The organism is Saccharopolyspora sp. CA-218241 (assembly GCF_050954615.1).
GTDB classification, from domain to species: Bacteria; Actinomycetota; Actinomycetes; order Mycobacteriales; family Pseudonocardiaceae; genus Saccharopolyspora; species Saccharopolyspora cebuensis.
In genome coordinates this window covers 3,729,819-3,957,255 of sequence record NZ_CP191860.1, presented here as the reverse complement: position 1 = coordinate 3,957,255, position 227,437 = coordinate 3,729,819, and the positions used below count along the sequence as shown (strand labels likewise).

The following is a 227,437-nucleotide window of genomic DNA, read 5'->3' as shown; positions in this document are numbered from 1 at the left end:
GTGCGGTCGGCGATCGCCCCGGTGATCGGCAGCACCAGCACCTGGATCACGGTCGCCGCCGACAGCAGGTACCCCCACAGCGACCCGGCGGGGAAGGCCAGGCCGAACAGCGAGATGTCGCAGCGGCTCAGCGCGTCGCCCGCGGGGCAGGCGTCGGGTCCATTGCGGGCGACGTCCGCCTGGGCGGCGCGGGTGGCCACCGAGGTGAGGTAGAGCGAGAGGAAGACGGTGGTGACCGACGTGGGGAACACCGAGTTCGCCCAGTCGTACCAGCACCAGCCGCGTTGCTCCCGGCGGCGCCGCCCCGCATCCGGGGGGAGTCCGCTGTCCGTCACGCCCATACCGTCCGGTCCTCCGCGATCTTCACCTGAAAGGGGCAAGCGGACTGTACTGGCTCCAGGGTCGCACCGGGGCGGGCGGCGACGACAATGCGTAGTTCCACGCAATCGTTCCGCGCCCGGCGCTCACGCGTGCAGATCGGGCTGGGTCCGGCCGTAGCGGCTGCGCAGCACGTCGCGCAGCACGTCCGGTCGATCGGTGACCAGCCCGTCCACCCCCAGGTCGAGCAGCGCGCGCATCCGCGGTTCGTGGTCGACGGTCCAGGCGTGCACCTCGATGCCCCAGCGGTGCGCCTGCCGCACGAAGCGGCGATCGACCACCCGGACCGGTCCGAACCCGGGCGGGACCTGCGCCGCACCACCCGTCACCAGGCGCCGCAACGGCCAGCCGCCCCACCGGGAACCCGCCCACAGCAGCGCCGCCGAACGCCTGCCCATCGACGTGAGCAGGCCGGGACCGGCCGAACGCACCAGCGCGTCGAGCCGGCGCTGCTCGAACGACGCCAGGCACACCCGGTCCCAGGCGTCGTGCGCCGCCAGCACCCGCAGCACCGGCTCCACCGCCTCGTCGGCCTTCACATCGATGTTGAAGTAGGTCTCCGGCAGTTCCTCCAAGGCGTCCTCGAGGCGGCAGACCGGCTCGACCCCGCCGACCTTCGCGGTGCGCACCGCCGACCACGGCAGCCGCCGGATCGCGCCGCGCCCGTCGGTGGTGCGGTCCAGGGTCGGATCGTGGTGCAGCACGACCGCGCCGTCGGCGGTGGCGTGCGCATCGGTCTCGATGTAGCGGTAGCCCTCCGCCGCGGCCCGGCGGAAAGCGCTCAGCGAGTTCTCCATGCCGTGCAACTCGTCCAGGTGCCACCCGCGGTGGGCGAAGGCGCGGGGCCACGGACCGAGCAGGAAAGGATGCGTCACGCCCACCACTGTGCCCGACCGGCGTGCCGGTTCCGCCGCCCAGCCCGGCCCCGCTAGCGTGCTCCACCGTGGAACCGCCGCCCGCCGCCTTCCCCGACCGCAGCCCCACCGCCCGGCACTGCGCCTGGTGCGGACGCCGCATCCCGCAGGCGGCCAAGCAGGGACGACCGCGGACCTACTGCGCGCAGTCCTGCCGCCAGCGCGCCTACGAACGTCGCGGCGCGGTCCAGCGCACCGGGTTGCCGGAGGACGCGGTGGTGCTGTCGGCGACCGAGCTCGCGGACCTGCAGGACCGGATGTTCCAGGTCCGCTGCGCCGCCGAGGACGTGGTCACCGCCGCCGACGACGGGGCCGGCGGCGAGGAGCTGCGCAAGCTGGCCGCCCAGGTCGTCGACATGGTCGGGGAGCTCGAACGGCTGCGGTAGGGGTGCCGACGATCGGAGCCTTGTGGCCGATCGCCTCCGACGACAGGATGAGGACTTCCCCGAACCTGAGGAACGACGTCGTGCTGCCAAGCCCCGCCCGCGGTCTGCGCCGCGCCGAGCTGCTCACCGCCGACCCGCTGGCATCGGTCCTGCGCTACCAGGACCTGCTGGGCTGGGTGCCCGTGGCGTCCGATGACGGCGCCCTCGACTGCTGGGTCGGGGAGCGGCGCTGCGCGTCGGTGCGCACCCCCAGGACGGGGGAGCCGAACGGCTGGCGCCCGGTGTTCGCCGGCGCCGCCCACGACGGCTCGCTCACCGGTCCGGAGGACGCCATCGCGCTGGTGGTGCGGGGACGCGCCCAGCACGGCCCGCACGCACCGCGCCCGCGCCCCGGCGAACCGTGCTGGGTCGAGCTGGCCACCGCCGATCCCGGGCGCGCGGACGCGTTCTGGGCGGAGACGTTGAACTGGGCCGTGCGCGCCGAATCCCCCGGTGCCGACTACCCCGGGGCCGACTACCTCGTCGACGACCGGCCGCTGGCGGGCCGGTCGGATGGTGCCGCCGGAGCGGGCTGGCTCTGCTACTTCGCGGTGGCCGACCTCGCCGGGGCCCAGGACCGGGCGGTGGAGGTCGGCGCGAGCGCGCGCCGCCGCGCGCACCCGGTGCTCGGCGAGGTCCTGCTGGTCACCGATTCGCTGGACGGCACCATCGGGCTGGCCGCCGTCGAGCGCTGGGGCGGATCAGCCGCGCGGTGACAGCTCGCCCAGCACCCGCAGGGTGCGGTTGGCGCGCACCGACAGGCGCTGCTCGCGCGCGGTGACGTCGATGTAGCTCTGGCTGGAGTTCATCGAGGCGTGCCCCAACAGCTTGGCGATCTCCGCGGCGTTGGCGCCGTCCTCGGCCAGCCGGGTGGCGAAGGTGTGCCGCAACGCGTGGACCATCGCGCCCCGCTGCACCCGGTCGGACATCCCCGCCGCGCGCAAGGTCCGGTTGACCAGGTACTGCAAGCCGCCGCGCCGCATGGGCTCGCCGCGGTGGTCCACCCACAGCGCGGCGTCACCGGGCAGCCTGCCGCCGAACCGCGCGCGCCGCGTCGTCAGGTAGCGCTGGATCAGCTCGTCCAGGTCGTCCTCGATCGGGATCGACCGGTTCTTGCCGCCCTTGCCGCGCACCTGGATTCGGCGGTCGCCTGCGCGGCCGGCCAGCGCCGAGACCGGCAGCGCGAGCAGTTCGGCGGACCGCACCCCGGTGCACAGCAGCGTGGCCAGCACCGCGACATCGCGCTCCGGCCAGGGGTTGCGGGCCTTGCGCCCGTCGGACGCGGCGGTGCGCAGCAGCCGTTCGGGGGTGTCCTCGCCCTGCAGCGGTTTCGGTGCGGGCGGTGCGCTGCGGGGCCGCGGGACGACCTGCATCGGGTTGCCCGCCACCGCGCCTTCGACGACCAGGAAGCCGAACAGGCCGTTCCACGTCGACCAGGCGCGGGTGACGGTGGCCGCCGAGCGGCTCGCGGCGAAGCGGGCGAAGGCCGACCGCAGCACCGCCGGGTCGAGCTCGGCGACCGGGAGTCCGGAGTCGCCGGTGAGCTCGGCCAGCTCACCGGCCACCGACTCCAGGTCCCGCCGGTAGGCGCGCAACGAGTTCGCCGCCAGCTTCCTGGCCTGCACGTGCTCCAAGTAGGACTCGATCCAGTGCGCGACCGATCCGGTCACCACGCGCCTCCCTCGTCAGCTCGTCGCCGATCACGCCTCGCGGAGGAACCGGTCGAGCACCCGCACGCCGAACCGCAGGCCCTCCACCGGTACCCGTTCGTCGACCCCGTGGAACAGCGCGGAGAAGTCCAGCCCGGCGGGCAGCTTCAGCGGGGCGAAGCCGAAGCAGTGCATCCCCAGCCGGGAGAACGCCTTGCCGTCGGTGCCGCCGGACATCATGTACGGCAGCATGGTGGCGGCCGGGTCCTCGGCGAGCAGGGAGCTGGACATGCGGTCCACGATCGCGCCCTCGAACCGGGTCTCCACCGGCGGGAGCTCGACCCACTCGCGCTCCACGTCAGGACCGAGCAGCTCGGCGAGCTCCCGGTCGAAGGCCTCCTCCCGGCCGGGCAGGATGCGGCAGTCCACCGCGGCTTCGGCCACCGAGGGGATCACGTTGTGCTTGTAGCCGGCGGTGAGCATCGTCGGGTTCGCGGTGTCGCGCAGGGTGGCGCCGACGATGCGGGAGAGGTTGCCGAGCTTGGCCACCGCGCCGTCGATGTCGTCCTCCGGGAAATCCCAGCCGGTGAGCTCGGTGACGCCGTCGAGGAACTCGCGGACCGAATCGGTCAGCACGATCGGGAAGCGGTGCCTGCCCAGCTTCGCCACCGCCTCGGACAGCTGGGTGACCGCGTTGTCGTGGTGCACCATCGAGCCGTGCCCGGCGCGGGCCCGCACCCGCAGCTTCAGCCAGCGGATGCCCTTCTCCGCCGTCTGCACCAGGTAGGTCCGGACGCCGTCCTTGAGCGTCACGGAGAAGCCGCCGACCTCGCTGATCGCCTCGGTGCAGCCCTCGAACAGCTCCGGCCGGTGGTCCACCAGCCACTGCGACCCGTGGAAGCTGCCCGCCTCCTCGTCGGCGAGGAACGCGAACACGATGTCGCGGTCCGGAGCGATGCCGTCGCGCTTGAATCGCCGCGCCACTGCGAGGCTCATCGCGACCATGTCCTTCATGTCGACCGCGCCGCGCCCCCACACGTACCCGTCCTGCACGGCACCCGAGAAGGGATGCACCGACCACTCGGACGGGTCGGCGGGCACCACGTCGAGGTGACCGTGCACCAGCAGCCCGCCGCGGGACGGATCGGCGCCGGGCAGCCGGGCGATCACGTTGGCGCGCCCGGGCTGCTCACCGGACTCGACGTAGGTCACCTCGTAGCCCACCTCGGTGAGCTTCTCCGCCACGTACTCCGCCGCCGCGCGCTCCCCGACCACGGTGGCCGGGTCGCCGGTGTTGGTGGTGTCGATCCGGATCAGGTCGCTGGCCAGCTCCACGACCTCGTCCTCGGCCCGCCGCAGCCCGGCGTCCTGGTCAGTGCTGGCGCTGGGGTCGCTGTGCTCACTCACCAGGCTTTTCTACCACCCGGCACGCGATCAGGGGGGTGCCTGCGGGACCCGGACGGCGGTAGGTTAATCTAGTGGCACAACACAGCGGGGCAGCCCGGGAAAGCGGGCCGCCCCGAGGGCGTCGGAGTGGCGGAATGGCAGACGCGCTAGCTTGAGGTGCTAGTGCCCTACTAATGGGCGTGGGGGTTCAAGTCCCCCTCCGACACGCTTACTATTCACCCGGTCCGCCGGGTGAATTTCTATTTGGGCCGCTCGTTCGGTCGGTTCGTAGCGTATGTGCAGGTCAAGGGACTGGTAGAGGTTTGCTAGCCGCTCGGGCTTGGCGTCTGACAGTGCGGCGCCGACGTCGCCGAGTGCGTCGATCATGGCGTAGATCTCCCCGTCGGTGATCGCGTTCGGTGCCGGGGTGTTGTTGAGTTCGGCTCGTGCGGCGGTGCGTTCGGCTTGAGCTTCGTTGATCGCCTCGGTCAGCGCTTCGGGATCGACCCCGGCAGCGATCGCCGACTGGAAGCGGTGCAGCCGTGCTTCGGCCTCGGTGAGCCGGTGCTTGGCCTTCTCCCTGCTGGGTGCGGTGGTGGGCGCCTGCTGTGACGCGAGCAGCGCCCGGACGGTCTCGTCGACGTTGTCGGGTGCGAACAGGTGGCCGATCCAGCCGTTGGCGGCGTCCCGGATGAGGTCCTCGCGGAGGTACACGGCGGGCGGATGGTCGGCCAAGGCGGGGGAGCCGGGTGCCAGGGTGCGGGCAGGGCACCGGTAGTACATGCCGTGCGCGCGTGGGCTGGCCTCCATCTTGCGGGTGCAGACTCCACAACGGATGCGGCCTCGGAACAGGTAGGTGCGTTTGGTGGGGCGTCCGCTGCGTTCGCTCTTGCGCGCGGTGCGCAGCCCACCGGAGGACTTCGACCGGCGGAGCAGTTGGGCGCGGGCGAAGTCCTCGACGGGCACGATCACCGGGTGCGCGGGTGTCCGGGAGCGGACGATGCGGTCCGGGCTGGAGCGGCGGAACCGGGTCACGTGCCCTGCCGCGACATCGTCCGGGTCAAGCAGGGTTTCGTGCTTGGTCCAGCGTCCGAAGAATGCGTAGCCGGTGTAGCGGGGGTTGTCGAGGATGGCGCGGACGGTGCTTCCCTGCCAACCGTCGGCGAGCCGGTGCCGGTTCTGGTCCGGCCGCCGCGCTGACGGGCAAGGCACGCCGTCGCGGTTGAGCCCGTTGGCGATCGCCCGGTCACCCTTGCCGCTGAGGTAGTCGGTGAAGATCCGCCGCACGATGTCGGCTGAGGCTTCGTCGACCTCCAGGACTTTCAGCCGGTGGCCTTCGGCCGCCTTGCGCGGGTTGGGGTGGGGTCCGCCGTCGGCGACCACGTAGCCGTAGGGCGCTCGGCCGCCTTGGTGACGTCCTTCGTTGAGCACCTGAGCGTCCATTGCCGCGCGCACCCGCGCTTGGATGTGCTGGCGCTCCGACTCGCTCATGCCGCCGAGCACGCTCATCAGCATCTTATGGGAGGGGTTGCGGTCGTCGAATCGGCTGCCGAGTTCGGGCACCCACAGGTCGACGCCGTAGGCGGCGAAGCGGGGTGCGATCAGCGAAAACTGGTTGCCGAACCAGCAGCGCGTGCCTTCCCCTACGACCACCGCGTCCCAACCCCGGTAAGGGTCCTTCAGCGCTGCCAGGAGTCGCGAAGCGGCGTCGCGGCGCTCCCACGGCACCGAGCGGGACTGCCCCACGTCGAAGTATTCGGCGACCACTTGCCCGCCGAGCGGTTCGACGAACTTCTGAGCGTTGCCGAGCTGCCAGCCGTGGGAGGTCTCCGGGTCCTGGTTGTCCTCGGTCGAGCAGCGACCGTAGAAGGCCACCGGGCCGATCCCGGCGTCGGCGGTCTCGGCGATCTCGACGCCCAGGAGATCGTCCAGGACCTTCCACGGGTCGCCGCTGATTTCAGCAGTCATGTGATCCTCTCGTCGGTGTTTCGGTCTCGGTCAGCTCCACCAGTATGCCCAGCAGTATGCGGCTCGCTTCCGGCGTCAGTACAGGCAAATCGGTGGGTGTCTGCACTGTGACGTCGCGTCGGTCCTGGTCGCCGGTGCTCATCCGGTGTCAGCCTCCGCAGCATCGTCGGAGCTGATTTCGTCAGGTTGGACTCGATCGATCGCCCGCCGGATGTCGGCGGTGAAGTAGCCCCGCACCCGGCGGACGTCGCCGTCGTCCGTGGGGACTCGGTGCCGGGTCGGTCGGCACTCCAGTTCGCCCATCCGGCGCGCGAACGTGATCGGGTCCACGTCCAGCTCGTCGGTCAGCTCGGCGGTGGGCACGAAGTCGCGTTGATCCAGGTCGGCACCGAGGTACTCGACGACGGACGCGAGCGGTTCCGGCAGGTCGGCCGGTGGGCCGTTCTCGGCGGCGCTGCTGCCCAGCGCGCGAACGACGGCGGACCGGTCGATCGGTCGCGGGCTGTCGTCGCCAGCGGCGTGCCCGGTCAGCGTTCCGGCTGCTTCCCGAAGCGACCGGCCGCGTTCGCAGAGGGACCGCCATTCCGCGTTGGTCAGGTAGTAGGTCCGGGCGGTCGTCGCGAGCGTGTCGGCCCCGGTGTCGGTATCACCGTCGGGCCGGAGGATGCCCACGCCCTTGTGGCTCGGCAGGAGCGTGGAAGCGTCGAACCCGCGCGTGTTCATCTGCTCGCCGAGCACGATGTTGGAGTCCCGCCAGTCCATCACCCGCAGCGCGAAGCGCGACCCGAGGACGGCGCGCAGCCGGGAGGGGATCGTGTTCGAGTCCGGGCGCTGGGTCGCCAGGATGACCACGATGCCCACGGCCGGGCCTTTGCGAGCGAGGTAGGTCAGCAGGTCCGCGATGTAGGCGCCGAGCGTGGTCTTCTTGCCTTCGATCTCTTCCCGCGTGGGGTTCTCCAAGTACACCTGGACCTCATCGATGATCACCGCCGTGAGCGGCATCCCCAGGTCGCGGTCCCGCGAGATGTCCGGCGTGATCTTCGATTCCGGGCAGATGTCGTCGTCCAGGGTCGACATCCGGGAGAACCGCGCCTGGACTTCGGCGACCAGCTCGACCAGGTGGTCCCGGACTGCCTCGGTGTGCTCCTGCTCGTCTCCGCAGACGTACCGGTGCGCGACCGCTTCGGCGGCTCGCCAGTCTTTCCCGCCCTTGCCGTCGAAGACGTACAGCCGCGTGTACGGGTCGAGGATCAGCCCCGCCGCCGGTAGGCGAGTGGCGCACGTCTTGCCTTGCCGGGGGATCGCTCCGACGACCAGGGACGTCCACACCAGTTGCAGGTCGACGCGGCGGTTGCGCGCGTCGCGCCCGAACGGGACGGGCCGCCAGGCATCCCAGGACTCCACATCCAGCAGCGGGAACCGCAACGGCGGTCCGGAGTACGGGTCCTCATCGGCGACCCACAGGAAGACCCGCCCGGCGTGGCCACCCCTCCCGCGCACCCGCTCGGCGATGAGCTGCAACTCGTCGACGGCCAGCGCCGAAGCGAGCGCTTCCCGGTGCTTGATGACGTCCGCCGCCTTGCGGGTGGCCGGAAGGTCGACGGTGACCGTCCAGCCCGATCCGTCGTGAGCGGGGCGCTCGACCTGCCGCAGCGACTCGTCCTTGCCGATCAGCTTGGCGTCCCGGAAGGCGTCGACGAGGGCTTGGGAGTCCATCGTCCAGGTCAGCGTCCGCGGACCGGCGAGAACGGGCTTGCGTCCGGGGGCACCGTCCTTCCGGCGGCCGAACACCGCCAGCGCTGCCGCGCCGATGCCGGCCGCGAGCCAGAGGCCATGCCAGTCGTACAGCACGTAGGCGACCGTGGCCGCTGCTGCGGCAGCCAGGATCACGGCGCCGGTCACCTTCCACCGGAACAGGGTCAACGCGCGGATCTCGGTGAACTTGTCGGCGAGCTTCTCGGACTGCTCGGCAGCGTCGCGGTAGTCGTGTACGCGGACCCACCGACGCCAGCCGCGCGCGGCGGCCACGGTGCCGCGCCCGACAGCGCTGACGAACCGCCACGGCGACCGCAGCATGAACGCCAAGCCGTCCACGGCCGCGAGCTTCAAGGCGTGGCGCGACTTCAGGGGTGTGGGCACGTGCGGTGAACGCCGCCACCAGTTCACGAAGCGCCGCCACCACGTCGGCCGCGCCTCGGTCGGAAGGTCGTCGACCAGTTCGGCGTCGAAGATGTGCGGCTCCACCTCCCGGGACTGCGTGGAATCGTTCATTGCTGCGTCACCTCCTCGGCGAGCGAGGCGGCGAGCCGGGACGACAGACCGCGCGAGCAGCCGGTGACCTCCCTGATCCAGGCAGGCGTCACGGTCACGTCCGGGTTCCACGCGGTCCGCGCTCGGTCCAGGTACTCGTCGAAGGACGTCCGCCGCTTGGTGTCCGGCGCGCGGTCGATCGCAGGTGCCCGTTCAGCGCTCGTGTCACCGGCCGCCGCGTTCGTGAACGCGGTCCGGGTGGCTTCGGTGAGCTTGTCGCGGAGGTCGGTCACGGCCTCGGCCGCGACGAACACGACCAGCGGGGGCACCGAGTGCAGCACCACCATGTCGGCGTCCCGGTCCGCGTACGCCGCCCAGGTGTTCATGACGTACGTGGCCGCGAGCGTGAACCACTTCGCGGCGCGCACCCATCCGCCGGTGCGGATGCCGTAGCGGGCGGTGACCTGCTCGGCCCTGAGGATCGCCAGCAGGACCAGCGACACCATCGGATCGAGCAGCCACGCCGCGAGCCACGGCAGCGACCACGGCGGCGATCCGGCTGCGGCGAACTGCTGGACGTTGACCATGGTGAACGCCAACCCGAGCAGAATCCCGGTCCAGCACAGGCGGTCCACCTGCTTGCGCACGTTCTCGACCGTTTCGGCGTCGGCGAAGGTGGGCGGCAGCCGCCGCCCACCGTTCGCGGGCGTGTGGTCCCTCATCGCCGACCCTTCCGCTGCTGAGGGACGTCGGTGGTCGTCACGGTCAACGCCTTGGTCAGCGTGTACGAGGCGAACAACGCCGGAACCCCGAGCACGGCCAGCAGCAGCGTCGTGTTGCCGGGGTGTGCGATCACGATCCACTGCACGCCGACGATCGCGGCGGCCGTAGCGATCACGCGGCCCGCCAGCGACATCAGCCGGACACCGGCCTTGGCGCCTTCGGCAGCACGCCGGGTGGCGCGCGCACTCGTCCGCCACACCATGACCAGGGCGAACAGTCCGCCGAGTGCGGCCAGGATTTCCACGGGGGTCAACTGCAAGGTCATCGTGCGGTACCCCCTTCCTCGGGGCGGTCATCGGTCCAGGGCCAGTGCTGGAGCAGCGCCCGGCGGTCGTCCTCGGGCAGCGCTCCCCACACGCCGACGGTGTGGGTTCCATGGGTGCGAAGCTCCAGCTCCAGGCACTCGTCTTGGACCGGGCAGCCCGCGCACAGCAGCGCGGCCAGGGCGCGGTCGGTCAGGTACTCCGCAGCCCACGGCGGGTCACCTTCGTAGGTCTCCCACCAGCACTTTCCGGTTCGCTGCACGATCTCCGCGAGCGATGCGGTGGGCACCCGGCGCAGGCGTGCGAGCTGGCGTGCGATGTCGATCAGCCTGCTGTTCTCGGTCACTGGTGACCTCCGGCCTGCTGGTCGGCGTCGATGGGCGAGCCGAGCAGCCGCTTCAGCTCGGCGGTCGGGATCACCAGGCGGCCCTTCTGGCGCTCGGCGCGAATCGTGCCGAGCCGGATCGCGCGGTGGAGGGTCGAAGGGGCGAGGCCGAGAATCAAGGCGGCCTTTCGGACGGTGTAGAAAGCCGGGCGTCCGGCGTGGGACATGGTGGTCCGCATCAGAAAGAAGTCCTTCCAAATGAGCTGATTTCATCGAAATACTGATGATTTCAGCGCTCAATAGGCACAAAGGGTCCATGGCGCGGAACTAGCGCCCTGTCACGTCACGGAATGGGGAACGGAACCGGTAGCCTCAGCGCCGAGGCGGAGCGCGGAGGAGTACGTGTCGGAAGATTGGGCGGCAGTCGCCAGGGCGATTAACGAGCGGGTGAACGAACTCGGCTGGCGACAGCGCGAGCTCGCGGAACGCTCGCACGTCTCGCAGGCGATCGTTCGCGAGATCCAGCACCACGTCGTCGAGCGCCGCCGGAGTTCGCGCACGCTGGAGTCCCTGTCCGTGACGCTCGGCTGGCACCCGCAGCACTTGTTTTCCTTGCTGCACGGTCGAAAACCGCCGGAGCCCGCGGAGCCGGCCACGGCCGGACCGGACACGGTGTGGTCCCGTTTGGACGCACTCGACGAGCGTGTGAGCGAGATCAACGAACGTCTCGACGACCTCAAGAGCGACTTGGCGACGGTGCTCGAACATGTCCGCGCGAATCGCTAGCGGCTGGTCGTCGGCTGAGGCGTTTTCCATGCCTCCAATTCCAATGCGAACCCGGCGGGCAACCCATGCATCGCCGATGCACATCCAGTGCAGGACCAATGCAGGATCGACGCACAAAGCATCTGCGGGAGGCGCGGCGCGATGGATTTGGTGACCGGCTGGACGGGCCGCGCGGCCTGCGCCTTGCAAGCCGCGTTACGGATGAGCAATGAGGCGTTCGCGGAGCATCTGGGAATTGCCGTGCGGACGGTCAGCGGGTGGCACAAGAAGCCGACCTTGCGGCCGAAGTCCGAAATGCAACAACTGCTGGACACGGCGCTCGAACAGGCTTCGGCGCCGGTCAAAGCGCGGTTCGCCAAGCTGGCGGAGGAGGCGGACCCGCCGTCGGATGCCGTTCCGGCCCAGGCGTCGGTCGATGACCAAGCGGCTGCTGACGCCGAACTGCGGTTGAGCGATGACCCCAACATCGGTGCAGCGTTGGAGTGGCTCGATCAGCACGCCGAGTGGGAACCCGGCACCAGCCGGAGAGAGGTAGCGGCGCGGCTGGCTCGGCTGGACGTGAGCGAGCTGCACAGCAGGGCGAGCCGTCGCGGGCGCGTGGACCAACGCGATATCGCCCGAGTCCTGGGGCGCTACTACGGCACGCGACAGGACGGCCATGGCAGGTACAGCGCCCACTACGGAACCGAAGTCGAGGCGGAAACCAGCGTCCTGACCTGCGCTGACTGGCTGGACTTGGATTGTCCGCTGATCGCGTCCCACGATCGGCTCGCGGTCACGAGCGCTACTGCGGATATGACGCTGGACGCGGAGTCCGCCGGACGCGCCGCGCAGCGCCTGGCCGAGACGCTCGCCATGGGAACCCGGCTCGTCGACATGCCGCTGTACCGGCTGACGGACGTCGACGTGTCGGCCGGATCGATCGGTGGCGCTGTCGGCGTCACGCGGTTCGTCGACTACGCCGTGACCATGGACCTGCTCGAAGCGGAGCTGGTCGATGCGATCGCGGCCGATGGTCCGGCCCCGCACGAAGCCCTGCCGCTCCGAGACAGGTATCTGCCGGACGTGGCGTCCGTGGTCGATGTCTCGGGTCGGCTCTGCGCGGGTGGTCCGCTCGCGTTGTGCGCGGTCGCTCGGCCTTCCAGTCCATTTCGAGGTGAAGCGGATTACGTTCTCCTGGTGCAGGAACGCTCGGGGAACGTCCTCAACGCCGCGCGCCGACTGGCCGTGATCCCCAAGGGGTTCCACCAGCCCATGACGGACCTGCGCGCCGACGCGCAGGTCGGCGCGACCCTGCGGCGGGAGATGGAAGAGGAACTGTTCGGCCGCGACGACATCGACAACACCGTTGCCGACCAGCGGGCCGCCGATCCGATGCACCCCAGCCGCCTGTCTGAGCCGATGCGCTGGTTGATGGAAGACCCGCATCGGCTGCGGATGGAATGCACCGGATTCGGCTTGAACTTGCTGAGCGGAAACTTCGAATTCGCCAGCCTCATCGTGATCGATGACGAGGAATTCTGGACGCGCTACGGTGGCCGGATCGAAGCCAACTGGGAAGCCGCCGGGCTGCGCCAGTATTCCAGTCTGGACGGGGACATTCTGGCCGAACTGATCGGTGATGTAGCCTGGAGCAACGAAGGACTGTTCGCGTTGTTGCAGGGTCTTCGGCGCCTCCGGCGAATCGGCGGTGACCGGGTGAGTTTGCCGACGATCGACTGGGAGGTGCGCTGATGACTCGCAATTGGCACCACGGAAACGCCGCCGAAGATGGCGAAGGAACCCGCGGTTGGATTCTCGGTCATTTCATCGATCCATCCGAGGGTGTCCGTTCGACGAACGACGTCGAAGTGAAGTGGGGAATCCACCCGGCTGGGGAAAAGCGCCCCGACTGGACGAACGATGACCAGCGCACGACCATGCTCCTGCTCGTGGAGGGCAATTTTCGGCTGCACCTCACCGAGGGCATCGCCGATTTGGTCAAGCAGGGTGATTACGTGGTCTGGGGACCTGGCATCGATCACTTCTGGGAAGCGATCACGGATTCGGTCGTCGTCACCGTCCGCTGGCCGTCGGCGTCCAACTAGCCCGGATCGTCCGCGCGGTGGGTGTGCTGGCCTGTGCGGGCTTGGATCGGGTTTTTGATCGTGGTTTCTGGTCGTAGGGTCGGGTTGATGCTGGTCAGCTGCGTTGTAGGCGGGCCAGCGTGGTGTTGATCAGCTCAGTGTAGGGCCAGTGGGCTGCGAATCGGAGGCGCGTTTGCCGGGCATGGCGGGCAGTCGGTCTGCGGTTGTTCCGCTGAAGCCACCGTCAGTCAACCGGCGGTGGCGCTGAGGCGGGCCAGGCGTTGCGGACTGGGCCAGCGGACGTAGGAGGCCCAGCCGGCCTTTTCGAACAGCCAGATGACACGGGCTGAGATGTCGATCTGACCCGGCTGCGCGCCATGACGGGCACAGGTCGGGTCGGCGTGGTGCAAGTTGTGCCAGGACTCGCCCATGCTCACGATCGCCAATGGCCAGAAGTTGGCCGCCTTGTCGCGGCTGCGGAACGGCCGCTGGCCGATAAGGTGGCAGATCGAATTCACCGACCAGGTCACATGGTGCAGGAACGATACTCGCACGAGCCCCGCCCAGAAGAACGCGGTCACCGCACCCCACCCGGTGCCGGTGATCAGAAAACCCATCAGGGCTGGCAGCGCGAAGGTCAGCACGGTCAGCGGCCCGAACAACCGGTGGACGAGACGGATGTCTTTGTCGGCCAGCAGATCCGGTACGAACCGCTGCTGGTTGGTCTTGTCGCGGTCGAACACCCAGCCCATGTGTGCGTGCCAGAATCCACGCGCCAGCGCGACCGGTGAGGTGCCGAATGCCCACGGCGAATGGGGTCGCCCTCTCGGTCGGCGAATGCGTGGTGGCGGCGGTGGTCGGCCACCCAGTGCAGGACTGGTCCCTGCACCGCCAAGCTCCCCACCACCGCGAGCGTGATGCGGAGCCAGCGCTTGGCTCGGAACGCGCCGTGCGTGAAGTACCGGTGGTAACCGACGGTCACGCCGAGGATGGTCAGCACGTACCAGCCTATTGCCAGCGCGGCATCCCACCAGCGCAGACCCCAGCCCCAGGCGATGGGTACCGCCGCCAGCAGCGCGAGAAACGGGCCGAGGATGAACACATAGACCGACAGGTGCGGGGCCAGCCCCCGGCGTCCGGTCAGCAGCGGTTTGGGGCCGGTGATTTCAGCTTCCACGACAGCGCTCCTCGCCTTGCGGTAACGATCCCAACTGTCTCAACGAAGCCTGGAAACCGCTGTGGCTACAACCAACGGCGCAGCACACGAGGGTGAACGCCCGCTACTTCCCGGCTGCCGCGCGCGCCGTCCGGACGGTCGTCACTGCTTGGCCCGTGTCCTCGGCCAGTGTGGTGATCAGCCGAGTCACGGTCGGATACGGGGCCACAGGACCGAACACGCCCGCCTCGATCCGCACCAGGCCGATGTCGGCAGGCAGTCAACGCCCACAGCGACCGCGATCGCGAGATCCAACGAGATCTTGCTTAGATCATGGATCGCGAGAGGTTTCGGCCAGGGCGATAACGCTTCGGACAATCCGCTGGTCACGCCCATTGTTGCGGCTGTGACAGCCAGTACCGCCCCAGCCTGCGACACGACACCCGAACCCGACCCGTCCGCGGCCAGCCGCGGGTACGGCGGACTACACTGACTCACCTGAATGGTGCTCCTGAATCCGCGACCGATGCGATCTTCAGCAAGCCGTTTTATCGTAGTTCAGGGCACAATTCTCCGTTCACGGCACACCGCCGATCCCACACCGCCGTGAAAGCCCCGGGCTAGGCTCGACGGCTGGCAGGCTCACGCGGTCGTCGCCGACCTCACGTAGCCGTCGAATCCCTTGCAAGAGCGCGAAAACGCCCTCGTTGCTCCAGGACTCGTCGGCGATCAGCTCACCGACGAGCTGATCATCCAGTGTGGAGTAGAGACGCAGGCCGGATGCTTCCCAGTTGGCTTCGACCTGCCCGCCGTAGCGGTCCCAGAACTCTTCATCGTCAATGACGATCAGGCACGCGAACTCGAAGTTTCCACTCACGAGGTTCAAGCCGAATCCCGTGCATTCCATCCGCATGCGGTCGGGCCGCTCCGTGAGCCATTGCATCGGCGCGGAGAATCGGCCGGGGTGCAAGGGTGCCGCCGCGCGTGACACGTCCATCGTGTTGTCGACTTCCGTTCGCCCGAACAGCTCCTCTTCCATCTCGCGAAGCAGGGTGGTCCGGAGTTGTGCGTCCGCATGGACGTCCGTCATGGGCTGGTGGAAACCCTTCGGGATCACAGACAGTCGGCGCGCGGCGTTCAGGACATGATCCGAGCGTTGTTGAATGAGAAGTGCGTAATCCCTGTTGCCGCGATAGGGGTCAGCAGGCCGAGCGATAGCGCACAATGCGAGAATGCCGCCCGCGCACAGTCGGCTTGAGAGGTCGAGAACAGACGCGAGGTCTGGGAGATACCTGTCTCGCAGTGGCAACGCGGCAGGCTGAGGAGAGGTGCCTTCGGAAATCGAGTCGATGAGTTCCTTTTCAAGAACGTCCAGGGTCGCGGCGTACTCGGCGAACGGTGCGAGACCGGCGGAACCAGCGATCGTGCCGCCCCCGACGTCGATGTCCAGCAGCCGGTAGAGAGGCGCATTCGCGACGCGCACGCCCAGCGCGGCAGCCTCGGCGAGCCGACGCACCGCGTGGTCCACGCCTGATCCAGACGCGCGCGAACCACCGGGCGCGGTGCTCAAGGACAGGTGATCGTGCCCCTGTCCGAGTGGACACGCGAGATCCAGCCAGTCGTGCCGGGTGAGGAGGCTCGTCGTGATGTCCCGGCGCCCGTCGTTCACCCGATACAGCTCATACCCAGGCTCGTGCCCGTAGTAGTCGGACAGCACGCGCGCGATCTCACTTCGGCGGACTCTGTCGCGCCGCGCATGCCGGGTGAGCAGGTCATCGGTGTTCAGCTTCCCGAGCTGCGACATCACCCGTCGACGAGTCGTCTCAGGCGTCCACCCCGCGAACTCGTCCAGCCAAGCAAAGGACTTCGCCATGTCGACACGGGTTTCCGGCGTCTGCACCGCAGGCGTGGTCGAGTCGCGGTGACTGGTCCCGAGCTGCCCGAGCATCGATGGTGAAGCTGCGGCTTGTTCGTGCTCCCGGACCGTGGCGTCGTCTGATGGCGACGTGGGAGCGGCCAGCAGCTCATCGATGCGAAGGCTGAAGATGCGTTCGAGCAGCCGGGCGGTCGACGGGCGGAGTCGGCCGAGTGGCCGGCCGTTCGGCCCGCGTCCTGCCGCCAGGCGTTGCAGGTGGCGGGCGCTGAGCGTGCCGGGCTCGTTGTGGTCGCGCGCGAACGCCTCGGCGAACTCGGCGAACTCCTGAAGCGTCTGCCGTCGCTCCCTGATCTTCAGTTCGAGCACTGTCCGCGCCCTCTGCATGGCGATCTCCCGTCCGCGCTCCGGGTCGTCGTATGTCGTCAGCAGGTCGTATTCAGGACGTTCCGCTGATGGAGCGCTGATGCAAGCATGATTTCAGTCTGACACGGGCCGCCTACCGGCGGTTACCCCCAAGTCGTCCGGCGGCGTCGCTGCGGCGCCCCGAGCGCCGCCGGACACGGACCACGGCCACAGCCGGATTGTGTGGCGATTCGGCTCTGGCCGTGGTCCTCCAGGATGGGAGGGCATGCGGTGAACGTGGCGGCAGAGCAAGTGGAATGGTTCCAGATCAAACCGGGACTTGTCGTCGAGTCGTTGCGCGTTGCGCACTGCGCGGCGGCGACCAGCGATGATGAAGCGATCCAGTCGTGGTGCCGCCTGAAGTTCCACCCGACCGACGTCGAAGAAACAACCGGTCCGAGCAGCGCACCGGAGCTGGGCAAGGCGCGCCCCTGCGCTCCCTGCAACGTCTGCCTGCTGAGGCTCATGGCAGCAACGGACGCGGGCAAGGACCGGGACGAGCCAGCGCAGTCATCCGAAGACAGCAGGCTTGCGGTGGTTCTCCGAAAGGCGCAATGGCTGCTCGATGACGCCGCTTACTACCTACCCCAGGGGCGTTGCGGATCCGAGGAACGCGAGCTGCTCGCGAAGACGCTGGACCAACTTGCCGTGCTCGTCCGCGAGGGTAGTACGAACGTCGCGGTCGAGCGATGACCACGCTCGCCGAACCGGTGGGACGTCACCGCCTCAACTGCGAGCCAGACGGGTACGTGACCGCATGGCGTGGCGACCTCAACCCGGACCTACCGACCAGCATTCTGCCCGCTGCGGTGCCGGACCGACCTGCGGACGGCGGGCACGCGAACCCATCGCTGGAGCTGCTCCGGGCGGTGCTGGACGGGCTGCTGCGCCTGTAGGCGCATCTACGGCTCGGCCGTGCTCGCTGCCGCGCCGACCAACGAGTCTTCCGTGACATGTTTCGTGACTCCGGCGAGAGTGCGGATCGTTGTCACGAAACATGTCACGATTGGCTGTTCGATGGCTGCTGGTATGTGCTTGGGGTGTGGCGAGGAGTTGCCGCCGGGCGCAGGTCGCGGACGGCGGGCGCGATACCACGGGCCTGCATGTCGGCAACGGGCGCGGCGAGCTCGCTTGCAGGTGGGAGACGGGCACGCTTGGGAGTCGCTGGACCGGGCCGACAACGCGATGGTGGCCGCCCGCCGGGCGATGAGCAGCGGGGGAGACCCTCGGCAGGCGATTCGGGAGCTGCTCGTCGCCGCAACCGACCTCGCCAACGCACACGGTGTCTCGGGGCAGGCTCAAAAGCGTTAAACGGTGGTCAGTCACGCCAAGGCGGACGTCACGAAAAGAGTTACAGATAATCAGGGCTGTGCTGTCGAGCATGAGCAGGAGACCGCAGCGGACGACGCGGTCGAAATTCCTGAGGGAGGGCGGCGCCTGACCCCATCGGCCGTAACGAGGCAGTAGAGCTGGAAACGGTTCACTTGGAGCGGTTCTCCGACTTTACCCAGACAGGGCGATGGGTCGTCCTCTGCGGCTTCGAGGAGAACCCGCGTCTGCTCGGGTACCTGGACGCAGACGGCATCACGGGTAAGAAGTGGCACGCGCTCGGGCCGATGCTGACACGAGTCTCGGACCGTCCGTGTCGAACGAGGAAGGAAGCCCTTCTTCGACTGCTGGACTGGCACACGACCGCGCGCTGACCCACGTACCGACCCGATCAGCGTGCGGAACCAGTGGAGATCGTGCCGCCTACCTACCGATGACGGCTCGGCATGGGTGGACCGAATGGACGGAAGTCCATGTCCGAACTTCTGCTGCCATGTTCAGGCTCTATCCGGAGCCCCCGGGACGCGTTGGGACACATAGCAACGTCCGTCCCACCCGGGCCGGGTGGCTGCTTTTTGCAGTTCACAGACGCCGTCTTCCTGTCCGTCGAGCTGTCCCAGACATGGGTTCGGTGGGACACTGGGACGGCCATGAGGACGCTCGCCAACTGACCTCGTGCGGCCGAAACCGAATGTCAAATGCGTCTGACGCCGGACGGGCCTGTGGAGGTTCGGCGGACGGTTCGCCTGGTGGCTCTCAGTCTACGCCGTAAGACCCGTTCCTTTGGCTTCGCTTGTTTCCGCAGGTCATCATATGTCTCCTCCTGTACTGTCCTAAGACATGGTAGGCAGAAGTCAGATCACTCGAATGGACCAATGACCCTGCTGCTTCCCGGAAATTTCCAACGGCTCTCCAGAAAGTACCGTGAAACGGTACAGTTCCACACGCGGACTTGAAAAGGTTGCAGTACCTTCAAGCTGATTCTGACGAGGAGGATGCCATCACTGGGTTGGAGAGCGCCGCAATGAAGGTTGGCGGCACCGTAGCAGCTTATGGCGCGAGGACCTGGTTACAGCGACGCCGTGCGGCATTTGAGCGTGGCGCCAGCCTGGCTGAGTTGGCACAAGCAGAACTTAAAAGCCCCTTGCAGCGGAATAAGCTGGACAATCTGGTTCAGCGTATTGGCTATCAGGTTGCCGAACAGTTGACACCGGTACTGGTCCAGCGGTTCAGTACGCTGCCTGAAAATGAGGTAAACGCGGCGATTCTCGCCGTCGTGGACGTTCTAGACCAAGCGGATTTGTCAGATGACGCTCTTTTTGAAGCCGACGCAGATCCAGAGCAACTTGCCCGGAGGCTGCGAGAACAATTTCCTGGCCGCGCTAAGGCCAGCCTCCTTTCGGAGCGGGCAGGCGCGTTGTATGAGTTGGCACTTGACCAGGCATGCCGACATTTGGTGCAGGTAATCCGCTATTTGCCGCCGTTTCAACCTGCGGCGCTCGCCGAAGTTCTTGGGCGTCTTTCTTCGCAGTCTGAGCAACTCGATATGCTACTAGCGCGCACCCCAAAGACAAGCCTGCATGCGCCGCGCGGAACTGATCAAGATGCGAGTTTCCGCAATGAGTACCTACGCTTCTTAACGAAAAACCTCGATCGGCTCGAGTTGCTGGGCCTACCGGGTGACGATCAACCCACGCTCGCATTAACTGTCGCGTACCTTAGCCTCAGCGTCTCTAGTGATCCAGTTCGTACACGCAACGTCCGACGCCTCAACAAGGTGCGAGCAGATAGTTGGTTTGAGCAAATCGCGACGCCGAGAGAGGCAGAGGGCGTTCCAGTCGAAGCAGCTATGGCGGGCGAATTTCGGACATTACTGCGCGGTGATGCAGGTTCCGGTAAAACCACCTTACTGAACTGGCTCGCTGTGAGGGCGGCAAGAGGTGAGTTCAGCGGATCATTGAGCGATTGGAACGGTTGCGTTCCATTCCCAATACGATTGCGCAGCTTCGCGTCAGGGGAACTGCCGTCTCCTGAACAGTTCGTACGGCACTGCGCAGGTACGATTGCCGAATTGATGCCTGCCGGCTGGGCGCATCGTCAGTTACGTGCGGGCAAGGCTATGCTTCTGATTGACGGAGTAGATGAGGTCCCGGCGTCGCGGCGTCGCGCCGTAAAGCTATGGCTACGCGAGTTGGTGCAAAGCTTTCCAAAAACTCGAGTTGTAGTCACCGCACGTACCGCTGCGGCCGATCATCGATGGCTCGCTGACGAGAACTTCGCCACGGTAACGCTGGAGCCGATGACTCCCGAGAGCGTTCTCAGTTTTGTCGGGCGATGGCACGAGGCCGCCAACGCTGCAGGCACGGAGTACAACGTGGCCGCAGCTGAACGCAGGCTGCGTGGTCAGCTAGAGAGGGAGCACCTGCGTGAGCTCGCCGCGACTCCGCTGCTATGTGCAATGCTCTGTGCGTTGAATCTCGCACACCGCTCGGAACTTCCTCGCAATAGGATGGACCTCTACGCCAAGGCATTGGCTATGTTGTTGCATCTACGTGATGCCGAACGCGGCATCACGGGTCTGCTTAGCGACCCAGAGAAAAGGGTGCTACTACGAGATCTTGCCTGGCGTCTGACGTTAGCCAACCGCATTGAATTATCGGCTTCTGATGCGTTGGAGCACTTGGAACGCAAATTGCCGGGCATGCCCAATGTGACCGGAGATGCGAAAACACTACTTAAACACTTGCTGGAGCGCAGTGGTGTAATTCGCGCACCGATTCCTGGAAAAGTGGATTTTGTCCACCGTACCTTTCAGGAATACTTAGCAGCAGATGAAGCTATCCAGCAGCACCACGTGGAAACGCTGATCGGGCACGCGCATCTCGATACGTGGTGGGAAACTATAGTAATGGCATGCGGTCACGCGACGGCCAAACAAGCAAGTCAGTTGCTTAACGGGATTCTGAACCGGTCAGAGGAGGATCGCAATGAAGCCAGACATCTCAGATTGCTTGCCGCCGCTTGCTTAGAGACAGTGCAGGATATCGATCCTACAGTCCGCTCACGCGTTGATGCTATGGTGGAAGAAAAGCTCGTGCCGCCGCGAGACCTCCGTGAGACAGGATCATTAGCCGCTGTAGGGCATCGTGTGCTGCGTTACCTTCCCGACAATCTGAGTCAATTATCCGATGCCAAAGCGGCGGCGACGGTCCGTACTGCAGCCTTGACGGGAATTGCTGACGCTCTTCCTCTCTTGGCTAGCTACGCACTAGATCCGCGGTCTGATGTACAACTCCAGATTGAGAAAGCGTGGCAGTACTTTGAGCCCGAGCGATTTGCCGATTCGGTACTTGCGCAATCCCCCCTGAACAAAGGAAGGATTGCGGTGCATTCCCGTCGTTTCTTGCCGTATGTAACAAGCCTACAGGCGCTTACGTCCTTGGCGGTAGAGCTCCCTTATCATGAACCGATTGACGATCTTAAATTGTTGACAGGGATTCCATCGCTAGAGAATTTGTCACTATTTTGCATGAGGGACCAGAATCTAGATCTTCGGCCGCTAAGTGAACATGTAAATCTCAAGACCCTCGAAATTCGAAGCGCGAAAAATTTCGCTAATACGAGCGCGCTACATCATTTGCGTGAGCTAAGGTCGCTCACCTTGACTCCTACATCGCCGTGGCGATCTATAGAATTTTTCTCGCAAATGCGAAATCTGGACAGTCTAGTCGTGTTCGGTTTAAGTCGGCTGGAAAACCTTGCACCAATTAGTCATCTAAACTTGACGAGTCTCCTGCTTGAGGGCTGCAAGGAGCGAGCATTGGAGAATCTAGCCCCAATGGAAAGCGTTATACGGCTGGCCTTATTCTATTCGGGCGAAAAAGGTGAATTTCGTGCGGGTAGAGAAGGTGATATTTCGATGCTGCCTGAATCGTTTCCTTCTGTGGCCCACATTAATCTTTCCGGTTTTGAGGGCGTTGACCTGACGCCGCTTGCGAAGCTGCCGATCCGATCGATAATGCTGCAGAATTCCAATAAAATCGATCTCTCGCCTCTCGCGCAGATTGCCCACTTGCATAGCCTGCATATTCTTAACATGTCGGCCGATATTGATCTGAGCCCATTGGCTGATTTGGAAATCGAACTAAGGTTGGATCGATTTACTCGTACGCGCGCAGGATTGGACAGGCTGGGGCCTGGCGTGAAAATTGTCGATTGGCCCTAGAGTTAGGGTTGAAGGTCCCAGCATATTACGCCAAATGGGGTGCTTTCTATCGCTGTACATGCACTGTGGTGACGGGCATCGCTGTCACGACACGGAGCGACAGGTGCTCTCCTGCCCTCCGCGCTAGCTGCTCGGCAGCCGGACCCGTGTGGATAGTGCGCAAGTCCGTCCTCCGACACGCATCTGCGTGATATTTCCCCAGCGAGAGTTGTCGTTGGACTCTACACCGGAGTGGCTGGTCAGCCACTCCGGTTGTCGTGTTTTCGCCCCGCGTGGCGTCCGGCCCGGGTCGGGTGGTGGCCGTGGCTGAGGACGTCGTGGCCGGTCTCGTGCCCCCGGTCGGACAGGAACGCCGGGAGGCCGGGCGGGTGCCGGTGCGGTCGGCGTTGCCGGTGACGGCGGTGGCCGAGGCGGTGCCGGTGGAGTTCGTCCACGGGATGGGCCGGGTCGACGCGTCGGGCCGGGTGCTGGACCGCGAGGTGCTGCGTGCCCTGGGCTGGCGGCCCGGGCAGCCGTTGGCGATGCGGGCGGTGCCGGGGTCGGTGGTGCTGTGGCCGGACCCGTTAGCGGTGCACGGGGTGTCGCCGCGGTCATGTGTGGTGCTGCCCGCGGCGGTGCGGGCGGGGAGCGGTCTGCGGTGCGGTGACCGGGTGCTGCTGGTGGCCGACCCCGGCCGTGAGGTCTTGGTGGTGCACGCGCTGGTGGTGGTGGAGGCCGCGTTGAGGCCGGTGCACACCGGGCTGGTCGGGGGTGATCCCCGATGAACGCCGGGCCTGATGTGGAGGCGGCGCGGCTGCTGCTGGCGCGGTTGGGTGTGAGCCCGCAGGACCTGCTGGGCGAGCCCGCCGTCCCGGCGCCGACGTTCGCCGAGTACGTCCCGCGGGTGGCCGAGGCGGTGTCGGCGGGGACGCGGCGGGTGTATCGCTCGTACTGGAACCGGGTCGTGGAGAAGTGGGGCCAGCGCCGCCTGGACGAGCCGACGCCGTTGGAGATCAAGCACTTGGCCGAACAGGTGCGGGCCGAGGTCGTGGTGCGCCGCAACGCGCGTGGTGGCCGGAGCGCGGCCGAGCACCTGATCGCGGCGTTGCGGTGCGTCTACCGGCACGCGGTGGCCGACGGGATCGTGGCGGAGTCGGCGAACCCGGCCCGCAAGGTGCCCAAACCCCGCCGCCTGCCCAGCACCCACCGGGGACTGCCGGATGCCCGGCTGGCCGAGATCAACCGGGTCGCGGCCACCACGGGCAACGACCCCGGGCTCGACACCCTCCTGCTGCGCCTCCACCTGGAAACTGCCTGCCGACGCGGCGGAGCACTGGCGCTACGGCCTCGTGATCTCGACCCGGACCAGTGCCTGGTGATGTTGCAGGAGAAGGGGGACACGGTGCGGTGGCAACCGGTCTCCCCGACCCTCATGGGGCATCTTCAGGAGCACCACCGGCAGCGCGGCGCGGGCGACGCCTCGGGTCCGCTGCTGCGATACCGGTCGGGTGCGGCGTTGACCACGCGTCGCTACGACCACCTGTGGAAACGCCTCGGCGAACATCTCCCGTGGGTGGCCACGCAACAGATCAGCACCCACTGGCTACGCCACACCACCCTCACCTGGGTCGAGCGGCACTTCGGCTACGCGGTGGCCCGCGCCTACGCCGGCCACACCGACAACACCGGCGGAGACAGCGGCACCACGACCACCTACATCCGCGCCAGCCTCCACGAAATCGCCGCAGCCCTCGCCGCCCTGACCGGCGAACCACACCCACTCGCCCCACCCGATCAAGCTCGCGCTGATCCGCCGGTGCGGTAACCAGCTCGGGGCAGGGGCCTTGACCGGGGCCTCCGCCCCGAGCCCTGGGCACAGACGTCTTGCCTGCGTCGTCGTCGTTGAGCTACTGACCGGGAAGTCGTGATCTCCGACCGGTACGTCGGCTTCAGAGAATCATCGCGGTAGGCTGCACAACCAGTGCCCCGCTGCACCCGGACCCGCGTCAACTCAAAAGCGAGGCTCGATGAGCAGCAGTTTTACCCTCGGGTCCGCACCGCCCCTACGAGGGGTCGCAACCGGTAGGACTGGGCGATGTCGCCGAGTGTCTGGGCGTCCGCACCGCCCCTACGAGGGGTCGCAACGCGCTGCACCACGCCATCGCGAGGGACAAGGCGCGGAGTCCGCACTGCCCCTACGAGGGGTTCGCAACCCTGGTGCGCGGGCCGGTAGAGATCCGCGGCGGAGACCAAGGTCCGCACCGCCCCCACGAGGGATCGCAACGGGTGGCGGTGTGGTGCTCCAGGACGCCACGGGGGCGGTCCGCACCGTCCCTACGAGGGGTCGCAACAACTCCGTGCTCGGCGTCGACCACTCCTGGCCGCGTCGGCACCGTCCCTACGAGGGGTCGCAACGTACGAATGACCGCAGTCAGGTTGCCGATGTTCCACTTCCGCACCAGCTCCTACGAGCGGCCGCAACGAGCGGCCCCGGATGTACAAGTCCAACGTCGGCGCCGGTCCGCACCGCCTACAAGGGGAGGCAACGCGCTGAGCGCCGGCCTTGCCGGACTCGCCCAGCTCGTCCGCACCGCTGCCCCACCGAGGGGTTGCAACAAAAGGTACGGATAAGGAGGGCGGCCACTGACCTGCATCGCCCTGTTAAAGGACTACAAGACCATTTCCTGGCTTGGCGTTCTCAAAGTCGCCAGGATGTCGGACCGTCTTCGACACCGCGCCGTCATACAATGACGTAAAAAGGAAGGGCAGTGGGATGCCTTCACTGTTCTGCGAGTGGATTCGGAAGTGCGGTATTCGCCGCACGTGTGGCCGTGCGTTTGATCAGCGTTGTATGAGTGCGGTGGCTTCGTTTTTGATGTCGGCCTCGATGTCGGGGCGTTGGCCTGGCACGTCCTCCCACTCACTGGCGAGGTGGACGAACTTGGTCAGGAGCGGTTCCACTGCGGGGATGGCGCGGGCCAGGCGCCAGAGCTTCCGTGCGTCCTCGTAGGGCTCGACGTTGCCTGAGGTGATGTCGCGGGCGATGCTGTGAGCCACGGTTGTCGCGGCGCTCTTGGCGTCGAAAGGGCCAGCGTTGAGTGCGGTGAGGGCTTCGTCGATTAGCGGTTGGAGGTCTTCGTGGCGCGTCTCGACGGGAGACAGCGTGGAGATCGCGACGAGGGGCTCGGGCGGGTGTGGTGTGCTGATGAGGTCGACCGCGGCGTTGATCACCTCGTCGGCGCTGGTCATGTCCAGCCTGTAGCGGGCGGCGGCGAGCAGCAGCCTGCTGGTGTCCACGTCCTGGTCCTCACTCGCTGGGGAATTTGTGCTTGAATTCTACGCGGTTGCCGGTCGGGCCGTGCTCGTACCAGTGCGTTTCGAAGGTGCGTCCTTCATTGTCGGTGTAGCTGGTGCTTGATTTTTTTACCCATTCCTCAGGAGTACCGCCGTGTTCGGCGGCGAGGCGGGGTGCATCGCGCAAGGCGGTCTTGGTGCCGTGCCCGGCGATGGCGATGCCCTTCTCGGTCATCTGGCTTTCCTTGGCCAGTGCGATCGCCAGATCTCGTCCTGAAGTCGCGCTGGAGGCGGGTGGCCCGTCGCTCGGTTGTGCTGTCTGCTCGGCTGCTCTGCCCGCGCGCGCTGCGCGGATGGCCGCTCCGGCGCCGACGGTTCCGGCGGTGACCGCTCCGTCAAAAGTGAGCTTACCCAGTGCACGCCCGGGATTTCGGGCCCAGGTGTCCCAGTCCACAGCGGCTTGGTGAAGCTGACGGGATGCGTGGCGGCGGCTTTGATCCCGCTCGCGAGGTCCGCCATGTCCTGGCCGTACTGGGCTGGGTCGGTGATTAGATGATGAGGGGAGATCGTGCCGATGAAGCTTGCTGCTTCGGTGGCTGCGGCGCCGATACCTCCACCGATCTCACCGACGAAGGTCGCTGCTTGCTCAACGAGCGTGGGAGCGGTGGGCGCTTGGTCGCGCGCTCCGGCGACGGCGGCCTGAGCGCGGTTGCCGGCTTCCTGCAGTTGCTGTCGTGCTCGGTCGAGTTGCTGGTGGGCGGCTTCGCGTAACTGTTGGCCAGGGTCGGTGAACGGAAGGTCCGGTGTCGGGGCGCCTTCACGTTGTGCTTGTGCTTCAGCCCGCGCCGCGTCGGCCTGGTACCGGGCGAGTGCTTGTTCGGAAATCCGGCGCCCGTGCTCCCACACCACAGCGGCGTGTTCGGCTTCGCGTTGCGCCCAGTCGAAGACCTCGGCGTAGCTCACCAGTGCCTCGGCCGCGTGGTGGAATGCATCGCCACTGGTCAGCCAACGTGCCGGTTCGCCATCGAAGTAGTCGTGGAAGGCGTCGGTGGCAGGGCCGTGCCAGCCGCCGGCATCCAGCTCGCGCAGTCCTTCACCGGCTTGGAACAGTGCATTGCCCACGCTCGTCAGCGTTTCGGCACTGCGTCGCACCAGGTCGGTAGTACGGGGACGAGCAGCCGCGGGTTGGTCGTTTCTCCGAGTTCCGGTGCCACGATCGCGTCAATTCCCGCTGAGCTGGTCTGCGATGCTGAGATCGGTTCGCAGGTAGTCGTCCGCCGTGTCGCTGAGCCGCTCGGCTAGGGCGTGTCTCCTAAGCTCGTGCAGGTTCGGGTCGCGATGGTGGATGGATGAGCCGACGAAGCATGCTGTCCGACGCCCACTGGGAGACGATCGAGCCCCCACTCTCAGCTCAACGCCCCTGGTCAGGAAGGCCGAGGCGGGATCATCGCCAGGTGGTCGAGGGAATCATCTACCGCTATCGGTGCGGGATCGCCTGGCGGGACCTCCCCACCGACTTCGGGCCGTGGCAGACAGTCTGGAAACGACACCGCGCCTGGTCCGCGGACGGGACCTGGGACCGCATCCTCGACGCCCTCCTGGTCCGCGCCGACGCGAATGGGGACCTGGACTGGTCGGTCGCGGTCGACTCGACGATCTGCCGGGCTCACCAGCACGGCACCAACCTCCAGCGCATCACAGGGGGGCGCTGTGGAATCACAAGAATCTGCGCGAGGAGCCTGCTGACCATGCGCTAGGGCACTCCCGTGGCGGGCTGTCGACGAAGATTCATCAGCTCGTCGACGGTCACGGCCTGCCTCTGGTGATTCTGTGCGGTCCCGGGCAGGGCGGGGATTCGCCGATGCTTGCCCCGCTGCTCGATGGCCTCTCCGTCGCGCGGCAAGGACCTGGCCGACCGCGTACGAGACCGGTGATGCTGCGTGGCGACAAGGCCTATTCCTCCCGTGCCACCCGGCAGGCTCTGCGGCGGCGTGGGATCAAGACGGTGATTCCCGAGCCCCGCGATCAGCAGCAGCACCGCCGAAATCGCGGTCCTCGCGGTGGTCGTCCCGTCGGTCTCGATGTGGAGGCCTACCGGGGTCGCAACGTCATCGAGCGCGGCTACAGCGACGTGAAGCAGTGGCGGGGCCTGGCCACCCGCTACGACAAGCTCGGCCTGACCTACCGTGCCCGGAGCCGTCCTCCGAGCCATCGTCCAATGGCTCAACCACCTGCTCTAGAGACGGGCCCTAGCCCACCATGGCCCGGACGTAGCCATTGGGCTCGCCCGACAGTGCAGCCTTCGCGGCCCGACTCTCGGGGTCGACGAGCACCTCGGCCGTGCCCGCCTCCAGTCCGTCGAGCGACGCGCGCACGACGTCTTCCGGTGAGATTTTCGGGATGTCGAACCCGGCGGAAAAGTCCGTGTCGACAGCGCCGAAGTGCAGGTTCTGCACCAGGACGCCAGCCGGCGCGAGCTCTGACCGGAGGCCGTTGGACAGGCTCCATGCGGCCGACTTCGTCGCCCCATAGGCGCCGTTCTGCGGCGGCGAGAACCATGCGATGGCTGAGAGCACGTTAACGACGGCGCCTCGCCACGCGCGGAGCGCGGGTGCAAAGGCCCGGGTGAGTTCCCACGGTCCGAACACGTTCGTGTCGAACAGCCGACGCGCCGTCTCGAGGGACCCGGTAAGCAGCGACTCGAATACCACGGCGCCGGCGTTGTTGACCAAGATGGTGGTGTCACCGGCTACATCCGATGCGCTGGTGATCTCATTGCGGTCGGTGACATCCAGGCGCACGACCTCCACGCGCGGGTCGTCGCTCAACTCGGCATCGATCGACAGCGGATCGCGCACGCCGGCATAGACCTTGTCCGCCCCTCGCGCCAGGAGCCCTGAGACGAATGCGCGACCGATACCTCGGTTCGCGCCGGTCACGAAAGCGGTTTGTCCATTGACTCTCATCGAGCATCCTCTCGTCGGTTCGCCTCGCCGTCGACGGGCTTCACCGACGCTAGGACCTAACATTGGTGTGAGGGGCAAGCGGCTGAAGGGGTCGGGTATGAGGATCGGAGAGCTCTCCCGTGCCACGGGTGTGAGCATCAGGTCGCTGCGCTACTACGAGGAGCAGCGACTGCTCGCAGCCGACCGCACGCCAGCGGGGCAACGTGTCTACGCCACGGACGCGCCGGACCGTGTACGGCTGATCCAGTGCCTCTACTCAGCCGGCTTGCCCAGCAGTTCCATCGTGCTGCTGCTTCGCTGCGAGTCGACCGGGCGCGTCAGCACCGGCATGCTTGAGGAGGTTCGCGGACAGCGGGAGTCCATCGCGCGCCGGCTCGAGCAGTTGACAATAGCGGCCGCCAGGATCGACGCTCTCATCGACACTATGGCGGCGGCCAGCGACGGACCGCACGTCGACGCCGCTGGCTGAGGAGACACGTCCTAGCCACAGCGGGCGTCTCCGGTACCGCCCTCAGGAGAGTTCGTAGACTTCACCCCCCCGTCGACGCCGTTGCTCGCCGCTTTTCGATCATCCACACCAGGAGGACGGCGACTACTTGAGCGAGGACCGACAGCAGCATGTACGGCCCAGCAGATCTACCCGCTCGTGGCAAGGGCGGAGGGCCCGGGGCGCCTCCCTCCCGTCGCTTCGGACCTCCTCGACGAGCTGAGCGCCAGGGAGCTACGACCGATCCAGCACCGCGCCGTGCAGGCGCTCCAGCGACGCCTGGTGGAGAAGCATCCTGAGCCGCCGACGGGGTGATCGTGCGCCGGCAAGCAGCGATGACGATACCGCCCCCACCACGCTGTCCGAGGTGATCACCTTCCTGGTCTTCGCGCCGGTGCTGGTGATCGAGTTTCAGGCGTACGTCCTGGCGATGCTCGGCGCCATCATCCACGGGAGGTCGACCTTCGACGACCGGCGGCAACACGGCTCGTCCCGGGCGGGCGGGTATCTCGCCGGGGTGAGGGACACCCTCCGCCTCTACCCGGCGATCATCGCGGTGCTCCTGGTGGTCGCCTTCATCGAGGCCACCACATCCTGGCTCGCGCACTGACCGACACCGCGCCAGGGTGTAGCCGTACGGTCGAGAGCGCTCAGCTCCCCGCCCTGCTCGCCGCGACATCTCCCGACGCGCACGCCGGATCCAGCCAGCCGGCCTTCGCGGTTCGAGTTCCTCCTCCAGATCTGCCAGCTTCGGCAGATGAGCCTTGGGCACGACCAGTACGTGACCTGCCGTGACCGGGTCCACGTCCATGAACGCCAGGACAGTCGCCGACTCGAACACGACGGAGGCATCGAGCTCCTGTGCGGCGATCAGGCAGAAGACACAGCCGTCGGTGGTCATCAACCGATGGATTGCGGGAGGCCGCGTCGTCGCGGGAGAGCTAGGGATCCTTCTATGTTCGTCAAGCCGGGTTGATGGCTGGCTCGGCGGAGTTGAGGATCCCTAATCCGGTAGGCCGTCGATACGCTCGGTTCGCTGTCCGGTCACGATGGTTTCGGCAGGATCCGTTTCGTGGATGCCCGCGCAACCGTGCTGGAGATCTACTGTCCCTCGGCGTCCCGGGCGGAGTCCGTGGGACCTTCGAGCGCCAGCTGGTGCGCCTGGCGCAGCGCCTCTACCTGGGCGGAGTTGTAGAGGTCGGTGACCGCCTGGGCGAGGTCCTCTAACGCGGTGCGACTGACGATGCCCAGCGGCGGGGTCCGCGTGCCCGGGTACTGCTCGTGGATCGTTCGGAGCACTGGAGCCAAACGTGCGGCGACTGCTCGGATCTCGTCGGCGGTGGCGTCCGAGGCGAGCTCGTCGAAGGCATCGTCGGCCTCCCGGTGGTGCTCAACGATGGCCCGCATGTCCTGGCGGCCCTGCTCGTCGTAGAACTGGGCGCTGATCATGACCATCGCGCGGTCGGCAGGTGTGAGATCGTCTGCGAGGTCGGCGAACCCTGCGGGGACGTCGGGATCGGTGCGATGGCGCAGGAGGTCAGCGATCGCGACCCGCAACTGCTGCTGGTGGGTGATGGAGGCGGCGAGCTGGGAATCGAGGGCGCGGAGCGTCCGTGTGAAGGCCTCACTGGTTTCTTCGAGCTCCGCGATGCTCGACAACGGCATGCCCAGCTCTCGCAGGCGTCCGATCTGCAGCAACCGCACGAGATGGGGCGTGCCGTACTGCTTGTAGCCGTTCCCGGCCCGGGCGGGCTCTTCGAGGAGTCCGATCGCGTGATAGTGCCTGACAGTCTTGACGGTGGTGCCCGCGAGGTCGGCGAGCCGACGCGTGCTCCAGGCCATCAGAGGTCGCTCAGCAGGTCGGGCATGCGGCCATCTTTCCCGCTGGGACGGGGGATGGGAAGTCGGTCCTTGACTGTGCCCCCAGGGCATCGTTTCAGCTGAGGGCACCGATCGCATTCCGCTGAAGGAGCCTATGACCGTGCGTGCCGCGTCCGTTTCCCACCGATTCGAGGCCGAGGACCTGTTCTGCGACCCGACTTTCTCCCACCCCGTGATCTCCCCCGACGGCACCACACTCGCTTATCTGGCGCCGGCAGGTGGGCGGAGGAACGTCTGGGTGCGGGGGATCGGTCAGGAACATGAGGAGGCCCGCTGTGTCACCCACGACTCCCGACGAGGAATCCTCACCTTCTTCTGGTGCGACGATCCTCGCTGGCTGCTCTACCTCCAGGACACTGATGGGAACGAGGATTGGCACCTGTTCCGGGTGGACCTCGAGCATCCTGAGGCGCCGCCGTACGACCTGACCCCTTTGGAGCCAGGATCGCGGGTGTTCTTTGCAGAGCCGATGCCCTCCCGGCCCGGGACGGTGCTGGCCACGATGAACCAGCGGCCCACGCGCCTGGACATGTTCCTGGTCGACGTGAGCACCGGCGAGATCTCTCTGCTGCACGAGCAGGCCGAGGCCGGGGTGGACCTGCTGCTGGACCGCGATGGCGAACCGGCATTCGTCTCGAGGGTCACCGAGGACGGGAGTACCGAGTTCTCCGCGATCGACGCTGTCACTGGGCAGCAACGCCCTCTGCTGCGCGCCGGCGGGGCCGAGCAGCCCATGGGGGTCGAGGTGCAGCGCTCCACGCCCGATGGCATGGGCCTCGTCCTCAGCCTCTATCTCGAGGACGATGACCTGCAGCTGGTACGTATCGACCGGGAGACCGCGGAGGTGACCGTGCTGGCCGCCGTCCCGGGGCGGAGTCTGGACATCATGGGCATGCTGGCCCCCGGCGTGCTGCCACCCACCCTGTTCATCGATCGGGCGACGGGGGAGATCCTTGCCGCACGCTTCACGGGGCACCGCCCCCACATCGAAGTGGTCGACCCGGGATTCGCCGCGGTGCACACGGCGCTGAGCGCGCTCTCGGACGGTGTGCTCGGCTCCCTGAGCTCGGACACCTCTGGGACGCGCTGGGTCGCCACCTTTCTCCACGACCGCGAACCGGAGGCCTGGCTGTACGACCACGCCACCGGTCGCAGCCGCCGCCTGTTCCGGTCGTATCCGCATCTGGACCCCGCGCATCTCGCACCCATGGAACCGGTCCGGATCCTCGCCCGGGACGGGTTGGCGCTGCACTCCTACCTCACCCTTCCCGTCGGCGTCACCGCCAGGAAGCTGCCGCTGGCGCTCGTGGTGCACGGCGGACCGTGGGCGCACGACAGCTGGGGCTTCAGCGCACAGGCCCAATTTCTGGCCGACCGCGGGCACGCAGTGCTGCAGGTGAACTTCCGCGGCTCCACCGGCTGCGGCAGGCGCCACACTCTCGCCGCGCGTGGCGAGTTCGCCGGCGCCATGCATACAGACATCCTGGACGCGGTGGACTGGGCCGTCGACCGCGGCATCGCCGACCCGGATCGGGTGGGGATCATCGGCGGCTCCTACGGCGGGTACGCCGCCCTCGTCGGTGCGGCCTTCACCCCGGAACGCTTCTCCGCGGCCGTGGATCTCGTCGGTATCGCGGACCTGTCGAGCTTCCTGCGCAGTCTTCCGCCCGTGAGTCGCCCGTACATCGCCAGCAACTGGCTCGCCTACGTCGGCGACCCGGACAACCCCGCGCAGGAGGCGGACATGCTCGCCCGTTCCCCGATCAGCAGGGTCGATGCGATCACTACTCCACTGTTGATCGCGCACGGCGCGAACGACGCCAGGGTGCGGCGCGAGGAGTCGGACCGGATCGTCACCTCGATGCGCGATCGCGGGATCCCAGTCGAATACCTGCTGGCCGACGACGAAGGCCACGGCTTCGGCAATCCCGAGAACGAGATCCGCCTGCAGCGCGCGATCGCCGCGCATTTCGCCCAACACCTGACCTGAGCCGGAATCCCCACGTGCGGGCCCGTCGTTAACGGTTCCCAATACGGCGCAGAAGTGCACTTTCGCGACACATCCGTCGCGCTGGGTATACCCCATCGAAAAATGTCATCGTCGTGCCGACGGCCGGAGGTCTGTCTCGTGGATCCCATCGATGACTGCCGTGCTGAGTCGACCGCCGACCCAGTACGTGCTCGCACCTTGCGCTTCAGCCGCGTGTCAACCTACACTTGACAAATGCAATCGTCAGTGACATCTGCAGTTCAGGCTCTGAAGGCTCACACGGACGCACTCCTGGCGGCTCGCGTCCTGACAAGCACTGACGACTGGGCGGAGTCGATAGGGCGCGCAGTGAGCATCCAAGCGGCAGCCGATGACGTAGTGCGTGCAGTCGTGGGGCAGGCCCGCCACGAGGGCGCCACGTGGCAAGTGATCGGCGACGCCCTAGGCGTGAGCCGGCAGGCAGCGTTCCAGCGCTACGGCAGACCGACAGATCCACGAACAGGAGAGCCCATGACGTCTCCCCCGCTTCCTGAGGCGGCACAGCTAGCCGTTGCCGTCATCGACGACCTGGCCTCGGGGCAGTGGCCCCGCATCGCCGAGCAATTCGATCCGGCTATGCGCGATGGCCTATCGGAGGATGCCCTCGCGGCCGCCTGGACACAGGTCGTCGCCATGTCGGGAGCTCTCGAGAGCCATGGAGAGCCGGAGGTCCTCCGAGCTGGTGATGTGACGGTCACGAACACGGCGCTGTGGCTGGAAGCCGGCGACTACACCGCACGGATTGCATTCCGCGACGACCGAACTATCGCCGGCCTGCACATCATGGAAAGGAAGGCATCGTGACGCCCGGCTCTGGAGCGCCCCGACCCGCACAACGACCCCGTACGGATGACGGCGATCTGCGGTCTATCGGTGTGTTCGTCGCTTTCTCATTCACCCTCGCATGGCTCGTCGCACTTCCCCTCTGGATCGGTAACGGGCTCGCCACCCCGTGGTTCCCGGTCGCGGCCATCGCCATGATGATGACTCCCGCGATAGCAGCGCTCGTCGTCGTGTTCTTCGTGGAGTCGCCGCAGCACAAGGCAGCGGCACTGGGGATCTGGCCGGTGAAACCGGTCCGGAGACTGGTCGGCTACTCGGCGCTGGGAATCGTGGTTTCTATCGCCCTGGTGCTGGTCGCACTCCCGGTCGGCGCCCTACTGGGGGTCTATCCCGCTGACTTCGTGAACTTCTCCGCGTTTCAGCAGACACTCGACGAGCAAGGCGCAGGCGCCGAGCTTCCCATACCGATCGGCGTGCTCATCGCGATCCAACTCATCACGATTCCCGCGGCGGCCCTCATCAATTTCATCCCTGCCCTGGGCGAAGAACTCGGATGGAGAGGGTGGTTGCTCCCGAAACTGCTGCCGCTCGGTACCCTCCCGGCGTTACTGATCTCGGGCGTCATCTGGGGCCTTTGGCATGCACCCTTGATTCTCCTGGGATACAACTACCCAAGTGCGCCCGGCTGGCTCGGCCTGACGGCGATGGTCATCATGTGCATCCTCGTTGGTGCCGTCTTCAGCTGGCTGAGGCTTCGGTCCGGATCAGTATGGCCTGCCGCCCTCGCTCACGCCGCGTTCAACGGCGCGGGAGGGAGCTACCTTCTCTTCGCGATGGCAGGAGAGCACATAGACACGACGCAGGCGACAATCCTCGGGTGGAGCGGGTGGATCGTACCGTTCGCACTCGTCGTGGTTCTCGTCGCCACCGGACAGTTCACACCACGAGGCTGCCCGCCGACCGGGACGGCAACGCAGCTCGACAGGGCCGGCAATTGATTCGCAGTTGTTCCGCATCGCACCGACCGGTGTGACACCGACGCGCGCTCAGCCCACGACACGCCCGTCAGGCGGAGCGCTGACAGAGAGGGCCTCCATGATTGTGCCCCGTCCACGACGATCCGACCGCTCCTCCCGATCGCACCAGGAGGTCGAGACCCGACCGCTGCGCGACTCGGAGTCCCTCGACCAGAGTGCCCGGCCCTTCGGAGCGCACCTGCGAATGAGCTGGTGGAAGCCACCCGTGGTCGTCGTCGTGCTCCTGATCGCGATGATCCTGTGCCAGCTCGGGCTGTCCCAGGTCGCGGCGGTGATCGAAGACGACCAGGGGGCGCTTACCACCCTGACGCCGCTGCGCCTGCTGGCAGCGAACCTGGGCGTGAGCATCGCCGGCCTGCTGGCGGTGCCCTTCATCTCCTGGTTCGCGAAGGTGCCCTGGCGCAGCGTGCTGAGCTTTCCGCGGCGCTTCGACGGGCGGCGGTTGCTCCGCTACCTCGGTATCACCCTGGTCGTCATCGCCGGAGCCAACGCCGCCCTCGCGGTGCTGGCGCCGGAGTCGACCACGTGGACCACGTTCGCCGTCACCGGCACCACCGTCACCATGCTCGCGGTCGTGCTGCTGACCACCCCGCTGCAGGCACTGGCCGAGGAGCTCATGTTCCGGGGCGCGATCATGCCGGCGCTCGCGTCCTGGGTCCGTCCCGTCGTCCCCGCGCTGGTGGTCGGGGTGCTGGCCTCGAGTCCCGTGTTCGCGATCGCCCACGCCCCCACCGATCGGTGGCAGCTCGCCTACTACACGTTCCTGGGGCTCTGCTTCGCCACGATGGCGGTGATCAGCCGCGGGCTGGAGGCCTCGATCGCGCTGCACGTGCTCAACAATGGGCTGACGTTGGTCCTGAACGTGTTGTTCGCCGGCGGCGGTGCCCTGGTCCTCGACCGCGCCGCCGTGCCCGGCGGACCGCACCTGCTGATCCCGGTGCCCTTCATGCTGGCGGCGGTGGGGGCTGTCTGGTGGTACGAACATCGCCAGCGGGCTTTGACCGCCGTAGCGCCAGCAGGCTCTCGCTGAAAGGCCACTCACGGACCACTCGTCCGAGTACACGCCCCAGACCGACACCGATTTTGCCCGTGCCGAGCAGATGCTCGCGCCGTACCGCGACCGATTGATCCCCCGCGGCGAGCCGCTCGTGGTCAAACGCGTCGCGTCGGAGAACGGAGGCCGGCTCGACCAGGATGTGGCGAGCTCCGGACCGGTACCAGAATCTTCAGCACACCTGTAGGTTCTCGCCCAACTTGGCCAGTTCTCACTTACCTGACCAGCGCGTGTCAGATTTCTCGCCGACCTGTCAGACGTGCACGATGGCCTTGTGGGCGGACGCGAGGTGTTCCTCCGGTACTGCACCGTCGCCGGCGACGAGGTCGCGACGACACAGAGGCACGTTCGCTCATCCCTGACGCGCTGCGCGGTCGCGACGGCAACACTCTTCGCCGGCACACCCCTGACTTCCTTGAGACTCGTCGGCGATGTGCCAAGAGGTTCCAGTTCGAAAACCGGAACTCCACCGCGTTCCGTAGCCGAGCAACCGCCAGAGGCAGAACCTGACTCCCGGAACAGACGCGACCGATCGACTGTGTGTCAGTTCTCCATCGCTGCAGTTGTTCGCCGTCTCTCGATCCTCCACACCAGGAGGACGGCGACTGCCTGGGCGAGGAGAGACAGCAGCATGTACGGTCCGGCGGCGCCTACTGACCGGTCCTGACTGATACCTCCGCCGTAGGCGAAGTGCGATCCGATCGTCATGGCGAACACGTTGTTCATGGCGTGGAAGGCGATAGAGGTCATGCGCCGCTGCACCTCGACCGATGTCCCCGAGCACTGATGGCCTGGAGCACCCGGCGCCTCGCCCAGCTCGGGGGGACCACCGTCAAAACCGTCCGCCACTACCACCAGATCGGGCTGCTTGACGAGCCGGAACGCGCCGGGAACGGCTATAAGCAGTACGGCACAGCTCATCTCGTTCGCGTCCTGCAGATCGCACGGTTGCGTCACCTAGGGATGGGGCTCGCCCAGATCGCCGAGCTAGAGCACTCCGACGAAGCATTCGCCGAGACGTTGCACCAGCTTGACGCCCAACTCGCCGAATCGATCTCCCACCAGCAGCAGTTGCGCGCTGAGATCGCCAAGCTCACCCTGCACCGAACCACACTTGACACCCCCGCTGGCTTCGCGGAGGTCGCAGACGACCTCACCCCCGCCGACCGGGCGATGATCATGATCAGCTCCCAGCTCTTCCACGCTCAAGGCGTACGAGACATGAGAGAGATCGTTGCCGACCGCCAGGGCGCAGACAAGGAGTTCGACGTGCTCCCTGCCAACGCGGGCCCCGACGAGATTCGCGACGTCGCCGCGCGCCTGGTGCCCTTGCTCGAGGCGATCTACGCAGAGCATCCGGGCTTGCGGACCCCTCCGCTCAGTGCTCGCACCGGAGATTCGCTGCGAGACCTCAATCGAGCGGTCACCGAGCTCTACAATCCGGCGCAGGTAGAAGCACTCCGCCAGTCGTACCTTCCTGCCCGCCACCCCGCGAGCACTGACGAGGAGTGAACGCACGTGCCACTGGTGATCGACAGCGCCGCCGCACGTTTCCCACCGTCGCGTGGTGGTCACCGGTGATCCTCGTCGCGCTTGACCCCGACGCGACGTCACGGTCTTGCCTGAGGGCATGTCTCCCGTCGCTCTCACCTACTACGCCTCCCATCTGCTGAGCCTGCTCGGCAACGGCATCGCCTCGGTGGCGCTACCTCTGATCGTTCTGCAGACCACGGGAAGCGCGCTGGGCATGTCCGCGCTGGCGACCGCGACCGCGGTCCCGTCAGTGGTGGTCGGTCTCCTCAGCGGGGTGATCATCGACCGGATCAACCGACGCACGGCCTCGGTTGTCTCCGACGTCATCTCCGCCGTGGCGATCGCGGCGCTGCCGCTCGTCGATGTGGTGTGGGGGCTCGACCTGGTCTGGTTCATTGTGCTCGGCATCCTCGGCGCATTCGGCGATGTGCCGGGCATGACGGCCCGGGAGGTGCTCGCTCCGATGGTGGCGCGGCACACCGGCCTCGATCTTGAGCGCGTGGTGGGAGTACGGCAGACCCTGACCTCCGTCGCCCTCGTGATCGGCCCTGCGGCGGCCGGCGTGCTGCTGGCCGCCGTCGATGCCATGACCGTTCTGTGGATCACGGCGGCGACCTCCGCTCTCGCGGCGGTGCTGACCCGGCTACTGCCGCGGCGGCTTGGGGAGGTCGATGCCGGTGTGGCCGTTCGACGACCGCTGGGCAGGGAGCTCCTCGACGGTCTGCTGGTCGTGGGCAGGAGCCCGTTCCTGCTGGCCACAACCGTTCTGGTGCTGGGCCTGGCCGTCGCCCTCGGTGGGTTGCAGGGGCTCGTGATGCCCGTGTACTTCGACGACATCGCCCGTCCCGAGTTGCTGGGCCTCGTCCTCACCGCTCTGGCCGCGGGCATGCTGGTGGGTGCCACGATCTACGGCGGCGTCGGCGCCCGATGGCCCGCGCGGGCGTGGCTCTGGGCGGGCTTCGCTGCCACCACTGTGGGGTTCGTCCTGATGGCCTCGCTCTATTCCCCGGCGGTAGTGTTCGCCGGAGCAGCAGTGCTCGGGATCGGGAATGCTTCCGTCGGTGCGGTCACCGGGGTCCTGCAGGTCCAGCACACCCCGGCGAGGCTCCTCGGCCGGGTGCTCAGCGTCAAGACGGCGCTGCTCACGGTCGCTGCGCCGGCAGGGATCGCGCTGGCAGGTGTGCTCGCCGAGTTCGGCTCACCGCTGCTGGCCGGGACCGGCGTGACAGCCGTGTGGGTCGTGGTGCTGGTCGTCGTGATCGGGACGCGCGCCCTGCGCGATCTGGAGCCGAAGGAGATGGCCGATGCGCAGCAGTGAACTCGCCGAACTCGCCGGGGTCACCGTGCGCACGCTGCGCCACTACCACCAGATCGGTCTGCTGCCCGAGCCGCCGCGGACTTCTGGAGACTACCGGACATACGACGTGGGCCATCTCGTGCGCGTCCTGCGGATCACGCGACTGACGGCGCTGGGAATCCCCCTGTCGGCTCTGCCCGAGCTGCTGGAGGCCCCATCGGCGGCGGAGGAACTGCTCGAAGAGCTGGATCGGCAAGCCGCCACCGAGATCGAGCGGCTCAGCGCTCGTCGCGCCAGCATCGAGGTGCTGCGCCGCACCGGTGCCGCACCCGACATGCCCCTCGAGCTCTCCGCAGTGCACTCGGATCCAGGTCCGGACATGCCGGAGGAGATGGTCCGCTTCGAGCGTGAACAGCTCATCCTCATCGCACACCTGCTCGGGGAGGTGGGAGCGAGAGACCTGGCCGCTCTGCTCGATGTACCGAACGATGCACGGTCAGCCCTCGCCACCATGGCCCAGCGCTACTACACCCTCGATGCCGACACCCCGGACCACGAAGTGGAGGCGCTGGCGGAGGAATGGGCCCAGCAGATCTACCCGCTCGTGGCAAGGGCGGAGGGCCCGGGGCGCCTCCCTCCCGTCGCTTCGGACCTCCTCGACGAGCTGAGCGCCAGGGAGCTACGACCGATCCAGCACCGCGCCGTGCAGGCGCTCCAGCGACGCCTGGTGGAGAAGCATCCTGAGCCGCCGACGGGGTGATCGTGCGCCGGCAAGCAGCGATGACGATCCGATGCCCGTGCCAAATTCCGACGCTCCTGCCGGAGAGTCCGGCGACGGCCTCTGCTCGGCCCCGACTTGACCCCGACGCGACGTCATCGTCTGGACTCGCCCCATGGCACGGATCGCCCCACCTCCCCGCCACCACGCCAAGGAGGCACCCCCATGCGCATGATCGACAACGTCCGGACCGTTCTGCGTGAGAACTGGAAGACCTACCTGATCACGAACCTCGTCGTCTACAGCACGCTCGTCATGACGATGATCGCTGCCGTCTACGTCCCCGGCATCCGCGATGCCGGCCTCGGAGCCACCGAAGCCTTTCTGAGCTCTCCTGGGGCGGCGGCGGTCCTCGAGGCGTACACCCGCGGCAGCATCGTGCAGGCCGCTGCCCTGACGTTCCTCGGCAATCTCCTTTTCGCCTCGTTGGCGACGACGACGCTCCCTTCGCTGTGCATCCCCTACGTCGGCGTCCTCACGACGCTCGGGCGCGCGGTCTTCATCGGACTACCTACCGCCCCCACCACGCTGTCCGAGGTGATCACCTTCCTGGTCTTCGCGCCGGTGCTGGTGATCGAGTTTCAGGCGTACGTCCTGGCGATGCTCGGCGCCATCATCCACGGGAGGTCGACCTTCGACGACCGGCGGCAACACGGCTCGTCCCGGGCGGGCGGGTATCTCGCCGGGGTGAGGGACACCCTCCGCCTCTACCCGGCGATCATCGCGGTGCTCCTGGTGGTCGCCTTCATCGAGGCCACCACATCCTGGCTCGCGCACTGACCGACACCGCGCCAGGGTGTAGCCGTACGGTCGAGAGCGCTCAGCTCCCCAGAGGCACGGACCAACCCCATCCGAACTTAGGAGACACGCCCTAGTTCTTCGCCATCCTTGCTCAGGTGGAAGACCCCGTGGTGCCAGCGATCGCAGAAGTCGCGCAGCGTGTCCGCGAGCCCATCATGGCCGACGACGATCGGATCGGGATCGACATCGCTGATGTCCTGCTCAGCCAGCTCGTCCATCAAGGTACGGACCCCGACCGCCGCATTGATCAGGGCATCGAGGTCAACACCCATCGAGCCTTCCACGCTCGTCTCCTTCCCGTACATCCTCGGCTGCCGTGGACCGTGGTGCGGACTGATCGTCGGCTTCAAGCAGCGGCTTGGGCAGGTCGATGGACTCGATCGCCACGGAATGAGGTGTGGACGGATCCAGCACGACGTTGGTTCCGACGGGGACTAGGTCCATCAGATCATCCCCGCGGAGGCTCACCCATTCGACGCCTCCGGTGAACTCGGCCATCGCTTCCGGAGTGCTGAAAGCACTAACCCAGCGTTCGCCGTCTTCGAGCTCCGCGATGAAGACCCCAGGATGCTCTGTGCGTTGGAGGAACAGCACTTCGTCCCGCAGCTCCGTGACGAAAGCGCCGAGGTCCATCGTGCCCGCCCGCACCGCCAGCGCCATGACGACCATGTCGCGAGGTCCCTCACCCAACTACGTCCCCCAGTTCCCATCCAGCAACTGACGATAGCGAATGGCGACCGCGATCCAAGGGTGTTCGCGACGATCTCTGCCGCGCATCCAGGCTGAGGCCCTGTCCCGTTGACGTTGCAAGGGGCCCGGTGTCGCTCCGTTTCAGCGGACCATCCCGGTACCCTGTCAAACCAGTGCCCCTCTGCACCTGCACCTGCATCAACTCGATAGCTAGCTGCGCTGAGCAGCGGTTTTACCCTCGGGTCAGCACCGCCCCTACGAGGGGTAGCAACGCATCCGGTGATGGTGCAGGGGTGAGCGTGGTCGTCGCTGTCAGCACCGCCCCTACGAGGGATAGCAACGCGTCGAGGTCGCAGATGGGCATCGGCTCGCTCATCGTCAGCACCGCCCCTACGAGGGTAGCAACGCGGTGAGCAGCCGGTCCGCCGCATTCACCAGCTCGTCAGCACCGCCCCTACGAGGGATAGCAACGCGTCGAGGTCGCAGATGGGCATCGGCTCGCTCATCGTCAGCACCGCCCCTACGAGGGTAGCAACGCGGTGAGCAGCCGGTCCGCCGCATTCACCAGCTCGTCAGCACCGCCCCTACGAGGGGTGGCAATAGTTCGGGCAGCCTGGCTGGGCAGTGGTACCGGGGAGTCCCTACCGCCTCTACGGTGGGATCAACGCGCCGGTCATGAGCGGGACGCCGAGTTGGATTCTGCCCGAACCCTGTAAAGCATTGCGAATTGTTGCGCACCTAGTCCACCGGGACGTAGGGCCGAGGTTCTTGCCGCTCCTGGAAATGGGATGACGGTGATCACCCGACAATTCGCGCGCATTTCCAAGCCATGCACGACGTGGTGCTCAAAACGCCGTCCAGGTCCATGGGTGTGGGTGGATGCCGCGGAGGCATTGGATGCGGTGTGCGGCTTCGTCCTGGGCGTTGGGGTCGTGGTGGGTCCTGGTGAGGAGGTAGGTGGTCCAGCGGAGTTCTTGGATGTCGGCGAGGAGTCGGTAGTGGGGTAGGTGGGTGGCGTCGGTGCCGTAGGCGTGGGTGAAGTCGTGGTAGTCGGCGGGGGTGAGGCGGGCGAAGTCGGTGTGGTCGACGGCCAGCGGGATGAGGTCCCATTCCTGGGGCCCAGTGGAGAGGTGTTCGAGGTCGAGCAGGATCGGTTCGTCGCCGCTGGTGGGGACGGCGACGTTGCCTTGCCAGGCGTCGCCGTGGAGGACTCCGGTGGTGCCGGTGGGGGCAGGGCCCGGTAGGCGTCGTGGAGCTGGTGGGCACGGTGCAGGAGCCAGCTGCGGTCGTCGGGGTCGAGGTGGGGTGCGGCGGTGATGCGGTCGGTCATGGCGGCGAACGGGTCGAACTCCGGGAGGTCCTCGGGTGGGGCCAGCCGGTGTAGGGCGCGGAGCACGGTGCCGAGTTCGCCTGGGGTGGCGGGCCGGTGGTCGGGGAGGGGCACCCACCAGGTGACTGGACGCCCGTTGCTGATGGTGGGCTGGGGCGGTCCGTCGAGCGGGCGCACGGCGGGGAGGCCGGTGGTGGCCAGCCATCGTGCGAGGTGGACTTGGCGGTTGGCGCTGGCCGCGGTGTCGTTCGGGCCGATGCGGGCCACGGCGTGGGCGGTGGGGAGCAGCCACATGGCGTTGGAGCCGTCGCGCAGCAGCCGGGCGTCGGTGGCGTCGAGTCCGGCTTGGTGGGCGGAGTGGAGCAGCGTCTCCCGCGATGTGGTCATGGCCCGATGGTGGCAGAAGTGGTCGTGCTGATCGCGTGGCGCAGGTCGGCGACCTCGGGGATCCGGGCGTGCGGGTCGGCGGCGGTGACCAGCGTGCGGAGTTCGCGGGCGAGCCGGGGTGAGCGCACCGGTGCGGCGTTGTCGAAGGCTTGGTGGCCGACGGGGACGGCGGCGTGGGGGTGGCCGGAGGACAGCAGCAGCGCGGCGATCCGGACCCGGGAGAAGGCGCGTGAGCGCGGGTAGGTCTCGGTGTGCAGGGTGACGGCGGTTTCGAGTCGGGGGAGCGCGATTTCGGGGGCTTGTCGGGCAGTGGCGATCGGGATGAGGGCTTTGCCGGTGCTGCCTTGGTGTTCGGCTTCGTCGTAGTAGCACAGCCAGGGTGGTTCGGCGGCGGGATCGCGGTCGGCGAAGTGCGCGTCGGCCCGGTCGATTTCTGCGCGGGCTTCGTCGTGGCGGCCGGTGACGGCGAGCAGGCGCGCTCGGATCGTGTGGAGCATCGCTCGGGCGGTGGCGGTGAGCCGGTCGGCGCGGACCTGGGCGAACTCGATGGTGGACAGCGCGTCGTCGTGGCGGCCCTGGTAGGCCTGCTGGCGTGCGGTCTCGGCGAGCGTGTTCGCGCGCAACGCCCAGGAGCGGCCTTGGTCGGCGCAATGCAGGCTGATGTCGGAGCAGCGGTCGGCGACTTGGTGGTGGCCGATGTCGAAGGCGGTCCAGGCGGCGACGGAGGCGAGGTTGCCGACGGCTTCGGCCATCGCCTGGTGCACCTCCGCCGGGGCCGGGACGTCGAGGAGTTGGAGCGCCCATCGCAGGTGGGCGAGGGCGGCGCGGCAGTGCAGGCCGCCGCCTTCCCGGTTCTCCGCCGAGGCCACGGAGCGGGTGAGCGACCGGACGTCGGCGACTTCGTCCCAGCGGAGCCGGCTGGGCAGCGGTAGGTCCGCGGCCCGTTCGTCGAGCAGGCGGTGCGGGGTGGTGCGTGCGCTGCGTCCGCGTGGTGTCGGGTGGAAGCCCAGTTCGGCGTCGCCGGCGCCGAGCACCGCGCGCAGCCCCGCCCGATAGGCCGTTCCGGGCCACCGCACCTGGCCGCGTTCGTAGCGAGCGATGGTCTGCCCGTCCAGGCCGTAGCGCTGTCCGGTGGTGTTCCAGAGGTGGGTGTTGACGGCTTCGGCCAGTTCCTGCTGGGTCATCGGCCTGCGCGGGTCCCGGGGAGAAGGCATTGCCTCGCGGAGATCACGCAGCCGTGCGTTCGGTTTCACCAGGGACTCCTCGTCACACCGCCGGTCGCCCAGCATGCCTAGCCGATCAGAAAGCCGGATCAGAATGCCCTCCCGCTCTGACACCGGTTCGGCGAGGGTGACCTGGCACGAGATCGAGGGCCGGTGCTTCGCACCGCGTGATCACACGAACGTGGTGATCGTGCCTCGGTCTTCACGATGCGCGGCGCGTGCCGTGCGGACGACTGTCGGAGGGCACTGGATGGTGAGCGTGGCGGCGGACTCGGCGAAGTGCGGGGCATTGCGGGAGGAGCTCGTAGGCGAGCTGCGCGACCTGGGAGCGCTGCGGTCGTCGCCGGTCGAGGATGCGTTCCGCGCCGTGCCCCGGCACCTGTTCGTGCCGGAGGTGCCCGCGGCGGAGGCCTACGCCGCGGAGCAGGCCGTGGTGACCAAGAGGGACGACCTCGGTGTTGCCGTCAGCTCGGTCAGCGCGGCCAGGATCCAGGCGTTCATGCTGGAGCAGGCCGACATCCGGCCGGGGATGCGCGTCCTGGAGATCGGCTCGGGCGGTTACAACGCCGCGCTGATCGCTGAACTCGTGGGCGGCTCCGGTGAGGTCACCACGCTCGATATCGATCCCGAGGTCGTCGGACGTGCGCGGGGTTTGCTGGGCATGGCGGGGTACGGGCACGTTCGGGTCGTCCTGGGCGACGGGGCGCTGGGAGCACCCGGCAGCGCACCGTTCGACCGGGTCGTCGTCACCGCGGAGGCCGCTGAGATCGCCCCGGCGTGGGTGGGCCAGCTCCGCCCCGACGGCCGGATCGTCGTGCCGCTGCGGATGCGCGGGCTGACGCGGTCGGTGGCGTTCCAGCGCGACGGAGATGGCCTGGTAGCCGAGGACTACGAGGTGTGCGGATTCGTTCCCATGCAGGGTTCGGGAGCTCGGGCGCAGCGGCTCGTCGTGCTGCGTGACGACGGGGACCGGCAGGTCGGCCTCCGGCTGGAGCCCGAACTCCGGGTCGACCCGGAGCTGGTGCGCGCTGCGCTGTCCGGGGACCGGGCGGAGTCGTGGTCGGGCGTGACCTTGCCGCCCGGGGAGTCCTACGCCGACCTCGAACTGTGGTTGGCCACCGCGCTGGACGGGCACGCGCTCATGACGGCGACGCGGCAGGCCCGCGACCACGGCGTGGTCGATGCCTGGTCGCGCGGGGGAGTGGCGGCGCTGCTCGACACCGACGGGCGTTCCTTCGCCTACCTCGCCCTGCGGCCGGCCGACCCCGAGGGCACCGAGTACGAGTTCGGCGCCGTCGGCCACGGCCCGCGCGCCCGGCAGGTGGCCGACGCGCTCGCCTCGGCGGTTCGTTCCTGGGACCCGGCTGCCCGCGCCGTGCTGCGCGCCTACCCGGCGAGCACCCCCACCGAGCAGCTCAGCGGACGCGTTCTCGACGGCACCGCGTACCGGCTCACGATCTCCTGGCCCGCGCAGCGGAGCTGAACGGGCCAGGCAGGAGAAGCACCAGATCAACAGGAGGCACATCGCATGGAGACCATCACCGACTCCGACTTCGAGCTCGACCTCACCTTCCTCCCGCAGGGTGCCGCGGTCGGCGCCCTGATGAACAGCACCAGCGACGGCTGCGGCAGCACCAGCCAGTCCGCCTGCGTCACCTGCATCCACGACTGAACACGCCGGTCCACCGGTGCCCGCGCGGGCACCGGTGGACCGGTGCGGGGAAGGAGCCGTGCTCGATGTACCGCCACCTCGACGCCGCGCTGGTGCGAGCCACGACCTGGCCCACGGGCTTGGTCGTCCCCGAGCGGTCGGATGCCGCCCAGGAGGCCGGGTGGATCGACGAGGTGTGGGTGCTGCCCGGCTTCGCCGAAGCGGTGGAGCTCGCCAGTCCGGTGCTCGCCGACCGGGTCCGCGCAGTCCGCAGCGGAGAGGTGGACGACCCGAAGCGACTGCGCCGGATCGCCGATTCCCTCCACCGCTACGTGCGGCGTTTCCAGCACCGCGCCACCCCGTTCGGGCTGTTCGCCGTAGTCGCGAACGTAGGCTTCGGCGCGGCACCGAACGCGCGGTGGGGACATGACCACCGCCTGCTGGCGACTGCCGACGCACGATGGCTCGACGCGGTGATCACCCGGTTGGAGAGCGAACCGGATTTGCTCCGTCGGCTGTCCGTGACAGCGGACGCCACTTGCGTGGCCAGGGACGACCGGTGGGTGCTGCCCTACCGTCAGACGACGCATCACGAGGCTGCTCCCGAGGAAGTCACCGTCCGCCGCACCGCCGCTCTGCGCATCGTGCTCACCACCGCGTCGGCACCGGTCCCGGTCAGCGAGGTCACCCGACGTCTCGCCGCTGCGTACCCGCACACCCCGGCGCCGGTGTTCGACGCGTTCCTTGCCGAACTGGTAGCCGAGGGATTCCTGATCAGCTCCCTGCGCTCGGCCATGACGGTCACGGACCCGCTCCAAGGGTTGCTGGACGAGCTCGACGCCGTCCGGGCGTGGGAGGTGCCGGGCGTCGTGGACCAGCACGATCGGCTGCGCGAGATCGGTGCAGCACTCGCGAGCCACAACAGCGCATCACCGACCGAGGCACGCGAGCTGCGCGCTGCCGTCGTTGGGCGGATGAAGTCCTGCTCGGAGGTCGTCGAGCAGCGCCGTTGACCGCTGCGGTGCGGCTGGACTGCTCGCTGACGCTGCCGAGGGCCAGGCGAACCAGCGCCGACGCTGCCCGCTCGGCTTCACGGGCGACCGCTCTGGTAGTCGCGCCACACCGGCGAACCGTCCCGGTTCGGGCGTGCAGGTGTCCTGCCGACCGTTGCACGTGAGCACGGAGAACGTGAGCCGGGCTCCTGCGGTCCTGCCGCAGGTTCTCCGGATCGGTGAGCACAACGTCGGTCCGGTGGTGCTCGACGACATCGCGGTCACCGCCGACGAACACCGGTTGCGCCTCCTGTCGCGATCCACCGGGGAGGTCATCGAGCCGACCGTGTTCAACGCGGTGGAGCTGGTGCGCTTCACCCACCCGCTGGTTCGCTTCCTGTGCGAACTGCCCGTCGCCCACAGCCGGCCACCACGCCCGTTCACCTGGGGTGCGGCGGAGTGCCTGCCGTTCCTGCCCCGCCTGCGCTACGGCCGCACCGTGCTGTCCCCGGCCAGGTGGAGGCTTCGCGCCACCGATCTGCCCGGACGTGAGGAAGGCGGCCTCGCGGACTGGGCGGATCACTGCGGGGTGCCCGAGGCGGTGCAGGTCGCCGACGGCGACCAGAGCTTGCGGCTCGACCTGCGGTCCCGTGGTGATGTCCACCTGCTGCTCGACGCGCTGCGGCGCACTGGTGAACTGGTCCTGTCCGAGGCAGCGGACGACGATGCCTACGGGTGGTTCGACGGGCGAGCGCACGAACTCGTCGTTCCCCTCGCCACCACGCGGGCGAGTACGGACGTACACCCCCACACACCGGTGCTGATCGGCCGCGACCACGGCGAACTCCCCGGAGCCGACCTGATCGCGGTCCAGATGCTGAGCCACCCTGACCGCGATTCCGACCTGCTCACCGTCCACGTGCCGCGCCTGCTCCGCGGGCTCGACGTCGCGCTGTGGTGGTTCGACCGCGCCCCGAAGTCTCAGCGGCCCCTGGTGTACCTGCGGCCGCACCGATCCTTCTTCGCGGACTGCGCACGCACCGTCGAAGAATGGGCTCGTGACCTCCGCGAACGCGGCTTGCTGAACGGACTGCGCTGGGAGACCTACTACCCGGAAGTCGGCAGCTTCGGCAGCGGGGAGGCCATGGCGGCGGCCGAAGCCGTCTTCGCCGCCGACTCCGCAGCCGCCATCGAGCAACTGGACCTCGTCGAACGGGGAGCGGCTGACGGCAGCGCCGTAACCGCGGCCAGCATCGTGGACCTCGTTGACGGCTTCCACCCTGAAGCGGGCTCCCGTTGGCTAGCTGAGCACCTGCGCTTCGACCGCACCGCGCACCCGCGCCGACACGCCTACCAGGAAGCCGTGCGCCTCACCCAGCACGGCCCCGAGCTCTTGGGGGAGCGCGTGAGCGCGGCCTGGGCAGCACGACGCGACGCCGTGCACCATCTCCGCAAGTGCCTCACCAGCACGGACGCCGCACTCACCGCACTGATCCGGGCGCACCAGCGGCGCACCGCCCAGGGCGATGTCTGCGCGCGCCTCGCGCGCTCCGCAGCCGCGACCCGTGCCGCGAAGGCGGCGTCATGACCACGTCGGCTCGACGAGCTACCGAAGCCGAGTCACCGCAGGACCTCGCGCACGCCCCGCTCGGCCGCGCGCTCCTGCGCGCGGAACAAGCCCACCGGGGGCTCGTCCCGTGGCAGGAGGTCCACGCTGCGTTCGCCGCCTGCACGCGCCAGCCGCTGCTGACCGGGCCGGAGGCTTCGCTGTACTTCGGGGCGCCCGCTGTCGCCTTCGCCCTCAACGCAGCCGCTGCCGATTCCCACCGCTTCGCGCGGACCCGTGAGGTTCTCCACGCGAAGGTCGTCGCGGTCGCCGAGCGTCGGATCGCGCTCGCTCATCGGCGCATCGACCGCGCTCAACGGCCGCGGCCCAGCGAGTACGACCTCTTCTACGGACTCACCGGGCTCGGCGCCTACTTCCTGCACTGCGATCCCAGCAGCAGGACGCTTCGCGAGATCGTGGCCTACCTCGTGCGGCTCGTCCGTCCGCTCGAAGGGCTCCCCGGCTGGTGGACACCGCTGAGCCCCTCCGGGACGGTCTCGACCGACTTCCCGGCCGGTCACGCCAACGCCGGAATGGCGCACGGCATCGCCGGTCCCCTCAGCCTGCTCGCCCTGTGCCTGCGCCACGGCATCACCGTCGATGGGCAACACGACGCTCTCCGAGAGATCTGCGCCTGGCTCGATCGTCACCGCCGAGACGGGCGAGCCGGAGCGTGGTGGCCGCCTTGGACCACGATCGACCAACATCAAAACAATGGGCCGTCAGCGGCACCTCGCCCATCGTGGTGCTACGGCACCCCGGGGATCGCCCGAGCGCAACAGCTCGCCGGGATCGCCCTCGGCGACGTCGACCGCCAGCAGCTCGCCGAACAGGCACTGATCGACTGCCTCACCGACCCCGAGCAACTCCAGCAGGTCACCGACCCAGGCCTCTGCCACGGTGCCGCCGGAGTCTTGCTCGCGACCCAGCACGTTGCCGGAGACGCAGCACCCGGCAGGTTCACCAATCACCTCGAGCCCGTGCGCCGCCTCCTGCACGAACTCCCGCCTGCGGGCCACGACGGTCTGCTCGACGGGAGCAGCGGCACCGCTCTGGCCCGACTTGCCGACGAGAACGGCGGAACCGTCACGGATTGGCACTCCTGCCTGCTCGTCGGCTGACGTCGTCGCCCCGCCTTACCCACGGAAGGAAAGCGACCGTGACCACAGCCCCCACCCTCCAGGACCGCGAGGGAGCCGTCCTCGACGTGCTCGCCGGCACGTCCCTCACTCACGCGGCCGCTCAGGTCGGCATGGGCACCGCCGATCTCGCCGAGGCGATCGCGGCATACCGGAGCGCGGGTCGCGCCGCGCTCGACGTGCCAGAGTGGTGGCAGGTCCGGGTCCGGTTCCGCGACTGGGCGCACGCGGAAACGCGGGTCGCGCAGGTGCTTGCGCCGGAGCTAGACCACGCCGTGGCGCGAGGCGTGCTGCGCGGCTGGTGGTACATCCGCAAGTACCCGTGCTGGCGCCTCCGGTGCCAACCCGCCTCCCCAACCCAGCCCGAGGACGCGAAGCGGGTCCTCACCGCGGCGCTGGACCGCCTCATCGAGGACGATGCTGGCGAGACCTGGTGGAGCACCCCCTACGAACCCGAGGACGTGGCTTTCGGTGGACCGTGTGGCGTGGAGCTGGCCCACCGCCTGTTCGCGCTCGACAGCCACCACTTCCTCATCTACCTGCGAAATGCGTCCGGCACCGCGGTCGGCCGCCACGAGCTCTCGCTCCTGCTCCTGAATCGGCTCTTCCAGGCAGCGCGACTCGACGACCACGAGCGCGGCGACGTGTGGCATCGGGTGGTCCAGGCTCGCCCCATGCCGACGGAGTGCGAGCCTGAGCGACTTCGCGACCTCGCCGGCCAGGTCGGTCGGCTCTTCACCGCGAACCCCACCCGCGAAGACCTCGGCGGTACGGGTGGTCCGCTCGCGTTCGCAGCCGAATGGTTCGACGAGATCGCCGACGTCGGCAGCCAACTGGCCGACGCCGCCCGCGACGGTCGCCTCGAACGCGGCGCCCGCGCTGTGCTCGCCAAGCACGTGATCTTCCACTGGAACCGATTCGGGATCGAAGCCCACCGACAGGCCCTGTACGCCAGAGCCGCACGTGCGGTGCTGCTCGACGGCGTGACGAGCTGATGCCGCCGCCCACCGATCCCCGAACCCAAGACCGCATGCGCCGGGCACTCCGCCACGCGCTCTCAGCCCTGACCGCCACAGCCGACCTCGATGCCGAGGTCTGGGGCTGGCGCGGACGCACCTTGAGCCGTGCCGTGCGCACCGAGCAGCGACACCCAGCCTGGTTGCGCCTCGCCGCGGCGCCCACCGGCGGCACCGACCACGTCTTCTGGCACGGGAACCGCGCATCGCGCGAACTTCCCGCCGCTATCCCACGCCCACGCCTGCGGCGAGTCCACGACTGGGCGCGCGACGGCTGGAACTACCGCGCTGAGCTCTTCGACCGCGCCCAGACTGCGACTGTCCACTCCGCACCGGCGCTCGCCAACGATCCCACGTTGCCGAACGACTGGTGGGGCGACCTCAGGGAGTCCCTCACCACGCTCGCGTGCATCCAGACCAGGCGGCGCACCATCACCCAGCCCACCATCGACTGGCTCCTCCGCACCTACATCGACCCCTCGATTCCGACCGCGGTCACGCACTGGACCACAGCCCACGGCGACCTCCGCTGGCCCAACCTCTGCGGGCCACCACTGGAGATCCTCGATTGGGAAGGCTGGGGCCTGGCGCCCATGGGCTACGACATCGCCATGCTGCACAGCTTCAGCCTCCTGACGCCCACTACCGCCGCACGAATCCGCGCAGAGTTCGCCGACCTCTTCAGCAGCCGAACCGGCCGTCAGGCCGAACTGATCACCATTGCCGAACTCCTGCATCTCGCCGCCCAAGGCGACCACGCAGAACTCGTGCCGCCGTTGCGGAACCGCGCCGCCGAGCTCGTGCACTAGTACAGCAACGGCAGCTCAGGAGGGTCGGTGGCTGCGTCGTTGGTAGTGGCCAGGTGCGGGCTTGGTGTTGGCGGCGCCGTCGCCAGTGCGGCCAGCCGGGGATGTGGCTGACGACGTTAGCGGGGACGAGAACGGCGGCGGCGAGCAGCCCGCGGAGAGGACGATGTTCAAATCGGTGGCTACCGGGAACCGAGGACCTCGCGTCCGCCGCGCATATCTACCGTTCCGCGGGCGGTCGTGATCGTTTGCACCGGCGTTGGCCGCCCAGTACGATGACGTCATCTGCTGCCGTTCATCGGAGAGAGACATTGATCTTCTGAGGTTCAGAGATACCGCGAACACGGGAGTTCTCCTAGCATCGCGCGCCTGGCCTCAGATGACGGCATCTAGAATCCGGATACGTCCCTACACCGGCACGTAGTCCGGCCGTCCACGCGTACCGGTCCTCTGGCGTTCACCGCTTTCGTTCTGGTGCTCCCGCTCCCCGTGCCGCCGTATCTCCATGTCGTGCCCTTGCCCACGTACAGCAGGAGTTACGCCATGTCTTCATCGATTGTCTGTTCAGACCTCGGTTTCGCCTGGCCGGATGGCGAGGTCGTCTTCGACCGGTTCAACATGGTGATCAGCGAGGGTCGTACCGGATTGATCGGGGTTAACGGCTCGGGGAAATCCACGCTGCTCCGGTTGATCGCCGGGGAGCTCGAACCGACGGGCGGTTCGATCAGCGTGACCGGAGAACTGGGTTACCTGCCGCAGAATCTGGTCCTCGCCTCGGAGCGCAGGGTGGACGAGGTGCTGGGCCTAGTGGAAATCCGGGCCGCGATCGCTGCCGTTGAACGCGGGGACGTCGACGAGCGCCATTTCGCGACCGTCGGTGATCAGTGGGACATCGAGGAACGCACCCGCGCCACCCTCGATCAGCTCGGCCTCGCGCACGTCACCTTGGACAAGCGGGTGGGCGAGCTTTCCGGCGGCGAACAGGTGCTGCTCGACCTCGCCGCGCAGTTCCTGCGGCAGCCGGATGTGCTGCTGCTCGACGAACCGACCAATAACCTGGACCTTCGGGCCCGGCGGCTGGTCTACGAGTCGGTCCGCAGCTGGCAGGGCGTGCTGGTGATCGTCTCGCACGATCGCGAGATCCTCCAGCAGGTCGACCAGATCGGTGAGCTGCGTTCCGGGTCGGTGACGTTCTACGGGGGCAATCTCGACGATTACGAAGAGGCCGTCGCCGCAGAGCAAGAGGCGGTCGAGCGCATGGTGCGCGTGGCCGAGTCCGATCTCAAGCGGCAGAAGCGGGATCTGATCGGGGCGCGGACGAAGCTGGACCGCCGGGTCCGGTACGGCCAGAAGCAGTGGGACACCAAGCGAGAGCCCAAGGTCCGGATGCGCAAGCGGCAGGAGGACGCGGAGATCGCCGCCGGAAAGCACCGCGCTATGCACATCGAGAAGCTGGAGCAGGCCAAGGACCGGCTCAAGAAAGCCGAGGAGGCGGTGCGTGACGACGACGAAATCCGGATCGACCTGCCAGAAACATCGGTTCCATCCGGAAAAGAAGTGCTCAATTTGTCCGATGTGGAGATTCGGAACGGTCCGAAAATAGTTCTGGACCTGCGTGGTCCGGAGCGGATCGCACTCGTCGGATCGAACGGTTCCGGTAAGACCACGCTGCTGCAGACGATCGTCGGGGTGATCCAGCCGCGGTCCGGAACGGTCAAGGTCCCGGTGCCGGTGCGCTGGCTGCCGCAACGGCTCGACGTGCTGGACGACGCGCTGTCCGCCGCGCAGAACGTGGCCCGCGCGGCGCCCTCCGCCTCGAACAACGCGATCCGCGCCCAGCTCGCGCGGTTCCTGTTGCGCGGCAGCCGCGCGGACCAGCCTGTAGGCACCCTCTCCGGCGGTGAGCGATTCCGGGCGACACTGGCCACGCTGCTCCTGACAGAACCCGCGCCGCAACTGCTGTTGTTGGACGAACCCACCAACAATCTGGATATGGCCAGCGTCCGGCAACTGGCGCAATCCCTGGAGTCCTACTCGGGCGCCCTCATCGTGGCCAGTCACGACGTTCCGTTTCTGCGCACCATCGGGGTGACGAGGTGGGTGCGGCTCGGATCCGAATTGGAGGACATCGACCCTCTGTAGCTCAACGAGAACGACACGCAAGGCGTAGCCCAGACCCGGCTCGTCGACCTCGACCCCACGACAGGCCTTCGACGCCGTCGCGCACTGCCGGCACATCAGCCCAGTGCACGGTGCAGCCGACGACGACAGCACTCCGCGACCCGCGGCACCTTGAACCGCTTCATCCGGGGGCGAGCACGATCGGTGCAAAAACGGAGGAGCAACGTCGATACGCGCAATATCGGATCGTGCGTATCAGGTACCCAACCTGACGTCACTATCGGTTCAGCGTTGACCGAAACAAATTCACAATAGGAGCATCCGCTCAACCGGGCAACGACGTGGAAGGGCCGACCGACGCTCGGGGAGGCGTCGGTCGGCCCCAGGACTGGATGCCAGGTGTCGGGGCGCTGGCACCATCGTCGTCGTAGCCGAAGCGCTCGTCGGTGCCATCGAGACGGATCTTGTCCTCGTCGTGGTGGTCGGCCTGGCGTTCGGTGTGGTCGTCGTGGTGGTCTTCGCGGGTTTCCAGGACCGCGTCGCGGAGGGCTTCGATGCGTTCGATGGCGTCGTCGCGCTGGAAGTTCTGGTTCGGGTTGGTCATGGTCTGCCTCCACTTCTCGGTGATCGTTCGCCAAGCGTCGGCCTTGGCGGTATCGCCGCTGGGTTCTGGGCCCAGCGGCACGTTCGGGTCGGTGCTGTGGACGTCGAAGGTTTCGCGGTAGGCGGCGGCGAGCCCGGCGATCTCCTCCCATTCCTCCGCCGCGTTCGGGGCTTGTGGTCGCGGTCCGAGAGGCGCGGCCCAGGCTGGTTGATCGGTGGCGACGTGGTCGCGGAGCTCGTCGACCCGCGCCTGCACCGCTGTGGCGATGTCGTCGAGTTCGTCAGCTAGGTCGGGCTCGGCGGCGCGCACGGTGGGGTGCGGCGTGACCATCCAGGCCAGTGCGGGCTGCTCACCTGCGTCGTGGTGGCGTTGGTCGGTGAGGTCGTCGACGACGATTTGGGCTGCGTAGCGGTGGGCGTCCATCGGGTCGTGGGCGGGCCGCGTGGCGAGGTGGCGGGCAGCGATGGCGACTGCCGCGTCGGCTTCGAGGCCTTCGGCGGCTCCGGCGGCGGCGTGCCGCCACACCAGGTGCCACGCGTCGGTGAACTGCTCGTCCGGCGCGGCAGCGGCGACGAGGTCCTGCCAGCGGTCGACCTGGTCTGCGGTGGGTTCGGCGACGCGTGCTGGGGGTTGGTGGTCGGCGATGTGGACTTCGATCCGCCATCGCAGTACCGCGGCCGGGTCCTCGACGTCATCGAGGCTGCCTTGGCCGGCGGTGCGCGCGACCAGCCGATCCGGTTGCCACCCGGCTGCCTCGGCTCGGCGCAGGCTGGCCAGCAGTGCGGCTTCGGCGGGTTGGTCCAAGCCTTCCGGGGCGTGCTCGGCCAAGGCGCGGAGAGAAACCCGGTCGAGCAGTTCTCGGCTGGTGTTCTGGTGGCGTTCGACCAGGGCCGACAGTGGTTCTTCCTGCCGGTCGGTGAAGGTGCGCAGTAGCTCGTCGGCGTCGATCCCGTCGCGCAGCCGCTCGAGCGCATCCGGACCGGAGTCTGCGGCCGAGGCACTGGTGTGGTCGCCGGGTGGGTTCCACTGCTCGATGAGGTGGTGCCACGCGCGGGCTTGCAAGCCGTGGCCGTGGGGCTCCTCGCCGAGCGGGTGGGTGGGGTCGTCGCTGGTGATGCCGTAGGTGTCGCGGTAGGCCGCGGCCATACCAGCCAGGGTGTCCCAGCGTTCGGCGAGCACCGGATCCCCGGGGCGAGGCCCCAGGCCGGCGGTCCAGCGAGGCGGCTCAGCGGCCACCTGCGCGCGGAGTTCCGCGTGCCGGTCGTGGATCGCCGCGTCGAGGCGGTGGAGGTAGTCGCGGAGTTCGTCGCTGAGGCTGGCGTGGTCGGGGCGGGCTAGCCACGGCAACGCTGGCGACCATCCCGCGCCGCTGGCGCGTTGTTCGGCCAGTGCATCAGAGACCGCACCGGCTGCGTAGCGGTGCGCATCCATCGGATCGTGGGAGGGCCGGTCGGCGAGCTGGCGCGCAGCGGTGGCCACCGCCGCGTCGGCGTCCAGTCCGTCGGCGGAAGCTGCGGCCGCCTGGCGCCATACCGGCATCCAGATGGGTTCTTCGACGTCGGCGGTGGCGTCGTGGCGCTCGACGATGCTGCGCCACCGGTTGACCTCGGCCATCGTGGGCGCTGCGGTGCGCTCGGGTGGTGGGTCGTGCAGGAGGCGCTGCTCGATGCGCCATTGCAGTACCGCCGACGGGTCGTCTACGTCGTCCAGCGACCCTTGTGCCAGGGCTGCAGGCACGAGGTGTTCGGCTTGCCAGCCGAGGTCTTCGGCGGTGCGCACGGTCTGCCGCAGCGCCGGGGCGGCGGGCAGCTCCAGCAGGTGCGGGGCGTGCTCGGTGAGCACCGCGTCGACGCGTTCGGCAGTGCCGAGGTGGGCGACGTAGTCGTGGTGGCCGACCAGGGTGCGCAGCGACTCCGCCTTGTCCAGGGACGCACGCAGCTCCTCGGTCGCGGAGGTCTCGGCGCTGCTGCGCTGCAGGGCGGCTTCGAGGACTCCGCGTGCGGTGCGCTCGAGCGGCGTTTCCTGGTGGGAGTCGATGGTGTGCTGCACCGTCTCGACGTAGAGCTGGTTGTCGTGCTCGGCGCGGGTGACCTGGGTGTAGAGCTGCTCGCGCGAGAGCCCTTGCGGCACGAGGCTGTGCGCGGAACCTCCTTTCACCGACATGCCTTGCGAGCGGTTCACCGTGGCGGCGTAGGCGAGCTCGACATGCTCGGCGACGTAGTCGGCCGGGAGCGCGATCGTGCCGCCGCTGCCCTGGTGGCGCAGCCGGAGCCCGCCGCCGCGCCGGACGTTCTGCACCGCCCAGGTGTCGCCGTTCTTCACGAAGTCCTTGCCGCCGAACAGCGTTTTGAGCCGGTCGTTGTGCCGCGTGACGACCAGGTCGCCCTTGCTGGCGGCCGTGCCGTCGTGGAGCTGCACCGCTCGGCCGTCGTCGACGTCGCCGCGGTGCAACCGCAGTTCGCGGGCTTGGAGGTTGAGGGCGGTGACGTCGTCGTTGGCGGGCACGATCAGCAGCGACGGTCGCCCGGCATCGAGGTCGGTGCGCCAGGCGCGGTGCGCGGCGTCGCGCATCGTCTCCCGGCTGCCTTCGTGCACCCAGCCCTGCTGGAAGTAGTAGTCGAGGCCCGAGGGATCTGCGGTGTGCAGCTTCAGCGACGCTTCGGCCTGGGCGTGGTCGGCGAACCGGACGACCTGTTTCAGCCGGAGCGCTCCGTTGCGGTGGGCGAACCACCGCACCGCTCCTCCGGCTTCGACCGCGGCGAGCTGCTTGTCGTCGCCGACCATCCGCACGTCCGCACCCCGGTTCAGGGCGTAGCGGACGACGTCGTGCAGCGTGTGCGTTCCGGCCATCGCGGTCTCGTCGATGATGAGCACATCGCTGCGGGCGAACGGGAACGTCTTCTCGGCCGTGCCGAGCCGCATTGCTGTGGTGACCTGGTGCAGCGTGTGCGGCCGGGCGCCGATGGAGGTGCCGAGTTCTTGCGCGGCGCGGGCGCTCGGCCCGAACGCGTAGACCTCGCCGGCCTCGGCCCGCCAAGCGTCGGCGAACACTCGCATCGTCGTGGTCTTGCCCGCACCCGCCGGGGCATATAGCAGCTGCACCCGCCGCCCCGAAGTCGCGAACCCGGCCACCGCCCGCTGCTGCCCGGCGTTGAGCGTCGTGCCCCGCAGCGCGCGCTGAACGGTGGCGTCGGCCGATGCGCACGCCGTCGCGGCGCCGTCCCCACGCGGCCAGCGCGGACTCCTCGCGCAGCGTGCGGTGCGTGGTGAACCGCTGGGCGTTGTGCTCGGTGAACACGCTCTCGCCGCTGGCCCGGCGCAGCTCCGACGGCTCCTCGACCGCGGGCGGCGCCTGCAACGCCACCGTGTCGGCATCCCGGATGACCGCCTCAACGACCTGGCTGACGAGCTGGTCGCGAGTGCCGGCCGGGACGCGCAGGTGAGCGGTCTGGCGGTGTGCTTCGGCTTCGAGGTTCCAGGTGTTGAAGTGCGCGTAGTGCTCCGAGACCGTCGTCAACGTCCACGCGGCGACCTCGGTGACGTCGACGTCGGTGACCTGTTCCGGCATGCCGCCGAACACCCGCTGGCCGAGCGAGCCGAGCACCCTCTCACCGACCATTCCGTCGGCTTGTTCGCGCCAGCGACGGAGGTGCTCCGCCAGCGAGCGCGGCGCCTGCTTGGCTTGCCGGGTGCCGTATTGCGCGCGGCGTCCGATCTCCAGCACGTCCTTCGGGCTCGGCTCGTGACCGTGGGTGCGGCGGAACTCGACGATGGCGCGGGCGCGTTCCTGCTCGACCGCGGAAGCGCGTTGGGAGAACCCGGACAGCAGCTCGGTGGGCACCCCGTCGAGCTCCCAGACCGGGCGCTTGAGGTCGATGCCCTCCCGCGGTCGTTCGCCCCAGGAGGCGCCCTGCTCACCGGCAATCAGGGACTGAGGTGGTCACGTCGCGTCCTCGGGCTTGGCGAGGTGGGGCCACTTCTCGATGTCGAGGTCCGGCTGGTTGACCAGCTGCTCGACGTGGGATAGCGGGTAGCCCAGCGCCTCCAGCAGCTCGAAGTAGAAGCGGCTGTCGTCGGTGGGTCGGCGCCAACTGGAGTCGGCTTGGCTGGTGTAGGCGCGGTCCCAGTGCTGTTCGCAGGCACCGATGACTTGGGTGAGGCGGACGAGCACGGCTTGGGTCTCGGTGGTGGTCTTCTTCTGCAGGTGCACCGTGATCGGGTGGTGGTCGCGCCGGTGGTCCTCGGGTTCAGCCAAACCCAGGAGGGTGCAGGCGTAGCGGTGCGCCGGTGCGGCCTCGGCGAGGTGGTCGCTAGCCAGCACCGGTGCGAGGGCGAGCCAGTGGCGCACCCGCTGCGGCAGCGCGGCCGGTTTGCGCTTGCGCCAGCCGGTGAAGTACTTCGTCAGCCACTCGCGGCGGTCGGTCTTGGCGTCGCGCCAGGCCTTGTTGTTCTCGGCCGCGCGCTTGCGTTCGGCGGCTTGCCAGGCGGCGTCGAGTTCGGGCTGCGTGTCCCGCGCGGTCTGCATGAGGTGGCCGTGGGTGGCGTAGTCGGTGCAGACGTAGCGGACGTCCGCGGTCGACAGGTCGGGGGCGGTCTCGACGTAGGCGGCATGGCCCGGGCAGCCCGCGTGCTCCTCGGCGGTGAGGGGCCGCCCGGCGTCGGCGAACAGGGCGGACAGATCGGCCACGCCGTCGGTGTCGGGGTCGGCGATCGGCACACCGTCGGCGCGCAGCCGCGCCTCGGCCTCCTCGGCACGGACCGTGGCGAGGAGGCGGTGGCCGTGCGCGGCGTGGTCCAGGCAGTACTCGGTGATCTCGACCTCCAGGAGGCGGTCCACCCACACCGACGCCGCCCGTCCCGGGCAGTCGGCGTGTCCGACCGGGTCGATCGGCTCTGTGTCCTGGCCGGAGCACAGCTCGTCCAGGCGCACGGCATCCTCGGGAACGTCGCGCTCGTCGAAGATCGCGTAGCCCAGCTCGGTGATCCGGCGCGACTCCTCGGCCAACGCGGTGCGCTGATCCCGCTCGCGCCGCAGCCGCCCGATGGTCCACTCGAAGTTGTGGGGCCGGTCCCGCAGGACGTCCACCAGAGCCTGGTGGGCGGCCTCGTCGTCGGCGAACTCGGCCAGCTGGGACAGCGTCAGCAGGTCGGTGTCCGGTAGGGCCTCGCTGGCGGTGTGGGTGCGGGAGCTGGCGGCGACCGCGCGGCCGGCGCGGACGCGCTCGACCGGGCGGGTCAGCTGATGCGCGATCGCGTCCTCGTCCAAGCCCTCCAAGGCCAGTTGATCGTAGAGCCCGGCCTCCTCGGCTTGGGTGTAGCCCTCGCGGTGGAAGTTCTCGATGCCCTGGGCCACCAGCACGTCTCGCCGGGTGGTGCCGGGTGCGTGGACCAGGACGTCGAGGACGAGCCCCGGGTTCTCCTTGTCGGTGACCGCGACCGCGGCGGCGTGGCGGTGAAAGCCCACCAGCACTTCCAGCACGCCGTCGGGATCCGGGGCCACATTGATCACCGAGACCATCGGGTTCAGCCCGTGCTCGGCAACCGAGGTCACGAGGTCCGGGCGGTGCTCGCGAATGTCTCCGACCACGCGGCTGTTGCCCTCCGCGCGCAGGTCCCGCGGTTCGACCCCGTGCACAACGTACGGGTAGACGACCTGGCCCGCGGTGGTGTCCGGTTCGACGTCGACGTTCGTCGTCATGATGATCTCCTCAATCCAGATGTGTGCGGGTATGGCCAGTCCGGACACCGACGCCGGTAGCGGCGCGCGCCCGGTTCGTTCAGCAGGCATAAGGAAAGGGGCACGGCACCGAAGTGCCGTGCCCCTGGAGCGGCCATGCCGCAGGTCAGAAGGGCGCCTCCTCAGCCCCGGCCCCGACTCCTGCGGGGACCGGAGCGGCGTCCCACGGACCCGATTCGGGCGCCGGTGCCTGCGCGCGGGTCACCTTGGCCACCTGCGCGGTCGCGTACCGCAGGTCCGGGCCGATCGCGTCGACCTCCAGCTCCATGACCGTGCGCTTCTCGCCCTCCTTGGTCTCGAAGGAACGTTGCCGCAACCGGCCCTGCACGATCACCCGCATGCCGCGAGTGAGCGACTCGGCGGCGTGCTCGGCCAGCTGCCGGAAGATGTTGCACCGCAGGAACACCGACTGTCCGTCCTGCCACTGGCCGGCCTTGCGGTCGAAGTAGCGCGGGTTGTTCGCCACGGTCATGTTCGCCACCGCGTCCCCGGACTGGAAGTACCGCAGCTCGGGGTCCCCGGTCAGGTTGCCGATCACGGTGATCTCGGTTTCGCCAGCCATGATGTCCTCCTAGGAAGTCAGCGATCTGCCAATGCCGACAACCCCTCACCGACCCGGGGCCGTGCCCGAGGGACTGTCGATCTGCGACTGGCGCAATCAGGGCGGGACCGCTGGTGCACGGGGGCGCGTCAGCGCCTCGCGCAGCGACGCCGAAGGCGCCCGTGCGGCAGCGGGCACGCCCTGATCGACTTCGTGCAGATCGACAGGCCCGGGACGGACCCGGCTGCTTGCCAACCCACCACCTGCCCTGGTCAGGTCTGTGCAGGGGGCGAATGCGCTGTCGCAGGTTCAGAAACGGTGGTGCGGACGGTGAACATCACCCAGCGTCGTCGTCGAGGACCACGACGCCGCATGGAGTGCACACCACGAGGTGGTGCACAACCGCGCTGCATCATGTCGGCGAGCGGCGCGATCGCCGCACGGCATCTCGACATCGAGTTGACCGCCTCGGCAGGCTAAGCCGCCCGGGGCGACGACCACCTTTCGTCCATCATGAACTGAGCGTGCCCCGAGGTGAGCTCGGTTCCGCGGCACGGTGCCGTGTCCCGGGTGTCGAAGCGTCAGGCTTGCCGAGGTGTGCCGGTCAGCGTGCGCAGGCGGTCCACATGGGTCGGCAGTTCGCGCAGGTAATCCACGAGAATCGGCAGCCATCCGCGGACACGGTGCTTGAGTTCGGTCGGCAGCGCGACGTCCGATTCGAACTCTGCCCAGTCGGAACTCGTGGCCCATTCCAGGGTCTGCACCAGTCGATGCAGGCTGGTGTTGGGTTCGGGCGGCGGTTGCCCGTAGCCGGTGAAGAAGGCCGCAGGCAAACCGGTCTCGTTGAACAGCGAGGCGTGTTTGTCCAGGAGTGCGATCTCCATCGCCGGATCGGCGACGCGGGGATGGTCCCAATCGATCAGCACCGCCTGCTCGGGCGTGATCAGCACGTTCCACATGTTGATGTCCCCGTGCCCGAAGGCGGACGCCGCCGTTCGCAGGGCCGTGGCGGCGTCGTCGACGAGCGCGTGCACATCAGACAGGTAGTCCACGCAATCCGGCAGGAGCTGGTGCAGGCCTGGCCGTGCGTTGTCGATCAGCCGGTGCAGCTGCTCGACCGGGTCGACCGGGGTGAGCACGAATCGATCCGCAGCGAGTTCCTCGGCGGCGAGCCCAGCGGGAAACCCGACCGCGTGCACGCGGCGGTAGGCCGCTCCGACCATGCGCCACACCCCGGCGGTATCCCGGCCCGCTTCGATGAGGTCCCCCAACAGGTCCCCGTCGACGAACTCGATCACACTGCCGCGCTCGTTGGCCGCCAGCAGCGCTGGTGCCGGGAGGCCATGCTGCTCCAGGAAACGAGCACGTGGCCACTCAGGTGCACGAGGCTGGGGAAACCGCCGCAATACCACGCGGCGGCCACCGGCCAGGACCACCGTGCTGATCTCGTTGTCGAATCCGCGGCCTACCTTTGGCATCGCCGATACCGGAGGTGGCAGGTCCGCCTGCGCCACCAGCTCGTCCAGCACCTGCCGTGATGAGGTCCGCACACCGGAAACCTATCGCAGCTCGGGCCGTTCGGCGTGGATCACGACTGACGGTCCCGTTGTGGAGTGGGACCGATTCACTGGTCGTATGCTGCTTCAACGAGGTGCGGTTAGTCGGCTCGGGGTCCTGTGGCCACGACGTACCAATAGTCAAGGTCGACGTGGGTAAGTTGATCTATCCGTCGAGTGGGACAACGTACGCAGCCGGGGATCACCACCTCGGTGCCGCAGCTGCTACGCAGCCCTAAGATCGGACGGCACTAGATGAGGATGACGCGGCGGCCCCGTGTGTGGCCGGCTTGGCTGTCGATGTGGGCTTGGGCGGCTTCGGTCAGGGTGTAGGTCGTGTCGACCGGGATGTGGAGCTTTCCCCGTGCGATGAGCGTGGCGGCCTCGGCGAGTGCGTCGGGCACGCTTCCGGCCTCGCCGGAGAATCGGACGCCGAACTGCGGCGCGTCGAGGTCGGCGATGGAGACGACCTTCCGCGGGTCCCGGGTGAGTTCGAGGAGTTCGGGGATCACGCCGGAGCCGGCGATGTCGAGGGCTGCGTCGATGGGACCGAGCTGGCGCGCTCGGTCGACCCAGCCGGGGCCGTAGGTCGTGGCGAGGGCGCCGAGGCTGCGCAGGTAGTCCTGGTTGGCCGCCCCGGCCGTGCCGATCACCGCGATGCCGCGGTCGCGGGCGATCTGCAGCACCGCGGACCCGACTCCGCCGGAGGCGCCGCTGACCAGGAGCGTCTGCCCGGGCTGGACGCCGACTTGGTCGAGGGTGCGCAGCGCGGTCTCGACCACGGAGGGATATCCGGCAGCCTGGTCGAAGGGCAGGTCGTCGGGCATCCGGGCCCAGGCCGAGAGCACGGCGAACTCGGCGTAGGTGTCGGTGCCTTCGCCGAACACGCGGTCGCCGATGTCGACCCCTTCGACGCCTTCCCCGATCTCGTCGACCACTCCGGAGGCGTCCAGTCCGAGTCCGGCGGGCAGCCGGACCGGATGGGCCTTGAGGACCTGGCCTTCGCGGATTCTCCAGTCGGCGGGGTTCACGCCTGCTGCTCGCACCGCGATGCGCACCTGGCCTGGTCCTGCGTGGGGTTCCTCGGTCTCGACGAGGTGCAGGACCTCCGGACCGCCGAACTCGGCGAAGTTCACCTTCTTCATGCCGCAGACCATAGCACTAACGGTTAGCGTTTTGGAACGGTTGTTTTTTCGCACCTGGTAGTGTTGGTGCATGGCTGAGCAGACCGGCCGCCGCGAGCGCAAGAAGGCCGCAACCCGTCAGAAGATCGCCGAGGCCGCCCGGTGCCTGTTCGCGGAGCGCGGCTACGACGCGGTGGGCATCCGCGAGATCGCCGCTGCGGCCGACGTCGCCGTGACCACGCTGTTCTCCCACTTCAGCTCGAAAGAGGCCCTGGTCTTCGAGCAGGACGAGGACTTCGAGCAGCGCTTGGTGCGGGCGGTCGCCGACCGGGAGCCGCACGAGGCGCTCATCCCCGCCCTGCGCCGCGAGATCCACGCCATGGTGCGGCACTGCACGGCGGAGGCCGCCGCCCCGCTGTGGCGCATGATCGAGGGATCACCGGCGCTGCGGCAGTACGAGGTGTCGATGCGACAGCGCCACGCCCGGTCGCTGGCAACGGCCATCGCCGCCGACCTGGACTTGCCGCGGACCACGCCGACCTGCAGCGCGATCGCACGCTTCGTGGTCGACGCCTTCTCGATCGCCCGCGAAGCCGACGACCCGCACACCGCGGTGGACGAGGTCTTCGGCATGATCGAGGCGGCTTGGGCGATCGCCGGTGCCACTCCACGGGACAACGCTGCGGTGTGAGGCGGAGGGGATGGAGAACGCGCCAGCGGGGAACGGATCCCGACCGGCTCGTCGCAAGAACAAGGCTGAGAAGGGCAGTAGAGACGACGCGCGCTGTGCCGCGCCACCATGCCGTGAACACGTTGGTCATCGGCGAAGTTCGCTTCGCCCGCGCGCGCCGAATGCGAGGACTGCGGCGGCCACGGCGACGTGGTCGGTCCACGTGCGCGGGGGTGAACAGCGCTAAGGAGCCCGGCTCTGCGGGTCGGGATGACCGCACGGAGCCGGGCCCCGGGGGTCAGGCAGTCAGGTGACCGGGTCGCAGCAGACCATCGGCACTCCGGTGAGTGCGAAGCCGTCACGGCCGTCGAGGAGAAGCTCCACTTCGACGAGGAGGACGCGAGGGTCCGCCACCGCGCACGCGCAACGACGGGTCGCCGACGTGGTCGGGCGGCTCGCGCCGAGCGGCCGTCGCTGACCACGGGAGATGACACCATGCCGATCCCGGAGCCGGAGGGAATTCTGTGGGGCCTGGTCAGACCCCTCAGCGGGTGGCCGGAGACCAACGAGAACCTCATTCGCCACGACCTTGCGCCGGGATGGCGTGACGGCTCGGTCGCGTTCGAGACCGCGAGCGAGTTCAACGCCGCTCCCTTTCACGCCGCCTGGCCGGACGCCGCCGGCCACGAGTACGGCACCCGCGTCACCGAGACGGCGCGCACAGCCGGCGAGGTCAACAACGCCATGGCCCGACTCGCCACGCACGCCGACCAACTGGCGGACAAGGTCGGCCGGGCCGAGGAGGCGATCCGCACCCTGATGTCGGCCGGCACGGAACTCGCCGAAGGCAGTGGCCATGTGGCTGCCCGCTCCGCCGTCGTCGGCGGACCCCCGGGAGTCGTGTTCGGAGCCCCTTACGCGGCGGCGGTGCTGGCCGTCCTTGTCCCGCGGCTGGCCGGCGAGGTGAACGACATCCTGGACCGAACGGCGGTGAGTGTTGCCGCCGGCCTACCGGAACCGGGCAACGGGAACGGGCCGGTGCACGACGGCAATGGTGGCGGCGGACAGTTCGGATCCGACCCGGACACGCTCGACCAGGAACTGACCGAGCCGGTATACGACGCCGCGGCCGCGCTGGCGAGTCCGGTCATGCCGGACGCGGCCAAGTTCCTGGCGCATTATCTGGACGGAACCGGCACGACCATGGACGTCGATCCGAATCAGGTCGTCCGGGACGTGCCGAAGGTGCAGCAGGCGGTCGACGAGCAACTCAACAGGCAACTGCGGATGGTTAGCGATCAGGCTGCTGCGGAAGGGAGCTACGGACAACCGATCCCGTTCTCGTCAGAGTGGCAGGAACTCGACATCGAGCCTGAAGGAAACATGAACTGGCACCTCGCGATCGGCAGAACGAACCATTCGGTCAGTGGTGAGGCCACGGTGCACCCGCCGACTCCGGACGGGCCACCGCGGGTCGAGGTGACCTACCAGACGCACATCGCAGACCGGTACGACTTCGAGGCCAACGACCTTGGCAAGGGGGTGGCGCCTGGTGGCGTGGCCATCCCCGGCATGGATGACGCGTTCATCAGCCCGTTCCACCGCGCGGGCACGGCCCAGGACTTCACCACCATCGGCGAGTCCGCAACGCGCACCGAGACCAGGGAGATCCGATGATCGCGGGCGAGTTCATCGAGATGGAGGTGACCGGCGCCGAGAACGTGTTCGCGTCCCTCAGCGTGAAGGGCACCGCGCTGGACGCGTTCTGGAACCGGGCGCGGTGGACCGTCGCGGCCGGTGAAGCAGGCATCGGCGGCGACAGGATCGCGCAGGCGTTCCGCGGCGTTTACGACCCGGCCGCCACCGGTACCCGCCGGAAGGCCGATCGCCTGCCCACAGCGTTCGCGAACCTGGTCAGCTCCGGTCGGACGGCCGCGTCCGAGTACCAGGAGGCTGATCGCACAGCAGCGCAAGGGTTCCCAGGCCCGCGGTCGCCTGAAGTCCTCGGCGATCACAGCAAGGAATGTGGCGCCTTTGGTGGCATCCTTCGCGAAGGCCGCGCAGGCCGCCTTCACCCGCAACGCCAGCGACGATGCGCAGTTCGGCGAGCCCGAGGTTCGGTTCGGGTCTGGACCGGTCACGCTCCTGATGCCGTTCCTGCTCGAGCAGAAGGCCACCAACGAGCTGCTCTACACCGGCGACGTGGTCGACGCGAATCGCGCCTTGGAGCTGGGCCTGGTCAACCGAGTGGTTTCTCCGGACGGGCTGGAGGCGACCGTGGAGCAGCTCGCCGCGAAGAACTGACGCCGCTGCCCATCCTGCGCTACACCAAGCGTGCGATCACCCGGGCCTACGAGGCGATGGGACTGCGCGACGCCGTCATGGCGAACCACGACATCGCCGCAGTACTTAATTCAGCGTACACGCCCGAACGCGCCGAGTTCACCGAACTCGTTGCGACTAAAGGGATTCGGGCTGCCCTCGCGTGGCGGGACGCGCGCTACTCCGCAGTGGATTGAGCCGATGCAGCACGGCGGAGTGTATTGCTGTGGCACGTCGAATCGGAGGACTGAGAACGGCTGACGGTCGGTGCTCGGGAGTGGGATGCTCCCGAGCACCGACCGTGTGCAATGTTCCGCTCTTCGAGGAGTCAGGCTTTCCTCGACGGGTCCTCAGTGTGGCGTCCTCTCGCCGTTATGCCTGTGGCAACTGTTCATGAGGAGGTAGGCGGTCGTGCGTTCTTTGGCCGGGGTTGCGGAAAGCGTGGATGAGGTCGAACTCGAAGTAGAGCGCATCCCGGCTCTCGGGGACGTACCGATCACGTCTGTCGGGGGTGATCTCCAAGGAACCTTCCTCGACGACGGCGTACTCGCCCCAACCGGGCTGGTGAGGAACGAACTCACCCGCGTCCACGCCGAGCTGCTGATCGCCCGCGGGCTCGGTGACCTCCGCTTGACCCTGCCGCTCAGCGAGGAGAACTGATGCCCACCCCGCCACTGCCGCCCGAAGTCCAAGCCGCGCTCGCCGAGCCGCCGCCGACCGTGATCGCCACGGTCCGCCCGGACGGCCCACCCGTCACCGTCCCGACCTGGTACCTCGTCGAGGACGACCGGCACCTGCTGTTGAGCATCGACGCCACCAACGCCCGAGGTGATCGGCTGGCGCACCTGCGCGCCCACCCGCTGGTCTCGATCACGGCGCTGGGCCGCGAGAGCTGGTACGACGCCGTCACCGTCCAAGGCAGAGCGGTCGAGTTCTTCGACGACGTCGACCTCGAACTCGTCGACCGCATGCCCGCGGTGCACACCGGAGGCCCGTACCGGATCCGGCGTCCTCGCACCGCGGTGCGCGTTGAGATCATCGACTGGGCCCGGTCGGTGCCGAAGACCTAGCTCGGGCGCGGGCGAAAAGGGCATCACGGATGTGGCCGGGTTGTAGCATGAGAGGCATGAAGGAGTCCTTGGGTGCGCGGACCGGCCTCCCTCCTGCGCAGGGGGAGGAGCACTCGTCCCTCGCCCTCGCCAACACCGCCGTCGCGCTGCCCGGTGAGCAGACCGTCGACTTCCTGGGGACGCCCGCGCAGGCGAATGACTGGCTGGTGGAACGAGGTCTGGCTCCGGCCCACGCCGACGTGCAGGAGATGTGCGCGACGCAGCTGCGTTCGCTGCGCGAGCAGATCAGGTCCTTGCTCGCCTCGCGTGCCGCCGGGGTCCCGGCGCTGCCCGCTGCGGTGGCGGCCATCAACGACGCGATGACGCGCGTTCCCACCGCGCCGCTGCTGCAGTGGGACGACAAGGCAGGCCCGTACCGCACGCCGCCGCACCCCACCACCGCGATCGTCGAGCACGCCCTGGCCATCCTGGCGGCCGACGCCGCCGACCTGCTCACCTCGTCCGAGGCCGAACGCCTCACCGCGTGCGCTTCCACGCCCTGCAACCGGTTCCTCCTGCGCCAGGGGCGTCGCCACTGGTGCTCCGTTCGCTGCGGCGATCGCGCTCGCGCGGCCCGCGCCTACGCTCGCCGCACCCGCGCCGGAGTGGGATGAGGCGCGTCCGGGTCTGATCTCCCGGGCGCGCCTCATCCACGCCTGCTGCGAGCTGGTCGTTGCCGGGGTTCAGGCCGGCGTGTCCTCGTCGGGGACGAACGCCTCCCCGTGGCCGGGGACGATCAGGGCGGGGGCGAGGTCGAGGATCTTCCGGCGGGAGACGCGCAGGCTCTCGTTGTCGTCGGAGGTGGGGTCTTCGGCGGGGCCGGTGGCGCTCCACCAGGCGTGGGTGAAGACGATCCTGCCCTCGTCGGTCTCCGCGAGGGTGCTGATGTCCTGCGGGGTGTGGCCGGGAGTCTCGATCAGCCGGATCGAAGGTGAGAGCTGGTAGCCGTCGGCGGGGCGGTCGTACCAGAGACCGCCGTGGTAGATGGCCCAGACGTCGTGGGCCCGCGCGTGGGGGAACAGGGCGGCGTTGAGGGTGTGGTCGGGGTGGTGGTGGCTGAAGACCAAGTCGGTCACCTGCTCCGGGCTCAGGCCGGCGTGGGCGAGCGGGTCGAGGATGCGCCTGCGGTCGTCGACCATGCCGGGGTCGACGACGATGGCGTGGCCACCGTCGCGCAGCAGCGAGACGGTCGAGGCGACGTGCCAAGGCTTCTCGAAGCCGTCCCGGTCGGCGTTGCGCGGATCGCGGACGTCGTAGCCGGACGTCAGCAGGGTGAACGTGGCGGTCATCGGACGCGGTACTCCTTAGCGGTGGAGGGATGGCAGTCCCGGTCGCGGGGCGGGGTGCCCGTTCCCCGGGGTGAGGTTGTGAGGCCGCAGGCCGCGGCGTGCGCGGTGGGGTCGGCCGGGTTGCTCGGACCCGCTCACGGTCCTCACGGTACAGGGTGGCGATATCCGTGACAAACGGCTATGGTCACGGATAAACATCAGTACGTCCGTGAGGTCGCGCCGTGCTGCGGCACCTCCACGGCCGGGCATCACCGCACCGGAAACTCCCCGAAGGAAACCTCGTGAACGACCCGATCAAGGGCGCGGTCCGCGGACGCGCGCCCGCACCGCTGTCCGTCCTCGACACCGCGCTGGCCGGCCGCGGCATCAGCGCCACCGACTCGCTGTCCGGCAGCATCGCGCTGGCCCGTCTCGCCGATCAGCGCGGTTTCACCCGGTACTGGGTGACCGAACACCACTCCATGCCAGGGGTGTCCGCCTCCAGCCCCGCCGTGCTGCTCGCCCGGCTCACGGCGCACACGACGCGACTGCGGCTCGGTGCGGGAGGGGTGATGCTGCCCAACCACCCACCGTTGATCGTCGCCGAGCAGTACGGCCTGCTCCAGGCCCTCGCCCCGGGGCGGATCGACCTCGGTCTCGGGCGCGCCCCCGGCACCAACCCGGCCACCGCCGACGCCTTGCGCCGCGGGAGCTCGGCCGACGACTTCCCGCGGCAGGTCCTCGAGCTCCTGCACTTCCTCTACGACGACTTCCCCGATCAGCACTCGTACCGAGAGCGCGTCTACGCGGTGCCCGGACCGGGTCAGGACAGGGAGAACGACGTCGCGCGGCCGGTCGGCCGCCCGCCGGTCTGGTTGCTGGGCTCGTCCGGTTACTCTGCTCAGCTGGCCGCGCACCTCGGCCTTGCCTTCGCCTTCGCCGCTCAGTTCTCCCCGGACGGCGTCGCACCGGCGCTCCAGCTCTACCGCGACCGGTTCACCCCGTCGGCGGCTCTCGACGAACCGTACGCACTCGTCAGTGTCAGCGTCATGGCAGCCGACGACGAGTCCGAGGCCCAGCGGCAGACGCGCAGCTACGCCCACGCGATGATGCGCATGCTGCAGGGCAAGTCGTTCCTGTTGCCCACTCCGGACGAAGCCGCGTCCTACCCCTACGCGCAGGCGGAGCGGCAGGTGCTCGATCACTGGACCGGCAGCGTCCTGCACGGCACGCCCGATCACGTCACCGCGCTCGTGAACCGACTGCACGAGCAAGCCCGCCCTGACGAGATCATGTTCGGCTCCGTCGGGCACACCCCGCAGGCTCTGCTGCGTTCCACGGAACTCCTCGCCGATGCCTACGCGATGCCGTTCACCCAGCCTGCCGCCACGCCCTGATTCGTCCGCACCCCGAAACCCGGGATGCCGCGCGTTTTTCGCGCTGCGTCGAACAGTCGCGGAGGCGCACGCCCCCGACCTCACCGGACATGGAGACACCATGCACAACGCCGCATCCACGCCGCGCCCGCAGGCGGACACCACGCCGACCGCGCGCTCGACGGTCGAGACGCAGCAGCGCACCCTCCGGATCCTGCTGGCCTCCCAGATCTTCAGCGGAGTGGGGCTGGCGGCCGGGGTCACCGTCGGCGCGCTCCTGGTCCAGGACATGCTCCACTCCACCGCCCTGGCTGGACTGCCCAGCGCGCTTCTCACCGCGGGCTCGGCCGTCGCCGCCGTGAGCATCGGCCGCCTCTCCCACGCCCGGGGCCGCCGCCCCGGGTTGGCCGCGGGTTACCTCGCCGGTGCGCTAGGCGGTGCCGGAGTCGTCGCCGCAGCCGGGCTCGACCTCCCGGCCCTGCTGTTGGTCTCGCTGTTCCTCTACGGCGCCGGCACGGCGGCCAACCTCCAGGCCCGCTACGCCGGGACCGATCTGGCGGCTGCCGGAAATCGAGCGCGCGCCGTATCGACTGTCCTGGTCGCGACCACCTTGGGTGGTGTCGTCGGTCCCAACCTCGTCGCTCCCGCTGGTCACCTCGCCACTGCTCTCGGCCTGCCCCCGCTGACGGGCCTTTTCCTCATCTCCGCTGCCGCGTTCTTCGTCGCCGCGCTGGTCCTGATCCTCTGGTTGCGCCCGGATCCCCTCGTGCTCGCCCGCTCGCTGCCCGCCGAAGACGAGGTAGGCGTTGGCGCGGTGCCCGAGGGCGCGCAGCCCGTCGAGCGCCGCAGTCCCGATCTGTGGCTCGGCGTCCTGGTGATGGTCCTCAGCCAACTCGTCATGGTCGCGATCATGACGATGACCCCGGTGCACATGCACGATCACGGCCACAGCGCCGCAGCTTCCGGTCTCGTCATCGCCCTGCACGTCGGCGCGATGTACCTCCCCTCGCCGCTCACCGGAGCGCTGACCGACCGCTTCGGTCCAACCGCCGCGGTCGCCGCCTCCGGCCTGACCTTGCTGTCCGCCGGGATCATCGCCGCCGCCTCGCCCGACGACTCCGTCGTCCTGCTGACCCTGGCCTTGGTGCTGCTCGGTCTCGGTTGGAACTTCGGCCTCGTCAGTGGCACCGCCATCATCACCGACGCCGTGCCGATCGCCACTCGCGCGAAGACCCAGGGCGTGGTCGATGTCGCCGTTGCAATCGCCGGCGCCACGGGCGGCATCGCCTCCGGCGCCGTGGTCGCGGCGACCGGCTATCCGCTGCTCGCCCTGGGCGGTGCCGCGCTCTCGCTCCTCACCGTTCCCGCCGTCATCGCCGTCTCCACGAAGCGCGGGTCCCGCGCGTGAATCACGGCGTGGTGGTGAAGCGGTGGCGGTAGGAGGTGGGGGTGGTGTTGTAGTGCTTGACGAAGTTCTGCCGGAAGGTCACGGCGCTGGCGAACCCGCAGGTTTCTGCGATGCGGGTGACGCTCCAGGTGGTCGTCTCCAGGAGTCGGCGCGCTTCGTCGAGGCGGTGGGTCAGCACCCATCGCGCGGGGCTCATGCCGGTGGTGCCGCGAAAGAGGCGGGTGAAGTTCCGCGGGCTCATCGACGCGTGGGCGGCCAGGTCCTCGACGGTGAGCGGTCGGTTGAGGTTCGCCAGCGCCCACGTGATGGTCGCACCCATGGGGCCGTCGTCGCTGCTGGAGAGCGGTCGTTCGATGTACTGGGCCTGGTCGCCGTCGCGGTGCGGGGCGATGACGAGGTGGCGGGCGATGGTAGTGGCAGCGGTCGATCCGAGCCGGGCCCGGACGAGGTGGAGACAGGCGTCGAGCGCGGAGGCGGTGCCCGCCGAGGTGAGCACGTCTCCGTGGTCGAGGTAGAGCGCATCGGCCTGGACCTGCACGGTGGGGTGCTGTTCGGCCAACTCTTCGGCGGCGGCCCAGTGGGTGGTCGCGGTGCGGCCGTCGAGAACACCGCTGGCGGCCACCGGGAATGCCCCGAGACAGAGCCCGATGATCGTTGCGCCCCGGCCGTGCGCCTCGCGGATGCGGTCGAGGAAACCCGGCTCGGGGTCGGGCAGGTGCGCGGGCCAGGACGGGAACACGAGCACGTCGGCCGACGTCGTCGCGTCGAGGCCGGCGAGGTCGTCGATGACGACGCCTTCGTCGGCGCGCACGGGACGTCCATCGGAGCTCCAGACGGTCGTACTCCAACCTTCGGCGAGGTTCTGCCGGGACACTTCGCCGAAGGTGAGCAGCGGCGCTGCGAGGTGGAACGTGGTGATCCCGTCGAAGGCGTGGATCGCAATCCGCATGGTTGGCCTGATTTCATCGAAGAGCGGCATTTCTGCCACTCACGGTACCGGAGCGTCGGCCAGCACGATGGACGGTGATGGTGCAACCGGCCGTCACACCCACCGCCCAGGAGGAATTCTCAGTGAACACCCCACGCCGAGCCCTCGTCGTCATCGACGCCCAGCAGGAGTACTTCCAAGGGCCGCTGGCCGTCCAGCACCCGCCCCGGGACGAATCGCTGGCTCGGATCGCGCGTGCGATGGACGCCGCCGCCGACGCAGGACTGCCGGTGATCACGGTTCAGCACGAAACGCCGGAAGACGCGCCAATTTTCGCGGCAGGCTCGGAGGGGTGGAAGCTGCACCCCGAGGTCGAGCGCCGCGCCGGATCGGCGTCGAAGCACGTGATCAAGGGCTTCTCCAGCGTGTTCACCGCCGGTGAGCTCACCGAGTGGCTGCGCGCCAACGGAATCGACACGCTCACGCTGGTCGGGTACATGACGAACAACTGCGTGCTGGCCACGGCTGCGGCCGCCGAACCGCTCGGCTTCGCCGTCGAGGTGCTCTCGGACGCCACCGGCGCCATCCACCTGGCGAACGAGGCGGGCAAGGTCTCGGCCCAGCAGGTGCACGAAACGCTGATGGTCTTGCTGCACTCCAACTGGGCCGCGGTCACCGACACCGGCACCTGGACCGCGGCGGTGTCGGCTCACCAGCCCCTGGACAAGAGCGACCTCGGAACATCAGCCGTGCATGGCCAAACCGCACACTAAGCAGATCGGACAGCCTCGCCCGCGACGTCCCGACGAGCACAAGCAGTGGATGGTCGAGCTGGCCCGGACCCGCAGCGCCTGCGGCCGGTGGGGCAGCTACCGCGCGGTCTTCCTCGAGTGGTTCCGGCAGTACGTCGACCTCGAAACCGACGCCAGCGACCTGCGGCAGGTCCAGTCGGAACTCGTACCGGGCATCCTGCAAACCGAGGCCTACATCCGGGCGCTCCACGCGTCATGGCCGCGAGCCGGGCGACCCGCAGGGCGCCCGGACGCTGGCTACTGCATTGATCCATGAGCTCGTCGTGTGGGAGTGGATGGTTCTCGGCGAGGTCGGGGGTTCGGGATTCAAGCCATGGCAGGAGTCGCCGGCCGACGCGGCAGCTCGTGTGATCCGCGATCTTGATGCCGTTGACTGGAACGTTGTCGACAACGTGGTTGCCTGGTTCGACAACACCGACAAGGACAATCAGCGCGCTGACGAATTGTAGGACCGCCTCGGTGGACCGTTGTATTGGTGTGCCCGAGGGGGTCAGCGCGGGTCAGAGGCTGGCGGGATGGTCTCCGGTCAGGGGCGGTGGTGGCCTAGGTAGTTGAGCGCGGCCGTGCGCAATGAGAGCCTGCACCCGTTCGATGGGTACGGATCCGGTCTTTTCGTCGCGGTGGCGCACCACGTTGCGTCCGCCTGGGAATCCGGGCACGTGCTCCAGGAGTGGTGAGATGCAGAACTTGCGTCAAGCGGTCGTGTTGCGCTTTGGCGCTCGTACTCGTCGAGTCGGTGCGAGGCCGACTACTCGTGTGGTCGCTCGGGGTACCCAAGGATGCGTTGAGACGCATGGTTTTCTCGCGGAAAGCCGTTGTTTAGGCGTGTGGATGTGAATACTCCTACTCCTCACCGTTTTTCGTGCTCGTAAGGGGTGCGACGCCGTTTTCCGGGCATGCGTACGAACACGAAACGGTGTCCCCGAGCGGTCGCGGGGGTGTGAGCACGGTGAGAACCCGCCGAAGGTGGTTATGTGGTGTGCAGGTTCGCGTTCGCCGATGACGCACACACCCGCCGAGGCGCGGGCCGGTGTCCCGGTCAGCCGTTGTGCTGGCCGGGACTCCTCGGGGTGTGCCGGGCGTGAACGGGGGAGCGAGGATGGACGTTGACGGGGCCGTCGAGCACGGGCTGCACCGCTACGCGAGGCTGGCTCTTGAGGCCCTCGGGTCGTGCGGTGACGGTTACCTCGCGCAGACCGAGCCTGTTGGCATGCTCTACGTTCCGCTGGAGCAGCTGGCTGCCCCACGTCCCGGACCGGGATGCCGCACTGGCATGGAGCGAGGACACCGGCTGGTCGCTCTGCGTGGAAACGGGCGACGGACCGGCGCAGGTGTTGACCGTGCTGGTCTACCTCGGCCAGGACGTTCTGCCCGCGCCCCGGGTGGTCGCCAGCTTCGTCGAGGCCGCTGCGGCCGAGTTTTCCGGGCACAGCACTGTTTCGCCCCGGCTGCGCGCCGCGGGTGCCGAGGACGACCTTCCGCACCGCCTCGCTGCCTACGCGGTCCCGTGCAGGCACGCCCCGCCGTCCCCACCGCTGGCCGGGCATTCCTGATCTTGTGCGGCACGCTTTCGTCTCGGCCATCTCAGTGCGGCTCCGTTGGTGGTGTGCTCGGGGGCCTGGTCAGGCGGCGACAGACGCGGTGCGGTGAGGTACGGGCGGGGTCTCTCGTTCGGGTCGACTTCCGGATCTCGTTCGGCGACACCGGGGCGGTGCGAGAAGCTCGAGGTGAGCGGCGGATCCCAGCAGATCTTCTGCTCGGTCGCGGAGGTTCCGGGTGGTGGCACCCCCGGGGCCTCCGTTGGGTTTCGCGCCACCGCGAAGGGTCAGTCGGCGCGGTGGTGGGGGCCGTGGCAGCGGGGCACGGTCAGGCGGATGGTGCCGGTATGCGGCGTGGTGCGGAGCACTGTGGCGTGTCCCCAGCGCACACAGTCTACGGAGGTCTCCGAGCTGCCGGTGAGCGAGATCCACCGGGGCATCGTGTCCGGTTCGGCTTGGCCGGGTGCGGTCATCTCCGCTCCATTTCGGTGTCCAGCGCGGCGTTGAGCGCGGTGACGCGGGGGAGGTCGTCGAGACCGACCACGTCGAGGGCGCGGCCGACGGCGTGCTCGGTGACCACCACGCGCAGGTCCTGGCCTTGGTGCTGGGTGGACAGGCGCGCGCGGCACAGCACTTCCAGCGCTCCCACGCATAGGAAGCTCACCTGCCTCAGATCTAGCACGATGACTCGCACCGTCCCCCGTGTCCGGGTCAGCAGGACTTCCGCGAAGCCGTCGATGCCTGCGGCGTCGATCTCTCCGCAGGCGGTCACGACCGCGGTGCCGGTGTCGGGGTGGTCGACCGCCAAGTCCAGTCGCTTCGCGGTGGCGGCCCGGGGGCCGGGGGAGGCCGCCGCTCCTGCTGTCGGGTTTTCCTGATGGTGCGGGTGGGAACGTGTCAGCATGCGTTGTCCTTTCTGCCTTCACGCTCCCGGCCTGAACGCGAAAGGACCGCCCGGCAAGGAAGCGTGATCGCACAGGGCTGGACTCTCAACCACAGTTCACCCGGCCGTGTACCCACCGAGGCGGCGGCTCACACAGGACCGGGACACCAGGCGGGCTCGGTTCCGAGGCCGTACGGGGGAGGGTGTGGGCGCTGGGGTCGCGTCCGCGCCACCCACACGCGACCCCAGCGCCCGTGGCGGGGCCCCTCATCGCCTCCGCCCGTGTCCGCGGCGGCACCGGACTGTACGCCGCGGACTCTCCGGATCATCGCCTCATCCGGGCGGTAGCGCACCGTGCCCACCACGAACGGATGGAGCTGTGCTGCACTGCTTTTCGGCGGCCACGTCGGTGCAGCGGGTGAGCGTGTCGCGGCGAGGCGCCCGGCGGGCGGGGTCGGCGAACCGGTCGACCAGGGCGTGATGGCCGTGCTCGGGTAGTCCAGTCCCGTGTCCGGGCAGACGCCGTGATCGGTTACCCACACCTCCACGGCGCTCGCGCCGGGTCGGAACCTCGCCTGAAGATCCAGGGTCCCGGTGCTGTCTGGATAGGCGTGGGCGGCGACATTGGCCAGCGCTTCATAGCTGACCAGCACCAGCCGTTCGACCTGCTCGGCGTTCAACCCCGCCTGTCCGGCCCAGCCAGCCAGCGCCCGACGCATCGGCGGGAACCGGCCCGGCACGGCCGGGATGCTCCGGCCACCAGTTCCTGTTCCGCCGAAGCAGGATTGAGCCCGCGTTCGGAGGTACCGTCCGCACGCATCCGGTCCTCCCCGCCTCGGGTTCCGGTACTGGCCAGGTACCCGGCCGGTTCGGCCGAGCACCCAGCCGACGCGGGTCACGGGTTACTGGGTGGCCAGCGCCTCGTCGCGGCTGGCGCACACACCCAGCTTGCGGTCCAGCCCGGTGAGCTGCAACGGACGCGCGATCGCGCTGTGCGGGGCGACCACCCGCAGCGTGGTCTGGCTTCGGGCCTGCTCGTAGGCGGCGACCAGCGCCGACAATCCCGCGGAGGCGAACAACGCCACCTCGGTCAGGTCCACCACCAACCTCGCGGGCCGCTGGTCCAGTGCCGCGGTCAGCTCGGCTTGGAGCCGGGGTGCGGTCACCATGTCGATCTCCCCGGACACCGCCAGCACCCCCGCTTCGCCCTCCCAGTGCAGGTCAAAGCTCGCGTCTTCCACGCTCGGCTGGTTCTCGGCATGCATGCCGCGACTATCGCACACCCGCACCGCGCCGCCTGGCACGTCCGCACCACGCCTCCGTCCTCTCCGGGAGGCGGCCCGCTAGCAGATGCTGTACGGGGCTTTCGTGACGGCGGGACAACCCGTCCGCTGACTGATAGGAACAGCACCGAGCAGGCGCACGCACCACTATCAGGCCTATGCGAAGAGTACGGGGTGACGGCGGTGCCGGAATATGGCGGGGACGGCCTGGCAGTGGCGTTCGCGCACATGTCGCGGGATCTGCTCGCCCAGGGATCGCTGCAGGCCACGCTCGACCGCGTTTGCGAGCACGCCGTGGAACTGGTCGAGGGTTGCGAGTCCGCCGGGATCATGGTGCTGCACCGCAAAGGCCGGGTCGAAACCGCCGCCGCGACCGATGACCTGGCGCGGGAATCCGATCAGATCCAGGCCGATCTCGACGAGGTCCCTGCCTGGACGCCGCCGCGCGATCGATCCAGGGGTACCGCATCGCCGACATGGCCGGTGCCGGACAGAGGTGGCAACACTACGCGCCTCGAGTCCGCGAACTGGGCATCGGCAGCATGATGGGCTTGTGCTCTACGCCGACGAGGACGAACTCGGCTCCCCGAACATCTACTCGACCCACCGCGACGTTTTCAGCGACGCTCCGCTGCGTCGCGAGGCGGGACAGTTCCTGGGTGGGCTCCCACAGGTTCTGCGACCGGTCGCGGGGCAGGCCTTCGTTCACGGCGTCGGCGAACTCGGCGAGGCAGTCGGTCAGCGACCGGCTCAGCGACCGGACGTTGTCCTCGGCCGGCTGGTAGCGCAACGGCGGCACGAGCACGAGGTTGGTGACCACCCCGAGCACCACCAGCCCGCACAGCACCCCGAGCTGGATCCAGCTCGCGCGCCAGTCGGTGGCCTGGGCGAAGTACTGGTAGGCGAACATCACCGCCACCGCCACCGCCACCGCCACCGCCACCGCCACCGCCACCGCCACCGCCACCTGCCAGCCGTGGCTGCCCAGCCGCCGCCACTGCCCGATGAGCAGGGCGACGAGCACGATCAGCGGGAAGGTGAGCATGCCCTCGCCCAGCAGCGTGGTGAGCGCTCCGGCCAGGCGGGTCCTCGACGCCGGACTCCACGTCGGCCACGTGCTGTCCGGCTCGCCCTTGGTCCAGGCCCTCGACTTCATCACCAGCCACGGCGCGACGAACCTCGGCATCCGGGATCGCTACGGCATCCAGGAGGGCAAGCCGGCCAACTGCATCGTGCTCGACTGCACCACCGACCACGAGGCCGTGCAATACCAGCCGGAGGTCCTGTATTCGCCGCACAACGGGAAGGACGTCTTCACCCGCCAGCCTGGCTCCTACATCACGACGATGAACGGGTTCGCACCCAGTGAGCCGGCCTGCCGCGGGCGGCTCGCGGGAGGCGCACTCGGAACGTCCGGCGCATCGACGCAGCGAGCGCCTGGCACCGGAGGCCCCTACTTCGCCTTCGGAGCGACCTCGGCATCCTCTCGTGCCCTGGCAGGGATGAAGCGCAGCAGGGGACACGTCAGCATGCTGAGCGTGAAGATCGCGAGGCCGATCGCCGAAACCGGCGTCATGTCGTACGTGCCACCGAGGTACAGCATCGGCATGATCAGAGCCGCTACCAGGGTCGCCCATGCTTGGATCCGTGCAGTGCGGTGCATCGCAGCCACCTCCGTCGTCATCGCTTTTCAGACCAGGAACGCCAGGGTCGCCAGCCCGAGGATCACGGTGACGACGAGGGTGAACGGCAACGTTCGGCGCAGCACCTGGCCTTCCTGCCCCGCGATCCCCGCCGTCGTGGTGCCGAGCAGGATCTTGCTGGGCGACATCACCGTCCCGGTCGCTGCACCGGCGGTCTGCGCGCTGAGGACCCCGCTCGTGCTCAGATGCGCAGCGTTGGCCGTCGTCTCCTGGAAGGAACCGAACAGCAGATTGCTCGACATGTTCGAGCCCGTGATGAAGCTGCCGAACACGCCGATGAACGGGGCCAGCAGCACGTAGACACCACCGGTCCAGGCAGCGACCTGGGTCGCCAGCACGTTCGCCTGGCCGGAGGCCTGCATGACGGCCGCCATCCCGACCAGCGTGATCACCGCGATGGTCGGTGCGATGGATTTCTCCACGGTATTGCTCAGGATTCCCCGCCACGCCCCGTAGGCCAGGTAGCCCTTCCTCCGGTAGGCGAAGTAGCTGATCGCTGCGGTGATCAGCAGCAATGTCCCCGCGTGGGTGAGGAACACGAACTGCTCGCTCGACGACGCGGTCTCGAACCCGAGGCCGGTCATGACAGCCGGGAAATCCAGCGTGATCGTCGGCTTGCTGAGCACATCCGTGAGCGGAGGAACCATCAGGACGGTGATCGTGACCGCCAGGAGCGTGTAATAGGGGATGAACGCGGTGTTCAGCGTCATCGTGGCGGCCTGACCCCGTACTGCGGTCGGGGGGCCCTCCTCCCGCATCCCGCCGGGTCCTGGTGCGGACGATTCAGGGACGCCACCGTCGCTGCGGGAAGTACCCGATCCCTGCTGGAACATCGGACTGTTGCTCACCCGGGTGGGCCTTCGATACATCGGCAGCTTCGCCAGAGCCGGGACGATGACGAGAGCGAGCAAACCGCCGGCGAACCCGTTGAGGGTGGGATTCCACTGCGCGAGGGCGAGCGTGACACCGGCCTGCGCCAGCGAAATGACGACCACCGCGGGCAGACCCTCCCAGAGGCCTCGCCACTTGCCGTAGAGCCAGCACATCGTCAGACCACCGGCCACGGTGAGAACCGCGAGCAACATCGAGGTCTGCAGTGCGGTGGCACCCTTCTGCGCAGCCGACAGGCTCGTCACCTGCTCCAAACCGAGCCAAGCGGCGCCGAGCGTGCCGAACGTGTTGTTCCACGCCTGTCCGAGCAGCGCGACCACCACCGCGTACGCCGGTCGCACCCCGAGGCCGACGAGGAGCGGTGCGCACACCGCGACCGGCACGCCGAAACCCGTGATGCCCTGCAGGAAACCGGCGAACACCCATCCGATGACCATGACCTGCAGGAGCGGGTGGGAAAAGATCCGGGTCATCCCGCGCTGGAACGGGTCGAACGCCTGCGCGTGGTTCGCGACTTCATAGATGAGGATCGCAGCGAGGACGATGTAGACGATGGTGACGGACTCCACCACTCCTTTCACGGTTTCCATGCCCACCGCTTCGACGGGAAGCCGGAAGACGAACAGCGCGATGAGTGCCGTGGCCAGCCATCCCAGGACACCGGACTCGGCGGCGCCCCATCGGCGCAGCACCATCAGAAACAGCAGCAATGCCAGGGGGACGACCGAGACCACCCACATCCAGATGCCGGCATGGAGTTCCACGCTGAGCCCCTCTCACCAGTGTTCCGGTAGCGTCGTCGGCGTCACCAGCCGAGGGCGAGTCCCTCGCCACGCGGGTCGGCACCACCCATCAGCACGTCACCGGCGATGCGGATCGCTTGCGCGTGCCCCATCGCGCCGTCCCAGCTGGCCACGGTGCGCACCGGATGGCCCTGGATCTGCAACGCGCCCACGGTCGCCTCCGGAAATCGGTCTTCGACGCGCAGGTCACGCCGGGAGTCCCCCCACGTTCGGCCGTAGAGCCAGCGCGGCGCGTCGATGGCGGCCTGCACGTCGTAGCCGAAGTCGACCATGCGCGTCACCAGTGCGGTCGAGGTCTGCGGTTGTCCCTCCCCACCCATGGTTCCGTAGACCATCTCCGGCTTGCCGTCGTGGAACAGCATTCCCGGCATGAGGGTGTGGAACGTCCGCTTCTTCGGTTCGAGGCGGTTGGGGTGCTCGTCGTCCAGCGAGAAGAACGATCCGCGGTTCTGCAGCAACACCCCGGTATCGCCGGCGATGAACCCCGAGCCGAACTCGTGGTAGAGGCTCTGGATGACCGAGACCGCATTGCCCGCCGAGTCCACGACGACGCTGCACGTGGTGTCACCGCCCATCCGCGCCGTCGGTACCGGTGGGGTGACGGCTTCGTGACGCAACCGCCGGCTCAGTTCAGCGGCGTACTCCTTGGACAGCAGCTGCCCCAGCGGAACCTCCTGGAAATCCGGGTCCGTGAGGTATCTGTCGCGGTCGGCGAACGCGAGCTTGGTCGCTTCGACCAGCAGGTGCACGTAGGCCGGGTCCCGGTCTCCCATCGTGGTCAGGTCGGTGTTCTCGATGATGTTCAGCGTCATCAGGTGCGAGAAGCCCTGTGAGTTCGGTGGGTTCTGGTAGCACCGATAGCCGCGGTAGGTGGTGGAGATCGGCGCGACCCAGTCGGATCGGTGCTCGGCGAGGTCCTCGACGGTGAGCAGACCGCCGGCCTGCTGCACGGATCGCGCGATCTCCGCGGCGACCGGACCCTCGTAGAAGCCCTTCCGGCCGTGCTGGGCCACCTCCTGGAGCGTTTCGGCCAGCCGCGGTAGCGCCAGCACATCACCCATGGCGGGCGGCCGCCCGAGCGGGAGCATCGTGCTGCGGGTCAACGGATGGGCGCCCAGCACCTCGGCCACTTCCATGGCGCAGACCGCGTGGCCGCCGCAGACGGCGAAACCGCCCTTGGCGTAACCGATCGCGACCTGCAGGAGCTGGGACAAGGGCAGTCTGCCGTACCGCGCGTGAGCGCTGCACCAGCTGTCGACAGCGCCGGGCACGTTGATCGCGGCAAGTGGCCCGCGGGCGGGGATCGCCCGGTGGCCACGCCCGCGGAAGAATTCACGCGTCGCCTGCGCGCTGGATCGCCCGCTGCCGTTGAGCGCCTGGACCGAGCCCGAGGCGGCGTCGTAGACGAGCCAGAGCGCATCGCCTCCTGGGCCAGTCATGTGCGGATAGACCACGCCGAGGGTGGAATTCACCGCGATGGCCGCATCGACAGCGGTGCCCCCTTGCTGCAGCACCTGAACCCCAGCGGAGGAGGCGAGGTAGTGGGGAGAACTCACCATGCCGTTGCGCGCCAGAGCGACCGGCCGAGTGGTGTGCGTCATGCCATGCCCTCCTGAACAGGTCGTGATCAGATCGGTTTGGCAACCAGACCGGTATGAAAAGCAGACCGGCCAGGGCATTGAAGCAGCCGATGTGTGATACACGCAACAGTGGGCGAGCGATGTCCGTTGGACGAGGCCCGGTTGCAACGGACGTCCGTGCCCGCGCGACCACCGCCTTGGCACGAGGCGACATCAGCTGCGGCACGCCCGGAAGTCCGGAACGCACGCCGTACCATCGCTCTGTGGCCGCCAAGGATCCGAACCCGCCGGGACTGAACATCCAGCCCGTCACGCGCCTGCGGGCTCACGAAGAAGTAGCGCGCCAGCTGCGCGATCTCGTGGAAGCCGGCACGTTGAGCCCTGGTACCCAACTGCCACCGGAACGGGACTTGGCACAGCGATTCGGCGTCAGCCGCGCCACGATGCGCCAAGCGCTGTCCGCGTTGCAGAGCGCCGGGCTGATCGAAAGCCGCGTCGGCAAGGGGACGTTCACCCGGTTGGAAGAGGGCGCCACCGCCAACGTCAGCCGCCTCGCGGGCGCCCTGCGAGGCGGCGTGCACGACCAACTGCACCTCCGGAGGCTGCTCGAACCGCAGATCGCACGGGAGGCGGCGAGCCATTCCGCCTCCTCCGATCTGGAACATCTGCGTCAATGCCTCGCTCGGCAGGAAAAGTGCTCGGACGTCGAGAAGTTCATCGAGGAAGACAGCACCTTCCACCTCGCCATCGCCCATGCCACCGGCAACCTGCTCGTCGTGAAGATGGTGGAAGACATCCACGAACTGCTGCGCGACAGCCGTGAGCGATCGTTGACGGCCGACGGCGGTGTCGCGCGCTCCCTGGAGGGCCATCGGCGAATCACCGAAGCCATTCTGGGCGGGGACGGTGACGCCGCCTATGACTCGATGATGGCGCACCTGCTCGACGTCGAACGGCTGAACCTGGAAACCGCCACGCGGTCGAACCGCTCAGTCACCCGTGCTCACGACCGGGAGCCGCAGGGGAACGAGGACCCCGGCTGACGAGCCGGCACCTCGTGGTTCCCGTCCCGCCGGAACCGGGCAAAGTCACGTCCCTGCGCCTTCCTGGGCCCCGCCTCGACGAGGGCAGCCGCGCACCACTGCGGCGAGTCGCCACGTCGAGGTTGCCGGGCAGCCGCACCGATGCTGGGAAGCACCTCGCGAGGACAACTGCGCGGTGCGCCGGCAGCTCCGCGCGTCCGCCTCTCACGAGGCTTCGCCCATGCGCGCGACTTCGGGTGCTACCACCTGGGGATCCCAGGCCGGCATCGTGGCCAGCAGATCCGTCGCGGCGTGGATGGCGCGCAACGTGGGCGCCTCGGCTCCGGTCATGTCGGCGATCTCGACCACAGCGGCAACCACCGCGTCGAGCTCCATCTGCTTGCCCGCCTCGAGGTCCTGCAGCATGGAAGTCTTGTGCTGTCCGACCCGCTCGGCGCCGGCCAGCCGCTTCTCGATCGAGATGTCCGGGTGCGAGCCGACCCGTGCGGCGATGTCGAGCGTTTCGGCCATCATCCGGGCCACCAGCTGCCTGGTACCGCGATGCCGGCAGATCTCGGCCATTGTCGCCCGGGTGAGGGCGCTGACCGGGTTGAACGCGACATTGCCCATCAGCTTGATCCAGACGTCATTGCGAATATCGGCCTCCACCGGGCACTTCAACCCGCCCGCGGTCATCATCCTGCTGAATTCGAGGCATCGCTGCGAGATGCTCCCGCCAGGCTCACCGATGGAGAAGCGCGTTCCCTCCAGGTGCCGGATCACCCCGGGTGACTCGATCACGGCTGCGGGATACACGACGCAGCCGATCGCACGCTCGGGGTCGAGCACTTCGGTGGTCGCACCGCCGGGGTCGACGGCTTCGATGCGCTGCCCCTCGTAGGGGCCCGCCAGGTGATGGAAGTACCACCAAGGAATGCCGTTCTGGCCGGCGATCAGAGCCGTTCGCTCACCCAGCAGCGGACGCACGAGAGAACCTGCCGTGGCGTACGAGTGCGCCTTCAACCCGAGGAACACGTAATCGACGGGCCCGACCTCATCGGGGTCGCCGGTGGCGTGCGGGCGCGCCGTGAAATCACCGCGCGGACTTCTGACCTGAACCCCGTCGCGGCGTAGCGCCTGAAGGTGCGGGCCTCGAGCGATGAGGTGCACCTCGGCACCTCCGCGGTGCAGTGCCGCTCCGACATAGGCGCCGATGGCACCTGCCCCGAGAACTGCGATCTTCACGAGTGTCCCCTCCCGCCTTCTTGCATACTGTATGCACTTCGAGCGTACTTATGATTGCATACAGTATGCCGCTAGGCTAGCATCAGATGGCCATCACTGGCGGCGTGGCAGCACGCGGCAAGGAGACAGTCCATGGACCTTTTCGAACACCAGGCACGCGATCTCTTCGCGGCCCACGACGTCCCGGTCCTGGCCGGTATCACCGCCAACACCGCAGAGCAGGCCAGATCAGCAGCTGAACAGCTCACCGGCAAGGTGGTCATCAAGGCCCAGGTCAAGACCGGGGGCCGTGGCAAGGCCGGCGGCGTGAAACTCGCGGAAGACCCGTCCGACGCCCACGAGAAGGCGAAGTCGGTCCTGGGCATGGACATCAGGGGCCACCGGGTGCGAGACGTACTGGTCACCGAGGCATGTGACGTGGTCGAGGAGTACTACTTCTCCTTCCTGCTGGACCGCGCCAATCGCACCTTCCTGGCGCTGGCCTCCGCCGAGGGCGGTGTGGACATCGAACAACTCGCCGCGGAACGGCCGGAATCCCTGGCCAGAGTTCCGGTGGACCGCCACGTGGGCGTCGACGCCGCCAAGGCGCGCAAGATCGTCGAGGCCGCGAAGTTCCCGGCCGAGATCGCCGAGTCCGCTGCCGATGTCGTGGTTCAGCTCTGGGAAGTCTTCATCGCCGCGGATGCCACCCTGGTCGAAGTGAACCCGCTGGTACGGAATCAGCGCAACAGGATCATCGCGCTCGACGGCAAGGTGACGCTGGACGAGAACGCGGCTTTCCGCCAGCCCGCGCACGCCGAGTTGGTCGACAAGGAGGCCGAGGACCCGCTGGAGGCCAAGGCCAAGGCGAAGGACCTCAACTACGTCAAGCTGGACGGTCAGGTCGGCATCATCGGCAACGGCGCCGGACTCGTCATGTCCACCTTGGACGTCGTCGCCTACGCCGGTGAGGCCCACCAGGGCGTCAAGCCGGCGAACTTCCTGGACATCGGCGGCGGTGCGTCCGCCGAGGTGATGGCCGCGGGCCTCGACGTGATCCTGGGCGACCCGGACGTCAAGTCGGTGTTCGTCAACGTCTTCGGCGGTATCACCGCCTGCGACGCGGTGGCCAACGGCATCGTCCAGGCGTTGGAGATCCTGGGCGACGAGGCCACCAAGCCGCTGGTCGTCCGCCTCGACGGCAACAACGTCGAGGAAGGCCGTCGCATCCTGGCCGAGGCGAACCACCCGGTCGTGACGATGGTCGACACCATGGACGGCGCGGCCGACAAGGCCGCCGAGCTGGCTGCGGGGGCGTGAGACCGATGGCTATCTTCCTCAACGAGAACAGCAAGGTCATCGTCCAGGGCATCACCGGCTCCGAGGGCACCAAGCACACCGCCCGGATGCTGCGCTCCGGCACCAACATCGTCGGCGGCGTGAACGCCCGCAAGGCCGGGCAGACCGTCGAGATCGAGGGCAAGGAGCTCACGGTCTTCGGCAGCGTCGGCGAGGCGATGAAGGAGACCGGCGCCGACGTGTCGGTCGTGTTCGTGCCGCCGAAGTTCGCCAAGGACGCCGTGATCGAGGCGATCGACGCCGAGATCGGCCTCGCCGTGGTCATCACCGAGGGCATCCCGGTGCACGACTCGGCGTACTTCTGGGCGCACGCCTGCGCCACCGGCAACAAGACCCGGATCATCGGGCCGAACTGCCCCGGCATCATCTCGCCCGGCAAGTCCAACGCGGGCATCATCCCGGCCGACATCACCGGCGAGGGCAGGATCGGCCTGGTGTCCAAGTCGGGCACGCTGACCTACCAGATGATGTACGAGCTGCGCGACATCGGCTTCTCCTCCTGCGTCGGCATCGGCGGTGACCCGATCATCGGCACCACCCACATCGACGCGCTCCAGGCGTTCCAGGACGACCCGGAGACCGAGGCCATCGTGATGATCGGCGAGATCGGCGGCGACGCCGAGGAGCGCGCGGCCGAGTACATCAAGGCCAACATCACCAAGCCGGTCGTCGGCTACGTCGCGGGCTTCACCGCGCCGGAGGGCAAGACGATGGGCCACGCGGGCGCGATCGTCTCCGGTTCGTCGGGCACCGCCCAGGCGAAGAAGGAGGCGCTGGAGGCCGCGGGCGTCAAGGTCGGCAAGACGCCGAGCGAGACCGCCGGGCTGATGCGCTCGATCATCAGCTGAACAGCAAGCCGGTGCTCTGCCCGGTGCGGACGGAAGCTCGTTCCCGTTCGGGCGTTCCCGAGACCGGGCGACGTTCGCGGCCGGTGACGATTTCCGCGCCGCGGTGCCGATCCCGGCCGCATGCCCAGCACCACATCGCCGCCTGATCCCACAACACCCGGCACCAACCACACATTTGCATACAGTACTCCGCCGGCGAGTGCCGGACCCGACACTGCACGGCGGAGAACGGAGGTTCGCGTTCCATGTACGCAGTCACCGACCCGGCCACGGGTGAGCTGGTCGAGGAAATCCCGTACGCGACGGACGAGGAAGTCCGGACGGCGATCGAGCGCGTCCACCGCGGATACTCCTCGTGGCGGTGTCGACCGGTCACCGAGCGCGCGGAGATCGCATCGCGTGCGGCGGAACTGTTCGCCGCACGAGCCGATGAGCTGGCCGGAATCATGACGTTGGAAATGGGCAAACGGATCAACGAGGGCCTCGGCGAGATCGGCGTCGTCGTCGACATCTTCAACTACTACGCGGACAACGGCCCGGGACTGCTGGCGGACGAGCCGCTGCCGATCGACGGCGGCGAGGCGATCATCAGGAAGGAGCCGATCGGCGCGCTGCTCGGGATCATGCCGTGGAACTTCCCCTGCTACCAGGTCGCCAGGTTCGTGGCACCGAACCTGGTGCTCGGCAACACGATCCTGCTCAAGCACGCTTCCCTCTGCCCGCGGTCGGCGGACGCGATCGCGCAGCTCCTGCACGATGCGGGAGTGCCCGAGGACGTGTACGTGAATACCTTCGCCGCCAGCTCGCAGATCCCGTGGATGCTCCGGGACTCGCGCATCCAAGGGGTGTCGTTGACCGGCAGTGAGCAGGCGGGGATCGCCGTCGCCGCCGAAGCGGGCAGGAATCTGAAGAAGTCCGTGCTGGAGCTCGGCGGATCCGACCCGCTGATCGTGCTGGACACCGACGACCTGGACCAGACCGTGAAAGCCACCGCGACGGCGCGGATGCGCAACTGCGGCCAGTCGTGCAACGCGCCGAAGCGGATGATCGTGCTGGCCGACATCTACGACAAGTTCGTCGATCGGCTCACCGAGCATGTGGCGGAGTACTACCTGCCCGGCGACCCCGCGGATCCGGCGACGAAGCTGCCACCACTGGCCTCCGTCGCGGCAGCCGACGAGGTAGCGGCTCAGGTCGAAAAAGCGGTCAGCCAGGGCGCGACGCTTCGCACCGGTGGCCACCGCGTCGACCGGCCCGGCGCCTACCTGGCGGCCACCGTGCTGACCGACGTGACCCCCGAGATGGACGCCTATGCCGAAGAGATCTTCGGTCCGGTCGTGCTGGTTTTCCGCGCCCGGACCGAGGATGAGGCGATCGCGCTCGCCAACGACACACCTTTCGGACTAGGTGCCAGCGTGTTCAGCACCGACCGGAACCGTGCACGCCGCGTCGCCGAGCAGATCGAAGCGGGCATGGTGTACCTGAACAGGGCCGGTGGGTCGCAGGCCGATCTTCCCTTCGGCGGGATCAAGCGTTCCGGCATCGGCCGAGAGCTCGGTCCGCTGGGCATCGAGGAATTCATGAACAAGAAGGCCATCCGCTTGTAGCGGGCAGATCGCCGAGGAAAACCCGGTTCCGGCCAGTTGGTGATCTGGCTGATGTGGTCCGTGCCGCTTGCGGGGGGCCTTGCGCCCCCGCCCGGATTCGAACGGAGCTTGTCAAGGAGTGCGTGGGCCGAGTGGCGCGGCTTGCATCATCTCCTGCTGCCCTGCGAGCTCAGTGCGGCGCGGCAGTGCTCGATGAATGTCTCGGCTCGTCGGGTGAGCCTGACGCGAGCGCCGGAGAGCGCGAGGATCGGCAACGGCCGCAGTTCGTCAGCCAGGTCCTTGACGACGACTCCGGCCGGGGCTGCAGCAGCCTGGCTCACGACCGAGCACCCCAGGCCTTGTGCGACGAGATCGAGCAGGAGCTGGTGGCTCCGGGTCCGGAACCGGATGCGCGGGTGAAGGTCACGGTCCTCGAACAATCCGCTGAAGTACTCTCCGGCTGGAGCCAGGTCGAACAGGAGGAACGGCTCGGACGCGAGGAGCTCCAGGCTCGTCGTGCGCGGTGCGAGCGGGTGGTTCTCCGGGATGACCGCTTTGGGCGCTGCGGCCCCGAGGACGGTGCGGTAGACAAGCGTTCCCAGTGGGTACTTCGGTGGACACCAGCTAGCAACGCACCCGTGCATCCGACAGACCCGGTCGCGGCAAACCGGGCCAGGTGATCGGCCGCCGGGCCCGTGGCGGGCCCACCACCAAGATCCCCCTGACGTGTTATGGGCACGGGCGTCCTGTTTGTTGGTGCTGAGTAGGCTGGGTCCCCGCGGAGATCGATAGTTGCCGCGATCTGGGCGCGCGGCCATGAAGTCGGAACCTACTACAGGTGGGGCCGTCCGCTGCGTTCGGTCTTGCGGGCGGTGCGGAGTCCGCCGGAGGACTTCGAGCGGCGGAGCAGTTGGGCTCGGGCGAAGTCCTCGACGGGCACGATGACCGGGTGCGCGGGTGTCCGGGAGCGGACGATGCGGTCCGGGCTGGATCGGCGGAAAGCGGGTCACGTGCCCGGCGGCGACGTCGTCGGGGTCGAGCAGGGTTTCGTGCTTGGTCCAGCGTCCGAAGAAGGCGTATCCGGTGTAGCGGGGGTTGTCGAGGATGGCGCGGACGGTGCTGCCCTGCCGGCCGTCGGCGAGCCGGTGCTGGTCCGGCCGCCGGCCCTGTCATGTTTTCCGTGTAAGCTACGGATGGGTGTGCGTTGTTTATTCTAGTTGAGTGGGATGCGTTCCGGGAAGAGGATGACGGGTGTGTTGAGGGCTAGTTTCCCTCTCCATGTTCCGGTTCCTGATGGTCCTCCTCTGATGCTGGTGATGTTGCGGAGTCCGGGGTAGACGAGTTTCGTGGCGGCGCCGTCGCTGTCGAAATGCCTGCGATTTTTGCTGATTTTGCGGAGCTGGAAGTTGATGCTTTCGACGAGGTTGGTGATGTAGGCGCCCGCCGGAGTTCCGGGGGATAGTCCAGGAACCGGGTGAACTCGTTCCATGCATCCTGCGATACTTGGATCGCCGCGGGGTATTGTTCACCGTATCGGGTGTCGAATTCTTTGAAGGCGGGTTCCGCGACTTCGAGAGTGGGGGCGGTGTATCTTTCCCGCATTCCCGCGGCGACCATTTTCCGGTCGTCGAAGGCGACGAAACGCATCGCTTGCGCGCCACGTGGACGAGGCAGTTTTGTACCACGGTGCCGGGAAACACCGACCGGATGGCGTCCTCGTTCAGCAATTCCTGCACGCCTGCCGAACCACCGCCGACCTGCGCGCCCTGCACCAGGGAATCCAATGTCACCGGAGTCAGCCCCCCGACCAGCAATTCCCCGTCAACCAATGAACCTTCCGGGATCATGAAATCGATCCGGTCTTGGCCCGTCCGTGGCGTGCACGGTTGGCATGACACGGTCCCACCCCACTGGGTCCGGCACACGACGCTCACCCGGGCCGAACGCCGCTTCGGCTACGCCGTCGCCGGGCCTGCGTCGGCCGCGTGATCCGTCGGCAACTGCCACCTACGTCCGAGCGGGTCTGCCCGAAGTGGCCCATGCGCTGTCCGTCCTCACGGGCGAGTCGCACCTGCTCGCTCCCAGATGGCTGCGTTCGCTGCTATGCTCTTGGTGTGATTTGCCCAATTCAGGGAAATATCGCGCGTGTGGGGATTCGGCTCCCCTCCGGCACGCAGGTGTGGCAGATCTGCCGCACGCTCGTGAGGCGATCAGCGCGATATGCGCGGCCGCCTTTTCGGGCGTTGTGTGCCCTCGCGATTGATGCGCAGCAGAGGTCGGCGAGGTGGTCGATGAGGACGCGGTTGTACTCTTCGAGGATGGTGCGATCGTAGCTGCGCAGGCCGGTTTCGGCGTGGAACGGCGATGTTCGGGTGGCGTTGCGGCCAGCGTCCCGGTCTGGGCCTGGGGGCGTCAGCCATGCCGGACGTGGCGACCGCGGCCTCCTCGATCAGGGGCTGCGAACAAGATGCGGGCGATGGCGAGGTTTTCCGGTGACGGGCGCCACTAATGCTTTGCCGTGCACGAATTAGAATGGATAATTGTCTTATGGAGGTTCGCGTCCATCAAGTTCTTGATCTGGTGAATTCGGTGTGCCGATGATGTCTGTGGTCGACGAGGAGCCGGCATACGTGTCGTTGGCCGACAAGGCTTATCAGGCGATCCGGGACCGCCTGATCATGCTCGACATCCCGCCGATGGCGGCGATCGATGATGCCGCACTGGCTCGCTCGCTGGATGTCGGCCGGACCCCCGTTCGCGAAGCCCTCAAGCGGTTGGAAATCGACCGTCTCGTGGTGTCGTACCCGCGACGGGGGACGTTCGCCACGGCGGTCGATATCACGGACCTGGCTTATGTTTCCGAGCTGCGTTTGAACTTGGAACCATTGGCGGCCAGGCGAGCCGGCGAGATCGCCAATGAAGAGGAGCTCGTCGAGTTCAGCGAGCTCGCGGACCTTCTGGACGACATCGATTTCTGCTCGCTCCGCCGTGACGAGGTGATGCGCTGGGACCTCCACGTGCACCGCGCCATCTATCGCGCAGCCGGCAACCCCCTCCTCGAGGACACGTTGATCCGCTACGGGAACTTGGCGACGCGGATCTTCTGCATTTTCCTGGATCGGATGACATACTTCGAAACTCATGTCAGGGAGCACTCTTCGTTGCTTCGGGCGATCGGATCGAGAAATCCCGGTGAAGCCGAACGAATTGCGCGGGAGCATGTTCTGAGCTTCGATCGAGCAGTGCGCGCGGTGATGTGAGTGGCTCTCCCATCGATGCGGCACCGGCGACGTCGTCGACCGGTGTGCGGCTTTCCGTCGACCCGGTCGGTTTACTGATCATGGTCGTTCGCTGAGCGAGCGCGGTCAGGTTCGTTGGGCGAGTTTGCGCCGCCACCGCCCGAAGGAGCGGGCGTGGTCGAGCGCGAGCACGCCGACCGGGGCTCCCGCCGAGTCGAGGTACAGGGCCAGGAATTCGTTGTTGTCCGGATCGCCCTCCTCGACTTGGACGGTGCAGTGCTCGGTGCGGTGCCCGGCGAACTGGATGTTGCAGTCGTACTGGTGGGACCAGAAATAGGGGACCGCGTGGTGCGCCGGTGCCGCGTGCTCCGAGCCGAGCAGGGCGGCGACGGCGGCAGGCGGCTGGTGCAGCGCGTTGGTCCAGTGCTCCAGCCGCAGCGGTCCGGCGGTGTACTCGCGGTGGGCGTTCGCGCAGTCGCCGACCGCCACGACGCCCGGGATGCCGGTGCGCCCGCTGGCATCGGTGCGCACGCCGTCGTCCACCGGCACGCCCGATCCCGCGAGCCATTCGGTGTTCGGCTGCGCGCCGATGCCGACCACGACGACGTCGGCCGGTAGCTCGCGCCCGTCGGACAGGCGTACCGCGCGGACGCGGGGATCGCCCACCAGCTCCGCGAGTCCGGTGCGGGTGTGCAGCCGGACGCCGTTGCTCGCGTGCAGCCGGGCGCACACGGCGCCCATCTCGGCGCCGAGCGCCCGTTGCAGGGGCACCGCCGCCGCTTCCACGACGTCCACCTCGCACCCGAGCCCGACGGCGGTCGAGGCGACCTCGGCGCCGATGAAACCGGCGCCGATGACGACGAGCCGGACCCCCGGCGCGAGCCCCTCCCGCAGGGCCCGCGCGTCGTCGAGGGTGCGCAGGGTGTGCACACCTTCCGGGACCGCGGTGGGGAGTTCGCGCGCTCGTGCGCCGGTGGCGAGCACGACGGCGTCAGTGGTGATGCGGGTTCCATCGGCGAGCTCGACGGCCTGCTCGCCGGTGTCGAGCGCGCGGGCGGCCAAGCCGAGCCGCCAGTCCACGTCGAGGTCGGCGTCGTCGGACTCGGTCAGCCGAATCTCGTCTTCGGTACTGGTGCCGGCGAGGAACTCCTTCGACAGCGGCGGCCGGTCGTAGGGCTGGTGCGGTTCGTCGCCGAGAACGCAAACGCGTCCTTCGAATCCTTGCGCTCGCAGGGCGCGGACGGCCGTCAGGCCGGCGAGCGACGCCCCGACGACGGTGATGTGCTGCATCAACCGACCTCCTCCGCGATCGCTGGGGTGGTGCCGACCGGGGCCGACTCGTGCACGTAGATCAGGCCGCCGTCGACCGACACGGCGTGCGTGCGGACGGGCTTCTTCGCGGGCGGGCCGCTGGGGCGTCCGGTGCGCAGGTCGAAACAGGTGGCGTGCAGCGGGCACTCGACCGCGCAGCCTTCCAGCCAGCCGTCGGACAGCGACGCGTCCTGATGCGTGCAGGTGTCGTCAATAGCGTAGAGCTCACCGTCCACGTTGAACACGGCGATCGGCACCTCGCCCTGCACGCGGACCGACTCCCCGGGCGGGAGGTCGGACAGCTCACCCACCAAGATCATGAACGCCTCCTGTTGCAGATCGCGGAACGAGTGGTGAACGACAGAATGCGGCTCGCCTTCCCGGTAGTCAACGGTTGAATTCGGTTCCCACGAACGGGATCACCAGGTCGTGCGCGGGAAGGTGTCGGCCCAGGGCATGACGGGGTTGCGGGGCCGTGGCCGGAGTGGATCGGCGGTCCCGGCGGGAGGCTCTCAAAGGGGAGTCGGGGACGTTCGGCGAGACGTTGACCTCGCCCGATCGACAACTTATCGTGTACAGATATATCAACAGCAGGGTCCACGCCACAAGGGATCGAGCGGGCCGGGCTGCAGCACCGCTGCGGGCCCGTTGCGGTTCGCACCAGGGGAGTCCTCATGACCGGTCGGCCTGCGGGGCCTTGGGATGGCATCACGCCGCCCGTCGTGCAGGAGGAGCGGACCGTGCGCCGCGCTGTCGCCGCCGCGGCGGTGGGCAACGTGGCCGAGTGGTACGACTTCGGGATCTACTCCTACCTGGCCGCGGTCGTGCTTGAGCGGGTGCTGTTTCCGGAAGCCGGTGAGTGGGCTGCGGTGTGCACGCTGGGTGCGTTCGCCGCGGCGTTCGTGATGCGGCCGTTCGGCGGGTTCGTGTTCGGCAGGCTCGGTGACCGGTTCGGCCGCACCAAGGTCCTTTCGGCCACCGTGCTGCTGATGACGGGCGCCACGGTGCTGCTCGGGCTGGTGCCCACCTACGGGGCGGTCGGCCTGGTGGCGCCGCTGCTGGTGCTGCTCGTGCGGATGTTGCAGGGGTTCTCCGCCGGGGGCGAGTACACCGGGGCGCTGACGCTGGTCGCCGAATACGCGCCGGACCGGCGACGCGGATTCTTCGGCAGCTGGCTGGAATTCAGCACGCTGACGGGGTACGCGCTCGGCGCGGGCGTGTGCGGCGCTCTGATCGCGTTGCTGCCGCACGAGGCTCTGCTGGCGTGGGGCTGGCGGGTGCCGTTCCTGCTCGCGCTGCCGCTCGGGATCACCGGGGTGTACCTGCGGATGCGGCTGGAGGACACGCCCGCGTTCCGGCAGCTCATGGAGCGTTCGCCCGCGCTGGCCACGATGTCGGCCAAGCGCGCGGTCCAGATCGTCATCCGCCACTACCGCGCCGCGGCGCTGGTCGCGGCCGGCGTGGTCGTCGCCTGGAACGTGACCAACTACGTGCTGACCAACTACCTCCCGACCTACCTGACCGGCACGCTGCCGCGCTTCGGCGAGGGCGGGGCCAGCGGTGTGGCCGCCACCGGGATGCAGGTCGCGGTCATGGTGGTGATGGTGTGCGCGATCGCGTGGGTCGGGAGGCTCAGCGATCGCGTCGGGCGCAGGCCGATCCTCATGACCGGCAGCGTGACGCTGGTGCTGTTGGGACTGCCTGCGGTGTGGCTGCTGCGCGAAGGGCTGCTGGGGCAGATCGCCGGGCTGCTGATCATCGGGATGTGCCTGCTGTGCTTCGCGGCGGTGTCGCCGTCGACGCTTCCCGCGCTGTTCCCGACCATGATCCGCTACAGCAGTCTCGCGGTCATCTTCAACCTGTCGGTCTCGCTGCTGGCCGGGACCGCGCCGACGATCATCGAGGCTGCGGTCACCGCGACCGGCAATCTCGACTGGCCGGGGTACTACCTGGTCGGTGCGGGCGTCGTCGGGGTCGTCACGACCTACTTCCTGCGGGAGCACGCCGGGCGGCCGCTGGCCGGAGCCGCTCCGCTGGCGTCCAGCTCCGAGCTCCCCGATCCGCCGCTGTCCGCGGACGGGGTCCCGATGGAACATCCGCGCTGAGCCGTCGTCGATTTCGGGCGGGCAGGTCGTGTGGTCTTCGCGCGCGTCGTGCGCTTGACCGACCAGCGGGCTAGTCGGCCAGCGTGGGGGAGAACGAGATCCGGCTGTTCGACGGGGCTTCGGCCGAGCGGAGAAGGGCGGCCCCGTGCGGACGTGCTGTCCGCCCGGGGCCGTCCGCTCCTCCCGGAGGTCAGCCGATGTGCTTGCGCACCCAGTCGTGGAACCCGCCGATGTGGTGCTCGCTGGGGACCAGCACCCCGCCGTCGCGGTAGGACCGGGAGTCCATCGCGAGCTGGCAGCGCTCGCAGGCGTCGAAGTCCTGCTGGTTGACCCGGTGGAACAGCTCCACCGAACGGTCGATGTCGGCGCCGGAGTCGACGACCTCCGGCAGGTAGAGCCAGTCGCACCGCACGAGGGTGCGGTCCGGTGCGAGCGGGAACATGCGGTGGAAGACCACGTGGTCCGGCACCAGGTTGATGAACACCTGCGGTCGCACGGTGATGGCGTAGTAGCGCCGGTCCTGGTCCTCGTCCACGCCGGGCAGCTTCTCCAGCCCGGCCGATCCGTCGACGGTGAAGCCCTCCACGCCCGCGCCGAATTCCGCGCCGTGCCCCACGAAGTACTGCGCGGCAAGGCCGTCGGCGAACTCCGGCAGCACCTCGGTGAGCTCGGGGTGGATCGTCGCGCAGTGGTAGCACTCCATGAAGTTCTCGACGATCTGCTTCCAGTTCGCCTTCACGTCGTACTCGATGCGCCGGCCGAGCTTGAGGTCGGCGACCTGGTAGCCCACGATCGCGTCAGGGGTGCCGAGCCGGTCGGTGACGTCCTGGATCACGGTGTCCTCGAAGGACGGCGGCTGCTCGGCCAGGCACAGCCAGGCGTAGCCGAGCCATTCGCGCACGTGGACCTGGTGCAGGCCGTACTCGTCCCGGTCGATGTCGTCCATCGCGTTGAGGTTCGGCGCGGCGATCAGCTTGCCGTCCAGGGAGTAGGTCCAGGCGTGGTAGGGGCACTGGAAGGAGCGCCGCACCTCGCCCTTGTCCTCGGTGCACAGCCTGGCCCCGCGGTGCCGGCAGACGTTGAGGTACGCCTTGATCTCGCCGCTGCGGGCGCGGGTGACCAGGACGCTCTCCCGGCCGATCTGGACGGTCTCGAACTGGCCGGGCCGGGTGAGGTCGGCGCTGTGCACGGCGCAGAACCAGCCGGCCTCGAAAATCCTTTCCTGCTCGGCGCGGAAGATCGCGGGGTCGGTGTAGTAGTGGCCCGCCAGCGTCTCGCGCAGGCTCTCGGGGAGACGGGCTTGGGCCTCGGCGGAGGTGGAAAGCTCACCGGTCGTCATGGGTAGTGCTCCTCGCTGGAGAAGGGCGAACGCGTTGCGCCGCTGCCGAGACCGCACGGCAGCGGGATCGATGTGGCTTCAGGTGGCCTGGACGGGATTGACCGTTCACCGGAGGTGGCGGCCCGTCGCACCCGGGCGCGCGGCCCGCGGAGGACGGTTCCACGAAGTGCGATTCCAGGCCCATCCGGTGTCAGCGCGCACCTGACCGCTGGGGCGAAGAGGATCGACCCTCTGGTGCGTGAGGATCGTGCTGCATGCTCGATCCGCAACTGGCGGGTTGGTCAGCGGACCAATCCGGGTGACGCGGTGCAAGAGCCTGCGGGGCGCGGGGAGCACCGGCGGCGACAGTTGTGCGCAAGGGGCATGCTTCCTTCGGCGGCGCTGACGGGATGGGCGGTGTCCGCTCCTGGTCTCTGGGGACAAATTTATCGGGTGCAGATGTACCAGTCGAGTACCAGGTGCAGATCAGCGTTGGGGAGTCGGGGGCGCGGCGAAAGCGGCGCGAAGTCGGCGGACATCTCCCGGAGTGCTCAGGGGAAGACGACGGTGCTGGTGCCGTTGAGCAGCACGCGGCGCTCGCAGTGCCAGCGCACGGCACGGGACAGGGCGAGTGCTTCGGCGTCCCGGCCGACGGTCTGCAGGGCATGCGGATCGTGGGTGTGGTCGATGCGGATCACCTCCTGCTCGATGATCGGTCCTTCGTCGAGGTCCGGGGTGACGTAGTGCGCGGTCGCGCCGACGAGCTTCACCCCGCGGTCGTAGGCCTGGTGGTAGGGCTTGGCTCCTTTGAAGCCGGGCAGGAACGAGTGGTGGATGTTGATGGCGCGGCCGTGCAGCACCTTGCAGGTCTGGTCGGACAGGACCTGCATGTAGCGGGCGAGGACGACCAGCTCGGCATCGTGCTCGTCGACCACCTGCAGCAGCCGGGCTTCGGCTTCGGGCTTGGTCTCCGCGGTGACCGGGATGTGGTGGAACGGCAGGCCCGCGGCCTCGGCCATGGGGCGCAGGTCTTCGTGGTTGGACACCACCGCGACGATGTCGGCGCTGAGGCCGCCGGTGCGCCAGCGGTAGATCAGGTCGTTGAGGCAGTGCCCGAGCTTGGAGACCAGCACCACGATCCGCGCGCGCCGGTCTGGGTGGAAGGCGTAGTGCATCGCGAAGTCGGCGGCGACGGGTTCGAACTCGCGGGACAACACCTCGACATCGACTTCGTGCGGGGCGGTGAACTGAGTGCGCAGGAACAGGCGGCCGCGCACCGGGTCGTCGAACTGCCGGTACTCGCCGATGTCGCAGCCCTGCGAGACGAGGTAGGAGCTGACCGCGTGCACGATGCCGGTGCGATCGGGGCAGTCCAGGGTGAGGGTGAACGAGTGTGTCACGGGTTTCTCCTCAGCACTCCACGATGTTGAGAGCCAGCCCGCCGCGGGCGGTCTCCTTGTACTTGTCCTTCATGTCCGCGCCCGTCTCGCGCATGGTCTTGATCGCCTTGTCGAGCGAGACGTGGTGCTGCCCGTCGCCGCGCACCGCCATCCGGGCGGCCGTGATCGCTTTGATCGCGGCCACCGCGTTGCGCTCGATGCAGGGGATCTGCACCAGCCCGCCGACGGGGTCGCAGGTCAGGCCGAGGTTGTGCTCGATGCCGATCTCCGCGGCGTTCTCCACCTGCTCCGGCGTGCCGCCGAGGACCTCGGCCAGACCTGCGGCGGCCATCGAGCAGGCCGATCCGACCTCGCCCTGGCAACCGACCTCGGCTCCGGAGATCGAGGCGTTCTCCTTGAACAGCACCCCGATCGCCCCGGCGGTGAGCAGGAACCGGACGACGGTGTCGTCGCTGAACGAAGCGAGGAAGCGGTGGGCGTAGTGCAGGACGGCCGGGACGATGCCGGCGGCGCCGTTGGTCGGGGCGGTGACGACCCGGCCGCCTGCGGCGTTCTCCTCGTTGACCGCCAGTGCGTAGAGGGTGACCCACTCCATCGCGTGCAAGGCGTCGCCCTCGTCGGTGCTGCTCTCCAGGTGCTCGCGGAGTTCGCGGGCCCGCCGGCGGACCTTGAGCCCGCCGGGAAGGGTTCCGCGCGCGTGCGTGCCGTTGACGACGCACTCCTGCATGACCGACCAGGTCTGCAGCAGCCCGGAGCGGGTTTCCGCCTCGCTGCGCCAGGCTCGTTCGTTGGCCAGCATGACGTCGCTGATCCGCAGTCCGGCTTCCGCGGTCTGCGCCAGCAGTTCCGCGCCGGTGCGGAAAGGATGCGGCACCGGCACCTCGTCCTCGACCAGGACCGGACGGCCTGCTTCGTCCTCGTCGAGGACGAAGCCGCCGCCGACCGAGTAGTACTCCCGGCGATCGAGCCGGGATCCCGTGCCGTCGAAGGCTTCGAAGACCATGCCGTTGCTGTGGAACTCGAGCCTGGTGTTCCGGTGCAGGACGACGTCGTCGTCGATGCTGAACGCCACCTTGTGCTCGCCGCCGAGGCTGAGCTGACGTTCTTCGCGCGCGGCCCGCACCTGTGGTTCGGCCGCGACCGGATCCACCAGGTGCGGTTGCTCGCCGGCCAAGCCCAGCACCACGGCCTTGACGCTGCCGTGGCCGTGGCCGGTCGCGCCGAGCGAACCGAACAGCTCGCAGCGGACCTGCGCGACGTGTGGCAGCGTTCCCCCGTCGCGCAGACGGGATACGAACAGGTACGCCGCCCGCATCGGGCCGACCGTGTGCGAGCTGGACGGCCCGATGCCGACCTTGAACAAGTCGAAGACCGAGAGGCTCATGAACGCTCCTGACCGGGTCGCGTGGGGCGGTGCTTCGTCTCCGGCGGCCCCAGCGTGGTGGACTGCGCGCACGTCGCCCCGGCGCAGCGCGGCGGGCGTCGACGAAGCGGGGGCGGAACCGCGCTGCGGGTGGTTGTCGTGCCGGATCTCGCGGCTGCGGACGCGGCACTCGGCGTCATCCGGAGTCCCGCTGGTTCCGCAACCAGGCGCGGTGTGCGGAACGCATCGCGGCCTGAACGGTGTGGCGCAGCAGCAGCGCCGTGGTCACCGGCCCCACACCGCCGGGCACCGGGGTCAACCCGCCCGCGCGGGCGAGCACCGAGAGCTCCACGTCGCCGACGAGTTCCCCGCCGGAGGTCGGGTTCGTGCCGACGTCGATGACGATCGCCCCCTCCCGCACGTGCTCGGCGGTGATGAGGCCGGGTTTGCCGACGGCGACCACGAGGACGTCCGCGGTGGGCGTGACCGCCGCGAGGTCGGCGGTGTGGCGGTGGCAGATCGTCACCGTCGCGTCGCGCTGCAGCAGCAGTTGCGCGACCGGTTTGCCGACGACGTTCGAACGGCCGACCACCACGCAGGTGCGCCCGACGAGCTCGACGCCGTGGTGGTCGAGGAGTTCGAGCACCGCTGCGGCTGTGGCCGGCGGGTGGGCGGGCAGGCCCGCGGCGAGGCGGCCGAGCGAGAGCGGGCTGGCGCCGTCGACGTCCTTGTCCGGTGCGATCGCCGCGGTGAGATCTTCGAAGTCGGCGCCGGCGGGCAGCGGGGTCTGCAGGATGATCCCGTGCACCGCCTCGTCGGCGCTGAGTTCTTCGAGCGTGGCGCGAATCCGCTCGGGTCCGGCGGCGGGGCCGAGGTCTTCGACCCGGCATTCGATACCGGCCTTGGCGGCGGCCTTGGCGATCGAGCGCACGTACCAGGCGCTGGCTTCGTCCTCGGTCGCGACGACGACGGCCAGCTGCGGCGGTACGCCGGCCTCCGCGAGTTCGGCGGCATTCGCGGCGGCCCGGACCCGGATCGTGCGAGCGAGCCCGGTGCCGCCGAGTTCGGCGCCGGCCCTGCCGGGGGCGCGGGGCGGGGTGGGATGGAGAGTGGTCATCGCAGGATCTCCTCCCGGACGGCGTGGGTGATCTCGTCGGTGCGGGCGAGGAGGTCGTCGGTCTTGACGAGCGCTTCGCCGAGTTCGGCGCAGACCTCGGGGTCGGCGGTCCCGGCGAGGTTGGCCTCGATGTTGACCCGCGCGGTCGAGGCCGCCGCTCGAGCCGCGGCCGCGGCCGCGGCGACATCGGTGATCACGTTGGCGTTGCCGATCGGGCGCAGTCGTTCGGCGAGGTCGACGAGCCGCTCGGCCGCGGCGATCACTCGGGCGGACACCCGCCCCGCCTCGGCGAGGGCGGCCGCGATCGCCTGCGTGCGGGCGTTCTTGTCGGCGGTCGTCTCCTTCGGCAGCCGGTACGCGGCGCCGACCGCGCCGAAGGCTTCCGCGTCTTGCTCGGCCAGGCCCAGGGCACGGGCGCGCAGGTCGTCAGCGGCGTCCCGCACCTCCTCGATGTCCGTGGCGTGCCGGGCGTACTTCGCGCCGTCGCTGTAGCGGGCGACCATGCCCAGCAGCGCGGCCGCTTGCGCGGCGTGCAGCGCTGCGCTCGCCCCGCCGCCCGGCGCGGGTTCCCGGGCGGCGAGACCGTGCAGGAAGGTCTCGATCGTGTCGGTGCGCATGGTGGTCCTTCGCGGTCGTGCACCCCCGCCGAGCCGGGAAGGGCCGGTCGGGTCGTGCGTGCGGCGGGATCAGCGGCGGATGCGGTGCATGTCCGGGTCGACCAGCGGTTCGGCGGCGACGGTGGCGCGCACCCGGCGGTCGAAGTACTGGATCTCGACCGGGGTGCCGGGTTCGGCGGTGGCGGGCAGCCAGGCGTAGGCGATCGGCGTGCCGAGGGTGTGCGAGAAGGCGGCGGAGGTGATGTAGCCGGAGGGCGCGCCGTCGAGGAACACCGGCTCCGAGCCGAGCACCACGCTGCGCCCGTCGTCGATCGTCAGGCAGCACAACCGGCGGGAGATCGCCTCCTGGTCGAGGGCGGCAAGGGCGTCGCGGCCGGTGAACCCGCCCTTCTGCAGCCGCACGGCGAACCCGACGCCGGCTTCGTAGGGGTTGTGCTCGGTGGTCATGTCCGCTCCCCAGGCGCGGTAGCCCTTCTCCAGCCGCAGGCTGTTGAACGCCGCCCGACCGGCGGCCACGACACCGAGCCCGCGGCCGGCTTCGAAGAGCACGTCCCAGAGCCGCTGCCCGAGTTCGGCGCTGGTGTAGAGCTCCCAGCCGAGTTCACCCACGTAGGACACGCGCATCGCGGTGACCGGGATGCCGGCGATGTGCACGGGCTTGCAGCGGAAGTACTTCAGACCCTCGTGCGAGAGGTCGTCCCGGGAAAGCGGCTGCACCAGGTCGCGCGCGAGCGGCCCCCAGACGCCGATGCAGCAGGTGCCGCCGGTGATGTCGCGCAGCTGCACGCTGCCGTCCGCGGGCAGCTCCCGGCGGAAGTGGTCGTGGTCGAGGTTCCCGTTGGCACCGACCTGGAAGAGCTCCTCGCCGAGCCGCGCGACGGTCAGGTCGCTGCGGACCCCACCGGCCTCGTCGAGCACCAGCGCGTAGGTGACCGAGCCGACGGATTTGCGCACCTTGTTGGTGGTGAGGCGGTCGAGGAAGTCCAGCGCGCCCGGGCCGCTGATCTCCAGCCTCTTGAGCGAGGTCATGTCGTGGAGCGCGACGGCGGTGCGGGTCTTCCACGCCTCGACCGCGGCGATGGGGGAGTGGTACATCGCCGACCAGGCGTCCCGCGACGGCGGCTGCCACTCCATCGGCAGGTCTTGGACCAGCGGCGCGTTCGCCTCGTACCAGTGCGGCCGCTCCCAGCCGTGGGATTCCAGGAAGACCGCGCCGAGCTCCTTCTGCCGGGCGTGGAACGGGCTGACCCGCAGCTCGCGCGGGGAGAACCGCGGCTGCAGCGGGTGCTTGACGTCGTAGACCTCGACGAAGTTGCGCTGGGCGGTCTCGTCGACGAAGGCCTCGGTGGTCTCGATCTCGTCGAAGCGGTGCACGTCGCAGCCGTGGAGCTCGATCTCGCTGCGCCCGTCCACCAGCAGCTGCGCGACCGCGCGCGCCACGCCGGCGGAGTGGGTGACCCACACGGCCTCGGCGATCCAGAATCCGGACACGTCGGGTGATTCGCCGACCAGCGGCCCACCGTCGGGGGTGAACGACATGATCCCGTTGAACCCGGTGTCGATCTCCGCCGACTCCAGCGCGGGCAGCAACCGCCGGCTGTGCTCCCAGGACGCGGCGAAGTCCTCCTCGGTGAACGGCAGCATCGACGGCATGGACCGCTCGGTGGTGGAGTCCTGCTGCGGCAGTTCACCCGGCTCCACCGGGATCGGGCGGTGCGCGTAGGTGCCGATGCCCAGGCGGTCGACGTGCTGCCGGTAGTACAGGTCGTGGTCCTGGTGGCGCAGGGTCGGCAGCGTCGCCTCGGTGCGCTCGTCGTTGCGCCCGGCCAGCTCCGGCAGCGGCTCGGTGCGCGCGTACTGGTGGGCCATCGGCAGCAGCGGTACCCGCATCCCCGCCATCTCGCCGATGGCGCGGCCCCAGAAGCCGGCGCAGGAGATCACGATGTCCGCCGGCACCTCGCCCTGGTCGGTCTCCACGCCGGTGACCTGTCCGCGATGGTGGTTGATCCCCACGACCTCGACACCACCCCGGAAGCGGGCCCCGCGGGCCACGGCGCGGCGGGCGAGCTCCTCGACCGCCCGGGTCGCCTTGGCGAGCCCGTCGGTGGGGGTGTGCAGGCCGCCGAGGATGCGGTCCGGGTCGAGCAGCGGGTGCAGCTTCGCGCACTCCTCGGGGCTGATGACCTCGCCGGGAACGCCCCAGGAGGTCGCCCAGCCCTGCTTGCGGTGCAGGTCGTGCAGCCGTTCGGGGGTGGTGGCGATCTCCAGCCCGCCGACCTGGTTGAAGCACCAGCCGCCTGCGGCGTCGAGGCTCTGGAGCTTCTCGACGGTGTAGGTGGCGAACTCGGTCATCGTCTTCGACGAGCCGGTCTGGTAGACGAGGCCGGGCGCGTGCGAGGTCGAGCCGCCGGTGAGCGGCAGCGGGCCCCGGTCGAGGACGGTGACCTGGTGCCACCCGCGACTGGTGAGCTCGTCGGCCAGGTTCGCGCCGACGATCCCGGCTCCGACGATGACGACACGAGGGGTCCTGCTCATGCTGGTCTCCTAACGGCGGGGTGGTGTTGACCGCGGGGAGTGCGCGGCTGCGGCTCTCGTTGCAGGAGCGGGGAGAACGAACTGTTCCGACGCCCTGAAGCCGACGCCGGCGCGGGATGGCAGCGGGGATCCAGGGCGTGCGCCGAGCCGTTCGCGCTGTGGACGGCGCAGGAGGCGAGACCTGGACGAGGAACTGATATATTAACTTCCTGGCAAACTAAGCGGCGGTGCTCCGGAGGTCAACAACCCGGTCGAAATTCGATCTGAACGGGTGGCCGCGCGCGGCGCGGGCGGAGCGTGCGGCGGTCCGGATTCCGCGTTTCCGCAAGGGGTTCCAGCTATCGAGGCCAGTTTGCGGGTGGATTGACCTCTTGACCGGGCGGCGCGCGGTGCTACTATGATCGCCAACTGATATGTCAGTTGTCGTGTCACTGGTCCGGCACTGGCTCGACCCCCTTGATCTCCCCTGGCTGGCCTTCTCCAGCGCGGAAGGAGTCCCATGAGTCCGTCCGGTAAGGATTTTTTCAACGACCCGCTTTCGGCCGTCGACCCCGAGGTGGCGGCGGCGGTCGGTGCCGAGTTGAACCGCCAGCAGGCGACGTTGGAGATGATCGCTTCGGAGAATTTCGCGCCGCGGTCGGTGCTGGAGGCGCAGGGTTCGGTCCTGACCAACAAGTACGCCGAGGGCTATCCGGGCAAGCGGTACTACGGTGGCTGCGAGCACGTCGACGTGGTCGAGCGGCTGGCCATCGACCGGGTCAAGGCGTTGTTCGGTGCGGAGTACGCCAACGTCCAGCCGCACTCGGGGGCGCAGGCCAACGCCGCGGCGATGTTCGCGCTGCTCAAGCCGGGTGACACCATCATGGGTCTGGATCTGGCGCACGGTGGTCACCTGACCCACGGGATGAAGATCAATTTCTCCGGCAAGCTGTACAACGTGGTGCCCTACACGGTGCGCGACGACGACCACCGGGTCGACATGGACGAGGTCGCCCGCCTGGCCCGGGAGAACCGGCCGCAGCTCATCGTCGCGGGCTGGTCGGCCTACCCGCGGCAGCTCGACTTCGCCCGGTTCCGCGAGATCGCCGACGAGGTCGGCGCCTATCTGATGGTCGACATGGCGCACTTCGCCGGGCTGGTGGCCGCCGGGCTGCACCCGAACCCGGTGCCGCACGCCCACGTGGTCACCACGACCACGCACAAGACCCTCGGCGGTCCGCGCGGCGGGGTGATCCTGTCCGCCGACACCGCGCTGGCCAAGAAGTTCAACTCCGCGGTGTTCCCCGGGCAGCAGGGCGGGCCGCTGGAGCACGTGATCGCGGGCAAGGCGGTGTCGTTCAAGGTCGCGGCCTCGGCGGAGTTCGCCGACCGGCAGCGCCGCACCGTGGCCGGGGCCAAGCTGCTCGCCGAGCGGCTCCAGGCCGACGACGCCCGCTCCGCCGGGGTCGAGCTGGTCTCCGGCGGCACCGACGTGCACCTGGTGCTGGTGGACCTGCGCCACTCCGAGCTGGACGGCAAGCAGGCCGAGGACCGGCTGCACGAGATCGGCATCACGGTCAACCGCAACGCGGTGCCCAACGACCCGCGACCGCCGATGACCACCTCCGGGCTGCGCATCGGCACCCCGGCACTGGCCACCCGCGGCTTCGGCGACACCGAGTTCACCGAGGTCGCCGACATCATCGCCGAAGCCCTCAAGCCCGGCTTCGACGAGGCCACCGCCACCGCCCTGCGCGGCCGGGTCGAAACCCTGGCCAAGGCCAACCCCCTCTACCCCGAACTGGACGGAGGACGCTGATGCCGCGCACTCCCGGCGCCGACCTGCCGGAGCACCCGGATTTCCTCTGGGAGTCGGCGGATCCCGAGTCCTCCTACGACGTGGTGATCGTCGGTGGTGGCGGGCACGGACTGGCCACGGCCTACTACCTGGCGGTCAACCACGGCATCACCAACGTCGCCGTGCTGGAGAGCGGGTGGCTGGCGGGCGGCAACATGGCGCGCAACACCACGATCATCCGCTCGAACTACCTGTGGGACGAGAGCGCCGGTCTCTACGAGCACGCGCTGAAGCTGTGGGAAGGGCTCGACGAGGAGCTGGACTACCCGCTGCTGTTCTCGCAGCGCGGGGTGCTGAACCTGGCGCACTCGCTGCAGGAGGTGCGCGACGGCGTCCGGCGGGTCGGGGCGAACCGGCTCAACGGCATCGACGCCGAGTGGCTCGATCCCGATCAGGTCGCCGAGATCTGCCCGATCCTGAACACCTCGGAGGACCTGCGGTACCCCGTGCTCGGGGCGACGTGGCAGCCGCGGGCGGGAATCGCCAAGCACGACCACGTCGCGTGGGGATTCGCCCGCGCGCTGAACCGCATGGGCGTGGACCTGGTGCAAAACTGCCAGGTCACCGGGTTCGAGCGGGTCGGGGACAGGGTGACCGGGGTCCGCACCACCCGCGGCACGATCCGGGCCGGCAAGGTCGCGCTGGCCGCCGCGGGCCACACGTCGGTCCTCGCCGACGAGCTGGGGCTGCCGCTGCCGTTGCAGAGCCACCCGCTGCAGGCGCTGGTCTCCGAACTGCTGGAGCCGGTGCACCCCACCGTGGTCATGTCCAACGCGGTGCACGTCTACGTTTCCCAGGCGCACAAGGGGGAACTCGTGCTCGGCGCGGGCATCGACGCCTACAACTCCTACGGGCAGCGCGGGTCGTTCCACACCATCGAGCGGGAGCTGACCGCGGCCGTGGAGCTGTTCCCGATCTTCGCCCGCGCGCACGTGCTGCGCACCTGGGCCGGAGTCGTCGACGTGACCCCCGATGCCTCGGCGATCATGGGGCGCACCCCGTTCGACGGCCTGTACATCAACTGCGGTTGGGGCACCGGGGGCTTCAAGGCCACCCCGGGGGTGGGTTGGTGCTACGCCCACACCATCGCCCACGACGAACCGCACCCGCTCAACGCCCCGTTCAGCCTCGAGCGGTTCACCACCGGCGCACTGGTCGACGAGCACGGCGCCGCCGGTGTGGCGCACTGAAGGAGTCCTGCGATGATGCTCATCCCCTGCCCGTGGTGCGGGCCGCGAGACGAGACCGAGTTCCACTACGGTGGCCAGGCGGGCGTGGCCTACCCGGCCGATCCGCATGCCCTGTCCGATGAAGACTGGTCACGATTCCTCTTCTACCGCGCCAATCCGAAGGGCGTGTTCGCCGAGCGGTGGATGCACCAGGTCGGCTGCCGCCGCTGGTTCACCCTTCACCGGGATACCGCCACCAACGAGATCCACCCCGCGGCGAGGACGGTGACGAAGTGAGCAACGAGTTCAGGCTGCCTGAAGGTGGTCGCATCGACCGGGGCCGTCCGCTGCGCTTCCGCTTCGACGGGTGCGACTACACCGGTTACGCGGGGGACACCCTCGCTTCCGCGCTGCTGGCCAACGGCGTCCACCAGGTCACCACGAGCATCAAGTACGGCCGCCCGCGCGGGATCATGACCGCCGGGCCGGAAGAGCCGAACGCGCTGGTGCAGCTCGACAAGCCGTTCCCGGAGCCGATGCTCACCGCGACCACGGTCGAGCTGCGCGACGGGCTGGAGGCCACCGGACTGCCCGGGCAGGGCCGGCTGGCCACCGAACCGGACCCGGCCCGCTACGACTCGACCAACGCGCACTGCGACGTGCTGATCGTCGGTGCCGGGCCCACGGGCCTGGCCGCGGCGTTGTCCGCCGCACGCAGCGGTGCGCGCGTGATCGTCGCCGACGCCGGGACCGAATTCGGCGGCAGCCTCCTGGGCAGCGGCGACGAGCTCGACCGAGCCCCGGCCCGGCGCTGGATCCGGCGGGTGGTCTCCGAGCTGGAGTCCACACCGGACGCAGCGGTCCTGCCGCGCACGACGGTGTTCGGGCACTACGACGACAACTACCTGGTCGCGCTGGAGGACCGAGGGGAGGACGCCTTCACCCGCCAGCGGGTCTGGCACATCCGGGCCCGCGAGGTGGTGCACGCGACCGGCGCGCACGAGCGTCCGCTGGTCTTCCCGGGCAACGACCGCCCCGGCACGATGCTGGCCGGATCGGCGCGGACCTACCTGCACCGCTACGGGGTGCTGCCGGGCCGGTGCGCCGTCGTGTTCACGACCAACGACAGCGCCTACGCCGCCGCCGTCGACCTGCACGACGCGGGGGTCGAGATCGCCGCGGTGGTGGACGTCCGCCCGGTGGTGCCGACGGTGTGGGCCTCCCGGTGCGTCGAGCGGGGCATCCCGATCCTCACCGGGTGCGCCGTGGGCGGCACGTCGGGCGTCGATCGGGTGTCCGCCGTGGACATCGAGCGGTTGCCGGGTTCCGACGTGGAGCCTCCATCGGGGATCGACTGCGACCTGCTGCTGGTATCCGGGGGCTGGAACCCTGCGGTGCACCTGCACAGCCAGGCGCGCGGCACCTTGCGCTACGCACCGGAGCTCGGAGCGTTCCTCCCCGGCCGCGGCGCGCTCGGCACTCGCCCGGCCGGCGCTGCCGCGGGCACCTTCGCCACGGCAGACTGCCTGCGCACCGGTGCGGAGGCAGGCAGCGACGCGGCGCGGGCCGCCGGGTTCGAAGCCGACGTCGCCGAGGTGCCCACCGCGCTCTCCGGCCCGGGCGTGGCGCCGCAGCCCACGTGGTTGCCGCCCACCGGGCCGGAGGCCGAAGTCGAGCAGTTCGTCGACCTCGCCCGCGACGCCACGGTGGCCGACCTCCGCAAGGCGATCGGGGCGGGGATGACCTCGGTGGAGCACATCAAGCGCTTCACCACGATCGGCACCGGGCACGACCAGGGCAAGACCTCCGGGACGCTGTCGTCGGGGATCATCGCGGAGCTGCTCGGCGCCGAGCTCGCCGAGGTCGGTGCCACCACGTTCCGCCCGCCCTACACGCCGGTCTCCTTCGCGGCACTGGCCGGCCGGGACCGCGGCGACCTCTACGACCCGATCCGCGTGACCGCCGTGCACGACTGGCACGTCGAGCGAGGCGCGCCGTTCGAGGACGTCGGTCAGTGGAAGCGGCCCTGGTACTACCCGCACGACCGCGAGAGCATGGAAGACGCCGTGCTGCGCGAATGCCGCGCCGTCCGCACCGGAGTGGGCATGCAGGACGTGTCCACCCTGGGCAAGATCGACGTGCAGGGGCCCGATGCCGCCGAGTTCCTGGACCTCGTCTACACCAACAAGATGAGCACGCTGCGGGTCGGCCGCATTCGGTACGGGCTGATGTGCACCGCCGACGGCATGGTCTTCGACGACGGCACGGTGATGCGCACCGGCGAGCACCGCTACCTGCTCTCCACGACCTCCGGCGGCGCGGCCGGGGTGCTCGAGTGGCTGGAGGACTGGCTGCAGACCGAGTGGACCCACCTGCGCGTGCACCTCACGTCCGTGACCGAGCACTGGGCCACCATCGCGCTGGCCGGCCCGCGCTCGCGCGACGTGCTGTCCCGGGCGGCGCCGGACATGGACCTGGACAACGAGAGCTTCCCGTTCATGTCCTGGCGGGACGGGGTGGTCGCGGGCCGCCGGGCGCGGGTGTGCCGGATCAGCTTCTCCGGCGAGCTGGCCTTCGAGATCAACGTGCCCTGGTGGCACGGACGCGAGGTGTGGGAGGCGCTCATCGACGCCGGTGCACCGTGGGACATCACCCCGTACGGCACCGAGACGATGCACGTCCTGCGCGCGGAGAAGGGGTTCCCGATCGTCGGCCAGGACACCGACGGCACGGTGACCCCGCACGATCTCGGAATGAGCTGGGCGGTGTCGAAGAAGAAGGACGACTTCCTCGGCAAGCGGTCCTTCGACCGCCCGGACACCCGCCGCGCCGACCGCAAGCACCTCGTCGGCCTGCTCCCGCCAGAGGGGGCCGCGGTCGTGCCGGAGGGCTCGCAACTGGTGGACGGCGCCGAGCTGCCCGAACCGCCCGTGCCGATGCTCGGGCACGTCACCTCCAGCTACCGCAGCGCCGCGCTCGACAGGCCGTTCGCCCTCGCCCTGGTCAAGAGCGGGCGCGAGCGCATCGGGCAGACGATCTACGGCCACGTCGGCGACCGCCTGGTCCCGCTCGAGATCACCGAGCCCGTGTTCTACGACGAGGAAGGAACGCGCCGCGATGGCTGAGCTGTACGGCGAATCCCCGCTGGCCGCGCACGCCGACGTATTCGCCCGCGCCTCGGCGCCGGGCTCGGTGCGCTTGTCCGAAGTGGCCTTCACCGCCCAGGTCGTCCTCCGGGTCGACCCGAAGGGCCCGGCGGCGGAGCGCATCGGCACCGCGCTCGGCGTGATGCTGCCCAACCAGGCAGGGCAGGTCGCGCACACCGACCGGCTGACCGTGCTGTGGCTCGGACCGGACGAATGGCTGCTGGTCGGTCCGGAAGGCGGCGCGAAGTCCATCCAGGACACTCTGTCCGAGGCGCTGGAGGACGAGCACGGCGCCGTCGTGGACGTCTCGGCGCACCGCACGATCATCGCGGTGTCCGGACCGAGCTCCCGCGAGCTGCTGGCCAAGGGCTGTGCGCTCGACCTGCACCGGCGTGCCTTCGGTCCGGACCAGTGCGCGCAAACCTCGCTGGCGCGCGCCGGCGTCGTGCTGCTGTGCCGCGACGCCGAGCTGCCGAGCTACTGGATCTTCGTGCGCGCTTCCTTCGCGCGCTACCTCGCCGACTGGCTGTCCGACGCCGCAGCCGAATACCGCGAAGCGGTCCCGCATGCCGCGTCCGGGAGACACGGGTAGCGGTACCTCAGCGGCTCCCGCCCCCTTCTTCCCCCCGGGCGGGCAGCCCAATCCCCGAAACGCAACGGACGAACTGGAGCAGCAAGTGACCGAAGTGCGCGCAGTCGTGGCCACCGGCAAGGGAAAGCCGGTCGAGGTCACCACGATCCACGTGCCCGGCCCGGGCCCGGGTGAGGCGGTCGTGCAGGTGCAGGCCTGCGGCGTCTGCCACACCGACCTGCATTACCGCGAAGGCGGGATCAACGACGAATTCCCGTTCCTGCTCGGTCACGAGGTGGCCGGGGTCGTCGACGCGGTCGGCGAGGGCGTGCGGAACGTCGAGCCGGGCGATTTCGTCGTGCTGAACTGGCGCGCGGTGTGCGGAACCTGCCGGGCCTGCAAGCGCGGTCGCCCGCAGTACTGCTTCGCCACGCACAACGCCGCGCAGCCGATGACGCTGGCGGACGGCACCCCGCTATCGCCCGCGCTGGGGATCGGGGGATTCGCCGAGCGGACCCTGGTCCACTCCGGGCAGTGCACCAAGGTCGACCCCGCAGCGCGGCCGGCCGTGGCCGGGCTGCTCGGTTGCGGCGTGATGGCCGGCATCGGCGCCGCCGTCAACACCGGTCAAGCCGGTCCCGGCGATTCCGTGGCCGTCATCGGCTGCGGTGGTGTCGGCGACGGGGCCGTGGCGGGAGCGGCGATGGCCGGAGCGCGGCGAGTCATCGCGGTCGACAAGGACCCGGTCAAGCTGGAGTGGGCGCGCGGATTCGGTGCCACCCACACCGTCGACGCCGGTGAGGCCGACCCCGTCGAAGCGATCCGCGAGCTCACCGGTGGCCACGGCGCCGACCTGGTCGTCGACGCCGTCGGCGTGCCCGCGACGTTCGAGCAGGCCTTCTACGCCCGCGATTTGGCGGGCACCGTCGTGCTCGTCGGCGTGCCCGACCCGCAGATGCGGCTGGAGCTGCCGCTGCTGGACGTCTTCGCCCGCGGCGGCGCGGTGAAGTCCAGCTGGTACGGCGACTGCCTGCCGGAACGGGACTTCCCGATGCTCACCGAGCTGTACCGGCAGGGCCGGTTGCCGCTGGAGAAGTTCGTCAGCGAGGAGATCCCCCTCGACGGCGTCGAAGACGCGTTCGCGAAGATGCACCGCGGCGAAGTGCTGCGCTCGGTGGTGACGTTCTGATGGGCCTCCGCGTCGATCAAGCCACCGCGACGGGCAAGTTCTCGCTGGACGGCGAGGTGCACGACGTCGAGAACAACATCTGGGTCGTCGGCGACGACCAGCGGTGCGTGGTCATCGACGCCCCGCACGACGTCGAGGCGGTCCGCGAACTCGTAGCGGGCCGCGAGGTGCTGGCCGTGCTGGCCACCCACGCCCACGACGACCACATCCGGGTCGCTCCGGACCTCGCCGAGGCCGTCGGGGCGGGGGTGTACCTGCACCCCGACGACCTGCCGCTGTGGGAGCTCACCCATCCGGCGAGGAAACCGCACAAGCTCCTCGCCGACCGGCAGGTCTTCCGGATCGGGCGCGCCGGGCTGAAGGTGCTGCACACCCCGGGGCACTCGCCCGGTTCGGTGTGCTTCTACTGCCCGGACCTCGGGACGGTGTTCACCGGTGACACGCTGTTCGCCGGCGGGCCCGGGGCGACCGGGCGGTCCTTCTCGGACTTCGGCACGATCCTGACGTCCATCCGGGACCGGCTCCTGCCGCTGCCTGGGCGGACCAAGGTTCGCCCAGGGCACGGGCCGGGGACGACGATCGGCGAGGTCGTGCCGCAGTTCGACGACTGGGTCGCGCGGGGGTACTGAGATTTCCCGGGGGCGCGTCCGAATCCGATGGGGGACGCGCCCCGTCCCGGCCGGCCTCGTCGCGGCTGGGACCGAACGCCGCCGAGTGCGGAACCGGACCGGCAGCCGAACGGAAGAACGGGAAGTGGTGCTTCGATGGCATCTCCGCATTGGTCCCCGAGATCGGACGACGACGGGCCGTCCGCGGCGTCGCGCCGCAAGGCGGCCCTGGCCGAGGCCCTGCGCAACGCCACCTACGAGGTCCTGCCCTTCCGCAGCACCGAGGACAAGGTGCTCGACCACGTGCCGCAGGACGTGCCGCTGACGGTCACCACGACCGAGGCCCGAGGGCTGGAAGCCACCGTTGATCTCGCCGTCCGGCTGGTCAAGAACGGCTACACGGCCGCGCCGCACCTGGCCGCCCGGCTCGTCCGGGACCGCGCGGAGCTGGGCGAGCTCGCCGCGCGGCTGCAGGAGTCCGGTGTGGACCGCGTCTTCGTCATCGGCGGGGACGCCGCCGAACCGGCCGGTGACTTCCCCGACGCGCTGAGCCTGCTGGCCGCCCTCGACGAGGACGGCCACGCCTTCGCCAACGTCGGCATCGCGGGATATCCGGAGGGCCACGGCACGATCCGCGATGACGTGATGGAGGAAGCGCTGCGGCGCAAAACCGGTTACGCGGACGAGATCATCACCCAGCTGTGCTTCGATGCGGGCACCACCCTGCGCTGGGCCCGGAGACTGCAAGCTGCGGGGGTGCGGACGCCGATCCGCGTGGGCCTGCCCGGGGCGATCAACCGCCAGAAGCTCGTTCGCGTGTCGGCAGGACTGGGACTGGGGCAATCTGCCCGCTTCCTGGCCAAGCAGTCCGCCCTGTTCTGGCGGTTCTTCCTTCCCGGTGGCTATCGCCCGGACAAGCTGGTTCGCGGCGTGGGCGACCAGATCGCCTGCCCCGGCAGCAACCTCGGCGGCTTCCACCTGTTCACCTTCAACGACGTCGCGGGCACGGAGCGTTGGCGGCAGCGCTGGCTGACCCGCTTGTCCTGAGACGCCCGCGTCCGCCCCCGCCCGACACCAGCCCGGCCGACCAGACCGATCCGAGGACCCATGACCCAAGACACCTCCCGAGGTTGTGCTGGACCACCCGTCGACGAGGAGGAGGCCCGGATTCGCGTCGGCAGGCCGACGAAGCACGCCGCTGGGATCAAAGCGGTGCAGGTTTCGCTGACCCGGGCCGTCAAGCAGATGGGACTGGTGAAGTCCGCCAAGAACCTCCTGGCGCTGAACCAGGAGCAGGGATTCGACTGCATGTCGTGCGCCTGGCCGGATCCGCAGGACCACCGCCACACCGCGGAGTTCTGCGAAAACGGTGCGAAGGCCGTTTCCTGGGAAGGCCAACGCGAGACCGTCGGTCCGGATTTCTTCGCAGTCCACCCCATTTCCGAGCTGTACCAACGGACCGATCACTGGCTGGAACGGCAAGGTCGGCTGGTGCATCCGATGGTCCGCCGCGACGGAGCGGACCACTACGAGCCGATCTCCTGGGACGCCGCGTTCGCGCTGATCGCCCGGCACCTGGCCGCGCTGGACTCGCCCGACGAAGCGGAGTTCTACACTTCCGGTCGCGCCTCGAACGAAGCCGCTTTCGTCTACCAGCTGTTCGCCCGCGCCTTCGGGACGAACAACCTGCCCGACTGCTCGAACATGTGCCACGAGTCGACCTCCGTCGCGCTCGCGCAAACCACAGGCGTGGGCAAGGGATCGGTGACCCTGCAGGACCTCCACGACGCCGACCTGATCATCGTGTCCGGGCAGAACCCGGGGACCAACCATCCGCGGATGTTGTCCGCGCTGGAGAAGGCCAAGCGCAACGGTGCCCGCATCCTGGCGATCAACCCGCTGAAGGAACCGGGACTGCTGCGGTTCGACAACCCGCAGACCCCCCGCGGGCTCACCAAGGGCACCAGCCTCGCCGACGAGTACCTGCAGATCCGCTCCAACGGTGACCTCGCGTTGTGGCGAGCATTCGCGCACCTGCTGCTCCGAGCCGACGACGAGAATCCGGGCCAGGTGATCGACCGGGAGTTCATCGACGCCCACACCGTCGGATTCGAGGCTTGGGAGAAGCACGTCCGAGACCTCGACTGGGACCAGGTCCTCACCGCGACCGGCCTGACCCGAGCGGAGATCGGCTCCGCCGCGCACATGCTGGCCACGTCCCGTCGGATCGTGCACTGCTGGGCCATGGGAATCACCCAGCACCGCAACGGGGTGGCGACCATCAAGGAGATGGTCAACGTCGCCCTGCTCCAAGGCATGATCGGCAAGGAAGGGGCAGGTCTGTGCCCGGTGCGCGGGCACTCGAACGTCCAGGGCGACCGCACCATGGGCATCTGGGAGCGGTCTCCCGACTGGTTCCTCGACGCGCTGCGGGACGAGTTCGGCTTCGAGCCGCCTCGCGAGCACGGCCACGACGCGGCCAACGCGGTGCGCGCGCTCCGCGACGGGCGGGCGCGGGTGTTCATCGGCCTCGGCGGGAACTTCGCCTCGGCGATGTCCGACACCGCCGTGACCGAGTCCGCGCTACGCTCGGCCGCGCTCACCGTGCAGGTCTCGACCAAGCTCAACCGCAGTCACCTCGCCGCGGGCCGGGATGCGCTGATCCTGCCCGCGCTGGGGCGCACGGAGATCGACCGCACCGCAGGGGTGGAGCAACGCGTCACCGTCGAGGACTCGATGTCGGTGGTCCACGCCTCACGTGGCCGGGCGGAACCGGCAGGCCCGCTGCTGAGGTCCGAAGTGGATATATTGTGCGGCATCGCTCACGCCACGCTCGGTGACCGGTACGGTATCCCGTGGCAGGAGTTCGCTCGTGACTACTCCCGCGTCCGGGACCGGGTGGCGCGCGTGATCCCCGGTTTCGAGAATTTCAACGACAAGATCCGGCGCCACGCGGGATTCACGCTGCCGCACCCGCCTCGGGACTCGCGTTCGTTCCCGACGCCCGAGGGCAAAGCGGTCTTCTCGGTGAGTCCTCTGGAAATCGTGACCGTGCCGGAGGGCCGGCTGGTCCTGCAAACGCTTCGCAGCCACGACCAGTTCAACACCACGATCTACGGCCTCGACGACCGCTACCGCGGCATCCGATCAGGCCGGAGGGTGCTGTTCATCAACGAGTTCGATCTGCACGACCAGGGGCTCGCCGACGGCGACCACGTCGACATCATCTCCGAATGGCCGCAACGCGATGGCACGATCGACGAACGATGTGCGAAGCGGTTCCGCCTCGTCGCCTACGACACGCCCCCTGGCTGCGTGGCCGCCTACTACCCCGAGACGAACCCGCTGATCCCCCTGGACTCCCAAGCACTCGGGTCCGGCACCCCCACCTCGAAATGGGTCATCGTCCGCCTGGTCCCCGCTGCGGCGAGCGGATCTACGTCGTCGACCTGGGGCCGCTGAACGGTCTTCGCTTCAACGCCGAGCGGCCGACATCTTCGACTGGGGACCCGCGCAAGGACGATCGCGAGCCCATCGCTGGTGCCTCCGTCCGCCGCGTGCAACGCGGCGGGATCTGCCGCGGTCCCGACCCGCCGGTACGCCGAGAAGGGTGACGGCATGAGGCCGTTCGGACGATTCGGAATCGTCCCTTCAGTCGGGAATGTCGCGAAATGATCCCCCTACGCTGAGATGGCTGGAAGATCCCAGATCGAGCACGAGGAGACGAAGACGATGAACCGATTCCCACGCATGATGACGGTCGCCCTCGGTGTCACGACCGCCTTAGCCGGCACGGTCTTCGCGACTGGCGCTGCCGCCGCCGACGGTTCCGACCACACCGCCGAGCAGTCCGGTATCCGCATCATCGCGCAGGGCGTGACGGCTGACGGCGGCTGGGTCGAGTACACCGGCGTGGGCGAAATCGTCGTCGACGGCACCGCCGACGGCGTGGGAGCGCGGGCCGTGGAGGAAGTCGGTGGCGGCATCTGGAGCTACGGCTCCACGCGGAACGCCATCGGGCAGAAGAGCTGCTACTCGCAGTACCAGCACGACACCGTCGCCCACGGCTCGTCGGTCTCGATGGACGGCAGGGAAGACTCCGACTGGGTCGGCCCGGGCGCGGTATCGAGCGCACGGCTCACCGAGTACACCACGGCGACGTGTAAGACGTACTGGCGCAAGTGATCCCGGCCGCCGGCGGCCAGACCAGGCCGCCGGCGACCCGGCTCGGCACAGCCGGCGCCCTGCGCGCACTGGCCGTCCAAGCCCTCGAACTCGGTCACCCCGACCGCGCACTGGACGCACGTCGTGCCGCGCTCCCGGGCCGGGGCGGGCGTGGACGGAGGCGTGCGCGGGGTCGCGTTGCCCGCGCTGTCCGCTCTTGCTCGTCAACCAGCAGTATCGTGGGGTCGGGCTTGGCATGGCCGTTTTCGTGCTTGGGTCGTCACTCGCGCACAACAGGCGGTGCTTGGGCCGTGATGCGCAGCGATTCGGCCATCGTGAGGAACGGGGCCCAGGTACCGGCCAGCTGCTCGACGGTGAAGCCCGCCGAGAGCAGGTACGTAGCCGCCGTGATCACCTCCCCGGCCTCCTCGCCCACCATGTGCACGCCCAGGATCCGCCCTCCTTCTGGCTCGGACACCAACTTCAGCAGGCCGCTGGTGCGTTGGTTGACCATGGCCCTGGGCACGAAGGCGAGCGGCAACTCGCGGATTTCGCACGGCCGTCCCGCTGCCTCCGCTTCGCGCGGAGTCAGGCCGACCGATGCGATGGCGGGCGAGGTGAAGGTCACCCGGGGAACGGCGGTGTAGTCCAGCGCCCGGGGGCTGTCGCCGAACATGTTGGACACGGCCGCGACGCCCTGGGCGCCGGCCACGTAGACGAACTGCCGCTGTCCGGTGACGTCTCCCGCTGCCCAGATCCGCGGATGGGTGGTGCGCAGGTGCTCGTCGACGAGGACCTCACCGCGCGAGCCCAGCTCCACGTCGACGGCTGCGAGGTTCAGCCCGTCGGTGGCCGGGCGTCGCCCGGTAGCGATCAGGATCTTCTCCGCCGACACCTCTCGCTGGTCGCTGTCGGCGGTCAGCTCGGCGAGGACCCCCCTCCCGGCCGACTGCACGCCGGTCAGCGTCGTGCCGGTCAGGAACTCGACCCCTTCCTCGGCCAGCGCCCGCTGCAAGGCCGCGGACAGGGACGGGTCCTCGAACGGGGCGATGCGCGGGGCCAGTTCCACGACGGTGGTCCTGGCTCCCAGGCGGGCGAACAACTGGGCTTGCTCCAGACCGATCGCATTTCCGCCGATCACGAGCAGCGACTCGGGGACCCGGTCCAGCGACATGGCGCTCGCCGACGTCAGGTGGTCGACGTCGCCGAGGCCGGGGATGTCGGGGATCAGCGGCTCGGCACCGGTGCCGATGAGGACGTGCTCCGCAGAGATCCGCGTCTGCGCACCGTCCTGCCCGGTGACGACCAGCGCGGGACGTTCCTGCCCGGAGGGCGAGAACGACGCCGTGCCGCGCAGGAGATCGATTCCCGCCTGCTCGGTTCCTTTGACGTGGTCTTCTTCGCGCCGTTCGCGGATGAACGCGTCCTTGGCTGCGACCAGCGGTGGCAGGTCGGCAGGTCCGGCTGAGGTCGGGATGCCGGGGAAGCTGCTGTTCTGGGCCGATTTCCGCGCCTCGGCCGCGGCGAGCAGGCTCTTCGACGGGATGCACCCGACGTTGAGGCAGGTGCCACCGGGATCGGCTCGCTCCACCATGGCGACCGACTTGCCGCGCCGTCGCGCTTCCGTCGCTGCGGCCTTGGCCGCAGATCCGGCTCCGATGACCGCGAGGTCGTAGTTCTGGAGGTGGCTGGTGCTGTGCATCACGTGCTCCGGGGGAGGTGGTGGTCAGGCCGCGCTGCCGGCCTGGTGCGGAGTGGTCCGCCGACCGGCTGGACGCGACTACCGCCAGGTGCGGTCGAGGAAGTCGGCGATCAGCGGCGCGATCTGGCCCAGGTGGTCTTCGAGGGCGAAGTGGCCGGTGTCGAAGAGGTGGAGTTCGGCATCGGGCAGGTCGCGCAGGTAGGCGCGGCCGCCGGGTTCGGGGAAGAACGGGTCGTTGCTGCCCCAGGTGATGAGCGCGGGCGGGGTGTGCTCGCGCAGCCAGGCCTGCCAGCGCTCGTAGCGCTCGATGTTGGAGTGGTAGTCGAAGAGCAGCGACAGCTGTGCGCGCTGGCGCTCCGGCTTGTCGAGGAAGTACTGGTCCAGGATCCAGCCGTCCGGGGCGATGAGTTCGGGCGCGGCCACACCGGTCTCGTACTGGCCGCGCGTGGTGGCCGGGGTGAGGAGGTCCCGCAGGGTGTCCTCGGCGCCCGGGTCGTCGGGGTGTTGGGTGAGCACGTCGCGGGCGAGCTCGGAGAGCCCCTCCTCGTAGGCGTTGCCGTTCTGCACGACCAGTCCGGCGATCCACTCGGGTGGCGTTCGGCGAGGCGGAAGCCCGTGGGGGCGCCGTAGTCGAAGACGTACATGACGAACCGGTCCAGTCCGAGCTGCTGGACGAAGCCGTCGATGACCTCGGCGAGCCGGTCGAAGGAGAAGACGAAGCCATCCGGGGTCTCGGTGTGGCCGAACCCGGGCAGGTCCGGGGCGATCAGCCGGTAGTGCGCTCCGAGGACGTCGATGAGGCGGCGGAACTGGTGCGAGGCCGAGGGGAAGCCGTGCAGGAGCAGCAGCACCGGCGCCTCCGCCCGGTCCGGCAGTGACTCGCGGTAGAAGACGCGGACGCCGTCGACCTCGACGTGCCGGTGAGCGGTGCGCGTGATCCGAGCGAACGTCATGCTAATCCTTTCTTGGTTCGTTGATGCATTAGTACGTACGCGATACGTGCTAATGCGTCAAGGAGCGAGGTAGCATTAGCCCATGTCTGATGGAACCCCGCTCGTCGGCGAGCCGCTGGCGTTGGACCTCGTCAACACCCGTCCGGTCACGGGTGATCTGCTCACCACGCTCGACGAGCTGCGTTCCTGGCTCAGGCTTCAAGGTGATCGGCTCCCGGAGGCGTGCGAGGTGTCCGCTCAGCTCACCGAGGAGGACCTGGCCGACGTCCGGGCGATCCGCGAGCACACGGCCGGCGCCCTCGCCCGCGTTCGCCGGGGCGAACGTCCCGACGAGGCCGACCTCGAACCGCTCAATCGCGCGCAGGGCGCCGCGCCCCTCGTCAACGAACTGAGCTGGAACGGGTCGACCACCACTGGCGCCCGACGACGCATCGGCCCGCCCGGAACGTGCGTGGCGGGCTGGCTCGCCGAAGCCGCCGCCGACCTGCTGTCCGATCCAGCGGTCGCCAAGATCCGCGAGTGCGCGGCCGATGACTGCGTGCTGCTGTTCCTGCCGGCTCACTCGCGCCGCCGCTGGTGCTCGGCCACCCGCTGCGGCAACCGAGCCCGCGTCGCCCGGCACTACCAGCGCCACAAGGCCGGATAGCCGAAACGCCCTGGGGGTGTTCCGCCCGGCTCAGGCGCGAGGGCGCTCAGCGGCCTGTCGCCGCCGGGGGTGCAGACGTTCGCGACTGTCCTCCGTCGCATGCTGCGGGACTATCAGGGCCCTTCCGGCATCGGTGGCGGAAGTTTCAGCTCGCTTCCTGGCCTGCGGCCGAGTGCCGTCGTCGCCGACTGTGCTCTTCGCCTCGCCGGATTGACGCGGACATCGCTGACTGGTACCCCTACCCCCTAGGGGTACGAGCCCGGAACGGACGTCCTGGAGACGCGTAGGAGAGGGTGTGACAACGAGGACAGCACCGCGAGGCGGGTTGATCCCGCTGTTGGTGATCGCCACCGCGCAATTGATGCTGGTGTTGGACGACTCGATCGTGACTATCGCGCTGCCGAGCATTCAGCAGGCGTTGGGCGTCGATCCCGTCCGTCTGCCCTGGATCGTCAACGGTTACATCCTCGCCTTCGGCGCGCTGCTGCTGCTCGGCGACCTCTGGGGCCGCAAGCGGACGCTGCAAGTCGGGCTCCTGGTCTTCGTCCTCGGGTCGCTGGCAGGCGGGTTCGGCCAGAACGCCGAGATGCTCATCGCCGGGGTCGCGGCCACCGTCACCACAGGAAGCGGGGACCCGACCCCGCAGCCGCTCGTGGACGGTTACAGCACCGCGCTGATCGTGGGCGCGGGAATCCTGCTCGCGGCAGCGCTCTTGGCGCTCAGCGGTCGAGCCAACGCCGTAGAGCAGACCGCTCACACGGCCGAACTCACCGCAGCCAGGAACCCGGTCCAAGGCTGATCGGCGACGGAGAGACACGCATTGGCAACCCATGCTCCAACGCGGACCGAGGTCCGCCCGCCCTCCGCAGACAGGACTCGACCGGAAAGCGCTGCCTCCTGCGCCTCGACGCCAGAGGCAGGGACAACGAACAGCAAAGGATCAACGATGCACTCTCACAACGACGAAGCGAAGTTCATGGCTGACATCAAGGACGCCGCACCGGAGATGGTCTCGGCCTTCTTCGGATTCGACAAAGCCGTCTTCAACAAGAACACCGGCAACCTCGATCTCGCCACCCGTGAGCTCATCGCGGTCGGCGTCGCGGTGACCACGCAGTGCCCGTTCTGCATCGAGGACCATGCCAAGCGCGCCGTCGAGGCCGGCGCTTCCAAGGCCGATGTCGCTGAAGCCGTCATGGTCGCCGCCGCCCTGCGCGCCGGCGGCGGGGTCACCCACGGATGGAAAGCGATGAAGAGCATCGCCGAGGACGAGTAGGGGGTGGAGGCCGAGGGCGCGCGGGCCAAGACCCGCCGCCGTGGCCAGGCGCGCGAGGACGTCGTGCTGGAGACGGTCTACTGGGATGCTGGAGCCGCCCGGCTACCGACCCGGCTGCTCAGGGGCCGCACCCGTGGACCGGTGTTTCTCACCCATCGCCTTGCTGGCCCCGGCAGGATTCCCGGCCCCCGCGGCACTGCCCGGCAACCGAGTGGGCGCGGCTGTCCTACGGCCAGGCTCGTGCTCTGCTGGATCCCACACCGCGATGCGGGGACCCCGTACCGGGTGGGATCTGCACGAGCTCCGCCCCTCGGCGCTGACCCACCTTGGCGAGCAGGGTGCTTCGCTGCTGCTGGCGAAGTCCCGGCACAAGAAGCCGGAGAACCTCCGCCGCTACGTCAAGCCCTCCGGTCAGGCGATCGCCGAGGTCACCGCCTGCTCGCGCCCGGCGATGGCCGCCGGTGAGGCCGGGGGTTGATCGGTCATCTCGGCGCGGCGCGTGGTGCGCGGTCCAGGCTACGATGCGCCGGCCCCGCTGCGGGGTCGTGCGCTGGCACTTCCGGCCCTCGGAGTCATCTGCTCCCGCCCGAGAGCCGCGTGCTGGGTGAGTCCACCGGTGCGCCCCGGGTGCTGACGGCACGCGGGGCGTGTAGTGTGCGTGGTGGTCGTTGTATTTCTGGGTTCGTGTTGTGTGCATGCTCGCAGGATGTTGATGTAGGCGAGCTTCTTTCTTTGGTCGCAGCTGGAGTGAGCCGCCGTCTGAGATCCCCGGCCCGGGCCTCCGCGCGGTGCGGTTGCCCGTCATACCCCAGCTCCCGAAGGAGACTGACATGATCAACGGAACCGTGAAGTGGTTCAACTCGGAAAAGGGCTTCGGCTTCATCGCTCCGAACGAGGGTGGCCCGGACGTGTTCGTCCACTACTCGGCCATCGACGCCGGCGGCTTCCGCACCCTCGAGGAGGACCAGCAGGTGACCTACGAGGTCAGCCAGGGGCCCAAGGGCCCGCAGGCCGACCTCGTGCGCGCGGTCTGAGACTCCGCTGAGTTCCTTCCCGGCCCGCACCTCGGGTGCGGGCCCGGGGGGGACCGCGGTTTCGGCATAGCTCCCGCACCCACCACTTGCTGTGCGGTTGAGACGGGCCGAGCCGATCTAGTCCAGCAGCACGTTCGCCGCCGTGACGACGCTGCCCACCACTGGGCGCGCAACGACGCGGCTGGCCGCAGCCTGCTGCCACGCCAGTTCTTCACTCTTCCGGTTGAGCCGAGCACCGGTCCACGGGGCGGGTTCCCGGAACTTTGGTTCTGCCTGCGGCCTGCAGCGGCAACTCTCTGCGTTGCGCCAGGCCACAGGATCCTTCGACGTGTATTGGAGCCCGATGCGGGCTAACGACAGCCTGATCACGACCCTGTCCACGGTGTTCACGGTGGATGGTGACCTCACCGGAGACGGTGTCACCCTGCTGGCCGAGTGGCTCTGGCCGCACGTGCTGACCGGACCACCGGACACGCTCGTGGACCTGGCCCTGGCCACCACCATCGACGCCGCCGGGCTCGACCTGCTGGTCGCCACACACGCCTACGCGGCCCACCGGCACATCCCCTTCCGCCTGGTCAACGCGGCGCCCCGCGTGCACCGCATGCTGCATGCGGCCGGAGTGAGCGCACTTCCGGCCCGCAGCCCCCGCGACGAATTCGCCACCACGGCCACGACCCCTGCACCTCGGCAGCACGCCGTGGCGGTGATGGCCTGATGCGGCACTGCCGCCACATCGCGCGGACGTCGTCCGACGATGCCTGGCAGATCACCGATGCCGAAGGCCAGCACACCGCGCGCATCGCCGGCACCGAACACGAGGCGATCGCCCGCGCCCACCACCAGCTCGCCGTCTACGGGGGCGGACGCGTGTTCCGCACCGCCGCCGACTGACCACCCCACCGCTGACCCCCACTGGCCATACCCGTGGGCTTCATGCGTGCGGCCGAGGGCCTCAGACCTCGTGAAAGGACCTTCCTGTGAACCTCTCCACCTCCCTCCGCCCCGGCAACGGGCCGCGGAGCGGCCACGACCCGCGCCCGCCTGGCCGCGGAGACCACTCCCGCGGGCGGAGGCCGGTGGCGCCTGTGGCGTTCCTCGAGCCCGGCCCGGCCCGCACCACCCCGGCCCCGCAGCGTCGGCGCGCAGATCAGGACGAGGAGACCCTGCGCCCGCTGCGCACCCCGTTCAGCGCCGACGAGCCCGGAGGTCGGTGATCGACGCATCAGCCGTGCGCGGCACGAACCTTCGTATCCTTGTGGCATGAGCGAAGTCTTGACGACGCGTCGCGCGTATTCTTCGGTCAAACCCCGGATGCGAGGGTGGATTCACCTGGCCAGCGTGATCGGGTTCGCCGCCTCCGGCACCGTGCTGATCACCCTGGCCGCCACGACCGGCCCGGCGACAACCACCGTGGCGGTGGCGCTCTACATGGCCGGGGTGCTCGGCCTGTTCGGTGTTAGCGCCGTCTATCACCTCATCACGTGGCGCTCCGAGCGCGCCCGCACGTGGATGCGGCGGCTGGATCACTCGATGATCTTCCTGCTGATCGCCGGCACCTACACCCCGATCGGCCTGCTGGCCCTGCCCCAGGACACCGCGCGCATCGTGCTGGGCGTGGTCTGGGCCGGAGCGCTCGGCGGCATGCTGCTCAAACTCGCCTGGCCCCACGCGCCGCGCTGGGTCGGTGTCCCGCTCTACATCGCCCTCGGCTGGGTCGCGGTGTTCGTCCTCGGCGACCTGCTGCGCACCGCCGGTGTCGCGGGACTGGTGCTGCTGCTGGCCGGTGGCGTCCTCTACACCGTCGGAGCCATCAGCTACGCCACCCGGTGGCCCGACCCGTGGCCGAGCAGGTTCGGCTACCACGAGGTCTTCCACACCGCCGTCACCGCAGCGGCGATCTGCCACCACATCACCGTCTGGCTCCTCCTACCCCTCACACCCGCCACCTCGTGACGCGGCGAGCAGGCCCCCGGCTCTCCCGCCTGGGAGCGCCGGGGCCTGTCACGTGGCATCGACGAGGTTTCTCCGGCGAGGAGATCAAGCGGCTTCGGCGCGAGGCTGCGTGCCGGCATCCGGCTGGACCGGATACGAGCGGCCCGCCGTGGTCCGAAGGGCCGCCAGCAGCGCGACCACGAGCACTTGGCGCTGATCGACGCCCGCTTGACCTACCTGCGCGAGTTCGTCCCGCACGTCATCCCCACCCTGTGCGTTTCGAGGCGCCGGTGGAGGGCCAACCCCCTGGCCGCTGCCGTCGATGTGCTCTGCACGAGCTGACCAGGCCGCCAAGGCCGTCACTGCCACGGCGCATCGGCGGAGGGACCGTCACGGTGGGGTCGGACCGTTGAGGTTGCGGGCTTCCTGGAGTTGGTCTTCCAGGGTGACGATGCGGCAGGCGGCGTCGAGACCGGTGCCCTGGTCGACGAGTTCCCGGACGCGGGCGGCCAGGCTCAACTGGGAGCGGGAGTAGCGGCGGTGCCCACCGGAGGAGCGCTGCGGCTCGATCAGGTCTGCTTCGTCCAGGCTGCGCAGGAACGCCGGGGTGGTCCCGAGCATCTCGGCGGCGCGGCCCATGGTGTAAGCGGGGTAGTGCTCGTCATCGAACTTCTCGTCCGCGGTCTGCGGGTCGTGGGTTTCCGGGGTCATCGGCGCCTCCGCATCAAGAGGGGCCCCGGTGCTTTGGCACCGGGGCCCCAGGGTTGTGGGTTCCACTTCCATCAGCCGACCGCGAGATCGGCCTCCTGTGTCCGCGTGCTCCGCACCAGAGGCGGAGACTGCGGGGATCGCGTTCGCGTAACCGAAGACCACCTTCCAATCCGATGGGACTGCGGTACCCGCCCGGCGAAACTCAGCCGAAGGCAGGCGATCCGATGGTGTGCAACCCTCCCCTTCTCCCTCTGTTTCCTGACTTACCTATCCTCACGCGACTGTCGGCTCCGGCCTCGTGCACATACCGGTCATGCCTTGCCGACTGTCCTTGGCCTCCTGCCGGGCCCCTTGCGCTGACCGGCCCCGGCAGGCTCTGACCGTCTTGCACTTGCTCACGGGTAGTTCGTCATCTCCCGTGCCACCTGACATTCTCTCTTGCGACGAGCAGAAGACTACACCCGCGCAATGGGGAATGTCTACTCCGGCGACCACAGCTTTTCTCGATCGAGTGAGGGAACTACGCTCACCTGCGGCTTTCCGCCATGTCCTCCCTCCAGCGTCGCGGGACCGGCCCATCGCGCCAGCCCGCAGCGCTGCGCCAGGCTGCGAGCCGCCGACATCGCCCAGCGTGATATCGATGACGTGCAAGCCTCCCCGGCCAGGCCAGGCAGAGATCGGAAAAGTGCCCGTGCGTGCCCGACTGGTCAGTGCATGGCTGCCTGTGGCGGTAGTGGCCCACTCCGGTGACCGCGCCGGTTGAGGCCGCTGATCTGACCCGCAGCCTGCTGGGCCGACTCACCGCCGCAGCCCAGCATCGCGGCCAGAGGGGCACACGCCCATGTCGACGCGAGCTAACTCGGTGCGCCCGGCTCCGGCGGACCGGTGTACTCAGCGAGCTGGTCCTCGAGAGTGATGATCCGGCACGCCGCCGCCACCGGAGTGCCTTGGTCGATGAGTTCGCGGGCGCGTTCAGCCCGCCGCAACTGACGGCGCGAGTAGCGCCGGTGCCCCCCGGCCGAACGCGCCGGTTCGATGAGGCCAGCCTCTTCCAGCGACCGCAGGAACGGCTGGGTCACCTCCAGCATCTCCGCAGCCCGCCCCATCGTGTAGGCGGGGTAATCCTCGTCGTCGAACTTCGCGTCGGCGCCGTGCCGATCCTGGCTCAATACCGCTCCCTCACCCCCCAACAAGGCCCCCGGTGCACCAGAGGTGCACCGGGGGCCGCAGGGGTAATTACTCACTACTCAAGCCGCTCTTCCATCCACGAACACCGGGAGTGGGGCGGCGGGGAAAACAGTGACTCGACGACCCCCTTCTCGCTCGCGTACGGATCACGGACTTGCCTTCACCCCCTGGGCGGGCAACAGCTGCCAGCCCAGGGGCCTGCATCTCCACTTGCATCACTCGCGGCGCCGATTCGTCGATGATGGCGCTTCAGTGCTCTCCGCCTCTGGAGAGAAACCATAGCACGACCAAGGAACCATGTCTACAGCGGCGACCACAGAAATTTCCCCGGGGCGAGGAACCTGTCACTCGAGGTGGACAGAGCCTGCCGGAGACGGCTCAGGCGCCGTCGCCCTCGTCCGGTTCGGACAGGTCGCGCAGCGGCCACAGGCCACCGGCCAGCCCCGGAGTCAGACACGAGTAGCGGCCGAGCCTGTTGATGTGGTGGCGCACGAACGACGAGAGCCGGGGCGGCCTCGGCATCGCGCACCTCGTAGCCGGCGGCCCGCAGCTCGTTGATCGCGGCATCCAGGCAGCGGGTGGTAGCGGCGAAGCCCGCCAGGAGCCGATCAGCAGCTGCTCGTCGATCTCCGAGCGGTCGACCTCGTTGGGGCCGCCGCCCCACGGCCTCGGCAAATCTCGCAGCGCCGCCAGCCCCCGCTGCCCATCCGGTGCCGCGCCGAAGCGCATCACCTCGCACAGCAGTGGCTCGCTAGGAGGGTGCTCTCAAGTCATCCGTGCGAGTTCGTCGCGCGCTGTCAAGATCGTCCGCCAGGCGGTGCCCCGAAAACGATGGTGCTCGGGCCAGCAGCCTGCGCGAGTTCTCCGCTGCGACTCGGAGGCATCGTCCACGCTGAGCCGTGCTTGAGTGGCCCGGCGGGGCAGCTCGTGCATGCGCTCCCACAGTTCCCGGGGTGGCAAGCCCTCACCCGCGGCTTCGGCGAACTCGGCGAGGCAGTCCGTCACCGACCGGCTCAGCGACCGGACGTTGTCCTCGGCCAGCCGGTAGCGCAACGGCGGCACGAGCACGGGGTTGGACACCAAGCCCGAGGACCGCCCCGAGCAGTGACCAGCCCGCACAGCATGGCGAGGAAACACAAGTGGACTGGGGCGGTGGTCCGGATAGGGCAGCCGCGTTGAACGACACACCGCCCTTCGTCGAAGGAAAATGCATCCCTTCGAATACGAGCAGACCGTACCACTATCCAAATAGGTCAATGTCGGGGTGTTGAGTTCGAGTGTCGCACTGCTTGCCGGTGCAGCGGGGTGCGGGGCATGGCGACGGCACAGCTATGCAGACTGAGGGTCGCCGCATAGGAGGATTCCGCCTCGGCAGTGGCTGTCGAAGCTGCCGTTGCGCTCGATGAACGTGTGGAGTCGCTGCTGTGCCCGTTCCAGCGCCACGTCGAACGGCACGCCGATGGAATTCGGCCCAGGTGCGGTAGGACGCCAGGTGGGCGATCACCGGCGATGGTTCGGTCACGCTGAGCACGCCGGGGGAGCTCCACCACGCGGATGTCGGTGAAGTGGGGCTGGAGCAGGTGCGGTGCGTCGTCCAGCGGCGATCGTCGACGGCGCGGTCCGCGACGTCGCAGCCCTCTCCGCGCAGGGCATGGTGATCTTCGCCCGCGCCGTCACCCCCGCCGGCCCGTTCAAGAACGGTCCGGGAACGGTCGGCGCACCCGTAGCGGTCGGCGGCCACGAATCCCTCTACCGCGACATCATGCGGCCTCAACACGACCTCGGACTCACCGACGCCATCGCCGGCACGTTCAGGCTCCTGCAGAACCAGCTCGCCGACCTCGCCGCCCGTCCCGGCCCGGCCACCGCCGCCCTGGCCGAACGCCTGCAACGCGGCGCCACAGGACACCGCGATCCGAGCGAGCCCTTCGGAGGAACTCCTTGCAGGACGCTCTCCATGGACCTCAACGTTCCGCAGGAGTCGACCGATTTTCCAGGAGTTCGGGAGCTCTTGCTCCCGCATCCCGTTGCCCCGTGGGCGAACCAGCAGTGCGTTCGGCCTGATCCTGAGTTCACGCGCCACGCTCGGCGCGCGGCGCGTGAACCTGGACGTGGCGCAGAGTGCCGCCACGATTTTCACCGCTGGATCGGGCTTTTCGGTCGTTGCTGATCAGGGTTCGTCGTCGACGCGCTCAGCAGTGCATCTGGGCGACCGTCCCCTCGGGTCACACCTGGGGGTGCCCGTCGGCGGAGCGCTGCTCCGCGGCGTCGTAGTCGGCTTCGATCCGCTCCAGTTCCGCCCCTCGGGCGTGGAGGACGACGTTGGCCTTGGCGGAGTCGAAGTCCTTCTCCCACTTGCCGATGACGATGGCGGCGACGGCGTTGCCGAGGACGTTGATGAACACTCGGCCCTCGTTGAGGATCCGGTCGATGCCGACGATCAGGGCGAGCGCGGCGAGCGGCATGTGGCCCACCGCGGTGATGGTGCTGGCCAGGACGATGAAGGCGCCGCCGGCGATACCGGCGGTGCCCTTGCTCGTCAGCATCATGACGCCGACCATCACGAGCTGCTCCTGCCAGGACAGGTCGACGCCGAGGGCCTGGGCGAGGAACAGCGAGGCCATCGTCAGGTAGACCGCGGAACCGTCGAGGTTGAACGAGAACCCGGACGGGATGACGATGCCGACGACCGGGCGCCCGATGCCCATCATCTCCAGCTTGCGGACCAGTTGGGGCAGGACGGCTTCGCTGGAGCAGGTCGACAGCGCGACCAGCAGCTCCGCCTTGAGGAAGCGCATCAGCCCGAACAGGCTCAGCTTGCAGGCGCGCATGATCGTGCCGAGCACGATGAGCACGTAGGCGATGCAGGTGGCGGTGAACAGCAGGATGAGGTAGCCGAGCTGTTGGAGGCTGCCGGCGCCGTAGGTGGCCACGACGGTGGCCAGGGCGCCGAACGTGCCGATCGGGGCCAGCCGCATGACCCAGCCCACGATCCGGAACACCACGCCGGACAGCGCCGAGATGCCACGGGTCAGCGGCGCGCCCGAGGGGCCCGCCATGTTCAGCGCGACGCCGAAGATGATCGAGACGACCAGCGCGGAGAGGATCTCGTGGCCGGTGATCGCGCCGAACAGCGATTCGGGGATGAGGCCGGAGATGAACCCGGTGAACGTCGAGTGCTGTTCGGAAGCGTCGGAAGGAACGCTGCTGGCGTCGAGGGTCGCCGGGTCCACGTTCATGCCGTCACCCGGGCGGAAGATGTTGCCGACCGCGAGGCCGATCAGCATGGACGCCAGTGACAGGACCAGGAAGTAGCCGATCGACTTCACCCCGATCCGCCCGGCTTTGCGGAGGTTGTCCATCGAGGCGATGCCGACGGTGATCACGCAGAAGACGACCGGGACCACGATCATCTTGACCAGCGCGATGAACCAGTCGTTGAGCGGCTTGAGCTCGGCTCCCAGCGAGGGGAATGCCAGGCCGACGGCGACGCCGAGGACGGCGGCGACCACGACCTGGAACCAGAGTTCACCTAACAGCTTGCGGAAGCGGGATCGCTGCGGGCGATCCGGAGCTCTCGTGGCGGACATCGTTGTTGCTCCCTTGCACGACGTTGTGGTGGGGAACCGGCGCGGGGGTTCCCGGTGGGGATCGAGCTCGGCTGGCGGTTCCGGTCGCGGGGCCGCCCCGCGTTGGGCCGGGGCGGCCCCGTTGTCGGCTCAGCTGTGCAGTTCGCGGAGGACTTCGTAGAAGGCGGCCTTGCTCTCGAACCCGATGCCGGGGGCCTCGGTCAATCCGACGTAGCTGTTGTCGACCACGGCGCCGTCGGCGAAACCGCCGGTGGGCTGGAACTCACCCGGGTAGGACTCGTTGCCGCCGAGCTTGAGCGCTGCGGCGATGTGCAGGGAGAACTGGTGCCCTCCGTGCGGGATGCAGCGCCGCGAGGACCAGCCGTGCTGTTCGAGCATGTCCTGGACTCGCAGGTACTCGGTCAGCCCGTAGCTCAACGCGGGGTCGAACTGCAGGTAGTCGCGGTCCGGGCGCAGACCTCCGTAGCGGATCAGGTTGCGCGCGTCCTGCAGCGAGAACAGGTTCTCGCCCGTGGCGATCGGACCGCGGTAGTGCTCGCAGAGGGTGGCGTTGAGCTGGTAGTCCAGCGGGTCGCCGACCTCCTCGTACCAGAACAGGCCGTAGGGCTCGATGGCCTTGCCGTACTGGAGCGCGGTGGCCAGGTCGAACCGCCCGTTGACGTCGACGGCCAACCTGGAACCGTCGCCATCGAGGACCTCGAGCACGGCCTCGATGCGTTCGAGGTCCTCGGCGAGGTCCGCGCCGCCGATCTTCATCTTCACCACGCGGTAGCCCTGGTCGAGGAATCCCTTCATCTCGTCCTGCAGGTCGCGCAGGGTCTTGCCGGGCGCGTAGTAGCCGCCCGCCGCGTAGACGAAGACCTCGTCGTCGGGCCGGCCGTCGCCGTAGCGGTCCGACAGCCACCGGTAGAGCGGCTGCCCGGCGATCTTCGAGGCGAGGTCGAACAGCGCCATGTCCACCACGCCGACCGCGACCGAGCGCTCACCGTGCCCACCGGGCTTCTCGTTGTTCATCATGAAGTCCCACGCGCGGGTGGGGTCGAGCTGGCCGTCCGCAGCGAGCAGCGCCTCCGGGTCCGCCTGCAGCAGGCGGGGGATGACCCGGCGGCGCAAAATCTCCCCGGCGCTGTACCGGCCGTTGGAGTTGAACCCGTAACCCACGACCGGCTCGCCGTCGCGCACGACGTCCGACACGACCGCCACGATCGAGCAGTCCATGGCGCTGAAGTCGATCCAGGCGTTGCGGATCGACGAGCTGATCGGGACGACGCCCTCGTGCACAGCGGTGATCTTCACCAGGCCACTCCTCGTTGTAATTTATAAATAACAACGGGATGCTAGAGTCGGCTCGCGGTTCAGCACAAGACCTGGGCGCGGTGCGGGAGGCGGACGGGGGAGATGGGTGCCGTGAACGTGTTCTCGAGCAAGGGCGATGTCGCCTATGCCGAACTGCGCGAACGCATCCTGTCCGGCCGCTTGGCCCCGAGATCCCGTCTCGCCCAGCACGAACTGGCAGCTGAGATGGGCATGAGCCTCACTCCGCTACGCGAGGCGATCCGCCGCCTCAGCAGTGAAGGGCTCATTGATCTCGACACCCAGCGCGACGCCCGCGTGGCGAGCATGAGCGCCAGCGAGGCCCGGCAGCTCTTCGAAGTCCGGCTTTCCCTCGACCCCACGGCCGCCGGGCTCGCCGCGGAACGCCGGACGGATGACGACATCGCCGCGCTGCGCACCGCAGCCGCTCGGCTGCTCCCGGTAACCCGCGCCTGGGGGGAGGAGGCGCTCACCGCCCACCGTGCCTTCCACCGGGCGCTCTACCTCGCTTCGCGCAACGACGTCCTGATCAGGATGCTCGACGATCTCTGGGACAAGTCCGACCGCTACCGGCGGATCGGATTGGAGCTCCCTCCCGGTGAGGAGCCGCGCACCCGGGACCACCGCGAACACCACGAGCTGGTCGACCTCGTCGCGGCCGGTGACGCCAACGAGGCGCGCGCGCTCATGCACGAGCACATCGAACGCAGCCTCACCGGCTCTGCCATCGACGCCCTCGAAGAGCGTGAGCGCTGCACTGCTGGGGAAGCGAAATCTGAAGCCAGCTGAGCGCAAGCCCGGGAGCGCTTTTGTGCTCGCCGGACCTCGATTTTCCTGTGGCGACTCTTCCCTGCGGCGGTGTCCGGTTCGCCGCTTGTTCTGCTGGAACGGTGATCAGTCGGAGACCGATGATGAACAGTTCCAGGGGGACAGGGCATCCATGAGGAGTCCGATGAGCCGGTGGACCTGTTCTCTGGTGGCGTGCTGCGCCGCGGTGGCAATCCCACCCACGAGGAGCAGTGCGTCGCCGGACGCGATGTCGGTACGCAGACTGCCGTCTTGGGCGCCCGCGTCGAGGAGTGTGGTGACGGCGCCGCTCAGGAGTGCGTGGGCGTGGGCGAAGGGGTCGGCATCGGAGGCGATGGCCGCGTTGAGGGCCGTGCACATGTCGCTGTTGGCCATGGAGTAGTCGAGGAAGTGCTCCAGCCACATCCGGCTGGCTTCGGCGGCCGTGTAGCGGGCCACGAGGTCGGTCGCCGTGTCGCACACGAGGGAGAGCTGGCGGTGATGTGCGGCAACGAGGAGGGCTTCCCTGGTTGGGAAGTGCCGGTAGAGCGTACCGACGCCGACGCCGGCCTCCTTGGCGATGGCGGCCGGCGCGGTGTCCAGTCCCTTCTCCGCGAAGACGCGCGCGGCGACCTCCAGCAGGCGCTTCCGGTTCTTGAGCGCGTCACTCCTGGTCCGGCGGGGGGTGGCGGACATGCGGGGGTCTCCTTCGGTCGACTCCGCTTGCTTTCCGGAATGGGTTCCGCTTCCACTCGAAGTGGAACACGTTCCGCTACAGCCTTACGTCAGGCGGAGCCGGCACCCACCCGCCCCGTCGACACGGCACACGCCGCGGACGGGCGAGGCCGGAGGGCTTCGGATCCCCGTGAGAAGTTCCTCTGCTGGCAGGTCCGGGCCGAGCGGCACCCGCGAACCTCATTCGAAGGGAATCAACCATGGTGGAGACGGTCCTGGAACGTGGTCCGCGACGACGTTCAGACCGTTCTCGGGCGGCCCGGAGTCACGGTCCGGGAGTGGGCTCGCCAGACGTTCGTCGAGGCGACGTGAGCCGACCAGGGCCGTCTAGGCGGTGCTGTCGAAGGCCGGCGGTCGGCCGACGTGAGATCCTTTGCTCTGGCGATGGGTGATCTGTTCGGCTCGTTCCGGGGCTGGTGAACGCGCTTCCGCGACGGCGTGCTCTCCTCTGTGCTCGCTACCAGCGGCGGTGCACTTCTTCGGCCCAGCCGAAGTGGTCCCGGACCTGGTAGGTGCGTCCGGCTTGCGAGGTGACGGTGCCGGAGAACCGGCCGAACACCTGGTCCTCCCGGCTGAGGACGACCACCTTGTCGAACTTCGATGCGCGGTGGAACACCGGGTGGAACCGCACGTCGACGCCGCTGCCGCGGATCCGCCACGGCGCCATCCAATCGGCGGGGTCGTAGAGCCACTCGAGCTCGGTGCTGATCTTCTCGATGCGGCCGTCGATGCGCAGCGAGTTCTCCGTGGACGGCGTGCCCTCCGTCCACTTCGCACCGAACTGGAGGCCGATCTCGTGACCGTCGGTGGAGCCGCTGGCCGATGCCCAGTTCCACACGGTCGAATAGGGCCAGCGGCCCCGGCCGTGATCCATCGTCGCGTAGGAGTCCTCGCCGCCGACGACGTGCTCGCGGCCGTCGAGGACGATTCGGCCCGTCACCGGCAGGCAGTTGTCCTTCCGGGTGTACTGGAAGAGCCTGCTGCTCCAGGGAACGAGGACGCCCATCGACTCGTGGTCCTCGCCGATCTCCACGAACAGCTCCGCCGTCACGCGGTCGGCGTTCGCGGTCAACCAAACCCCGCCGTCGCACGGGTGGATCCCCACATCGAAGCGCTTTCCGCTACCCACGATCGGCCGGGTGCCCCACGGGGCGGACATGGCGTGGTTGCGCTGCAACCACATGACCTCGGCGTCGGCCACCGATTCACGTGTGGCCAGATCCAGGCAGAACAGGGAGAACCCGGATTTGTAGTCGGTGTCGGAGATCGAGAACGCCAGCACCACCTCGGGAGTGGTCACGCACCAGTAGTCGAAGCGCTTGTTGCGGCCCCATCCCGTCAGGTTGTCCCGGTGTCGGGGGAACCGGCTCCAGCCGACCGCTCGAGGATTCAGCCTGCCGTTGGGAAGGCACAGGTCCACGGCGTGGTCGATTTCTCGTTCCATTGACGGCTCCAGATGAATGGGTTGTTCAGTCGTGCGGGTTCTCGGGCGTAGCCTCGCACCGGTGCGTCGGGCCCCTCACCTGCCACCAGATCGACTCGGCGCGCGGGACCACGCGCACCGCCGCTGATGGTTCACGCCGGGCGCTTGCCCAGGTCCTCGAGGATCTTCGGGTATTCCGCGTCGAGCTTGTGGAAGGACAGCAGCACGATCATCATGAGACTGACGACCACCGGAACCCAGATGAACAGCGCGGAGATCGCCGAGATCGCCCCGGGCGACTGCACGGCCTGGGTGCCGACGTAACCGCTCAGCGCGAGACTCCAACCGATCAGCGCGCTGCCCAGTCCGGTTCCGATCTTGATGCCCATGCTGGCGCCGCTGTAGATCAGGCCTTCGATTCGGATTCCGGTTCGCCACTGGCCGTACTCCATCGTGTCGGCCAGCATCGCGAAGATGATCCCCATGACGGCCGCCTTGCCGAACCCGCGCACCACCTGACCGATGGTGGCCAGCGCAACGTTGTCCGGGTCGATGAGGATGATCAACGATCCGACGACCGCGACGGCGCAACCGACGATCGCGGTGTTGCGCTTGCCGAAGCGCTTGGCCACTGGGACGACGAACAGGATCCCGATCAGCGTCGAGAGGGTCAGCGCGGTCGCCAGCGCACCGACCAGCGCCGGGTCTCCGATGACGTACTTCGCGAAGTACACGGCCATGCCGGCGGTGATGCCGTTGAACACGTACATCAGCAGCAGCACCGCGGTGACGATCGCCCAGTACTTGTTGCGCAGCAAGGAGCCGAGCCCGTCCTTGACCGACGGGCGGGTGCCGTCATCTTGCTCGTTCGACGACGGATCGGTGCGTTCCACCGTGGACCGGAAGGTGATGAAGTAGATCGCGGCGGCGATGATGCCGTACACGACGAACACGGAAATCCAGCCGGACTGGCCGCCGCCGAGTGCGTCGACGAACGGGATGGTGACGTTGCTGATCGCGATGATCGCCACGTAGGCGCCGACCATCTTCGCCACGTTCAGGATGGACCGCTGGTGCTGGTCGTAGGTCATCAACGCGCCGAGAGTGCCGTGCGGGATCTCCACCGCCGTGTAGATCAGCAAGGCGATATTGTAGGTGATGACGACGTAGATGATCTCCGTGACGCCGCTGCTGCCGACCGGCACGGTGAACAGCAGGACCGCGGCGATCGCGAAGGGGATCGCAAGCCACAGCAACCAGGGCCGCGCTTTTCCGTGCCGGGAACGCGTCTTGTCGAGCATGACGCCCATCGCCACGTCGCTGACCCCGTCGAGGATCCGCGAGAAGAACAGGATGGTGCCGATGACCCCGGCGGCGATACCGGCGACGTCGGTGTAGAAGAAGACCAAGAACGTCGAGATGCCGGTCCAGATGACGTTGTTGGCGGCACCGCCCATCCCGTAACCGATTTTCTCCCAGCGACCGGGTTGCCCGGAGGCGTCGTCGGCTGTGCTTCTCGCTGTGTCGAAGGTGCTCGAACCCGGCGTTGACATCGTCGTCCTCGCTTCAGTTTCTTCAATCCGAAAGTCCGCCCGGTGACCTGAGCCGAGCACAGGCGGCCGCTCACGGATGGCCGCAGACCTCAACGCCCACTCCAACGAAGTGGGCGATCACACGAGCGCCTGCATCAGGTGAGCCACGTACGCCGCGCAAAAAGGACAGACCGCACTGTGGAGTGGTCTTCCGAGGGGGAGCGGGAGACGGGTCCGTGCTTCGCGTGCTCGACACCATCGTTCTCCCCATCGATCTGCCGCATGAGCCGTCCGAGCGGCACGGCGGCGGTCTTGACGGGAAGTTCGCACACGTCAGCACAGTGGTGCAAGATCGTGCACGGACGTGCACGGTCACGGAGGCGGTGTGGGAATCCTCCCACTCCTCCGGCTGGTGCAAGGCGTGATCACGGATGGTGTTGACGAAGCTGGCCAGCCGTGTCCTCATCGATGATGAGATCGGTGATCGTCCCCGCCCGCAGTGCGGCGCGGAGCGCCGGGACCTTCGATTCGCCAGCGACCACGCAGACGCGGCGCCGCACCAGTTTGAGCTCGTGCGGCCGGGGACCCGTGGTTCGCTCGTTGAGCGGGATGTCCGCATACGAGCCGTCCGCGCGCAGCATCACCGTGCAGACGTCACCGACGACCTTCTCCCGACGCAGCGTCTCCATGTCCTCGTCGTCCAGGTAGCCCGCTGCGTAGACGTGCGACGCCAGGCCACCGGCTAGGGAACCGACTCCGAACAGCGCCATGTCAGCCCGGCGTTGCAAGGCGAGCACCCGGCGTATCGAACGCTCTCGCCACATGGCTTCCTTGGTCGTCGTGTAGTCGAAGAACGCGGGGACGGGAAAGTGGTGCATGCTGGCGTCGAACGCGGTGGCGGCAGCGGCGATGATCGCCCCTGCGTGGTTGACGCCCGAGGTGTTGGCATTGGCGGCACCGTTGAGCTGGACGACCGCGCTTTCCGGGCACGGGTGCGGGGTGAGGTGCTGGGTTACCGCCGCGATCGTCGTGCCCCACGCGATTCCGAGTACGGTGCCGGGCTCCATCCAGCTGGCGACCAGGCGTGCGGCGACCCGCGCGACGAGGTCGAGGCGGCGCACCTCGGTGTCGCTTTCGCGCACGGACACGAGATGGATGCGCACGCCGAACTCGTGGCCCAGGTCGTTCGACAGCGACTCCGGGGTCGTGCCGGGGTCCTGGAGGCTGATCTTCACCACGCCGGTTTCCCGAGCCTCGGCGAGCAGGCGGGAGACGGTGGACCGGGAGACCCCGAGGCGGCGTGCGATGGCCTCCATCGTCTCGCCCTGAAAGTAGTACAGGAGCGCCGCCTCGTAGGCGGTGTGCTCGTTCTTTCTCATACCGCACCTTCACCAGGCGTGGCACGAGTAGGCGCCGGGTGGCGAGTGGGGCGTCCGATTGCTTTCACGTCCCCATCATCTCCTCCACCTACACGCTGCTGAGCACGTCGAGCCCGCGGGGGCGTGCCGCCCTCCGATCGTTCGAGCATCACCTCGGTGTGTCTGAGTGGTAGCTCGGTTTCGGTGGCACGGCGGTCGGAGCGGGCCCGAGCTCGAGTTGGGTTCAGGACGGCCGCGGAGATCACGTGGTGCAGGGCCGGTGTGGGGTTCAGATTCCGGCGAGGTCTTCTCGGTCCTGCGCCCCGGCCGCCCGCAGTTCGGGGTGCTCGTCCCGGATCGCGGCCGCGTGCTTGATGTGGTCGGCGGTGAGCCGGGCCGCGGCCTCGGCGTCGCGGCTGCGCACCGCGTCGAGGATGCCGTCGTGGTCGCGTTGCAGTGCTTCGGCGTTCTCCGCGGTCCAGATGGTGGCCGGTGGGGTGAAGCGCACCCAGAGCGCTTCGGCGTACTGCTGCACCAGCGGCGAGGACTGCTCGTAGAGCGCGAAGTGGAAGCGCTTGTTGAGCAGGGAGAGTTCGGCGGCCGGGGCGTGGTCGTCGATCGCGCGGCGGATCTCGCCGTGCCGCCGCTCGACCTCGCGCAGGCCTTCGGGGGACATCCGCTCCACCGCCATGCCGGCGGCGACGGATTCCACGGCGGCGCGCAGCCGGTAGAGGTCGGCTGCCGTCTCCGGGGTCATCTCCCGCACGGTGGCGCCCTTGTGGGCGGAGTAGACGACCATCCCGTCGGCTTCGAGGAGGCGCAACGCCTCGCGGACGGGGGTGGCGCTCACGCCGTAGCGCTTGGCCAGGACCGTCTGCTTGATCAGTTCTCCCGGGCGGAGAGTGCCGGCGGCGACGTCCTCGCGGATCCGCTCGGCGACCCAGGCCGTGCGGCTTTGCGGGGGTGGGCCCGCGTTGCCGTTGGTCATGGTGCCGCCTTCCTGTCCGGGACTGCCGAGCGCGGTCTGGCGTCAACATTCTATGGGTTGTGGACTACGACGAGAAACCAGCCTCCCTATGGACAGCACTCTATAGAGTATGTAGCTTCGTCCCGCGGTCGCCGACGACGATGTCGCGACCCACGTCGAGCGGGGAGAAGTGCATGGACGCACACGCGGGGCTGACCTGGCACGTCGCGCAGTGGATCGTCGAGCAGCAGGCACGTCCGTTGCCCGCTGAGCTCGACCGCCACCTGCGGCGGATGACGCTCGACGCGGTGGCCGGGATGGTGGCCAGCTCGGTGGGCCCGGTGACCGGTGCGGTCGCCCGGCACGCGCGGTCGCTCTACCCGGGGGACGCCGTCACCGCGATCGGGCGGGGGCCGGCGTCGGTCCTCGGGGCGTGCCTGGTGAACGGCACCAGCGGGCACGGCATCGAGTCCGACGAGGGCTACACCCCGGGCAGCATGCATCCGACCTCGGTGGTGCTCCCGGTCGTGTTCGCGCTGGGCGAGAGCCTGGGCGCCGACGCCGGCCGGGTGCGGGTCGCCGCCGCGATCGGCATGGAGCTGGCCTGCCGGATCGCCGCCGCCGGCCACCCGGCGACCCGCGACCGGCACTTCCACAACACCCCGCTGGGCGGGGTGTTCGGGGCCGCGGCGGCGGCCGCCGTGCTGCGCGGGCTGTCGGTCACCGAGACCGCCAACGCCCTCGGGATCGCCGGCTCGCACGCAGGTGGGCTGTTCGAGTTCCTCGGCGGTTCGGCCGAGATCAAGCGGTTCCACCCGGGCAAAGCCGCCCGGGACGGCATCGCCGCGGCCGACCTCGCCGCGTCGGGTCTCACCGGGCCGACCACCGTCCTGGAGGGCGTGGACGGCTACTTCGCGGCCTACGCCGGCGCGGAGTGGTTCCCGGAGCGGGTTCGGGGTGGCCTGGGCGAGGAGTGGGTGCTGCGAAAGACCTACGTCAAGCCCTACCCGTGCTGCCGGCACCTGCACGGCGCCATCGACGGCGCGCTGGAACTGCGCCGCGAGCACGGCATCGACCCGGCATCGATCACCGCGGTGCGGGTGGGGACCTTCCCGATCGCGGCGCGGCACTCCGAGACCGACGTGGACACGATCCTGCAGGCGCAGCTGAGCCTGCCCTACGCCGTCGCCGTCGCCCTGACCCGCGGCGCGGTGACGCTGACCGACTTCGGGGCCGACGCGCGCGGCGACACCGCGGTGCGGGCCTTGGCGGACAAGGTCTCGGTGACCGTCGACCCGGACGCCGACGCCGCCTACCCGGGTGGCGGTCGGCCGGCCCGCACGACGCTGGAGCTGACCGGTGGGCGCACCTGCACCACCTGGGTGCAGCACCCCTACGGCGAGCCGGCGAACCCGCTGTCGGACGAGGCGCTGGAACGGAAGGTCCGGGGCCTCTGCGAACCCGTCGTGGGCATCACCGCCACGACCGAGCTGATCGATGCGGTCCGGGCTTTCGACGACCTCGGCTTCCTCGCCGCGGTCGACCGCGCGATCCGCGCGGCCGCCGGCTGACCGCATCCACCTGATCGACGGACGAGGAGCCATCCAATGAAGGTTGGTGTCGAGGCGCTCGAACTCACCTACGGGGAGCACCGCGCCGTCAAGGACCTGGACCTGACGATCCCCGATGGCCAGTCGGTCGTCCTGCTGGGGCAGTCCGGCTGCGGGAAGACGAGCACGATGCGGTGCATCGCCGGTCTGGAGTCCCCGTCCGGCGGCCGGATCACCATCGGTGACCGCACCGTCTTCGACGCGGGGAAGGCGACGTCGATCCCGTCGCACAAGCGCAACGTCGGCATGGTCTTCCAGTCCTATGCCGTCTGGCCGCACATGACGGTTGCCGACAACGTCGCGTTCCCGCTGCGGATGAAGGGGATCGGCAAGTCCGAGGCCCGAAAGCGCGCGATCGGCGTGCTGGAGGTCGTCGGCCTCGGCCACCTGGGTGGACGTGGTGCCAGCATGCTCTCCGGTGGGCAGATGCAGCGGGTCGCGCTGGCCCGTTCGATGGCGATGGAGCCCGCGGTCCTGCTGCTGGACGAGCCGCTGTCCAACTTGGACGCCCGGTTGCGCGACGACCTGCGGTACGAGCTGCGCCGGATCCAGGTCGAGCAAGGCCTGACGAGCCTCTACGTCACCCACGACCAGCAGGAGGCGCTTTCGCTGGCCGACCGGATCGCCATCATGCAGGGCGGCCGGATCACCCAGCTCGGCACGCCGGAGGAGATCTACGCCGCTCCGGCCAGCGCCTCCATCGCGAGCTTCCTCGGCGTCACCAACGTCTTCGAGGTCGAGGACACCGCCGGCGACCGGGTCCGCTTGGCGGGGTCCGGGCAGTTCCTCGCCGTCGCCGACGGCACCGCGGGCGGCAGCGGTACCCGGTTCGCCTGCATCCGCCCCGAGCACGTCCGGGTCGAGCCGGCGGCCGAGGCGGCCACCGACTCCGCCGCCAACCACCTGCGCGGCACCGTGGAGGTCGCCGTCTTCCAGGGCGCCTCGATCCGCTGCACCGTGCGGATCGGCACCGGCCTCGAGCTGGCGGCGATCTGCCCGCCGCCGGTCACCGGCACGCTCGCCACCGGCACCGAGGTCACCGTCCGCGTCGACGCCCGTGCTGTCCGGGTGCTGCCCGAGCACGTCGTCGAGCAGCAGGAGGTCCTCGCCGCATGACCACCACGCCCACCCGGTCGGCGCCCTCGCCGAAGCCGCCGGACACCGACAGCGGCCCGCGGAAGCGCGCGTCGGTACCGCTGCGGACCCGGATCGCCGGGCTTCCCCTGCTGGCCTTCATCTCCTTCCTCGTCCTGGTCCCCGCCGGGTTGATCGTCGTCGCGGCCTTCGGCACCGACGTGCCCAGGCCGGGCGGCGAGGGGCTGTCGTTCACCTTGGAGAACCTGCGGGTGCTGATCGCCGACGGCGTCGGCGGGGCAGCGCTGAACTCCCTCGTGATCGCCGCCGGGGCGACCGCGCTCGCGCTGCTGATCGGGGGTTCGCTGGCGTTCGTCGCCGCGCGGACCGACGTCCGCGCTCGCGGATTCCTCTACCTCATCGGCCTGATGCCGCTGTTCCTGCCGTCCTACGTCGGCGCGTTGGCGTGGTCGATCCTGGCCAGCCCCGGCGCAGGCCTGATCAACGTCGCGTTCCGGGACCTCGGGATCACCGGCCCGGTGGTGGACGTCTACACGCTCGCCGGGGTGATCGTCGTGATGGCGATGTACTACGCGCCGTACGCGTTCCTGATGATCCACGGCTCGATGTCGCTGATGAACCCCGACCTCGAGGACTCGGCAGGCGTGCACGGCAGCCCGACCTGGCGGACGATCCGCTCGATCACCCTGCCGCTGTCGCTGCCGGCCGTGCTGGGCTCCGCCCTGCTGATCTTCGTGCTGGTGTTCGAGAACTTCCCGGTCTCCCAGGTGCTGGCCACCCCCGGCGGCATCGACACGCTGCCGACCTTCATCTACAAGCTGATGAACTCCACGCCCTCGCGCGGCAACGAGGCCGCGGTGATCGCCATCGTGCTCGTCACCGTCGTCGTCGCGATCACCTGGATGCAGCGCCGCTACCTCGCCAACCGGTCGTTCACCACGGTCTCCGGCAAGGGCGTCAAGCCGCGCATCATCCCGCTGGGCCGGTGGCGGACCCCGGTGCTGCTCGCCGCGCTGGGTTACTTCTTCCTGTCGATCGTGCTGCCCATGCTGGCGCTGCTGCTGTCGGCGGTCCGCAGCTCGCCCTACATGAGCTCGTTCAGCTCGCTGGCCGAGCCGGGATCGATCGACTTCAGCTCGTTCACCGCGGCCGTCACCTCCGACGGTTTCCTCCGCGCCGCCAGCAACAGCGTCGTCGTCTCGCTGACGGCCGCGGCCTGCGGCACCGCGCTCGCCTTCGCCGTCGGCTACGTCGTGTACCGCACGAAGTCCTGGGGTCGCGGCGCTCTCGAGGGCGTGTCGATGGTCCCGCTGGCCATCCCGCACGTCGTCCTCGCCATCGGGCTGCTCTGGACCTGGTTGATCATGCCGCTGCCGGTCTACGGCACGCTGTGGGTGCTGATCATCGGCTTCGTCGCCGTGCAGATGCCGCAGGGCTTCCGCGGGATCGCCGCCTCCATCCGGTCCACCGACCGCGACCTGGAGGACAGCGCGGTCATGCTCGGGGCCCGCCGCAGCCGCGCGGTCGCGGTGATCACCCTGCCGCTGCTGCGGGTCGCGGTCCTGTCGACGTTCCTGCTCCTGCTGATGCTCAGCATGCGCGAACTGACCGTCCCGCTGTTCCTCTACACCAGCGACACTGAGATCCTCTCGATCGCCATCTACGACCAGTTCGAGAACGGTGGCGCACTCCGGGAGGCCTCGGCCACCGCGCTCGTCTACTGCGCGATCATGTTCCTGCTCAGCTACCTGCCCCGCCGACTCGGCGCGGGCTCCGGAGGTCACGGTGCCTGAGACGACTCCACTCCGATCCCGCCGACTCCGCACCACGTTGCCCGCCCTGGTCGCCGCGGTCGCCCTGCTGGTCACGGCGTGCGGCGGGTCGGTCCACAACAGCCCCGCCGCCCGGGCGGCCAAGCTGCTCGAGCCCGCCCGGGTCGACACCACGAACGGTCTGGTCATCGACGGCGAGAGGATCGCAGACAAGGCCTTGTTCGACGCGGCCAGGCAGCACGAGGTGGTCGTGTACTCCGCGGCGGGCAAGGAGGCCGAGGACCTCACCGTGGCCCGGTTCACCGAGGAGACCGGCATCCCGGTCGAACTGACCCGGCTGCCGAACAGCAAGCTCGCCGAGCGGGCGCTGTCCGAGCACGGTGCCGGCCAGCTGAGGGCCGACGTCATCCGGCTGACCGACCCGCGCACCGCTCGCCGATTCGGTGAGGCCGGGGTCTACGTCCCGTACGAGACGCCGTTCCACGACCGGCTGCGCCAAGCCGGCGCCACCACCGACGCGAAGTGGTTCCCCGCCTACTACTTCGTCAACGCCATGGCCTACAACTCGGCGATCCACACCGAGAACCCACCGGACGGCTGGGAAGACCTGCTCGACCCGAGGTATCGGGGCGAGCTCGGCATCGTCGCCATCACCACCGGCGGCACGCTCCAAGCGCTGACCCGGTTCCAGCTCGACACGTTCGGCCCGCGGTACCTGGCGGGCTTGGCCGCCAACGAGCCGCGGATCTTCAACTCGACCTCCACCGAGGTCGACGCGCTGGCCCGCGGTGAGGTCTCGGTCGCCACCGTCAGCTTCAACAACACCTTCGGCGCCCAGAGCGACGGCGCTCCCATCAAGCTCGTCGTGCCGGAGGAAGGCGTCTCGGCCTCCGAGGGCCCGCTCGGCCTGACGCCCAAGGGCGTGCGGAACCCGGCCGCGAAGGTGTTCGCCAACTGGTCGCTGTCCAAGGCCGGCCAGAAGTTCGTCGGCTCGCAGGGTTTCGTCCCGGTGCGCACCGACATCCGCCCGGTCCGGGCGGGCGAGTACGAACTGCCTGCCGTGGACTCACCGCGCTTCCACCTGCTCACCGAGGAAGGCTTCACCCGCTACGCGGACGCCGACGAGGCCCTCTGGAAGCAGAAGTTCGACTTCATCGGCTGATCAGCCCGTCCCGCTCATGAAAGGCACCACGATGACCTCCACGCTCGACCGCTCGGCCGATGAGCTGGCGCACGCCGACCTGCTCGAGTCGGTGAACGCCTTCGCCCGCAAGCACCTCGCCCCGGGCGCCCTGCAGCGGGCGCACGACCCGTCCTACTCCTGGGACATCGCGGCGAAGCTCGGGGAGCAAGGCCTGCTCGGTCTGACCATCGCCGAGGAGGACGGCGGCCAGGGCGCCGGGCTGGCCGCCGCCGTCGCCGTCATCCAGGGCGTCGCGCAGCACTGCCCGAAGAGCGCGGACATCCTGCAGGCAGGCAATTTCGGCGCGATCCGCACCTTCGCCCAGTTCGCCACCCCGGAGCAGAAGGCGGCGTACCTTCCGGACCTGCTCGCCGGCCAAGCGCTGATCTCGCTGGGGATGAGCGAGCCGGAGGCCGGCTCGGCCGCCACCGAGCTGACCACCTCGGTCGTCGAGGACGGTGACGAGCTCGTGCTGAACGGGACGAAGATCTGGGGCACGCACAGTCCCGACGCCACGCTGTTCCTGGTCTACGCCCGGTTCGGCCCCGGCACCGGCGGCATCGGGTCGGTGCTGGTGGAGCGCGGCGACCCCGGATTCACCTTGGGCGAGCCGTCGTCGTACATGAGCGGTGAGCAGTGGGCGCAGCTCTACTTCGACGACTGCCGGATCCCGCGCTCGCGCATCCTGCTCGGCCCCGGTGGGTTCAAGAAGCAGATGAGCGGGTTCAACGTCGAGCGGATCGGCAACGCGTCCCGCTCGCTCGCGCTCGGCCGACTGGCGTTCGACCTGGCCCGCGAGCACGTCTCGCAGCGCACCCAGTTCGGCCGCACGCTCAACGAGTTCCAGGGCGTGCAGTGGACCTTCGCCGAGGCCGCGGTGGCACTCGACGCCGCGGCGGCGCTGCTGGACCGCGCCGTCGCCAACGCCGAGGACGGACTGCCTTCCGCCTACGAGACGACCGTCGCCAAGTACGCCGCGAACCGGGCCGGTTTCCAGGCCGCGGACGCGTCGATGCAGATGATGGGCGCGCTCGGCTACTCGAGCGAGTCGCTGGTGGAGTACTGCCAGCGGCGCACCCGCGGCTGGATGATCGCCGGGGGGTCGCTGGAGATGATGAAGAACCGCATAGCCGAGGAGATCTTCGGCCGTCGCTTCTCCCAGCGGGCCGAGAAGTGACCGCCGGGCCGGTCCGCGTCGAGCACGACGGTGATGTCGCCGTCATCGTGCTCGACAACCCGCCGGTGAACGCCAGCACGGCCGAGGTCCGGGCCGGCCTGCTGGCCGCGTTGACGGCTACGGCGGACGACGCCGGCGTCGTGCTGATCGGTGCTGGCAAGCACCTCATGTCCGGTTCGGACCTGCTGGAATTCACCACCGAGGAGATTCCCGGGCCGCAGTTGCCCGAGGTCCTCGCGGCGATCGAGGACCACCCCCGCCCGGTGGTCGCGGCGCTGTCCGGGGCAACCCTGGGCGGCGGCTTCGAGCTGGCTCTGGCGTGTGACCGCCGGATCGCCCTCGAAGGCGGTCAGGTCGGTTTCCCGGAGGCGGGGCTGGGGATGATCCCCGGAGCAGGCGGGATCGTCCGGACCGCGCGGCTGGTCGCCCCGGACCGGCTGCTCGACTTGGTCGTCTCGGCCAAGCCGGTGCCGGTGACCGCCGCGCTCGCCGACGGCCTGGTCGACGAGGTCGTGCCGGACCGGTTGCGCGCACGCGCCGTTGCCGCCGTCCGCACCGCGAGCAAGCGGGTCCTGACCGGGCTGCCGGTCGGCGCCGGTGAGCCGGGACGGGTGGAGGAGGCCGCTCGGCGGTTGCTCGCCCGGCGAGGAGCGGATCCGGTCGTCATCGCCGCGGTGGGCGCGGTGCTCGCCGCCGGTGCACTGCCGGCGTCGGCCGCGCTGCGGCACGAGCGCGCCGAGTTCACCCGGCTGCGGCGCAGCCCGGAGGCCGCCGCCAACCGGCACCTGTTCTTCGCGCGCACCGCGGTGGCCCGCGCGGGGCGACCGGATGCCGACCGTTCGATCCGGACCGTCGGGGTGGTCGGCGCAGGAACGATGGGGGCCGGGATCGCGCGGGCGTTCGCCGCGGCCGGAGTCGAGGTCGCCCTGGTCGACCGGGACCCGGCGGTGCTGGAGCGGGCTCGCCAGCAGATCGCCCGCGCCGGCGCCGATGCCGAGGCCCGGCTGCGCACCGGCACCGGGCTCGACGCGCTGGCGGAGGCGGACCTCGTCATCGAGGCGGTCGTGGAGGACCACGACGTCAAGGCCGCGGTGCTGGCCGAGGTGGCCGCCGTCGTCCGACCCGGGATCCCGCTGGCCACCAACACGTCCTACCTGGACGTCGACGCCCTCGCCGCCGCCGTGCCCGACCGCGGCCGGGTCCTCGGCATGCACTTCCTCGCCCCGGCCCACCGCACACCCGTTCTCGAGGTGGTGCGCGCCGCGGCGACCTCGGCCGATGCGCTGGACCACGTGCTGTCCGCGGCGCGGCTGCTCGGGAAGCTGCCGGTGATCGCCGGGGTCTGCGACGGCTTCGTCGGCAACCGGATCTTCTCCGCCTACCGGTACCAGTCCGAGCTGCTGGTCGAGGAGGGCGCGCGCCCGCGCGAGGTCGACGACGCGTTGCTCGGCGTCGGCGTCGCGATGGGGCCGTTCGCCGTCGCGGACATGTCCGGCCTCGACGTGGCGTGGCGGGCCCGGCGCCGCCGGGACGCCACCCGCGACCCGCGCGAGCGCTACCCGGACGTCGCCGACCGCCTGGTCGACGAGGGTCGGCTCGGGCAGAAGACCCGCGGCGGTTGGTACGCCTACGCCGACGGCGACCGCACCCCGCAGAACGACCCCGAGGTGGAGCGGATCATCGCCGAGTCGCGGGCCGGGAAGGGCATCACCCCCCGCCGGATCGGCGCGGCCGAGATCGTGGAGCGGGTGTTGACAGCGACCGCGAACGAGGCGGCTCTCGTGCTGGCGGAAGGAATCGCGGCCCGCCCCGGCGACATCGATGTGCTGCTCGTTCGCGGTTACGGCTTCCCGGACGGGCTCGGTGGGCCGTGCCACTGGGCCGCGACTCGGCCCCGGGCCGAGCTGGTCGCAGCGCAGCGGCGGCTCGCCGACGCCGTCGGGTGGGGTTTCCGAGCCGGTGATCCGGCACTGCTCAGCTGACCGGCGTCCGGCAGTCCCTCGCCGCGACCACCGGGACTCCGGGTCGTCGACGCCGGGGGAGTCCGTCCGCCATGCGGTCGACAGCCGCCAACGCAAATTTCTCTATAGAATATTGAGTCTGCGAGCCGTTTGTTCGGGTCGCTCACGCCGAGGAGTACCGATGAATCACTACCCCGCACAGGTGCAGGCCACCGCCTCCGCTGCTACCGGCTTTGCGGGCCCGCTGCTCTGGCCTGCGACGGTCGCGATCGTGGGCGCATCCGACGACCCCGCGAAGACCACCGGGCGCCCGCAGCGATTCCTGGCCGCCGCGGGCTACGCGGGCACCGCCTGGTTCGTGAACCCGCGGCGGGAGGTGGTGCAGGGGGAGAAGGCCTACCCGAGCCTGTCCGAACTGCCCGGCGTTCCCGACCACGTCTACGTGGTGACCGGCGTGGACGCCGCGATCGACACCGTTGCCAAGGCGGCCGGGCTGGGCGTGCCGGTGGTGACCGTGTTGTCGTCGGGTTTCGGCGAGGAGGGTGCCCAGGGCAAGGCGCGCGAGGACCGGTTGCGCGCCGCCGCGGCTGAGGGCCCGACCCGCGTCGTCGGCCCGTCCAGCCTCGGCGTGGTCAACCCGCGCAACGGCGCGCTGCTCACCGGCAACGCCGCCTTCGGCGAGCCGGACACCCCGGTCGGCGGCCTCTTCGTCGCCTCGCAGTCCGGCAGCGTGATCGGCGCACTGGTGAGCCGGGCCCGCGGCCGCGGCATCGGCTTCGCGGGCCTGGTCTCCACCGGTGGTGAGGCCGACCTCTCGCTCGGCGAGATCTGCGCGTCCACCCTGGACGACCCGGGCATCACCTCCTACGCGCTGTTCCTCGAGTCGCTGCGGCACGCCGACCACCTGGCCGAGTTCGCCGCCGCCGCATCCCGCGCGGGCAAGCCGGTCGCCGTCTACAAGCTGGGTCGTTCGCAGGAGGCCGCCGCACTCACCGTCTCCCACACCGGCGCGCTGGCCGGCGAGGACAGCGAGGCCGAGGCGTTCTTCCGGGCCTGCGGTTTCGTCCGGGTGAACACCTTCGAGGGCCTGTGCGAGGCGCCGGCCCTGCTGGAGCAGGTCCCGGCCGACGGTCCGGTGCACCCGCGGGTCGGCGTGGTCACCACCACCGGCGGCGGCGCCGCGATCATGGTCGACCAGCTCGCCTTGCGCGGGTTGTCGGTCCGTGGCCCGAGCCGCGAGCTGGTGGACCGGATGGCGGCCGCCGGTGCTCCGGTGCCGCACGACCTGATCGCCGACCTCGGCCTGGCCGGCGCCAAGCACGACGTGGTCTCCGCGGCATTGCGCGAATTGCAGGACAGCGGCGAGTTCGACCTCGTCGTGTTCGTCATCGGCTCCTCGGCGCGGCTGAACCCGGAACTCGCGGTGCAGGCCTTGGCACAGCGCAGCGGGCACGCCGTGCCGGTCGTCGGGTTCGCGCTGCCGGAGGCCCCGGATGCCGCCGACCTGCTCGCCTCCTCCGGAGTCCCGGCGTTCCGCACCCCGGAGTCGTGCGCCGACGCCGTCGCCGCCGCCTTCTCCCGCCGGTCGGCCACGATCGACCCCGAGCGGATCTCCGGGCCGCCCGTCGGCACGCCGGAGCTGCTCCACGAGCAGGACTCCGCCGAGCTGCTGGCCTCGGTCGGCGTTCCGACGCTGCCCGCGGTCGCGCTCGAGACGACCTCGCTGGAGGAGGACATCGAGCTGCCGTTCGAGTTCCCGGTCGCGGTCAAGGCCTTGTCCGACCAGCTCGCGCACAAGACCGACGTCGGCGGCGTCGTCCTCGGCGTGACCGACGTCGCCGGCGTGCGCAAGGCGGTCCGCACCATCGTCGCCGATGTCGGGGAGCAGGTCGGCGCCACCATCGACCGGGTGCTGGTGCAGCCGATGGCGGAGAGCGGCGTCGGCGAGGTGCTGGTCGGGTACCGCCGCAGCGCGGACGTCGGCCCGGTCGTGGTGCTGTCCACCGGTGGGGTGACCGCCGAGGTCTACGACGACAGCGCCGTCCGGCTCGCCCCGGTCGACCGCGCGACCGCGGAGGAGATGATCGGCGAGGTCACCGGCCTGAAGATCCTCACCGGCCATCGCGGCACTCCGGCCGGCGATCTGGACGCCCTCGCCGACGCCGTCGTCGCGATGTCCCGACTGGCCGTCGAGCAGCCCTCGGTGATCGAGGCCGAGGTCAACCCGGTGCGCGTGCACACCTCCGGCGCAATGGCCCTGGACGCGCTGGTCCGGCGGGTGCGCACGTGATGCGAGGCTCCCGGCCCGTGCGCGTGGGCGCCGCGTGGACCGGAGAGGCGCGTGTTGTTGCCGGGTACGCGCTCCGGGTGGCCGAGGCGGTGTCGGCCGCCTGTGGGGTGCACGGTGGCTGCGAGCAGGTGCCGCTCGCGCCACGGAACGTGACGGTGCCGGAGGAATCGCCCGCTAGCCTTTCCCCATGCCGTTCGACGTTGGCCTCCCGTGCTCCGGGGAGAGCGTGTGACCACCAACCTGCGGGCGCTGATCGAATTGATCATCGCCGACTCCCCGGTCACCGAGGCCGAGCTCCGGAGGGCGGCTCGGGGGCTTGACGCGGAGACCACCGGTGTCCTGGTCGACGCCCGAGCTCGCTTGGATCGCCTCAGGGCGAGGGACCGGGAGCTGTCGGTGTTGATGTCGAGCCTGCGGGAGCTCGCCGAGGTGCGCGACCTGCAGCCGCTGCTGCAGAAGCTGGTGGACCGCGCCCACGAGTTGATGGGCACCGACCTCACCTACCTCTCGGAGTACGACGAGGGGACCGACGAGCTCTTCGTCCGGGCCAACCGCGGTGCGGTGTCGACGAACATGCGGGAGCTGCGGGTGCCGGCCGGGGTGGGCCTCGCCAGCAAGGTGGTGCGGACCCGCGCGCCGCAGTGGACCGCGGCGTACGACGTCGGCTCCTTCCCGCGCGACCGGGAGGTCACCGCCGCGGTCCAGGCCGAGCAGATGCGGTCGATCCTCGGAGTTCCGCTGATCGCCTCCGAGCGGGTGCTCGGGGTGCTCTTCGCGGCCGATCGCTCCGCGCACGGCTTCAGCACCGAGCAGATCGCGCTGCTCACCGCGTTCGCCAACCAGGGGGCGGTGATCCTGCAGACCGCCCGGCTGCTGGCGGCCGAGCGTGCGGCCGCCGCCCGGGCGGAGGCGGCCAGCGCGGAGACCGAACGGCGGGCCGCCGCGATGGAGGCGTCGGCCAGCCTGCACGAGCAGTTGACCCGCTTGGTGCTCGCCGGTGAGGGGTCGGAGGCGATCGCACGAACCCTGGCCGACTCGTTGGGCAGGCCGGTGGCGATCGCCGACCGGGACCTGGCCGCCTTGGCCACCAGCGGCGAGGAGGCCGCCGCCTGGTGGACCGCGGGTCGGCTCGCACCGGAGGTGCTGGCGGCGGTGGAGACCAGTCGAGGCACCGCTCGCTGGGTCGACGTCGGCCACGGCGGGGTCCTGGGATTGGTCGCGGCGATGGCCGGCCGCACCCTGCTCGGCGTGCTGCTCGTCGGCGGGGAGCCGCTCGACGACGTGCAGCGGCGCACCGTCGAACGCGGTGCCCAGAGCCACGCGCTGGTCACCATGCAGCGCGACGCGGTCACCGATGCGGAGGAACGGGTCCGCGGGGAACTCGTCGCCGACCTGGTTTCGGGGCGCGGCGACCGGGCTTCGCTGCGGCAACGTGCCCAGCAGCGCGGGATCGAGCTGACCGGGTGCTGGACGCCGGTGCTCGCCGTCGGTTGGGAACAGCAGCGGTGGAGCCTCGGACGGACCCTGACCGGCCTGGACCGGCGTTGGCTGGTGGCCCAGCACGATGCCGGGGTCGTCGCCCTGGTGCCCGGCTCGCCGGATCCCCACGACCTCGCGGGGCGCGTGCACGCCAGGCTCGCCCGGGCGGGGGACCGGGGCCTCGTGGTCGTCGGTGGGACCCAGCACGTGGAGCAGATCCCGGGCGAGGTCGCCGACGTCACGGCGCTGTCCAGGATGCTGCCCGGTGTCGGGGTGGCCGACGCGGGGGTCGCGGCGCGCGACTACGCACCGTACCTCGCGCTGTTCGGCGCCAACGGGCAGCGGGCCCGGGCCTTCACCCGGGGGTTGCTGGCGCCGTTGCTGGAGTGGGATGCCGATCACCGGAGCGATCTGGTCGCGACCTTGGCGGCCTACCTGGCGCAGAACGCGAGCATCACCCGCTCCGCGGAAGTCCTGTTCGTGCATCCCAACACGGTGAAGCAGCGCCTGGAGCGGATCACCGAGCTGCTCGGACCGGGGTGGCGAGGACCCGAGCAGCAGTTCCGGCTCGGCATCGCCGTGCAACTGCACCGGATGTCCGAAACAGACATGTGAGCGAGTTGTTCCCTGGCCGGTTCGGACATGTGCGTCCCGTCACCCGCTGGTGTTTCCTGGGGTGATTACCCCGATCGAGGAGGAACCACTGGTGACCAGCCGGATCCCGGGCATGCGCGACCTGAGCATCGGCGAGCGGCGCGCGGTCGTCGCCGAGACGACGGGTATCGACGTCGCCGAGCTCGCGGCCTTCGACGCGGACGGCTTCGACGGCGAGGCCGCGAGCCAGCTGAGCGAGAACGTGCTCGGCACCTTCGCGCTGCCCGTCGGGGTGGCCGCCAACCTCACGGTGAACGGCGCGGACGTGCTCGTGCCCATGGTCACCGAGGAGGCCTCCGTCATCGCGGCCGCCAGCAACGGCGCCCGGATCGCCCGCGTCCTCGGGGGCTTCCACACCTCCAGCACCGGCCCGATCATGCAGGCCCAGATCCAGCTCGTCGACGTCGTCGATCCGCACGCCGCTCGACTGCGCCTGCTCGAGGCCCGCGCCGAGCTGGTGGAGCTCGCCGCCGCCCAGGACCCCAAGCTCGCCGAGGTCGGTGGTGGGGTGCGCGACCTGCTGGTGCGCACGGTCGGCTTCGAGGACGAGACCTACCTCGTCGCCCACCTGGTCGTGGACGTCCGCGACGCGATGGGCGCCAACGCGGTCAACACCATGGCCGAAGCGGTCGCCGACCGGGTCGCCGAGATCGCCGGCGGTCGGGTCGTCCTCCGGATCCTCACCAACAAGGCCGACATGCGGCTGGCCCGGGCCCGCGCCGTCCTCGACGCCGAGGCCCTCGGGGGACCGCTGGTCGTCGACGACATGGTGCACGCCTACAAGCTCGCCGCCGGTGATCCCTACCGCGCCGCGACCCACAACAAGGGCATCATGAACGGGATCTCCGCGGTCGTGCTGGCCACCGGCAACGACACCCGGGCCGTCGAGGCCGGCGCCCACTCCCACGCGGTCGGCTCCGCCGGCCGCTACACCGCGCTGTCGACCTTCGAGAAGGACGCGGACGGCAACCTCGTCGCCACGCTGGAGCTCCCGATGCCCGTCGGTCTGGTCGGCGGCGCCACCAAGACCCACCCCGGCGCCCGGGCCGCCGTCGCCCTCACCGGCGTGTCGTCGGCCGCCGAACTCGCCGAGCTGATCACCGCCGTCGGGCTGGCCCAGAACATCGCGGCCCTGCGGGTGCTCGCCAGCGAGGGCGTCCAGCGCGGCCACATGTCCCTGCACGCCAAGAACATCGCCATCGCGGCCGGTGCGGGACCCGACGAGGTCGGCCCCGTGGTCGCGCGGTTGATCGCGGACAAGACCTTCGGGTACGACCACGCGGCAGCCGTGCTCGCCGAACTGCGGAGCGGTCGATGACCTCGCCCCGCGCGAGGGGACTGCCGATGGTCGTCGGCGACCCGGCCCTCCCGTCCGGGTGCGGATCTGCACCTCGGCGAGCCGACCGCCTCGCGGGTCGCCACCGCGCTGAGCCACCACCGATCGAACGGAGCAAGACCGATGTCCCGACTCATCGAGGTCTGGGGTGACACCGTCGACACCAGGCACCTGGGCATCTCCATCGCGCTGGGCGTCGGGATCGCGGCCCCGGCCTTCCTGCTCGGCAGGGCCTTCTTCACGGCGACCGTGGACGATGAGACCTTGGCGCAGTCCTACGCACTGCTGCTCGGCCTCGCGGCCTGCCTGGTCGCCGCGGTGATCGCGGCCCGCTTGTTCAAGCCGAAGCGGATCGTCCGGGAGACCGCAACCGCCACCGAGAGCCGACGCGAGGCGCTCGAGGCCATCGCCGCCGACGGGGGCGAATGGACCGACCCCGCCGAGCTCGCCCCCGAGGTGCGGGAGGAGCTACGCCTGCTCGGGCTGTACGACGTGCTCGTCGACGCCCACGAGGAGGCCGAGCGGCGGGAGGCGCGCCCATGATGGACGCATTCCTGTGGGCCCTGGGCATGGGCCTCGTCGGTGCCGTCGTCTTCGCCGCGATCGGCCTGGTGTCCGGCACGGACGAGACCGCCGTGGTCGCGCCGCTGACGCTGCTGGTGGTGCTGCTCGGAGTCCCGCCGTCGGGGGTGTTCAGCTTCTTCCTGGCCGCAGTGGTCGCCAAGCACATCACCCATGCCGTCCCGACGACGCTGCTCGGCATCCCCGGCGACACGATGACCGTGCCGCTGCTCGGCGACGCGCAGCGGCTCCGCGAGCTCGGGGTGCCGCACATCGCGCTGCGCAAGGCGATCTCCGGCGGCGTGATCGCCGCGGTCATCGCGGTGCCGCTGGCAGTGCTGTTCGCCTGGGTCCTCTCACCGATCGCCGACGAGATCGGCGAGCTCGCACCGTGGATCTTCGCCGGTGCGGCGATCCTGATCGCGCTCACCTCGAAGGGGCGGTGGGCGGCGGTGGCCGCGCTCTTCCCGTTCGTGCTGCTGATCGTCGGGATCGACCAGTTCGTGACCGCCCAGCTCGGTCACGGGCTCAGCATCAGCTTCTTCCTCGGCATCGCGACCGGTCCGCTGGTGGCGGACCTCTTCTTGGCGCTCTCGCCCACCGGTCGCAGGACCCTGCACCGGGACGGGCCGACCGAGTTCGGACTGGCGCCGGACGTGCGGACGTGGCGCGGAAGGCTGCCGAACCCGCTGAAGGTGCTCGACCGCAAGCAGACCGCGTACACCTCCGGGGCCGCGGCCATCTCGAGCGCCACCTTCGTCTTCTCGCCGGTGGCGATGACGGTGCTCATGGGCGAGATGGTCGGCGCCCGGATCAAGAACGGCTACCACAAGCTCACCTCGAAGATGGCGGTGCGCAACGGCACCACGGAGTCGACCTACATCGCGGAGACGATGATCCCGCTGATCGCGCTCGGCCTGCCGCTGTCCCCGATGGCCGCGGGCCCGGCGGCGCCGCTGTTCAACGCACCGCCCGTCTACACCGTCGACACCGAGACCGGGCAGACGCACAACCTGCACAACCTGCTGGAGACCTGGGAGTTCCTGGTCTTCGGTCTGCTGGCCGTGGCGATCGCCTGCCTGATCGCGTACCCGTTCGCGATGACCAACGCCCACCGGGCGGCGTCGTGGGTGATGAAGAACGTCTCCCACGAGGCGATCATCGGGGCGTTCGCCGGCCTGATCCTGGTCATCTGCCTCTACGAAGGTGGTCTGCTCGCCGTGCTGGTGACCTTGACGGTCGGCCTGGTCGGCGGCCTGATGAACCGGATGTTCGGCGTGCACTCGGGCGTGCAGTTCATGGGTTACTACGCGGCCGTGCTGACCGTGCCGGCGATCATCGCGCTCGCCTGATCCCGGGTGGACCAGCGGCTCCAGGTCGAGGGTGCGGTGCTCGTTCGTCGGCACCGCACCTACCAGGGCTTCACCCGCCGGCAGCTGCTGGGTTCGCCGGCTCGGGAGGCCGCCGTCTCCCGGCGCGGCAGGCCTCTTCGACGGCGCCTCCGATCTCCAGCACTGCGCGGTCTTGCCCGGGCGGGCCGACGACCTGCAGGCCGACCGGCAAGCCCTCGGGTGTGAAGGCGGCCGGAACCGAGAGGGCGGGGCAGTGGGTGGCGGAGAACGTGGAGCAGGCCCCCATCCAGGCGAGGTAGTCGGACATCTCGACCCCGGCGACCGAGGTGGGGTGGACGAGGTCGGCGTCGAACGGGACGACCTGGCTGACCGGGGCCAGCAGCGCGTCGTAGCGGGCGAAGAACTCCGCCACCTGCCGTTGGAGCGCGGTGTGCAGCCGGTCCGCCCGATCGAGGTCGGCGTCTTTGAGCGCGCGCCCCTGCTCGATGTTGCGCACCGCGTCCGGCTTGAGCGCCTCCCGGTGCTGGTCCAGGAGGGTGCCGTACAACCGCTCCAGATGCCAGGCACGTCGTACCCGGAACACCTCGTCGGCTGCGGCGAGGTCGGGACAGTCGAGCACGACGTCCGCGCCGGCCTCCTGGAACCGGCGCACCGCCGGTTCCAGGGCGTCGATCACCGCCGGTTCCACCGGGAGCAGGCCCCCGAGGTCCGGCGTCCACGCGACCCGCAGTCGGCGTGGGTCGCGGTGCAGCGGCGCTGCGAACGAGTCGTCGCCGGCCAGCACTGCCATCAGCAGGGCCGTGTCCGCGACGGTGCGCCCCATCGGGCCCTTGGTGGACAGGGACGGCCACGGCGTCGGGCTCGGCCCGGAACGGACGCGTCCGGGTGAGGGGCGAAGCCCCACGACGTTGCAGAACGACGCCGGGTTGCGCAGCGACCCGCCGGTATCGCTGCCGTCGGCGATGGGGATCATCCCGGCGGCGAGCGCGGCGGCCGCGCCGCCACTGCTGCCACCCGCGCTCCGGTCCAGGGCGTAGGGGTTGCGGGTCACGCCGAACACCGGGTTGAACGTGTGCGAGCCGAGACCGAGCTCGGGCGTGTTGGTCTTGCCGACCGTGACGACGCCGGCCGCTCGCAGCCGGGTGATGATCGGATCGTCCCTGGTCGGCACGTGCTCGGCGAACAGCGGTGACCCGTACGTCGTCCGAAGGCCCGCGGTGTCGGTGAGATCCTTGTGCGCGATCGGCAGGCCGTGCAGCGGGCCCACCTCCGCGCCTGCCGCGAGGCGGTCGTCGGCCGCGGCAGCGTCGGCCGAGGCGCGCTCGACGTCCAGCGTGACGATGGCGTTGACCGCCGGGTTGGTGTCCTCGATGCGGTGCAGGTGCGCCTCGAGGACCTCGCGGCTGGAGACCTCCTTGCGGCGAATCGCCGCGGCGAGGGTGACGGCATCGTCGAAGTGCAGGCTCATGTGGACAACGTCTCCATCAGTTCGGTGGCTCCGAGGTAGACGAACAGCACGACGATCGAGCACAGCAGGACGTTGCTGACGACGCCGTTGCGGTGCTCGGGGCTGAGGCGGCGGGAGTTCAGCAGCACCAGCAGGCCGACCGACAGGAGCGGCATGAAGATCGCGCCGGAGATGCCGTAGATGAGCACCATCATGATGGGCGCGTCGAACAGCAGCAGCAGCATCGGCGGGAACGTCATCAGGGCGAGGTAAACCCGGAAAGCGGTGTCCTTGTCGGATGCCGGTGCGACGCTGTCGAGGTCGGCCTTGCGGTGCCGCACGATCCGGACGAAGTCGGCGAACAGGTACGAGCACCCGTGCCACGGGCCGATGATCGAGGTGAACACCGCCGACCAGACCCCGATCAGCAGGAGCCAGCGCGCGGCGCTGCCGAAGCGCTGCCCGTACGCGTCGGCGAGCTCGACCAGGCCCTGGTTGCCGCTGATGGTCACGCCGGTGCCGAACAGCAGCTCGGCCGCGATGATGAGCACTGCGACGGCGAAGATGCCGGTGAGGGTGTAGGCCGTGGTGATGTCGACGCGCATCGTGCCGAGCCACTTCTTGCCGGTCCAGCCCTTGGCGGCGATCCAGTACGAGTAGCAGGTCAGCGAGATCGTGCCGCCGACACCGCCGATGATGGCCAGGATGCGGGAGAAAGAACCATCCGGGATGGACGGCGTCAGGCCGTAGGGGACGTCGCCGAGGTTGGCCAGGATGATGGCCGCCGACCCCACCACGGTGACGAACATGATGCCGATGAACACCGTCATCGCCTTCTCCACCAAGGCGTACCGGCCGAACCGGACCAGCAGGAAGCCCGCGAGCGCGGTGAGGATCGCCCACATCGCGAAGGAGGTGCCGGGGAACATCGCGGTGAGGACGAGGGCGCTGATCGCGGGTTCGGCCGCGCCGTAGATGATCGCGAAGAAGAGGAGGTACAGGCCGAAGTAGGCGGTCGCCCACGAGCCCAGCGAGTGCCACCCGCGCAGGAACGACTGCCCGGTGACGAGGAACCAGCGCCCGATTCCTTCGCTGAGCACCAGTTTGATGCCGGCCCCCGCGACGATCGCCCAGAGCAGGCTCCACCCGAAGCCGGCACCGGCGAGGGCGGCCATGATGAAGTCGCCGGCGCCGACACCGGAGGCGGCGACCACGATGCCGGGACCGATGAACCGCAGCTTCTGCCTGGGCGTGCTCGGCGGCTCGACCGGAGTGGGGACCTCTGCGCTGTCTGCCATCTTGCTCCCTTCGGGCTGGCGGCCGAGTGAGCTAGTGGCTGAGCCTGTAGCGGTGCGTGTCCTCGTGTCAAGAGTCGGATGTCCGGCCCCTCGGCGTCTGCGGGCGCCCCTTGACATGGCTCTGGAGCGCGGTGTGCAATATTTCGCATGCCGGTGCCGAAGGAGCAGGGACTCGTTTCCCGGTCGTTGCTGCGCGACGCGGCGTACCGCTCCATCCGGGATGCGATCGTCGACGGCACCCTCGCTCCGGAGGAACGGCTCAACGACGCGGACCTGATCAGTTGGCTCGGAGTCAGCCGGACACCGATCCGCGAAGCCCTGACCAGGCTGGAGCAGTCCGGGCTCGTGCAGACCAAGCCGGGACGTTTCACCATCGTCAGTCCGCTGGACGTGCGGGAGACCCGTGCGGCCCAGTCGGTCGCCGCCGCCATGCACGAGTTGGCCGTGCGCGAAGCCGTGCCGGTGCTGTCGGCGCAGGAACTGGACGCGATGCGCGGCGCCAACGAACGTTTCGCCGCTGCGCTGCGACGAAACGACGCCGCCGCCGCGCTCGCCGCCGACGACGAGTTCCACGACGTCGCCATCACCGCCTCGGCCAACCCGGTGATCCGGTCCGTCCTCGAACAGGTCACCCCGGTCTTGCGACGGCTGGAGCGGCTGCGGTTCTCCACCCTGACCGGGCGCGGGTCCGTGGCGATGCACGACGAGATCATCGAACTGTGCGCTGCCGGTGACGCCGAACGGGCATCCGTCGCTGCGCGAAAGAACTGGCAGGCTTTGGAACCGCTGCTCGACGCGGAGCCGGACCTCGACGGTCCAGACCAGTAGCCGGGTCCGGCCAGTAGCCGGGCCAGGCCGACCCACCTCGATGCGGTGCGCCTCCGCGCCGCCGCTGCCCTCTGCTAGGAGATCCGCAGGATGCTCAACGATTTCCCGCGCTATCCCTTGACCTTCGGCCCCACTCCCGTCCACCCGCTCGACCGGCTCTCGCAGCACCTCGGTGGGGCGGCGGTGTGGGCCAAGCGGGAGGACTGCAACTCCGGCCTGGCCTTCGGCGGGAACAAGACCCGCAAGCTGGAATACCTGGTGCCCGACGCGCTGGAGAAGGGCGCGACCCACTTGGTCTCCATCGGCGGCGTCCAGTCCAACCACACCCGGCAGGTCGCCGCCGTTGCGGCCAAGCTGGGCCTGAAGGCCCGCCTGGTTCAGGAAAGCTGGGTCGACTGGCCGGATGCGGTGAACGATCGAGTCGGCAACATCCTGCTGTCCCGGATCATGGGAGCGCACGTCCAGCTCGTCGATGCGGGCTTCGGCATCGGCATCAAGTCCAGTTGGGAACAGGCGTTGGAGGACGTCCGGTCCGAGGACGGCATCCCGTACCCGATCCCCGCAGGGGCGTCCGACCACCCCCTGGGCGGGCTCGGCTTCGCGAACTGGGCCGACGAAGTGCGGCAGCAGGAGCGCGAACTCGGCGTCTTCTTCGACACCATCGTCGTCTGCAGCGTCACCGGGTCCACGCACGCGGGCATGATCGCCGGCTTCGCAGGTCAGGACCGACCTCGCCGAGTCCTCGGCATCGACGCCTCGGCGAAGATCGACGAGACCCGTGCCCAGGTAGCCAAGATCGCCCGGAACACCGCCGAACTCATCGGACTGGGCCGCGCGCTGCGCGACGAGGAGATCACCGTCCTCGACGGCTGGGCCGGCGATCGCTACGGAATCCCCGTGCGGTCGACGCTCGACGCGATCCGCCTCACCGGCCAACTCGAAGGGATGATCCTCGACCCCGTCTACGAGGGAAAATCGATGGCGGGCCTCATCGACCTCGTCACCACGGGCGAGATCGGGAAGGACTCCACCGTGCTCTACGCGCACCTGGGCGGCCAGCCCGCCCTCAACGCCTACAGCGCCCTCTTTCCCAACTAGAACCCTCGACGAGCGGCCGTGACCGGGTGGGTGCGCGTGGCGGCACCTTCCACCGAGTGTCGGAGTGGAGGTCCCTGCGATCTCGACCGCCTGATCGCCGCGCCCGATTCCGCCGAACTGTTGCGGCGGGTCGCCGTCGGCCAACCGGACATGGCAGACACCCAAGCCGGGAACGAGTGACCCCAGCACGGCTGAACTCTCTGCGCCGACCCGGTACCGGACATCGGTGTCCGACCTCAACGGGTCGGGGCACCGCCGAGCGCCCCGAGCACGCCGAGGCCGGTCCGGATCGGGTCGAGCACCAGGGGGAGGCCGGGCTCCTGGTCGGTGGCGGTGTCGACCGCCGAGCACCCGTTCACCACCGCGGTGACCCCGGCGGCGCGGGCCGCGCTCAGCGCGGGGCGCATCGCGGCGGACCAGCGCGCGGGGTCGGTGATGTCGGCGACCGGGAGCGCCAGCACGCCGACCTCGTGGAACGACGAGCCCCAGCCGTAGCGGGTGATCCGGTGGCGGAGCTCCGCCGCGATCGCCTCGTTCCGGGTGATCGCCCCGACCCGGTGCCCGGCGGCGACCGCGGCACCGACGGTCAGCCGGAGCAGGCCGAGCGCGGGGCGGCCGTTGATCGCGCCCCCGTCGGCCGGTACCGCGGGGTCGAGCACGCAGTCCGGGAGCACCGCGTCGCAGTCGGGCGCCTCGGCCAAGGCCTCGCCGACGAGGGTTTCCGAGCGGCGCACCTCGGCCGCGGTGTCGAGCGCGCGGGGACCGTCCGGGTGGAGGTCGGTCAGCACCACCTGGATCCCGGCCGGGGCGAGCGCGTCGTACCGGGCCTGGCGGCGGGCCAGTTCGGCCCGCCCGACGGTGATCGGGGTGACGGCGTGGACGAGCATGCGGTTCCTCCTCATCGGAAGTGGGTCACCCGGCCGAGGGCCCGCAGCGGTTCCCCGGCATCGGCCGCCTCCGGCAGCGCGGCGCAGTAGTCCCGGATGCCGGCGACCACGTCGGGGGCGCCGAGCAGCTCACCCAGGACGCGGGCCCGGTCGTCCGGGGTGAAGGGGTGGTACGCGGCGTCGCCGACCGGGTTCGGCCGTTCCGCGACGAACCGGCCGCGGGTCGTGCGCACGGTGACCCGGACGGGGCGTTCGGCCGGTAGCCGGGCGTCCAGGTCGGCCGCCGCCCGCACCACGACCCGGCGGGCGAGGTCCGCCGTGGCGGGGTCGGCCAGCGCGTCCGCGGACAGGTCGGCCGGGGCGACGCGTCCCCGGCGCAGCGCGGTGGCGACGACGAACGGCAGCGAGAACATGGCGGCCAGCGGGGTCGGCCACCGCGTCCGGTCGAGCTGCGCGCCGAGCGAGTGGATCTCGACGAGGACTTCCGAGGGGCGGTCGTCGACCCGGTCCCGCAGGGAGAGCGCCGCGTCGGCGGCGGCGTGCGTGAACGAGCACGACGAGTGCTGCTTGAAGTAGCCGCCGAGGACCTCCCAGCGCTCGCCCAGGCCGTCGTCGAGCGCTCCGGGGTCGAGATCGCCGAGCAGGTCCCCGAGCGACTCGGCGGCGACACCGGTCGAGTGCCCGGCCCCGGACGCGGCCAGCCGGGCCGCGGCGAGACCGGACTGGTTCGCGGCGCCGATCCAGGCGTCGCGTACCGGGTTCCCGTCCAGGGCCGCGGAGAAGGGTCCGGCGATCGGCAGGCCGCTCGCGGCGTCGATCGCGACCGCTGCGCCGTCCGAACGCAGCCGCAGGACCCGGGCGCAGCCCGCCCCCGCGCCGGCGACGCCCCAGTTGCCGTGCGGGTGCGCGCCCGGCCGGAGGCGGGTCGCACGCCCGAACCTGGCGGCGACCTCGTAGGCGGCGAGCAGCGCGCTGCACAAGTCCTCTCCCGTCGTCGCCCCCCGCGACGCCAGGGCCAGCACGGCGGGGAAGCCGTGCGCCGCCGGATGGCCACCGGCGAGCCGGTGGCCATCGTCGAGTTCGAGCCGGACCGACGCGGTGGCGTTCAACCACGCGGCGGCATCGACCGCGACCGTCCGGGCCGTCCCGAACAGGGGCGCCGGCCCGGCCGGCGGGTCCCACGCCTCGACCAGCGCCCGCTGCGCGGGCTCGCGCGAGCCGAGCGCGGTGACCGCGACGGCGTCGACGAGCACGGTCAGCAGCCGTTCCCGGACCTCGGCGGGGACCTCGGACCAGCGCAGCTGAGCCACCCAGTCGCCCAGCCGTCCGACGGCGGCCCGGACGAGGTCCTGACGCGTCTCCCGCGCGGACATGGTCAGGACCGCGCGGTGACGTTCGTGGCCGCGTCGGCGGCGGCGCGCTCGCGCGGGACGAGCAGCATGAGCAGCGCCCCGGCCACCGCCAGCCCGGCCATGACGACGAACCCGCTGGTGAAGCTGCCGGTGCTGGACACGATGAAGCCCATCACCGACGGGGCCACGATCCCGGAAGCCGCGAAGGCCGCGTCGGCGAATCCGGCCGCGCTGCCTGGCTGGTCCGGAGCCGCGTCGATGGCGGCGACCCACCAGATGCCGCCCGTGATGAAGCCGAAGCCGACGCCGAGCGAGATCGAGATCAGCGCGACGGTCAAGGTCGGCGCGATCGCCAGCGGTGCCAGCGAGCACCCGGCCAGCAGCAGGGCCACGCCCATGACCGCGAACCGGCTGCGGATCCGCGGGCTGCGGCGGTAGACGCGGTCGACGATGACGCCGCCGGCCAGCGCCCCGACGATGCCGCACGCCCACGGCGCGATCGAGAACGCGCCGGCCTGCTCGACACTGAGCCCGTAGGCACCGGACAGGAACGAGGGCAGCCAGTACATGAAGCCCCAGAACATGAAGCCCCAGGCGAAGTAGCCGCCCGCGACCACCCACAGGTTCCGGTTGGTCAGCAGGGGGCGCCACCGCACCGGCGATCGGCCCGAACCCGCCTCCGGCTCCTGCCCCGACCGGATGAGGGCCCGCTCGGCCGCGTTCACCCTCGGCGACTCCTCCGGCAGGTCGCGCAGCAGCGCGATCGCGAGGACGGCCCAGCCGACGCCGAAGATCGCCAGCATCCAGAACATGCCGCGCCAGCCGACGAGGTCCATCAGCCAGGTCAGCAGCGGACCGGAGATCAGCAGGCTGCCCGCGACCGCGACACCGCCGCAGAGGGCCAGCGCGACCCCGCGTTCGCGGACCGGCAGCCAGCGGCTGACCGTCCGGGTCGCCGCCGGGAACGCCGGTGCCTCCCCGATCCCGAGCAGCAGGCGGACGACCAGCAGGCCCGCGAACGATCCGGCGACCGGGATGAGCGCCGTGGTGATCGAGAACAGCGCGACGGCGACGAGCAGCACCCGCTGGCACCCGAACCGGTCCACCAACGGCCCGGACAGGAACGCGGCGACCATGTACCCGACCGAGAAGACGGAACTGATGATCCCGTACTGCGCGGTGGTGATCCCGAACGCTTCCTCCAGCGGTTCGACCGCGTAGGAGACCGCGCTGCGATCGAGGTAGTTGATGACGATGAGGCCGACGACCAGCCCCAACGTCACGAAGCGGAACCGTGTGCTCATGAGCGTTTCCCTTGGCTCGGATCAGCTTTCGCGCGGATTCATTCCTGCTCCACGACCTGGGAGTGGTGTCACCGGAGAACCCCGCGGTGGCGGCGGCGATGGCCGGGAAGGCGGCGCACGTGGCGGGGCGCGCCAGCGCGCTCCGCCGGAATCCCGTGCCCGGCGCGCGGTCTCAACGACCCGTGGGGCGGTGCAGGTAGCTCCCGCGCGGTTCGCCGCGCACCTTGCCCTCGTCGAAGATCCGCTGGCCGCGGAGGAACGTCGTTTCGACCGTCGAACCGATCTCCAGGCCGCGGAACGGCGTGTACTCCTGAGTGGACTCGGAGTCCGCCGGGTCCACCACGAAGGAGCGGTCCGGGTCGACGAGCGCGATGTCGGCGTCGAAACCGGGGGCGAGGTCGCCCTTGGTGGGCAGGCCGAGCCGCCGGGCGGGGTTGGTCGACACGAGTTCGGCGACGGTCGACATCGGCAGTCCCCGCTTGCGGCCTTCGCCGACGAGGCCCGGCAGGAGGTACTCGGTTCCCCCGAAGCCGGACTTCGCCGCGAACACGTCGTCGCGGTCCGGGCCGAACTTCTTCTCCTCCCGGCAGCAGGCGTGGTCGGAGACCACCCAGCTGACGTCACCGGCGAAGACGTGCTCCCACAGCTTCTCGACGTCGGCCCGCGGGCGCAGCGGCGGGTTGACCTTGCCGCCGATCCCGTCGGCGGTCGTCACGTCGGCGAGCAGGTGCCCGATGGTGACCTCCCGCCGGAAGTCGACGTGCGGGAAGGTCTTCGCCATCAGCATCGCGGCCTCCATCGCCTTGGCCGACGACAGGTGCAGCAGGTTGATGGTCGGCAGGCCCGTCTCGTGCGCGAGGTAGGAGGCGATGGTCACCGCCAGCCCCTCCGAGTGCGGCGGGCGCGAGGCGCTGTAGGCCTCCAGCCCGGACAGCGCGCCCTCCTCCTCGACCAACCGCGTGTAGGCGGTCATGATCTCGGCGGTCTCGCAGTGCAGGGACAGCGAGATCTGGTCGGCGATCTCCGGGTTCGCCTCGCGGACGGCCTGGATCCCGCGCATGACGAACTCGAAGTGGGCGATGTCGTAGCGTTCGCCCTCGGGGATCATCAGGAAGTCGCTCTGGTCGGTGGAGCGGCCGTGCAACCCGTGGCTGCCGTAGAACATGAAGATCTTGAACGACGTGACGCCGTGGTCGCGGACGAGGGCCGGGATCTCGTCGATGTGCGACACCTGCATGGGCGCGAGGTGGAAGGCGTAGTCCACGTACGACCGGCCTTCGGCGGCGGCGAGCACCTCCGGGAACACCTCGGAGTAGGGGCCGCCGCGGTTGAGGTAGTACTGCCCCGTCCGCATGTAGGTCAGCGAGGTCGTCACGCCGCCCTGCGCGCACGCCCGGCTCTCGGTCGCGGTGTCGTCGGACAGCGGGTTGTAGATGCCCCAGTGCTGGTGGGCGTCGACGACGCCGGGGAACGCGAGCAGGCCACGCCCCTCGTGCACCTCGGTGCCTTCCGGGACGGCCAACCGGGGGCCGACCTCGGTGATGACGCCGTCGGCGACGGCGATGTCGGCGGGGACGGGCTCCCCGCCGCCGGGGCGGACGACGCGCACGTCGCGGACGATCAGGTCGGGTTGGGTCATCGGACACCTTCCGGGGTGCGGGTTCGGCTGGTGGGGATCGACCGGGCGAGGTGCCCGGCGGCGACGTAGGCGAGGCCCAGCGCGGGCAGCAGACCGTTGCCGGCCAGGTAACCGGCCGCGCCGTGGCCGGAGATGCCCGCGGCCGCGCCACCGGAGGCGTACAGCCCGGGGACCGGGGCACCGGCGGGGTCGAGGACGCGGGCGTGCTCGTCCACGAGCAGCCCGCCCTGGGTGTGGAACAGCGCCGGAACGATCTCGACGGCGTGCCACGGTGCGCGGAGCGGCGTCGCGGTGGTGCGGCCGAACCGGTCGACGTGCTCGCCGGCCGCGACCCGGGCCAGCGCGTCCAGTTCGGACTCCAGCGGCGCTGCCGGGACGCCGATCACCGCGGCCAGCTCCGGGATCGCGTCGGCGGTGCGCACCGCGCCGGCGGCCAGGACGTCGTGGTAGTCGCCGAAGGCGCGGCACAGCCCGTCGATGCGCTCGTCGAACACCAGCCACCCGCGTCCGCCCGGACGAGCGGCGAGCGCGGCGGCGTACTCGGAGTAGCCGGTGGTCTCGTCGCCGAAACGCCGCCCCCCGGTGTCGACGACGGCGGCGCCGTGCATCACCGCCGTCCAGGTCACCAGGGTGTGCGCGGCCGCCGAGAGGGCGGCGTGGCCCTGGTAGGCGTCCAGGAAGCCGGTGGCCGCACCGAGCTCCCCGCCGATCCGGAGCGCGTCGCCGCGGGAGTGCTCGCCGCCGTGGTAGTGCGCACCGGCGATCTCCGGCAGGTGGGTCGCGACGAGCGCGGCGTCGGCGCCGTACCCGCTGGTGGCGAGCAGCACGGCACGGGTGCCGATCTCCTCGCGCGCGCCGTCCGGGGTCTCGACGACGGCGACCCTGTTCCCCTCCGGTCCCGCATCGACCGCGGTGAGCCGGGCGGGGACCAGGAGATCGATCCGCTCGCTGCGGTCGGCGGCGTCGAGCAGGTGGCGCAGCAGCGCCGACCCGTGCCGCCCGGGCAGGCTGTGCACCCTGGGCGCGGAGTGCCCGGGGTAGGTGAAGTCGGTGGGCAGCTCGATCGGCATCCCGACGTGGTCGGCGAGCCATTCGACGAGCTCGGCGCCGACGTGGGCCAGGGCCGTGGCGATCCGCAGGTCGGCGGTCCCCCCGGTCTTGCGCGCGATGTCGGCGACGAACCGCTCCGGGGAGTCGGTGATTCCCGCGGCCGCCTGGAAGCGCGACCCGGGGCCCGGGATCATCGCGGTGGACATCGAGGTGTTGTTGCCGCGGCGGAAGTGCGGATCGGAGTCCACCACCAGCACGTCGAGACCGAGCTCCGCGGCCCGGACCGCGGCGGTCAACCCGCCACCAGCACCCGCGACCACCAGGTCGACGTCGAACGTCATCGTTCCTCCTGCCCCGACCGGACTCGCTCTGTTCCGTTGAGCGAAACGCGCTGCCCGGTCGTTCGGTGAGGTCGATAACACCAGCAGCGCCTGCACAAGTGCAATACCTCCGGTGTAAATTCCTTGACACGCCGCACGGTTCACCGCATTCTTGTTCCGTCCAGCGGTACGTATCTGAGCGCGAGGAGACCGGCGTGGCGGAGTCGACCGGAGGGACCGGGGCCACCGAGCGGGTGGCGGACGTCCTGCTGCTGTTCACCGACGGGCCGCCGACCCTCGGCGTGAGCCGGGTGTCCCGGGAGCTCGACCTGTCCAAGGCCGTCGTGCACCGCATCCTGCGGTCGCTCACCAGCCGGAACCTGATCGCCTACGACCCGGCCAGCCGGGAGTACCGGCTGGGGCCGGCGGCTGCCGCGCTGGGCAGCCGGGCCCTGCGCGACTCCGACCTCCGGACGGCGGCCCTGCCGTTCCTGGCCGACCTGCGCGACCGCCTGCACGAGACGGTGACGATCAGCGCGAAAGTGCACGGGGGTCGCGTCTACCTCGACCAGGTCGTCGGCACCCACGAGATCACCATGTCGGTGGAGCTCGGCCGGCGGTTTCCGTTGCACGCGGGTTCCTCCGGCAAGTGCATGCTCGCCCACTCCGCCCGCGACGAGGTCGACCGGCTGCTCGCCGACGAGCTCACCGCGCTCACCCCCGCCACGCCGACCGACCCGGATGCGCTGCGGGCCGAGCTGGTCCGGATCCGCGAGCGCGGCTACGCGGCCTCCGCCGGCGAGCGGCAGGGCGACGCCGGCTCGGTCGCCGTGCCGGTGTTCGGTCCCGGCGGGCTGGTCGGCGCGGTCTCGGTGTGCGGGCCGCGATTCCGGGTGACGGAGGAGTTCGTCGCCGAGACCGCCCCCGAACTGATCGAGGCCGCCGACCGGATCACCGCTCGGCTCGGCGGCACCGCGCCCGCGCGCGCCGTCCCCACCCCCACCGGAAGGACGCCATGAGCCACGACCACCCGGTTGCGCTGGGGGGCCTGAAGGTCCTCGACGCCTCCACCCTGTTCGCCGGCCCGCTGGCCGCCACCCTGCTGGGCGACCAGGGCGCCGACGTGATCAAGATCGAGCACCCGCGCGGCGACCCCGCCCGGACCCACGGCGCGCAGAAGGACGGCGTCGGGCTCTGGTGGAAGATGCTGGCCCGCAACAAGCGGGCGATCACGCTGGTGCTCTCGACCCCTCGCGGGCGGGAGCTGTTCCTCGACCTCGCCGCCGACGCGGACGTGGTGATCGAGAACTTCCGGCCCGGAACCCTGGAGCGCTGGGGGCTGGGCTGGGAGGAACTGTCCGCCCGCAACCCGCGGCTGGTGCTGGCCCGGGTGACCGGGTTCGGCCAGACCGGGCCGTACGCGTCCCGGCCCGGCTTCGGCACGCTGGCCGAGGCGATGAGCGGGTTCGCCGCCATGACCGGCGAGCCGGACGGTCCGCCCACCCTGCCACCGTTCGGACTCGCCGACGGCGTCGCCGCGCTGACCACGGCGTTCGGCATCATGACCGCGCTGCGCGCCCGCGAGGCCACGGGCCGCGGGCAGGTGCTGGACACCGCGATCATCGAGCCGCTGCTGCACCTGCTCGGGCCGGGCCTGATCGCCTACGACCAGCTCGGGGTCCTGCAGCCGCGCACCGGCAACCGCTCGACCAACAACGCTCCGCGCAACACCTACCGCTGCGCCGACGGCCGGTGGGTGGCCGTGTCCACCAGCGCCCACTCCATCGCCGAGCGGGTGATGCGGCTGGTCGGCGCGCCCGAGCTGATCGACGAGCCGTGGTTCGCCAGCGGCGCGAGCCGGGCCGAGCACGTCGAGGAACTCGACGCAGCCGTCGGGTCCTGGATCGCCGCCCGCGGCCGGGACGAGGTCGTCGAGGCGTTCGAGAAGGCCGAGGCCGCGGTCGCCCCGATCTACACCGCCGCCGACGTGCTCGCCGATCCGCACTTCAACGCGCTGGGCAGCATCGTGACCATCGACGACGACGAGCTCGGCCCCGTCCGCTTCCAGAACACCCCCTTCCGGTTGTCGGAGACCCCCGGATCGGTCCGCACCACGGGCCCGCGACTGGGTGCGCACACCGCCGAGGTCCTCGGCGGGCTCGGCGTCGATGCCGACGAGCTGGACCGGCTGCGGGCGCAGGGGGTCGTGTGACCGCCGTCGGCCTGGCCCGGAGCTGGCTCTACGTCCCCGGGCACCGCGCCGACCTCGTCCGCAAGGCGCTCGACGGCCCGGCGGACGCGGTCGTCGTGGACCTGGAGGACGCGGTGCCGCCCACGCACAAGGAACAGGCCCGGGACACCGCGGTGACGACGTGCGCGTCCCGGCGGAACCGGGTCTGGGTCCGCATCAACGGGGCCGGCACCGCCTGGGCCGACGCCGACGCCGCGGCGCTGGTCGGCCGCGACGCCGCGGGCCTGCGGGTCCCCAAGGCCGAAGACCCCGCGGCCGTCGCCGCGCTGGCGGAGCGGACCGGGCTCCCGCTGCACCTGCTGGTCGAGAGCGCCCGCGGGCTGCGTCGGGTGTTCGAGCTCGCCGAGTGCCACCCGCTGGTGGTCGGCGTCTCGCCCGGCGAGACCGACCTCGCCGCCGACCTGCGGATCCGCGACCGCCGCGAGCTCGCCTGGGCCCGCGCCCGGATCGTCACCGCGAACCGCGCGGCCGAGCTGCCCAGCCCGGTCGCCAGCGTCTGGACCGACCTGTCCGACACCTCGGGGCTCACCGAGGACAGCACCGCGCTGCGCGACGCCGGGTTCTTCGGCCGCTCCGTGATCCACCCGGCGCAGATCGCCCCGGTGCACCGCGCCTTCACCCCGGACCGCGACGAGGTCGAGCGGGCCCGGGCCCTGCTCGACGCGCTCGACGTCGCGGGTGACGCCGCCGCGTGGGTCGACGACCGCGGCCGCTTCGTCGATCCGGCCGTCGTCGCCGGCGCCCGTTGGGTGACCGACCTCGCCGACGCGCTGGCCGACTCCCCGAACGACAACGACGAACCGGCCCCCACCCGGCCGGGAAGGAGCACCCCGTGACCACCGCACGCCCCGAACTGCTCGACGCCGTCCGCGGCGGAACCCGGGTGATCGAGCTCGGCCACCCGCTCTACACCGGGATGGCCGGCTCGCCGAACCATCCCGGGTTCCGGATGACGCTCGAACGCCGCCACGGTGACGCGGTCCGCCCCGACGGCGGCTCGGCGTCGAACGAGGTGATCGTCACCGGCGGGCACACCGGCACCCACGTCGACGCGCTCGCCCACGTCAGCCACGACGGCCTGCTGCACGGCGGCGTCGACGCCGTCGAGGCCCAGCGCGGCGGGAAGCACACCGCGCACGGCGCGGAGACCATCCCGCCGATGGTCACCCGGGGCGTCTTCCTCGACGTCGCCGCGGTGCACGGGGTGGACGTGCTGGAACCCGGGTACGGCGTGACGGCGGAGGACCTGGCGCGGGCCGCCGAGCGCGCCGGCGCCGAGCCCGGTCCCGGCGACGTGGCGGTGGTGCGCACCGGCTGGGGCCGGTTGTTCGGCGACCCGGTCGCCTACGTCGGCAAGGAATCCGGCGTGCCCGGCATGACGGTGGCGGGTGCGCGCTGGCTGGCCGAGCGGCGGATCGTCGCGACCGGCGCGGACACCACCGCCTACGAGCAGATCCCGGCCGGCGCCGGGCACCGGGTGCTCCCGGTGCATCGGGAGCTGCTGGTCGACGGCGGCATCCACATCGTCGAGCACATGGCGTGCGAGGACGCCGCGGCGGCCGGTCTCGGCGAGTTCCTGGCCGTGTTCGCGCCGCTGCGCATCGTCGGCGCCACCGGCGCCCCGGTCCGCCCGCTGGCGGTGGTGGCGGCATGAACACCCCGGCGCAGCGGATCGGCGAGGTCGGCGCCCGGCTGGCCGCCGACGGCGTCGACGACCGGTTGGCCGACGACCTGGTCCGGCGGATCGTCGACGTCGTCGGCAACTCGCTGGCCGCCACGCGCGAGGAACCGGCCCGGATCACCGGCGCGGTGGTCACCGAGTGGGGCGGCACGCCCGCGGCGACCGGGATCGGGCTGGCGCAGCGGGTACCGGCGCCCTCGGCGGCGCTGGTCAACGGCACGCTGGCGCACAGCCTGGACTTCGACGACACGCACCTGCCCTCGGTGCTGCACCCGTCGGCGGCGGTGGTCCCGGCGGCGCTGGCCACGGCGGAGCGAACCGGGGCGGGCGGTCGGGCGCTGCTGGCCGCTGCCGCGATGGGCGTCGAGGTGACCTGCCGCCTGGGCATGGCCGGCTACGACGAGGAGCTGGGCAACTCGGTCTTCTTCGAGCACGGCCAGCACGCGACGGCGATCTGCGGCGCGGTGGGCGCGGCCGTGGCCTCGGGCATGCTGCGGGGGCTCGACGCGGACCGGCTGACCTCGGTCGTCGGCATCGCGGCGAGCATGGGCGCCGGTGTCATCGAGGCCAACCGCACCGGCGGCACGATCAAGCGGGTGCACTGCGGCTGGGCCGCGCACGCCGGCGTGGTCGCCGCCGACCTGGCGCGGCACGGCCTGACCGGGCCGCCGACGGTGGTCGAGGGCCGCTTCGGATTCCTGCGCGCGTTCTGCGGCGAGCGGGTGCACCCGGAACGGGTCACCGACGGCCTCGGCGAGCGGTGGGAGACGCCGGGCGTGTTCTTCAAGCCGTACCCGTGCAACCACTTCACGCACGCGGGCGTGGATGCGGCGCTCCGGCTGCGCGAGCGGGGGGTGACCGCCGACGAGGTCCGCGCGCTGGTGCTCGGTGTGCCCGCACCGGTCCTGCGGACGATCGCCGAGCCCGCGGAGGAGAAGCGCCGGCCCCGCTCCGGGTACCACGCGGCGTTCTCCGGTCCCTACACCGTGGCCGCGGCGCTGCTCGGCGGCGGGGGACTGGGTGTGTTCCACGAGGACTTCACCGATGCCGCCGCGGCCGACCCCCGGCGGCTGGAGCTCGCCGAGCGGGTGCGGGTCGTCGCCGACGACGAGGCGACGGCCGGGTTCCCGCGCCAGTTCCCGGCCGTGCTCACCGCCGAACTCGCCGACGGCACCTCGGTGACCGAACGCGTCCGGGAGAACCGCGGCGGCCCGCAGCGGCCGCTGTCGGCCGACGAGCTCGCCGCCAAGTTCACCGGCAACGCCGAGCGGGCCGTGGAGGCGGACCAGGCCGCCGGGATCGTCGGGGCGTTGTGGGACCTGCGCGACGACCGCCCGGTCGCCGAGGTGATGACCGGCTTGCAGCACGCCGCTGCGCGAAGCTGACCGGAAGCCTCCTCGTGGGCTGGCGCGATCACCGCCGCGATCGCGCCACCCCTGATCCTGCGGTGCCCGGTCAGCCCAGGAGGGTTCCCACGATGCTGGTGCAGAGTTCGTAGGTGGCCCAGAGGCCCACCCCGCCGATGAGCGCCAGGAGCGCGGTCTCCCACCACTTGTTGGCGTAGCCCTCGGCCATCAGGGAGCGCTTCGAGGTCATCACGATCAGACCGATGATGATCATCGGCACGGTCAGCACGTTGATCGAGTTGCCGAGCAGGGTCATGATCACCATGCCGGGCATGCCGGGCAGCGAGAACACGATCGGCACCGTCATGATCACCGTGAGGATGATCCAGAACAGCGGGTCGTGGGAGAACGCGTCCTTGTCCGCGACACCGGTCAGGTCCCGGTTCGAGCGCAGGCGTGCCAACCGCTCGGGCCGGGACTTGTGCAGCGACTCCACGAACATCCGCACGAACACGCGCGGCTGGGTGACGATGTTGTTGAACACCGTGAAGAAGATCGCCAGCCACATGATCGGCGGCCCGGCCGGGCCGATGGCCTTCTCCATCATGCTCGCCAGGCCGTCGGCGGAGGACACGCTCTCCCCGGTGCCGTGCAGCGTTTCGGCCGCGACCACCCAGACGGCCAGCACCAGGCCGAACATCACCAAGCTGCCGAAGCGCAGGTCCAGCCGCTGCAGCTTGAGGTAACCGCTCCCGCGCCAACCCTTCTCGTGCATCAGGTACGGGTAGAGCAGGTTGGCCGCCGAGCCGCCGACCGCGCCGATGAGCCCGACCGCCGTGCTCGCCGCCGTGATGTAACCGGCCTCGCCCGGCGGCATCTCGAACAGCAGGCCGCCGAACAGCTTCGGGATGTCGATGCCGGTGCCGATCAGCGCCAGCAGGAAGCAGACCACGAGCACGGCCATGGTGATCTGGGCGACGATCTCGAGCCCGCGGAAGTGCCCCTTGCGCCGCGCGGCCAGCGCGTAGGCCACGGCGGCGGTGAACAGCGCCCACAGCGGAACCCCCCAGCTGCCCAACGGCAGGACCGGGCGGAACAGGGAATCGAGCGCGGTCGCCGCCGCCAGGGTCAGGAAGGAGACGTAGACGAAGCCGAGCACGCACGTGGTGGCCCCGATGAACATCGGGAAGCCCTTCCACACCCGGCCGTACCCGTCCAGGATGGTCTCGTCGCCGACCGCGTTGCACAGCTGGTACTTCGACATCGACGAGACGATGAAGTACCGCGAGAAGGTGGCGATCAGCAGCGTCCAGACCAGCGCGTAGCCGAAGGTCGAGCCGGAGACCGAGGCGCTGATGAAATCGCCCGTCCCCAGCCAGGACATCACCACGACGATTCCCGGGCCCATGCTCCTGAGGAAGCCGGACCAGGTCTCGGGTGGGCCTGGGTGGTTCACCGCCGCGGATTTCGCGTTGACGTCACTAGCCATGGCTGCTCCATTGCAAAGGCCGGGGTTCAGCCGCCGAACCAGGTGGGGGACACGCGCACGTGCTTGATCGCCCGGCGGAAGTAGGTGAAGGCGACGTGCAGGTCGCCGTCGTCGGTCTGGGTGATCGAGGGGTAGGACAGCTCCCGGTTGAGGCCGTCGCGGGAGTTGTTGGTCAGGCAGTAGCCGTCGCCGACCTCCACGTCGCGGCGCACCGGCCAGCTGCGCCCGCCGTCGGCGGACAGCGCGACGGTCAGCGGGGCGCGCGGGGCTCCCCAGAACGCGGTTCCGGGTGGCTGTTCCCGCACCGCACCGGGTTCGGTGATCGAGTCGCCGTCGATCTCGTCGTAGAGGGAGGCGCGGCGCTCGGTGGCGTCGGCGGCGCTGCTGGCGTTGTAGGCCAGCGCGAGCCGCCCGTCGTGCAGCGCGGTGACCTGGATCGACGAATTGTTGTTGGGCAGCTCGGTCGGCTCGGGTGCGCTCCAGGTGGTGCCGTCGGTGGATCGGCTGGCGAAGATCGCGTCGGCCTGGCGGCGCCGGAACAGCGCGAGCAGTCCGCCCCCGGCCAGCGGCACCACGTTCATGTGCACGCAGCCGGTGCTACCCGGCACGTCGTGGTGCGACCAGGTGGCACCGCGGTCGTCGGAGACGAGCACCGCGCTGGTGTCGTCATCCCCGCGCCACCGGCCGGTCCCCGGCCGCACGCAGTGGAACACCGGCAGCACCCAGCGGCCGGAGCCCAGCACCACCACGGGCTGCCGGACGAACACGCCGCCGGTGTCCGAGGCCGGGATGAGGGTGCGGGGCTTGCTCCAGCTGCGCCCCTCGTCGCGAGAGGTCACCAGCCGCACCTCGGCGGTGTCCTGGTTCCCGGAGTGCTGCGCGGTGTAGAGCAGCCAGAGCTCGCCGCCGGGCGTGGGGAACAGCACCGGGTTCTGCTCGGAGCGCTCGGGGTCGGCGGAGACCTGGACCGGTTCGCTCCAGCGCCCCCGGTCGTCGAGCCGGGCGAACCAGACGTTGATGTCCGAGAGCCCTTCCTGCGTCCCGGCGAACCAGGCGCAACCGAGCTCGCCGCCGGGCAGCGGCATGAGGTTGGCCGCGTGCGACTGCGCGGTGCCCGCGCTCAGGAAGGTCTCGCGGCGGTGCGGCTCGACCTCGCGGAGCACGCCGTCGGTGATCAGTTCGGTCACGACTTCGCCGCCTCCAGGTGCTCGCCCGCCACCCGTTCCAGGTGCACCAGGTCGCAGGCGATGCTGGCGAAGGTGTAGCCCTGCTCCAGCCTGCGCGCGGCGGTGGCGCCGTCGGGCGTGTGGATGCCGGCCGCGATACCGGCTTCGGCGGCTGCGCTCCGGACGTCGGTCACCGCCTGCTCGAACTCCTCCGCCACGGCCGGGTCGCCCGGGAACGCCCCGCCGACGGCCAGGCACAGGTCCGACGGTCCCACGTAGACGCCGTCGATGCCTTCGGTCGCGCAGATCTCGCGGACGTTGGCCAGTCCCTGCGGGGTTTCGATCATCGCCAGCAGCGCGGTGCTCCCATCCGCCTCGGCCGGGCGCGGGCCGATCCGCAGCCCGGACCGCATCGGCCCGTAGGAGCGGCGGCCGTGCGGCGGGTAGCGCGTGGCGGCCACCGCTGCGCGGGCGTCCTCGGCCGAGTCGACCAGCGGGACGATGACCCCGCCCGATCCGGCGTCGAGAGCGCGCCCGATGGCGGCCGGGTCGTTGGCCTCCACCCGGGTCAGGCCGACGGACCGGCCGCCCGCGTCGATGGCCATCATGGCGTCGCGCAGGCCCGAATAGCCGAGCAGGCCGTGCTGGGCGTCCACCGCGACGTAGTCGTAGCCGAGCCGGGCGATGCGCTCGGTGCCGATCGGGTTGTCGAGCACCACCCAGTACCCGACGACCTTCTCCCGGGCGCGCAACTTGCGCGCGAATTCCGTTGCGGACACGGAGGTTCCTTTCGATCGAGACGGGTTCAGCGGTTGTAGGCGGGCATCGGTCCGCGCAGGAACGCCCCGACGGCGTCGCACGCCTCGACCACGTCCGGCGGCAGCGGCCCGGCCCCCAGGGCCGCGATGTTGGCCCCGAGCTGCTCGACCTTCGAACCGCCGAGCAGCACCGCCGAGGTGGCGGGTTTGCCGAGCACCCAGCGCAACGACAGCTCCACCAGCGGGATCCCGGCGTCGTCGGCGATCGTGGTGAGGCGTTCGATCGCGTCGAAGAGCCGCTCGTCCCAGTAGCGCTCGCGGTACATCTCGGCGAGCCGGGAGTCGGCGAAGCGGCCCGAGGACGGGTCGCGCCCGAAGCGGTGCCGCCCGGTGAGCAGTCCGCCGGCCAGCGGGTTGTAGACCATGGTCAGCAGGCCCGCCGCGTCCGCGAACTCGACGTACTCCTCCTCGACGCGGCGGGCCAGCAGGTTGTACAGCTGCTGGGCGATGACCGGGCGCGGCGCGCCCACCTCGTCGGCGACCTGGTTGAGCTCGGCGATCTGCCAGGCGGCGAAGTTGGAAACGCCGAGCGCGCCGATCTTGCCCTCGGTGACCAGGCTCGCGATCGTCGCGAGGGTGTCGGTCAGCGAGGCCGCGCGATCGGGCTGGTGCAGGTAGAACAGGTCGACGCGGTCCACGCCCAGCCGGGACAGGCTCCCGTCGACGCCGGCGCGCAGGCCCGCGGGGGACAGCGGTGAGTGCTCGCCCGCGTCCGGGTGCGGCATCCCGGCCTTGGTGGCCAGTGAGATGCGGTCGCGCCGGGAGGGCAGGAGCTCGCCGAGCATGCGCTCGGTCGCACCGCCCGCGTACCCGTTGGCGGTGTCCACCGCGGTGATCCCCGCGTCGAGCGCGGTGTCGAGCATCCTCGCCGCTCCGGCGGCATCGACGGTGTCACCGAACGTCATCGTCCCGAGCACGAGGGACGACATGGGCACCTCGACGCCGGGCACCTCCAAACGCGACAGGGTCATGCGGGACTCCTCGGGGAACGGCGATGGCCACTCGGGCTCGTTGCGCGGCTCACGTTCGCAGGATTGCGCGTTTCGCGCAATAGCTATGGCGCGAAACGCGCATCAGCGCTACCGTGGTCACCACGCCACGGGACCGACCGCGCCCCCGTCCGACGAGCCGGGAAGAGCTACGACGAGGAGCTGAACACGGTGGAAGAAGGGCTTCTCGCGCTGGCCGACGATTTGTCCGGAGCAGTGGAGACCGCTGCGTGCCTGCGCCCGCTGGGGCGTGCCACGACGGTCGAACTCGCGCGGGTCGAGGCGTCACATGCGCACAACGCGCAATCCGTGGTCGTGGTGGACCTCGACGCCCGCGCGCTCCCGGCCGCCGAGGCTGCCCGCGTCGCCGGTGCCGCCCTGCGCGACGCGCACGAGCGCCCGGTCTTCCTCAAGATCGACTCCCAGCTGCGCGGCAACGTGGCGGCCGTGCTGGGCGCCGCCGCGGACCGACCGCTGGTCGTCGCCCCGGCCCTGCCCGCGCTGGACCGGACCGCGGTGGGCGGGGTCGCTCACCTGCGCGGCGTCCCGCTGCACCGCTCGGGGGCGTGGCAGGTCGAGGACACCTCCCCGCCGCGCAGCATCGCCGAAGCCCTCGCGCCGCTCCCGTGCCGCAGCATCCCGCTGCCGATCGTGCGCTCGGCGGCGCTGCGCGCCGCGCTGGCCGAATGCGCCGCCGCCGGCGAGGTCGCGGTCTGCGACGGGGAAACCGACGCCGACCTCGACGCCGTGGTCACCGCAGCCCCCGACCGGGCCCGGCTCGCCGGTTCCGGCGGTCTGGCCGCCGCCCTCGGACGCGCCGCCCGCCGTTCCGCGGTCGAGGCACCGCCCCCGCCGACCGGGAACCCGGTGCTGATCGTCGTCGGCACGGCCGCTCCCGAGGCCGCCGAGCAGCTGAACGTCGCCGAGCTGCGCGGAACGCACGTGGTGACGTGCCGCCCCGCCGACCTCCTCGGCCGGGGAACCAGCGAGTCCGCCCTCTCCCGCGCACTCGGCGCGCTGGAGCGCGGACCTACCGCGCTGAGCATCGACGCCGCCGAGCCGGTCCCGCCCGAGCGCTCCCGGGACCTGGTGCGAGGTCTGGCTTCCACCGCGGCAGGCGTCGTCGGGCGCCACCCCGGGCCCGTCGACCTGGTGCTCACCGGTGGTGAGACGGCGCGGCTGGTGCTCGATGCGCTCGGCGTCCGCGCCCTGGTGCCGGTCGGCGAGATCCACCACGGTGCCGTGCGCAGCCGCACACCCCTCGGCGCCTCGGTGGTGACCCGGCCCGGCAGCTTCGGCGGGCGCGACAGCCTCGTCCGGATCGTCGAACACCTCCGTCCCGCAGGAATCGAAAGGTTGACGAAGTGAACAGTGCCTCCACCACCCCCGTGATCGCCGTGACGATGGGGGACGGCGCCGGTATCGGCCCCGAGGTCACCGTCGGGGCGCTCCTCGACGAGGCCACCGCCGCCCGGTGCCGCCCCGTCGTCATCGGCGACGCCGCCCGGCTGCGGCGAGCGGCCGACATCCTCGGCGTCGAGGCCGAGGTGGTCGCCGTCGAGTCGGTCGAGGACGCGGTCTTCGCACCGGGCCGGATCAACGTCGTCGATCTGGGCCTGCTGCCCGCCGACCTGCCGTGGGGCGCGGTGTCCCCGGTCGCCGGCGACGCCGCCTACCAGTACATCCGGGTGGCCAGCGAGCTGGCGACGAGCGGGGCCGCGCAGGGCATCTGCACCGCGCCGCTGAACAAGGAGGCGCTGCACGCGGCCGGGCACGTCTACCCCGGGCACACCGAGCTGCTCGCGCACCTGACCGGCACCGACGAGGTGTCGATGATGCTGGCCACCCCGGCGATGAAGGTCATCCACGTGACCACCCACATCGGACTGATCGACGCCGTCGCCGCGATCGAGCCCGGTCTCGTCGAGCGCACCGTGCGCCGCGGCGACCGGACGCTGCGCGACTCGGGCGTCGAGTCCCCGCGCATCGGCGTCTGCGGGATCAACCCGCACGCCGGGGAGAACGGCCTGTTCGGCCACGGCGAGGAGGACGAGAAGATCGTCCCGGCGCTGGAGAGGCTCCGCGCCGACGGCATCGACGCCCAGGGCCCGCTGCCCGCCGACACCGCGTTCTTCCTGGCCACGCGCGGGGAGTACGACCTCATCGTCGCGATGTACCACGATCAGGGCCACGGCCCGGTCAAGGTCCTCGGCATCGAAACGGGTGTGAACATCACCGTCGGCCTGCCCGTGATCCGCACCTCGGTCGACCACGGCACGGCCTTCGACATCGCCGGAACGGGCGAGGCCAGCGCCGACAGCATGGTCGAAGCCCTCCGCCAGGCCGCTAACCTGTGCGCGTGAACCGACCAGAGGGTGGTGCGATGCCCCGCGGAGCGCGGGAGCGCCGGACGGCGATCCTGCAGTTGGCCGACAGTTCCGGGTTGACCAGCGTCGACGAGCTGTCGACGGCGTTCGGGGTGACGGCGTCGACGATCCGGCGCGACTTGGCGCAGCTCGAGGCCGCGGGCCAGCTCGCCCGGACCTACGGCGGCGCGATGCCGCTGCGGCACGAGGCCTCGGTGCGCCAGCGCAACGGTGAAGCCGCCGAGGCCAAGCAGGCCATCGCCCGCTGGGCCGCCGAGCAGGTGCGGCCCGACGAGACGATCCTGCTCGACTCCGGTAGCACCACCACGCCCTCGCCCGCGAGCTGGCGCACCGCAGCGACCTGACGATCGTCACCACGGCGATCACCGTGCTCCACGAGCTCGCCGGCGCCGACCTCCGCGTCGAATGTCTGGGGGGTGCGCTGCGACAGCTCAGCCAGGGCTTCGTCGGCCCGCTGACCGAAGCCGCCCTGGAGCGCCGGACGTTCGACCGCGCGTTCCTCGGCGCCGACGGCGTCACCGCCGAGCACGGCATCTGCGAGGCGGAGCTGGAGCAGACCCGCCTCAAAGAGCTCATGGCCCGGCGAGCCGACCACGTCTACGTCCTGGTCCACGCCGAGAAGCTCGGCCATCGTCCCTTCCGGGCGCACACCCCGCTGAGCCCGGGCTGGACCCTCGTCACCGACGACTCGGCCACCCGGTCGAGCACCGCCCCCTTCCACGCCCGAGGCCTCAACCTCGTGGTGGCCGCGACCACGAGCACGACCACCGACCAGGCCGGTTGACCAGGACTGGCACGACCCCGCCGAGCTCGTCGTGGCCACGCCCGGCCGCGGGTGCTTCCGCCGGAACGCCTCCCGCGCGCGGGAGGCCGTCGGCGCACCGCTGAACGCGTCAGGCTCAATCGGGTGTGTGCGGGATCACGCTATGGAGTGGTCGGGAATGATGTCGGTGTGCGGTCGAAATTCGTCTCAATTATCGTCAATCGGGACCTGATCGATCGGCGAAGGGTATTCGGCGAAGCCGGAGCTGCGAACTTTTCGGACCGTGCTCGGCCTTGCCGTCGCCCGGCTCGGCCGCGACGATCTCGGAGGTGGCGAGTGCTGCGCGTCGGAACGTGGAAAACCTTGCCGCAGCGGCGGTTCCGCGGACAACGGGTGCGGGCCGAACGTGGAGATCGATTGTCGGGAAACCGGGTGCACGCACCGGTGGAGAAAAGGGAGATCGTTTCTCCGCCAGGTCTGATCCGTTTCGTCGAGTCTTCGCGGTCCGGCTTAGCGGCGCCCGCCGGTTGATCGATTTCCGCGAATTCGTTCCCGGATTTTCGATCTCGTGCGGGAGCGATGGTGGATCTTTCCCGCCGTGATTCCGTGCTTCGTCCAGGAGCGCGGCTCGAAGGAGCTCTCCGCACCGCGACAGCGCGGTCATGACGCTGACCTTCTTCCGCGCCGTTCCCCCGATCACCTCCGAGCCGGTCGGCACCCCGGGACGCGCCACCCCGCGGTGAGCCGACTGATCCTGAGCAACCCGAACCGCGCGCTCGGCATATCCCCGAAGACCCGCTGACGATTGGGCAAGCATGGTGAGGCGCAGCGTCCCCGCGAAGAAGACCATCGTCCAGCTGACCACCGCCGGTCACGACCGCCCTCGCCTGGCGGCGTCGGTCCGATACGAGGGCCCGTCGTGCCCGGAAGCTTTCGACGCGTTGCGCCGCCGGGACGGTGCCGGGGCGGCGCGATGAGCAGGGCCGCCGGACTCGCCATCGGCGCGGTGCTCGCGCTCACCGCCGCGTGCCAAGCGCCCCCGCAGCCCGACACCGCCTCGTCCCTGCCCGCACCCCCGCAGGCCCGCTACGTGCAGGTCGTGTCCCACCCGGACGACGACATCCTGTTCATGAACCCGGATCTGGCCGCGGGGTTGCGCGCCGGACGTCCCACCATCGGGATCTACCTCACCGCCGGTGAGAACAACGTGGCCGAACCGGCGCGGTACAGCGCCGAGCGCCAAGAGGGGTCGCGGGCGAGCTACGCGCAGATGGCCGGGAAGCCGAACGACTGGAAGCGCAGCACGATCCCGGTGGGGCAGGGGCGGGTCGCCGAGCTCAACACGCTGCGCGCGGCGCCCGACGTCAAGCTGGTGTTCCTGAACCTTCCCGAGAACGCGAACGCGCGGGGCGGTGAGCACGCGTTGACGCGGCTGGTGCAGGACCGGGACGGTTCGGTCATCGTCAACACGACGGTCCCGGTCGGTGCCGCGGTGCAGCACTCCCAGCCGTACGACCGGCAGGCCGTGATCGGAGCGCTCACCACCCTGCTCGACAGGTTCCAGCCCACCGTGGTGCGCCTGCAGGACGACCAGCCGGACGTGCGCTACCAGTCCCACTGGGGCGAGTCCCACAACCATCCGGACCACGTCGCGGGAGCGGTGCTGGCCCAGGAGGCCCTCGCGGCGCACCGACCCGCCGCCTCCCCGCCGACGGTGCTGACCTACCGCGACTACAACGTGGCCGACGCACCGAGCGGTTTGTCCGAACAGGACAAGCGCACGACGCGGGAGGCGTTCGCCGCGTACTCCGCGCACGACGTGCTCGCCCACGTCGGGATCTACGAGAAGTGGAGCGACCGCAGCGCCTACCGGTGGCCGCGCCGCGGCAGGTGGGCGGCGCAGGACGCGAGCGGCGGGGTGCAGGCGTTCTCGGTGCGGGCGGGCGCCCTCGTGCACTGGACGCGCACCGCGGAGGGCACCTGGAGAGGTCCGCAGCAGCACCCGTTGCCCGGACCGGTCCGCCCGCAGGTCTCGGTGCTGGGCGACGGGCGCGGACGGCTGACGCTGGTCGTGCAGAGCGAGGACGGGGCGCACCTGTTCGTCAAGCGCCAGGACGGGCGGGGGACCTGGCCCCGGCGGTGGCAGCTCCTGGACACCCCCGGTGGGGCCGACCCGTCCCAGACCGGACCGCCCGCCGGCACCGTGGACTCCGACGGCCGGGTCGTGCTGGCGCTGAAGAACGCCGCGGGCGGGGTCAGCATCCGACGAGAAGCCGCCCCCGGGAGCCTGCGGTGGCTGCCGTGGACCGATCTCGGCGGAGCCGACGTCCAGGACGGCCTCTCGGTGGTCCCAGGCCGGGGAGGTGCGGTGCACGCGTTCGCGGTCACCCGGGAACAGGTCCTGCACTGGGACGTTGACTGGGAGGTTCCGCGGGACGGGGCCGCGCGCGGCGAGGTGGTGCCGATCGGCGCTGCCAGCCCGGCGGGGGCGCCCGTGGCCGGGCGTGGCCGCGACGGTCTCCTCCGGCTGCTGGTGCGCACGGACCGCGGTGGTGAGCTGGTCGAGTGCGCGCTCACCCCGCAGGGCCGGTGGATCGGGCGCGGTGCGCTGCCCAGTCCCGGCGGGATCGGCGCACCGGTGCTGGCCGATCCGGGACCGCACGGGGGCGCAGGCCTGGTCCGGATCGCCCGGGACGCCACGGGCACCGTGCACGTTGCCGAGCGGGCCGGAGCGGGGGGAAGCTGGACCGACCTGGGCGGCGCGGTCACCGATCACCCCGCGGCGGTCACCGAGCCCGACGGCGACATCACGCTCGTCGGGCTCGGCGCCCACGGCGAGCTCGTGGTCAACACCGGCGCGCAGGGCCCCGCCGGGCTCACCTTCGGGGGATGGCACCCCGCGGTCACCGCTTCCCCGGATTCCGCGGAGCAGGCCGGTTGGCCGGACGGGGGTGTGGAAGTCCGCCGGATCCGACCGGCGCCCGGCGAGAGCCACGGCATCGACGCGATCACCCCCGCTGACCCCGCTACTCCGGAAGCTCTTCCCTAGTCGTACGAGGCCATGACGTGAAGTCGAGAAGCCGGTTCCCGGCGGCAGTGCGCAGCGCACCTCGATCAGGACGCGCTGGTAGCGCTCACCCTTGACGCAGCGCGCCCGGAGGTGGTGCGGCACGCGGGCGCGCCGCACCACCCGCCCTACCGCTCCGGCCGCCGGGAGGCGAACGCGATGACGGCCGCGGTGGCGAGGACGAGTCCCACGAGCGCGGCCGTGAACGCCCACCGGTAGCCCTCGGCGCCGAAGGTCGCCCCCGCCGAGCTGGACGCGGCCACGCCCACGAGGACGGACAGCCCGAGCGCGCCGCCGAGCTGGTCGACGCTGCGCTGCATGCCGGAGGCGACGCCGGCGTCGTCCTCCGTGACATCGGTGAGGGCCGCGTTCTGCAGGGCGATGAGGCCGATGCCCATGCCGACGGCGACGGCGAGCAACCCGGGCAGCAGGTCCACCGCGTAGTCGCCCCGCTCCGGCAGCCGGGAGAGCCAGGCCGTGCCGAGGGCGGTGGCCAGCAGACCGGCGACGGCGGTCCAGCGGCTCCCGAGGGCGTTCACCACGCGGCCCACGACGGAGACCGCGAGCAGCAGCGCCGCGCAGAACGGCAGGAACGCCACGCCCGCCGCCAGCGGGCCGAAGTCCAGCACTTCCTGGAGGTAGAACGTGGTGAGGAAGAACGTGGTGGACAGCGCGGCGCTGAGCAGCACGGTGGCGCCGTTGGCGGTCAGCCGCGTGCGGTGGGCGAGGATCCGCAGCCGCACGAGGGGGTTCTCGGCGCGGCGTTCGTGCCGGACGAACGCGATCCCGCAGGCCGTTCCCGCGGCCAGCGGGGCCAGCACCGCCCACGAGGTCCAGCCGTGCCCCTCGGCCTGGACGATGCCCAGCACGAGCAGCAGCGGTGCCGCGGTCAGCAGGGCCGCCCCGGGCAGGTCGAGCCGCTCCGGGCGCCGGGCGGGATCCCGCGCCACCAACGCCGGGACCACGGCCAGCACCGCGACGACCAGCGGCGGGTTGACCAGGAACACCCACCGCCAGCTCGCCAGGTCGGTGATGACCCCGGAGAGCAGCACGCCGAACACCAGGCCGCTGGAGGACACGGCCCCCCACACCCCGAGCGCCTTCGCCCGCTCGGTGGGATCGGTGAACATGAGCGCGATCAGCGACATCGCGGCCGGGGACGCGAGCGCCTCGCCGACTCCCTGGGCGAACCGCGCGAGGACCAGCACCGGCAGGCCCGGCGCCAGGCCGGCGACGAGCGAGGCGACGCCGAACACGGCGGCACCGGCGACGAACATCCGGCGCCGGCCGAGCAGATCGCTGATCCGCCCACCGAGCAGCAGGAGCCCGCCACCGACCACGGTGTAGCCGGTGACGACCCAGGTGAGGGCGTGCGGTGACGCCTGGAAGTCCTGCCCGATCGAGGGGAGCGCGATGTTCACGACCGTGACGTCGATCGCGATGAGGAACTGCAGGAGCGAGAGGAAGACGAGCGCGGTCCACCGCCGCTTGGCGGGCGTGGGACCGACGCGCTCAGCAGCGCGAGAAGTCATGGGGGATCAGGAGCTTTCACTGGAGGTCGCGAGAACGCGACGACGTGCGAGGGACCCGGGAGGCCACGGGTGGGTCGTCGTGCGGAGCACGGACGCCACCCGGGCGGGGTCACTTGGTGAAAGCTGCCATGCGGGCACCGTACCACCCCGGTGCCGAGCCGTTCCCTCGAATGGTCAGGTCCGCCCGGCGGTCGAGGGCGCTGAGCAGGGCCTCGGATTCGAGCCGGCCGACGCGGCCCCGGTGCGGCCGGCCCGGACGAGCGCATCCGGACCGGCGAACCCGGGCTGATGGCGGCAGCACCGGCCCGCTGACCAGCCCCGCACGGTCGCAGTGGTGCTCGCATCCCGCGTGCTGCGGTGGTGGAACCGCTCGATCGCACGGTCCCGCCCGGACCTGGTCCTCGCCCGATCAGTCCCGGTAGTGGATGGCCAGGTCCGTGCGTCCGGGGTGGACGTCCTCGTGCAGGGCTCGGGTGTCCCGGCCGTAGTCGCCGTCCAGCAGCCGGCGGTAGGGGCGGTTGCGCTCGTCGGGCAGGCCGGTGATCCGTTCGGTGAGGCGCTCGGCCTGCTGCCGGCGTCCCGCTTCGTCGAGGCCGTCCGCGTCGTAGACCACGTGCAGGTCCAGCGCTTCGATCCCGACGTACCAGAGCGCCCCGTGGGTCAACGGGAACAGCAGCGATTCCAGGTCACCGCTGACCCCGCGCGGCCCCAGGGTGCGCTGGTCATCGCCGGCGGTGACGATGACGAGCGCCTTCCGGCCCATCAGGCGTCCGTCCCCGTACCGGCGCGGCAGGCCCGTGGTCTCGTCGAACTCGCCCTGGGCGAACCCGGTCTGCAGCACGCGGTCGAGCCACCCCTTGACCATCGCGGGCGGGCCGTACCACCAGAGCGGGAACTGGAGCACCAACAGCTCGGCGGCGGCCAGCCTCTCCTGCTCCCGCCGCACGTCGGACTCCACCTCGCCCCGCGCGTAGGCCTCGCCCGCCAGCTCGGCGAGGTTCCCGGGTGAGCCGGACAGGCTGCCCAGGTCGCGCTCGCCGAGCGCCGGGGCGAACCCCTCGGCGTAGAGGTCGGAGACCGTCACCTCGTACCGCTCCGACAGCGCGGCGGTTCCGGCGCGGAGCAGGTGCCGGTTCAGCGAATCGCGCTGCGGGTGGGTGTAGACCCAGTGGGCACGGCCTGGCGTCGGTTCGTGGAATGCGCTCATGCCCCCATCACACCTCGCTTCCGTGAGACGGAGAATCGCCAGCGGTCTCATGGAGATGCTCCATCGTCTAGGCTGGCGGCGGTGGACACCCTGACCGATGTGCTCAACCACATCCGATCGTCCGGAGCGCTGCTGGGCCGGACGCTGGCCAACCCGCCTTGGTCGGTCACCCTCGCGGAACGGGCCTCCCTCTCCCTGGTCACGATGCTGCGCGGGCAGGCGTGGATCGTGGACGGCGGCGAACCGCACCGCTTGGAGCCCCAGGACATCGCCGTCGTCGTGGGGCCGGGCCACTTCGACGTGACCAGCGATCCCGAAGCGAGCCCCGCGCCGCTGTACGTCCAGACGGAGGCCGGGGTGTGCCTCGACGAGGCGGGCAACGCCGCTGAGGGCATCGCACTGGGCACGCGCACCTGCGGGATGCAGCTGGACGCCGATGACGCCATGCTGACCGGGTCCTTCGCCGTCACGGGACGCGTGGCCGACCGACTGCTGAGCGCCCTGCCGCGCGTGCTCGTAGTACCCCGAGCCGACCAGCGCACCGCGGCGCTGCGACTGCTGGAGGCCGAGATCCTCCGCGAGGAGCCCGGCCAGCAGGCCATCCTGGACCGGCTGCTGGACCTGGTGCTGGCCGGCGCGCTGCGGGACTGGTTCGCCCTCCCCGAGACGAAGGCCCCCGGCTGGTACCGGGCGAGCTCGGACCCGGTGGTGGGGACCGCGCTCGCAGCCATCCACGGCGAGCCGCACCGGCCGTGGACCATCGAGCTGCTGGCTCGTCAGGCCCACGTCTCGCGCGCCACGCTGGCTCGGCGGTTCACCGACCTGCTGGGGGAGCCGCCGATGTCCTACCTGACGAGCTGGCGGCTGTGCGTGGCCGCCGATCTCCTGGAGCGCGGCGACGACACGGTCGAGTCCGTCGCACGTGAAGTCGGCTATTCCAGCGCCTACGCCCTGAGCACGGCGTTCCACCGCGAATACGGGATCCGCCCCGGTCACTACCGCCGCAGGTCGGTAGGCGTGGCGGGATAGGTTTCCTGGGACCGCGACCGATCCGTTCCCAGCGCGCCCGGCGGCGTGCGAGGATGCCGCGGGTGGAGATCGACACCCGCACCCCGCAGTCGGCCAGGATCTGGAACTACTGGCTCGGCGGCAAGGACAACTACGAGGCCGACCGCGCTGCGGGCGACGACGTGCTGGCGCAGATCCCCGACATCGCCGTCGGCGCCAAGGCCGAACGGGCGTTCCTGGTCCGCGTCGTGCGCCACCTCGTCCGGGAGGCCGGGATCCGGCAGTTCCTGGACATCGGCACCGGCCTGCCCACGATGAACAACACCCACCAGATCGCCCAGGACATCGCCCCAGAATCCCGCGTGGTCTACGTCGACAACGACCCGATCGTGATGGCGCACGCCCGTGCCCTGCTCACCGGCTCTCCCGAGGGGGCCACCGCGTACCTCGAAGCCGATCTGCGCGAGCCCGATGCGATCTTCGAGGGGGCGGCGCGGACGCTGGACTTCGGCCAGCCGGTCGCGTTGATGCTGCTCGGCGTGATCAACCACATCGTGGACTCCGCGGAGGCCCGCAGGTCCGTCGCGCGCCTGGTGGCGGGCCTCCCGCCCGGCAGCCACCTGGCGTTGAGCCACTCCACCGCGGAGCTGCACGGCGAACCGATGGTGCAGGTGATGCGGGAGATCACCGCGCGCGGCGGTACCCCCATCAGAGCCCGGGACCGCGGCGAGGTCACCCGGTTCTTCGACGGCTTGGAGCTGCTGGAGCCCGGCGTGGTGTCCTGCTCCCGCTGGCGCCCCGAGCCGGGCGAGGAGGACGCGCCCGAGGTCTACATCTTCGGCGGTCTCGGCCGGATCGGCTGACGGTCACCGATCCCGATCCTCGGTCCGGCGGTCAGGCCCGGTCCCGGTGGTGTTGCGGGCTGATGCCGCGGGCCCGTTTCCCCGGCGCGGTGTCGCAGTAGCTTGTGAAGCATGGCGGCGACTGGATCGACAACGTTAGTCCTCGCGGGGACGGGCAAGACCGGACGCCGGGTGGTGGCCGGGCTCGAAGCGCGTGACGTGCCGGTGCGGGTCGGCTCGCGGCGTGCCGATCCCCCGTTCGACTGGGAAGACGAGAGCACCTGGGAACCCGCGCTGCGCGGCGTGGACGCGGCTTATGTGGCCTACTACCCCGACGCGGCGTTCCCCGGTGCGGCCAGGGACGTGGGTGCCTTCGCGGAGGTCGCGGTGAGCTGCGGCGTCCGGCACCTCGTCCTGCTCGCCGACCGCGGTTCCGCCGAGGCCGAGCGGTGCGAACAGGCCGTGCGGGACTCGGGCGCGGAGTGGACCGTCGTGCGGGTCGGGTTCATCACGCAGAACTTCAGCGAGGCGTTCCTCGCCAACCTGGTCCGCGCCGGGACGATCGCGCTCCCGGCCGGTGACGTCGCGGAGCCGTTCACCGACGCGGAGGACATCGCGGACGTCGCCGTCGCGGCGCTGACCGAGGGCGGCCATGCCGGTCGGATCCACGAGATCACCGGACCACGACTGCTCACCTTCGCCGATGCCGTCGGCGAGCTGTCGGAGGCGACCGGCAGGGAGATCCGGTACTTCCCGGTCACGCGTGAGCAGTTCATCTCGTCGCTGACCGGGCGAGGGGTGCCGGTCGAGTACGCGACGCGACTGGCCGATCTCATGGTCGAGGTATTCGACGGCCGCAGGGCCCACGTGACCCACACCGTCGAACGCGTTCTCGGCCGCCCGCCCCGCGACTTCGCGGAGTACGCCCGCGACACCGCCGCGACCGGGGTCTGGGACGCCCCTGCTGAGTCCTCCCGCGGAGCCTGACGTGTTCGGGGAGCCGGAGCACCGGTCGCCGGGCCCGACATGACCACCGGCGGGAACGGTCCGCACCGCCGGGGTCAGGCGCTCATCATGTGGGTGTCGATCTACCCGGCCCTGACCCTGGCGTTGTGGCTCTTCGAACGAATCGGCCTGTCGCAGCTCGCCCTGCCGCTGCGCACGCTCGTCCTGACCGCCGTACTCGTGCCCACCTGCACCTGTACTGGCCGGACCACGATGGTTTCGCCAAGTTCTTCGGGTCCATGGTAGCCAGTGCGGCTCGGTCGAGCAGGGCGTGCTCAGCCCGAGGCAGGCGGCCGACAACATCTGCACCCAGCTGCGCGAGGCCGACTTCGTGCCCGAGCACTTCGGTCTCGCCCAACGGGGACAGCGCTCCATCAACAACGCCGGGGAGTCGCTCGAAGTCCGGGTAAAGGGGCAGGAGCTGTACTCGCGGCGGCACCGGCTGCGCGGTCGCCGCGACGGCGCAGCCGGTCGAATTCGCGATATTTGCGCCCTTGTCAGGTGCCCCGCCAACTTCTAGTGTATGCGTATGCACTTGAGCGAAGCGGACATCCGGCGCATCGGTTCCCCGATTCGGGCGGTCAAGGAAGCGGCCACCGCGGAGACCCCCGACCGGCGGGACCCGGCCCTCGTCGCGCGGGTCTCGGAGATGCTCAGCGCGATCGAGTCCGGCGGCGTGGACGCCGTGCTGCGCTACGCCCGGGAGCTCGACGGGTTCGCCGGTGACGACCTGGAGGTCGGTGCGGCGGAGCTGGCCAGGTCCGGTGATGAACTCCCGGCCGACCTGCGCGCGGCCCTCGACGCCGGTGCGGAGCGGACCCGGCGGTTCGCGGAGATGCAGCGCGCGCGGTTGCATGACTTCGAGGAAGAGGTGCTGCCGGGCGTCGTCTGCGGCCAGCGCTTCGTCCCGGTCGAGAACGTCGGTGCCTACCTGCCCGCCGGGCGATTCCCGCTGCTGGCCAGCGCCTTCATGACGGTCGGGGTGGCGGGCGTCGCGGGCGTGCCGAACATCGTCGCGGCGACCCCGCCCTCGCGGGCCGGCCGCCCGCACCCGGCCGTCCTCTACGCGGCCCAGGTCAGCGGGGCCGAGTCGGTGTACGCGGTGGGCGGCGTGCAGGCGCTCGCCGCGATGGCGTTCGGGCTGCTCGACGGCACGCCCTCGGACATGGTCGTCGGTGCGGGCAACGCCTATGTCGCGGAGGCGAAGCGCCAGCTCTACGGCCGGGTCGGGATCGATGTGTTGGCAGGCCCGTCCGAGGTCGCGGTGATCGCCGACGACACCGCGGACGCCGCCGTCGTCGCTGCCGACCTGCTGGCCCAGGCCGAGCACGGGCCGACCTCCCCGGCATCGCTGGCCACCACCTCCGAGCGGCTGGCCGAGGAGGTGCCGCGGGAGATCGAGAGGCAGCTCGCCGGCCTGGCCACCGCCGAGATCGCCGGTGCGGCGTGGCGCGACCACGGCACCGTCTACCTCGCCGAGGACCGGGAGACGGTCGCCCGGATCATGGACGCCCTCGCGCCGGAGCACCTCGAGGTGATCGCCGACGACCTCGACTGGTGGCTCGACCGGCTGCGCAACTACGGGTCGCTGTTCCTCGGTCCCTGGTCGACCGTGGTCTACGCGGACAAGGGCATGTCCGGGACCAACCACGTGCTGCCGACCGCTCGGGGAGCCCGGTACTCCGGTGGTCTGTCGGTGGCGGGTTTCCTCAAGCAGTTGACCTACCAGCGCGCGTCCCGGGACGCGACCCTCGCCCAGGCCGAGCCCACGGTCACCGTGTCCGACTTCGAGCAGCTGGTGGGGCACCGGGACAGCGCCCGGCTCCGGCTGTCCGCGCTGCGCGGCTGACCCGCAAGGCATGCGTATGTTCCTCAACGGAGAGGGAGGCAGGATGCGCGCACGACGTCCGGTCGCGACCGCTCTGGCGGTGGTGATGGCCCTCCTGCTGGCCGGATGCGGTGCCGGATCCCGGACCCCGGCGGCCACCGCGGCCCTCGTGCCGTGCGACTTCCCGCCGCCGCCCGAGAACGTCGACGTGAACGTCCTGGCCTACAACTCCTCGGCGATCGACCCGTTCACCAACTCGATGGTGCGCAGCTGCTCGAAGGACGGCGTCACGCTGCACCACGAGCCGATCGACTACGCGGGGCAGTCGCAGAAGACGGTCGCCACCCTTGCCGGGCGCTACGGGACCTACGACGTGCTGGAGACCTACGGCTTGGTGGTCCCGCAGTACGCGTCGAGCGGCAAGCTGCACCCGCTCGACGATCTGGTCGACCGGTACGGTGAGCGGTTCGGATTGCACCAGCTCAACCCGGAGATGCGCGAAGCGCTGTCCTACGACGGCGAGCTGTACGCGATCCCGATGCAGGCCCAGATGTTCGTCATGGCCTACCGCGAGGACGTCTTCGACCGGCTCGGTCTGCGCCCGCCGCGGACCTTCGCCGAGCTCCGCGACGTCGCGGCCCGGATCCAGCGCGACGGTGGTATCCGCTACCCGCTGGCACTGCCGCTGCTGGCGAGTTCGGACATCGCGACTGCCTACGACGCGGCGCTCGGATCGCTGGGGACCGACTACGTCGACCGGGAGACCGGGCGCCCGAACTTCGACACCCCGCAGGCCGCTGAAGCCTTCGAGCAGCTCCGGTCACTGCTGCCCTACATGGACCCGCAGGTGACGACGTTCGCGCAGCCGGCCGTCCAGCAGCAGATGTACAACGGCTCCGCAGCGATGTCGATCATGTTCAGCGGTCGGATGAAGGACCTCACCGAGCCGGAGAACAGCCGGTTCGCCGCGGACTTCGCGTTCGCGCCACCGCCGTCGGTGGCCGGTGGCGACGTCCTCTACAACACGTTGTCGGTCGACGGGTGGGCGATCCCGGAGAACACCGACGTGGACAAGGACCTGCTGTTCCACCTGATCTCGGCCGCGGTCGGGCCGGAGTCGTCGAAGGCGGCGGTGCCCGGCGCGTTCCCGGCCCGGGAAGGCATGGTCGGTCCGGACAGCAGTCCGTTCGCCGAGGCCCAGCTGGAGTCGGTCGGCAAGGCGTCCCCGCCCGAGCCCTACCCCTGGACGTCGCGGATCAGCACCGCGACCACCCCGATCGTCGCCGATGTCATCTCCGGGCGGACTTCCGTCCCGGAGGGCCAGCGGCGGATGCAGGAGATCGCGACCGCGATCGTCGCCGAGTACCGGCGCTGACCCCCTCCCGAACCTGGTCCCACCCACGAGAGCGAGGTGAGGCGATCATGCGGAGGCGCGAGTTCCTCGGCCTGGTCTCCCCGAGCCTGCTGGTGATGCTCGGCCTGTTGGTGTTCCCGCTCTACAAGACCGTGGAGTGGAGCCTGAAGCGCGTGAACTACGGCGAGCCCGGCACGTTCCTCGGCCTGGACAACTACGCCCAGGCCCTGACCGACCCGCGGCTCGGCCGCGCGGTGCTGTTCACCGTCGGCCTGACGGTGGCGGTGGTCGCGCTGCTGCTGGTCGGCGGGTACGTGCTCGCCGTCCTGGTGAACGGGCTCGGGCGGTCGCGCCCGTGGGTGCTCGGCATGCTGCTGGTGTCCTACGTGGTCCCGAACGTCGTCGGCGCCACGATGTTCTCCTGGCTGTTCGACTCGAACTTCGGTGGCGTCGTGAACTACCTGATCACCAACCTCACCGGGCAAGAGGTCCTCTGGTTCACCGAAACCTGGGCGAACCGGGTCGTGATCGGCCTCAACACCGTCTGGTTCATGCTGCCGTTCGCGATGCTGGTGATCCTCGCCGGGCTGCAGGGCGTCTCCGAGGAGGTCGTGGAGGCCGCCCGGATCGACGGCGCGACCGGCTGGCGGGTGCACTGGTACGTCATCGTGCCATCCATCCGCGGCGTCCTCTCCTTCGTCTCGATCATCTCGATCATGGACGTGCTGCGGACCTTCGACCAGCTGGTACCGCTATCCCCGCAGGCACCGCAGATCGGCAACGAGTCGATCATGCTCTACATCTACAACATCGCCTTCCAGGACGGCGGACAGCAGCTCGGACTCGGCAGCGCGGTGAACGTGCTGCTCATCGTCCTGATCGTGCTGCTGCTCTCGCCCTTCATCCGGGACATGGCCAAGGAGGCGCGCCAGTGAGCACCGTGCAGTCCGCCCCGCCGGCGACCGGCCCCGGCCGCCGGCGTCCCCGCGGCCGCGCCGTCCTGATCGGGGGCCTGCTGCTGGTCATCTGCTGGGTGATGCTCAGCCCGGTGATCTGGACCGCGATGTCGGTGATCAAGCCGACCGACGTCGCGTTCCTCGACCCGCCCGTGTTCACCTGGCAGCCGACGTTCACCGCGTTCGTCGACCTGTGGCAGACCACCGAGTTCTACCGATACCTGCTGAACACCGTGGTCGTCGCGCTGATCAGCACGGTGGTCGCGCTGGTCATCGGGATCCCGGCCGCGTACGCGCTGTCCCGGTTCCCCGGCTGGGTGTCGGTCGCGCTGCTGATCGCGGCCCTGGTCTTCCGCGCGCTGCCTCGGTTCGCCGTCGTGCTGCCGATGTACGACATCTCCCGGGCGCTGGGGATCTACGACACGTCCTTCGCCGTGGCCGCCGCACTGGTCGCGATCAACCAGCCGTTCTCGATCTGGTTGCTGCGGAACTTCTTCGCCGAGATCCCGAAGGAGCTCGACGAAGCCGCGATGCTCGACGGATGCAGTCGCTTCCAGACCCTGCGGCGGGTGATGGTGCCGCTGATGGGACCGGGGATCCTCACCGCGGGGATCTTCATGTTCCTGTTCGCGTTCCAGGAGTACCTCACCGCGAACGTCCTGACCGACGTCGTGGCCAGGACCGTCCCGGTGTTCATCGCCACGCAGCTCGGTCAGACGTTGCCGATGCTCCAGCAGTCCGGCGCCGCGGCGATCCTGCTCACGCTGCCGGTGATCGGCTTCGCCTTCATAGCCCAGCGCTACCTGGTGGCCGGGCTCGGCGCCGGCTCGGTCAAGGGCTGAGGGTGCCCGGCGAGCTGCCCCTGGTCCTGCTGCCGGGGATGAACTGCTCGGCCCGGCTCTGGGGCCCGGCCGGAGCGGGTGCGGTGCACGGCGTGCTCGACCGCCCCGGGCTCGCCACGCAGCTCGACGCCCTGCGCGACGCGCTGCCGGAGCGGTTCGCCCTGGCCGGGCTGAGCCTGGGCGGGATCGTCGCGATGGCGCTGACCCGGCACGTACCGGAACGGGTGGCCGGGCTGTGCCTGATGGCGACGAACGCCCGCCCGCCGACCCCTGAGCAGCACGCTGCCTGGGACGCCCAACTCGCCCGCCTCGCCACCGGGGCCACCGCGCGGGAGCTGCAGCCGCTGGACCTGCTGCTGCACGACCGGACGTCGGCCGACCGCGCGCTGCGGATGGCCGACGAAGTGGGTGAGCGGGCCCTCACCGCGCAGCTGCGGCTGCAGGGCACCCGGGTCGACGAGCGTCCGGCGCTCCCCTCGGTCTCGGTGCCGACCCTGGTGATCGCGGGAGAACGGGACCGGCTCTGCCCGGTCGAGCGGCATTCCGAGATCGCGGACCTGGTCCCGGGAGCCCAGTTGCACGTGGTGCCGGATACCGGTCACCTGCTGCCGATGGAGGCACCGGACGTCGTCGCCGCGTTGCTGGGGGAGTGGCTCTCGGAGGTGCGCGGTCTCGAGCGTCGTCCGCCGGCCGCCCGAGCGGGCGAGGTCGCGGGCCCCACCGCGGCGGCGGAGCCGATGCCGAAGGAGCGGTGAGCAGGCCGGTCGGCTTGGACGCGCCGGACCGGGTTTCGCCCGCGGGCGGTGCGCGGGCGAGTGCTCCAGCGGACGTGACGCGGCGGGCCGTGACCCGGGATCCCGGGCCACGGCCCGCCGCGTCGGGCGGGGCGCGTCCTGCCGGATCGGCCTTCAGACCGTGGCCCCGGCCAGCTCGCGGAACGATGCCATCATCACCGCGGTGAGGTTGTAGGCCACGATCTGCGCGCCGTCGGCGAAGGACGCCGCCGCCGCCTCCGCGGATCCGGCCAGGTCGGCCCGGACCGCTCCCCGCACGGCCGGGTCGCCGTGCACGGCCGCGAGCAGTTCGGGGACGGTCGGGTCCGCCCCGGCCCGGGAGGCCCCGAGATCGGCGACGCCGACCAGGTAGCCGTCGATCCCGTCCACCGCGACGATCTCGCCGGCCCGACCGATCGCGCTCGTCGACTCCAGCATCGCCAGCACCACGACGTCGTCGGCGGCGGCGCGGTGCTCCTCGGCGGTCACGGCACCGAATCGGCCCGCGCGCGGGTAGGTCGCGAAACCGCGGGTCCCGTGCGGCGGGTACCGCAGTGCGCGGGCGAGGTCTGCGGCCTGCGCCGCGTCCTCCACGTGCGGGGCGATGATCCCGCGCGCGCCTTGGTCGAGCGCCCGCTGGGCCAGGTGGTGCTCGTCCTGACCGGGCCGGACGAGCACAGCGAGGCCGTGCGCGTCGGCGAACGCGATGTGGGTGCGCAGCGATCCGACGTCGGACGGGCCGTGCTCGCAGTCGATCAGCACGAAGTCCAGCCCGGCGACGGCGAGCATCTCGACGATCTCCTCGCAGGGCATCCGCACCAGCGCCCCGGCGAGCCGCTTCCCAGCGGCCAGCTGCGCCCTCACGCGATCATCCCCGCGGACAGGTCGACGTCGGCACCGGAGAGCCCGGGCATCTCCAGCATCGCGACCACGGCAGCACCCACCTCGTCCTCGGTGATCATCCGGCCGAGCGCGGCCCGGCCGACGAACGCGGTCCGGGCGGTTGCCACGTCGGTCCCGGACCGCTGCGCCTCGAGGGCGAAGTTGCGGTCCATCCGGTCGCCTTCGACCGGGCCGGGGGACAACGCGTTCACCCGCACCCCGGCGGGGCCGGCCTCGAACGCGAGGGTCGAGGTCAGGCCGAGCACCGCCATCTTCGACGCGCAGTAGGGCGTCCGCCGGGTCAGCGGCCGCTTCCCGGACACCGACGCCACGTTGATCACGTCACCGGTGCCCCGCTCGACCATGGCCGGCAGGAACGCCCGGCACACCAGGTACGTGCCGCGCACGTTGACCGCGAACACCTCGTCCCACTCCTCGGGCGAGACCTCGACCAGCGGAGCGACCGGGCCGGCGATACCGGCGTTGTTGATCACGATCGAGATCTCCTCATCGGCCAGCCGCGCGGCCAGGGCGTCGACGGCGGCCGGGTCGGCGACGTCGCACACCTCGGCCCGCGTGGCGGGCCCGATCCGTCCGGCGGTCGCGGCCAGCGCCTCGGCCCGCCGCCCGACCAGCACGACCCGGGCCCCGGACCGGGCGAGGTGCGAGGCCATCGACGCGCCCAGCCCGCTGCCGCCGCCGGTGACCAGCGCGGTGCGTTCCGCGAGCGGCCCGCTCATGACCGGGCCGCCGTCCGCTCGGCGGACGACGTCTCCGGTGGCCGACCGTCGAACCGTGCCGGGAATTCCCGCACGGCCTCGTCCCCGCGCGTCCGGACGCCGTCGATGATCTCCCGGACCCGCTCCGCGACGCGCGCGTCGCTCGGTCTCGGGGTCGAACCCGACGCGCTCTTGATCTCCTGCGCCATGCCGCCCTCTCCTGGCCACACCTAACATACGTATGCGCTTACGGTTCCGCAGTGAACGGCGGCGGCGCGTCGCTGTCAAGGGGTGGTCCGGCGGGCGCTAGGCTGGGCAACCGATTCAGGAGGGTGGAGATGGTCACCAGTCGCGACGTGGCGAGGCTCGCCGGAGTTTCGCAGCCGACGGTCTCGCGGGCGCTGACCGACCACCCGCGGGTGTCGGAGGCGACCAAGCGCAAGGTCCGCGAGGCGGCGCGCGCGCTCGGGTACTCGACGAACGCGATCGGCCGGGCGCTGTCGGTGGGCCGGTCGAACCGGATCGGGCTGGTCGTCGCGGACCTGGAGAACCAGTTCTACGCGAACATGATCGCTCCGCTGCACGACGAGCTGGAGCGCCTCGGCCACGAGCTCGTGCTGATCACCGAGTCGGCGGCCAGCGCCCCGCTGCCGGAGCGGGTGGCGGCGCACGGCCTGGCGGGAGTCATCCTGTCGACGACCACGGTGGATTCGATCCAGCCGGCCAGGCTGCGCGACCGCGGGGTGCCGTTCGTCTACCTGAACCGGGTCGCTCCCGGCGTGCGGGCCGACGCGGTGACGGTGGATCCGGAGGCCGGGGTTCGCGAGATCGTCGCCGAGGCCGTCCGGCTCGGCCACACCCGGATCGGAGCGATCTTCGGGCCGCGCAACACCAGCACCGGTGAACAGCGGGAACAGGTCGTCCGCGGGGTGCTGGACGAGCACGGCTTGGGGCTCGCGCAGCGCGATGTCCTGCACGGCCCGTTCGACTTCGGCACCGGGCGGGACGGGTTCCGGGCGCTGCGCGAACGGGCCGGCGGACCGACTCTCGTGCTGTGCGGCAACGACGTCGTCGCGCTCGGCGTGCTGGATGCCGCGGCGGAGTCCGGAGTCCCGGTGCCCGAGCACACCTCCGTGGTCGGCTTCGACGATCTGCCCACTTCCCGGTGGGCGTTGGTCCGGCTGAGCACGATCGCCTACGACCTCGACGAGGTCGCCCGGGAGTCGGCGCGGCTGGTCGTGGCCCGCCTGCGGGAACCGGACGCCGAGACGGCGCACGTCGTCTACCCGACGCACTACGTCGCCCGCTCCACGGTGTCCGGTCCCCGGGCCTGAGCCGTTCCGAAGCAGAAGCCGTCGCGGTCTTGTGCCCGGTTGTGCATACGCATACAGTCGCAGCACGGACCCCGTGAGGAAGGACGGCCATGGCCCTCGACCCAGCCGCGTACGAGCCCTACTCCGACCCGGACGACTTCATCCGTGAAGTGACCGACCGGATCTGGGTGCAGCGCGACGTCTCCTACATCGTCGACAACTACGAACCGGATTCGATCGTGCACGGCGGTCTCGGCACGGTGATCGGGCGCGACGGCGTGATCGAGGGCAGCCTGATGCGCATCGCGGGTACCCCGCAGCACGTCGGCCAGGCCGAGGACGTGATCTGGGAGGCCCGCGGCGATGACGCGTTCCTCAGCTCCCACCTGGTCTTTTCCGCTGACGAGATCCTGGTCGGCGGTGCCGTGAAGCGGATCCGCAAGCGCACCATCGCCAACTGCCTCTACCGGCGCGGGAGGATGGTGGAGGAGTGGGTGGTGCGCGATGAACTCGCGGACTGCCTGCAGCGTGGCCTCGACCCGGCCGAGGTGGCGCGGGAGCAGCGGTTCCGGGGCTACCAGGGTTCGATGACCGAGGCTCCTCCCGAGGACGTGCTCGCCGCGGGGGACAGCGGCCCGCGTCCGGACGACTTCCGGCCCGAGTGCGAGATGGTGCTGGAGTTCCTCGACGAGGTCTGGAACGCCCGGCGCTACCACAAGGTCACCGACTACATGCACCGCGACTTGTTCCTGCACACCGTCGGCGACCAGACCGTCATCCGCCCGGACGGCTACCAGCGCGACCTGCTGGCGCTCGTCGCCCCGTTCCCGGACGCCCGGTTCTCGGTCCGCGACGTCCAGACGCACCACGCCGAGCGCTACGCCGGATTGCGGATCGCGGTGACCTGGGTGATGCGCGGGACCTACCGCGGCACCCCGACCTACGGCCCGCTCACCGGCGGCGAGGTCGAGCTGCTCGGCGTCTCGCAGTTCCTGGTGCAGGACGGCCGCATCGTGCGCGAGATCCGCGTCTTCGACGAGATCGCCCTGCGCGCCCAAATCGACGCCGGCCGCACCGGCGAGTTCACCGACACCAACATCTACTGATCCCTTCAGGTCTGGAGCACTGACATGCGCGATACCGTGGTCGGCCCGGACGAGATCGTCCGTCGCACCGTCCGGCACGCGGACTGGGTTCCGTGCAAGGCCGCGTTCATCGACTGCCGCACGCCCGGTTCGGACCGGAAGGACAACTACTCCTTCATCGGCCCCGGGGTCACCCAGAACGCCTCGCAGCACGTGAACCTGCGCGAGCCGCACGGGTTCAACCTCGGTGCGGCGGGCATGCCCAACGGCACCACGAACAGCCTGCACCTGCACTTCACCGCAGAGGTGTTCATCAACTTCGGTGGTGACTACCAGCTGAGGTGGGGCCCGGACGGGACCCAGGGCGAGTACCGCAGCACCGACGGCGACGTCGTCTCGGTCCCACCGTGGATCTTCCGCGGGTTCACCAACGTCGGCCCGGACGACGGGATCCTGCTCACCGTCCTCGGCCGTGACGACCCCGGCGGCATCATTTGGGGCCCCGCGGTCCTGGAGGAGGCGGCCGGGCACGGCCTGTACCTCACAGCGGACAACCGGTTGATCGACACGGTCGCCGGGGAAGAGCTTCCCGGCGACGTCGGGCTGATCCGGCCGATGGCCCAGGCGGAGATCGACGAGCTCGACGTGTACACGGCCGAGCAGTTCCGCGGCCGGGTCGTGGGCGAGGCGGACCGCACCTGGGTCGAGGAGCCGTACCTGTGCTCGCGACTGCCCGCCGGTGCCGCCCAGCTCAGCCCGGTCATCGGTTACGGCACGGTCGAGCACCGCGCTGCGGCGCCGCACCTCGGCGAGCCGCACGGCTTCAGCCTGGCCTGGCTGCGCGCGGAGCCGGGCGAGGGCGTGCTGACCCACCGGCACGACGCGACCCAAGTCCTCGCCGCGAAGGCGGGACGCTGGTCGGTCCGGCTGAACACCGGAGACGACGAGCGCACCGTCGAGCTCGGACCACGGGACATGCTGTCGGTGCCCCCGGGTGCGTGGCGCTCGATCACGCTGCTCGACGCCGGGCCGGGCCGCGCCGCGACCCCGGGCACCGGGGAGCTGGTGGTCGTCACCGGCGGCGACGGACGGGTCCGTCCGGAGTGGAGCGACGAGGTGGTCGCCGGAGCCCGGAAGCGCGGCCGGGTGCTCGACGCGGACGGCTACCTCGCGCCGGCCTCGGTGCTGGCCTTCGCGACCGAGGACGACTGAGGAAGTGGCGATCGTGGCCGCTGCGTGCCGGATCCCGGCGCGGATCGACGCACCGGACCCGGGAATCGCCGATCGCGCGGTGCGCGAGGCGGTCGCCGGTGGGGCGCGGCTGGTCGTGCTGCCGGAACTCGCCGTCTGCGGGTACGCCTTCGCCGACGCCGCCGAGGCGCGGTCGGCCGCGGAACCGCTCGACGGGCCGACCGTCGAACGGTTCGCCCGGCTGACGGCCGAGCTGGGGTGCGTGCTCGTGGCCGGGGTCGCCGAGCTCGGCCCGGACGGACGGGTGTTCAGCAGCGCGGTCGTCGTCGAGGGCGGGAGCCTGCGCACCTCCTACCGCAAGGTCCACCTGTGGGATCGGGAGCGGGAGCTGTTCGCCCCGGGGTCCGCGCCGCCGCCGGTGGTGGCGACCGCGGTCGGCCGGATCGCTCCGATGGTCTGCTACGACCTGGAATTCCCGGAGTGGGTGCGCGGCGCCGCCGAGGCCGGGGCCGAGATCGTCGCTGCGCCGGTGAACTGGCCCTCGCGCCCCACCCCGGGAGGCCAGCACCCGCTCGAGGTGGCGAAGGTGCGTGCGGTCGCCGGGACCTACCGCGTGCACGTCGTGGCCGCCGACCGCTGCGGCACCGAGCGCGGCGTGGACTGGTTCGGCGCGGGCATCGTCTGCCGGGCCGATGGCCACCTGCTGGCCGGGCCCGGTGAGCCACCGGTGGAGGAGCCGGGGGCGGTGCTCGCCGTGCTCGATCCGGCCGAGGCGCGGGACAAGCGCCTCGGTCCGCGCAACCACGCCGTGCACGACCGCAGGCCCGACCTCTACCGCGAGACCGTCCCCTCCCGGGAAGGAGCACCCCCATGGCCGGCGTGAGCTACGACGCGGTGACCCGGCGGTACCCGGGTTCCACCCGGGCCGCCGTCGATGCCCTCGACCTCGACATCGCCGATGGCGAGTTCCTGGTGCTGGTCGGGCCTTCCGGCTGCGGGAAGACCACCTCGCTACGGATGCTCGCCGGTCTGGAGGACATCGACGGCGGACGCATCCGGATCGGCGATCGGGACGTCACCCGCGTCGCGCCGAAGGAGCGCGACATCGCGATGGTGTTCCAGAACTACGCGCTCTACCCCCACATGTCGGTGGCCGCGAACATGGGTTTCGCGCTGAAGATGGCGGGGACACCGAAGTCGGAGATCGCCCACCGGGTCGCCGAGGCCGCCCGGGTGCTCGACCTGGAGCCCTATCTCGACCGCAAGCCCCGTGGGCTCTCCGGCGGGCAGCGCCAGCGGGTGGCGATGGGCCGGGCGATCGTCCGCCAGCCGCAGGTCTTCCTGATGGACGAACCGCTGTCCAACCTCGATGCCAAATTGCGCGTCCAGACCCGCACGCAGATCGCGTCGCTGCAGCGGCGGCTCGGCGTCACCACCGTGTACGTCACGCACGACCAGGTCGAGGCGATGACGATGGGCGACCGGGTGGCGGTCCTGAAGGACGGGCTGCTGCAGCAGTGCGCCGCGCCGGGGGAGCTCTACGACCGCCCGGCCAACGCGTTCGTCGCCGGTTTCGTCGGCTCCCCGGCGATGAACCTGCTGACCGTGCCGGTGACCGGCGACGGCGTCCGGCTCGGCGGGATCGACGTGCCGGTGGAACGGGACGCGATGCGCGATGCGGGGCGGACCGTGACCGTCGGCGTCCGGCCGGAGGACCTGCGGCTCGCCGACGACGGCGTTCCGCTCGAGGTCGACCTCGTCGAGGAGCTCGGCGCGGACGCGTACGTCTACGGTCGCGCCCGGCTCGACGGTACCGAGCACCAGGTGGTCACCCGGGTGAAGGGGCGGCAGTCGCCGGCCCGCGGCGCCATCGTGCACCTGGCACCCGACTCGGAGCGCGTCCACCTGTTCGACGGAGGTGGCCGTCGGCTGGGCTGACCGGGCTCGCGCCACGGGTGCGCGGACCTCCGGCTCGCGCTGGCGGTGGAGCCGCGCAACCACGACGTACCGGGTCCCGGGTGCCGGCACGCACAGCGCCGGGTGCGGCGCCAGGAGGTCTCGCGACCCCGACAGGTCCCCGATCGCGGTGGGGGAGAAACGTCGCCCGCCGGTGATCTCGTCGCGGGCACCGCGTTCGTTCACAACGCGGCACGCGCGCCGGGCAGCTTGCGGACCAGCGCTGCGGCGGTCCAGCTGAGCACCATGCCGACGGGGAGCGCGATGGCGAACTTCGCGACCGGGGTCGTGTCGACTCCTTCCAGGACCGCCACCACGCCGACGATGACCGGCCCGTGCAGGACGTAGACGGCGAGTGCCTGGTCGGACAGGAATCGTGCCACTCGGCCGGTGACGTCGACGAACCGCTGGAAGGTGCGCAGCAGGACGAGGATCGCCCCGGTGGCGAACAAGGCGTCCCACAGGGCGAAGCTGAGCTGGGCGACGTCGGTGGGCGGCGGTGGGGATTCGGTGAGCACTTCGTACCCGCCGAGCACCATGGGCACCAGTGACGCGGCCAGCAGCGCTGCGCCGAGCAGTCCGGTGCGCGGTCGGAGGCTCGTGAGCCAGCCGTAGCGGTACGCGCAGATGCCCACGACGAACAGGGCGATGTACTGCGGCAGGTAGAAGAGGCTCGGCAATTCGAGGACCTCCGCGCCGTACGGCACGACCAGGCGCCACAGCCAGCTGATGCCCCCGAGGCCGATGGCGAACGCCACCACGTGCGCGGATCGCGGTCCCGCAGCGGCGTCGGTGCCGGGCGGCTGGGCAGGAGGGTCCGTGGGACGGGGCCTGCCGAAGGCGGCGTAGACGAGCGCGAAGAGGAGCAGCACGGCGAGGAACCAGGCGATGCCGGGATCGAGTTCGGTGAGGTAGAAGCGCCAGTACGGCGGCTGCTCGGCGGCCGGGATGTCCAGGTAGATCGGCAGCGTGAACAGCGGGCGCAGCAGCAGGTAGTAGATGAGCAACGGGATGCCCAGCCGTCGCAGGCGATCGACCGCGAAACGCCTCGGTCCCTTGCGGTCCAACGATCGCGGGCTGACGTATCCGGACAGCAGGAAGAACATGCCCATGAAGAACGTCTGGTTCAGCATGGCCAGCAGATCCAGCATTCCCGTGAACGCGTCCGGCTGCGCCTGTTGCGGTCCGTTCGGCCACCCGCCGATGTCGCCGTAGGCGAACGCCACGTGGTGGAGGACGACGACGAAGGTCAGGTACACGCGAAGGTTGTCGACGAAGTGGACTCGTGCGCGCGCGGGCGCGGCGACCGGGATGACGTTCATCGGGTGTCCTCTGCTCGGGTGGCGTGGTCGAACAGGTCGATGACTTCTGCGATGTAGGCGGTGGTGTCGAGTTCCGGGTGCGCGAGCAGTTCGTACATGAACCCGTCGATCGCGCGCCGCACCGAGATCGCCATGACGTGCGGGTCGAAGGAGCGGAACTCGCCCGCTTCCTGGCCCTGGCGGCAGATCGATTCGAGGGGTGCGAGCATCTGCGCGGCCCACGCCGCGTCGAAGACGCGACGGCCTTCGTCGTCGCGGTAGCTGCGGATGATCTCCACCACGGCCTGCAGTTCGTGCGGGTGGCCGGCGATGTAGCCCAGGTGGCTCTGCAGGTAGGTCCGCAGCAGGACCCAGGCGCCCGCGTCGTCGTCCAGGTGATCGAACCACTCGCGGTGTGCGTAGTGCTCGCCGCGGGCGAAGACGTCGCGCACGATCTCCTCGATCAGTTCCGCCTTGCCGGCGAAGTGGTAGAGGACGACGCCCTTGCTCACGCCCGCCTGTTCGGCGATCCGGCTCAGCGAGGCGCCGCCGTAGCCCAGTTCGCAGACGACCTCGATGGCGCACTCGATGATCTGCGCCCGGCGGGCGTTCTCGGTGAAGGTCCGCCGCCGCGTCGCCTGGCCGTCCTGACCGGTCGGCTTGTTGTCTGACCGCACGGTCAGAGCATAGTCCGAGCGGTGGGGAAATGGCTACTGTTCGTGTTTAGCCGGTTGGAATCGCCCGGCCTGGGGCATGCGTGACGGGCCTCGTCGGCTGGCGCGTCGGGGAGCGGAACGACCAGCCCACCGCCGGTGACCGGGGTGCGCTGGCGTTGGCGAATGCGCGGGGCGGGCACTCCGGCTGTGGTCGCCGCCGCGATCGGGGAGGCCCCGAGGGCGGGTGGCTCGCCGGGCATGGACGAGGCGCATCGCGGCGGGGCGCGGCCGATGAGGTGCGGTCGGTGGCCCGCGCGTCAGGAGCGCCGACCGGCACGGGCCGGGCCGCGCCCGCAAGGCCGAGGTGGGGCGGAGCTGCGGCGGTCGGTCCACCGGTCCGCCGTGGTGGTCGCGTCGAAGTCGTCGACCCCGGTGCGGGATGGTGGACCCTCGTGGAGCTGGGTGGGCCGCACCCGCCGGGCCGCGCCCGGCGGGTGCGGTACCGAATCAGTCCCCGACGACGGCGAGGGCGTCGATCTCCACCAGCAGCCCCTCGGGCAGGCCGACGTAGACCGTGGTGCGGGCCGGGAACGGTTCGCCGACCACCCGCGCGTAGGTCTCGTTCATCTCCGCGAACTGCGAGACGTCGGTCAGGTAGACGCGCAGCATGAGCACGTCCTCCAGCGAGGCGCCACCGGCCTCCAGGATCGCGATGACGTTGCGCAGGCACTGCTCGGTCTGCTCCGGCACGCCGCCCTCGACGAGCTTCCCGGTCTCCGGGCTCACCGCGGTCTGTCCCGAGACCTGCAGGATGCCGCCCTTGCGCACGCCCTGCGACAGCGGGATGTGCGCCGGCGGGGTGGGAGCGTTCTTCGTGGTGACCACGGTCCTGGCCATCAGAGTTCCTTCCTTCGGGTGGTGATCTCGCGCCGGCACCCCAGCTCGCCGGACGTCCGGCCTGCGGTGCGCAGCAGGTCGTCGACGAGCCCGAGGAGCCCGTCGAAGTCGAGCAGCACGTCGGGCACCGACAGCGACACCGCCGCGACCACCTCGTCGCGGTCGTCGTGGACCGGTGCCCCGATGCAGTGGATGAAGTCCTCGTGCTCGTTGCGGTCCACCGCGTAGCCCTGCTCGCGAACGCGGTCGAGCTCGGCCAGGTACCCCTCGGCCGAGGTGATCGTGTTCGCGGTCATCGGCGGGTAGGCCAGCCGGCCCGCGATGGCCTCGCGCCGCGCCCGCGGGAGCCCGGCCACCAGGACCTTGCCGACCGCCGTGCAGTGCAGCGGCGCCCGCTTGCCGACGCGCGAGTACATCCGGACCGCGTGGTGGCTGTCCACCTTGTCGATGTAGACGACTTCGTCGCCTTCCAGGGTGGCCAGGTGCACCGTGTGGCCGGTGACCTCGCTCAGCTCGACGAGGTGCGCACGGGCGACGGCCCGCACGTCGAGGTCTTCCAGCGCGCGGTGGGCCAGGTCGAACAGCGTGCTGCCCAGCCGGTAGTGGTGGACCCCGTCGCGGCGGACGAAGCCGGCCGACTCCAGCGTGCGCAGCAGCCGCAGCACCGTCGACTTGTGCACGCCGAGCCGCTCGGCGAGCTGGTCGAGCGTGTGCGGACCGGTCGCCAGCGTCGTCAGGACGCGGAGACCGCGTTCCAGGCTCTGGCTCATCCACCTCTCCCTCGTTGACGTGCTGCCCGGCGGATGTTACACATCCCGAAATCATTCTACGCAACTGGCGTTGCAAGACATGCAATGGGAGGCGTCCGTGTCGGTAACGGGCATCGACGGAGCCGCGGTGCGCGCACTGCGCGACGAACGCATCGACTGGCGTTTCAAGGGCATGCCGTCCGAGGCGTTCGGCAGCACCGTCGGCGAGTTCCTCGAGCGGCGGCCGAGGCTCTCCGGCGCCGGCTTCGTCGGCCCGCTGCTCGTGCTCGACGACGACGCCCTGGAGCACAACCTGCGCACCATGGCGCGCTGGTGCGCCCAGCACGGCGTGCGGCTGGCGCCGCACGGCAAGACGACGATGGCACCGCGGCTGTTCGAACGCCAGCTCGAGCACGGCGCGTGGGGCATCACCGCGGCCAACGTGAGCCAGTTGCGCGTGTACCGCGCGTTCGGGGTGCGGCGGGTGCTGCTGGCCAACGAACTCGTCGATCCCCACGGGTTGCGCTGGCTGGCCGGTGAGCTGGCGGCCGATCCGGACTTCTCCGTCGCGTGCTGGGTGGACTCGGTGCGCGGCGTCGAGCTGATGACCGAGGCGCTGGGATCGCCGCAGCGGCCGTTGGACGTGCTGGTCGAGGTGGGCGATCCGGGTGGGCGCACCGGCGTGCGGACCGTCGCCGAGGCGGTCGAGGTCACCGACGCGGTGGCGGCGAGCCCCGCGCTGCGGCTGGTCGGCGTCGCCGGGTACGAAGCGGCGGCCGCGCACGACCTCAGCGAGCGCGATCTGTCCCTCGTGGACGACCACATGGCGCGGGTGCGCGAGGTGGTCGGCGAGCTGGCCGACCGCGGCCGCTTCGCGCACCTGGACGAGGTCCTGGTGACCGCGGGCGGCAGCGCCTACTTCGACCAGGTCGCCGAGGGGCTGGCGCGGCCGTGGCCGGTTCCGGTGGTGCCGGTGCTGCGCAGCGGTGGGTACGTGACCCACGACGACGGCCTGTACCGCACGATGTCGCCGTTCGGGCGAGAGCACCGGCTGGCGGGCGACGAATCGCCCTTCCGGCCGGCGATGCGGATCTGGAGCCAGGTCGTCTCCCGGCCCGAGCCGGGGCTGGCGCTGCTGACGATGGGGCGCCGCGACGCGTCCTTCGACCAGCACCTGCCGGAACCGCAGGTCGTCCGGGCCGGCGACGGGGCGGTGCGCGACCTCGCGCCCGGCGCGTGCCGGGTGACGTCGCTGGCCGACCAGCACGCCTTCCTCGCCGTGGAGCCGGGGACCGAGGTCGAGGTGGGGAGTGGCTGGGCTTCGGGCTCTCCCACCCGTGCACGGTCTTCGACAAGTGGCCGCTGATCCCGGTCGTCGACGGCGACGAGGTCGTGGACCTGGTCCGCACGTTCTTCTGAGCCCGACCGGCACCGGTGTCGCGTCACCCGAGACGCGCATCACCTCGTCCCGGTGACCGCACCGGCGGCGATCGGGCGACTGATCGACGAGCTCGCGAGCGCCTCGCGGGCCGCGCAACGATTCCCACCGGCGTGGGTGAGAAGGAGAGGCCACTATGGACATCGTCGTGCGTGGCGCGCACGTCGTCGATGGTGACGGCGGACCGCGGCGGCGGGCCGACGTCGGGGTGCGGGACGGGCGGATCGCCGAGGTGGCCGCGCCGGGCAGCCTGGGCGGCGGCCGGGCCATCGATGCCGACGGGCTCGTGCTGGCGCCCGGGTTCATCGACATGCACTCCCACTCCGACCTGCAGGTCCTGGCCGAACCGGACCACCTGGCCAAGGTCTCGCAGGGCGTGACGCTGGAGGTCCTGGGGCAGGACGGGCTGTCCTACGCCCCCGTCGACGACGACACGCTGGCCAACCTGCGCGCGCAGATCGCGGGCTGGAACGACGACCCCGCGGGGTTCGACTTTGACTGGCGCAGCGTCGCCGAGTACCTCGACCGGCTGGACCGCGGTATCGCGGTCAACGCGGCCTACCTCGTCCCGCAGGGCACGCTGCGGATGCTCTGCGTCGGCTACGACGACCGGCCCGCGACCGAGGCCGAGCTGGACCGGATGCGCGAGCTGCTGGCCCGTTCCCTGGACGAGGGCGCGTTCGGCATGTCCTCGGGGCTGACCTACACGCCCGGCATGTACGCCGACACCGCCGAGCTCGCCGCGCTCTGCGCGGTCGTCGGTGCCAAGGGCGGCTACTACAGCCCGCACCACCGCAGCTACGGCGCCGGAGCGCTGGACGCCTACCGGGAGATGATCGAGGTCTGCCGCGGCTCGGGCTGCCCGCTGCACCTGGCGCACGCCACGATGAACTTCGGCGTCAACGAGGGACGCGCCACCGAACTGCTGTCCATGCTGGACGAAGCGCTCGACGACGGCTGCGACATCACCCTCGACACCTACCCGTACCTGCCCGGCTCGACGTCGCTGCACGCGCTGCTGCCCAGCTGGGCCACCGCGGGCGGTGTGGCGGCGACGCTGGAGCGGTTGCGCGACCCCGCGCAGCGCGAGCGGATCCGCCACGTCATGGAGGTCGAGGGGTCCGACGGCTGCCACGGCGTGCCGGTCGACTGGGAGACGATCGAGATCAACGGTGTCCGGTTCCCCGACCGCAACGGTCACCTGGTCGGCCGCTCGGTCGCCGCATCCGCGCGCCGGGCGGGCGAACCCGCCGCTGAGCTGTACTTCGACGTGCTGCTGTCCGAGCAACTCGGCAGCTCGTGCCTGATGCACGTGGGCCACGAGGAGAACGTCCAGGCGATCATGCGCCACCGCGTGCACACCGCCGGCAGCGACGGCCTGCTCGTCGGGGCCCGCCCGCACCCCCGGGCGTGGGGCACCTTCCCCCGCTACCTCGGGCACTACGTGCGCGAACTCGGCGTCCTGACGCTGGAGGAGTGCATCGCGCACATGACCTCCCGGCCCGCCGACCGGCTGGGGCTGACCGACCGCGGGCGCGTGCGCGAGGGCTTCGCCGCCGACCTGGTGCTGTTCGACCCCGAGACCGTGGCCGACACCGCGACCTTCGACGAACCGCGGCAGCAGGCCACCGGCATCCCCCACGTCATCGTGAACGGCGTGCCGACCGTCGAGGACGGGCGCCGCACCGACGCGCTGCCGGGCCGCGCCCTGCGCAAGCCCGCCTGATCCCCCACCGCCCCCCGAGGAGTCCTCCGTGGACACTTTCGTCAACTGGCTGCAGCACGACACGGCCGGTCTGCTCACGCTGTGCGCCGTGGGCATCTTCGTCCTGCTGTTGATGATCATCCGGTTACGGATCGAACCGTTCATCGCGCTGATCATCGCCGGACTGCTCATCGCGCTGGTCGCCGGACTGCCCGTCGAGGAGATCGTCGGCTCCGCGCAGTCCAGCAGCGATTCGTTGCTGGAAGGCGGTTTCGGCAGCATCCTCGGCCACATCACCGCCATCGTCGGCCTCGGCACGATCCTGGGCTCGCTGCTGGAATCCTCCGGCGGCGCGCAACTGCTCACCAGGAAGCTGCTGTCGGCCTTCGGCGAGAAGCGCGCCCCGCTGGCGATGGGACTGGCCGGTCTGGTCTTCGGCATCCCGGTGTTCTTCGACATCGGCATCTTCGTGCTCGCGCCGCTGGTCTACGTCGCCGCGCGGCAGGGTGGCCGCTCCATCCTGCTGTACTGCCTGCCGCTGGTGGGAGCGCTGTCGATGACCCACGCGTTCCTGCCGCCGCACCCCGGTCCGGTGGTGGCCGCCGGGTTGCTCGGCGTGGACCTGGGTTGGCTGATCCTGATGGGCTTCGCCTGCGGCATCCCGGCGTTCGTGGTCAGCAGCCTGATCTTCCCGGCGTGGATCGGCAAGCGGATCCACCTGCCGGTCCCCGAGGAGATGCTGGCGGCGGCCGAGACCGGCGACGGCGAGGACCGCCCCGAACCCAGCCTGGGGGTGGTCGCGTTCATCATCGGACTGCCGCTGGTGCTGATCCTCGGCGCCACCTTCGGCAGCATCACGCTGCCCGAGGGCAGCACGCTGCTCCAAGTGCTGACCTTCATCGGCAACCCGACCGTGGCGCTGACCATCGCGGTGCTGCTCGCGTTCTGGCTGCTGGGACTCCGGCGGGGCATGACCGGCGCGGAGCTCTCGACGCTGACCGGGACCGCGCTCAAACCGCTGGGCATGATCCTGCTGGTGGTCGGCGCGGGCGGCTTCTTCGGCGAGGTGCTCTCGGCGACCGGCGTCGGCGAGGCCCTCGCCGGATCGCTGCAGGCCAACGGGCTGCCGATCCTGGTGTCGGCCTACGTGATCAGCAGCGGCCTGCGCATCGCGCAGGGCTCGGCGACGGTCGCGATCGTGACCACCGGCGGCATCCTGGCGCCGCTGGTCGTGGGCGCCGGCTACTCGCAGCCGCAGCTCGCCCTCATCGCGGTGGCCATCGCGGCGGGCTCGATCATCGCCTCGCACGTCAACGACGGCGGGTTCTGGATCATCTCGCGCTACTTCGGCATCCCGGTCAAGGAGATGCTCAAGACCTGGACCGTGCTGGAGACGCTGCTGTCGCTGACCGGGTTCGGCATGGCCGCGCTGCTCAGCGCCCTGGTGTCCTGACGACCAGCTCACCGGGCGCTCCGGGCAGCCGTCGGCGGGTCCCACCGCGGGAACGGCCGGGGGCCTCGCCATCGACGGCGAGGCCCCCGGCCCGTCCGGCTACCGGTCACATCATTCCGCTGCGGCCCGCGGGGTGGAGCGGATCGCTTCGGCGTCCGCCGGGCGCGGGATGAGGAAGGAGGTGCCCAGCGCCGCCAGCGTGATCGCGGCGCCGAGGAGGATCCCGCCGGAGTAGCCCGCGACGGCGGATCCGGTGGTTTCGGTCAGGCCCAGCTGCAGCGCGGGCAGGATCGCGAAGCTGAGCCCGGAACCGAGGTTGAACGCACCGGCGTTGAGGCCGGGCAGGAAACCCGGGTTCGAAGCCGGGGACAGGACGATGCCCAGGCCGTTGAGGATGATGTTCGCGATGCCGGCGTAGGTGATGCCGATGAGCACCGTCGCGGCGACGAGCACCGGCATCGAATGCACGCCCACGAACGCCATGAGCCCCGTCGCCACGACGCTGCCGATGAGGCCGATGCGCAGCACGCCGCGGTAGCCGAAGCTCGGGGCCAGCCGCCCGGCGAACGGCCCGACGAGCCATCCGACGAGGGCGTAGGGCGTGAGGAACACCAGCGACGCGACATCCGCGGGCATGCCGAACCCGGCATCGCGGTTCTGGGCCAGCGACATCACGAGCCCGTTCACCACGGCGAAGACGCCGGTCATCGTGAGCAGCGTCGTCAGCAGCAGCGCCCAGGTCCCGCGGCGCGCGAGCAGCCGCGGCTCCACCAGCGGCACGCGCACCCTCGCCTCGACGGCGAGGAAGGTCCCGAAGGAGATGAGGGCGACGGCAAGGCTGATGAGCACGAGCAGCCAGTTCGCTTCGCCGAGCTTGCCCGCCTCGTTGAACGCCGTGAGCACGCTCGCGACGGACACGACGAGCGGGACGACGCCGCCCCAGTCCATCCGGGTGCCCGCGGACGGGCGCGACTCGACGCCCCAGACGGATACGAGCGCGATGGCCACGACCGTGGTGGCGGCGATGACCCAGAACAGGGAGCGGAAGCCGAAGTTCGTCGCGAGCCACCCGCCCACCAGGGCGTCGACCCCCGCGATCCCGCCGTTGACGGCGGTGAGCAGACCGAGCGCGGCGCCGTACCGGCGCGGGTCGGAGATCTCGTGGCGCAACATCAGCAGGCAGATCGGCACCACCGGCCCGGTCACGCCCTGGATGATGCGTCCGGCGAAGAGCATGCCGACGTTGACGGCCAGCGCGGCGACGACGCTGCCGAGCAGCATCATCGCCAGCATGCCGAGCAGCACGTTGCGGCGCCCGTAGATGTCGGAGAGGCGCGGCAGGAAGACCGAGAACATCGCCGCGAGCGTGAAGAACAGCGTCTGCGAGAGGCTGATCGTCGACTCGTCGGTGCGCAGCTCCCGCGCCATCGTGACCAGCGCCGGGCTGAGCATGCTCGCGTTGAGCTGGAACGCCACGCAGGCGGCCAGCAGCGCGGCGATGAGCGAGGCGAACGTGCCGGCGCGCCGGGTCATGCGGGAACCTGCCCGTCGACCTGGACGCGCCCGCTCGGGGTCCAGCCGCTGCCGGGGTTCTCGCCGATGCGCTCCAGGGCGTCGACGACGAGGTCCCAGAAGCGCTCGTGATCGAGTTCCATCGCGGCCGACGTCCGGCAGCCGGCGGGGGCGGGACCGCGCAGGTCGGCCACCGTCATCCCGAGCGTCAGGGCGCCGGCCGTCTCGACCTCGATCGGCGTCGGCACGGCGCGCACGATCGACGGGTCGATCACGTGGGCGACCGCGCACGGGTCGTGCACCGGCGGGGCGTCGAAGCCCTGCACGTCCCGGTAGGTCCGCCCGAAGAAGTCGAGCAGTTCGCCGACGAACGCGGCCGGGCCGGTGCCGACGGCGGCGATGCGCGCGGCGACCTCGGGGGTGGCGAGCGCTTGGTGGGTGAGGTCGAGCCCGACCATCACGACGTCCCAGCCGGCCGAGAAGACGACGTCGGCGGCCTCGGGGTCGATGAAGATGTTGAACTCGGCGACGGCGGTGCGGTTGCCGACGTGGACGCCGCCGCCCATGAGCACGACCTTCTTGACGCGCTCGACGATGCGGGGCTCCCGCCGGGCGGCGAGCGCGATGTTGGTGAGCCCGCCGGTCGGCACGAGCGTGACCGTCCCGGGCTCGTGGGCCAGGACGGTGTCGATGATGAGGTCGACGGCGTGCCGGTCGTCCAGCTCCAGCGCCGGATCCGGCAGGTCGGGGCCGTCGAGCCCGGTCTCGCCGTGGATGTCGTCGGCGACCTCGATCCGGCGGACCAGCGGCCGGTCGGCGCCCGCGGCGAACGGGACGTCGGTGATGCCCGCGATGCGTGCGACGGCCAGGGCGTTGCGGGTGACCTTCGCGAGCGTCTGGTTGCCGACGACGGTCGTCACGGCCAGCAGCTCGATGTCGGGGCTGCCGTGCGCGAGCAGCAGGGCGACCGCGTCGTCATGACCGGGATCGCAGTCGAGGATGATCTTTTCAGGCATGTTCCGTGCTGCTCCACTCCGTTGTGTTCGACGCACTCGCATCAAGCGCTTGACAGTGGAGGGCATCAAGCGCTTGATGTCAACCGTGTGAATTGTCCGCCCGGTTAGGATCCCCCATGGTCCGCGCTCCCGCCCCTCGTCCGCGCGTGACGGCCGCGATGGTGGCAGCGCACGCTGAGACCAACGTCTCGTCCGTCTCGCTCGTCGTGAACGGCAAGCACCGCGGGCGGGTGTCCGAGCAGCTCGCGGCGCGCATCCGCGACGCCGTCGACGAGCTCGGGTACGTCGTGGACCACTCGGCGAGCGCGCTCGCCCGCGGGCACGGCGACCTGGTGATCCTGCTCGCCCCGGACCTGTCGAACCCGTTCTTCGCCGAGGTGATCGCAGGCGTCCAGGACACGCTCGGTGATCGCTACCAGCTCATGCTCTCGGTGACCGAGCGCGGGGAGCAGCCCTGCGTCGACTCCCTCCGGCGATTCAACGGCCTCCGCCCGGCGGGGGTCCTCGTCGACGCTCCCGACGAAACGTTCGCCGCGGTGCCCGCCGCCGAGCACCCCGTCGTCCTCTTCGACGCCCCCGACAGCGCGGCCGACCTCAACGCGCTCAACTACGACTACGCACCCGCGATCCGGTCGCTCGCGGCACTCCTCGCGGAGCAGGGCCACCGCACCGTCGCCTACCTCGACGGCTCCACGAGATCGGCGACCTTCGCCCTGCGACGGGCGATGCTCGCCGAAGCGGTCACGAGCCACGGCCTGCACCTCCTCGACGACGACGTCCGCGCCGACGTCACCGTCTCCGGCGCGAGCGCGGCGACGCGGGCGAACCTGGCGCGCTGGCGCGAGGGCGGTGCGACAGCGGTCATCGCGGCGGCCGACACGCTGGCCTACGGCGTGCTGGCCGAGGCGCACCGCGCGGGCGTGCGCATCCCGGAGGACCTGGCCGTGGCCAGCTTCGACGACCTGCCCTCGTCCGCCGTCACCGCGCCGGCGCTCACCAGCATCGCCCTGCCCGGAGCCGCGCTGGGCAGGGCCGCCGCCGAACGGCTCGTCGCGATGCTCGACGAGCGCCCGCTGCCCACGCCCACCCCCTCGAGACCGTCCTCGTGCGGCGGGCGAGCCTGTAGTCGCGCGGTCCCACCGGGCTGCGGTCCTCAGCGAGGCTGCCCTGCTGGTCACGCCGTCCGGGCCCTCCGTCGCCGACGGCGGCTCATTCGCGCAGGTGCTCCGCGGTGGTCCGCAGCGTGGCTGCGGCGTCGTGGGTCAGTGGTTCGCCGTGGCCGAAGCAGGCGATGTCGGTGTCGAGAGCCGCCTGGCGCTGGAAGGAGTCGATCGCCTGGCGGCGGTCGACGTTGAACAGCCCGAGGGTGACCTGCCCGTCGGACAGGCGTGCCACGGTGTCACCGGTGAACAGCACCCGCGGCCCGGGGAGGTGGAGCGCGACGCTCCCGGGAGTGTGCCCGGGTGCGGACACCGCCCGCGCCCCACCACCGAAGTCGAGCACGTCGCCATCCTCGAGTTCGCGGTCCACGCGCACGGGTTCGGGGGTGCGAGGCGGTGCCTGGGCCTGGATCCGCTCGAGCAGGGGCCGTTCCCAGTCGGTGAGCTCCGGGAGCGGCCCCTCCTCGTGCCCTCGGATGACCGGAGCGTCAGCGCGGTGCGCGTGCACCGTGACTTCGCCCCACCGGGCGATTTCGGCGGCGGAACCGACGTGGTCCTCGTGGAAGTGGGTCAGCACCAAGCGTCGCAGGTCGCTCGGGTGATGTCCCAACCCGCGGATCGCCTCGGCGATCTGCGGTGCGGAGCCGGTGGCGCTGGTGTCGATCAACGTGAGTCCGTCGGTGTCCTGCCACAGGTAGGCGTGCCCGATGGGGAAGCGCAGGAAGTGCAGGCCGGGGATCAGCGGAATGACATCCATGCACCGACAGTACGAACTCCCACGTCGGTGCCGGCGCACGTTCCGCTGTCAGCGATTCCGCCAACGGTGAAGCGCTTTCGCCCGCCGCCGCTGCTGTCCCGGGCAGCTCGAGCTCGTGTGAGCGTCGTCCGCGTGCGGCCGAGGACGCGACAGCCGGGGGCGTCGTGGAGCGGCTCCACCGGGAATCGTTCCGTAAGCTGGCGTGGTGTTCGTCATCTTCGGCTTCGGCACCAAGCAGAAGCACCTCGGCCCGGGGGAGACCCGGACCTGCCCGCGCTGCCACAACACGACGCAGTGGGCGCGGATGCAGGAGTACCGGCAGTTCACGGTGTTCTTCATCCCGGTGGCGCGCTGGAAGCGGCGCCGGTTCGAGGTCTGCGGCATCTGCGGTGCCGCCTTCGCGTCCTGAGCGGAGCCCTGCCTCCCGCGCCGCGGCGAGCGGTGGTGTCGAGGACGGACTTCGCCGGTGGTCCGGATGCGACGCGGTGACCGATCCGCTGGCGTGGATCGGTCACCGCGTGCTCGCCGATCAGCGAAGCGCGCCGAGGGTCAGCGTGAACACCTCGGGGTCGCCTGCGTTGACCTTCCCGCTGTGGTCCTCGCCGGCGTTCGAGCTGACGTCGTCGTAGGGGAACGCGTAACCCTTGCCGTCCGGCAGGTTCGCGTGCACCACGCGCGCGTAGTGGTTGGTGACGTCGTGCTGGTAGAAGGTCGCGGGGTCCTCCCCGTGCGGCTGCTCCGGGTTGATCAGCAGCGTGGAGCGGTTGAAGGCCGCGGCCAGCCGCGGCACGATCGCCAGGCGTTCCGGCGAGTCGCTGCCCGGGTTGTTGGCGAACGGTCCGCCGTTGCAGCTCCAGATGTCGGCCGTGGACGGCTTGGCGAACCGCTCCGCGCCGAACACCAGTTCCGAGCCTTCGACCCCGCCTTCGAGGACGCCGAGGTCGGGGCGCTGGGTGTCGATGTACAGCCGCTCGCTCGCGTACTTGGCGTACACCTGGTCGACGTAGGGTTCCATGTAGCCGGCGAAGTCGGCCGCCCGGTGGTTCGGGCTGAGCACCCGGACGACCGAGCCGCCGGAGTCCTGCACCAGGTTGGACCAGCTGCCGCCTTGCTCGCGCAGCCCTCGGGCGACCTGGTCCATCCCGCCGGTGGGCATCCCCGGGACGTGCTGATCCCCGCTGGCGGCGGTGAGGTGCAGCGAGATCGGCGCGGCGACGAAGTCGACGTAGCTGATGTTGGCGTAGAGCTGGACCGAGTTGAGGGTGAACTCCGCGAACGTCCAGTCCTTGCCGAAGTTCGGATCGGTGTCGGAGACGAAGTTCGGGTGCACGACGGCGGTCGTCCCGTCGGCGCCCCGCACGGCCTGGAAGGTCAGTTTGTCGTCGGTCACGAAGTACACCCGCGCGCCGTACATCCGCGGCACGGTGACTTCGACGCTGCCGGCGACGGGGATGGCCGGGTCCTCGCCCAGGGGCTGCGGTACCGGACCGCTGGCTTCCGGGAAGTACTTGGTGCCGTCCGGCCGGATGAACACGGCCTTCTTCTCGATGTCGGAGAACCCGGCGATGTAGGCGTGCGCCGTGGTACCCGAGTCGTTCCGCAGCACGAACTTCAGGGTTTCCGGTGCCGCTGACGCGAACGGGGCGCTGATCGCCTGGGCCCACAACGGTGCGGACAGGGCCGCGGCCGAGTACCCGAGAAACCGTCGACGAGAAACCATGGTCACCTCCGGCAATGCGGGACCACCTCGTGGGTGGTCGGTCTTCGCTTGAACGATCCCGGGAGTCTGCCGGTCTAGACCACCTCTGCGATACCTCCGAACGGACGCTATCCACCACATCCGAACAGCAATCAACGGAATTCTTCGTCGAGTGCATCGAGTCGGCGTACCCGCCCGGGTCCGCGGCCCGGTCAAACCGCCGGTGCGGGTGCCCTCGTTCGCCGATCGCCGGCCGTCGGGTAGGTGGTGTGGTGCTGGTGTTGCGGTCCGGCGGCCACAGCCGCGCCGGCTGCTCCGGGGGAGCCGGCCTCGTGTTGCACCTCAGCTCCCTCGGCGCCACTCGGGTGGTGCCGGGCTGCCCTTGAGGTGTTGTCGCACGATCGGTCTCGCCGGTGCCACGCGAACTGGCCGACTGGCTGGTCGCGTACCACGGCGACAACCATCGGAGGCTGCAACGGATCAAGGCCGCGGTGGACCCCGGCGACTTCTTCGCGTTCCCCCAGTCCATCCCGCCCGAACGCGGTCCGGTGCGGCGGGGCTACGGTCCTTCCGGCGAGCGGTAGAGCGCGGCGTACCGCGCCGCCTGCTCCTCGGTGGCGGTCTGCTTCGCCCGGTCCCGCACGGCCTTGCCGGTGCCGAGCTCGTAACCGTGCTTGTACAGCCGGTACTCGCACGTGTACTCCATGTAGGACAGCGAGTACCACAGCGCCAGGATCACGCCGCCCAGCAGCGACAGGGCTTTGATCCACAGCGGCCCGGGAGCGAGCAGGAAGAGCAGGCCGGGGGAGACCTGGACCAGGGTCCGGGCGACGTGGCGCAGGATCCACGTGCGGGTCGTGCTGTCGTGCAGCACCCACTCGCGATGCCGGGCGGGCAACCGCCCGCCGTAGGCGTACCAGACCCACAGCAGCGGGTTCGGACGTACCAACGCCGAGTCGCCCACCACGCGCTCCCTTCGGTCCCGGTCCGGCGGTCCGGGACGAGCCCGGCCGGTGGCGGGCCGCGGGGACCGCGACCCGACCAATTATTAGCACCCCAACTGTTGGTGCACAACTTCGGGTGCGCGGGCTTCCCGGCCGAACCGGCAGCGAGAACGGTTGGTGCCCCAACGGTTGGGTATGCTCGGCGAGTGCCTTCCGACATGCGCGATCCGCTCGCCCTCGAAGAGCAGGTCTGCTTCGCGCTCGCGGTCGCCTCGCGGAGCGTGGTGGCCGCCTACCGGGCGGTGCTGGAACCGCTCGGGCTGACGCACCCGCAGTACCTGGTGATGCTCGCCCTCTGGCAGCACGGCGAGGTCGGGATCAAGCGGCTCAGCGAACTGCTCCACCTCGACCCTGGCACGCTCTCCCCGCTGGTCAAGCGGATGGAGCAGCTCGGGCTGCTCGAACGCGTCCGGCCCCCGCACGATCAGCGGTCCCTGCTGATCCGGTTGACCAACGCGGGCGTGGACCTCAAGCGCGAGGCCCTCGGGGTGCCCGCCGCGATGCTGGAGCGGTTCGGCATGAGCGTCGAGGACCTCCAGGAGGCGAACGCCCTGCTCCACGGCATCATCGACGCCGCCCGGGCCGCGGCGGAGCGCTGAGCCGCCCCGCCCCTCGAAAGGCCGGCACGGCGCCGCGGCGGCCGCTCCGGTGGCCGTCCGCGGCGCGGCTGCCGATCAGCCGCCGGTGCTGGTCCGGAAGGTGCGCACGTAGTCGAACTCGGCGGTGGCCCCGGGCGCGTTCAGCGACACCAGGCCGATCTTCAGCGGGCCCCGGCGCGGCATCGACCAGGTCCCGGCCCAGGTCCAGTGCACGCCGTCGGTGCTGGACGCCGCCCGGACGTCGTGGGCGCCGGTGGCGGGGTTGGCGTGGTACGCCAGCCGCAGCCAGGTCTGGGTGGCGGGCGGGCCGCCGAACATCGGACCGTAGAACACCGGGGTGGGCGGGGTGGTCGTCGGTCGTTCCCCTTCCTTGGCGAACTCGGTCTGCCGGAAGACCGCGCCGTCGCCCGCGGTGACCGGGAGGACGGAATGGGTGAGCTTGAAGTAGCGGTCGTCGCCGTCGTACAGCACGAGCCCGGCCTGCTGCGCGGGCCGGGTTCCGTCGAAGGAGAGCTTGGTCTCGACGATGAAGTCACCGGCGGGCGCGTCGCGGAGCAGCACCGGAGCGGTGTTGGTGCCGAGGAACAGTTCCGTGCCCCCGGTGGGCCAGGTGAGCTTGCCGCCGGCTGCGGTGGCGGTGGCCTCGTCGCCCCGGACCCAGCTCCAGGCGGGGTCGAGGTCCTCCGGCCTGCCGTTCCCGCTGAAGTCGTCGGAGTGGGCGGGCAGCGGTGCCCCGGGCTGCGGGTCGTCGACCCGCGTGGTGGCGGGCCGGTGGAGCGGGACGGCGCTGAGGTTGTCGGCCACGGCCGGTGCGCCCGTCGACAGCACCCCGACCCGCCCCGGCCGGAGCTCCCGGTCGGGCAGCGGCACGGACACGGCGGCCTGCACGTCGCGCGACCTGTCCTCGGACACCTCGGCGGTCAGCGACGAGCCGCGCACCTCCACGGCGAGGACGTGCCACGACCGGTGGTCGAAGGTGGCGGGCAGCGCGGCACTGCTCGTCGTGGTGACGCCGTCCCGCGTGACCGACACCGACAGGGCGTGGTCGGCGCGGTCGAGCCGTGCGGCGATGGTGCCGCGCGGGCCCCGGTCCGAGACGACGAGGCCGACCGCGCCCCCGGTTCCGGCATCGGCGAGCTTCAGCCTCGCCTCGGTGCGGATGTCGCCGCCGATCCGCCGCGGGGCGAGGAAGACCGACGGCTCGGCCGGTGATCCGGTCTGGGCGAGGACCCCACCGGACGCGGGTGCTTCGGCGGAGGTCCACCGCGCGGCCGGGTCCCCGTCGGCCTTCCAGCCGCGCGGCAGCGCGGACCCGTTGAAGGTGCTGCCGACGGTGGCCTCGGTGACCGGCGCCCGTTGCGGTCGGCTCGACGGGCCCGCCCCGCCCCGCAGCACCGGCCAGCCGTCGATCCAGTCGAGCCGGTCCACCAGCATCGGGCGCTTGCTGAGGGCGGGCTTGACCCCGTCGGCGGTCTCGACCGGCGGGAAGTCCGGGTCCGCGGCGGGAATGGCGTGGTACACCAGCCAGTCCTGCCCGGCGAGGTCGGTCTGGATGGAGTTGTGGCCGGGGCCGACGAACCCGCCGCCGTTGGCGGCCGCCACGATGCCGCCCTTGCTCGAGTAGTCGGTCAGCGACTGGCCGTCCTGGGTGACGAAGGGCCCGCGCGGGTCGTCGGAGCGGCCGACCTTGACCGTGTACCCGCTGAACGCGCCCTGGCAGCAGCCGCCGTCGGAGTAGAACAGGTAGTAGAAGTCCCCGCGCCGCACCGGGAACGCCGCCTCCGCCCGACGCCCGCGGGCGACGATCGTGACGGGCCCCTCCAGCCGGGTCGCCTCGGCGTTCATCGCCGCGACGCACATGGCGTCGTAGCTGCCCCAGTACAGGTAGTGGACCCCGTCGGCGCCGGTCAGCATGGCCTGGTCGATCGTGCCCCTCGGGTTGGTGGGGCAGCCGTCGGCGAGGGTGACGATCAGTCCGCGGTCGGTCCACGGCCCGGTCGGGGACGGGGCGGTGGCGAGCGCGACGCCGCCGCCGGAGAGGCCGTAGGTCAGGTGGTAGGAGCCCGCGACGTAGCGGATGTCGGGCGCGAACGGGCGGGTGCCCGGCGGCCACCACGACGGCCGGTCGCCCGCGGTGAACACGTCGCCCGCGTAGGTCCAGCCGACCATGTCGGTGGAGCGCAGCACGGGGAGGATGCGCTCGCCGGATTCACCCCGGCTGTGGAAGACGGGGTTGGTGGTGCCGTAGGCGTACCAGTCGCCGTCGCCGCCGCGGATCATGGTCGGGTCCGGGAACGTGTCGACGACACCGGCGGTCACCGGATTGGTGTAGGTGGTGGCCGGCGCCGGCTCGACCGGGGCCGGGAGCCCTTCGGCGGTGGTGCTCAGCAGCGGCACGATCAGGACGGTCGCCAGCAGGCGGGTCAGGCGTTGCACGGTCACGGCTCGTACCTCCGGAGTCCGGTGGATGAGTTCGCGGTGCGCTCGGGGACCGCCGGGCGCGGCGGTGCGGAACCGGGCCGCTCAGGGCCCGGTGCTCTGGTAGCTCGATTCGTCCAGCCCGCTCATCGTCGGGTCGTGCGCGACGTCGCCGACGTCGTACATGGACGTCATCCAGTGGTAGAAGTTGTCGCCGCGCCGCCGCAGGACCTCGTAGAGCCTGCGCAGCAGCCGGGTCCGGACCGGCTCCAGCTCGGGGTGGCAGTAGCGGTTGATCAGTTCGTCCGGATCGGCCTCCAGGTCGTAGAGCTCGTTCACCGAGTCCGGGTTGACCACGAGCTTGTACCGGTCGGTGCGCAACATCCGTTGCGGGTACGGGAAGTGGTGGCCGTGGAACTCGCAGACGATGTCGTCGTCCCAGTCCGCGGCCTCGCCCGCACCGGTCACCAGGGGGAGCAGGGAGCGCGAGTCCACCGCGGGACCGGGGTCGACGCCCGCGAGTTCGAGGATCGTCGCGGTGCAGTCGAGCAGGCTGACGAACTCCGAGCGCACCGCTCCCTCGGGGCCGCCGGGCACCCGGACGATGCCCGGCGTCCGGTAGATGTCCTCGTACATCGCGGGGCCCTTGTCGTGCAGCCGGTGCGCGCCGGTGAACTCGCCGTGGTCGCAGGTGAACATGACCGCCGTCTCCTCGGCGAGGCCGAGGCGCCGCATCGCGGCCAGCACCCGGCCGATCTCGTGGTCGATGAGCGCGACGTAGCCCCAGTAGACGGCGATCAGCTTGCGGGTCATCTCGATGGGCATCGTGTCGAACGTCCAGTGCGCGCTGTAGTTGCGCTGCACCGGTGGCTTGCCGTGGAAGGTCTCGGCGACCGAGGGCGGCAGCGGCACGTCCGCGGGGTCGAACAGGTCGAAGTACTCGTCGGGGAGGATGTAGGGCAGGTGCGGGCCGAAGAAGTGCAGCGCCAGGAAGAACGGTGTGTCGCGCTCGCGCGCGTCCGCGGCGTAGCGCTCCATGGTCTCGATGGCCCGGGTCGCGAGGTAGTGCTCGAAGGTCGCTTCGACGGGCTGGTGGAGCCGGGCGGCGAGCAGGTTGCCGGGACCTCCGTTGGGCAGCGTGCCGCGGATCCGGTCGCTGATCTCGTACGGCGGGAGGTCGTTGTCGGCCAGGTAGGCCAGGTAGTCCGGGTGGTCGACCGGGTTGTGCCACCCCGGCAGGTCGGGTCCGTCGAATCCGAAGTCCCCGGCGGACTTGGCCGTGCCGACGTGCCACTTGCCGATCAGCCCGCAGTTGTACCCGTTGTCCCGCAACGCCTCGGAGAAGGTGAACTCCCCTTCCGGGAGGTCCTCGATGTAGCCGACGTTGCGCTCGTAGTTGGCCAGCAGCTTGTGCCGGAACGGCGCCTTCCCGGTGAGCAGGCTGGCCCGGGCGGGCGTGCAGATGGCGGTCGGGGTGTACCAGCGGTCGAACCGGGTGCCGGTGCGCGCCAGCTCGTCGAGGTGCGGCGTGACGCCCCGGGTGTTGCCGTAGGCGCCCAGCGTGTCCGCGCGGTGCTGGTCGGTCATCAGGAACAGGATGTTCGGCTGCTTCATGGCCGGCCTGCCGAGGTGAACAGCTCGCCGGTGTAGTAGTTCCCGGGTCCGACGCTGCGCTGGAGCTGACCGGTGCCCGCGAAGTAGTCGTCCATGACCGACAGCCAGCGCTCGACGGTCCCGTCCTCGGTCATCCGGTCGAGTTCGTCGACGCCGAGGACCTTCACGTTGGCGGCGTCGGCCCGCACCTGCGCCTCGTCGACGTCGAGCAACCGCGCGGTGAGCTCGATGGTCCGGTCGGGGTGCTCCGATCGGTACCGCATCGCGTCGCGGAGCACCGCGAGCACCTTCCGCGTCTTGTCCGGCTGTTCGGCCACGACGTCGTTGCCCGCGACGAAGGCCGTCGGGAACTCGACCTGGCCGGCGAAGTCGGAGTTCTTCGCCAGCTCGACGAGGTCGGGCACCTGCTCCTCGATCGTGGCGATCGCGGGGTACCAGAACCCGGCCGCGTCGATCCGCTTGGCGGAGAAGGCGGACACGATCGTCGAGGCGTCCATGTGCATCACCTTGACGTCGTTCTTCGTCATCCCGGCCTGCCGGAGCGCGAGGGTGAGGATCATGTCCCCGGAGGTGCCCTGGGGGACGCCGATCGTCTTGCCCCGGAGGTCGGCCATGCTGGTCGTCCCGGGCTGGGCGATGACCCGGTCGGCGTTGCCGAGGGTGTTCAGCGCCACCACCTTGGCCTGGCCGGAGGCGGGCAGCCACATCGCCCCCGGGCCGATGTAGCCGAAGTCGAGGTCGCCGGTGCCCAGCGCCTGGATCTGCAGCGGACCGTTGGTGAACGCGCTGGTCTCCGCCGTCAACCCGTGCTCGGCCCACAGGCCTTGGTCTTCGGCGACGGCGAGGAGGCTGGCGCCGTTGAAGTCGCCGATGTAGCCGAACCGGACCTCGTCGGAAGCGGCCGAGCCGGATCCGCCGCCGCACCCGGTGAGCGTCGCCGCGGCCACGAGCCCGGCGATCACCCCGCCGAGCAGCCTCTTGCTGATGGCCATGATGTCCTCCCGAGGTCAGTCCGCCGTCGGCGGTGCGGTGGGGTCGCCGCCGTGCTCCTGGTGGTAGACGGAGTTCCAGACGCGGTTGCGCAGGGCCGTGAACCGGGGGCTCAACCGGACCTGCTCGGTGCGGGGGTGGGGCAGGTCGACCTCGATCACGTCGAAGATGCGGCCGGGCCGGGCGGCCATGACGATCACCCGGTTGGCCAGGAACACGGCTTCGTCGACGTCGTGGGTGATGAACAGGACCGTGCGCCGCTCCCTGCCCCATGCCTCCAGGAGCTGTTCCTGGAGCTTCACCCGGGTCAGGGCGTCCAGCGCGCCGAACGGTTCGTCCATCAGCAGGATCGAGGGGTTCACGGCGTAGGCGCGGGCGATCGCGCACCGCTGGCGCATGCCACCCGAGAGGGCCTTCGGCAGCACGTCGGCGAACTCGGTCAGCCCGACGACGTCGATGAAGTAGTCGGCCCGCTCGCGCCGCCGCGCCCGCGGCATGCCCGCGATCTTCAGGCCGAACTCGACGTTCTTGCGCACGCTCAGCCAAGGGAACAGGGCGTACTGCTGGAAGATCACCCCGCGGTCCGGGCCGGGTCCGGCGACCGGCGCACCGTCGACGAGCGCGCTGCCCCCGGTCGGCTCCTCCAGCCCGGCGAGGATGTTCAGCAGGGTGCTCTTGCCGCACCCGGACGGGCCGACGACGGTGACGAACTCGTTGTCGGCGATGTCGAGCGAGACGTCGTCGAGCGCGACGAACCGGTCCCGCCCGAGGGTGAACGTCTTGGTCACGTGGGACACGGCGATCTTCGCGGGTTCCGGGGCCTGCCCGGTGCGGGTGCTCACGGTCGTTCCTGCCATCCGGTCAGCGTGCGTTCGGCGACCAGCAGCAGCCGGTCCATGAGCAGCCCGAGGATCCCGATCGTGATCAGGCTGACGAAGATCGTCGGGAGGTCGTAGTACAGCTGGGCGTGCTGCATGCGGTAACCGAGCCCTTCCTGCGCCGCGATGAGCTCCGCGGCCACGAGCGTCGCCCACGCGGAGCCGAGCCCGACGCGCATCCCCACGAGGATGAACGGCGACGAGGCGGGCACGACGACCCGGCGGAAGATCGTCGCGTCGCCCGCGCCGAGCACCCGCGCGGCGTTGATCAGGGTCGGGTCGACGGTGACCACCCCCTGCAAGGTCGAGATGACGCAGGCGAGGAAGGCGGCCAGGAAGATCACGAAGATCTTCGGGACCTCGCCGATGCCCATCAGCACGATCGCGAGCGGGATGATCGCCAGCGGCGGGATGGTGCGGAAGAACTGCACCCACGGCTCGACCATGCTGCGCACGAGCCCGTACCACCCCATGAGGAAACCGATCAGCACCGCCAGCGTCGTGCCCAGCGCGAAGCCGGTGAGGACCCGGACGAGGCTGGCACCGGTGTCCTGGAGCAGCGTCCCGTCCCGGATCATCTCCGCGGCCTTGCCCGCCACTTCGGGCGGCGCCGGGATCTGGAGGCCCAGCGCCGCCAGCGCCCACCAGAGCCCGACGCCGAGCAGGATCGACGCGGCGTTGAGGGCCAGCGGTGCCGCCGACCGGCGCGGACGTCGGGCGGGGCCGGGCTCGGCGTGGACCGCGCTGTGCGCGTCGAGGAGGGCCATGGCGGGGGCTCCTTAGGCCGGCTGTGCGCTGATCCGGGTGGGTGCCGGCTCCGGGTGGCCGGCGAGCAGCGGTGAGCTGTGGAACAACGCGGCGAGCGCGCCGAGGGCGCCGTCGTCGTCGGAGAGCCGGGCGCACCGGATGACCGGCATCGCAGCGCTCCACGGGAAGAGCTCCGCGGCGACGGTGGCGGTGACCTGGCGGACGAGCACCGGTGCCAGGTGCGCGATCTCGCCGCCGATCACGACCTTGGCGGGGTTGACCACCATCGCCACCATGCCGACGGCCCGGCCCACCGCCGAGGCCGCCTCGCGCAGCACCCGGCCGACCACCGGATCCCCGCGCCGGACCGCGGCCCGCAACTCGTCCAGGGAGCCGACCTCGGCGCCGCGTGACTGGCAGGACGCCAGGATCGTCGGCACCGAAGCGACCGTTTCGAGGCACCCGGCCTTGCCGCACCGGCACCGCGGACCACCGGGCAGCACCGTCACGTGGCCCAGTTCGCCGGCGAGTCCCGTGGCACCCGCGACGAGGCGGCCGGCGACCACCAGCGCGCCGCCGACTCCGTCGGAAAGGCGGACGTAGAGCAGGTCCTCGACGGTGCCACCGCCGGTGATCGCCTCGGCCAGGGCCGCGAACCGGGTGTTGTTGTCCACGAGCACCGGGGCGCCGAAGCGCTCGGCGAAGGAGCCGTCCACGTCCTCGCGCGCGGCGGCGAAGCCCGGTCCGAACGCACCTTCCGGGGCGTGCGGCGCGGAGGACATCGGGTGCGGGCCGGTGACCCCGATGCCGATGCCCTGCAAGGCGTGGAAGTGCACCCCGCATTCGGCGCCGAGCCGGTCGATGAGCGCGAAGGCGGCCGAGATGCGCTCGGGCCAGCCGGCGCTGTCCTGGTACCGCTGACGACCCGACGCGACGATCTCGTGCGAGGCGTCGGCGACCGCCACGTGGACCCGGCGATGCCCGAAGTCCACGCCCAGGAACTGCCCGGAGTTCGGATCGAGGGCGAGCCGTTCGGCGGGCCTGCCGCTGCCCGCGCGCACCGCCGCGTCGGTGTCGACGACCACGATCACCCCGCGCCGCAGGAGGTCCCGCGTGATCTCCGAGACCGTGGTGCGGGACAGCCCCACGACCTCGGCGATCTCACCGCGGCTCAGCGCACCCCGCTCGCGGAGCGCGCGCAGCACGCGTTCCGTGTGCGTGCGGCGCACGAACGCGTGCACCTCGGTGGGCATCTCCATGCCGACCATGCTCGGCATGTCCAATTATTCCGGCAAGGCTCCGACAGAATTCGCTCGCGATGTGGTCGTGTCGGCCGTGAACTGCGACGGGGCGCAGCGGCTTCCCGCCTCCGGAGTGCGTGGGGGAGGGTGCGGTGAGCTGGACCGGGCCGGCGGCACCGGGTCGACCAGCGCGGGAGCCGGTGCGTTCGCCGGGGCAGCGACGACGGCACCTGCCCGGCCGGGCAGGTGCCGTCGTCGAGGATCCCCGGTGGGTTACTCGGTGACCTCGAAGGTGAGGGTCGAGGTGTGCTGGCGGCCGTGCACGTCGGTCGCGGTGACCTCGGCGGTGTGCTCGCCGACGGGCAGGTCGGCGGGCAGTTCCAGGCGCCACAGGTGCATCGTCCGGTCAGCCGGGCCGCCGCCGTGGACGAGCTGCTCCTGCAAGGCGACCGGATCGGACCACTCGGCGCCGACCCGCTGGGCCTCGCCGTTCATCGGCTGGGTCCGGACCGCCTCGACCTGCTCGCCGCCGTCGAGCGACACCTCGACGGTGGAGCCGGTGGAGCCCATCCAGAAGTTGGTGGTCAGCCACGTGTCCCGCGCGAGCTCGTCCCGGGAGACGGTCAGCGGGTCGGTGAACTCCGGCGCGGAACCGGCGTTGTCGGAATTTTCGGCGTACCAGGTCCGGTAGCGCGGGGTGTTCAGCCCGACGGCCATCTGCCGCGACCCGTCGTCGCCGCGGACGGTGAAGCGCTCGGTGACCGCGGTGCCGTCGATGTCCAGGGTGAGGGCGCCCGGCAGGCCGCCGTCGCGCTGGATCGCGGTGGGGTAGCCCTCCTCCAGCATCCGGCCGGAGTACCAGTCGCCGGAGATCGCGCCGGCCGTGATGTGCGGGAACGGCAGGCCGTCGACGCCGAAGACGTCCTTCCAGCCGGCGAGGCTGTCGCCCTCGCGCAGGTTCTCGATGCTGTGGGTGTGCCCGCCCACGGCGATGGCCTCGCGGCCCTCGAGGATCTCGTAGATCTCCTTGACCTGGTCGATCTGGTGGGTCTCGCTGCCCTGGTCGGCGAAGTTCAGCAGCGGGATGTGCGCCGCGATGACGATGAGCTTGTTCTCCGGGACCCGGGCGATGTCGTTGCGCAGCCATTCGAGCTGCTGCTCGTCCAGGGCGCCGTTGTACCCGCCGTCGGCGAGCGGGTATTCGACCGTGCTCAGCGCGACGACGTGGGCCTTGCCGGAGTCGTAGGAGTAGTACTCCGGGCCGAGCTTCGCGCGGAACGTGTCGAAGGCGTGCTCGCTGGTCGGCGCGTCGAAGTCGAGGTCGTGGTTGCCCGGCAGGAAGCGGGCCGGACCGTTGAGCATGCCGGTCAGCTCGCGGGTCCGCGGGTAGAGGGAGAGGTCGTCGCCGACGACGTCGCCGATGAACAGCGCGCCGCAGCCGGCGTAGTCGTCGCGCGCGGCCAGGTCGGTGAACACGCCGTTGCGGGCGTACTCCACTTCCTGCTGGTCGTAGGTCTGGACGTCGCCGCCGATCAGGCAGTGCTGCTGCGGGGACCGGGTCAGCTTGCTCTGGGCGAGCGGGAAGTTCACCGCGTCGGGCAGCGGGCCGGTCGGCGCGATGCCGCCGTAGCGCAGCTCGGGGGAGCCCGCCGGCAGGTGGTGGTAGGAGAACTGCGCGACGTTGTCCTGGTCGACCGGCACCTGGTAGCCGCGGGGCTGGGTGACGAAGACCGTCATGTTGTCGTAGGCGGGCAGCTCGTAGCGGCCCCGGCCGTCCGTGGTGACGACCTCGCGGCCGTTGGAGACGGTGACGCCCGCGATGCCCGGTTCACCGGCGTCCTGGCGGGAGTTCTTGTTCTTGTCGTCGAAGACGACGCCGTCGAGGACCTCCTGGCTCTCGTCCGGGCCCGCCACGACGTCGACAGCACCCTGGTAGGCGGCGGCCCCACCGGCCTCCAGCGGGGCGTGCTCGGGTGCGGCCGACGCCGCGGGGGAGATCAGCGTGCCGGTGAGGGCGAGTACGAGAGCACCCGTGGTGCGGCTGCTCAGTGGTCGGCTGGACAGGTCCACGAAGACACCTCCGGTCACATGGCAGCCGGTCTCGGCGGCCGCGAGCACTCTCGCGGACATGGGTGAATTGTCGCGAACCGGAAGGTTTCCGTCGATGGGACATCGGCGGTCGGATGATCGCGATCGATACCGGCCGTGAGACGTGCACCGCCCGTGGCGGCGGGCGTGGCGAGCGGGTGGGCCACGGCGTCGGCGAAGGCCGGTTCGGCCACCGCGGCGCGGCTCGACGGCTCGGTCCGCCCGGCGAAGCGGGCGGGGTCCGCGAGCACCTCACCCCTTCGGCGGGACGGGTGGTCGGTGGGGCGGACCCGGGTTTGGGCGGTCCCGCCCGGGGCTATGCCGAGGACGGCACCGGAGGCTGTCCGGTCCGTCGTGCCTCGGAGGTGGCGTGGTGGTCGGTGACCTGTGGGTGCGCCGGGCCGCGGACCTGCCGCTGCCCGGCGCACCGGCCGTGCTGAGCGCCCCGGGCGGCGTCATCGTGCGGGTGACCGATGCCGCCGTGGACCTGGTCGGGGTCGATTCGGCGGCCGAGCTGATCGGACTGGACCTGGGCGAACTGCTGTCCCAGGAGGATGCGGTGTGCCGGGTGCCCGGCGGTGCCGTGGTCCGACCGGTGAGCTGGCCGCACGTCGTGGAGCCCCGGCTGCTCGTCACCCTGCTGGTCGAGGTTTCGGACCTGGTCAGCCCGCTCGGTGAACTGCCCGCCGAGCTGCGCGGGTGGCCGCTGGAGCTCCAGCGCTTCGCCCGGGTCGGTGCCTACCCGCTGCGGGACGCGCAGCGCCAGGCCAAGATCGGCACCTGGGAGTGGGATCCCACCACCGGCGCGATGTGGCTGTCGGAGCTGCTGCGCGAGCTCATCGGGGTTCCCACCGGGGAGCCGTTCAACCTCGACGACTTCCTCCGCGGGATCCACCCCGAAGATCGGGAACGGGTCCGGACGGCGCTGACCGGCCTGATCGAGCGCGACCACAACCTCGTCGTCGAGTTCCGGATGCTGCTCCCGCAGGAACGCGTGTTCCGCGTGCACGGTACCGCGATGCGGCTGTCCGGAGAGCCGTTCGCGCTGGTCGGCACCGCCCAGGACGTCACCGAGCAGCGCAGGCCCGAGCAGGGCGAGGAGGAGCAGCCGACGCGGGACGAGGTCACCGGGCTGCTCGACCGCACCGCCGCGCTCGGTGAGATCGCCCGCCTCGACGCCGATCCGCGCGCCGACGCCGCCGTGCTGTGCTGCGGGATCGACAACTTCAAGCGGGTGACCATCTCGCTCGGCGGGCACGAGGCCGGGGACGAGCTGCTCGCCGCGCTGGCCCGCCGGTTGCAGGACGGCGTGCCCGACGGCTGCGCGGTGGTGCGCGGATCGGGCGAGGACGAGTTCGTGATCTTTTGCCCGGACGTCACCGCGGTCGGTGGGCTGGGGGAGCTGACCGGCCGGGTGTCCGGGTTGCTGCGCACCACCGTTCCCGTGCACGGCCACCTGATCCAGGTCTCGGCGGCCATCGGGGTCGCTGTCCGCGGTGCCAACGCGACCAGCGGCGCCGACCTGCTGCGCTTCGCCAACGCCGCGATGGTCGAGGCCGAGGGCAAGGGCGGTGCCGGGCAGGTCGCCTTCGCCGGTCCCGCGACGATGGCGGCGGCGGACTGGCAGCTCCCGCTGGAGGAGCGGCTGCGGGAGGCGTTGCACGAGGACGGCCTCGAACTGCACTACCAGCCCCTGGTCGCCGCGGACGGGACCATTCTCGGTGCCGAGGCGCTGGTGCGCTGGCACTACCCGGAGCACGGACCGGTGAGCCCGGCGACGTTCCTGCCGGTCGCCGAGCGCGGCGGACTGCTGCGGGACCTCGACCGGTGGGTGCTGCGCACGGCCCTGCGGGAAGCCGCCGGGTGGCGGCTGCCGGACGGGGGCGGACCGCTCATCGCGCTCAACCTGGCCGAACTGGTGCCCGGCGATGCCGACTTCGTCGGCGTGGTGGAGTCGGTGGTGACCGAATCCGGGATCGACTGGCACCGGATCATCCTCGAACTCGTCGAGTCCGACCTGGTGGACCTGCGCCCGAGGGCGCGGGGCGGGATGCGCGAGCTCGCCGAGCGGGGGGCGCGGTTCGCCATCGACGACTTCGGCACCGGCTATTCCTCGCTGGGCCGGCTGAAGGAACTGCCCGCCCAGATCATCAAGATCGACCGCCGGTTCGTGGCGGCCGTCGAGCAGGACACGGCGGACTTCGCGGTGACCCGGGCGATCGTGGACATGGCGCGCGCGATGGGGCGGTGGTGCGTGGCCGAAGGGGTGGAGACGGCTTCGCAGGTGAGCATCCTTTCCGCCCTCGGAGTGGAGTTCTACCAGGGCTGGGCGTTCTCCCCGGCGGTGCCTGCCGAGCGGTTCCGCGAGCTGCTCGCCGATTCGGCGCTGCCGCCACCGGAGCGGTGATCACAATGGACTGTTCACCCGGACGTGCCGAACTCCCGATCGGTGCGATTTTCCGTCCGCACTGCCGGGTACGCCCGGGGGCATGAGCGAGCGCGAGTCCTCTTCGGAACATGATCGTCCTCGGGTGTTGACCAACCGCCAGGGGCACCCCGTCTACGACAACCAGAACCAGCGAACGGTCGGCACGCGCGGCCCGGCGACCCTGGAGAACTACCAGTTCCTGGAGAAGATCAGCCATTTCGACCGGGAGCGGATCCCGGAGCGGGTGGTCCACGCCCGGGGGTTCACCTCGTTCGGGTACTTCGAGTCCTACGGCGCATGGGGAGATCGGCCGATCGGCGAGTTCACCCGGGCCAGGCTGTTCGCCGAGCGCGGCAAGCGGACCGACGTCGCGGTCCGGTTCTCCACGGTCATCGGTGGCCGGGATTCGGCGGAGACCGCCCGCGACCCGCGCGGCTTCGCGGTCAAGTTCTACACCGAGGACGGCAACTGGGACCTCGTCGGCAACAACCTCGCGGTGTTCTTCATCCGCGACGCCATCAAGTTCCCGGACGTGATCCACGCGCTGAAACCGGACCCGATCACCTTCCGCCAGGACCCGAACCGGATCTTCGACTTCATGTCGCAGACGCCGGAGAGCATGCACATGCTGGTCAACCTGTTCAGCCCGCGCGGCATCCCGGCGGACTACCGGCACATGCAGGGTTTCGGCGTCAACACCTACAAGTGGGTCAACCAGGCCGGCGACACGGTCCTGGTGAAGTACCACTGGATCCCCACGGCGGGCGTCAAGAGCATGACCGAGGCGGATGCGGCGAAGATCCAGGCCACCGACCTCGGTCACGCCAGCAAGGACCTGTACGAGGCGATCGAGCGCGGTGACTTCCCCG

205 protein-coding genes, 1 tRNA gene and 7 pseudogenes (2 of these 213 only partly in view) are annotated in these 227,437 nt (G+C 70.1%); 117 read left to right on the top strand and 96 right to left on the bottom strand.

Annotated features, from left to right (window positions below; genetic code table 11):
• Both ACQP0T_RS18820 and ACQP0T_RS18815 read right to left on the bottom strand, forming a co-directional pair.
• Positions 1 to 341, bottom strand: partial view of an MFS transporter gene (locus ACQP0T_RS18820; protein ID WP_433869278.1) — the 5' end (the start) only. 1,066 nt of this gene lie to the left of the window's left edge; 341 of the gene's 1,407 nt are visible here — the first part of the coding sequence; its start codon is at positions 339 to 341; its stop codon lies beyond the left edge, outside the window.
• A gap of 123 nt (positions 342 to 464) precedes the next feature.
• Positions 465 to 1,259, bottom strand: coding sequence for a glycerophosphodiester phosphodiesterase family protein (locus ACQP0T_RS18815; protein ID WP_433869277.1), 795 nt, complete (start codon positions 1,257 to 1,259; stop codon positions 465 to 467).
• Positions 1,260 to 1,321: 62 nt separating this feature from the next.
• Between ACQP0T_RS18815 and ACQP0T_RS18810 the strand changes: the two genes are divergently transcribed.
• Together ACQP0T_RS18810 and ACQP0T_RS18805 are read left to right on the top strand one after the other, a co-directional pair.
• On the top strand, positions 1,322 to 1,678 hold the full coding sequence (locus ACQP0T_RS18810) for a hypothetical protein (RefSeq protein WP_433869276.1): 357 nt from the start codon (positions 1,322 to 1,324) through the stop codon (positions 1,676 to 1,678).
• A gap of 80 nt (positions 1,679 to 1,758) precedes the next feature.
• Positions 1,759 to 2,433 carry a VOC family protein gene (locus tag ACQP0T_RS18805; RefSeq protein ID WP_433869275.1) on the top strand — a complete coding sequence of 225 codons (675 nt, stop codon included), beginning with the start codon at positions 1,759 to 1,761 and terminating at the stop codon, positions 2,431 to 2,433.
• Here ACQP0T_RS18805 and ACQP0T_RS18800 read toward each other — a convergent pair.
• Both ACQP0T_RS18800 and ACQP0T_RS18795 read right to left on the bottom strand, forming a co-directional pair.
• A complete protein-coding gene (locus ACQP0T_RS18800; protein WP_433869274.1) occupies positions 2,419 to 3,387 on the bottom strand; it encodes a tyrosine-type recombinase/integrase in 969 nt (322 codons plus the stop codon). The two genes, ACQP0T_RS18805 and ACQP0T_RS18800, sit on opposite strands and share 15 nt — an antisense overlap.
• A gap of 30 nt (positions 3,388 to 3,417) precedes the next feature.
• Entirely contained in the window at positions 3,418 to 4,773 is a 1,356-nt protein-coding gene (locus ACQP0T_RS18795) for a M20/M25/M40 family metallo-hydrolase (protein WP_433869273.1), read from the bottom strand.
• A 120-nt stretch (positions 4,774 to 4,893) separates the two neighbouring features.
• Here ACQP0T_RS18795 and ACQP0T_RS18790 point away from each other — a divergent pair.
• Positions 4,894 to 4,978, top strand: a tRNA-Leu gene (locus ACQP0T_RS18790).
• Here the strand turns inward: ACQP0T_RS18790 and ACQP0T_RS18785 are convergent.
• The 6 genes from ACQP0T_RS18785 to ACQP0T_RS18760 form a co-directional block, all read right to left on the bottom strand.
• The gene (locus ACQP0T_RS18785) at positions 4,933 to 6,720 is read right to left on the bottom strand and encodes a recombinase family protein (RefSeq protein WP_433873771.1); all 1,788 of its coding nucleotides are present in this window, start codon (positions 6,718 to 6,720) and stop codon (positions 4,933 to 4,935) included. The two genes, ACQP0T_RS18790 and ACQP0T_RS18785, sit on opposite strands and share 46 nt — an antisense overlap.
• 138 nt (positions 6,721 to 6,858) lie before the next feature.
• A complete protein-coding gene (locus ACQP0T_RS18780) occupies positions 6,859 to 8,991 on the bottom strand; it encodes a cell division protein FtsK (RefSeq protein WP_433873769.1) in 2,133 nt (710 codons plus the stop codon).
• Entirely contained in the window at positions 8,988 to 9,692 is a 705-nt protein-coding gene (locus ACQP0T_RS18775) for a hypothetical protein (RefSeq protein ID WP_433869272.1), read from the bottom strand. The genes ACQP0T_RS18780 and ACQP0T_RS18775 overlap by 4 nt, the downstream gene beginning before the upstream one ends.
• Positions 9,689 to 9,997, bottom strand: a complete 309-nt coding sequence (locus tag ACQP0T_RS18770) for a hypothetical protein (protein WP_433869271.1) — start codon at positions 9,995 to 9,997, stop codon at positions 9,689 to 9,691. Before ACQP0T_RS18770 ends, ACQP0T_RS18775 begins: the two co-directional genes overlap by 4 nt.
• 17 nt (positions 9,998 to 10,014) lie before the next feature.
• Positions 10,015 to 10,362 carry a WhiB family transcriptional regulator gene (locus tag ACQP0T_RS18765; protein ID WP_433869270.1) on the bottom strand — a complete coding sequence of 116 codons (348 nt, stop codon included), beginning with the start codon at positions 10,360 to 10,362 and terminating at the stop codon, positions 10,015 to 10,017.
• The gene (locus ACQP0T_RS18760; RefSeq protein ID WP_433869269.1) at positions 10,359 to 10,580 is read right to left on the bottom strand and encodes a helix-turn-helix domain-containing protein; all 222 of its coding nucleotides are present in this window, start codon (positions 10,578 to 10,580) and stop codon (positions 10,359 to 10,361) included. The genes ACQP0T_RS18765 and ACQP0T_RS18760 overlap by 4 nt, the downstream gene beginning before the upstream one ends.
• A 163-nt stretch (positions 10,581 to 10,743) precedes the next feature.
• On the opposite strand from ACQP0T_RS18760, the gene ACQP0T_RS18755 reads away from it, so the two are divergent.
• The 3 genes from ACQP0T_RS18755 (at position 10,744) to ACQP0T_RS18745 (ending at position 13,214) form a co-directional block, all read left to right on the top strand.
• Positions 10,744 to 11,127 (top strand): helix-turn-helix domain-containing protein, encoded by a 384-nt coding sequence (locus ACQP0T_RS18755; RefSeq protein WP_433869268.1) that lies wholly within the window; start codon positions 10,744 to 10,746, stop codon positions 11,125 to 11,127.
• Positions 11,128 to 11,268: 141 nt separating this feature from the next.
• Complete coding sequence (locus ACQP0T_RS18750; RefSeq protein WP_433869267.1) at positions 11,269 to 12,861, top strand: transcriptional regulator; 1,593 nt, start codon at positions 11,269 to 11,271, stop codon at positions 12,859 to 12,861.
• Entirely contained in the window at positions 12,861 to 13,214 is a 354-nt protein-coding gene (locus tag ACQP0T_RS18745; protein WP_433869266.1) for a signal peptidase I, read from the top strand. Before ACQP0T_RS18750 ends, ACQP0T_RS18745 begins: the two co-directional genes overlap by 1 nt.
• Before the next feature lie 227 nt (positions 13,215 to 13,441).
• On the opposite strand, the pseudogene ACQP0T_RS18740 reads toward ACQP0T_RS18745, so the two are convergent.
• Positions 13,442 to 14,175 (bottom strand): annotated as a pseudogene (locus ACQP0T_RS18740) (acyl-CoA desaturase).
• A 751-nt stretch (positions 14,176 to 14,926) separates the two neighbouring features.
• Entirely contained in the window at positions 14,927 to 16,591 is a 1,665-nt protein-coding gene (locus tag ACQP0T_RS18735) for a transcriptional regulator (RefSeq protein ID WP_433869265.1), read from the bottom strand.
• 267 nt (positions 16,592 to 16,858) lie between these two features.
• Between ACQP0T_RS18735 and ACQP0T_RS18730 the strand changes: the two genes are divergently transcribed.
• From ACQP0T_RS18730 to ACQP0T_RS18710, 5 genes are all read left to right on the top strand, one after another.
• Positions 16,859 to 17,320 carry a hypothetical protein gene (locus ACQP0T_RS18730; protein WP_433869264.1) on the top strand — a complete coding sequence of 154 codons (462 nt, stop codon included), beginning with the start codon at positions 16,859 to 16,861 and terminating at the stop codon, positions 17,318 to 17,320.
• The gene (locus tag ACQP0T_RS18725; protein WP_433869263.1) at positions 17,317 to 17,523 is read left to right on the top strand and encodes a hypothetical protein; all 207 of its coding nucleotides are present in this window, start codon (positions 17,317 to 17,319) and stop codon (positions 17,521 to 17,523) included. The genes ACQP0T_RS18730 and ACQP0T_RS18725 overlap by 4 nt, the downstream gene beginning before the upstream one ends.
• A gap of 1,385 nt (positions 17,524 to 18,908) precedes the next feature.
• A complete protein-coding gene (locus tag ACQP0T_RS18720) occupies positions 18,909 to 22,181 on the top strand; it encodes an NACHT domain-containing protein (RefSeq protein ID WP_433869262.1) in 3,273 nt (1,090 codons plus the stop codon).
• Positions 22,182 to 22,483: 302 nt separating this feature from the next.
• A complete protein-coding gene (locus ACQP0T_RS18715; RefSeq protein WP_433869261.1) occupies positions 22,484 to 22,945 on the top strand; it encodes a hypothetical protein in 462 nt (153 codons plus the stop codon).
• Positions 22,942 to 23,985: a tyrosine-type recombinase/integrase gene (locus tag ACQP0T_RS18710; protein ID WP_433869260.1), complete on the top strand. Its 1,044-nt coding sequence runs from the start codon at positions 22,942 to 22,944 to the stop codon at positions 23,983 to 23,985. Before ACQP0T_RS18715 ends, ACQP0T_RS18710 begins: the two co-directional genes overlap by 4 nt.
• A gap of 1,016 nt (positions 23,986 to 25,001) precedes the next feature.
• Here the strand turns inward: ACQP0T_RS18710 and ACQP0T_RS18705 are convergent.
• The 3 genes from ACQP0T_RS18705 to ACQP0T_RS18695 are packed head-to-tail and all read right to left on the bottom strand — an operon-like array spanning position 25,002 to position 26,606.
• The gene (locus tag ACQP0T_RS18705) at positions 25,002 to 25,457 is read right to left on the bottom strand and encodes a hypothetical protein (RefSeq protein ID WP_433869259.1); all 456 of its coding nucleotides are present in this window, start codon (positions 25,455 to 25,457) and stop codon (positions 25,002 to 25,004) included.
• 10 nt (positions 25,458 to 25,467) lie between these two features.
• On the bottom strand, positions 25,468 to 25,689 hold the full coding sequence (locus ACQP0T_RS18700) for a hypothetical protein (protein WP_433869258.1): 222 nt from the start codon (positions 25,687 to 25,689) through the stop codon (positions 25,468 to 25,470).
• Positions 25,686 to 26,606, bottom strand: coding sequence for a putative T7SS-secreted protein (locus tag ACQP0T_RS18695; protein ID WP_433869257.1), 921 nt, complete (start codon positions 26,604 to 26,606; stop codon positions 25,686 to 25,688). Before ACQP0T_RS18695 ends, ACQP0T_RS18700 begins: the two co-directional genes overlap by 4 nt.
• A gap of 197 nt (positions 26,607 to 26,803) precedes the next feature.
• On the opposite strand from ACQP0T_RS18695, the pseudogene ACQP0T_RS18690 reads away from it, so the two are divergent.
• Positions 26,804 to 27,645 (top strand): annotated as a pseudogene (locus ACQP0T_RS18690) (IS5 family transposase); the annotation flags it as partial.
• A 58-nt stretch (positions 27,646 to 27,703) separates the two neighbouring features.
• Here the strand turns inward: ACQP0T_RS18690 and ACQP0T_RS18685 are convergent.
• Positions 27,704 to 28,420 carry an SDR family oxidoreductase gene (locus ACQP0T_RS18685; RefSeq protein ID WP_433869256.1) on the bottom strand — a complete coding sequence of 239 codons (717 nt, stop codon included), beginning with the start codon at positions 28,418 to 28,420 and terminating at the stop codon, positions 27,704 to 27,706.
• Positions 28,421 to 28,487: 67 nt separating this feature from the next.
• On the opposite strand from ACQP0T_RS18685, the gene ACQP0T_RS18680 reads away from it, so the two are divergent.
• Positions 28,488 to 28,889 carry a MerR family transcriptional regulator gene (locus ACQP0T_RS18680; protein ID WP_433869255.1) on the top strand — a complete coding sequence of 134 codons (402 nt, stop codon included), beginning with the start codon at positions 28,488 to 28,490 and terminating at the stop codon, positions 28,887 to 28,889.
• 385 nt (positions 28,890 to 29,274) lie between these two features.
• Positions 29,275 to 29,517, top strand: coding sequence for a hypothetical protein (locus tag ACQP0T_RS18675; protein ID WP_433873885.1), 243 nt, complete (start codon positions 29,275 to 29,277; stop codon positions 29,515 to 29,517).
• 126 nt (positions 29,518 to 29,643) lie between these two features.
• Here the strand turns inward: ACQP0T_RS18675 and ACQP0T_RS18670 are convergent.
• Both ACQP0T_RS18670 and ACQP0T_RS18665 read right to left on the bottom strand, forming a co-directional pair.
• Positions 29,644 to 29,808: pseudogene (locus ACQP0T_RS18670) on the bottom strand (HIT family protein); the annotation flags it as partial.
• A gap of 200 nt (positions 29,809 to 30,008) precedes the next feature.
• Positions 30,009 to 30,749: a MerR family transcriptional regulator gene (locus ACQP0T_RS18665; RefSeq protein ID WP_433869254.1), complete on the bottom strand. Its 741-nt coding sequence runs from the start codon at positions 30,747 to 30,749 to the stop codon at positions 30,009 to 30,011.
• A 133-nt stretch (positions 30,750 to 30,882) separates the two neighbouring features.
• Between ACQP0T_RS18665 and ACQP0T_RS18660 the strand changes: the two genes are divergently transcribed.
• From ACQP0T_RS18660 to ACQP0T_RS18645, 4 genes are all read left to right on the top strand, one after another.
• The gene (locus tag ACQP0T_RS18660) at positions 30,883 to 32,778 is read left to right on the top strand and encodes a S9 family peptidase (protein WP_433869253.1); all 1,896 of its coding nucleotides are present in this window, start codon (positions 30,883 to 30,885) and stop codon (positions 32,776 to 32,778) included.
• 510 nt (positions 32,779 to 33,288) lie between these two features.
• The gene (locus ACQP0T_RS18655; RefSeq protein WP_433869252.1) at positions 33,289 to 33,621 is read left to right on the top strand and encodes a DUF3887 domain-containing protein; all 333 of its coding nucleotides are present in this window, start codon (positions 33,289 to 33,291) and stop codon (positions 33,619 to 33,621) included.
• A 71-nt stretch (positions 33,622 to 33,692) separates the two neighbouring features.
• Entirely contained in the window at positions 33,693 to 34,598 is a 906-nt protein-coding gene (locus ACQP0T_RS18650) for a CPBP family intramembrane glutamic endopeptidase (RefSeq protein WP_433869251.1), read from the top strand.
• 244 nt (positions 34,599 to 34,842) lie between these two features.
• Positions 34,843 to 35,667 (top strand): lysostaphin resistance A-like protein, encoded by an 825-nt coding sequence (locus ACQP0T_RS18645; protein WP_433869250.1) that lies wholly within the window; start codon positions 34,843 to 34,845, stop codon positions 35,665 to 35,667.
• A gap of 567 nt (positions 35,668 to 36,234) precedes the next feature.
• Here ACQP0T_RS18645 and ACQP0T_RS18640 read toward each other — a convergent pair.
• The gene (locus ACQP0T_RS18640) at positions 36,235 to 36,441 is read right to left on the bottom strand and encodes a hypothetical protein (protein WP_433869249.1); all 207 of its coding nucleotides are present in this window, start codon (positions 36,439 to 36,441) and stop codon (positions 36,235 to 36,237) included.
• Between the two features lie 36 nt (positions 36,442 to 36,477).
• Between ACQP0T_RS18640 and ACQP0T_RS18635 the strand changes: the two genes are divergently transcribed.
• The 4 genes from ACQP0T_RS18635 (at position 36,478) to ACQP0T_RS18620 (ending at position 40,079) form a co-directional block, all read left to right on the top strand.
• Entirely contained in the window at positions 36,478 to 37,203 is a 726-nt protein-coding gene (locus ACQP0T_RS18635) for a MerR family transcriptional regulator (RefSeq protein WP_433869248.1), read from the top strand.
• Positions 37,204 to 37,321: 118 nt separating this feature from the next.
• The gene (locus tag ACQP0T_RS18630; protein ID WP_433869247.1) at positions 37,322 to 38,542 is read left to right on the top strand and encodes an MFS transporter; all 1,221 of its coding nucleotides are present in this window, start codon (positions 37,322 to 37,324) and stop codon (positions 38,540 to 38,542) included.
• Positions 38,529 to 39,281, top strand: a complete 753-nt coding sequence (locus tag ACQP0T_RS18625) for a MerR family transcriptional regulator (protein ID WP_433869246.1) — start codon at positions 38,529 to 38,531, stop codon at positions 39,279 to 39,281. Before ACQP0T_RS18630 ends, ACQP0T_RS18625 begins: the two co-directional genes overlap by 14 nt.
• 183 nt (positions 39,282 to 39,464) lie before the next feature.
• Positions 39,465 to 40,079: a hypothetical protein gene (locus ACQP0T_RS18620; RefSeq protein ID WP_433869245.1), complete on the top strand. Its 615-nt coding sequence runs from the start codon at positions 39,465 to 39,467 to the stop codon at positions 40,077 to 40,079.
• Positions 40,080 to 40,156: 77 nt separating this feature from the next.
• Here the strand turns inward: ACQP0T_RS18620 and ACQP0T_RS18615 are convergent, their stop codons facing one another.
• Together ACQP0T_RS18615 and ACQP0T_RS18610 are read right to left on the bottom strand one after the other, a co-directional pair.
• Positions 40,157 to 40,384, bottom strand: a complete 228-nt coding sequence (locus ACQP0T_RS18615) for a hypothetical protein (RefSeq protein ID WP_433869244.1) — start codon at positions 40,382 to 40,384, stop codon at positions 40,157 to 40,159.
• Positions 40,362 to 40,769, bottom strand: coding sequence for an SseB family protein (locus ACQP0T_RS18610; RefSeq protein WP_433869243.1), 408 nt, complete (start codon positions 40,767 to 40,769; stop codon positions 40,362 to 40,364). The genes ACQP0T_RS18615 and ACQP0T_RS18610 overlap by 23 nt, the downstream gene beginning before the upstream one ends.
• Before the next feature lie 1,544 nt (positions 40,770 to 42,313).
• Between ACQP0T_RS18610 and ACQP0T_RS18605 the strand changes: the two genes are divergently transcribed.
• Positions 42,314 to 42,538 (top strand): hypothetical protein, encoded by a 225-nt coding sequence (locus tag ACQP0T_RS18605; protein ID WP_433869242.1) that lies wholly within the window; start codon positions 42,314 to 42,316, stop codon positions 42,536 to 42,538.
• Here the strand turns inward: ACQP0T_RS18605 and ACQP0T_RS18600 are convergent.
• On the bottom strand, positions 42,504 to 43,691 hold the full coding sequence (locus ACQP0T_RS18600) for an XRE family transcriptional regulator (protein ID WP_433869241.1): 1,188 nt from the start codon (positions 43,689 to 43,691) through the stop codon (positions 42,504 to 42,506). The genes ACQP0T_RS18605 and ACQP0T_RS18600 overlap by 35 nt on opposite strands.
• 289 nt (positions 43,692 to 43,980) lie before the next feature.
• On the opposite strand from ACQP0T_RS18600, the gene fxlM reads away from it, so the two are divergent.
• From fxlM to ACQP0T_RS18560, 8 genes are all read left to right on the top strand, one after another.
• The gene (gene fxlM / locus ACQP0T_RS18595) at positions 43,981 to 45,213 is read left to right on the top strand and encodes a methyltransferase, FxLD system (RefSeq protein WP_433869240.1); all 1,233 of its coding nucleotides are present in this window, start codon (positions 43,981 to 43,983) and stop codon (positions 45,211 to 45,213) included.
• 45 nt (positions 45,214 to 45,258) lie between these two features.
• On the top strand, positions 45,259 to 45,402 hold the full coding sequence (locus tag ACQP0T_RS18590) for an FxLD family lanthipeptide (protein ID WP_369775299.1): 144 nt from the start codon (positions 45,259 to 45,261) through the stop codon (positions 45,400 to 45,402).
• A gap of 173 nt (positions 45,403 to 45,575) precedes the next feature.
• A complete protein-coding gene (locus ACQP0T_RS18585; protein ID WP_433869239.1) occupies positions 45,576 to 46,394 on the top strand; it encodes a lantibiotic dehydratase in 819 nt (272 codons plus the stop codon).
• A 133-nt stretch (positions 46,395 to 46,527) separates the two neighbouring features.
• Positions 46,528 to 47,961, top strand: coding sequence for a thiopeptide-type bacteriocin biosynthesis protein (locus ACQP0T_RS18580; protein ID WP_433869238.1), 1,434 nt, complete (start codon positions 46,528 to 46,530; stop codon positions 47,959 to 47,961).
• Entirely contained in the window at positions 47,958 to 49,100 is a 1,143-nt protein-coding gene (locus ACQP0T_RS18575) for a lanthionine synthetase C family protein (protein WP_433869237.1), read from the top strand. Before ACQP0T_RS18580 ends, ACQP0T_RS18575 begins: the two co-directional genes overlap by 4 nt.
• 38 nt (positions 49,101 to 49,138) lie before the next feature.
• Complete coding sequence (locus tag ACQP0T_RS18570; RefSeq protein WP_433869236.1) at positions 49,139 to 50,113, top strand: thiopeptide-type bacteriocin biosynthesis protein; 975 nt, start codon at positions 49,139 to 49,141, stop codon at positions 50,111 to 50,113.
• On the top strand, positions 50,113 to 50,943 hold the full coding sequence (locus tag ACQP0T_RS18565) for a hypothetical protein (RefSeq protein WP_433869235.1): 831 nt from the start codon (positions 50,113 to 50,115) through the stop codon (positions 50,941 to 50,943). Before ACQP0T_RS18570 ends, ACQP0T_RS18565 begins: the two co-directional genes overlap by 1 nt.
• A 540-nt stretch (positions 50,944 to 51,483) precedes the next feature.
• On the top strand, positions 51,484 to 53,082 hold the full coding sequence (locus ACQP0T_RS18560; RefSeq protein ID WP_433869234.1) for an ABC-F family ATP-binding cassette domain-containing protein: 1,599 nt from the start codon (positions 51,484 to 51,486) through the stop codon (positions 53,080 to 53,082).
• A 304-nt stretch (positions 53,083 to 53,386) separates the two neighbouring features.
• Here the strand turns inward: ACQP0T_RS18560 and ACQP0T_RS18555 are convergent, their stop codons facing one another.
• The 6 genes and pseudogenes from ACQP0T_RS18555 to ACQP0T_RS18530 all read right to left on the bottom strand — a co-directional run bounded on the left by ACQP0T_RS18555 (position 53,387) and on the right by ACQP0T_RS18530 (position 62,644).
• Complete coding sequence (locus ACQP0T_RS18555) at positions 53,387 to 57,040, bottom strand: AAA family ATPase (RefSeq protein WP_433869233.1); 3,654 nt, start codon at positions 57,038 to 57,040, stop codon at positions 53,387 to 53,389.
• Between the two features lie 307 nt (positions 57,041 to 57,347).
• Positions 57,348 to 57,542 (bottom strand): annotated as a pseudogene (locus ACQP0T_RS18550) (relaxase domain-containing protein); the annotation flags it as partial.
• Between the two features lie 63 nt (positions 57,543 to 57,605).
• Positions 57,606 to 59,363, bottom strand: coding sequence for a hypothetical protein (locus tag ACQP0T_RS18545; RefSeq protein WP_433869232.1), 1,758 nt, complete (start codon positions 59,361 to 59,363; stop codon positions 57,606 to 57,608).
• Between the two features lie 145 nt (positions 59,364 to 59,508).
• A complete protein-coding gene (locus ACQP0T_RS18540; RefSeq protein WP_433869231.1) occupies positions 59,509 to 59,964 on the bottom strand; it encodes a single-stranded DNA-binding protein in 456 nt (151 codons plus the stop codon).
• 560 nt (positions 59,965 to 60,524) lie between these two features.
• On the bottom strand, positions 60,525 to 61,472 hold the full coding sequence (locus tag ACQP0T_RS18535) for a phosphotransferase family protein (RefSeq protein WP_433869230.1): 948 nt from the start codon (positions 61,470 to 61,472) through the stop codon (positions 60,525 to 60,527).
• Positions 61,473 to 61,750: 278 nt separating this feature from the next.
• Positions 61,751 to 62,644 (bottom strand): NADP-dependent oxidoreductase, encoded by an 894-nt coding sequence (locus tag ACQP0T_RS18530; protein ID WP_433869229.1) that lies wholly within the window; start codon positions 62,642 to 62,644, stop codon positions 61,751 to 61,753.
• Positions 62,645 to 62,714: 70 nt separating this feature from the next.
• Between ACQP0T_RS18530 and ACQP0T_RS18525 the strand changes: the two genes are divergently transcribed.
• The 6 genes from ACQP0T_RS18525 (at position 62,715) to ACQP0T_RS18500 (ending at position 67,338) form a co-directional block, all read left to right on the top strand.
• On the top strand, positions 62,715 to 63,314 hold the full coding sequence (locus ACQP0T_RS18525) for a TetR/AcrR family transcriptional regulator (RefSeq protein ID WP_433869228.1): 600 nt from the start codon (positions 62,715 to 62,717) through the stop codon (positions 63,312 to 63,314).
• Between the two features lie 474 nt (positions 63,315 to 63,788).
• On the top strand, positions 63,789 to 64,970 hold the full coding sequence (locus ACQP0T_RS18520; RefSeq protein WP_433869227.1) for a hypothetical protein: 1,182 nt from the start codon (positions 63,789 to 63,791) through the stop codon (positions 64,968 to 64,970).
• A gap of 360 nt (positions 64,971 to 65,330) precedes the next feature.
• A complete protein-coding gene (locus ACQP0T_RS18515) occupies positions 65,331 to 65,597 on the top strand; it encodes an enoyl-CoA hydratase/isomerase family protein (protein ID WP_433869226.1) in 267 nt (88 codons plus the stop codon).
• A gap of 429 nt (positions 65,598 to 66,026) precedes the next feature.
• A complete protein-coding gene (locus ACQP0T_RS18510; protein ID WP_433869225.1) occupies positions 66,027 to 66,275 on the top strand; it encodes a hypothetical protein in 249 nt (82 codons plus the stop codon).
• A complete protein-coding gene (locus tag ACQP0T_RS18505) occupies positions 66,275 to 66,685 on the top strand; it encodes a pyridoxamine 5'-phosphate oxidase family protein (protein WP_433869224.1) in 411 nt (136 codons plus the stop codon). The genes ACQP0T_RS18510 and ACQP0T_RS18505 overlap by 1 nt, the downstream gene beginning before the upstream one ends.
• A gap of 56 nt (positions 66,686 to 66,741) precedes the next feature.
• Complete coding sequence (locus ACQP0T_RS18500; protein ID WP_433869223.1) at positions 66,742 to 67,338, top strand: ABATE domain-containing protein; 597 nt, start codon at positions 66,742 to 66,744, stop codon at positions 67,336 to 67,338.
• Positions 67,339 to 67,407: 69 nt separating this feature from the next.
• Here the strand turns inward: ACQP0T_RS18500 and ACQP0T_RS18495 are convergent, their stop codons facing one another.
• Positions 67,408 to 68,013 carry an MBL fold metallo-hydrolase gene (locus ACQP0T_RS18495; RefSeq protein WP_433869222.1) on the bottom strand — a complete coding sequence of 202 codons (606 nt, stop codon included), beginning with the start codon at positions 68,011 to 68,013 and terminating at the stop codon, positions 67,408 to 67,410.
• Between the two features lie 281 nt (positions 68,014 to 68,294).
• Here ACQP0T_RS18495 and ACQP0T_RS18490 point away from each other — a divergent pair, with 281 nt between their 5' ends.
• Positions 68,295 to 69,389 (top strand): LLM class flavin-dependent oxidoreductase, encoded by a 1,095-nt coding sequence (locus ACQP0T_RS18490; protein WP_433869221.1) that lies wholly within the window; start codon positions 68,295 to 68,297, stop codon positions 69,387 to 69,389.
• A 100-nt stretch (positions 69,390 to 69,489) separates the two neighbouring features.
• On the top strand, positions 69,490 to 70,776 hold the full coding sequence (locus ACQP0T_RS18485) for an MFS transporter (RefSeq protein ID WP_433869220.1): 1,287 nt from the start codon (positions 69,490 to 69,492) through the stop codon (positions 70,774 to 70,776).
• 1 nt (position 70,777) lies between these two features.
• On the opposite strand, the gene ACQP0T_RS18480 is transcribed toward ACQP0T_RS18485, so the two are convergent.
• The gene (locus ACQP0T_RS18480) at positions 70,778 to 71,725 is read right to left on the bottom strand and encodes a GlxA family transcriptional regulator (RefSeq protein WP_433869219.1); all 948 of its coding nucleotides are present in this window, start codon (positions 71,723 to 71,725) and stop codon (positions 70,778 to 70,780) included.
• A gap of 77 nt (positions 71,726 to 71,802) precedes the next feature.
• Here ACQP0T_RS18480 and ACQP0T_RS18475 point away from each other — a divergent pair, with 77 nt between their 5' ends.
• The 4 genes from ACQP0T_RS18475 to ACQP0T_RS18460 all read left to right on the top strand — a co-directional run bounded on the left by ACQP0T_RS18475 (position 71,803) and on the right by ACQP0T_RS18460 (position 74,069).
• Positions 71,803 to 72,477: an isochorismatase family protein gene (locus tag ACQP0T_RS18475; RefSeq protein ID WP_433869218.1), complete on the top strand. Its 675-nt coding sequence runs from the start codon at positions 71,803 to 71,805 to the stop codon at positions 72,475 to 72,477.
• Between the two features lie 49 nt (positions 72,478 to 72,526).
• The gene (locus tag ACQP0T_RS18470; RefSeq protein ID WP_433869217.1) at positions 72,527 to 72,772 is read left to right on the top strand and encodes a Scr1 family TA system antitoxin-like transcriptional regulator; all 246 of its coding nucleotides are present in this window, start codon (positions 72,527 to 72,529) and stop codon (positions 72,770 to 72,772) included.
• Between the two features lie 7 nt (positions 72,773 to 72,779).
• The gene (locus tag ACQP0T_RS18465) at positions 72,780 to 72,965 is read left to right on the top strand and encodes a hypothetical protein (protein ID WP_433869216.1); all 186 of its coding nucleotides are present in this window, start codon (positions 72,780 to 72,782) and stop codon (positions 72,963 to 72,965) included.
• 726 nt (positions 72,966 to 73,691) lie between these two features.
• Complete coding sequence (locus ACQP0T_RS18460; RefSeq protein ID WP_433869215.1) at positions 73,692 to 74,069, top strand: DUF6292 family protein; 378 nt, start codon at positions 73,692 to 73,694, stop codon at positions 74,067 to 74,069.
• A 454-nt stretch (positions 74,070 to 74,523) separates the two neighbouring features.
• Here the strand turns inward: ACQP0T_RS18460 and ACQP0T_RS18455 are convergent, their stop codons facing one another.
• The 3 genes from ACQP0T_RS18455 to ACQP0T_RS18445 form a co-directional block, all read right to left on the bottom strand.
• Complete coding sequence (locus ACQP0T_RS18455; protein ID WP_433869214.1) at positions 74,524 to 74,862, bottom strand: STAS domain-containing protein; 339 nt, start codon at positions 74,860 to 74,862, stop codon at positions 74,524 to 74,526.
• A 224-nt stretch (positions 74,863 to 75,086) separates the two neighbouring features.
• Positions 75,087 to 75,677: an ATP-binding protein gene (locus tag ACQP0T_RS18450; protein WP_433869213.1), complete on the bottom strand. Its 591-nt coding sequence runs from the start codon at positions 75,675 to 75,677 to the stop codon at positions 75,087 to 75,089.
• Positions 75,678 to 75,839: 162 nt separating this feature from the next.
• Positions 75,840 to 76,202, bottom strand: coding sequence for an STAS domain-containing protein (locus ACQP0T_RS18445; protein WP_433869212.1), 363 nt, complete (start codon positions 76,200 to 76,202; stop codon positions 75,840 to 75,842).
• Between the two features lie 192 nt (positions 76,203 to 76,394).
• On the opposite strand from ACQP0T_RS18445, the gene ACQP0T_RS18440 reads away from it, so the two are divergent.
• Positions 76,395 to 76,766 (top strand): hypothetical protein, encoded by a 372-nt coding sequence (locus tag ACQP0T_RS18440; RefSeq protein WP_433869211.1) that lies wholly within the window; start codon positions 76,395 to 76,397, stop codon positions 76,764 to 76,766.
• On the opposite strand, the gene ACQP0T_RS18435 is transcribed toward ACQP0T_RS18440, so the two are convergent.
• From ACQP0T_RS18435 to ggt, 4 genes are all read right to left on the bottom strand, one after another.
• Positions 76,726 to 77,406, bottom strand: a complete 681-nt coding sequence (locus tag ACQP0T_RS18435) for a hypothetical protein (RefSeq protein WP_433869210.1) — start codon at positions 77,404 to 77,406, stop codon at positions 76,726 to 76,728. The genes ACQP0T_RS18440 and ACQP0T_RS18435 overlap by 41 nt on opposite strands.
• A gap of 267 nt (positions 77,407 to 77,673) precedes the next feature.
• Positions 77,674 to 77,883, bottom strand: coding sequence for a hypothetical protein (locus tag ACQP0T_RS18430; RefSeq protein WP_433869209.1), 210 nt, complete (start codon positions 77,881 to 77,883; stop codon positions 77,674 to 77,676).
• Between the two features lie 27 nt (positions 77,884 to 77,910).
• The gene (locus ACQP0T_RS18425) at positions 77,911 to 79,578 is read right to left on the bottom strand and encodes an L-lactate permease (RefSeq protein WP_433869208.1); all 1,668 of its coding nucleotides are present in this window, start codon (positions 79,576 to 79,578) and stop codon (positions 77,911 to 77,913) included.
• Positions 79,579 to 79,619: 41 nt separating this feature from the next.
• Positions 79,620 to 81,218: a gamma-glutamyltransferase gene (ggt, locus tag ACQP0T_RS18420; protein WP_433869207.1), complete on the bottom strand. Its 1,599-nt coding sequence runs from the start codon at positions 81,216 to 81,218 to the stop codon at positions 79,620 to 79,622.
• Between the two features lie 242 nt (positions 81,219 to 81,460).
• Here ggt and ACQP0T_RS18415 point away from each other — a divergent pair, with 242 nt between their 5' ends.
• Positions 81,461 to 82,240 (top strand): FadR/GntR family transcriptional regulator, encoded by a 780-nt coding sequence (locus tag ACQP0T_RS18415; protein WP_433869206.1) that lies wholly within the window; start codon positions 81,461 to 81,463, stop codon positions 82,238 to 82,240.
• A 204-nt stretch (positions 82,241 to 82,444) separates the two neighbouring features.
• Here the strand turns inward: ACQP0T_RS18415 and ACQP0T_RS18410 are convergent, their stop codons facing one another.
• Positions 82,445 to 83,464 (bottom strand): 2-dehydropantoate 2-reductase, encoded by a 1,020-nt coding sequence (locus tag ACQP0T_RS18410; RefSeq protein ID WP_433869205.1) that lies wholly within the window; start codon positions 83,462 to 83,464, stop codon positions 82,445 to 82,447.
• A gap of 96 nt (positions 83,465 to 83,560) precedes the next feature.
• On the opposite strand from ACQP0T_RS18410, the gene sucC reads away from it, so the two are divergent.
• From sucC to ACQP0T_RS18395, 3 genes are all read left to right on the top strand, one after another.
• The gene (gene sucC, locus ACQP0T_RS18405; protein ID WP_433873767.1) at positions 83,561 to 84,763 is read left to right on the top strand and encodes an ADP-forming succinate--CoA ligase subunit beta; all 1,203 of its coding nucleotides are present in this window, start codon (positions 83,561 to 83,563) and stop codon (positions 84,761 to 84,763) included.
• A gap of 5 nt (positions 84,764 to 84,768) precedes the next feature.
• Positions 84,769 to 85,650 (top strand): succinate--CoA ligase subunit alpha, encoded by an 882-nt coding sequence (sucD, locus tag ACQP0T_RS18400; RefSeq protein WP_433869204.1) that lies wholly within the window; start codon positions 84,769 to 84,771, stop codon positions 85,648 to 85,650.
• Positions 85,651 to 85,895: 245 nt separating this feature from the next.
• Positions 85,896 to 87,257 (top strand): NAD-dependent succinate-semialdehyde dehydrogenase, encoded by a 1,362-nt coding sequence (locus ACQP0T_RS18395; RefSeq protein WP_433869203.1) that lies wholly within the window; start codon positions 85,896 to 85,898, stop codon positions 87,255 to 87,257.
• A 146-nt stretch (positions 87,258 to 87,403) separates the two neighbouring features.
• Here the strand turns inward: ACQP0T_RS18395 and ACQP0T_RS18390 are convergent, their stop codons facing one another.
• The 4 genes and pseudogenes from ACQP0T_RS18390 to ACQP0T_RS18375 form a co-directional block, all read right to left on the bottom strand.
• Positions 87,404 to 87,880 (bottom strand): LysR substrate-binding domain-containing protein, encoded by a 477-nt coding sequence (locus ACQP0T_RS18390; protein ID WP_433869202.1) that lies wholly within the window; start codon positions 87,878 to 87,880, stop codon positions 87,404 to 87,406.
• 569 nt (positions 87,881 to 88,449) lie between these two features.
• Positions 88,450 to 88,725 carry a hypothetical protein gene (locus ACQP0T_RS18385; RefSeq protein ID WP_433873883.1) on the bottom strand — a complete coding sequence of 92 codons (276 nt, stop codon included), beginning with the start codon at positions 88,723 to 88,725 and terminating at the stop codon, positions 88,450 to 88,452.
• Positions 88,725 to 88,838 (bottom strand): annotated as a pseudogene (locus tag ACQP0T_RS18380) (hypothetical protein); the annotation flags it as partial. The gene ACQP0T_RS18385 and the pseudogene ACQP0T_RS18380, both read right to left, overlap by 1 nt.
• A gap of 526 nt (positions 88,839 to 89,364) precedes the next feature.
• A complete protein-coding gene (locus tag ACQP0T_RS18375; protein WP_433873765.1) occupies positions 89,365 to 89,652 on the bottom strand; it encodes a UDP-N-acetylglucosamine 2-epimerase in 288 nt (95 codons plus the stop codon).
• Positions 89,653 to 89,833: 181 nt separating this feature from the next.
• On the opposite strand from ACQP0T_RS18375, the gene ACQP0T_RS18370 reads away from it, so the two are divergent.
• On the top strand, positions 89,834 to 90,496 hold the full coding sequence (locus ACQP0T_RS18370) for a GntR family transcriptional regulator (RefSeq protein WP_433869201.1): 663 nt from the start codon (positions 89,834 to 89,836) through the stop codon (positions 90,494 to 90,496).
• A 105-nt stretch (positions 90,497 to 90,601) separates the two neighbouring features.
• Here ACQP0T_RS18370 and ACQP0T_RS18365 read toward each other — a convergent pair whose 3' ends face one another.
• Together ACQP0T_RS18365 and ACQP0T_RS18360 are read right to left on the bottom strand one after the other, a co-directional pair.
• Complete coding sequence (locus ACQP0T_RS18365) at positions 90,602 to 91,765, bottom strand: NAD(P)/FAD-dependent oxidoreductase (protein WP_433869200.1); 1,164 nt, start codon at positions 91,763 to 91,765, stop codon at positions 90,602 to 90,604.
• Positions 91,765 to 92,106, bottom strand: a complete 342-nt coding sequence (locus ACQP0T_RS18360) for a bifunctional 3-phenylpropionate/cinnamic acid dioxygenase ferredoxin subunit (RefSeq protein WP_433869199.1) — start codon at positions 92,104 to 92,106, stop codon at positions 91,765 to 91,767. Before ACQP0T_RS18360 ends, ACQP0T_RS18365 begins: the two co-directional genes overlap by 1 nt.
• A gap of 420 nt (positions 92,107 to 92,526) precedes the next feature.
• On the opposite strand from ACQP0T_RS18360, the gene ACQP0T_RS18355 reads away from it, so the two are divergent.
• Positions 92,527 to 93,891: an MFS transporter gene (locus tag ACQP0T_RS18355; RefSeq protein ID WP_433869198.1), complete on the top strand. Its 1,365-nt coding sequence runs from the start codon at positions 92,527 to 92,529 to the stop codon at positions 93,889 to 93,891.
• A 190-nt stretch (positions 93,892 to 94,081) separates the two neighbouring features.
• Here ACQP0T_RS18355 and ACQP0T_RS18350 read toward each other — a convergent pair whose 3' ends face one another.
• The 6 genes from ACQP0T_RS18350 to ACQP0T_RS18325 form a co-directional block, all read right to left on the bottom strand.
• Complete coding sequence (locus tag ACQP0T_RS18350) at positions 94,082 to 95,230, bottom strand: aromatic ring-hydroxylating oxygenase subunit alpha (RefSeq protein WP_433869197.1); 1,149 nt, start codon at positions 95,228 to 95,230, stop codon at positions 94,082 to 94,084.
• A 530-nt stretch (positions 95,231 to 95,760) separates the two neighbouring features.
• Positions 95,761 to 96,609 carry a formyltetrahydrofolate deformylase gene (purU, locus tag ACQP0T_RS18345; RefSeq protein WP_433869196.1) on the bottom strand — a complete coding sequence of 283 codons (849 nt, stop codon included), beginning with the start codon at positions 96,607 to 96,609 and terminating at the stop codon, positions 95,761 to 95,763.
• A gap of 10 nt (positions 96,610 to 96,619) precedes the next feature.
• Positions 96,620 to 97,993 carry an L-serine ammonia-lyase gene (locus ACQP0T_RS18340; RefSeq protein WP_433869195.1) on the bottom strand — a complete coding sequence of 458 codons (1,374 nt, stop codon included), beginning with the start codon at positions 97,991 to 97,993 and terminating at the stop codon, positions 96,620 to 96,622.
• Between the two features lie 175 nt (positions 97,994 to 98,168).
• A complete protein-coding gene (locus ACQP0T_RS18335; protein WP_433869194.1) occupies positions 98,169 to 99,089 on the bottom strand; it encodes a bifunctional 5,10-methylenetetrahydrofolate dehydrogenase/5,10-methenyltetrahydrofolate cyclohydrolase in 921 nt (306 codons plus the stop codon).
• A complete protein-coding gene (locus ACQP0T_RS18330; protein WP_433869193.1) occupies positions 99,086 to 99,706 on the bottom strand; it encodes a cyclodeaminase/cyclohydrolase family protein in 621 nt (206 codons plus the stop codon). Before ACQP0T_RS18330 ends, ACQP0T_RS18335 begins: the two co-directional genes overlap by 4 nt.
• Positions 99,707 to 99,775: 69 nt before the next feature.
• Positions 99,776 to 102,241 (bottom strand): GcvT family protein, encoded by a 2,466-nt coding sequence (locus ACQP0T_RS18325; protein WP_433869192.1) that lies wholly within the window; start codon positions 102,239 to 102,241, stop codon positions 99,776 to 99,778.
• Positions 102,242 to 102,740: 499 nt separating this feature from the next.
• Here ACQP0T_RS18325 and glyA point away from each other — a divergent pair, with 499 nt between their 5' ends.
• The 10 genes from glyA (at position 102,741) to ACQP0T_RS18275 (ending at position 114,946) form a co-directional block, all read left to right on the top strand.
• A complete protein-coding gene (gene glyA, locus ACQP0T_RS18320) occupies positions 102,741 to 104,039 on the top strand; it encodes a serine hydroxymethyltransferase (protein WP_433869191.1) in 1,299 nt (432 codons plus the stop codon).
• Positions 104,039 to 105,268 carry a sarcosine oxidase subunit beta family protein gene (locus ACQP0T_RS18315; protein WP_433869190.1) on the top strand — a complete coding sequence of 410 codons (1,230 nt, stop codon included), beginning with the start codon at positions 104,039 to 104,041 and terminating at the stop codon, positions 105,266 to 105,268. Before glyA ends, ACQP0T_RS18315 begins: the two co-directional genes overlap by 1 nt.
• A gap of 12 nt (positions 105,269 to 105,280) precedes the next feature.
• Positions 105,281 to 105,544 (top strand): sarcosine oxidase subunit delta, encoded by a 264-nt coding sequence (locus tag ACQP0T_RS18310; protein ID WP_433869189.1) that lies wholly within the window; start codon positions 105,281 to 105,283, stop codon positions 105,542 to 105,544.
• Positions 105,541 to 108,372: a 2Fe-2S iron-sulfur cluster-binding protein gene (locus tag ACQP0T_RS18305; RefSeq protein ID WP_433869188.1), complete on the top strand. Its 2,832-nt coding sequence runs from the start codon at positions 105,541 to 105,543 to the stop codon at positions 108,370 to 108,372. Before ACQP0T_RS18310 ends, ACQP0T_RS18305 begins: the two co-directional genes overlap by 4 nt.
• Positions 108,365 to 108,985: a sarcosine oxidase subunit gamma gene (locus ACQP0T_RS18300; protein WP_433869187.1), complete on the top strand. Its 621-nt coding sequence runs from the start codon at positions 108,365 to 108,367 to the stop codon at positions 108,983 to 108,985. Before ACQP0T_RS18305 ends, ACQP0T_RS18300 begins: the two co-directional genes overlap by 8 nt.
• Before the next feature lie 85 nt (positions 108,986 to 109,070).
• Positions 109,071 to 110,153, top strand: coding sequence for an S-(hydroxymethyl)mycothiol dehydrogenase (locus ACQP0T_RS18295; RefSeq protein WP_433869186.1), 1,083 nt, complete (start codon positions 109,071 to 109,073; stop codon positions 110,151 to 110,153).
• Positions 110,153 to 110,782 carry an MBL fold metallo-hydrolase gene (locus ACQP0T_RS18290; protein WP_433869185.1) on the top strand — a complete coding sequence of 210 codons (630 nt, stop codon included), beginning with the start codon at positions 110,153 to 110,155 and terminating at the stop codon, positions 110,780 to 110,782. Before ACQP0T_RS18295 ends, ACQP0T_RS18290 begins: the two co-directional genes overlap by 1 nt.
• Positions 110,783 to 110,917: 135 nt before the next feature.
• Positions 110,918 to 111,808: a methylenetetrahydrofolate reductase gene (locus ACQP0T_RS18285; protein WP_433869184.1), complete on the top strand. Its 891-nt coding sequence runs from the start codon at positions 110,918 to 110,920 to the stop codon at positions 111,806 to 111,808.
• Positions 111,809 to 111,868: 60 nt separating this feature from the next.
• Positions 111,869 to 114,223, top strand: coding sequence for an FdhF/YdeP family oxidoreductase (locus ACQP0T_RS18280; RefSeq protein WP_433869183.1), 2,355 nt, complete (start codon positions 111,869 to 111,871; stop codon positions 114,221 to 114,223).
• A gap of 228 nt (positions 114,224 to 114,451) precedes the next feature.
• The gene (locus ACQP0T_RS18275; RefSeq protein ID WP_433869182.1) at positions 114,452 to 114,946 is read left to right on the top strand and encodes a lactococcin 972 family bacteriocin; all 495 of its coding nucleotides are present in this window, start codon (positions 114,452 to 114,454) and stop codon (positions 114,944 to 114,946) included.
• Positions 114,947 to 115,205: 259 nt separating this feature from the next.
• Here the strand turns inward: ACQP0T_RS18275 and merA are convergent, their stop codons facing one another.
• Both merA and ACQP0T_RS18265 read right to left on the bottom strand, forming a co-directional pair.
• Complete coding sequence (merA, locus tag ACQP0T_RS18270) at positions 115,206 to 116,627, bottom strand: mercury(II) reductase (protein WP_433869181.1); 1,422 nt, start codon at positions 116,625 to 116,627, stop codon at positions 115,206 to 115,208.
• 110 nt (positions 116,628 to 116,737) lie between these two features.
• Positions 116,738 to 117,580 (bottom strand): alpha/beta fold hydrolase, encoded by an 843-nt coding sequence (locus tag ACQP0T_RS18265; RefSeq protein WP_433873763.1) that lies wholly within the window; start codon positions 117,578 to 117,580, stop codon positions 116,738 to 116,740.
• A gap of 82 nt (positions 117,581 to 117,662) precedes the next feature.
• Here ACQP0T_RS18265 and ACQP0T_RS18260 point away from each other — a divergent pair, with 82 nt between their 5' ends.
• From ACQP0T_RS18260 to trhA, 9 genes are all read left to right on the top strand, one after another.
• A complete protein-coding gene (locus ACQP0T_RS18260; RefSeq protein WP_433869180.1) occupies positions 117,663 to 118,226 on the top strand; it encodes a CGNR zinc finger domain-containing protein in 564 nt (187 codons plus the stop codon).
• A 325-nt stretch (positions 118,227 to 118,551) separates the two neighbouring features.
• The gene (locus ACQP0T_RS18255; protein WP_433869179.1) at positions 118,552 to 119,025 is read left to right on the top strand and encodes a hypothetical protein; all 474 of its coding nucleotides are present in this window, start codon (positions 118,552 to 118,554) and stop codon (positions 119,023 to 119,025) included.
• Between the two features lie 147 nt (positions 119,026 to 119,172).
• On the top strand, positions 119,173 to 119,502 hold the full coding sequence (locus ACQP0T_RS18250; protein WP_433869178.1) for a carboxymuconolactone decarboxylase family protein: 330 nt from the start codon (positions 119,173 to 119,175) through the stop codon (positions 119,500 to 119,502).
• 265 nt (positions 119,503 to 119,767) lie between these two features.
• Positions 119,768 to 119,980 (top strand): hypothetical protein, encoded by a 213-nt coding sequence (locus ACQP0T_RS18245; RefSeq protein WP_433869177.1) that lies wholly within the window; start codon positions 119,768 to 119,770, stop codon positions 119,978 to 119,980.
• A 352-nt stretch (positions 119,981 to 120,332) separates the two neighbouring features.
• Positions 120,333 to 120,536, top strand: coding sequence for a cold-shock protein (locus ACQP0T_RS18240; RefSeq protein WP_433869176.1), 204 nt, complete (start codon positions 120,333 to 120,335; stop codon positions 120,534 to 120,536).
• A gap of 142 nt (positions 120,537 to 120,678) precedes the next feature.
• Positions 120,679 to 121,254, top strand: coding sequence for an STAS domain-containing protein (locus ACQP0T_RS18235; RefSeq protein ID WP_433869175.1), 576 nt, complete (start codon positions 120,679 to 120,681; stop codon positions 121,252 to 121,254).
• On the top strand, positions 121,254 to 121,430 hold the full coding sequence (locus ACQP0T_RS18230; protein ID WP_433869174.1) for a hypothetical protein: 177 nt from the start codon (positions 121,254 to 121,256) through the stop codon (positions 121,428 to 121,430). Before ACQP0T_RS18235 ends, ACQP0T_RS18230 begins: the two co-directional genes overlap by 1 nt.
• A gap of 185 nt (positions 121,431 to 121,615) precedes the next feature.
• Positions 121,616 to 121,753 (top strand): hypothetical protein, encoded by a 138-nt coding sequence (locus ACQP0T_RS18225; protein ID WP_433869173.1) that lies wholly within the window; start codon positions 121,616 to 121,618, stop codon positions 121,751 to 121,753.
• Between the two features lie 97 nt (positions 121,754 to 121,850).
• Positions 121,851 to 122,492, top strand: coding sequence for a PAQR family membrane homeostasis protein TrhA (trhA, locus tag ACQP0T_RS18220; protein ID WP_433869172.1), 642 nt, complete (start codon positions 121,851 to 121,853; stop codon positions 122,490 to 122,492).
• Between the two features lie 84 nt (positions 122,493 to 122,576).
• On the opposite strand, the gene ACQP0T_RS18215 is transcribed toward trhA, so the two are convergent.
• From ACQP0T_RS18215 to ACQP0T_RS18195, 5 genes are all read right to left on the bottom strand, one after another.
• Positions 122,577 to 122,729, bottom strand: a complete 153-nt coding sequence (locus ACQP0T_RS18215) for a hypothetical protein (RefSeq protein WP_433869171.1) — start codon at positions 122,727 to 122,729, stop codon at positions 122,577 to 122,579.
• 132 nt (positions 122,730 to 122,861) lie between these two features.
• Positions 122,862 to 123,182, bottom strand: coding sequence for a MerR family transcriptional regulator (locus ACQP0T_RS18210; RefSeq protein ID WP_433869170.1), 321 nt, complete (start codon positions 123,180 to 123,182; stop codon positions 122,862 to 122,864).
• An 854-nt stretch (positions 123,183 to 124,036) separates the two neighbouring features.
• Complete coding sequence (locus ACQP0T_RS18205; protein WP_369774771.1) at positions 124,037 to 124,351, bottom strand: MerR family transcriptional regulator; 315 nt, start codon at positions 124,349 to 124,351, stop codon at positions 124,037 to 124,039.
• A 397-nt stretch (positions 124,352 to 124,748) separates the two neighbouring features.
• Positions 124,749 to 125,099, bottom strand: a complete 351-nt coding sequence (locus tag ACQP0T_RS18200; protein WP_433869169.1) for a hypothetical protein — start codon at positions 125,097 to 125,099, stop codon at positions 124,749 to 124,751.
• A gap of 36 nt (positions 125,100 to 125,135) precedes the next feature.
• On the bottom strand, positions 125,136 to 125,450 hold the full coding sequence (locus ACQP0T_RS18195; protein ID WP_433869168.1) for a hypothetical protein: 315 nt from the start codon (positions 125,448 to 125,450) through the stop codon (positions 125,136 to 125,138).
• Between the two features lie 505 nt (positions 125,451 to 125,955).
• Between ACQP0T_RS18195 and ACQP0T_RS18190 the strand changes: the two genes are divergently transcribed.
• Positions 125,956 to 126,540, top strand: a complete 585-nt coding sequence (locus tag ACQP0T_RS18190; RefSeq protein WP_433869167.1) for a hypothetical protein — start codon at positions 125,956 to 125,958, stop codon at positions 126,538 to 126,540.
• A gap of 55 nt (positions 126,541 to 126,595) precedes the next feature.
• Here ACQP0T_RS18190 and ACQP0T_RS18185 read toward each other — a convergent pair whose 3' ends face one another.
• A complete protein-coding gene (locus ACQP0T_RS18185) occupies positions 126,596 to 127,960 on the bottom strand; it encodes a cation:dicarboxylate symporter family transporter (RefSeq protein WP_433869166.1) in 1,365 nt (454 codons plus the stop codon).
• 129 nt (positions 127,961 to 128,089) lie between these two features.
• Entirely contained in the window at positions 128,090 to 129,256 is a 1,167-nt protein-coding gene (locus ACQP0T_RS18180) for a mandelate racemase/muconate lactonizing enzyme family protein (protein ID WP_433869165.1), read from the bottom strand.
• 102 nt (positions 129,257 to 129,358) lie between these two features.
• Between ACQP0T_RS18180 and ACQP0T_RS18175 the strand changes: the two genes are divergently transcribed.
• Positions 129,359 to 130,063, top strand: coding sequence for a GntR family transcriptional regulator (locus ACQP0T_RS18175; RefSeq protein ID WP_433869164.1), 705 nt, complete (start codon positions 129,359 to 129,361; stop codon positions 130,061 to 130,063).
• Between the two features lie 105 nt (positions 130,064 to 130,168).
• Here the strand turns inward: ACQP0T_RS18175 and ACQP0T_RS18170 are convergent, their stop codons facing one another.
• From ACQP0T_RS18170 to ACQP0T_RS18150, 5 genes are all read right to left on the bottom strand, one after another.
• Positions 130,169 to 130,756, bottom strand: a complete 588-nt coding sequence (locus tag ACQP0T_RS18170; protein ID WP_433869163.1) for a TetR/AcrR family transcriptional regulator — start codon at positions 130,754 to 130,756, stop codon at positions 130,169 to 130,171.
• A 496-nt stretch (positions 130,757 to 131,252) separates the two neighbouring features.
• A complete protein-coding gene (locus ACQP0T_RS18165) occupies positions 131,253 to 132,239 on the bottom strand; it encodes a DUF2804 domain-containing protein (RefSeq protein WP_433869162.1) in 987 nt (328 codons plus the stop codon).
• A 131-nt stretch (positions 132,240 to 132,370) separates the two neighbouring features.
• Entirely contained in the window at positions 132,371 to 133,864 is a 1,494-nt protein-coding gene (locus tag ACQP0T_RS18160; RefSeq protein WP_433869161.1) for an MFS transporter, read from the bottom strand.
• A gap of 311 nt (positions 133,865 to 134,175) precedes the next feature.
• Positions 134,176 to 135,129, bottom strand: a complete 954-nt coding sequence (locus ACQP0T_RS18155; RefSeq protein WP_433869160.1) for a sugar-binding transcriptional regulator — start codon at positions 135,127 to 135,129, stop codon at positions 134,176 to 134,178.
• Between the two features lie 268 nt (positions 135,130 to 135,397).
• Complete coding sequence (locus tag ACQP0T_RS18150; RefSeq protein ID WP_433869159.1) at positions 135,398 to 136,096, bottom strand: GntR family transcriptional regulator; 699 nt, start codon at positions 136,094 to 136,096, stop codon at positions 135,398 to 135,400.
• 173 nt (positions 136,097 to 136,269) lie between these two features.
• On the opposite strand from ACQP0T_RS18150, the gene ACQP0T_RS18145 reads away from it, so the two are divergent.
• The 11 genes from ACQP0T_RS18145 to ACQP0T_RS18095 all read left to right on the top strand — a co-directional run bounded on the left by ACQP0T_RS18145 (position 136,270) and on the right by ACQP0T_RS18095 (position 152,545).
• Positions 136,270 to 137,646 (top strand): MmgE/PrpD family protein, encoded by a 1,377-nt coding sequence (locus tag ACQP0T_RS18145; protein ID WP_433869158.1) that lies wholly within the window; start codon positions 136,270 to 136,272, stop codon positions 137,644 to 137,646.
• A 36-nt stretch (positions 137,647 to 137,682) separates the two neighbouring features.
• The gene (locus ACQP0T_RS18140; protein ID WP_433869157.1) at positions 137,683 to 138,801 is read left to right on the top strand and encodes an ABC transporter ATP-binding protein; all 1,119 of its coding nucleotides are present in this window, start codon (positions 137,683 to 137,685) and stop codon (positions 138,799 to 138,801) included.
• The gene (locus ACQP0T_RS18135) at positions 138,798 to 140,573 is read left to right on the top strand and encodes an ABC transporter permease (protein WP_433869156.1); all 1,776 of its coding nucleotides are present in this window, start codon (positions 138,798 to 138,800) and stop codon (positions 140,571 to 140,573) included. The genes ACQP0T_RS18140 and ACQP0T_RS18135 overlap by 4 nt, the downstream gene beginning before the upstream one ends.
• A complete protein-coding gene (locus ACQP0T_RS18130) occupies positions 140,566 to 141,714 on the top strand; it encodes an ABC transporter substrate-binding protein (RefSeq protein ID WP_433869155.1) in 1,149 nt (382 codons plus the stop codon). Before ACQP0T_RS18135 ends, ACQP0T_RS18130 begins: the two co-directional genes overlap by 8 nt.
• A 31-nt stretch (positions 141,715 to 141,745) precedes the next feature.
• On the top strand, positions 141,746 to 142,912 hold the full coding sequence (locus tag ACQP0T_RS18125; protein ID WP_433869154.1) for an acyl-CoA dehydrogenase family protein: 1,167 nt from the start codon (positions 141,746 to 141,748) through the stop codon (positions 142,910 to 142,912).
• On the top strand, positions 142,909 to 144,894 hold the full coding sequence (locus tag ACQP0T_RS18120; RefSeq protein WP_433869153.1) for a 3-hydroxyacyl-CoA dehydrogenase NAD-binding domain-containing protein: 1,986 nt from the start codon (positions 142,909 to 142,911) through the stop codon (positions 144,892 to 144,894). Before ACQP0T_RS18125 ends, ACQP0T_RS18120 begins: the two co-directional genes overlap by 4 nt.
• A gap of 250 nt (positions 144,895 to 145,144) precedes the next feature.
• Complete coding sequence (locus ACQP0T_RS18115; protein WP_433869152.1) at positions 145,145 to 147,163, top strand: acetate--CoA ligase family protein; 2,019 nt, start codon at positions 145,145 to 145,147, stop codon at positions 147,161 to 147,163.
• Positions 147,164 to 147,391: 228 nt separating this feature from the next.
• A complete protein-coding gene (locus tag ACQP0T_RS18110) occupies positions 147,392 to 149,257 on the top strand; it encodes a helix-turn-helix domain-containing protein (protein WP_433869151.1) in 1,866 nt (621 codons plus the stop codon).
• A gap of 91 nt (positions 149,258 to 149,348) precedes the next feature.
• Entirely contained in the window at positions 149,349 to 150,614 is a 1,266-nt protein-coding gene (locus ACQP0T_RS18105; protein ID WP_433869150.1) for a hydroxymethylglutaryl-CoA reductase, degradative, read from the top strand.
• A gap of 141 nt (positions 150,615 to 150,755) precedes the next feature.
• Positions 150,756 to 151,175 carry a hypothetical protein gene (locus tag ACQP0T_RS18100; RefSeq protein ID WP_345363313.1) on the top strand — a complete coding sequence of 140 codons (420 nt, stop codon included), beginning with the start codon at positions 150,756 to 150,758 and terminating at the stop codon, positions 151,173 to 151,175.
• Positions 151,172 to 152,545 (top strand): tripartite tricarboxylate transporter permease, encoded by a 1,374-nt coding sequence (locus ACQP0T_RS18095; protein ID WP_433869149.1) that lies wholly within the window; start codon positions 151,172 to 151,174, stop codon positions 152,543 to 152,545. Before ACQP0T_RS18100 ends, ACQP0T_RS18095 begins: the two co-directional genes overlap by 4 nt.
• A gap of 70 nt (positions 152,546 to 152,615) precedes the next feature.
• On the opposite strand, the gene ACQP0T_RS18090 is transcribed toward ACQP0T_RS18095, so the two are convergent.
• Positions 152,616 to 154,013 carry an amidase gene (locus tag ACQP0T_RS18090; protein WP_433869148.1) on the bottom strand — a complete coding sequence of 466 codons (1,398 nt, stop codon included), beginning with the start codon at positions 154,011 to 154,013 and terminating at the stop codon, positions 152,616 to 152,618.
• A complete protein-coding gene (locus tag ACQP0T_RS18085; protein ID WP_433869147.1) occupies positions 154,010 to 155,290 on the bottom strand; it encodes an Nramp family divalent metal transporter in 1,281 nt (426 codons plus the stop codon). The genes ACQP0T_RS18090 and ACQP0T_RS18085 overlap by 4 nt, the downstream gene beginning before the upstream one ends.
• Positions 155,291 to 155,476: 186 nt before the next feature.
• Between ACQP0T_RS18085 and ACQP0T_RS18080 the strand changes: the two genes are divergently transcribed.
• Both ACQP0T_RS18080 and ACQP0T_RS18075 read left to right on the top strand, forming a co-directional pair.
• Positions 155,477 to 156,118 (top strand): GntR family transcriptional regulator, encoded by a 642-nt coding sequence (locus tag ACQP0T_RS18080; protein WP_433869146.1) that lies wholly within the window; start codon positions 155,477 to 155,479, stop codon positions 156,116 to 156,118.
• A gap of 90 nt (positions 156,119 to 156,208) precedes the next feature.
• Positions 156,209 to 157,216, top strand: coding sequence for a 1-aminocyclopropane-1-carboxylate deaminase (locus ACQP0T_RS18075; RefSeq protein ID WP_433869145.1), 1,008 nt, complete (start codon positions 156,209 to 156,211; stop codon positions 157,214 to 157,216).
• 236 nt (positions 157,217 to 157,452) lie between these two features.
• Here the strand turns inward: ACQP0T_RS18075 and ACQP0T_RS18070 are convergent, their stop codons facing one another.
• The 5 genes from ACQP0T_RS18070 to ACQP0T_RS18050 all read right to left on the bottom strand — a co-directional run bounded on the left by ACQP0T_RS18070 (position 157,453) and on the right by ACQP0T_RS18050 (position 163,789).
• A complete protein-coding gene (locus ACQP0T_RS18070; RefSeq protein ID WP_433869144.1) occupies positions 157,453 to 158,103 on the bottom strand; it encodes an aspartate/glutamate racemase family protein in 651 nt (216 codons plus the stop codon).
• A gap of 11 nt (positions 158,104 to 158,114) precedes the next feature.
• Positions 158,115 to 159,476 (bottom strand): MmgE/PrpD family protein, encoded by a 1,362-nt coding sequence (locus ACQP0T_RS18065; protein ID WP_433869143.1) that lies wholly within the window; start codon positions 159,474 to 159,476, stop codon positions 158,115 to 158,117.
• A 2-nt stretch (positions 159,477 to 159,478) separates the two neighbouring features.
• The gene (locus tag ACQP0T_RS18060; RefSeq protein ID WP_433869142.1) at positions 159,479 to 160,759 is read right to left on the bottom strand and encodes an MFS transporter; all 1,281 of its coding nucleotides are present in this window, start codon (positions 160,757 to 160,759) and stop codon (positions 159,479 to 159,481) included.
• Between the two features lie 172 nt (positions 160,760 to 160,931).
• On the bottom strand, positions 160,932 to 162,398 hold the full coding sequence (locus tag ACQP0T_RS18055; RefSeq protein WP_433869141.1) for a dihydroorotase: 1,467 nt from the start codon (positions 162,396 to 162,398) through the stop codon (positions 160,932 to 160,934).
• A complete protein-coding gene (locus ACQP0T_RS18050; protein WP_433869140.1) occupies positions 162,395 to 163,789 on the bottom strand; it encodes an FAD-dependent oxidoreductase in 1,395 nt (464 codons plus the stop codon). The genes ACQP0T_RS18055 and ACQP0T_RS18050 overlap by 4 nt, the downstream gene beginning before the upstream one ends.
• Before the next feature lie 194 nt (positions 163,790 to 163,983).
• Here ACQP0T_RS18050 and ACQP0T_RS18045 point away from each other — a divergent pair, with 194 nt between their 5' ends.
• Genes ACQP0T_RS18045 through ACQP0T_RS18025 form a run of 5 tightly spaced genes read left to right on the top strand, consistent with a single transcriptional unit; the run spans position 163,984 to position 169,085 of the window.
• A complete protein-coding gene (locus tag ACQP0T_RS18045; RefSeq protein ID WP_433869139.1) occupies positions 163,984 to 164,787 on the top strand; it encodes an IclR family transcriptional regulator in 804 nt (267 codons plus the stop codon).
• A complete protein-coding gene (locus ACQP0T_RS18040) occupies positions 164,784 to 165,980 on the top strand; it encodes a CaiB/BaiF CoA transferase family protein (protein ID WP_433869138.1) in 1,197 nt (398 codons plus the stop codon). Before ACQP0T_RS18045 ends, ACQP0T_RS18040 begins: the two co-directional genes overlap by 4 nt.
• Positions 165,977 to 166,855, top strand: coding sequence for an HpcH/HpaI aldolase/citrate lyase family protein (locus tag ACQP0T_RS18035; RefSeq protein WP_433869137.1), 879 nt, complete (start codon positions 165,977 to 165,979; stop codon positions 166,853 to 166,855). The genes ACQP0T_RS18040 and ACQP0T_RS18035 overlap by 4 nt, the downstream gene beginning before the upstream one ends.
• Entirely contained in the window at positions 166,852 to 167,673 is an 822-nt protein-coding gene (locus ACQP0T_RS18030; RefSeq protein WP_433869136.1) for a cyclase family protein, read from the top strand. The genes ACQP0T_RS18035 and ACQP0T_RS18030 overlap by 4 nt, the downstream gene beginning before the upstream one ends.
• Positions 167,670 to 169,085, top strand: coding sequence for an MmgE/PrpD family protein (locus ACQP0T_RS18025; protein WP_433869135.1), 1,416 nt, complete (start codon positions 167,670 to 167,672; stop codon positions 169,083 to 169,085). The genes ACQP0T_RS18030 and ACQP0T_RS18025 overlap by 4 nt, the downstream gene beginning before the upstream one ends.
• Before the next feature lie 70 nt (positions 169,086 to 169,155).
• Here ACQP0T_RS18025 and ACQP0T_RS18020 read toward each other — a convergent pair whose 3' ends face one another.
• Genes ACQP0T_RS18020 through ACQP0T_RS18005 form a run of 4 tightly spaced genes read right to left on the bottom strand, consistent with a single transcriptional unit; the run spans position 169,156 to position 173,490 of the window.
• On the bottom strand, positions 169,156 to 170,535 hold the full coding sequence (locus tag ACQP0T_RS18020; protein WP_433869134.1) for an Nramp family divalent metal transporter: 1,380 nt from the start codon (positions 170,533 to 170,535) through the stop codon (positions 169,156 to 169,158).
• A gap of 26 nt (positions 170,536 to 170,561) precedes the next feature.
• Positions 170,562 to 171,722, bottom strand: a complete 1,161-nt coding sequence (locus ACQP0T_RS18015; RefSeq protein WP_433869133.1) for a sialidase family protein — start codon at positions 171,720 to 171,722, stop codon at positions 170,562 to 170,564.
• Positions 171,719 to 172,480 (bottom strand): HpcH/HpaI aldolase family protein, encoded by a 762-nt coding sequence (locus tag ACQP0T_RS18010; protein ID WP_433869132.1) that lies wholly within the window; start codon positions 172,478 to 172,480, stop codon positions 171,719 to 171,721. Before ACQP0T_RS18010 ends, ACQP0T_RS18015 begins: the two co-directional genes overlap by 4 nt.
• Before the next feature lie 26 nt (positions 172,481 to 172,506).
• Positions 172,507 to 173,490 (bottom strand): aldo/keto reductase, encoded by a 984-nt coding sequence (locus tag ACQP0T_RS18005; RefSeq protein WP_433869131.1) that lies wholly within the window; start codon positions 173,488 to 173,490, stop codon positions 172,507 to 172,509.
• A gap of 189 nt (positions 173,491 to 173,679) precedes the next feature.
• On the opposite strand from ACQP0T_RS18005, the gene ACQP0T_RS18000 reads away from it, so the two are divergent.
• From ACQP0T_RS18000 to ACQP0T_RS17980, 5 genes are all read left to right on the top strand, one after another.
• The gene (locus tag ACQP0T_RS18000; protein ID WP_433869130.1) at positions 173,680 to 174,876 is read left to right on the top strand and encodes a four-carbon acid sugar kinase family protein; all 1,197 of its coding nucleotides are present in this window, start codon (positions 173,680 to 173,682) and stop codon (positions 174,874 to 174,876) included.
• Entirely contained in the window at positions 174,873 to 175,871 is a 999-nt protein-coding gene (pdxA, locus tag ACQP0T_RS17995; protein ID WP_433869129.1) for a 4-hydroxythreonine-4-phosphate dehydrogenase PdxA, read from the top strand. The genes ACQP0T_RS18000 and pdxA overlap by 4 nt, the downstream gene beginning before the upstream one ends.
• The gene (locus tag ACQP0T_RS17990; protein ID WP_433869128.1) at positions 175,868 to 176,239 is read left to right on the top strand and encodes a DeoR family transcriptional regulator; all 372 of its coding nucleotides are present in this window, start codon (positions 175,868 to 175,870) and stop codon (positions 176,237 to 176,239) included. Before pdxA ends, ACQP0T_RS17990 begins: the two co-directional genes overlap by 4 nt.
• A complete protein-coding gene (locus tag ACQP0T_RS17985; protein ID WP_433873762.1) occupies positions 176,218 to 176,679 on the top strand; it encodes a hypothetical protein in 462 nt (153 codons plus the stop codon). Before ACQP0T_RS17990 ends, ACQP0T_RS17985 begins: the two co-directional genes overlap by 22 nt.
• A gap of 952 nt (positions 176,680 to 177,631) precedes the next feature.
• Complete coding sequence (locus ACQP0T_RS17980) at positions 177,632 to 179,707, top strand: PIG-L family deacetylase (RefSeq protein ID WP_433869127.1); 2,076 nt, start codon at positions 177,632 to 177,634, stop codon at positions 179,705 to 179,707.
• A gap of 146 nt (positions 179,708 to 179,853) precedes the next feature.
• On the opposite strand, the gene ACQP0T_RS17975 is transcribed toward ACQP0T_RS17980, so the two are convergent.
• A complete protein-coding gene (locus tag ACQP0T_RS17975; protein ID WP_433869126.1) occupies positions 179,854 to 181,257 on the bottom strand; it encodes an MFS transporter in 1,404 nt (467 codons plus the stop codon).
• A gap of 409 nt (positions 181,258 to 181,666) precedes the next feature.
• Positions 181,667 to 182,464 (bottom strand): NAD(P)H-dependent oxidoreductase, encoded by a 798-nt coding sequence (locus tag ACQP0T_RS17970; RefSeq protein ID WP_433869125.1) that lies wholly within the window; start codon positions 182,462 to 182,464, stop codon positions 181,667 to 181,669.
• A gap of 81 nt (positions 182,465 to 182,545) precedes the next feature.
• On the opposite strand from ACQP0T_RS17970, the gene ACQP0T_RS17965 reads away from it, so the two are divergent.
• From ACQP0T_RS17965 to ACQP0T_RS17925, 9 genes are all read left to right on the top strand, one after another.
• Entirely contained in the window at positions 182,546 to 183,493 is a 948-nt protein-coding gene (locus tag ACQP0T_RS17965) for an AraC family transcriptional regulator (RefSeq protein WP_433869124.1), read from the top strand.
• A 53-nt stretch (positions 183,494 to 183,546) separates the two neighbouring features.
• A complete protein-coding gene (locus tag ACQP0T_RS17960; RefSeq protein ID WP_433869123.1) occupies positions 183,547 to 184,335 on the top strand; it encodes an SAM-dependent methyltransferase in 789 nt (262 codons plus the stop codon).
• Positions 184,336 to 184,446: 111 nt separating this feature from the next.
• The gene (locus ACQP0T_RS17955; protein ID WP_433869122.1) at positions 184,447 to 185,301 is read left to right on the top strand and encodes an NmrA family transcriptional regulator; all 855 of its coding nucleotides are present in this window, start codon (positions 184,447 to 184,449) and stop codon (positions 185,299 to 185,301) included.
• Positions 185,302 to 185,590: 289 nt separating this feature from the next.
• Positions 185,591 to 185,839, top strand: a complete 249-nt coding sequence (locus tag ACQP0T_RS17950) for a hypothetical protein (RefSeq protein WP_433869121.1) — start codon at positions 185,591 to 185,593, stop codon at positions 185,837 to 185,839.
• Positions 185,840 to 185,848: 9 nt separating this feature from the next.
• Positions 185,849 to 187,168: a histidinol dehydrogenase gene (gene hisD, locus ACQP0T_RS17945; protein ID WP_433869120.1), complete on the top strand. Its 1,320-nt coding sequence runs from the start codon at positions 185,849 to 185,851 to the stop codon at positions 187,166 to 187,168.
• Positions 187,169 to 187,211: 43 nt separating this feature from the next.
• Positions 187,212 to 188,522 carry an ABC transporter substrate-binding protein gene (locus ACQP0T_RS17940; protein ID WP_433869119.1) on the top strand — a complete coding sequence of 437 codons (1,311 nt, stop codon included), beginning with the start codon at positions 187,212 to 187,214 and terminating at the stop codon, positions 188,520 to 188,522.
• Between the two features lie 47 nt (positions 188,523 to 188,569).
• On the top strand, positions 188,570 to 189,436 hold the full coding sequence (locus tag ACQP0T_RS17935; protein ID WP_433869118.1) for a carbohydrate ABC transporter permease: 867 nt from the start codon (positions 188,570 to 188,572) through the stop codon (positions 189,434 to 189,436).
• Positions 189,433 to 190,299, top strand: a complete 867-nt coding sequence (locus ACQP0T_RS17930; protein ID WP_433869117.1) for a carbohydrate ABC transporter permease — start codon at positions 189,433 to 189,435, stop codon at positions 190,297 to 190,299. Before ACQP0T_RS17935 ends, ACQP0T_RS17930 begins: the two co-directional genes overlap by 4 nt.
• A gap of 2 nt (positions 190,300 to 190,301) precedes the next feature.
• Positions 190,302 to 191,054 carry an alpha/beta fold hydrolase gene (locus tag ACQP0T_RS17925; RefSeq protein ID WP_433869116.1) on the top strand — a complete coding sequence of 251 codons (753 nt, stop codon included), beginning with the start codon at positions 190,302 to 190,304 and terminating at the stop codon, positions 191,052 to 191,054.
• A gap of 153 nt (positions 191,055 to 191,207) precedes the next feature.
• Here ACQP0T_RS17925 and ACQP0T_RS17920 read toward each other — a convergent pair whose 3' ends face one another.
• The 3 genes from ACQP0T_RS17920 to ACQP0T_RS17910 are packed head-to-tail and all read right to left on the bottom strand — an operon-like array spanning position 191,208 to position 192,882.
• Positions 191,208 to 191,936 (bottom strand): HpcH/HpaI aldolase family protein, encoded by a 729-nt coding sequence (locus ACQP0T_RS17920; protein WP_433869115.1) that lies wholly within the window; start codon positions 191,934 to 191,936, stop codon positions 191,208 to 191,210.
• A complete protein-coding gene (locus tag ACQP0T_RS17915) occupies positions 191,933 to 192,694 on the bottom strand; it encodes an SDR family NAD(P)-dependent oxidoreductase (RefSeq protein ID WP_433869114.1) in 762 nt (253 codons plus the stop codon). The genes ACQP0T_RS17920 and ACQP0T_RS17915 overlap by 4 nt, the downstream gene beginning before the upstream one ends.
• Entirely contained in the window at positions 192,691 to 192,882 is a 192-nt protein-coding gene (locus ACQP0T_RS17910) for a hypothetical protein (protein WP_433869113.1), read from the bottom strand. The genes ACQP0T_RS17915 and ACQP0T_RS17910 overlap by 4 nt, the downstream gene beginning before the upstream one ends.
• 129 nt (positions 192,883 to 193,011) lie before the next feature.
• Between ACQP0T_RS17910 and ACQP0T_RS17905 the strand changes: the two genes are divergently transcribed.
• The 5 genes from ACQP0T_RS17905 (at position 193,012) to ACQP0T_RS17885 (ending at position 198,200) form a co-directional block, all read left to right on the top strand.
• The gene (locus tag ACQP0T_RS17905) at positions 193,012 to 194,007 is read left to right on the top strand and encodes a LacI family DNA-binding transcriptional regulator (RefSeq protein WP_433869112.1); all 996 of its coding nucleotides are present in this window, start codon (positions 193,012 to 193,014) and stop codon (positions 194,005 to 194,007) included.
• 89 nt (positions 194,008 to 194,096) lie between these two features.
• A complete protein-coding gene (locus tag ACQP0T_RS17900) occupies positions 194,097 to 195,092 on the top strand; it encodes an ester cyclase (RefSeq protein ID WP_433869111.1) in 996 nt (331 codons plus the stop codon).
• A gap of 24 nt (positions 195,093 to 195,116) precedes the next feature.
• Positions 195,117 to 196,283: a hypothetical protein gene (locus tag ACQP0T_RS17895; RefSeq protein ID WP_433869110.1), complete on the top strand. Its 1,167-nt coding sequence runs from the start codon at positions 195,117 to 195,119 to the stop codon at positions 196,281 to 196,283.
• A gap of 13 nt (positions 196,284 to 196,296) precedes the next feature.
• Positions 196,297 to 197,145 (top strand): nitrilase-related carbon-nitrogen hydrolase, encoded by an 849-nt coding sequence (locus ACQP0T_RS17890; RefSeq protein ID WP_433869109.1) that lies wholly within the window; start codon positions 196,297 to 196,299, stop codon positions 197,143 to 197,145.
• On the top strand, positions 197,133 to 198,200 hold the full coding sequence (locus ACQP0T_RS17885) for an ABC transporter ATP-binding protein (protein ID WP_433869108.1): 1,068 nt from the start codon (positions 197,133 to 197,135) through the stop codon (positions 198,198 to 198,200). Before ACQP0T_RS17890 ends, ACQP0T_RS17885 begins: the two co-directional genes overlap by 13 nt.
• Positions 198,201 to 198,400: 200 nt before the next feature.
• On the opposite strand, the gene ACQP0T_RS17880 is transcribed toward ACQP0T_RS17885, so the two are convergent.
• The 4 genes from ACQP0T_RS17880 to ACQP0T_RS17865 all read right to left on the bottom strand — a co-directional run bounded on the left by ACQP0T_RS17880 (position 198,401) and on the right by ACQP0T_RS17865 (position 201,842).
• Complete coding sequence (locus tag ACQP0T_RS17880) at positions 198,401 to 199,540, bottom strand: acyltransferase family protein (RefSeq protein ID WP_433869107.1); 1,140 nt, start codon at positions 199,538 to 199,540, stop codon at positions 198,401 to 198,403.
• Entirely contained in the window at positions 199,537 to 200,196 is a 660-nt protein-coding gene (locus tag ACQP0T_RS17875) for a TetR/AcrR family transcriptional regulator (RefSeq protein WP_433869106.1), read from the bottom strand. Before ACQP0T_RS17875 ends, ACQP0T_RS17880 begins: the two co-directional genes overlap by 4 nt.
• 486 nt (positions 200,197 to 200,682) lie before the next feature.
• Positions 200,683 to 201,072: a RidA family protein gene (locus ACQP0T_RS17870; RefSeq protein ID WP_345363406.1), complete on the bottom strand. Its 390-nt coding sequence runs from the start codon at positions 201,070 to 201,072 to the stop codon at positions 200,683 to 200,685.
• Complete coding sequence (locus ACQP0T_RS17865) at positions 201,072 to 201,842, bottom strand: IclR family transcriptional regulator (protein WP_433869105.1); 771 nt, start codon at positions 201,840 to 201,842, stop codon at positions 201,072 to 201,074. The genes ACQP0T_RS17870 and ACQP0T_RS17865 overlap by 1 nt, the downstream gene beginning before the upstream one ends.
• A gap of 79 nt (positions 201,843 to 201,921) precedes the next feature.
• On the opposite strand from ACQP0T_RS17865, the pseudogene ACQP0T_RS17860 reads away from it, so the two are divergent.
• From ACQP0T_RS17860 to ACQP0T_RS17850, 3 genes and pseudogenes are all read left to right on the top strand, one after another.
• Positions 201,922 to 203,240, top strand: a pseudogene (locus ACQP0T_RS17860) (amino acid deaminase).
• A 155-nt stretch (positions 203,241 to 203,395) separates the two neighbouring features.
• Positions 203,396 to 204,985, top strand: a complete 1,590-nt coding sequence (locus ACQP0T_RS17855) for an N-acyl-D-amino-acid deacylase family protein (RefSeq protein WP_433869104.1) — start codon at positions 203,396 to 203,398, stop codon at positions 204,983 to 204,985.
• Positions 204,986 to 205,013: 28 nt separating this feature from the next.
• The gene (locus ACQP0T_RS17850) at positions 205,014 to 206,417 is read left to right on the top strand and encodes a GntP family permease (RefSeq protein WP_433869103.1); all 1,404 of its coding nucleotides are present in this window, start codon (positions 205,014 to 205,016) and stop codon (positions 206,415 to 206,417) included.
• A 111-nt stretch (positions 206,418 to 206,528) separates the two neighbouring features.
• Here the strand turns inward: ACQP0T_RS17850 and ACQP0T_RS17845 are convergent, their stop codons facing one another.
• Both ACQP0T_RS17845 and ACQP0T_RS17840 read right to left on the bottom strand, forming a co-directional pair.
• Positions 206,529 to 207,950, bottom strand: coding sequence for an MFS transporter (locus ACQP0T_RS17845; protein WP_433869102.1), 1,422 nt, complete (start codon positions 207,948 to 207,950; stop codon positions 206,529 to 206,531).
• Positions 207,947 to 208,945 carry a nucleoside hydrolase gene (locus ACQP0T_RS17840; protein WP_433869101.1) on the bottom strand — a complete coding sequence of 333 codons (999 nt, stop codon included), beginning with the start codon at positions 208,943 to 208,945 and terminating at the stop codon, positions 207,947 to 207,949. The genes ACQP0T_RS17845 and ACQP0T_RS17840 overlap by 4 nt, the downstream gene beginning before the upstream one ends.
• A 116-nt stretch (positions 208,946 to 209,061) precedes the next feature.
• Here ACQP0T_RS17840 and ACQP0T_RS17835 point away from each other — a divergent pair.
• Positions 209,062 to 210,021, top strand: a pseudogene (locus ACQP0T_RS17835) (LacI family DNA-binding transcriptional regulator); the annotation flags it as partial.
• 133 nt (positions 210,022 to 210,154) lie between these two features.
• Here ACQP0T_RS17835 and ACQP0T_RS17830 read toward each other — a convergent pair.
• Positions 210,155 to 210,862, bottom strand: a complete 708-nt coding sequence (locus ACQP0T_RS17830) for an MBL fold metallo-hydrolase (RefSeq protein WP_433869100.1) — start codon at positions 210,860 to 210,862, stop codon at positions 210,155 to 210,157.
• Between the two features lie 205 nt (positions 210,863 to 211,067).
• Between ACQP0T_RS17830 and ACQP0T_RS17825 the strand changes: the two genes are divergently transcribed.
• Positions 211,068 to 211,271 carry a zinc-ribbon domain-containing protein gene (locus tag ACQP0T_RS17825; protein WP_433869099.1) on the top strand — a complete coding sequence of 68 codons (204 nt, stop codon included), beginning with the start codon at positions 211,068 to 211,070 and terminating at the stop codon, positions 211,269 to 211,271.
• Between the two features lie 120 nt (positions 211,272 to 211,391).
• Here ACQP0T_RS17825 and ACQP0T_RS17820 read toward each other — a convergent pair whose 3' ends face one another.
• Positions 211,392 to 212,582, bottom strand: coding sequence for a glycoside hydrolase family 64 protein (locus ACQP0T_RS17820; protein WP_433869098.1), 1,191 nt, complete (start codon positions 212,580 to 212,582; stop codon positions 211,392 to 211,394).
• A gap of 392 nt (positions 212,583 to 212,974) precedes the next feature.
• Here ACQP0T_RS17820 and ACQP0T_RS17815 point away from each other — a divergent pair, with 392 nt between their 5' ends.
• Entirely contained in the window at positions 212,975 to 213,145 is a 171-nt protein-coding gene (locus ACQP0T_RS17815; RefSeq protein ID WP_433869097.1) for a BBE domain-containing protein, read from the top strand.
• Here ACQP0T_RS17815 and ACQP0T_RS17810 read toward each other — a convergent pair.
• Positions 213,121 to 213,525 (bottom strand): DUF5313 family protein, encoded by a 405-nt coding sequence (locus ACQP0T_RS17810; RefSeq protein ID WP_433869096.1) that lies wholly within the window; start codon positions 213,523 to 213,525, stop codon positions 213,121 to 213,123. The genes ACQP0T_RS17815 and ACQP0T_RS17810 overlap by 25 nt on opposite strands.
• Positions 213,526 to 213,711: 186 nt before the next feature.
• Here ACQP0T_RS17810 and ACQP0T_RS17805 point away from each other — a divergent pair, with 186 nt between their 5' ends.
• Positions 213,712 to 214,164 (top strand): MarR family winged helix-turn-helix transcriptional regulator, encoded by a 453-nt coding sequence (locus tag ACQP0T_RS17805; protein ID WP_433869095.1) that lies wholly within the window; start codon positions 213,712 to 213,714, stop codon positions 214,162 to 214,164.
• A gap of 75 nt (positions 214,165 to 214,239) precedes the next feature.
• Here ACQP0T_RS17805 and ACQP0T_RS17800 read toward each other — a convergent pair whose 3' ends face one another.
• The 7 genes from ACQP0T_RS17800 to ACQP0T_RS17770 form a co-directional block, all read right to left on the bottom strand.
• Complete coding sequence (locus tag ACQP0T_RS17800) at positions 214,240 to 216,606, bottom strand: family 43 glycosylhydrolase (protein ID WP_433869094.1); 2,367 nt, start codon at positions 216,604 to 216,606, stop codon at positions 214,240 to 214,242.
• A gap of 81 nt (positions 216,607 to 216,687) precedes the next feature.
• Positions 216,688 to 218,196, bottom strand: a complete 1,509-nt coding sequence (locus ACQP0T_RS17795) for a sulfatase-like hydrolase/transferase (protein WP_433869093.1) — start codon at positions 218,194 to 218,196, stop codon at positions 216,688 to 216,690.
• Positions 218,193 to 219,188, bottom strand: coding sequence for an aliphatic sulfonate ABC transporter substrate-binding protein (locus tag ACQP0T_RS17790; RefSeq protein ID WP_433869092.1), 996 nt, complete (start codon positions 219,186 to 219,188; stop codon positions 218,193 to 218,195). Before ACQP0T_RS17790 ends, ACQP0T_RS17795 begins: the two co-directional genes overlap by 4 nt.
• Before the next feature lie 15 nt (positions 219,189 to 219,203).
• On the bottom strand, positions 219,204 to 220,043 hold the full coding sequence (locus ACQP0T_RS17785) for an ABC transporter ATP-binding protein (protein ID WP_433869091.1): 840 nt from the start codon (positions 220,041 to 220,043) through the stop codon (positions 219,204 to 219,206).
• A complete protein-coding gene (locus ACQP0T_RS17780) occupies positions 220,025 to 220,831 on the bottom strand; it encodes an ABC transporter permease (protein WP_433869090.1) in 807 nt (268 codons plus the stop codon). The genes ACQP0T_RS17785 and ACQP0T_RS17780 overlap by 19 nt, the downstream gene beginning before the upstream one ends.
• Before the next feature lie 12 nt (positions 220,832 to 220,843).
• Positions 220,844 to 222,088, bottom strand: coding sequence for an ROK family transcriptional regulator (locus ACQP0T_RS17775; protein ID WP_433869089.1), 1,245 nt, complete (start codon positions 222,086 to 222,088; stop codon positions 220,844 to 220,846).
• Positions 222,089 to 222,325: 237 nt separating this feature from the next.
• Positions 222,326 to 224,182 (bottom strand): calcineurin-like phosphoesterase C-terminal domain-containing protein, encoded by a 1,857-nt coding sequence (locus ACQP0T_RS17770; protein ID WP_433869088.1) that lies wholly within the window; start codon positions 224,180 to 224,182, stop codon positions 222,326 to 222,328.
• 331 nt (positions 224,183 to 224,513) lie between these two features.
• On the opposite strand from ACQP0T_RS17770, the gene ACQP0T_RS17765 reads away from it, so the two are divergent.
• Positions 224,514 to 226,547 (top strand): putative bifunctional diguanylate cyclase/phosphodiesterase, encoded by a 2,034-nt coding sequence (locus ACQP0T_RS17765; protein ID WP_433869087.1) that lies wholly within the window; start codon positions 224,514 to 224,516, stop codon positions 226,545 to 226,547.
• Positions 226,548 to 226,671: 124 nt separating this feature from the next.
• Positions 226,672 to 227,437, top strand: partial view of a catalase gene (locus ACQP0T_RS17760; protein WP_433869086.1) — the 5' end (the start) only. The gene runs 839 nt beyond the window's last position; only the first 766 of its 1,605 coding nucleotides appear in the window; it begins with the start codon at positions 226,672 to 226,674; the stop codon falls past the right edge of the window.

Coding starts and splice junctions, on each gene's coding strand:
- ACQP0T_RS18785 (WP_433873771.1), bottom strand. CDS start 6,720: ATGACTGCTGAAATCAGCGGCGACCCGTGGAAGGTCCTGGACGATCTC.
- ACQP0T_RS18780 (WP_433873769.1), bottom strand. CDS start 8,991: ATGAACGATTCCACGCAGTCCCGGGAGGTGGAGCCGCACATCTTCGAC.
- ACQP0T_RS18775 (WP_433869272.1), bottom strand. CDS start 9,692: ATGAGGGACCACACGCCCGCGAACGGTGGGCGGCGGCTGCCGCCCACC.
- ACQP0T_RS18760 (WP_433869269.1), bottom strand. CDS start 10,580: ATGCGGACCACCATGTCCCACGCCGGACGCCCGGCTTTCTACACCGTC.
- ACQP0T_RS18750 (WP_433869267.1), top strand. CDS start 11,269: ATGGATTTGGTGACCGGCTGGACGGGCCGCGCGGCCTGCGCCTTGCAA.
- ACQP0T_RS18745 (WP_433869266.1), top strand. CDS start 12,861: ATGACTCGCAATTGGCACCACGGAAACGCCGCCGAAGATGGCGAAGGA.
- ACQP0T_RS18725 (WP_433869263.1), top strand. CDS start 17,317: ATGACCACGCTCGCCGAACCGGTGGGACGTCACCGCCTCAACTGCGAG.
- ACQP0T_RS18710 (WP_433869260.1), top strand. CDS start 22,942: ATGAACGCCGGGCCTGATGTGGAGGCGGCGCGGCTGCTGCTGGCGCGG.
- ACQP0T_RS18700 (WP_433869258.1), bottom strand. CDS start 25,689: ATGACCGAGAAGGGCATCGCCATCGCCGGGCACGGCACCAAGACCGCC.
- ACQP0T_RS18685 (WP_433869256.1), bottom strand. CDS start 28,420: ATGAGAGTCAATGGACAAACCGCTTTCGTGACCGGCGCGAACCGAGGT.
- ACQP0T_RS18665 (WP_433869254.1), bottom strand. CDS start 30,749: ATGGCCTGGAGCACGCGTCGGCTCGCCGACCTCGCGGGCACCACCGTC.
- ACQP0T_RS18660 (WP_433869253.1), top strand. CDS start 30,883: ATGACCGTGCGTGCCGCGTCCGTTTCCCACCGATTCGAGGCCGAGGAC.
- ACQP0T_RS18655 (WP_433869252.1), top strand. CDS start 33,289: ATGACGTCTCCCCCGCTTCCTGAGGCGGCACAGCTAGCCGTTGCCGTC.
- ACQP0T_RS18640 (WP_433869249.1), bottom strand. CDS start 36,441: ATGACCTCTATCGCCTTCCACGCCATGAACAACGTGTTCGCCATGACG.
- ACQP0T_RS18635 (WP_433869248.1), top strand. CDS start 36,478: ATGGCCTGGAGCACCCGGCGCCTCGCCCAGCTCGGGGGGACCACCGTC.
- ACQP0T_RS18630 (WP_433869247.1), top strand. CDS start 37,322: ATGTCTCCCGTCGCTCTCACCTACTACGCCTCCCATCTGCTGAGCCTG.
- ACQP0T_RS18625 (WP_433869246.1), top strand. CDS start 38,529: ATGCGCAGCAGTGAACTCGCCGAACTCGCCGGGGTCACCGTGCGCACG.
- ACQP0T_RS18620 (WP_433869245.1), top strand. CDS start 39,465: ATGCGCATGATCGACAACGTCCGGACCGTTCTGCGTGAGAACTGGAAG.
- ACQP0T_RS18610 (WP_433869243.1), bottom strand. CDS start 40,769: ATGGTCGTCATGGCGCTGGCGGTGCGGGCGGGCACGATGGACCTCGGC.
- ACQP0T_RS18600 (WP_433869241.1), bottom strand. CDS start 43,691: ATGACCCAGCAGGAACTGGCCGAAGCCGTCAACACCCACCTCTGGAAC.
- fxlM (WP_433869240.1), top strand. CDS start 43,981: ATGGTGAGCGTGGCGGCGGACTCGGCGAAGTGCGGGGCATTGCGGGAG.
- ACQP0T_RS18590 (WP_369775299.1), top strand. CDS start 45,259: ATGGAGACCATCACCGACTCCGACTTCGAGCTCGACCTCACCTTCCTC.
- ACQP0T_RS18575 (WP_433869237.1), top strand. CDS start 47,958: ATGACCACGTCGGCTCGACGAGCTACCGAAGCCGAGTCACCGCAGGAC.
- ACQP0T_RS18565 (WP_433869235.1), top strand. CDS start 50,113: ATGCCGCCGCCCACCGATCCCCGAACCCAAGACCGCATGCGCCGGGCA.
- ACQP0T_RS18560 (WP_433869234.1), top strand. CDS start 51,484: ATGTCTTCATCGATTGTCTGTTCAGACCTCGGTTTCGCCTGGCCGGAT.
- ACQP0T_RS18555 (WP_433869233.1), bottom strand. CDS start 57,040: ATGCCGACACGGTGGCGTTGCAGGCGCCGCCCGCGGTCGAGGAGCCGT.
- ACQP0T_RS18545 (WP_433869232.1), bottom strand. CDS start 59,363: ATGACGACGAACGTCGACGTCGAACCGGACACCACCGCGGGCCAGGTC.
- ACQP0T_RS18540 (WP_433869231.1), bottom strand. CDS start 59,964: ATGGCTGGCGAAACCGAGATCACCGTGATCGGCAACCTGACCGGGGAC.
- ACQP0T_RS18530 (WP_433869229.1), bottom strand. CDS start 62,644: ATGAAGAAGGTGAACTTCGCCGAGTTCGGCGGTCCGGAGGTCCTGCAC.
- ACQP0T_RS18525 (WP_433869228.1), top strand. CDS start 62,715: ATGGCTGAGCAGACCGGCCGCCGCGAGCGCAAGAAGGCCGCAACCCGT.
- ACQP0T_RS18520 (WP_433869227.1), top strand. CDS start 63,789: ATGCCGATCCCGGAGCCGGAGGGAATTCTGTGGGGCCTGGTCAGACCC.
- ACQP0T_RS18505 (WP_433869224.1), top strand. CDS start 66,275: ATGCCCACCCCGCCACTGCCGCCCGAAGTCCAAGCCGCGCTCGCCGAG.
- ACQP0T_RS18500 (WP_433869223.1), top strand. CDS start 66,742: ATGAAGGAGTCCTTGGGTGCGCGGACCGGCCTCCCTCCTGCGCAGGGG.
- ACQP0T_RS18495 (WP_433869222.1), bottom strand. CDS start 68,013: ATGACCGCCACGTTCACCCTGCTGACGTCCGGCTACGACGTCCGCGAT.
- ACQP0T_RS18485 (WP_433869220.1), top strand. CDS start 69,490: ATGCACAACGCCGCATCCACGCCGCGCCCGCAGGCGGACACCACGCCG.
- ACQP0T_RS18480 (WP_433869219.1), bottom strand. CDS start 71,725: ATGCGGATTGCGATCCACGCCTTCGACGGGATCACCACGTTCCACCTC.
- ACQP0T_RS18475 (WP_433869218.1), top strand. CDS start 71,803: ATGGTGCAACCGGCCGTCACACCCACCGCCCAGGAGGAATTCTCAGTG.
- ACQP0T_RS18470 (WP_433869217.1), top strand. CDS start 72,527: ATGGTCGAGCTGGCCCGGACCCGCAGCGCCTGCGGCCGGTGGGGCAGC.
- ACQP0T_RS18445 (WP_433869212.1), bottom strand. CDS start 76,202: ATGCATGCCGAGAACCAGCCGAGCGTGGAAGACGCGAGCTTTGACCTG.
- ACQP0T_RS18435 (WP_433869210.1), bottom strand. CDS start 77,406: ATGCCGAGGTTCGTCGCGCCGTGGCTGGTGATGAAGTCGAGGGCCTGG.
- ACQP0T_RS18430 (WP_433869209.1), bottom strand. CDS start 77,883: ATGCACCGCACTGCACGGATCCAAGCATGGGCGACCCTGGTAGCGGCT.
- ggt (WP_433869207.1), bottom strand. CDS start 81,218: ATGACGCACACCACTCGGCCGGTCGCTCTGGCGCGCAACGGCATGGTG.
- sucD (WP_433869204.1), top strand. CDS start 84,769: ATGGCTATCTTCCTCAACGAGAACAGCAAGGTCATCGTCCAGGGCATC.
- ACQP0T_RS18395 (WP_433869203.1), top strand. CDS start 85,896: ATGTACGCAGTCACCGACCCGGCCACGGGTGAGCTGGTCGAGGAAATC.
- ACQP0T_RS18390 (WP_433869202.1), bottom strand. CDS start 87,880: ATGCACGGGTGCGTTGCTAGCTGGTGTCCACCGAAGTACCCACTGGGA.
- ACQP0T_RS18385 (WP_433873883.1), bottom strand. CDS start 88,725: ATGGAACGAGTTCACCCGGTTCCTGGACTATCCCCCGGAACTCCGGCG.
- ACQP0T_RS18370 (WP_433869201.1), top strand. CDS start 89,834: ATGATGTCTGTGGTCGACGAGGAGCCGGCATACGTGTCGTTGGCCGAC.
- ACQP0T_RS18365 (WP_433869200.1), bottom strand. CDS start 91,765: ATGCAGCACATCACCGTCGTCGGGGCGTCGCTCGCCGGCCTGACGGCC.
- ACQP0T_RS18360 (WP_433869199.1), bottom strand. CDS start 92,106: ATGATCTTGGTGGGTGAGCTGTCCGACCTCCCGCCCGGGGAGTCGGTC.
- ACQP0T_RS18350 (WP_433869197.1), bottom strand. CDS start 95,230: ATGACGACCGGTGAGCTTTCCACCTCCGCCGAGGCCCAAGCCCGTCTC.
- ACQP0T_RS18340 (WP_433869195.1), bottom strand. CDS start 97,993: ATGAGCCTCTCGGTCTTCGACTTGTTCAAGGTCGGCATCGGGCCGTCC.
- ACQP0T_RS18335 (WP_433869194.1), bottom strand. CDS start 99,089: ATGACCACTCTCCATCCCACCCCGCCCCGCGCCCCCGGCAGGGCCGGC.
- ACQP0T_RS18330 (WP_433869193.1), bottom strand. CDS start 99,706: ATGCGCACCGACACGATCGAGACCTTCCTGCACGGTCTCGCCGCCCGG.
- ACQP0T_RS18325 (WP_433869192.1), bottom strand. CDS start 102,241: ATGAGCAGGACCCCTCGTGTCGTCATCGTCGGAGCCGGGATCGTCGGC.
- glyA (WP_433869191.1), top strand. CDS start 102,741: ATGAGTCCGTCCGGTAAGGATTTTTTCAACGACCCGCTTTCGGCCGTC.
- ACQP0T_RS18315 (WP_433869190.1), top strand. CDS start 104,039: ATGCCGCGCACTCCCGGCGCCGACCTGCCGGAGCACCCGGATTTCCTC.
- ACQP0T_RS18310 (WP_433869189.1), top strand. CDS start 105,281: ATGATGCTCATCCCCTGCCCGTGGTGCGGGCCGCGAGACGAGACCGAG.
- ACQP0T_RS18300 (WP_433869187.1), top strand. CDS start 108,365: ATGGCTGAGCTGTACGGCGAATCCCCGCTGGCCGCGCACGCCGACGTA.
- ACQP0T_RS18290 (WP_433869185.1), top strand. CDS start 110,153: ATGGGCCTCCGCGTCGATCAAGCCACCGCGACGGGCAAGTTCTCGCTG.
- ACQP0T_RS18285 (WP_433869184.1), top strand. CDS start 110,918: ATGGCATCTCCGCATTGGTCCCCGAGATCGGACGACGACGGGCCGTCC.
- ACQP0T_RS18280 (WP_433869183.1), top strand. CDS start 111,869: ATGACCCAAGACACCTCCCGAGGTTGTGCTGGACCACCCGTCGACGAG.
- ACQP0T_RS18275 (WP_433869182.1), top strand. CDS start 114,452: ATGGCTGGAAGATCCCAGATCGAGCACGAGGAGACGAAGACGATGAAC.
- merA (WP_433869181.1), bottom strand. CDS start 116,627: ATGCACAGCACCAGCCACCTCCAGAACTACGACCTCGCGGTCATCGGA.
- ACQP0T_RS18265 (WP_433873763.1), bottom strand. CDS start 117,580: ATGACGTTCGCTCGGATCACGCGCACCGCTCACCGGCACGTCGAGGTC.
- ACQP0T_RS18260 (WP_433869180.1), top strand. CDS start 117,663: ATGTCTGATGGAACCCCGCTCGTCGGCGAGCCGCTGGCGTTGGACCTC.
- ACQP0T_RS18250 (WP_433869178.1), top strand. CDS start 119,173: ATGCACTCTCACAACGACGAAGCGAAGTTCATGGCTGACATCAAGGAC.
- ACQP0T_RS18245 (WP_433869177.1), top strand. CDS start 119,768: ATGCGGGGACCCCGTACCGGGTGGGATCTGCACGAGCTCCGCCCCTCG.
- ACQP0T_RS18240 (WP_433869176.1), top strand. CDS start 120,333: ATGATCAACGGAACCGTGAAGTGGTTCAACTCGGAAAAGGGCTTCGGC.
- ACQP0T_RS18230 (WP_433869174.1), top strand. CDS start 121,254: ATGCGGCACTGCCGCCACATCGCGCGGACGTCGTCCGACGATGCCTGG.
- trhA (WP_433869172.1), top strand. CDS start 121,851: ATGCGAGGGTGGATTCACCTGGCCAGCGTGATCGGGTTCGCCGCCTCC.
- ACQP0T_RS18210 (WP_433869170.1), bottom strand. CDS start 123,182: ATGACCCCGGAAACCCACGACCCGCAGACCGCGGACGAGAAGTTCGAT.
- ACQP0T_RS18200 (WP_433869169.1), bottom strand. CDS start 125,099: ATGCGCTTCGGCGCGGCACCGGATGGGCAGCGGGGGCTGGCGGCGCTG.
- ACQP0T_RS18185 (WP_433869166.1), bottom strand. CDS start 127,960: ATGTCCGCCACGAGAGCTCCGGATCGCCCGCAGCGATCCCGCTTCCGC.
- ACQP0T_RS18175 (WP_433869164.1), top strand. CDS start 129,359: ATGGGTGCCGTGAACGTGTTCTCGAGCAAGGGCGATGTCGCCTATGCC.
- ACQP0T_RS18170 (WP_433869163.1), bottom strand. CDS start 130,756: ATGTCCGCCACCCCCCGCCGGACCAGGAGTGACGCGCTCAAGAACCGG.
- ACQP0T_RS18165 (WP_433869162.1), bottom strand. CDS start 132,239: ATGGAACGAGAAATCGACCACGCCGTGGACCTGTGCCTTCCCAACGGC.
- ACQP0T_RS18155 (WP_433869160.1), bottom strand. CDS start 135,129: ATGAGAAAGAACGAGCACACCGCCTACGAGGCGGCGCTCCTGTACTAC.
- ACQP0T_RS18150 (WP_433869159.1), bottom strand. CDS start 136,096: ATGACCAACGGCAACGCGGGCCCACCCCCGCAAAGCCGCACGGCCTGG.
- ACQP0T_RS18145 (WP_433869158.1), top strand. CDS start 136,270: ATGGACGCACACGCGGGGCTGACCTGGCACGTCGCGCAGTGGATCGTC.
- ACQP0T_RS18140 (WP_433869157.1), top strand. CDS start 137,683: ATGAAGGTTGGTGTCGAGGCGCTCGAACTCACCTACGGGGAGCACCGC.
- ACQP0T_RS18135 (WP_433869156.1), top strand. CDS start 138,798: ATGACCACCACGCCCACCCGGTCGGCGCCCTCGCCGAAGCCGCCGGAC.
- ACQP0T_RS18125 (WP_433869154.1), top strand. CDS start 141,746: ATGACCTCCACGCTCGACCGCTCGGCCGATGAGCTGGCGCACGCCGAC.
- ACQP0T_RS18100 (WP_345363313.1), top strand. CDS start 150,756: ATGTCCCGACTCATCGAGGTCTGGGGTGACACCGTCGACACCAGGCAC.
- ACQP0T_RS18095 (WP_433869149.1), top strand. CDS start 151,172: ATGATGGACGCATTCCTGTGGGCCCTGGGCATGGGCCTCGTCGGTGCC.
- ACQP0T_RS18090 (WP_433869148.1), bottom strand. CDS start 154,013: ATGAGCCTGCACTTCGACGATGCCGTCACCCTCGCCGCGGCGATTCGC.
- ACQP0T_RS18085 (WP_433869147.1), bottom strand. CDS start 155,290: ATGGCAGACAGCGCAGAGGTCCCCACTCCGGTCGAGCCGCCGAGCACG.
- ACQP0T_RS18075 (WP_433869145.1), top strand. CDS start 156,209: ATGCTCAACGATTTCCCGCGCTATCCCTTGACCTTCGGCCCCACTCCC.
- ACQP0T_RS18070 (WP_433869144.1), bottom strand. CDS start 158,103: ATGCTCGTCCACGCCGTCACCCCGATCACCGTCGGGCGGGCCGAACTG.
- ACQP0T_RS18065 (WP_433869143.1), bottom strand. CDS start 159,476: ATGTCCGCGCGGGAGACGCGTCAGGACCTCGTCCGGGCCGCCGTCGGA.
- ACQP0T_RS18060 (WP_433869142.1), bottom strand. CDS start 160,759: ATGAGCACACGGTTCCGCTTCGTGACGTTGGGGCTGGTCGTCGGCCTC.
- ACQP0T_RS18055 (WP_433869141.1), bottom strand. CDS start 162,398: ATGACCCAACCCGACCTGATCGTCCGCGACGTGCGCGTCGTCCGCCCC.
- ACQP0T_RS18050 (WP_433869140.1), bottom strand. CDS start 163,789: ATGACGTTCGACGTCGACCTGGTGGTCGCGGGTGCTGGTGGCGGGTTG.
- ACQP0T_RS18040 (WP_433869138.1), top strand. CDS start 164,784: ATGAGCCACGACCACCCGGTTGCGCTGGGGGGCCTGAAGGTCCTCGAC.
- ACQP0T_RS18025 (WP_433869135.1), top strand. CDS start 167,670: ATGAACACCCCGGCGCAGCGGATCGGCGAGGTCGGCGCCCGGCTGGCC.
- ACQP0T_RS18020 (WP_433869134.1), bottom strand. CDS start 170,535: ATGGCTAGTGACGTCAACGCGAAATCCGCGGCGGTGAACCACCCAGGC.
- ACQP0T_RS18005 (WP_433869131.1), bottom strand. CDS start 173,490: ATGACCCTGTCGCGTTTGGAGGTGCCCGGCGTCGAGGTGCCCATGTCG.
- ACQP0T_RS17980 (WP_433869127.1), top strand. CDS start 177,632: ATGAGCAGGGCCGCCGGACTCGCCATCGGCGCGGTGCTCGCGCTCACC.
- ACQP0T_RS17975 (WP_433869126.1), bottom strand. CDS start 181,257: ATGACTTCTCGCGCTGCTGAGCGCGTCGGTCCCACGCCCGCCAAGCGG.
- ACQP0T_RS17970 (WP_433869125.1), bottom strand. CDS start 182,464: ATGAGCGCATTCCACGAACCGACGCCAGGCCGTGCCCACTGGGTCTAC.
- ACQP0T_RS17960 (WP_433869123.1), top strand. CDS start 183,547: ATGCCGCGGGTGGAGATCGACACCCGCACCCCGCAGTCGGCCAGGATC.
- ACQP0T_RS17955 (WP_433869122.1), top strand. CDS start 184,447: ATGGCGGCGACTGGATCGACAACGTTAGTCCTCGCGGGGACGGGCAAG.
- hisD (WP_433869120.1), top strand. CDS start 185,849: ATGCACTTGAGCGAAGCGGACATCCGGCGCATCGGTTCCCCGATTCGG.
- ACQP0T_RS17940 (WP_433869119.1), top strand. CDS start 187,212: ATGCGCGCACGACGTCCGGTCGCGACCGCTCTGGCGGTGGTGATGGCC.
- ACQP0T_RS17935 (WP_433869118.1), top strand. CDS start 188,570: ATGCGGAGGCGCGAGTTCCTCGGCCTGGTCTCCCCGAGCCTGCTGGTG.
- ACQP0T_RS17915 (WP_433869114.1), bottom strand. CDS start 192,694: ATGAGCGGGCCGCTCGCGGAACGCACCGCGCTGGTCACCGGCGGCGGC.
- ACQP0T_RS17910 (WP_433869113.1), bottom strand. CDS start 192,882: ATGGCGCAGGAGATCAAGAGCGCGTCGGGTTCGACCCCGAGACCGAGC.
- ACQP0T_RS17905 (WP_433869112.1), top strand. CDS start 193,012: ATGGTCACCAGTCGCGACGTGGCGAGGCTCGCCGGAGTTTCGCAGCCG.
- ACQP0T_RS17900 (WP_433869111.1), top strand. CDS start 194,097: ATGGCCCTCGACCCAGCCGCGTACGAGCCCTACTCCGACCCGGACGAC.
- ACQP0T_RS17895 (WP_433869110.1), top strand. CDS start 195,117: ATGCGCGATACCGTGGTCGGCCCGGACGAGATCGTCCGTCGCACCGTC.
- ACQP0T_RS17885 (WP_433869108.1), top strand. CDS start 197,133: ATGGCCGGCGTGAGCTACGACGCGGTGACCCGGCGGTACCCGGGTTCC.
- ACQP0T_RS17880 (WP_433869107.1), bottom strand. CDS start 199,540: ATGAACGTCATCCCGGTCGCCGCGCCCGCGCGCGCACGAGTCCACTTC.
- ACQP0T_RS17870 (WP_345363406.1), bottom strand. CDS start 201,072: ATGGCCAGGACCGTGGTCACCACGAAGAACGCTCCCACCCCGCCGGCG.
- ACQP0T_RS17865 (WP_433869105.1), bottom strand. CDS start 201,842: ATGAGCCAGAGCCTGGAACGCGGTCTCCGCGTCCTGACGACGCTGGCG.
- ACQP0T_RS17855 (WP_433869104.1), top strand. CDS start 203,396: ATGGACATCGTCGTGCGTGGCGCGCACGTCGTCGATGGTGACGGCGGA.
- ACQP0T_RS17845 (WP_433869102.1), bottom strand. CDS start 207,950: ATGACCCGGCGCGCCGGCACGTTCGCCTCGCTCATCGCCGCGCTGCTG.
- ACQP0T_RS17840 (WP_433869101.1), bottom strand. CDS start 208,945: ATGCCTGAAAAGATCATCCTCGACTGCGATCCCGGTCATGACGACGCG.
- ACQP0T_RS17830 (WP_433869100.1), bottom strand. CDS start 210,862: ATGGATGTCATTCCGCTGATCCCCGGCCTGCACTTCCTGCGCTTCCCC.
- ACQP0T_RS17820 (WP_433869098.1), bottom strand. CDS start 212,582: ATGGTTTCTCGTCGACGGTTTCTCGGGTACTCGGCCGCGGCCCTGTCC.
- ACQP0T_RS17795 (WP_433869093.1), bottom strand. CDS start 218,196: ATGAAGCAGCCGAACATCCTGTTCCTGATGACCGACCAGCACCGCGCG.
- ACQP0T_RS17790 (WP_433869092.1), bottom strand. CDS start 219,188: ATGGCCATCAGCAAGAGGCTGCTCGGCGGGGTGATCGCCGGGCTCGTG.
- ACQP0T_RS17785 (WP_433869091.1), bottom strand. CDS start 220,043: ATGGCAGGAACGACCGTGAGCACCCGCACCGGGCAGGCCCCGGAACCC.
- ACQP0T_RS17780 (WP_433869090.1), bottom strand. CDS start 220,831: ATGGCCCTCCTCGACGCGCACAGCGCGGTCCACGCCGAGCCCGGCCCC.
- ACQP0T_RS17775 (WP_433869089.1), bottom strand. CDS start 222,088: ATGCCGAGCATGGTCGGCATGGAGATGCCCACCGAGGTGCACGCGTTC.
- ACQP0T_RS17770 (WP_433869088.1), bottom strand. CDS start 224,182: ATGTCCGCGAGAGTGCTCGCGGCCGCCGAGACCGGCTGCCATGTGACC.